This is a genomic window from Shewanella sp. 10B (genome assembly GCF_023475885.1).
Taxonomy (GTDB): Bacteria; Pseudomonadota; Gammaproteobacteria; order Enterobacterales; family Shewanellaceae; genus Shewanella; species Shewanella mangrovisoli.
Genome location: NZ_JAMDJO010000001.1, coordinates 1,557,128 through 1,730,984, shown reverse-complemented (window position 1 = coordinate 1,730,984; position 173,857 = coordinate 1,557,128). Strand labels below are relative to the sequence as shown.

Sequence of the window (173,857 nt, the reverse complement as noted above, 5' to 3'; positions counted from 1 at the left end):
TCATTTACTGCCTGCGACAATAAGACAGGTAGTGAATAACAAATTTGCTTGGTGACAATAGCATTGTGGTCCCACCTGATCCCATCCCGAACTCAGAAGTGAAACGCAATCACGCCGATGGTAGTGTGGGGTCTCCCCATGTGAGAGTAGGTCATCGCCAAGCGCCTAATTTGATTTCACTTTTAAAAGTGAAGATAAACAGTCTCGTGAAGAGAGCAGAAAGCTAGCTGAATAAGCTGGCTTTTTTGTTTATGGCGTTTGCAATTTTTACCTCTTACTCCCTTTATATATTCCCACTTCACTCACTGTTTAGCTTGGTTTATCCCTAGCAATTTAGGCAAATAATATCAGGCCAATAAAAAGAGCAACCTAGGCTGCTCTATTCTGTATTGGATAGGTGTCTTGCTCGCTTGTTACTGCCAAAACTAACGAATACGCTTATTGCTCGTTAATTTTGGCCTTGAATTTTGCTTTGGTGGTGTCATCGGCGAGGTGATACCAATAATCCAGCATATGGCTGATTTCAGCTTGGGTCGGCGAGTCAGGTGCTGTGCCTTGTGTTACTGCAGCAGCACTGGCGGTTACGGCTGTTGATGGCGCAGAAGTGGCGGCTTGCAGAGTTGGTGCAGTCGTTGTTGCTGATACTTGAGGCTGGTTTTGCACTGCGGCAAGCGTTATCGATGCGGGATGTTGGCCTTGATTGTATTGAAAGATTTCCTGCTCGAAGTTTCGGCCTATCTGAAGCCCGTTTTTCACTAATCTGTCTTGATCAAAACTAACCGCTTGATTGTGCTGATCTAAAAGCGTGAGTGACGGTGACTCATCGAACTGCTTTGCAGCTTTTGCCGAGTCGATATTAGGCAGTTTGAGTTGTAATGCTTGGTCAGTTTCATTAAAGCGGATGATCAGTACGTCCGATTGATAGCGTACCGAATTAGCCTGTTTGCGATACTGGGCATTGTAGCGAAACGCGATTTGGTTCAATCCATCGCTCAGCGTGACTGGTGAGGTGCTTAATGGCTTTTGTCCATTCACGGTTAACAGCTCGACATCACTTGGCAGCTGCAGGATAACTTCGGCACAAACGGGTTGCAGGCTGGCAAGCAGTATGGCGGATGCGCACAGGATAGCAGAGGATTTCATAGGCTTTCTCTTGGTTGATATCACGCACTAATGATAAGTGAGATGGCCGTTAACACAAAGTGGAGAGCTAAGTTGATGGTCACAAAGAACACACAAAGGATGCATAAAGCGCGATACATTCATTGATATTTGGCTGCGATGTAGAATAAAGAAAAGGCTCACAGGGAGCCTTTTCTTGCCTAAGTACGAGACTGAGTTAAGCCTGACTTTGGCTTAACCTAAGCGCAATAACGCAAATTACTTCGCTTTATCTTGGCTTAGATTGATGCGGTACACGGCGAAACCGAGTTCATCTTTACTAATCTTGGTCATTTCGCGCTGTTTATTCGCTTCGATAAAGGCAGCGGCTTTGTCGCTATCTTGGGTTTGGAAGCGAATATCTAACGCAACATTGGTGCTGATGGTTTTGAAATCCCAGTTGTAGTCAGCACTTGGGTTGACCATGCCTTCATACTTGCCTGTGGTTTCGTTGTACTGAGATTGTGCCGTGATATAGGCCGCTAAGGCTTCACGGTTAGTATCTGGCAGTTCGAGTACCACATGATCACTGCCGGTACCGGCGAACTTGCCACCAAAGGCGCGGTAGTTATTTGAGGCCACGATAAATTCTTTGGCCGCAAACTCTTCGCCAGTGAAGACTTTACCGTTGGCATCTGTGTAGCTTAAATCGACAATACGGTTAGCATTGGCATTGACGACGGCGCAGTCGCGGTCGAACTTGCTCGGTTGAGTCACATCAATTTGGTAGGTCAAGCCATCGAGCACGTCGAAGTTGTAGGTTGGGTGACCATCCCAGTTGATTAACTCCTGCGGCGTGGTTTTGGTTGGATCGATTTGATTGAATTGGTTAGCCGAACACTCCAGCCAATCTTTCAGTTCAGCCCCCGTTGCTTTAACCGCCACCATAGTGTTGGGGTAGAGGTAAAGGTCGGCGGCGTTTTTAAAGGTCAATGCGCCTTTATCGACTTGTACATATTGGTCTGCATCGCTGGTCGTTCCGTGGCGACCACCGGCTTTGAATGGCGCAGAGGCCGATAAGACGGGCAGATCTTTTAACGCCTCAGGGAGTTTGGCTTTGACGTTAGCAATTTGCGCGTCAGAAACGATTTGTACGGTTGGATCGTCCTGCACTAAGGTCAAGAAGCTGTACATATCGGCGGCAGCAACCCCAATCGGCTCGTCCACGAAGGCGAGTGTACCCTGGTGCTCGGCGGCGACAGCATCATGGATAGCTGCATCGGCTTCGACTAACGGTGTTTTGGTCGCGCCATCATAGATAGGACGTGCCTTAGTGGTGGCACTGAGTACAGACCACTTACCGTCTTTACGCTCGAGTTTAAAGTCGACCACACCTAAGTTATCACCCCAGCGTCCAGGCATGACGGCTGGCACACCATTTAACAGACCCTTAGTCACGTCTGTATTAGGTAAGTCGGCGTATTTGGCATCGGGGAAAATAGAGTGGCTGTGACCAAAGAGGATGGCATTAATACCGTCAACATAGGTCAAGGCATAGGTTGCGTTCTCTGCCATAGGATCGCCAGGATTTTCGGTCGAACCAATACCAGAGTGGGGGATTGCGATAATCAAATCCGCGCCTTTCGCTTTCATTTCAGGCACATATTTCTTGGCGGTCGCAACAATATCTTCAACCGTTACTTTGCCCGTGAGATTTTGTTTATCCCACAATAAGATTTGTGGTGGCACAAAACCAATATAACCAATCTTAATGGTTTGGTTATTTCCTTCGCTATCGACGATTTGTTTTTCTTTAATGATATAAGGGGTGAATAAATGCTCACCTTTTTTCACATCATTCCAGCAGCCATTATCGTCGGCACAATAGACGTTGGCATTAATATAAGGGAATTCTGCACCATGAAGTGATTTATTTAAAAAATCTAAACCATAGTTAAATTCGTGGTTACCGATATTTCCTACTTCGTAATCTAATAGGTTCATTGCTTTATAGGCGGGGTGAACATCGCCCATTTGTAGGCCGACTTTAGCCATATAGTCACCCATAGGACTACCTTGAAGCAGGTCGCCGTTATCTACGAGTACACTGTTTTTGGCCTCTTTACGGGCGGCATGGATAAGGCTAGCGGTACGAGCTAGACCGATTGTCGGATCTTCTTTACCGCTGTAGTAGTTGAAATCCATGATATTTGTGTGCAGATCCGTGGTTTCTAATACACGTAAATCCGCTTGAACGATTTGCTCATCATCCGAGCCACAGGCGCTTACGCCTAAGGCGGCAGTGATCATCACTGCGAGTAGTTTTTTATTTAACATCGTTTTCTCTATTTATATTTATTTGACCCTAATACATGTTCTTTTGAGAACATGCCCATCATCCTGTTAATTCATGACGAAAGAACCGTTCGGTAATCGCGTCATTGAGTTAACGGACGGGGATTATAAAGAGATTTGATGATCTGAATGTGACATTAATTGGATAAAAGCTGTTTCAAATTGTGACTAGGCGCTTGATTGATTAATTTGTGCACCATGGCTGCGGTATTTTTATTCATCGGCTGGTTAATTCGATGTTGCCAGCAGTTTATTAAGAATAATTAATATTTGTTAGCTGATTGAATTTCGCCTGCGCTTATATTCGATGAATCTTTGAGATAATGTTGCCGATTTTTATGAGGTGTTTTTGCCTAAGCTTTTATTTATAAAATAAATTCTACCAGTTAAAAACTTGATTGTTTGTACGCCTTACCTATGACCGCTCGTCGCTCAATCGCAGACAAAAGCCCCTTGTTGCCGTCGTTTGACGGCCGTCACACATAAAGAGATACAAATTCCCCTCGATCCTAGGCTTTGAAAACTTGGCCGAAGCTCGCTTAACTTGCTAAGGTTGTGCGTCGAAAACGGACGCCCAAAGCATGCGTCAGTTGGAAGAGAAGCCAAAATCCGTTACTCGCACCTTTCACTTAAAAAATATAAAGACAGGGCAGTAACACTCTAGGGAGTTCCTATGCGTAAGTCTGTTATTACTACTGCCGTGGCCGCGGCATTGTTATTGGGCGCTTGCTCAGAAAAACCGGCAGCAAATACTGAGGCCGCCAATGCGGTTGCGACACAAGCCGCTGCATCGACTCAAGCGAATGCGACCAATGTGTTATTGAGTAAGAGTCCACTGCAGGATCAAGCTCCGCAGTTTAATCTGATAAAGAGTTCGGATTATGCCCCCGCGTTTGCGCAGGGGATAAAAGAACATGAGGCTGAAATCGCAGCGATTATCGCCAATAAACAGGCGCCGACCTTCGAGAATACGATTTTAGCCATGGAAACCTCGGGTGAGTTGTTAACTCGAGTGTCACGCACCTTCTTCAATCTGGCGGGGTTAATCTCCGACGATGATTTTCAAAAAAACGAGGCGGATTTAGCGCCTAAGTTGTCGGCTCACCGCGATAATATTTACTTAGATCCAAGTTTATTTGCCCGTGTCGAAACCGTGTATCAACAACGTGCTGGGTTAAATGCCGAAGATAAGCGCCTAGTCGAGTTTTATTACGAGCAGTTTGTACGTGCAGGAGCCAAATTATCCGATGCCGATAAAGCGAAAATGCGCGACTTTAACGCTGAGTTAGCGACCCTTGCGACTGAGTTTTCCCAAAACAGCTTAAAGTCATTTAAAGACGATGTGATTGTTGTGACCGATAAAGCACAACTGGACGGTTTATCTGACAGCGAAATCGCCACCTTAGCGGCCGCAGCACAGGCGGCGGGTAAAACGGGTTACCTGATCACCTTAGTGAATACGACGCGTCAGCCTATCTTAGCCAGTTTAAATAACCGCGAACTGCGCCAAAAAGTCTGGGAAACCTCAGCTCACCGCGCCGTTGCCAGCAATGGCCCTTTAATCGTGAAGATGGCGCAGCTGCGCGCTAAGAAAGCCAATTTACTCGGCTTTGATACTTGGGCAGCCTATGCCGTGGCCGACCAAATGGCTAAAACGCCAACTGCCGTGTATGAAATTTTAGATGACTTGGCACCTAAGGCGTTGGCTCACGCTAAGGCCGATGCGGCGGATATCCAAGCTGAAATCAAAAAGGCCGGCGGTAATTTTGAATTACAACCTTGGGATTGGGCTTATTACGCCGAGAAAGTGCGTCAGCAAAAGTACGCCCTCGATGAAAGCAGCATCAAACCCTACTTTGAATTTAACTCTGTGCTGAAGGATGGCTTGTTCTTCGCGATGCACAAACTCTACGGCATCAGCGTTAAACCACGCACCGATTTACCGGTATGGAATAGCGATGTCCTCGCCTTTGAGGTTTTCGATAAAGACAACAGCTCTATTGGTCTGTTCTATCTTGACCCTTATGCCCGTGAAGGTAAGGGCGGCGGCGCATGGATGGATGAGTTTGTCACTCAAAGCGGCCTACTAGGCACTAAGCCTGTGGTGTATAACGCACTGAATATCCCGAAACCTGCTAACGGTCCAACCTTGATGACCTTCGATGAAGTGACCACTATGTTCCATGAATTTGGTCATGCGGTGCATGGTTTATTCTCTAAGGTGAAATACCCGAGTGTGGCGGGTACCTCTACGGCACGTGACTTTGTGGAGTTTCCGTCTCAAGTTAACGAAGATTGGAACATTGACCCCGCAGTCATTGCCAATTATGCCAAGCACTATCAAACCGGTGAGCCTATTCCTAAAGCCCTACTCGATAAAATCTTAGCCTCGAATAAATTTGGTCAAGGTTTTGATACTGTTGAGTATTTAGCGGCTGCATTACTGGATATGGAATGGCACTCGATTGGTGCCGACACCCAAATCAAGGACGTGGAACAGTTTGAGCATCAAGTGTTAGCCAAACACGGCCTCGATTTCGCGCCAATTCCACCGCGTTATAAGTCGAGCTATTTTAGCCATGCCTTCTCGGGTGGCTATTCTGCCGGTTATTACGCTTACCTGTGGACGGAAGTGTTTGCCGCCGATGCCTTTGCTTATATGGGTCAACATGGTGGTTTAAAAGCCGAAAACGGCGATAAGTTCCGTGATGCGGTATTGTCTAAAGGTAACAGCGAAGATCTGATGCAGGATTACATCCACTTTACCGGTCAAAAACCCACGACCGACGCCTTATTAAACCGCCGTGGTTTAGTCGATTAAACGATTCATTGTAAAAAGGGCCAAAGGCTTGGTAGGGCAACCTATCAAGCCTTTTTTTACGCTATTGTTTTTCGATAATCTTTACTCTAAAATCCCGCCAAATTTGACTGTGGGATAGCTTCTTTATCCCGTATCGACGCCCCTCGAAAATCAGGCTCAGTTTTCCCTCCTTTGAGCCCTTGAGTACAGCTAAAGCGTAGCCTCTTATTATTGGATGTAGCATTAATGGTTTCGCAATTAAGTGAAGCAGTGCTGGATGTGATCGCTGACGCCTTGGTAGACAAAGGCTATATTTTTTTACCTGAGTTAATTCCTCACCCCATTAGCCAAGTATTATTGGAAAAAATCCAAGCAACAGAAATACATGAGCTCAAAGCGGCTTCGATTGGACGTGGTGCAGAGCAGCAACTCAACCCCGATATTCGCCGCGATAGGATCCAGTGGCTGGAGGAGCAGAGCGAGCCAGATAGCCTCTATTTAGACTTGATGACGCAGTTAAAGGATGGCCTAAATCGTCGATTATTTATGGGATTATTCGACTACGAAAGCCATTATGCTGTGTATCAACCCGGCGCTTTTTATAAGAAGCATGTGGACGCGCTAAAAGGCAGTCAAAACCGTATCTTAACCACAGTATTTTTCTTAAATCCCGATTGGACGCCAGTAGATTGCGGCGAGCTGATTATTTACGATGAAGCCGATAATGAGATTGAACGCATCGCGCCTAAAATGGGGCATTTTGTGATTTTCTTAAGCGAACGTTTCCCCCATGAGGTCAGTAAAACCTTAGCCCAGCGCAACAGTATTGCCGGCTGGTTTAGGGTGAGTAATAGCGTGCATGGGTTTTAATCTTAGGCAGTTTTGACTTGAGATAGCCAAAGGCTAATTGCGACGTAAAAGCGCAGTGTTTCTAAGTAAACACTGCGCTTTTTTGATCTTAATGGGGGTGTTTTATCCACTACCGCCAAATCGATGTCTAAGTCGTGCGCTTTGCTAGTTTGCACTAACGCTAGGCTAAAAGGGGAGTCATGACTATTTGAACTTTTTAGAGCCCTGCGTTATTTAGCTGCATCAGAACGACTACAACATCTGCCTAATCCAATTCATCAACATGTCATTTTCGACGGCGAAGCTTAAGGAAATCTTAGCGCCTGCACCTAGAATGAAATTATCAAATCACATTGAAAATAGAGGTTTTTTTATTTTAGATTAATGTTAGGCTAGTAAAAAATGTGCGCAAGGACACACTTTTTAGTCAGCTAATGGAGGCGATACTGTGGGCGAACGCGATCTTTTAGGTTGTTTAACGGGCGAACATGTCGTGCTGGAACCCCTCTCTTTATCCCATGTTGCCGCCTTGAGTTTAGCGGTGGCGGATGGCGAGTTGTGGCGTTTATGGTTTACCAGCGTGCCAGAGCCAAGTGAGATGAAAGCCTATGTGAGTAAAGCCTTAGATGAGAAAGCGCGCGGCGAGAGTTTCCCGTTTGCGGTGCGCGACCGTCTCTCCGGTGAGATTGTCGGCTGCACCCGTATCTGCCACTGGGAGAGCGAGCATCGCCATTTGGAGATTGGTTACACTTGGTACGCCAAGCGCGCCCAGCGCACGGGGATCAATACCGAATCCAAGTTATTACTACTGACCTTTGCCTTCGAAACCCTCGATGCCATTGCCGTCGAGTTTCGTACCCATTGGCATAATCAAGCATCTCGCCAAGCCATTGCCCGCCTCGGCGCTAAGCAAGATGGCGTGCTGCGCAACAATAAGATCCTCAAGGATGGCACGATCCGCGATACCGTGGTGTATTCGATTATCGATTCCGAATGGGCCACAGTGAAACACAACTTAGCATTTCGCTTACAGCAACGACCGGTAGAGTAAGGCGAATTGAGGCTTCAAATGGCGGCATTCATTCGCTATTTGGAGTCGCAACACGCACGTAGATTTGAGGTAGGAAAGGCCGATGGCAAACATTATTTCTCGCGCTGACGTATCCCATAGTCATGAGGTTGCCCTGTTATTTAATGAGTATCGGCAGTTTTACGGCTGTAAGGATGATGTTTTTGCGGCGGAGCAGTTTATTCGTGCGCGTTTGCAGGATGCCTCGTCCGTGGTGTTTATCGCGCGCTCTCCCGAGGGTATGGGATTGGGTTTTGTGCAGTTGTATCCCAGTTATTCATCGCTGCGTTTGGCGCCGATTTTTATCCTAAACGATGTGTTTGTCACCCAGCATGCGCGTTGCGTCGGTATCGGTCGGGGGTTGGTGCAACAGGCGACTGAGTATGCCAAAGCCCAGGGCGCTCGCGCCTTAGTGCTCGAGACCCAAAAGGAGAATGTCCGCGCGCAGGGATTGTATGAGGCCTTAGGCTTTGTGCGGGATCAGAAATTTTTAACTTACGAGCTTGAGATCCACTCATTGCTTAAGTAGTTTATGCTTAATTGCTAATAAAAAGGACAACAAGATGTTTAAAGCGTTTGCCGTTGCCGGCTTAATGTTAACTGTGAGCCATAGCGTAGTTGCCGATGAGGCAGAAAAGGCCTTTAGTAAAGAAGCCATTGAATGTGCTGCTTATTATCAAATCAGTTCAGAGGCCATTGGCGCCATGAATGCTCCGCAAATGCAGGCTGTGGGTGAGCGTTTAAAAACCTCTAAGGTCGAGGCTGAGAATCTGGCGAAGAAGTATCAGTCAGAAGCCGAAGTCACCCAAGCGGTGGCCGACGCTAAAGCGCGCCAGATCCAGAGCTTAGGCGGCTCAAGTAACTTAGGGGCGCTGATGGGCAAATATAAAGAAGAATGTAAAAACCTGTTAGCCGATCCGCAAAAGCGCCTCGATTACTGGACCATGGCCACCATGTAAGTATTGCGTGTGATAAACAAAGGAGCCTAAGGCTCCTTTGTTTTATTATCTAAAGAATGATTTTTTGAATTAGCGTTAAGCACCTGCAATAGAGTTGAGCTTTGGCGGGTCTTACTCCCTAGATAAGCAAGGGCCTGATGGCCGCGAATAAGGGCGAGAGATAACCAATGATCAGTTTGGCGATAGCAACAATCCTGAGCGCAGGTGTGTGCGTTTACCACTTAGTGGAGGGGAAACAAAAGCGGCTGCCGAAGCTGATGAATGCGCCTTTGTCTGAGCCAGATAAACAGTGGTTTAGCGCGCTATTCTATTGCCAATCGGTATTCTATTTATCCACTACCGCCGTGTTTTTGGTGTGCGCCCTCAAACTCCTTCCTGAAATGTATGGCTACAGCTTATTGCTGTTTTTGGGGCTTAATTACGGTATGTATGCGATTTGGCTTTTTTACGTGGCCTTATTATCCCCACCCCAAGCCAGCCTACGTCTACGTTTGCAATCCTTAGTGTTTCTATTGATAGCCTTGCTTGCTGTGCTGAGTCCACTGCAGTTACAAGCACTTTAGTTCGATTAACCATTTTACCCTTCAAAAGACGTGCTTTTATCCCTTTGGTTGATTTATGGATAAGGCTGAAGATTCACTTATCTATTTGCTCTATTGATCAATACAATAGGGACTATCTTTGGCAATTTACTTGGCTGGTTTGTTGCGCACCTAGTTGTAGCACTTAGTGATAGCATCTGGTGAAGTTGCGCTGTCACGTCAGGTAATAATAGGGAGATTTCAGATTGCGCTATCTTACCTCGCACGTCTATGAATGGCTGGAACAGGGACATATCACGCCAACCGAGGCAAATGAACTGTATCGACAGTTATCCGTACCACCCAACGCCGCCAGTTGGCGCAGCTTATTAGCACAGCTTTTACAATGGTCGGGGGCGTTAAGCTTTGCCTGCGGAGTGATTTTCTTTTTTGCCTATAACTGGCAGTCCCTCGAGCGAATGAGCAAGTTTGCGCTGATTGAAGCGGCGCTATTAATTAGCCTTGTCAGCTTTGTCTGGCTGTATTATCGCAGTGCGGCGAAGCGGCTCGTTGATCCTTCTCATTCTTTATTTGGAGCAACTCTTGCCAATGCTGCGCTGCTGGTGGTGAGCCTGTTGGTGGGAGGATTGTTAGCCCTGGTCGGGCAAACTTATCAAACCGGCGCCGATCCTTGGCAATTGTTCGCCATTTGGGCGCTTGCGATTCTGCCCTTCGCGTGGGTGGCAGGCTTTGACGGTCTATGGTTACTGCTGGTGGGGCTAGTCAATTTAAGCCTTGGGCTGTATGTCGATACGACTTCACTCTGGCTAGATGAACAGTTGTGGTTATGTCTCTTTGTGGTACTTAATCTGACTATCTACTACGGCTTTGTATTTCTCAGCAGTAGTAGCAGACGTTGGCATGCGCCATTTGTAGAGTATGCGAGTTCACTGACGGCCATGGGCTGTTTTACCTTACTGGTCTGTTGGATGATTTTTGAGCCGAGCGACACTAAGCCGCTGCTTGTCGGTGTGTGGGTTGGCTACGTTGGCCATCTATTGTTTGGATTCTGGTGGTTCAGGCACAAACGATTGCAGGTTTATCCCTTGGCGTTGGGTGGCTTTAGCTTGATTACCGTTGGCGCGGCACTATTCACCGAACTGTTGTTTCGCGATAGCGATCCCATTGGCGGCTTTTTGTTGATTGGGCTTTACATCATTTTAGCGAGCACTGGCTTAAGTGCGGTGTTAAGACGACTGCATCGGCAAGCTAAAGCGGGAATCTCGCCTACGCAGACACCCAGCGAGAATGAGGGGCTAAGCCATGAATAAGCACCCGAATGAGCTCCAGAATGAGTCGGCGCAATCTCTGTGGGAGAGTTTGTATACCAAGGGCGCAGTGAATTCCCCTGAGTTGCCTGAATCCCAAGACATGCCTTGGTATATCGCCTTGATGCAAGCCGGTGCAGCCTGGATAGCAGCTTGGTTTTTATTAGGTTTTATGGTGTCACTTTTCGATAGTTTGTGGGGGCGATTCGAAGGGGGCGCGGCACTCTTTATCGGTGGCAGCTATTTAGGCTTAGGGCTTGCCTTATATTGGGGCGGGCGCCAACAGCACTTTTTGCAGCAGTTTGCCTTTGCCTCCTGCTTAAGCGGCTCGCTTGCCTTGGCTTGGGGGCTGTTTGATTTACTCGGCGGAGCCTTCAATCTGGCTTGGTATCTGAGCATGGCTGCATTGTTTTTACTGCTTTGGGGGATTATCAAGCACACTGTGGCCCAGTGGGTATTTGCATTTGGCTGTAGTGTCTGTGTCACCGGCCTGTTGGCCGAGTGGCATCTCTTATCGTTAACGCCGACGCTGTGGCTATTGCTATCGAGTATTGTGCTACTCAATCTTCACCGCACTGGGCACCACTATCAAAGGGCGAGAATGTGGATTTTTGCCACGAGTGCAAATCTGCTCACCATTCAACTTATGCATGTGTTTAGTCTGGATAGGGAGTTTTCGCAGTTGTATGCCGTGGGGTGGCAGTCGGGGATAACCGCGATTCATTTACTGGTCGTGTTTGCCATCTGCAGCTTTTTGCTCCTGAGTCTGTGTAAGCAATGGCAGATCCCATTCACCCATCCTGCCATATTGTTCGCGCTTTTAGGGTTAGTGCTTATTAGTGCACTGTCTTTGCCAATGCAGGGCTTATCAACGGCTGTGCTACTGATATTGTTAGGGCACTACGGGCACGAGGTGTGGCTTAAGGGGATGGGGATTGCCTCTGGGCTGGTGTTTGCGGCGGGCTATTATTATTCCCTAGAGACGACCTTGATGCTTAAATCTCTGTATTTGATGGGATTAGGCGGAGTGCTTATTATCGCGAGATTGCTGATGTGGCGCTATTTTCCCATCAAACAAGTGCTGGTCGCAGCAAAGGAGCAAGCATGATGAATCAAGCGACCTTAGCATTAAGCCGTTTTCATAAGCGCGCCATAGTCTTAGTGGTGTTTACCGCTGCGGCACTGCTGATAAGCATCAACTGGCGAATCGCTCAGTTTGAGCAGTTATTACAGGATGGCCAAGTGGTACGTTTTGCCTTAGCGCCAGTGGATCCTCGCTCGATTATGCAGGGGGATTACATGGCCTTGGAGTATGCTATTGCACAGGAGGTGCGCGCCGCGTTGCCCGAGGGGATGACGCAGGGACAACTGCTGTTGACGCTCGACTCGCAAAAGGTGGCGCACTTTGTCGGTATTTACCGTGATCAACCCAAAACGGCTGAGCAACTCACGGTAGATTTTCGTCTGCGCAATCATAGAGTAAAACTCGCCTCAAATAGTTTTTTCTTTGAAGAGGGCCAAGCCGACCACTTCAGCCAAGCAAAGTATGGCGAGTTTAGAGTTAGCGATAAGGGAGAATTGTTGTTAGTCAGCCTACTCGATGCGCAGTTGCAGCCGCTATAACGGGCTACTCTGATGATCTTTAACAAGATGGTGAGCCATGCCCGCCATCTTCGCTATTTTTCCTAGTCCAATCCGCTAAATCGCCGCCTAAATATCCATCTTAAGTTGCAACTTGCGTGCAACTAATTTGTAACCTTGATTCCCTATAGTATCGTCAGTTTTCGAGGCTAAGCGCTTCGTGAAATCGTAAGTCTTTAACTTCAATACCAATATAAAAAATATACTTATTAGGGGTCATTATGTTTAATAACAAAACGCTGTTGGCATTAGCCATCAGTGGCGCGTGTGGATTTGCTCATGCAGCCGATAATCTGATTATTACTGAATATGTTGAAGGCAGCAGCAACAACAAAGCCATTGAGTTATACAACCCAACCGCCAGCAGCATCGATTTAAGCCAGTATCAATTACGCTTCTATTTTAATGGCAGCACAACGGTGGGCACGACTATCGCCCTGACCGGCACCTTAGCCGCAGGGGCGACTCATGTGGTTGCTGATAATGATGCATCGGCCGATATTCTGGCGGTGACAAATCAACAAAGCAGCGCGAGTTTTTTCAATGGTGATGATGCCATTGTGCTGACCTATCAAGATCAAGTGATTGATAGCTTAGGTCAAGTGGGCGTCGATCCCGGCAGTGAGTGGGGCAGTGGTGATTTATCGACGCAGGACAATACCCTGCGCCGCAATCCTGATCAACTAATCGCCGATCCCATTATTGATGATGCAGTCACCTTTAATACATGGTTAGGTTTTGCCAAAGACGATATCTCGGATCTGGGTAAGTTCAGCGCGGGCACACCAACCGATCCTGTTGAGCCGCCACCGAGTTCATTAGCCTGTGGTGAAGCCTCAACGCCTATCCATGCCCTGCAAGGTTCGACCAATGTCAGTCCGTTAAACGGACAAACCTTAGTGGTAGAAGCCATTGTGGTGAGTAATCAAGAAGCTGGCCTCAAGGGCATCTTCGTGCAAATGGCCGACAACGAAGCCGATAACGATCCACAAACCTCGGAAGGGGTGTTTGTTTATACCGGTAATGCGCCTACGGGTTACGTGGTTGGCGACCGTATACGCTTAAAGGCTAAAGTCACTGAATATCAAGGCTTAACGGAACTGACTACCGTTGCCGATCATAAGCTGTGTGCCGCAGGGCAGACCCTGCCGACAGCCGCCGTGGTGACCTTACCTGTGAATTCGAGCGATGACTTTGAACCCTTTGAAGGCATGCGCGTCCGCTTTAGCCAAGACCTGGTGGTGAACGAAGTCTACAACTTGGGCCGCTATGGTGAAATTTCACTCGGTAGCAGCCGTCACTTTATTGGGACGCAAGTGGCCGCGCCAGGCACAGATGCCTTAGCCGTCACTGCTGCCAATCTCAAAGACAGTATTTTACTCGACGATGGCTTAACGGCGCAGAACCCTGATCCTGTGATTTTCCCGGCGCCAGGTTTAAGCGCTTCAAACACTGTGCGTGTGGGCGATAAAGCAACGAGTCTGACGGGCGTTATGCACTATGGCTTTAATCTTTATCGCATTATGCCGACTGAGCCAGTTAATTTTGTGGCAGAAAACCCTCGTCCACAATCGCCAGTGCTTGCCGAAGGCGGCAACCTGAAAGTCGCTAGCTTTAACGTACTGAACTACTTTAATGGCGATGGACAGGGCAGCGGTTTCCCTACTGCGCGCGGTGCCAATACCCTGAGTGAGTTTGAGCGTCAAAAAGCGAAGATTGTCAGCGCCATGGTAGGGATCAGTGCCGATGTGTTTGGTCTGATGGAAATCGAGAACGATGGCTTTGGCGCTAACTCGGCGATTGCCGATCTCGTGGCGGGCCTCAATGCCGCCGTGGGTGAAAATCGCTATGCCTATGTTATTCCAAAGGTCAATGGCAACAACTTAAGTGCGATCGGTACGGATGCGATTACCGTCGGTCTCATCTATCGCAGCGACAAAGTGAGCCCTCAGGGTGATGCGCGTATTTTATCGAGTGCTAACTCTCCCTTGAATGACGCCGCGCAGCCACTGTTCGACGACAGCAAAAACCGCCCTATGTTGACTCAAGCCTTCGTGCTAAACGGCAGTGAGGAGAGTGTAGTCGTTGCGGTTAATCACTTGAAATCTAAGGGCAGTGAGTGTGCAGGCGATCCAGATATGAACGATGGTCAAGGTAACTGCAATATTACCCGTACCCGCGCAGCAACGGCGGCGGGGCAGTGGATTGCCGCGCAGTATCCAGAGCAAGGCGTACTGCTGATTGGCGACTTAAACTCCTACGCTAAGGAAGATCCGCTAAGCGCATTGGCTAACGCTGGCTTTAGCGAGTTGTTTGCAAAACTCGAAAAAGCCAATCCTTATTCCTATGTATTCTCGGGTGAATCTGGGCAGTTAGACCATGCACTGGCCAATGCCGCGTTAGTGGATAAAGTCCTAGATGTGACCGAGTGGCATATCAATACCGACGAGCCACGCGTGTTAGATTACAACGAAGAGTTTAAGACGGCTGCGCAGCTGCAAGACCTTTATGCCAGTGATGCTTATCGCTCATCGGATCATGATCCTGTGGTGATTTCACTCCTGCTTGAAGCGGAAAACGTGGCTCCTGAAGCCAGCTTTACTCAGCTTGTGAATGGTGCGAGTGTGCAATTGACTTCAACTTCCATTGATAGCGACGGCCAAATTGTCTCTACTCAGTGGGACTTTGGCGATAATAGCCAAGCCATGGGCGAGTCGGTATCCCACACCTATGCGCAAACTGGTGATTATCTAGTGACGTTAACCGTGACCGATAATGACGGTTTAAGCCATAGCAGCTCACATATGGTGTCTGTGGTGGTTGAGAATGTGAAAAAGCCACCCGTTGCACAAATTCAGCACATCAATTTATGGTTAGTCGATATGTTTATTTCGACCAGCTATGACACTGACGGTGTGATCAAACAGCATAAATGGAAGTTTGATAACGGTAGCCGTGCAAGTGGTCCTGTTGTGTTTCGCCAAGCACGCCGCGGGCTGCATACGGTCGAGTTAACCGTGAAAGACAATGATAAATTAACGGATACCACGTCACTGACCTTCCGTTAAGCCTTAGCCTCTTTCTTTAAATATCAAAAGCCTGCATTGCAGGCTTTTTTACGTTTATTCGCTTACTTTAATTCACAATCGCGTGCTTGAAATTCAAGCTAAGTCGCTGTAAGTACATCCTCGCTTAAGCTAAGATGACGCTACTTATGGATTTTTACTCACAGGGAGCACACTCATCGCAATGAATGCAGACACCTTGGCGTACCTCAATCAGCACCAATTAACCTCGGTGATGAATCTGACTAAATGGCGTCAGCTTGAGCAGGCGCTCCATGAAAAACCGGATTTTGTGCCCCATGTGCGTTATAAACTGCTGGAAGATGAAGGGCCAAACCCTGGTTTTACGCCAGTGTGGTGGGACGAGTTACTCGCAATTTGCGAGAGGATTGAATGGCTTGAGATTGATCCGCTCAAAAGAGAACACCGCGGCAGATTACTGCCGGAAAAAACCACGGATTTCACTGATTATATCGAGGCGCAACTGCACAAGTATCGGCTCCCCTACAGCAAAGAAGCGCAAGGGATCAGGATTTGGGGCTATCTTCGCCCCGATGCGGCTATGCCGGTATTTTGTATTGCAGCTGGTGGCGAGACGATAAAGGAAGCGTAAGCAACTTCAGATGGTAGATAAAAAGCGGGGCGCTAATTGATTAGCGCCCCGCTAAGGATTAAAGCACGATATAAAGTGGCCAGCCGAGTAGACCGACGAGTCCTTCTTTATGCTCGAATCTTTCTAAACGCTCAGGGGAGGCGTCGCTAAGCAGCAATTCGCGGTAGCTTTTCGCGAAATTCAATGTACGCAGCAATGCTGGCGCAAAGTTTTTACCCAAATCTTTACCGATGGTCTCGGCCAGTTCCGCTGGGAGTTCCGCCAAGGCTTTTTGGGTTTGCTGCTCGATATACTCGAGGCTAAACCATTCGTCCTGCAAGCTGATTTTGGCAATGCGCTTTTTCAGATCTTGTCTGACTTTGGCATTATCAAACAACATCCGATACAACACGGCTTCGGCCAATACGCTCTCCAGATTTAAGAAATCTAAAGGATCATAGCTGGTTTGGGCATAAAACTGCGCCATTAGCGCCGCAATCGATTGCTGACGTTGGTGCTCGGCCAATGCATCTTGGTAGGCCTCATAGCCCAGCCACTCTTCGGCATCTGGCGGTGTAGAGACTTGTTCCAGCAGGAATTTATCCACATCACCATAGAGCGACTTACCATTCACCAGCTTATGTTTGCTGACGACGCTGAGCATGCTCCAACCCTTTTGGAAGCATTTGACCACGCCATCGGCGGTGAGCAATAAACGCACCGCTTGCTGTTGGTCCTGATCAGACAGTTCCATTAATCCGAGACTGACGACGCCAATCACATCGTGCGCCGCCTGTTCCAGTAAGTGCATCTTGTACTTGTTGTAGAACTTATCCGCCAATTTGAGGCTCATCAAAATGGCTTTAGATTTGATTTGTGCGAGCTGCTCACCGCTAAGGGTGTCGTCTGCTTGGCCTTTGGCCAACACCTTGCTCAGGTATGGGCCTTGGTCTAAATCACGCAGTACCAGTTGCATCTAAGGATCCTTAATCTAAAAAGCTAAACATATCATCCACTTCTGCGTATTCGTCCGTGACTTGGTTTTTCTCTTTCGCTTGGATAACCAGTTCATTGACGAACTTGTTAATGATTATTTCCCAGCCAGAGCTTTCGTTACGCAGCAGGTTTTTAATGGCTTTTTCTACATCGGGTGCCAGCTCATGGATTAACGCCATCAGACTACGTGGGTCATCTAGGCTTAAGCTATGGGCTTCTTCACTGTCGACACGACTGTCATAACCGACGGTGTCGGTATCTTCTTCATCGTCGTAATAATCGTTGAAGTGGTCTTCATCGTCGTGGCGCTCACCCAACATCATCTCGATAAAGGGGATAGACAGATAGAAGAGGCCGGCGGGATCTTCGGCAATACATTCTAAAATAGCGGTTTGTTTTTCTTCGCTGTCTTGGATGCGAATTAAATAGGTCAAAAAATCAAAGGTATGCTGAATGAGCTCTTCGGCATTGTTCTTGATTTTTTCTTCCCAATACAAAGGTTGCTGACAGACGATGTCGCGAATTTGCTCTGGGGTCATCAGCTCCGACATAATTGACGGGCAGGAGATATCGTGGTGACTGTTGATTTGCGTCAGGGTCACAATATCCATTTTTTCAATGACTTCAACTAATTGCTCATCGTTCATTGTGGTGGCGATGAGTTCGAAACGTTTACTGGCCTGTTTTGGCTCGACATCGGCGAGCTCTTTAATCTCGGCAACGGTTATTTCAATGAGACTAGTGTTCATTAGCGGTCCTCATCATCGTAGTGATCGTAGTAGCCATCTTCCTCTTCGCCGTCATCATCGTCATCGGAATAATCGGCGTAATCACTGTCTTCGTCTTCAAAATCATCGTCAGCGCTGCGTTTAGGCGCAGGTGCACTTTTGCCTTGGTTTTCCAGTAAATAGAGTACGGCGCAGCTTTCAATCAATAAATCTTCTGAATAGGCGCGCACCGCCTGCACTAATGGGACATCGGCATTGTTAAAGCCGATAGTGACCTTGAACTCATCCCACTCGGGCTGCGTTGCGGTGTTTATCCAGTGAGCCCACTTGAGCTTGGCATCACTTGGAAATTTGACTCGGCCATAGAGTGCTACAGGCAGGTACTCGGGCACCGACTCGAGCATTTTAGGATCGGCCTGTAATACTTTTTTGATTTGACTGGTAAATTGTTCCAGTGCCTTGGGCGTATCAGGGTCATCATAGGACTCGATATTGTCGTAGGCATTGGTCTTAAGCTCATTAATGCGTGAGATATTCAGTTTTTTGGCCATGGGCATGTCTCGAAATAAAAAGCTATCAAACAAACAGCTTCTCAAAATAAACCGTGTTGCAATAAAAGGTCCAAATTAAGGGGCTTGGCAAATTAAGCTCATTAATTTGGCACTCCCAGTGTTGCACTGGAAATAACCCGCTTAAGGGTAAAATTGATCCCACAATTCGCGCATCGCGCCATTGGGATCGGTCACGATCACATTGTTGAAGTCTCGGATAAACGCATTTCTAAGCTTGGGATCTGATAGCACTTCATAAGCTTTTTTAACGCGCTCAAGTTGCTGCGATGCTTGCTCTTTTTCTTCATCAGAGGCACCTAACAACTTATCGGGATGGTATTTGTTTGAGAGCCGGCGATAGGCTTTTTTAATGTCGTCTTCTTTGGCGCTAGGTTTGATACCGAGCACACTAAAGTGGTTAATCATATTTGTACCTGCAGGCGATGGGTTGGTATCGCAAGATAAAAGCTAAGTGCTGATTATCTGTCAATTTGTGGAATTATGATTAGTCAGCGATGGATCATAGCAGAAATGCGTATTGGGCGGCAAACGACTCTGTTGGCATTTATGACTGAAATCGTGGCATTTATTAGGCTTGATGAAAATCGCCGGCGCTTTTGGAAATGAGATATATAAAGCCGAACAGGGGCAGGGGAAAAGATAAGTAAACTGAGTGAGTTGACGGCTAGCAACTTGTGCTGGATTTAAACCAGCCACTTCGTCTGTTGCTTATAGATAGTAGAGCCCGACGAGCGAGTCGTTACCATTGGCTGAAACGAATCAGAGACACAAGATGTGAATTTTAGGCACAAAAAAACCAGCTTAATGCTGGCCTAATGATATTAAGTTGATAATTGGTTGCGGGAGCTGGATTTGAACCAACGACCTTCGGGTTATGAGCCCGACGAGCTACCAAGCTGCTCCATCCCGCGTCCGATTATTACTTTTATTTGTTATCCATCAATTGGTTGCGGGAGCTGGATTTGAACCAACGACCTTCGGGTTATGAGCCCGACGAGCTACCAAGCTGCTCCATCCCGCGTCCGATATTGAGGATTTACAAGATTAGATATCCTTTTGAATATCATCACCTTGGCTTTAAATTGGTTGCGGGAGCTGGATTTGAACCAACGACCTTCGGGTTATGAGCCCGACGAGCTACCAAGCTGCTCCATCCCGCGTCCGTCTCTAAAGCGGGGCGAACTATAACGGCAGTGCTGTGGCATTGCAAGGAGGAATTTCAAAAAAATGAACGAGTGCTTAATTATGAATCGTAATGGGGGAATTTCGGACAATCTGGGCAATATGGCCCGCTTATCTGTCGTAAAGAGAGTGGTAACTGCCTGACTAAATCGAGTTTCGGCTAATAACTGTTTATCTTTTATGTCGCTTCACAGGTATAATGTCGCTTTGATTTTGACTGCGTATTGATTATCCCATGCTTAATTTTTTTGCTGCCGCCCCTAAGGGCTTTGAATATAGCTTAGCCCAAGAACTGACAGAATTTGGTGCGACTGAGATTAAAGAGAGTGTTGCCGGTGTCTATTTTACCGCGCCGCTTGCCTTAGCCTACCGTATTACCCTGTGGACGCGTTTGGCCAGCCGTATCGTACTGGTGATCTATAAGGGCCCCTGTGAGTCGGCGGAGCAATTATATAACGCAGCTTATTGTATTGATTGGTCTGCTCATTTCTCAAATCGCAACACCTTTAGTATCGATTTTCACGGCACTGGCGGTTTTATCAACAACACCCAGTTTGGTGCGTTAAAGATTAAAGATGCGATTGTTGACCGTTTCCGTGATGACGGTGACGCCCGTCCAAATGTCGCCCGTATCGATGCCGACATTAAAATCGACGCCCATTTCCGTAATGGGGTGATCACCATTGCGATGAACTTCTCGGGACCTTCTTTGCATCAACGCGGTTATCGCTCTACGACCGGCGAAGCCCCGTTAAAAGAAAACCTCGCCGCCAACATGTTGGTACGCAGTGGTTGGAAAGCCGCGCCAACCACTTTACTCGATCCTTTCTGCGGCAGTGGTACTGTACTGATTGAGGCTGCATTAATGGCTGCCGATATTGCTCCCGGGTTGCAGCGCAGCCGTTTTGGTTTTGAGCATTGGCGCCGTCATGATAAAGCCACATGGCATGAAATTTTAGAAGAGGCCAAGGCGCGCGCTTCTTTAGGCGTAAAGCGTTGTGACGTGAAGTTCTACGGCTCGGATATCGATTCGCGTTTAGTGGCACTGGCAAAACGCAATGCGCAAAACGCCGGTGTACTTGATTTGATTGACTTTAAGGTTGCTAATGCGCTGAATGTCGAGCCGCCCGCTGGTGAAGGTTACATGATTACTAACCCTCCCTACGGTGAGCGTTTAGGCAGTGTCTCTGAGCTATTGCAGCTGTATTACCAATTAGGCGACAAGTTTAAGAAAGAGTTTGGCGGCTGGAAAGTGGCTATGCTCTGTAGCGATATCGAGCTGATTTCGGCACTGAAACTCAAAGCCGATAAGCAGATGAAGATGTTTAACGGCGCGCTAGAGTGTGCCTTTAACCTGTATACCTTGCACGCGCAAAGCACTCGCCGTGATACGCCCGTATTGCCGGAAGGGGTGGACATTGCCGATATCGCGCCAGCATTTGCTAACCGTATTAAGAAAAACGCCAAGCAATTAGAAAAGTGGGCGAAAAAAGAAGGTATCGACAGCTACCGTTTATATGATGCCGATATTCCCGAATATAACGTAGCGGTCGACCGTTACTTAGATCATATCGTGGTGCAGGAATATATGGCGCCGGCCAGCATTCCTGAGGCCGTGACAAAACGTCGTTTAAGCGATGTGCTCTTGGCGCTGCCTGCTGCGATTGGTGTCGACCCGCACAAGATCACTATGAAGACCCGTGAACGTCAAAAGGGTACCAATCAGTATCAAAAGCTTGATGAGCGTAAGCTTGAGCTTATCACCACCGAATATGGCGCTAAGTTTAAGCTGAACCTGACGGGCTATTTGGATACAGGCTTGTTCCTCGATCACAGATTAACCCGCCGCTTAGTGGGACAAAAATCGAAAGGATGCCGGGTATTGAACCTGTTCTCTTACACGGGTTCTGCCTCTGTGCATGCCGCATTAGGCGGTGCTAAGTCGGTCACGACGGTCGATATGTCAAACACTTATCTGGCGTGGGCGAAGGAAAACTTTGCGCTTAATGACCTTCATGGTAAGCAGTATGAGTTTGTGCAGGCCGATTGTTTGCAATGGATCCGCGATAGTGCGCTCGATAAATCCGTGCAGTACGACTTGATTTTTATCGATCCGCCGACCTTCTCTAACTCCAAGCGCATGGAAGATTCCTTCGATGTACAACGTGACCATGTGAATTTACTGGGCATGCTCATCAAGCTGTTAACTCCAAATGGGGAAATAGTGTTCTCCAACAACAAACGCAAGTTTAAGATGGACACCGAAACCTTGGCCAAGATGAAAATCAAGGTGGAAAACATCGATGATCTGACCTTGCCTATGGATTACAAGCGCAATCCCCATATCCATAATACTTGGTTAATCACCCATGCATAATTTACTGCAAGCGGGTTACATTCTATACCACACCGAAGGCTGTCACCTATGTGAACAGGCTGCGGCATTGCTTAATGCCGCCGAGGTGCCTTTTACGGCCATCGATATTTGCGATGATGAAGCCTTAGCTGAACGTTATGGCGTGTGTATTCCCGTGGTGAAGGCCGCGGATGAGCGTTGCCTCTTTTGGCCCTTTGACGCTACCCAATTACAAGAATTTTTAGGAGCTTAGTTTGAGTCTGGTTCGTATCAATAATGGCTCGTTAGCCTATGGTTATACTCCGCTGCTGCAAAATGCCGATTTTACCATTGAGCGCGGCGAGCGAGTGTGTATTGTTGGCCGCAACGGTGCGGGTAAGTCGAGTCTATTGAAGATTTTATCCGGCGACGTGCTGGTCGATGAAGGGGAATTCAACATCGATGGCAGCGTGACAGTCAGCCGTTTGCAGCAAGATCCACCAAAGGCGGAGCAGGGCTCGGTTTACTCTTATATTGCTGCGGGTTTAAAGGAAGTCGGTGAAGCGTTAGAGCAATACCATCAACTGTCCCACGATGTAGCTTATGCCGAACCTGAGCTGATGGAGCGCATGCTTAATCAAATGCAAAAGCTGCAGGAGACTTTAGATCATCACAATGGCTGGCAGCTTGACTCGCGCATCAAACAAAATTGTGAGTTATTAGGCCTCGATCCCGATAAATCCTTAAGTGAATTATCCGGTGGTTGGCAGCGTAAAGTGGCGCTTGCCCGCGCCCTCGTCAGTGAGCCGGATTTATTGCTGCTCGATGAACCGACTAACCATTTAGATATCGATACCATTGAATGGCTGGAGAAATTCCTGCTGGATTTCCAAGGCGCTATCGTGTTTATCAGCCACGACAGGGGCTTTATTGCCCGCATGGCCACCCGCATCGTCGATTTAGACCGCGGCGTGGTGACTTCATGGCCTGGCAATTACCAAGCTTACCTCGATGGTAAGCAGGAATGGTTAAGGGTTGAAGCCGAGAAAAACGCCTTATTCGATAAGCGCTTAGCCGAAGAAGAAGTCTGGATCCGCCAAGGGGTTAAGGCCCGTCGTACCCGTAACGAAGGCCGCGTGCGTGCACTCAAGGCGCTGCGTCAAGAACGTAGCGAGCGCTTGAATCGTCAGGGCAGTGCCAAGATGGCGGTGGCCGATACCGAGCGTTCGGGTAAGTTAGTCTTCGATGTAAAGGACTTAAACTACAATCTGCCCGATAAAAATCTGGTTAAAAACTTTAATACCACAGTACTTCGAGGCGATCGTATTGCGCTTATCGGCCCGAACGGTTGTGGCAAATCAACCCTTATTAAGCTGTTGATTGAGAAGTTACAACCTCAATCGGGTGAGGTGAAAGTCGGCACTAAGTTAGAGATTGCCTATTTTGACCAATACCGTGAGGCGTTGGATCCTGAGCAAACCGTTGAAGACAACGTGGGTGAGGGGAAAAAGACTATCACCATTAATGGTCAAGACCGTCATATCTTAAGTTATCTGCAGGATTTCCTATTTTCGCCGATGCGCGCCCGTACGCCAGTAAAGGCATTATCGGGTGGTGAGAAAAATCGATTACTGCTGGCTAAGTTACTAATTCGTCCTGCTAACCTGATTATCCTCGACGAACCGACAAACGATCTTGATATTGAGACCCTAGAATTGCTAGAGTCGCTGCTGACTGAATATCAAGGCACACTGTTGCTTGTGAGCCATGATAGGGCCTTTATCGATAACACTGTCACCAGCAGCTGGTGGTATGCGGGTAATGGGCATTGGAGCGAGTATGTTGGTGGTTATCAAGACGCAATTGACCAAGGGGCAAAGTTTTATTCAGAGGAACCTAGTCAGCCAAACACGGTCGAAGCTCCTGCGACAGTAAAAACCGCTGAGGTGAAAGTGGCCGAGCCCGCCAAAGCCGCGAAAAAACTGTCCTATAAGTTACAGCGTGAATTAGAGGCCATGCCTGAGTTGATGGAAACATTAGAGGCAGAAATCCTCGAATTGCAAACCACAGTGGCAAGCCCAGATTTTTATAGTCAAACACAGGATAAAATCAATTCGGTATTGAACCTGTTGGCGGATAAAGAAAAGCAATTGGAAGTTTGCTTCGAGCGATGGGAAGAGCTTGAGTCACTGAAGTAAACCAATAATAAAAATGGGAATAGAATTAATGAAGTCAAAGTTGGATAAAGCCCTCTCCTTGGTTGCCTTAGGTGTCCTTGGCGTATTACACAGTGCCCATGCCGCACCCGTATATGAAATTGTTAATCTTGATAATTATGATCTGCAAGGTACGCTCGAAGGCACACGAAACGGTTATGCCTTGGGCGTGAATGCCAACGATGAGTTAGTCGGTATCGCTAAAGGTAAGAAAAAACTCAGTACTTCTGATGTGGAAGGTGGGGTTATCGACGTTGAAGATGGTATTGCCCCTGAGGAAACCATTACTTACTCCATTACAGAAGCTATTGTTGCCAATAACTTTGCTTTTGTTGCTGCGCAAAATGCTGCCGCTGGTGCATGGTTACCGACCTTTGACAGTGTCAATGGTACTACGCCACCCAGTGATACTTCGGTAGTTAACTCTGTTGATACCTTTTACTACGGCATCAATGATGCTGGCGTGAAAGTCGGCAGTATGACCGCACCTGAAAAGAAAACGGAAAACACCGCAACTACAGATGATACGACCGATTACTGGTATTACCGTGATTATGAGTATCGCGGTGTAGCCAAAGTAGGCGATAGTGAAATCCCGTTACTGCCACCTTACACTCAGTACGTGAAGGATGATAAAACGGTTGAGTTAGGCGGTTGGTCGGCGGCGACGGCGGTTAACAACAATAATTTGGTTGTTGGTTATGCCAGTACCGATATAAGCAAATACGGTGGAGATCGCGTAGCCTACTGTTTAGGCACAGATAATACGTTACCGTTAGATGTGTGTATTCAACGCGAGCAATACCCTAATACTCAAGGTACGCGCAATATTCAGTACCAAACCCGTGCTTATGTATGGCAACTGGACAATGGCGTAGCAACGGGTACCGCTTTACCTTTAGGGTTAACCCCTGCCAGTGACAATACACTGACCTTTACCGCCCAAGCGTTGGGTGTTAACAATGACGGTGTGGTCGCCGGACGCTCGCACGTTTACCGTAACGGTAATACCGATAGATTACGTCAGGACGCAGCCTATTGGAGCAAAGATGCTGAGGGTAACTATCAATACCATTGGATCCCGATGGGTGATTCTATTTCAAGCTCCATCGCCTACGATGTGAATGACAGCGGTATTCTTGTTGGTAGCTATCGTAGTTATATCCAAGGATATTTACGTGATAAGTTCTTCTACTTTGATACCAATACACCTGAAGTGGCTTATGTTACGCCAAATGACTTTGCATCAACTACCACGGACCTATCTAGCAAACCCAAAGATATCAATAATAAAGGTCAAGTTGTTGGTTATATTGAAACCACCTATGATAAGGAAAAACCACGTCCTAAGGCGGGCTTCCTGTATGAGAAATCTACTGGGGAGTTCAGTAACCTCAATAACTTGCTGACCTGTGAATCCAAGGGTTTTGAAAAAGGCTCTGATGGTAATTGGACTCGCCATCAGGTCGAAGTGCAGGATGGCACTGGTAAGGTGCTAAGCTACAACAGCGATATTCTGGTTGTTGAAGCCGCAAGCATTAATGAAGATGGCACTATCGTAGGTACTGCCTTTATTCGTAAACCTTCCTATCAGTTTGACTCGGATGGTAATGTTATTGTGGGTGAGAATGGTTTGCCGCTATTTGAACTCAGTGGTAATGGTGACCCAGTCACAGCTTATATTCCGCGTATGGTTGTATTAAAACCGACCACTAATGGTGAAGCTTGTACAGTGGATGAAAGCACTGACACAGGCAATTACGAACGTAAAGGTGCCGCTTCTCTTGCTTGGTTACTTGCGTTACCTTTAGTCTGGTTACGTCGCCGCACTCGCTAATTTTTCAGCTTGAATTCAGACTCAAAAAATCGAGGCAAAATGCCTCGATTTTTTTAATCATGATCTCAATAGTTTAATAAATAGTCGATAAAATGGACGATTTTTTGATTGATCTCGAGGCTGAAAAGCACTATCTCTATGGATGAAGCTGTTGCTTCTATTTCACGTAGAACAGAGGACGCTTGCATGAAAAGACAAAAACGAGATCGTTTAGACAGAGCTTTTTCCAAAGGATTCCAGGCTGGTATTGGGGGCCGCTCTAAAGAGCTTTGTCCTTATGCAAATCTTGATTCGCGGTCACAGTGGTTAGGTGGTTGGCGTGAAGGTGTGGATGGCCGAGTTAATGGGCTATTTAATAAATAACGAGTGTTTCTCGTGGATTAAATAGCCCAGAACAGACAGAGTAATGCAGCATAATTGCCCTCAGATGAGGGCATTTTTGTATCGAGTCGTGTAGGGTACAGCAGCGATTAGAAGGTCGAAGTGTCGCTAAATACGCCAACTTTTAAATCGGTCGCGCTATAGATTTGACGACCATCCACTTCAAGGATGGCATCGGCAATACCCATGACTAACTTGCGATGAATAGTACGCTTGATATTTAGCTTGTAAGTCACTTTTTTCGCGCCGGGTAATACTTGTCCGGTAAATTTCACTTCACCTACGCCCAGCGCGCGGCCTTTACCCTCGGCGCCTTCCCAACCGAGGTAAAAACCCACTAATTGCCACATGGCGTCTAAGCCTAAACAGCCTGGCATCACTGGGTCGCTAATAAAGTGACAGCCAAAGAACCATAGGTCTGGATTAATATCGAGTTCAGCAACAATTTCACCTTTGCCAAATTCACCGCCGTTATCGTTAATAGTAATGATCCGGTCGATCATCAACATATTATCGACGGGTAAACGAGGCGAGTTTGGACCAAATAAATTCCCATGGCCACAGGCGATGAGTTCTTCTTTATTGAAACTGTTTGCTTTATTCATTGTTTTACTACTCCAGCAATAAGAGCCGCCAAGATTAGCGAACACGTGTAAGCTAAACAACTCCGATCAGCTAATTAATGGCGAAATAATCCCAGTTTTGCGAGTAACCTCGTCATTAAGCTAATCTCCTCTTCGCCATTTCCTGCCAACTTATCTAGCCGTTCTTGCACTAGGCCGTATAAGGAGTCTTCTGGGAAGTCATTATCTTCATTGGCCACCCCCGCGGGCATCTGCATCAGCAGCTCCACCGCTTCGTCCATATGCTCAATCGCATAGATATGGAATTGTCCTTTGCCTACAGCTGTTATCACTTTTGGGGCAAGGTTAAGCTGCAGAACGTTCGACTTCGGCATAATCACGCCCTGTTCGCCAGTTAAGCCGCGACGCTCACACAGATTAAAGAAGCCTTCAATTTTCTCATTAATGCCGCCAATGGCTTGCACATTACCGAATTGATCCAAGGCGCCGGTAATCGCGAGTGACTGGATAATCGGTTGCTCGGCAATCGCCGACATCAAACAGCAATATTCGGCGAGCGAGGCGCTATCGCCATCGATCTCTTGATAGGACTGCTCGAATACGATGTTGGCATTAAGGTGCAACGGTGCATCGCGACCAAAGATACGATACAAACAGGCAGAAAGGATCATCATGCCTTTGGCGTGGATATTGCCACCCAGCTCGGACTTTCTTTCAATGTCAGCCACTTCGCCATCACCATAATGCACGGTTGCGGTGATCCGCGCGGGTTCGCCGTAACTATGGTCAATCGCATCGATCACAGTCAGGCCATTAATCTGTCCTACCATAGCGCCTTCAGTTGGCAGATTTATGAAATTGTCATCAAAACTTTGCCCCGAAAATTCCTCAGAGCTGTTATGACGGTAGTTGGCTTGCTCGAGCGCGTGTTCAATACTGGCGGCATTGATAGAGGCTTTGCCGCGATAAACCTTAGCCTGAGCCATTAATTGGGCAAAATCGAGCATTGAGAGGCTTAAACGGCGTTGATGTTCGGTCAACCTCGCGCTGTGCCTAAACAGCGGCGCAAGGCTTGATTGCTCTAAACCAACTTCAACGCTCTGAGCCACGGCTTGTAACCAACTGGCATATTGCACTTCTTTAAAGCGCGTCAGATCGAGTTCACTCGCCAGCTCTGCCAGCAAACTAAAGTGGCGCTGAAATTGCCAGTCTTCTGAGCGGACTTGGCTATAGATTAAGCCTGCACCAATAAGAATGATTTTACAATTTAGCGGAATAGGGCTGAGGTGACTGCTTATCTGATACGATTTTTGCGTCAGAATTTGCATGACCAGATCCCATAGGCCTTCGCGTTTCCACAGCGATTCGGCGCAGATAAACACATAGTGGCACTGGGCGAGTGCACCGGGTTGATATTTGCTGCCATTTGCCGATTGCACCATGCGACCGAGAAGATCGGCACGGCGGATATTGCCACTCAGGTAACGGTAACTGACATTTTTCTCGGCAATGGCGCCTTGATTATCGAGCGGCGCTTCATACTGCCATTGGAACTGAATGGCTTTTTCTACAGGCCGAGCCGCCACTAAATAAGCACTGGATAAGGGCTCGACAGTTTCCATTAGGGCTTGCATGATTAATTGTCGGTCGATGCCCGGAAAATCGGCGAGGTAGAGCTGTTGATCGGCAATGGCGTTATGTAACTTAAAGGCATCCAATACACGTTCTTGCCCTAAAAGCAGGGCTTTTAACCCTGTGGCCGATTGCGGCAGGGTAGGAAGGTTAAATTCAGGCGCGAGTGAGGATGATGGTATTAAGAGTGAATTCATATAAGCATTTACCATAAAAAGTTACCGCGATTTTACCATACCAAGACGGCAAGTCTCTTACTGTATAGGTGTTTTTGCGTTGGTTTACTCAGATATTGCTGAAAATTTGTTGGCAATTTGCCTGAAAAAACATCTTGGTGAGCATAAGATGAGCATTTGACACAATATTGAAAAATTGCTGTTTACAAGCACCGATGATGCTTATATTATTTGCGCCATTCGGAGGGGTGGCAGAGTGGTTTAATGCACCGGTCTTGAAAACCGGCGTGGGTTTATAGCCCACCCAGGGTTCAAATCCCTGCTCCTCCGCCATATTTTACGGAAAAGCCATCAGCAATGATGGCTTTTTTGTTTGTGCAATTTGAACCCGGCTTCCTCATGCTAAGTGCAGTTCCTACGCAATATTCCACGTAAATCCATCAGTGGTAATGGCTATTTTGTTTATGAAATTTGGCCCTAGGGTTCTTCGTTCTAAGCGCAGGGTTTCCGCCATATTTGTTAGAAAGGCCGCTAAGTCATTAGCGGCCTTTTTACATTCAATTCCACACAAGCTTCCTGTTCTGTATTTAATATTGCATCTGAGCAGAGTCAGCTCTACACGCTCAGTTATGCTTGGCTGAAAAAATTCGCATAGGTGCAATCGTACTTCCTTGGCTCATATGGGGCCGCATTCGCTTCAGTCCCCGCATTGTCTTAAGTGAACTTATATTTGCCTTGAGGGTTTATATCTAACTTCTAAGCCATTTATGAGTGCAGGTACCTGCATTGCAAATTTATCTTCACATGCCTTTAGCGCGCTTTGATTTGAGTGACTTTTTATCGAGTCTTTATTTCGACTATATAAAGTGGCTACTTTAAGGTGCTGTCGAGTTAAAGAAGTTAATGGGGGCGAGTGTATTGAGCGCAGCGTGTTTGGCTTGAGTGACCATAAGCGCCACCTTAATTTAGGGATAACACGGCTTTTGATTGAAAATTAGGCGTCATTCGATGGTTTTATCGACGACTGAGTGTCAAGTCGCCAATCAATTCAATTAATAATAAATTTAGGTTTACAACCAGAGGGGAGATAGCTATTATCTCGCTCGTTCGGAGGGGTGGCAGAGTGGTTTAATGCACCGGTCTTGAAAACCGGCGTGGGTTTATAGCCCACCCAGGGTTCAAATCCCTGCTCCTCCGCCATATTCTACGGAAAAGCCATCAGCAATGATGGCTTTTTTGTTTTTGGCATTTCGGAAGTTGAACCCTAGGTTCCTTATCCTAAGCGCTGCTTCTCTATCTAATGCAATCCAAAGACCGCTAAACAATTCGCGGTCTTTTGCATTTTAACCTTCCATTCTATTATGTTTAAAACTTGCGGCGTTGAGCACACTCTTGGTTATTTGCCGTGAATACCGAAACCAGCCGCGCCTTAAGTGCAGAATTTAAACTGGGTTAATGAGTCCGTTGTTCCTTTAAATATCATCTAGTTAACAATATTCATTTTATGCTTTGCGAAATGCCATTGTTGGGCTAAATTACCCTGATAACCTATATTCCGGTTGCGGTATTCTGATTTGACTACACTGTGTTAGTCGACATTGGTTAAAGGTGGATAAAAGTTGATATCGATATATTTAGTTGACGACCATGAGCTTGTAAGAACTGGGATCCGCCGCATCTTAGAAGATGAACGTGGGATCAAAGTCGTGGGAGAAGCACCTGATGGCGAAACCGCGGTACAGTGGGCGAGACAAAATGAAGCCGATGTCATCTTAATGGACATGAATATGCCTGGGATGGGGGGGCTTGAAGCCACGCGTAAAATTTTACGTTATCAGCCCCATGCCAAGATTATTGTGTTAACTGTGCATACTGAAGATCCTTTTCCCAGCAAAGTGATGCAGGCGGGCGCGTCCGGTTATTTAACCAAAGGGGCGACACCTCCCGAAGTACTGCAAGCGATACGTCAGGTTTCCCGTGGTCAGCGTTATTTATCTCCAGAAATTGCCCAACAAATGGCATTGAGCCAATTCAATCCCGCCGATGAGAATCCGTTTAAAGCCTTGTCCGAGCGTGAGCTGCAAATTATGTTGATGATCACCAATGGTGAAAAGGTCAACGATATTTCTGAGCAGCTCAACTTAAGCCCCAAAACCGTTAACAGCTACCGTTATCGCTTGTTTGCGAAGCTTGGGATCAGTGGTGATGTGGAGCTGACTCGTTTAGCGATCCGTTATAAAATGCTGGACGCTGGCCATTTCTAGTGGCCGCTTGTGTCAATGGTTCTAGCATTAATTAAGTGTTAGCTGTGAGTGTGAAGACGATTTATCAAGTTGTGTTGAAGACAGTGAGTCAAAGAGTGGGTGTATAACGATGTCGACAGGTTTTAACGCCCAGAGTTTTTTACGCTCGGTCTCATCCTCTGCTGGGGTTTATCGCATGTATGACGTCAAAGGTGACGTCATCTATGTGGGTAAAGCCAAAGATCTTAAAAAGCGCTTATCCTCCTATTTCCGTAAAAACCTTGGAAATGTGAAAACCCAAGCGCTGGTGTCCCATATCCATCATATCGATGTGACGCTGACCCACAGCGAGACCGATGCGCTGCTGCTTGAGAATGACTATATCAAGCAGTATATGCCCAAATACAATGTGTTACTGCGGGACGATAAGTCATACCCTTATATTTTCTTGAGCCAACACGAGCATCCACGCCTCGCATACCATCGCGGGCCGCAGCGGGAGAAGGGCTATTACTTTGGGCCTTATCCAAATGGCGGCGCGGTGCGTGAAAGTTTGCACTTGATGCAAAAGCTGTTTCCTATCCGCCAGTGTGATGATCTCTATTATAAATCCCGCACTCGTCCTTGCCTGCAGTACCAGTTATCCCGTTGCAGTGCACCTTGTGTCGGTAAGGTCAGTAATGCGGAGTATGACGAGCAGGTTAAACTGGCGAGTCTGTTCTTAAAGGGAAAAGACAAGCAAGTTATCAGTGAGCTCGTGGCTAGGATGGAAGAGGCCGCCGAGCAGCAAGCCTATGAGCAAGCCGCGCGCTTTCGCGATCAAATTATGGCGCTACGCCGCGTGGCCGAGCAGCAAGAAGTCTCGGGCAATACCGGGGATATGGATGTTATCGGCGTGCACTACGCTTCGGGCATCGCGTGTTTTCATCTATTATTTATCCGCGAAGGTAAAATTTTTGGTAGCCGCAGCTATTATCCAACGGTGCCCGCGCAAACGGATATAGAAGAAGTCTTACGTTCCTTCCTATTACAGTTTTACTTAAATGCCGATATTCAACGCACAATTCCTAAGGAAGTGGTGATAAGCCACCACTTTGAAGAATTGCATGAGTTAGAGGCGGCCGTCTCTGAGGCGTTAAACAAAAAGTTCAGCATTAAAACCAATGTGCGCGCCGACAGGGCAAGCTTTTTGCGCCTTGCGCTGACCAATGCCACCAATGCGGTGATGACGCGTTTGTCCCATAAAAACACCGTTGAACAGCGTTTTGTCTTGCTGGAGGAAATCCTCGAGCTTAATGCGCCAATACAGCGGATGGAGTGTTTCGATATCAGCCATACCATGGGGGAGAGCACGGTAGCCTCCTGCGTGGTGTTTAACCGCGAGGGGCCACATAAAGCCGAATACCGCCGTTACAATATCGAAGGCATTACGCCCGGCGATGATTATGCCGCGATGAAACAAGCCATTAGTCGCCGATTTGATAAAATCGATGCCAGCGGCAAAATTCCTGACATCTTATTTATCGACGGTGGCTTGGGCCAGCTGCGTATCGCGCAGCAAATAGTGGATGAGAAATTCGTCAATTTAGATAAAGCGCCGCAATTGATTGGGGTGGCAAAGGGGGAGAGCCGTAAACCCGGGCTAGAAACCTTAATCTTTGGCGACACTGAAACGAGCTTTTCCCTTGAAGATGACTCGCCAGCGCTGCACCTTATTCAACATATTCGCGATGAGTCCCACCGCTTTGCGATTACTGGCCATCGTAATCGTCGCCAGAAAACCCGTAACACTTCGACGCTCGAGTCGATTCCTGGGATTGGTCCTAAACGGCGCAAGGCGTTATTGCAACATCTTGGTGGTTTACAGGAAGTGAAGGGCGCGAGTGTGGCCGAGTTAGCGAAAGTACCCGGTATTAGCATAGAAATGGCACAAACCATTCATGATGCATTGCGAGGGTGATAAATTTAAGGCAAGATTGGCGCTGCTTTTGACTAACTGGTTTGATCATGCCGTTTAACTTACCTATAGCATTAACCCTTTTTAGGCTTTTTTTACTGCCCATCTTCGTGGTGCTCTTTTATCTGCCGTACAGTTGGACTCCCTTCGTGGCTGCATTTGTGTTTTGGCTTGCCGCCATTACCGATGCCTTGGATGGCTATGCCGCCCGTAAACTCAAGCAACTCACGCGTTTTGGGGCTTTTCTCGATCCCGTTGCCGATAAACTAATGGTGATCACCGCGCTGGTGTTGCTGGTGGATCAATATGCCGATATTTGGTTAACCTTGCCGGCACTGTTTATGATTGGTCGCGAAATTGTGATTTCAGCCCTGCGTGAATGGATGGCTGAATTAGGTAAGCGCGGGACAGTTGCGGTTTCTTGGATCGGTAAATATAAAACGGCGGCGCAGATGGTGGCGATTATTGGCCTGATCTGGCAATACAACCCACTCATGATCACCGCGGCATTTGTGCTGTTATATATCGCTGCCGTGTTAACCTTCTGGTCAATGATGAGCTACATTTTAGCCGCCTGGAAAGATTTAACGGCCGAATAGCACAATAAAAGATCAAAGAGATTATTTAGTGCGCAAGCAGTAAGTTATCGATAAAACAGCGGTTGACACTGCATGGTAAATAGGTAGAATGCCTCCCTGTAGACGAGAGACGAAGTGAAAACAAAATCTTAACTCTACGAGATGCAACATAAGCTCAGTTGGTAAGGTGGATACGATGCCTTGTTTTTTGAGTAAGTGTGAAATCGAAATGCGACATTAGCTCAGTTGGTAGAGCGATACCTTGCCAAGGTATAGGTCATCGGTTCGAACCCGATATGTCGCTCCAATCTTAATGATTGGAAAGATGGCGCGATGGCAGAATGGCTATGCTGCGGATTGCAAATCCGTCGATCTCGGTTCGACTCCGGGTCGCGCCTCCATAATTAAGATATTAATGACACGATTCCCGTCGTTAATATAAAGAGTTTGCCCGAGTGGTGGAATCGGTAGACACAAGGGATTTAAAATCCCTCGCTGGTAACAGCGTGCCAGTTCAAGTCTGGCCTCGGGTACCATTATTATAATGGTGACAGCTTAAAGCGAGCTGAAGCGTTAAACTTCGTTGCTTATATTTTTGAAATATAAGTAAAATAACGAAGCAAAGAGTTAACAATATCAATAGCTGTGCTTACGATATTCAGAGTTTGCCCGAGTGGTGGAATCGGTAGACACAAGGGATTTAAAATCCCTCGCTGGTAACAGCGTGCCAGTTCAAGTCTGGCCTCGGGTACCATTATTCTTAGTGAATAGTAAATAAGCCTCGACATCAGTCGAGGCTTTTTTGCATTCACAGCATTGATATTTTCGTTTTGTTTTACAGCGACTTTTTATCTTCTCATCTATAGCCTCTGGTGCTCTGTCAGCCACTTTTATTACAGGCTCTAGTCTGACCTTGTAATCTTCTTATTTCTGCGCTCTGAACTTGATAGTGTCAAACTCAGCAGGAGCATCTTCCTCCTTGCCAAAGTAATATCGTTAACCTTGACCCATAAAAAAGCCCCGTGGTTTTCACGAGGCAATTTTACACATCCACAATACTATTCATTTATCGCTTGTTTTAGCGCTGTCGACGCCTTAAAGCTTGGCTGATTAAAGCCTGCAATCTCCATCGTCTCGCCAGTTTGTGGGTTCCGACCCGATTTAGGTAAATGATAACGTAATTCAAAGGTGCCGAATTGCGGCAGGAAGACTTTCTCACCTTCGCTTAAGGCGATATGGATCTGTTGCAGGATTTGTTCGACAACAGGTTTAGTGCTGGCCTGGGACTGTTCAAGCGAAGTGGCGATACGTTGGATAAGTTGTGCTTTGTTCATTGAAACCTCTGAATTCAGCGAAAGAGCAGGAAGGGGGAGTTATAACAAGCTCGGGATCAGATTGAAAGCCTAGCTTTACCAAAGCGGCTTAACTGCTGCTTTATTGGTTAGTGGTGGCAAGCTTTTCTTGTGAAGCGGAAATACTCTTCATATAAACAGCGTTAGTGCCTTAAGTTGCCCTGTGGCGTTTAGCGCTAAGGTGGACGTGAAACAATAAAGCGTTTTAACACTGATAGTTACGACTATTCCATCTTTGATAGGGTGTAAGCAAATGGCTTGCTTTCGCTGTGTATGAACAACACAGTGTCTACTAAGCGCCCTTGCGGGCGCTGTAAGAGTTAGGGTTAAACGTAGGATTATCGCGGGCTTAAGAAAATAACGTTTCTTCCAACGTGCGTCCTTTCAGCAGCATCTTATATTGCCAATGCTGCTGCTTAAATAGCGCGAGTAGGGCGGTTTCAAACTCATAATGGCGATTTGCCGTATCATCCAATTGGATCACAAATACATGAGTTTGTTTTGAGGTGATATTCACTACACCGGCTATTTGACTGACGGCTTGGATCAGCGCTTCACTGTCGCAGCTTTCCATCGTGAGGGTGAGATAATCACTACCGCTATTGGATGAGCGCATCGAAATCGATTGGCCCAACTCACCTTTATCTAGATACAACACTTGGTCACAGAGCTTTTCGAGCTCGTCCAAGTTATGTGAGCTGATCACAAAGGTGATACTGGGCGAAAGCGTTCTGACGAGCTCACGGATTTTCTTGGCATTGGCGGGATCGAGTCCTGCGGTGGGTTCATCTAGTAATACCAGCTTAGGCGAGCCGATTAAGGCTTGAGCAATCGCCACACGTTTACTCATCCCATGGCTTAGACTCGGTGGCTTTTGCTGCGCCACCTCGGCTAAGTCAACTAAATTCAGTACTCGCAGGGCTTCTTGATTTGCCTGCTTGCTATCCATCCCTTGAAGACGCGCAAAGAAGCTTAACTGGCTGATAATGGTTAAATTGGGATCGAGCGTTGCATCCTGTGGTAGGGCGGCAATTTGGCCTAATAATGCTGGACTATTGGGCACTTCTCCCAGAATACGCACTGTGCCAGCGCTAGGGGTGAGGTAACCGCAGAGCAGGCTAAACAGTGTGGTTTTACCTGCACCGTTAGGGCCTACCAAGGCGATGGGCGCTCCCGCTTCGAGGGTTAAGTTAACGTTATTGAGCGCTTTTTTACTGCCATAGTGTTTGGACAGCCCTTGGCATTGAATGAGGATCATAGTTGACTCCTTTGGATATAAACGCGGCCAAGGAAGAGGGCGAATGCGGTTTGTAATAGGGGAATAGGTGCGTAGGCAAAGCTATTGAGCCCATTGGTGTTGACCATGTTCGACAGTTGAGCGCCCGGTAAGATCCATTGTAAACCTTCAAATAGGCTGGATTGATTACCCAAGATCAATAGTGCAATTGAGACGACCGTCCACAAGATGGTGGCGAGCACCATGGCCTGTCTTGCCGTGTTAGCATAGAGGGACAATAGGGTCATGACCGCGGTAAAGGGTAAAATCACGATAAGCAAGTTGACGCCAACCAAGGCCCCCGACGTGAATGCAGGTAATAACAACCCGATATCGCGAGTGAGTGCCAGCGCAATGGTGGCGAGGATGGTCAATAAGATCAGGAGGCCTTGGATCAATATTTGCCCCAAGAAGCGGCCGAAGAGTAGGCTGTCTTTGCTGGTTCTTAGGGTATAGAAGCGCAATGTGCCGCGGGTTTTGTCTGAGGAAAACTGATCGGCGGCAATCAAAATACTGAACATGGGAAACAGATACAGCGCAAAGCACCAGAAGATAGCCATTTCCGCCACGGGCCAGTCAAACAGTACATTGAGTGCTTGGTTGCCTAAGAGACCGTCGATCAAATCTTTGATATTGGGCTGCATCAATAGGGTCGAAGCGCCTTGGATGGGGTAGAGCAATAGTATGCCCCACACTAATGCAAAGGCGATCAGGGCGATAATCCCGCGAAGGTTAAATAGAAATTTTCGACATTCAAAGCCAGCGATCAAAAGCATGTTGTTGAATGTACTGGGAGCGTTCGGTGTCATTCGCTGTCTCGTCAGTGAGTGAGCGGACAAACTTTCACGTTAGTCATCATTAAGAGCGACCATTCGCGAAAGTCGTCCGCAGCGCGGTTAGGATAAAGAAGCGATAAGCGAGTCTAACTTATCTTTAAGTTCAGCCACTTGCTCTTCAAGCTGCGTGACTCTTGCTTCCAGTTGTTGTCTATCCTGCTCGTTTAACGGGTGTGCATCTGTATTGGTGGCACTGGTGAATGACGCGGCGCTAATTTGCTCAGCACCTTGGGAGAATAACTCAGTGTAACGGCATTCACGCTTACCCGGCTCCCGTGGCAGTTGAGCTAGCACGGGGTTATCTCGCTCCATCAGTTGCTTAATGCAGGCTTCCACTTCGAGCACATCTTTAAAGTCATGCAGCCTGTTGCTGCGGGTACGCAATTCGCCCGGCGTTTGTGGGCCGCGAAGCAGCAGCAAACAGACAATGGCTACCGCCGCGCTGGAAAGTTGTAACTCGCTAAATTCGGTGTTGCAGAATCTGTGCTTATATTTGACTACTCGGCTACCAAAGCCGGATTGCTCGCTGATTAAGCGCTTTTTATTCAACGAATCGAGGGCATCTTGAACCTGCGCCTCACTTAAGTCCAATACGGGATCGCGGCTGGTTTTTTGATTACAGGCGAGGGTTAGGGCATTGAGTGAAAGCGGGTATTGCTCTGGGGTGGTGACTTCTTTTTCAAGTAGGCAACCGATAACTCTGGCTTCGTGTAACGTGAGTTCCATATAAGCTCCAAAGAAAAAAGCATGGCTTTGTTATAACAGAGCCATGCTTAATATCCTAGCGCTTGTCGGTAAACTGAGGTTTAAGGCAAACTATTTGTACAAATAAACCACGAACATGGGGGCAAGAGAGTGCTAAGTCCCGTATTCGGTTGACTATTCTGCCTGATCAGTCTGCTTCAGTCAGGCGTAAGCCATCATCGTCGATACTTAATTTGCCCGCTTTAAACAGGCCGCCGATGCTCTTCTTGAAGGCTTTTTTACTCATGCCGAGTTGCTCGTAAATCACTTCGGCATCGGTTTTATCGGTCAGCGGTAAGAAGCCACCCGCTTGCTTGAGTTTTACTAAGATAATGTGCGCGTGCTTATCGAGCTCTTGCTTACTGCCTTGCTGCAAGACCAGATCGATTTTGCCATCGCGGCGCACTTGTTTGATAAAACCTTTAACCCTTTGGCCAAAACGCAGCTTTTGGAACACTTCATTTTGGTAAATCACGCCCCAATGGGCATGGTTAATAATGGCTTTGTAGCCTAAATCTGTGGTGCCACCGATATATAAGTCAACCTGTTGACCCACTTCGTAGTGAGCTGGGGTTTTATCGAGGAACTTATCAATTTTAGATGAGGCGACAATACGTTCATCCGCGCGGTTAACGTGCACATAAACGAGGTAGGAGCGGCCTTCTTCGATGGGTTTATGCTGCTCGCCAAAGGGCAGCAGCAGATCTTTATCTAATCCCCAGTCTAAAAATGCCCCGTAGGGACCCGTTGCCACGGCTTTTAGATAGGCAAACTCACCGACTTGCGCAAGCGGTTTGCGCGTTGTGGCAATGACGATATCTTCAGAGTCCAGATATAAAAATACCTCTAGCCAGTCACCGACTTGGCAATCTTTTGGGGTGGCTTTGTTGGGCAGTAACACTTGGCCAAATTCGTGGGCATTTAAATACACACCGAAGCTGACTTGTTTTACCACCTCAAGTTTGCAGGTTTTTCCTATCTGTACCATGTAGCTCTCTATCTATAGATGTCATTCGGCGGTGATTATAACCGCTTTATCCGTAAACGGCAGCTTCCAGTTCGGCTTTTAGGTTTCCACTTTAGGATTAATGGCTTAATAGCCGTTAAAAATCATGTCGCCGCTGCGATTGTTAGCCATTTATTCTGCAAGCCTATTAAAAAATATTGAACGTATTAAAAGTAGGATTATTCTCTAAGTTATTAATTTATGGAAATTAACCCTACGCTAGGCAGTCATCTCTGTTAATGAGGTGTTTGTTATATTTTAATGAAAAATATTAAATGAGATTCTTGCTTGCAATCTGTGACATTGCGCGGTTTAATTGCGCCGTTTAACGACTTCGCTCGTTACAGACATGACAAATATTACGTGAGTTGTAATGGTTTTATGGTTCACAGGTCATTAACCGTGTAACGTACAATTTATAATGGTTACATGGGGTTAAGAGGAATTGTTTAGCTAATGCACAAGCATCCATTTTTTGCTCTTTGCCTAAAAGCATCACAATGTCAGCGCTCAATCGTTGTGCCCTATGACGATACCAGCCTTAAACATCTCACGTTAATCCGTATCAATTCTGGCCGCGAAGAAGCCAACAGTCCCCTGTTACAATAATCTTGCCTGTTATTAGGTGCGCTCGGTCTTGCCTAGCCGCTTAATATGTAATGTTGTTCCTTTAGTGTTACCTGTTGTTGTAGACATGCTTAAAACCCCTTGTTAGTGAATTTTGGGTCTTGAGCTGTGATGCGACGCCTAACGTTAGGGTTTTGGGTGTTTTTTAACCTCAAAGCGCGCTAAGGTTAATGCCATTGGTGAGAAACTTTGGCGATAAAGGGTGATATGAATGCCGTCTCCTACTATCGCCAAAGTAATCAGAATCTGGGGTCTACCCCGGCTGCGTTAAGGAAAAACGCATCAATGTCACCTAAGCTGGGTTGATTTTGCTGCATTAAATAGGGTGAGTTCATCCTAATTGTATGTCAGGTAAATATTTGTTTTACCTGGGTTTGTCGAACGGGCGGTCGTGCAAGAATGCAGTGGCCGTTTAACCCATTTTTTTATAGACGGGCTAAATAAAAATGAATGATTGGTCTATTGATGCTGCTCGTGCTGGGTACAACGTTACCCACTGGAGCCAAGGGTTTTATGGGATCAGCGACCAAGGTGAGGTGACAGTGTCGCCGGATCCTAAGAATCCTGATCACAAGATTGGCTTAAATGAGCTAGCAAAAGACATGGTTAAAGCAGGGGTCGCTTTACCTGTATTAGTTCGTTTCCCGCAAATTCTGCACCACAGAGTGAACAGTTTGTGCCAAGCATTCGACCAAGCGATACAAAAATATGAGTATCAGGCGGACTATTTGCTGGTTTACCCCATTAAAGTAAACCAACAAAAAACTGTGGTAGAAGAGATCCTTGCGAGCCAAGCATCAAAAGAAGTTCCACAATTAGGCCTAGAAGCTGGCAGTAAGCCAGAATTAATGGCCGTGTTGGCCATGGCGCAAAAAGCCAGTTCAGTGATCGTTTGTAATGGTTACAAAGATAACGAATACATTCGTTTAGCCTTAATTGGTGAAAAGTTAGGCCATAAGGTCTACATCGTTTTAGAAAAACTGTCTGAGTTGAAGATGGTGCTGGCCGAGTCTAAGCGTCTAGGTGTGAAACCTCGCTTAGGTCTACGTGCTCGCCTTGCATTCCAAGGTAAAGGCAAGTGGCAAGCCAGTGGCGGTGAAAAATCGAAATTCGGTTTATCAGCAGCGCAAATTCTTACCGTGGTTGATCAGTTAAAACAAGAGGATATGTTAGATTCTCTGCAGTTACTGCACTTCCACTTAGGCTCGCAAATCGCCAACATCCGCGATATTCGTCAAGGTGTGAGCGAAGCGGCGCGTTTCTACTGTGAATTACGTGAGTTAGGCGCCAGCATTAACTGCTTCGACGTCGGCGGTGGTTTAGCGGTGGATTACGACGGCACCCGTAGCCAAAGTAACAACTCAATGAACTATGGCTTAAGCGAATACGCGAACAACATCGTCAACGTGCTTACCGATATCTGTAATGAATACGAGCAACCTATGCCACGTATTATTTCAGAATCTGGCCGTCACTTAACGGCGCACCATGCTGTGTTGATCACCGATGTGATTGGTACTGAAGCTTATCAAGTCGAAGAAATTCAGCCGCCTGCGGAAGAGTCGCCACAGCTGCTGCATAACATGTGGCAATCTTGGACCGAGATCAGCGGCCGCGCCGATCAACGTGCTTTGATTGAGATTTACCACGATAGCCAAAGTGACCTGCAAGAAGCACAATCGCTGTTTGCCTTGGGCCAATTAAGCTTGGCAGAACGTGCCTGGGCTGAGCAGGCTAACCTGCGTGTATGCCACGAAGTGCAAGGTTTGTTAAGCACCAAAAACCGTTACCACAGACCGATTATCGATGAGTTGAACGAAAAGTTAGCCGATAAGTTCTTCGTTAACTTCTCATTATTCCAATCGTTACCGGATGCTTGGGGTATCGATCAGGTGTTCCCTGTGCTGCCTCTGTCAGGTTTAGACAAGGCGCCAGAGCGCCGCGCCGTGATGCTGGACATCACCTGTGACTCTGACGGTATTGTTGACCAATACGTAGACGGTCAAGGGATTGAAACCACACTGCCAGTACCGGCTTGGAGCGCTGAAAGTCCTTATCTGATGGGCTTCTTTATGGTCGGCGCCTATCAAGAGATCTTAGGTGATATGCACAACCTGTTTGGTGATACTAACTCTGCGGTGGTCAGCATCGAAGAGAACGGTATGACCAACATTGAGTCGGTTCTTGCCGGTGATACGGTTGCTGACGTACTGCGTTATGTTAACTTAGATGCCGTTGACTTTATGCGTACTTACGAAGAGTTAGTGAATCAGCACATTGCCGAAGAAGAACGCGCCCAGATTTTAGAAGAACTGCAAGTGGGCCTAAAAGGTTACACTTATTTAGAAGATTTTTCTTAATATTGAGTGTGTTAAAAAAGTCAGCCTAGGGACACTTAGGCTGACTTTTGTTTTTTATAGCCTATTGTTTTTGCTAGCGAGTTATAAGCGTGAGTGCTTTGTAAGGCTGGAATCTTGTAAAAGCAAGCTCGGTGGTTTTATTGCGGCGTCAGTCGTGTAAAAATAACCGCGCGAAATTGATGGGGTACCAGTCTTAAAATGCGTGCGTTCACTTAATTCAGCGTTGCCAGTGAAGCATGAATGACTGCAATACCAATAGATGCCCAAACACAGGGATAAGATGAGGCGAACGGCTTGATGTTTTTTGAAGGCGCGGAAAAAAAGCTTGAGATCAGACTCACTCCCAAGATGGTGTCACTACGCCAACTAGAATACGGCTTTTGGTCAACCTTAGTGGCCTGCGCCAATGCGGAAATCCTGTCCACAATCAGTAATCCTGCCTGCGATGCCTATCTGCTGAGTGAATCCAGTCTGTTCGTCTGGGATGATAAAATTCTGCTGCTCACCTGCGGTAATAGCACCTTAGTAGATGCGGCCTGCCATTTTATCAACGCCTTAGGTGTGGAGCACATCGCCGAGCTCTGTTATCAGCGCAAGAATGAATACCAAGCCCAGCGACAAAGCACCAGTTTTGCGGATGATATCGCGAAATTGCGGCCCCTGATCCCTGGCAAAGCCTTTCGTGTGGGCCATTTAGACTCACATCACCACTATCTGTTTTGTACTGACAATCTGTTTTGCTCTGACGGTCTGTTTAGCACTGACAAGCAAACTGTATCCTCAACCGAGACTTGCCTTGAATTGATGATGTACCACATCCGTGGCGAACTTGCCGATTATCTCAAGCTGCCGACACAAACTGAGCTGGGGATTTATCAGCGGCTTGGATTTCAGCAACTTTTCGGCGATTTTCAGTTCGATATGCACTGTTTTCAGCCTGCTGGGTTTTCGCTGAATGCGATACGTGGGACAGACTATGTTACCTTGCATATCACGCCATCTCTAGGGCAAGGGGAGCATTCCTATGTGAGCTTCGAGTCTAATCTCGATTTAGCGACTTACCCCCAGCCCGTCGTGGCGCGGCTAGTGGATTTATTCTCTCCAATCAGTTGGGATTTGATTAGTTTTAATCAACCTATCCTTACCGCGGGATTCCCAGAGCATCTGTGTCTTGGCCAAGCCGTGGTCACCACAGCATCTGGAGGGGAGATCACCTTTAGTCATTACCAACAGCTTAAAACCCAAGTGTTACAGCCCGAGTTTATGTAGTGGCATACCTTGGTGAGTTTTGCCTGCGTTGCTTTAGTTCATCTTAGTACTATCTCAGTACTCTCAGTACTATCTCAGTACCTTGCTTAAGCGCTGGATTATCAATTAAAAAGCTAAGGTTTACTGCCTTGGCTTTTTTATTGATGGCTTAATAACAGAGCAGCGAATTGCGAGTAAGGCATGGTAAACTTGCTTTATCAGCGGATTGCACCGATGGCAATCATTGTGCGCTTGTAAAAGGAAACCCTATGACAGATCTCAGTGATATTCGCCGCGAATACACCAAAGGCGGCTTAAGACGCGCCGATTTACCTCAAAATCCCATGCAGCTATTCGAGTTATGGATGACGCAAGCTCGCGATGCGCAGCTCAGCGATCCCACTGCGATGTGTGTTGCCACAGTCGATGAGCATGGTCAGCCCTACCAGCGGATCGTGCTATTAAAGCGCTTCGATGACACGGGATTTGTGTTCTTCACTAATCTAGGCAGTCGTAAGGCGCAGCAGATCGCAATCAACAATAAAGTGAGTTTGCATTTCCCTTGGCATCCGATTGAACGCCAAGTATCGATTCTCGGTGAGGCGCAGCCACTCTCTACCGCCGAAGTACTGAAATACTTTATGACCCGTCCCAAGGATAGCCAGATTGCCGCTTGGGTGTCACAGCAGTCGAGTAAACTGAGCGCGCGACAAGTACTCGAAGGTAAGTTCTTTGAGATGAAAGCCAAATTTGCCAAGGGCGATGTGCCATTACCAAGTTTTTGGGGCGGCTACTTGGTTAAACCCTCGAGTATCGAGTTTTGGCAGGGCGGGGAGCACAGACTGCACGATCGCTTCCTCTACACTCGCCAAGCGAATGCATGGGTCATTGACCGTTTAGCACCTTAATGGTCTTTAGGAGCGTAAGCGTGGGACAGTATAAGATTTGGGTCGATGCCGATGCCTGCCCAAACCCGATTAAAGAGATTTTATTTCGCGCGGCTGAGCGTAAATCACTGCCATTAGTGTTGGTGGCGAACCAAATATTGCGGGTGCCGCCATCACCCTATATCAGTCAAGTGCGTGTCGGCTCAGGCTTTGATGTGGCAGATCAATACATTGTCGACCATGTTGAGCCCACGCATTTAGTGATCACCGCCGATATCCCGTTAGCGGCGCAAGTGATTGAAAAGGGTGCGCTAGCGCTCAATCCCCGCGGCAAACTCTACACCACTGACAATATTCGCCAAAAACTGACGATGCGCGATTTTATGGAAGATTTACGTTCATCGGGCGTGCACACCGGTGGCCCAGATGCGTTATCGGCGGCGGATAAACAGACTTTTGCCAATAGTTTAGATAAGTGGCTGGTGCGAGTTTAACGATAGTTAACTGGTCGCTAATTAAGAAAAAGAGTATCTTTAGCGAGACTTAGGTGATCTTTGTCACAGATTGTCTGAGTGATTTGGCGGTTACGCGCGTGTTATCGGGTAACTGTCTTGCCTTTAAACTCACTGATTGAGGATAGATACAATGAAAAAATGGATAGGAATCGCGGCATTATCGACGCTGGTTAGTTTTAGTTGTGCGGCCCAGTGGCAAGTGATAGAGCAGGATTCTCGGGTCAGTTTTGTATCGGTAAAAAAGGGTGATATCGCTGAAGTTCACCACTTTAAGCAACTCAATGGTGTACTTAAAGATAATGGTCAATTTGAATTAACCATTCCACTGATGAGCGTGGCGACAGGTATCGAAGTGCGCGATGAGCGTATGCAAAACCTGTTGTTTGAAGTGTCCTTGTATCCCGATTTGAAATTAAGCTCGCAGGTGGATACCAAGATGCTGAAAGATCTTGCCGTGGGTGAGTCTAAGGTTACTGACATCGATGGGAAAATTTCCCTCCATGGCAAGCAACAAACGAAAACTTTTTCGGTAATTTTAACCAAAGTATCTGATAATAAACTGATGGTTAGCAGTTTTCAGCCGATAATAGTCAATGCTAACGAATTCGATTTGGTCTCGGGTGTGGATAAATTGCGTGATATCGCGGGTTTATCTAGTATTAGCCAAGCCGTTCCTGTGTCGTTTGTACTAACCTTAACAAAGTAACAGCGATAAGATTGGCTTAGATCAATACGTCAGCTCTCCAGTTCGAGATATGGTTAGTGAGTGGCTGACGTGTAAATCTTTATATCGACCACTTTATAGGTGGGTTTTGTTTTTTCAGTGTCGCCTTTGGCGATAGATTTTGGTGTGTGAAGGGTAAAAAATGGTCACAGATAAAGACGGTTACATGCATTTGATCCAGTATTTGACTGAGCATCTTGGCTTGTTCGAAACGCCTGATACCCAAAATGTGTCCGATGATACTGTGATGGAGTTGTTCGAAGAGCAATTATCCGCACAGATTATTATGGTTTGTGGCCAAAATCCTTCCCTCTCTTTTGCCGAACGCAACACCATTATCCGTGAGGTCGATGCGATTGTGTACGATCTTGAGGAAATCTTAGCCTCAGTGGCAAATCATAGAGCCACGCCAGAGCAGACGCTTTTTATCACTGAGTTTTCAGGCCTTATCAAGAATCTATTCGATCAAGAAATCGCGAAAATCCAAGTCCATGTGTAATACCTTCGCCTAAGCTTAACCTTAGGATTAACCTTGTTACTTGGGTTAGTCCTATCTATTCGTTAGTTATCCCCATCATTACTTGATATCGAGCTTATTGCATAGGCTTAGTGAATTTTTGAGTGTCGCCAGTCGATGCTTCGCTCAGGTCTTAAAGGCGCGAAGTTAATGGAGCTTCACCTAACGTGCATAGTGTTATGCTCGTGCGTAACCTTTGCAAATCATACCATTTCACTTCGTATAACACCCGCTATCGCATCAGGTTCCCCCAAGTTTGAGTAAAATAATTCCCACTTTTCAAGCATCTTCATTTACAGGGTATATCTTTACTCTATAGCCGTATTTTCTAGTGCGCTGTAAAGGGAGATGCATGATGCTAACCATACGTCCAAGCTATGCCGAAGATATGCTGACCATAGTGGTGTCGGGCAAAGTCACCCATGAAGATATCGAAGCCTTACTGCTGCCCGCAATTGAGGCTAAGTTGCAGGATCATGCAAGCCTTCGCTTATGGTACGAGTTCAGCCCAGACTTTATTGGCATAACCGTAGGTGCACTCTGGGATGATGCTTTACTCAGTGTGTTTCATTTTAGTGATTTCTCGCGGGTGGTGATGATTGCGGACATGCAAAGCCTTGGTGCAATGGTCAATACACTGGCTTTTATGTTGCCCTGTCCGGTGAAGGTTTTTAGCGAACATGAGCGCGCGCTAGCGAAGGCTTGGTTAGACGAAGCGAAAGTGGCAGAGGTGTAACGGCTGTAACCATAGTGTGTTAACTTGTGACTATTCCTTATTTATTCATTGGCTTAAATGCTGTATTTGCCCCCAGCTTAGTGTTTTTCGGCTCTTTTCCTGTGCTTTTGTGCTATCACTAGCCCCAACATCGACCAAGGTGATGGGGACTCAATGTGGCTGACCCGTCATCGTTCAGATAAGGAGTGAGGATGTTACAACATCAAAGTGTCGGTCGCGGCACCACATTATTGCTAGGCGCCATTTTCGTAAGCTTGAGTCTTGTAGGTTGCGACAAAGTCAGCGAAGAGGCGCAAACGACAGCTAAGAGCGTGGTATCTTCTGACGCTAAGGCGATAATTGGTCAGTCGGAGAAGATGCGCCTCATCGCCGCACAACTGGATTTTCAGGCAAGAATTGATACGGGCGCGGCGAACACCTCCTTGCATGCCATCGATCTGCAAGTTGAAGGCGGTGCATCCGACAAGATGCAGGACAACATAGGTAAAACACTACACTTTACCACCGAAAATGAGGCGGGCGAGCAGCGGCGCTTAGCGGCGAAAATCCTAAAGACCACCACAGTGAATAACGCCCAAGGCAGTGAAGTGCGCTATCTGGTGGAGTTAGATATTGGTTTTGAGGGCCAGCATCGTCTGGTTGCCGTTAACCTACGTGACCGAAGCCATATGGATTACAAATTACTGATCGGCCGTAATTGGTTAGCGGGACGTTATGTTGTCGATGTGGCCGAGAAACGTCTGATTGGCCCGACGGCTTTTATCAATGTGAAAGAGGCGGAATTGACCTTTAAAACACGCATCGATACCGGCGCGGTTGAAAATTCCCTGCATGCGATTGATCTCAAGATTGACGATGAAGATCCTACCAATATGGATAACAACATCGGTAAGTGGCTCAATTTCACCACCGAAAATGAGCGTGGTGAGGAAAAGCGGTTAAGGGCACGGATTGTCGATACCTCGCTTATCCGTAACGCGCAGGGGAGTGAAGTACGTTATATGGTCGAATTGACCTTAGGTGAGCCGGGATTGGAGTATCCCGTCAAAGTGAATCTTAAGGACCGCAGTCAGATGTCCAATAAACTCTTGATTGGACGTAACTGGCTACAGGGCCATTATCTGGTGGATGTGACCCTCGATAAGTCGAGCGATTAGTTTCTCTCAATCGGTTTGCCTATAGCCGTGGCTATATCGCAGATAATGGCCAGTGGCACTCAATCAGAGTGCCACGATTGAGCTCACTCTCTACCGCCAGCTCGCCATGTAATTCTTCTTTTATCCAAAGATTAATGCAAGTCAGTGTGCCAATACATTGGTTTTGTTGCATTTCCTGTCTTAGCTGCTCAAGGTGTGCAATTGGTATCCCAACACCATTGTCCTTAAGCTGCATGTACAACTCACCGTCTTTTTTCTCGAGTGTTAACACTAAGGTTCTGTCTTGATTATGCTCTTTAAAGGCATGGTGCAAGGTGTTGTTGAAAAGCCGATAGAAAAATTGCAAATATTGCCAGGCATTACCATCTATCACCAATTGCTCGTCGCACTCTAGCTTGACCTTAACCTGAGTTTTCAACAATTGTGGCTGCAATAAGCTCAGTAATTGATTGATAAACTGGGCTAAATGCAGCGGGCGTATCTCACTATGCTGATCGGTAAACAGCTGCGATATGTGCCTGAGTCTCGCCGCCTGCTGGCTCATCAGCTGCACCACTTGGGTTTGATGGCTGTCATCCTCTTTACTGCGCACTTGGCAGATCTGAGCGAGGAGTTTGTCCTGCTCGAGCATCATTTGGCTCATGACATCGGCTAGGAAGTTCTGCATCAGTTTCTGACTTTGCTGTTTGCTCAAGTTGAGTTGGATTTGCTGATTGATCTCATCTTGAATCGCCGCGAGTTGTTCCCTGAGCTGACTGTTTTCTTGCTGCGAGAGTTGGGTCTTGTGCTGCTGCTCTTTAAGCAGGCTTAATTGCGCTTGCAGCAGCTTTTCTTGTTCTTTTTCTTGGCGTTTTCTCAAATCCACATTAAAGCCAATGGCGCCGACGCCCAAGGAATTATCCTCATCGTCGCGAATGTCGAATTTACTCATTTGATAGATAAGTTCGCCTCGAAGAGAGGGAATGACTTCTTCGAAATGCAGGGCCTCGTGGCTATGGGTGACCCTTTGGTCGTTCTGTTGATACTGCTGTGCGAGTGAGTTTGGGAACAGATCAAAGTCCGTGGCTCCGATGATTTTGCGCCGCTCAATCCCTAAAACTTCGCAGTATTTGTTGTTCACTAAGGTGTATCTGCCATTTAAGTCTTTGATATAAATGATGGTGGAGGAGAAGTCGAGCAGGGATCTTAATTGCTCTTTGCGCTGACTCAACTCCTGCTGAAAATGCTGTTGGGTTAACAATTGCTGCTCGAGCGCGAGATTACTGGCGTCTAAACTGGCCATGGCGACTTCAAGCTGTTGGGTGCGGGATAAAAAGCTTTTTGCGAGCAGGCCGACCTCATCATGTCGCTCCTTGGCTTTTAATTCGATAGAGGCCGAATCATTGCGTTTGAGTGCCTGCACCATCTCCATAATGGGGGCGATAATCAGTCGATGTTGCAGCAAAAACAGCAGGATAAGGCCGAGCATCTGAATTAACACTAGGGAGAGCCCGACTTTTTCGATAAGTTTTTTGGCCGTGTCCTGTAAGGGGGCTATGGGTGTGACGACGAGAATTTTCCAGTAGGTGTGGGGCATTAAAAATACAGACACCAGCGAAGGCCCTTTGAGGATGGGGTCCATAGTCAATGAAACAGAGGCTATCCGCCTTGGGCTCGAGAACTGGCTCTTAGCATTGTCATTGACTATGGCAGAGAGCATCTCCCGTTCACTGTCCCCGCTTAGGCGGGTGAGGTTATCCATTTGCTCTTGGGTAAATACGCGCTCAGCCACGGCTTGTTCGATAAAACTGCGGTTGGCTAAATGTAGTGCCGAGGCGATTGGGCTAAAGGCCGTCTCTGTTTTTGCTAACTCGTCGAAGGTTTGTAGCGTATGGGGTGGATTTTGCGAAGATTGCGGCCAATTGTCACTATTTGGCGAGGCCAAGATTTGGTTTTGATGGTCGAGGGCTATCACATAGCCACTTACATTGAGCATGGTATTGCGTAGGAGCTGACTAAGTTTTTCAAGGCTAATATCCGTCGTGGCCGCCCCAATAAACTGATGTTCCATCCACATTGCGCCCGATGCAGTCACCATCGGTTCATGGGTAGTCGGGTCGACATAGGATTTAGACCAAAATATTTTTCCCACGGGAAAATAGCGGGTTGGCCGATACCATTCTTCGGTGTGGTAGCTTGGAAAGCTGTCGTCGTTATAGCTGTTGATGGCGACTAATTCGCCGTGAATATTGTGTGACCAGAATAAGCTATCGCGAAACTTTTGCCGGTCAAATGCCCCTGGCTCGGGCCAAATCCCACCACCTGAAATAATCGCCTTTTGATTTTCAATCGAGAGTAATACCGGAATGCTCTTACTGAGCTGCTCGGGCTCATAACGGTATAGCATGGCGATTTGGCTGATGGCATTGACCTGATTCTCCACTTGGGAGGTCATTTCCTGCAATTTGGCTATGATGATTTGGCCATGGTTTTGATTGAGCAGAGTTTGTTGCTCACTGATCTGTTGGGTCTGAATGTTGAGAATGACCCACGCCGTGCTAAAGATCAGTATGCTGGCGATCAGCAGTTGGATCAGGCTGAGTTTAAACGGCAGGCTCTTTTGCCATTGGGTTAACGGTGCTTGAGGCTCAATGAGAGGCCGTTTATCCATGTTCTACGCATTCCAAATGCCGTTATCATGGAGCCAGTTTAGCGTTTTTTGGCCTATTTGCCATTGGCTTAAATCAAAGTTCGCACAGTGCTTTCGGTGATAAATATTGACAGAGGTCGTTAAAAATAAGGCAGACCTTATGTCTGCCTTAGGAAGATTACTTATGAAGATTATTTGTAGAGCGAAGGTTTATTCGAACCGCTTAGGATGGGCACAATAAACAGTAACAGTGCGACCAGATAACCACTAAAGGCTACCACCATCCATTCGGCCATGGTGACGCCCATAAACTGCCACGGCACATCGGTACACATGCCCGTTGGTAACATCACGGATGGGAACCATTCGTGGAGCGGCATCCAAGCTGGAAATTCGGGTAAAAATGAGCAAGTCGAGAAGGGCGAAGGGTTATTCTGCATATCGACTAAGGCTAAAGCCAGTTTTAGCCCCCAGGTTGCACTGACGGCCCAACCAATGGCGCCTAGAATGCGAACGATAAGGAACTTGGGCGCAGTCATACCAATCAGTCCAGATGCCAAAATGCCGAATACGGCGAGCCGCTGGTAGATACACATCACGCAGGGATCTAACTTCATCACATATTGGAAATACAAGGCGGCCGCTTCGAGGGCAATCGCAGAGCCTGTGAGAATGAACCAAGATGCGCGGGAATGGGCAAAGCGAGTGAATGCTGTCAAAAGTGAACTCCGTATCAACAAAAAACGCCCTCGAAGGTAGGGCGTTTTTTTGACTTTACTGAACTCATAAAGTTCAGTCAACTCCGATATTTATGTTAGTGAGCTGCAGCAGGCGCTAACGCTTCTTTAACACTGTGGTGCAATATTGCATGGGAGTCATAGAAGTACTGGGTCATCTGCTCTAAGAAGCCCGATTGAATAGCCATCACGCCCACAATCGATAGCACGATAGTGTAGGGCAATGCCATCCACACCATTCTGCCGTAGGATAAACGGATCAGCGGTGCAAGGGCCGAGGTCAATAAGAACAGGAATGCGGCTTGACCGTTTGGTGTTGCCACCGAAGGCAAGTTAGTACCAGTGTTAATGGCAACCGCTAACAGATCGAATTGATCGCGGGTAATTTGACCGTTAATCAGGGCGGCTTTGACTTCGTTAATGTAAACCGTGCCCACAAACACGTTATCACTGACCATAGAGAGTAAACCGTTAGCGATATAGAAGATCACTAATTGGGTATTACCTTCATGGTTTAGTGCCCATTGGATCACAGGGCCAAACAGTTGTTGGTCGATAATTACTGCCACAACCGCAAAGAATACCGCTAACAAGGCCGTAAAGGGCAGTGCTTCTTCGAAGGCTTTACCTAGCGCATGCTCATCGGTTATACCGTTAAAGGCCGTGGTTAAGATGATCACAGACAGACCAATCAAGCCCACAGACGCTAAGTGCAGCGCGAGACCCGCAATCAACCACACACCCACAAAGGCTTGGATAACCAGCTTCATCTTGTCTTTGTTGGTACGACGTGCGTCTTCATAGGCGGCGTAATCACACAGGATTTTATGCACCGCATCCGGAAGCTGGGCACCATAACCAAACCAACGGAATTTCTCGACGATAAAGCAGGTGAGGATACCTGCGAACAATACAGGCACTGTCACAGGTGACATACGGATCGCAAATTCGCCAAATTGCCAGTTTGCTTGAGCTGCAATAATTAAGTTTTGCGGCTCACCCACCATAGTACACACGCCACCCAATGCAGTACCGACACCGGCGTGCATCAATAGGTTACGTAGGAAACCACGGAAGGATTCCAGCTCGTCTTCGTTGAGCTGATTTTCACCATCGTCATTTTTGCCTTCGGAGGTATGGTCATGATCGGCCGAGAAATCTTTACCTGAGGCGACTTTGTGATAGATGGAGTAAAAACCAACCGCCACGGTGATAATCACGGCGATAACAGTTAACGCATCTAAGAAGGCGGATAAGAAGGCGGAAGCCAAACAGAACAACAAAGACACTAAGATTTTCGAACGTACTTTAGTGATCATCTTAGTGAACACAAACAGCAGTAGCTGCTTCATGAAGTAAATGCCGGCCACCATAAATACCAGCAGTAATAGCACTTCAAGGTTCGCTTCAATTTCGTGCAGCACTTGGCTGGCTGAGGTCATGCCGATGGCGACAGCTTCAATCGCTAATAGACCACCGGGTTGTAATGGGTAGCATTTTAGCGCCATTGCCAAGGTAAAAATAAATTCAAGCACTAATACCCAACCAGCCACAAAGGGGCTGACATAGAAAAAGAGTATTGGATTGATTATTAAAAACGACAGTATTGCGATCTTGTACCACTTAGGAGAATTCCCTAAGAAGTTCCCAATAAACGCCTGACTCATTGTCATCGGCATGGCATCCTCTCTTCTAATTATCTTTTAAAATTGCACAGGTTATTGTTTCTGGCATTTGTTTTAGAAAATCAGTCTAGCCTAAAGAGAATGCTAATGTAACGATATACTGAAACCCAGATTTCAAAAAGCGGAGCTAATCGGCAAAATTGGCACGATTGCTGTTGATTCATGTCGTTTTTTTGAACATTTCTGTGACAATTGTACGGTGATTTTAAGGTGAGTCTCAGTCAATGGTTTCCATTTTTTACCGCTCTGGTATGATCAGTGACCATTATAAAGCACAACAACTGGAAAAGTGGGCTGATGATTATCAATGCCAAAGGACCTGCAAGTTTTGCAGAGAAGTATATTGTAAGATCGATTTGGGAAAATAAGTTTCCCCCAGGGTCCATTTTACCGGCTGAACGTGAGCTTTCTGAATTAATTGGCGTAACACGCACCACCTTGCGTGAAGTGCTGCAACGCTTAGCCCGTGATGGTTGGTTGAAAATTCAACATGGTAAACCAACACGGGTGAACAATTTTTGGGAAACCTCGGGCCTTAACATTCTTGAGACCATAGCGGATCTCAATCCTGAAGGCTTCCCTGTGCTGGTGGACCAATTGCTGTCGGCTCGCACCAATGTCAGTGCGATTTACTTCCGTGGCGCACTGCGCAACAGCCCAGATACCGCGGTGGAAGTCCTAGGGCAAATCCACCAATTAGAAGATACGGCCGAATCCTTCGCCGAGTATGATTACCTGTTGCACCACACCTTGGCCTTCTCTTCTGGTAATCCACTGTACGTGTTGATTTTAAACGGCTTTAAAGGTTTGTATAGCCGGGTGGGTCGTTATTATTTCAGTAGTCCTGAGGCGCGTCAGTTAGCGCTGAACTTCTATAAAGAGCTCGAACTATTAGCCAAAGCTAAAAACTATATCGATGTGCCCGCATTAATGCGTACCTACGGTATTAACAGCGGCAAAATGTGGTTGCAATTGCGTGACGATATGCCAACTTCGATTGCCCAGCAGGACGGTAACGCTTAAGTTTCGATTCTGAAGTGTAAAAGTGGTCAGTGGCCTGTTTTAGATTGGTTAAATAAAAAGCCGTTTCATTGAGGAACGGCTTTTTGCTTTTACTTTTGGCTTTTTAATTAAACTGATATTTAGTCGGCCTTAGGTTGTTCTGGACAGGAGGCTAACAAGGTCACGCTGGTATCGGCATTTAATTGCTCCAAGCTGACGGTAAAGCCCCAGAGGCGATGCAGATGCTTTAACACTTCCTTATAGGTGCTGGCGAGCGGGATATCATTACTGGGGACATACCTTAAGGTTAAGGAGCGGTCGCCATTTATCTCAACGTTATGTACTTGAATATTAGGCTCAATATTCGACAAATTGTACTGCTGCGAGAGTAAATTGCGAATGTCTTGATAACCCTGCTCATCGTGAATGGCCGACACGGACAGATAATTGCGTTTCTCATCATCGTGGATGCCAAACAGTTTGAACTGACGGATCACCCTCGGTGACAGGTATTGGCTGATAAAGCTTTCATCCTTAAAGTTTTGCATCGCAAAATGTAAGGTATCGAGCCAATTACTGCCTGCAATATCAGGGAACCAGGCTTTGTCTTCCTCTGTGGGAGACTCACACATGCGCCGAATATCGGTAAACATCGCAAACCCAAGGGCATAAGGGTTGATACCGCTGTAGTAACGGCTGTTATATTCGGGCTGGGCGACAACGCCAGTATGGCTCTGCAAAAACTCCATCATAAAGCGGTCGGTGACCACGCCATCATCGTATAGATGATTCAAAATGGTGTAATGCCAGAAGGTTGCCCAGCCTTCATTCATCACTTGTGTTTGTTTTTGCGGATAAAAATACTGCGCCATCTTACGCACGATACGGATAATCTCCCGTTGCCATGACTCCAGCAGCGGTGCATTTTTTTCAATAAAATACAGAATATTTTCCTGCGGCTCGGCGGGAAAGCGGCGCTTAGTGGTCGAAGGTTGCTGCTGTTGATGGGTGGGAATGGTGCGCCATAGGTCGTTCACTTGACTTTGCAGGTAAGCCTCGCGGTCTTTTTGCCTTGCCTGTTCTTCCCTAAAGGAGATTTCCGATGGGCGTTTATAGCGGTCGACACCGTAATTCATCAGAGCGTGGCAGGAGTCGATGATGCTTTCAACCTGCTCGACACCGTATTTTTGCTCGCAATCACTGATGTAGTTTTTGGCAAACACCAAGTAGTCGATAATTGAACTCGCATCCGTCCAGGTCTTAAATAAGTAGTTATTTTTAAAGAAACTATTGTGGCCAAAACAGGCATGAGCCATCACTAATGCCTGCATGGTGATGGTGTTTTCTTCCATTAAATACGCGATACAAGGGTTAGAGTTAATCACTATTTCGTAGGCTAGCCCCATTTGCCCACGCTTGTAGCCTTGTTCGGTTTCAATAAAACGTTTGCCGAACGACCAATGGGTATAGCCAATGGGCATGCCAATGCCGGCATAGGCATCCATCATCTGCTCGGCGGTGATGATTTCGATTTGATTGGGATAGGCGCTTAGCTTATAAATGGCCGCCACCCGCTCAATCTCTTTTAGATAACTTTGTAACAGCTCAAAGCTCCAGTCGGGACCGTCACTCAAGGCTGTACGCGTTTTTGATTCTTTTATCCCCATAGAGCCCCCTTAAACCGCCTGTTTTTTAAATAATTCTCTAAATACAGGGTAGATATCTTCGGCTTGACGAATATGTTGCACCGCTATGTTGTCGTAGTGTTGTTGTAGGGATTCGTATTCGCGCCACAGGGTTTGGTGCGCACGATTAGTGATTTCGATATAGCTAAAATAGCGCACTAGCGGCAGGATTTTTTGCTCCAATAATTGTCGACAGGTGGGAGAGTCATCGGCCCAGTTATCACCGTCAGAGGCTTGTGCGGCATAGATATTCCACTCATCGGCAGGGTAGCGAGCCTGCTGAATTTCGTGCATTAATTTCAATGCGCTTGAGACAATCGTGCCGCCAGTTTCTTGGGAGTAGAAAAACTCATGCTCGTCCACTTCCTTCGCTTGGGTATGGTGGCGGATATAGACCACCTCGAGGTTTTTGTAGGTTCGGGTGAGAAACAAGTACAGCAAGATATAGAAACGTTTAGCCATATCCTTTGTCGCTTGATCCATCGAACCTGACACGTCCATTAAGCAGAACATGACCGCTTGGCTTGAGGGCACCTCGCGCCTTGCAAAGTTATTGAAACGTAAGTCAAAGGTATCGATAAAGGGGACTTTAGCAATCTTCTGCTTGAGCGCCTCAATTTGGGCTTTTAAATCCAAAATCAGTTCGGCTTTAGTGCCCGGAATATTTTCAAGCTCCGCCAGCTCTTGCTCTAACTCTTTGAGCAACTTCTTTTTACTTGCCGACATGGCGATGCGGCGCGCCAAGGAGGAACGCAGTGAACGCACAATATTGATATTGGCTGGTACACCATCATTGGTGAAACCCGCACGGTAGATTTGATACTCGACGAGCTTGTTTAAACGATTCTTTTGCAGATTGGGTAGTTCTAAGTCCTCAAATAACAGCTCTAGGTATTCATCCTTTGAGATTTCAAACACAAAGTCGTCATTACCTTCGCCCGAATCCGAGGCGTCACCTTTACCCGCTCCGCCGCCAGCTCCGCCTTGGGGTCTATCGATTTTATCGCCGCGGGTGAATTGATCATTGCCTGGGTGGACTCTGTCTCTTACGCCTCCTTTGCCTTGATGGAACATAGGTTCACTGATATCCCGTGTGGGAATACTGATTTTTTCGCCTTTATCTACATCCGTTACACTGCGACGCGTGACGGCATCGCTGACGGCTTTTTTGATTTGTTGCTTATATCGGTTGATAAAGCGTTGGCGGTTGACTGTGCTTTTTCCTTTCGCATTCAACCGTCTATCGATAAAGTTCGCCATACGCACCTCCCAAACCCCAGCGAAGGCTTTGGCAACACCAAAGCCTCGTTTTTAGTGAGCGCAAGTTAAGAGGATTTACGAACCCGTAAATACCACTCAGACAGCAGTCTGACTTGTTTTTTGGTATAGCCTTTCTCCATCATTCGATTAACAAAATCATCGTGTTTACGTTGATCGTCAGTCGAGGTTTTGGCGTTAAAGGAAATTACAGGCAATAAGTCCTCTGTATTTGAGAACATTTTCTTCTCAATCACAGTGCGTAGTTTTTCGTAGCTGGTCCAGAGTGGGTTGTTGCCCTCATGGCTTGCGCGGGCGCGCAGGACAAAGTTAACAATCTCATTACGGAAATCTTTAGGGTTACTGATCCCCGCGGGTTTTTCGATTTTCTCCAGTTCGGCATTCAGTGCTGAGCGGTCAAACAATTGACCAGTTTCGGGGTCACGGTATTCCTGATCTTGGATCCAGAAATCGGCGTAGGTGACATAACGGTCGAAGATATTTTGACCGTATTCAGAGTAGGACTCTAAGTATGCGGTTTGGATTTCCTTACCGATAAATTCGACGTATTTAGGGATCAAATAGCCTTTTAAGAACTCCAGATAACGTTCGGCGGTATCGCCGGGGAATTGTTCCTGCTCGATTTGGCGTTCGAGTACATAAAACAAATGTACAGGGTTAGCGGCAATCTCTGAGTGGTCAAAGTTAAATACCCGCGACAGGATCTTGAAGGCGAAACGGGTAGAAAGACCGTTCATGCCTTCATCAACACCGGCGTAGTCGCGGTATTCTTGGTAGGATTTGGCCTTAGGATCGGTATCTTTAAGGCTTTCACCATCATAGACCCGCATCTTAGAGTAGATGGAGGAGTTTTCAGGTGTTTTGATCCTCGAGAGCACACTAAATTGCGCTAAGGTTTCTAAGGTACCAGGTGCACAGGGGGCTTGGGATAGCTCGGAGTTTTGCAGTAGTTTTTTGTAAATCTGCAATTCTTCCGATACCCGCAGGCAATAGGGCACTTTGACGATATAAACCCTGTCGAGAAACGCTTCGTTGTTCTTATTGTTTTTGAAGGTTGACCATTCTGACTCGTTAGAGTGCGCCAAAATGATACCGCTATAGGGCAGGGCGGATAAGCCTTCGGTGCCGTTATAGTTACCTTCTTGGGTGGCGGTGAGCAGTGGGTGTAGCACCTTAATCGGCGCCTTGAACATTTCCACGAACTCCATCATCCCTTGGTTTGCACGGCAGAGCGCACCCGAATAGGCGTAGGCATCGGCATCGTCCTGCGAGAAATGCTCTAGCTGACGAATATCAACCTTACCGACCAAGGAGGAAATATCCTGGTTGTTTTCATCCCCAGGCTCGGTTTTGGCAATCGCCAATTGATCGAGGATAGAGGGATAGACCTTGACCACGCGGAATTTTGAAATATCGCCGCCAAACTCGTGCAGACGTTTCACCGCCCAAGGCGACATAATGGTTTTTAGATAACGGGTGGGAATATTAAACTCATCCCGCAGCAGCTGGCCGTCCTCTTCGACATCGAAGAGACAGAAGGGGTGGTCATTCACCGGGCTTCTCACGCCATTGGCACTTAGAATGTAAATTGGCACTTTTTGCATCAAGGCTTTGAGTTTTTCCGCCAATGATGACTTACCGCCACCCACTGGGCCGAGTAAGTACAAAATTTGCTTCGATTCCTCTAAGCCTTGGGCCGAGTGTTTTAGGTAGGCGACGATTTGTTCAATCGCATCTTCCATACCGTAAAAGTCTTTAAAGGCGGGATAGCGTGAGATGAGACGATTCGAAAAGATACGGCTTAGGGTTGGATTTTTCGCGGTATCAATAATTTCGGCTTCGCCGATGGCAAGCAATAATCGCTCGGACGCTGACATATAAGCACTGCGATCTTCTTTGCAGATATCGAGGTATTCTTGCAAAGTGTATTCTTCATCGAGTTTTTGTTCGTAGCGCTTTTGGTAATGCTCGAAAATGCCCATATAAACCCCCTGAAACGCCAGTGATGTCATGGATGGATAACTGATTTTTCAGCTTCCTACACTAATCTTAGACACAAACTTGCCAGCTGTGTCAAAAAAATATCAAATAAAAACAATAACAAATGATTGCAATTGCAATTGTTGCACTTGTAGCGATTGGGCGGGGTTAGGCGAAAAGAGAAAGGTGGATGATTTGTGAGGCCATAAAAAAAGAGCCACTTGGGCTCTTTTTAGGAATGACTTAGCAGCGATTAACCAGCGAAGTTTTGGTTCACGAAGTCCCAGTTAACTAATTGCCAGAAGTGGGCTAAGTAGTCAGGACGTACGTTGCGGTAATCGATGTAGTAAGCGTGTTCCCACACGTCAACAGTCAGGATTGGTGTCACAGTACTGTCAGTCAGAGGCGTTGCAGCATTGCTAGTGTTAACGATAGCTACAGTGCCATCGGCTTTTTTCACTAACCAAGTCCAAGCGCTACCAAAGTTGTTTACCGCAGAATCGGTAAATTGTGCTTTGAATGCGTCGAATGAACCGAATGCAGCATTGATGGCATCAGCCACAGGACCTGTTGGCTCACCGCCAGCGTTAGGCGCTAAGCAGTTCCAGTAGAAAGTGTGGTTCCAAACTTGAGCTGCGTTGTTAAATACGCCACCAGTAGAAGTCTTGATGATTTCTTCTAAAGATTTACCTGCGAAATCGGTTCCTTCGATCAAACCGTTTAGCTTAACAACGTAGGTGTTGTGATGCTTGCCGTAGTGGTATTCAATGGTTTCTTGAGAAATGTGTGGTTCTAGTGCGTTCTTTGCATATGGTAATGCGGGTAATTCGAAAGCCATTAGTATCTCTCCATGGTCTTAGGTTATCGTTTTTTAAACGTGCTCACTGCGCTCTATTGTACCGATAATATTTGTGATGTGAATCATTGTTTGGCTAATTGATTAGATAGGCGTCATCGAAAAACTAATTGTAGGGCATAACCTTACAAACTGTGGGATTTTGTTCTGTGCCTAGCTGTCGTACAATAGCGGCATTGAGTCAATGTCATCGTACTTAGGAATTAAAATGGAAACAGTAGAGAAAATTAAACAGCAAATCGCTGAAAACCCAATCATCGTATACATGAAGGGTTCTCCTAAATTACCAAGCTGTGGTTTTTCATCTCAGGTAGCACAAATCATGATCAACTGCGGCGAGCAGTTTGCATTTGTGGATATTCTCCAGCACCCAGATATCCGTGCTGAATTACCTAAGTATGCAAACTGGCCAACTTTCCCACAATTGTGGATTGAAGGTGAGTTGATTGGTGGTTGTGATATCGTGGTTGATATGTACCAAAAAGGCGAATTACAGCCGTTAATCAAAGCGACTGCGGATAAATACAAAACCGCAGAGTAATCACGCTTAAATGTGATGAAAGAATAATAAAAAAGCCGCTAAGTGAATAACTTAGCGGCTTTTTTGTTGCCGAATCCTAACACAAGGATTCGGCGATGAGTGATGATCTGTAGCGCTTATTCACCGCGTTTAGTGTGATGCAGCATCACGCTCATGGTGTTTGCTTGCAGGTAACAGCAGATTCATGGTGATGGCCACAATACCACAGAGGCTGATGCCCGTGAGGCTGAAGGAGCCAATGCCAAAGGCCATACCACCAATACCGAAAACCAGTGTCACGCCGACAATACTTAAGTTACGTGGCTCGGATAAATCCACGTGATTACGGATGAGGGTATTTAAGCCCACTGCGGCGATAGAACCGAATAGCAAACACATAATGCCACCCATCACAGGGACTGGAATCGTTTGCATTAGGGCGCCTAACTTACCCACAAAAGCCAAGGTAATGGCGGTGATCGCCGTCCAAGTCATGATCTTAGGGTCGAAGTTACGGGTTAAGGTCACCGCGCCAGTCACTTCCGAATAGGTGGTATTTGGGGGGCCACCGAAGGCCGCTGCAGCAATTGTCGCAACGCCGTCGCCGGTCAAGGTGCGATGCAGGCCGGGTTTTTTCATAAAGTCTTTACCCGTGACATTGGAAATCGCGAGGATATCACCAATATGTTCAACCGCAGGCGCAATCGCGACAGGGATCATAAAGGCGATGGCATGCCAGTTAAATTCGGGCGCAACAAATTTCGGAATAGCAATCCAGCTTGCCGCTGTAACCACCGCAAAATCCACGATCCCAAAGGCAAGGCTTAGACCATAACCCACCACAATCCCCGCCAGAATAGGCATAACCTTAAGTAAGCCTTTGGCAAAAATAGCCACCGCTATGGTGGTACAGAGTGAGGCGAGGGAAATAATCAAAGCGGTATTTGTGGGAACGAGTGTTAAGCTGCCGTCTCCACTTTTACCCAGCGCCATATTCACCGCCACAGGCGCTAAACCTAGACCAATGATAATAATCACTGGGCCAACCACCACAGGTGGAAGCAGTCGATGGATAAAGTCGGTGCCGCGCACTTTCACTAACGCGCCGAGGAGGATATACACAAAACCCGCGGCAATGATGCCGCCCATGGTTGATGGGATCCCCCAGGTTTGCACCCCGTAGAGAATGGGGGCAATAAACGCAAAGGAGGAGGCTAGGAAGATTGGCACTTGGCGTTTCGTGATTAACTGAAACAGCAGGGTACCAATACCCGCAGTAAACAGGGCGACACTGGTATCAAGCCCTGTGAGTAGTGGCATTAGCACTAGGGCGCCAAATGCAACAAACAGCATTTGCGCGCCCTGAAGTGGTATAGCGAGTCGTTTCATTTATTGTTCTCGTAAATTTAGGGTAAACCGCGAGATGATAACAGTTTGTTGCTATATGTTCCTTATAAAATGCCCCGATTGTGGGTAAGGATCACTGTTTTATTGCTAAAGCGAGTGACAGCACTTAATCCGTGGTCGAAATCTCCCCAAGACTCGCTAAAGGCGCTAACTATGGTACAATTTGCACTATCTGACGTTACTTCAACTACTCAAAGATGCTGAAATTCCTATTAAAGCCAAGCTTACTCGCGTTTTTATACTGCCTGTTTACCGTTAATAGCCTGCAAGCTGTTGAAGTGAGTAAATTAGATGAAGCCGATGTGCCCGTGGCTTCCCGCGCCGTGCCTGAGCGGAATAAAGCCCTTAAAGCCGCGCTGGAAAAAGTGATCATTAAGAATACTGGGACAGCACGTTCTTTGGATAACGGCGTTATCCAATCGCAACTGGCCAATCCCGATGCACTACTGAGCCAGTTTGGTTACTTTGAGCAAAATGGCCAACTGTTGTTAAAAGCCAACTTTGAGCATCGCCGCATTATTACCCTGTTACGTCAGGCCCAATTACCCGTTTGGGGCATTCAACGTCCGCTGACGCTCTTTTGGGTTGCCATGCCAAGTGAAGGTGACACGATTTTACTGAGTGACTCATCGACCTTAGCCGAGCGTCAGGCATTTACGACTTTTTCCGATGAACGCGGTATTCCTGTCATGCTGCCTATCCTCGATCTCGATGAGTTGATGGGCATCAATCCCAATGATGTCAAAGGCATGTTTGCCGATATAGTGTCTAGCGTCTCGGGACGTTATCAAGCCGACTTCTTAGCCCTCGTCGCTATTGACCCTGCGGGAAATCAAGTGCGTTACCGCTTGAATTTGTACACCAAGGCCACGATCGACTCGTTAACGCCGCCACTGTTTAGCTTTAATGGCACGGCAGAAAATAGCGCACAGGCGATCACCGCTATGATGGCGGCGCTAGGCGATTACTATTTTACTAAGTACGCCATCGCCGATTCGGGCGAGCAGGTCGGTGCCAGTGTGACCTTCGTAAACATTGATAAAATGGCACAGCTGGTTGAAGTTGAAAAATACTTAAAACAACTCAGCGCCGTGAAGAATGCGACGCTGTCGCGCATCCAAGGTAATACCGCGACGTTTTCCTTGGACTTGTTTGGTTCTCAGACCGACTTTGAGCGTTTACTGAGTCTAGAGCCGCGAATTTCGGTGGTGGCGCCAGGGGAGTTTTCTGCCGGTGCCAGCCCTGCGGGTAAAACTGTCTACCAATGGCGGTTACCTTAAACTTCCCTCGTCGTGACTGGGCATACCTGTGCTCAGTCATGTGGGGGAGTCGATAATTTATTGATATTGAGACGTACGAGTGCCATTAAACTCACCGCTACAACTGTCGTTACCGGTTTACTTACCGGATGATGAAACCTTTAACAGTTATTATCCGGCAGCGGGTAATGACGAACTTATTCAAAAGCTGCGCGCCAATGCCGAAGGCCAAGGTGAAGCCGCTATCTATGTGTGGGGACCAGTGAAATCGGGTCGAACGCACTTAATGCATGCCGCCTGTGCCCATGCCAATGAACTCGACCGCCGCAGTTTTTACCTTCCCCTTGGCATTCATGCGAGTATCTCGACCGCGCTATTGGAGGGCTTGGAGCAGCTCGATTTGATCTGCATCGACGATGTGGATGACATTGCGGGTCACCCGATTTGGGAAGAAGCCATATTCGATTTATACAATCGTGTTGCTGAGAACAAGCGTTGTGCGCTGGTGGTTAGCGGCCGCTCGGCGCCCGCGGATGCAGGCTTCTTGTTGCCTGATTTAGTCTCTAGAATGCAGTGGGGGCTCAATTATCAGCTGCAACCCATGGCCGATGATGAAAAGTTAGCGGCCCTGCAACGCCGTGCGGCGATGCGCGGATTACAGTTGCCCGAAGACGTGGGTCGTTTCTTGCTTAATCGTATGGCAAGGGATCTACGTACCTTGTTTGATGTGTTAGATAAACTGGATAAGGCATCCTTAGTGCATCAGCGCAAGCTGACCATCCCTTTTGCCAAAGAAATGCTCCACTTGTAATCGCATTAACATACAGTTAGTTACTGTTAATCGAAAAGCCTGAGTTAATAAGCATTTAATGTTAATAAAAAGCCCGTCGTATCACGACGGGCTTTTTTATCTCTATTAATCTCACATCTATCGTTAACTTCAGTCTGCTAAAAGGCTTGAGTCTAGTGTATCTGCCGATTTAGCAATCCAGATCACTGCTGTGGATGACGGTGGCGATCGCCACTGAAACGGAGCTCTGGCTCGGTAAGTGTCTCGCTACTTGCCGCGACCCCCTGTAGGCCTTTCACTGTGGAATTGGGTGAAATCCCTAGGGCTTGGCGCCAGCTTTGGCCTTGCGTCATAGCAATGGGCTCGGGCAGGCTCGTGAGTAAGCTGATACCATCAAGCTCAGGCAACATACCATCGATCACCAAGGCGGCGCGGTTTGCCAGACTATCATCACCAATTCGTCCCCTTTGTCCCCAGTCAACAATCACTGTATCTGCCGTGAGTACGGCGGGCAGGTTGGTGACGGCCACATCGCGCTGGATTTGGTAGCGGTAACTCATCATGGCTTCTTCGAACAGCATCGCCGCGTCTTCACGGGTACTGGAATAGTTATAAAAGTCATTGGCGATGTCACCGGAGAAAAACGTACTCACATCCGAAGGTTGATAGGCTTTTTGGGGTGCAGTGGCTTTAGCGCCCAAGAAGCTCACCGCCGCAAGGCTTGTCATTTCGCTGCTGGTGAGGGGATAGCTGCGACTCACTTGATCGGATATCAAACTCTTATTGGCATTTCGGCGGCTATAGTCGTCCAACAATCTGGGGCCTGTGAGCGTGGCGTGTATGCTTCTTGGGAAGAAGTCATTGGCGTGGGCGAGTTCATGGTACAAGAGTGAAGCAAGATCGGGATTAATCTGGTTGAGCGTGCGGGTGGCGCGCGTCGTGATTGGGAATCCCTGTGAAGCATATTGGTTATTTTTAACGTAACGCCACGGCATGAGGAAATTGAGCTCACTGCCAAAGTCGCTGCGATAATCCGGCGCCTCATTAATAGTGTCGCGCTGGGTTGGCGTGAGCCACAAATCATTAGGATCGAGATAAATCGCCCCTGTGACGACCCAATAAAACGAGGGGCGCACATCATAGCTGATCACCACGGCAGTGACCGATTGTAGCAGGCGGGCGAAATCGCTATTCGGGTCCATTTGACGTAAAAACGCGGCGAAATTGTCTCCCATCCAATCGTGGGACACTAATACGCGATCGAGAATAGTGTCGACATCGAGTGTATTTGAGACTTGGCCAATAAGCGGCAATTGGTTGATAGTACAAGCTTCTTTTAACTGATTCGAGTACACACAGCTCGTTAAGGCGCTGGCATAGGGAGAGGCGGGGTTATAAGCGTGGGTGCGCGCCACAGGCGTATCGAAGTAGGTTGAGCTTATTGTGGGCGCCGCCGTAGTGAGCACATAGGCTTCGTCTGTCACGGTATTGCCGTTAATCGTGGCCGATGCCCTAAGGCGGGTTAAGCTATCTTGAGCTACAGTGGGCGCGGTAAACAGCGGCCTAAAGGGATCGCTGATATCGAGACTGACACTGGGGCCCTCGGCGATACACCAATTGATGCTAGATGCACTAAGGCCCGCTTGCTGGGCGATTCGTAGGCTGACATCGTTACCCTCAACGGCTTGATGATCTTGACGAATGTTCAGCATTGCCCCCGCGCTGCTGTCGGCATTGATCGCTATTTCACCCGTTTCATCGATATTACTGCCGCTGATATGTAGGCTAAAACGGTAGCTACCTGCAGTGGGAATATCGAAGGCTAATACAGGACTATTTTGACTCACGAGTTCAATGCTGGGGCCTTCTAACTGTTGCCAGCGGAAGGTGAGATCCTGTGAATCGCGATTCCCTAGGCTGGCGATGATGGCACTGGATTGTCCCACCACATATTGGGACTCAGTTTTAAAGCGGATGGCGCCTGAGTCTGTGGTCACCAGTGGAGTCACTGTGGCGCAGCGTGGCACGTTAGTGGTTGGTGGGGTGACTGTACCACCATCATTATTATCCCCACCACCGCCACCACAGGCGCTGAGTGCGACGGCTGCCGCGATAATACTTAATCGACGCATTGGAACCCATATTTCCTTCATGACTCACTCCGATTAACGCTATGTTATTGTTTTTGTAGTATGACTGGCTTGATTGGCCGTCATTCCTTGGCTTATCAATCGACTATAGCATGCTCTTTTGGTTACAAAAAGTGATGAAAGGTAGGTTAAATGTTGTCAGTTTGCGAGGCGGAGTTGTGCCGAAAAGGGATTAATACAGCAGCGTATTTGACTGTGAGTGAAGTTTATAAAAGCGGGGGCAGCTTTATCGAATCATGATGTTTCGAATCACGGCTTCTCTAAACAAAGAGCGCGGAGCGGTATTAAAACCGAACCGCGCTTACTCATCGGAACTTACTGATCGTAACTTGCTCATCGGCACTGGCTAATCGTGACTTGCTGTTCGCCGCCAGCCATGAGATTGATTGGATCTGACTATCAGTCTTGCTTGTCAGACTTTTTCTTAAGGCCTAGACCGAGTTCACGTCCACGGATACGAGCATAAAACGGGAACGCGACTAACAGCGCACCAATCAGCAGGACTTCAATAATGGCAAAGGCCAATGCATCGGTCGTGACATACAGCAAGGTGAGGGCGTGCAGCATATATAAGCATAAAATAAAGCTGGCCCAAGCATAGGTGTACGGATTGCCCTTTAAAATGCCTCGTACAGGCAACAATAAAGGCACTAGCCAGAGTAGGCTGAATAATAAGGTGTATTCCCCATTGATGCCCTGACCAATAAACCAACCGCCCAGCAGGAGAACGAGGGCAAGGTAGCCTAAACGGCTCAGTGTCAGCAGAGTGCTTGAGGTCATGATGTTCCTATTTTTTTCGCATCGAATGATGGTGAAATGGCCGAAGATTAGAGAATGTTCAGTACATTTTCCGGTGGACGACCAATGACTGCCTGTTGATTGGCCAGTACGATTGGGCGTTCAATCAATTTTGGCGTCTTGACCATGGCGTCGATAAGTTGCTCTTCGGTTAATGCCGGATTGGCGAGTCCCAGTGCTTGATACTCGTCTTCCTTAGTGCGCATTAACTCACGGGCGCTGAGTTTGAGAGTGGCTAAAATCCCACGGATATCAGCGGCGCTTGGAGGATTCTTAAGGTATTCCACGACTGTGATATCACAGCCTTGCTGCTCGAGTAGGGCTAAGGTTTCGCGGCTCTTTGAACAACGTGGGTTATGGTAAATCGTTGCTTGGGTCATAGTACTTATGCTCAATCGGCTAAAACAATGGCGCGGATGATAGCAGAAAAAACAGCGCCCCGTCAGGGTGTTCGGGGCGCGATTATAAGGGATAGAGATAAAATGGCTATTTTACTTCAGGGCATCCATCTCTTTATCCGCTTGTTTAAATTGGCGGATACGTGCTTCTATTCGCGCCAGTTGTAATGGATTACCTTCCGAGGCGCGGTAGGCAAAGTTCAGCTGATCAATTGCCCCCTTATAGTTAGCGCCTAGCGCCATTAACTCCGCATTGGAGAAATACTCCATGCCCTGATTGCCCAATTTTTTATAGGCAAGATTGAGCAGTTGATAGGGAAGTTGATTTTGCTTATCGAGGAAAATCATGTCTTCCAGCAGTGGGATAGCCTTAGCGGGTTCACCGGCCTCAATATAGATATTGGCTAAGTTCGCGTTAATCACCTGCGATGTGGGTTTCATCTTACGCTGGGCTTCGAGTAACTTAGTCGCCTGAGCAAAATCCTTACGCTCGTTGAGTAAATCCGTCTTGGTATCGATATAAAACAAGTTGTTATCATCGATTTTTAACAACTCATCGATAATCTTTTCGGACTCATCAAATTTCTTCAATCTAAATAGCGCTAAGGCTTTGCCGTAGAGGGCGGCCTCTTTAAAACCGTAGGTTTGCTTATTGAGCTGCTTTTCAAACATGCTCAATACCGCATCGTCGCTGTAACTGGAAAAACGGACTTGAATGCGGGCTTTGGCGAGCTGGAAGTTGAGATTATCCGGCACATAGCGGTGTGGATATTGGTGGGCGCGGTCGCGCGCCTCGGAGATCCGTGACTCGGGTAATGGGTGAGTCAGCAACATTTGCGGCGGCGTGGTGGTAAAACGATAGCGACTGGCAAGCTTACCAAAGAAATCGGCGGCCGCATTGGGGTCAAAGCCCGCATCGACCAAAATCTGCATGCCGATCCGGTCGGCTTCTTTTTCATGCAGACGGGTATAGTTGATTTTTGATTGGGTCGCCATGGCTTGAGTGGTTGCCAGCGCGGCCATCCCCGCCTGAGGCACGGCGATGGTTAATAAAATCGCCCCGAGTAAGCCCGCAACGGTTGCAGGACCACTTTTTTGCTGTGCTTCGAGGGAGCGTGCCAAGTGACGTTGAGTCACGTGGGTAATTTCGTGGCCGAGCACTGAGGCCAGCTCACTTTCGTTATCGGCGTTAAGGAATAGCCCTGTGTGGACTGCAACGTGGCCACCGAAGAAGGCGAAGGCGTTGATCTCATCGTTTTGCAGTAAGAAGAAATAAAAGGGCGTTTTGACTCCCGTGGCGTGGGCGACCAATTTATTGCCCAGTTCAGTCAAATATTGGCTCAATACCGGATCGTTCAGCATGGGCGCCGATGAGCGAATAACGCGCATGTAAGCATCGCCATAGACCATTTCTTTTTCTAGGCTGAAGGTATTGACGGCGGCGGTGCCCAAGTCGGGCAAGTCGTTGTTGGCAAAACTCTTTGCGGCTCCACCGAGTAACATTAATGAAAGCACACTCGCCGCAAGGGGTTTACATCGGGTCAAAAACGTCAAATTACGCAAGTGGATCCTTTATCTCTTTTAATTGTCTCAACTAAGGCGAGGGAGCCCTTAGCTTGTAGTTTGAGTTGCAACTTAGGATAATAGCCCAAGTTCATTCATAGCAAGTTCATTATGATTTTTATTGATTTAACACCATTTCGCTGCCCCGTTCCCTTGGTTAAGGTCAAACTTGCGTTGAAGTCCGTGTCTGCTGGCGACAGCTTACATATCCTACTCTCAGACCCTGGTTCCCGCCGAGATGTTCCCGCGTTTTTTAAAAAACAGGGGCATAGCGTCGTGACATTGCAGGATGATGCCAGTCAGTTAGGGTTATTAATCACAAAAGTTGATTTATCGCAGGGATAAGTCTGCACAAAGCATGATTCAATGCCGCAGTAAAAATGGCCAGTTAGCATCGCTGGTTGCAACTTCGCCTTTGCGTGTCGGTCATAGGTAGCAGTTAACTGATTTTCAAGCATATACACAGTAAAACGGATGCGATAAGGTTAACCACCAAAGCATAAGCATCTTTCCTGCGTTTTCGGAAAGCCAATCACCTCATTGGAACGAATTCATGTTTAGTTTTTTCTCTCGTTGGTATCAAGAGCGCTTTAGCGATCCTCAGGCGGTGACGTTGCTCGCCATTCTCGTCGGCCTTGCCCTAGTGTTGTATTTTGCGGGTGGCTTATTAGCGCCGTTACTCGTGGCGTTAGTGCTGGCTTTTTTGCTTGAATGGCCCGTGGCGCAAATGCTGAAATTGGGGATTAATCGCACGACGGGCGCTTCCTTAGTACTCGTGCTGTTTTTAGGGATAGTGGTGCTGCTGACCTTTGGCCTTATCCCTAGCGTGTGGCGCCAAGGCGTGAGCCTGATGACAGATTTGCCGAGTATGATCGACAAGGGATTACAAACCTTGCAGGGATTAGCGACCCAGTATCCGCAGTTTGTCAGCTCTGAGCAGCTCAATTTAATGGTCGCCGAGCTTAAAAAACTGCTCGATACCCAGCATCTACTCGATATTGCCAAACAGTTGATTGGTTATTCTGCCTCGTTATTGGTGCTGATGGTGTACGCCATTTTAGTGCCCTTATTAGTGTTCTTCTTTCTGAAGGATAAAGACCAACTGATCAGTGGCAGCAAACGTTTTTTCCCTACCAATCGACAGCTGGCCCGCAAGGTGTGGTTCGAGATGCACCAGCAGATCTTCAACTATATCCGCGGTAAAGTGATTGAGATTGTAATTGTCGGAGTCGCGAGTTACATCTTCTTTGCCTTTATGGGGCTGAGATATTCGGCCTTACTCGGGGTGTTGACTGGTTTGTCGGTTCTTATTCCCTATGTGGGCGCAACTTTAGTGACCTTGCCCATCACCTTGGTGGCCTTCTTCCAGTGGGGCTTTAGCTCCGAGTTTGGCTATTTGATGTTAGGTTACGGCATTATTCAGGCATTAGATGGCAACGTGCTGGTGCCTATCCTGTTTTCCGATGCAGTGGATTTACACCCCGTTATCATTATCGCCGCCGTGTTGGTGTTTGGTGGTTTATGGGGCGTGTGGGGGGTGTTTTTTGCCATTCCATTGGCCTCCTTGGTGAAAGCGGTGATCAACGCTTGGCCGAAAACCGAGATTGAACCCGTGGCGATAACGCAGGTGAAGGCGGATTCGGCAGAAGCCTAAGCCGCTGGCAGTAGGTAAAAACTCATAGAAAACAAACTGAGCCTGAGTGCTCAGTTTTTTTATCCGCTAACTATTTGTGCTAACAATTGTTTTACTCACTCTTGCTGTACCCATTATTGCTGTAATAGATGCTGCGCGGTGGCGGCAAGGGCGCGATACACCAAGGTCGTTTGCTTGGCTTTTATATTCCAATGTTGCCAATATAGGGGCACTCGAATACGTTTTTCTGGGGTGAGCTCAATCAATATGCCTTTGTTTATCAAAGGTTTTGCCTGTAAGTGTCCCACTAAACCATAACCCAGACTTAAGTTAATCGCCTCTAAAAAACTCTCCGATGAGGGAATGCTGTGTTGCCACCATTGGCCTGGCAGCATTTGAAAATACTGGGCGAGATACTTTTCATGCATTTTATCTTTGGTTGAAAACACCACGGCCGGGGCTTTCGCGAGCTGCGCTTGGGTAATTTGAGCGCCGACATCTTCGCTATTTTCTACCCATTGAAAATAACGCGCCGCAAATGCTGGGGTCGCGACGCACATATATTCCATGGTTCCTAAAAACTCACTGCTACAACCGGCCATCGGGTTGGCTGTTGTGGTCACACAACCGACGGCCTCACCGTTTTTCAATAGGTGATGGGTGTAGGACTCATCATCGACAATCAATTCCAGCAGCCAAGCATGGCGGCTGAACATATCGGCCAAGGCGGGCAAAAATCATGTCGCTAAACTGTCCGCATTGACGGCAATCCTCACCGTCGTGGGATGGTTTGGGTCATCGGCATCTAACTCGGCTCTCAACTCGCTCTCGAGTAGTTGCACCTGTGAATAGTGGCGCAATAAACGTTTACCCGTGGGAGTTGCCACTACGGGTGTTGAGCGGATTAGTAAGGATTGGCCGACTCGTTCTTCTAATTGCCTGACGCGCTGTGACACCGCCGATTGGGTGATATGCAACACTTTGGCGGCGCGCTCGAAGCCACCTTCGGAGACGACGACCGCAAGCGCTTTAAGATTGGCGTATTCCAACATGATTGCCGTCCTTAAAATTATTAATTTTACTTATGATGTATAAAAAACATTAGTTATATTAATTTTGTTGTTTTGTCTATGCTAGCGCCTTCTTCAGACATGAGAGGTAGTTATGCAAACGGCGTTTATACAAGGTATGGGCATTGGTGGTAGTTTGATTATTGCCGTAGGGGCGCAAAATGCCTTTGTGCTAAAGCAGGGGATTAAGCGAGCTTATCCTTTGCCGATTGCGCTGCTTTGTTCAATCATCGATGCCTTAATGATCACTGCGGGTGTGGCGGGGCTTGGGCACATTATCGAAGCCTTTCCGACCATCAAACATGTGGCCAGTTTTGGTGGTGCCGCCTTTTTGATTTGGTACGGAGCCAATGCACTTAAGGCCTCGTTTGTCGCTAAAGGGATGGAGATGGACAATGCGCAAAATGCCGACACTTTGCGTAAGGCTATGCTGACCACGCTTGGGATCAGCCTGCTTAATCCACACCTTTATTTAGATACCGTGGTGCTGCTGGGGAGCATTAGTACTCAGTTCGAAGATGCCCATCGTCCTTGGTTTGGTGCGGGCGCGGTACTGGCTTCGTTTATTTGGTTCTTCAGCTTAAGTTTTGGTGCGCGATTATTGGCGCCGATATTTAGCCGCCCAGCGGCGTGGCGATACTTAGATCGTTTCATTTGGTTGACCATGTGGAGCATCGCCGCGGCAATTATTTGGCCTTATCTGGCCTAATCTTGGGCAACTAAGCAGTATCCGCTTGAATTTATTCCACAAATTAGGTCGGTTTTTAGACGCAAGCTGAAAATTTTTCATGAAAAAAGGCCCTGATAAAGGGCCTTTTTGCGTTCAACTGCTAATTTTTTGTGCGCTGTGTTGAGCCGCGAGACATTAATGCGGCACTAAAGTGCGCAATTAACCAGCAATTTGCGTCAGCACAACTTGGTGATGATCGCTGGTTTTAAACTTATCGAACACATGGGCAATGGTGCCGTCGGTGTTGATGAGGAAGCTCAATCTATGGATACCGTCGTAGATTTTGCCCATAAATTTCTTCTCGCCCCACACGCCAAAGGCATCGGCGACGCTGTGGTCTTCATCGCTGAGCAGGGTAAAGTTAAGCGACTGTTTTTCTGCAAACTTAGCTAATTTAGCCACGGGATCAGGGCTAATACCAAGCACGGTCACTTTGTGGCTGTCGAGTTCGGCTTTGCTGTCACGTAGACCACAGGCTTGCACTGTGCAGCCAGGGGTTGAAGCCTTAGGGTAAAAGTAGACTAAAACTGGGCCGCGCGTTAAGCATTCTTGTAGGGAAACAGCATTACCCTGTTGATCTTGAAGGGTAAATAGCGGCGCTTTCGCGCCAGCGGTTAATGTGTTCATCAATTATCCTCTATCGCTTCTTGAGGTGGTGCCTTCCATGCGTCTAATGGTGCAATCCAGTGCCATTTCTTCAGAGAGTTGATAGATACTCTTTTCGAGCTTTTCTAGTTCAACTTTTTCAGGAATATTGATGGTCAACGAAATCGTCTGGGTTTGCTCACCGTTGTCGAGTTCTTCAGAGAAAGAGCGTACTGCGGCTAAGTCTAAGGAACGGTCGGCGAGGAACTGGGTGATAAGCTTCATGGTGCCGCGCTGATCCTTACCGGTAAAGCGCACTTCAAGGCGTGAAAGGTAGTTTTGCGGCGTATGTTTAGAGGTGCGCTTCATTACTGTCATCAGTTCTAATTCAACACTGAGACTCGGGAGCAGGCTTTCAATTTTCGTTATGGATGCCCACGAACCTGACAACATCATGATTAAGGTAAATTCGTTACCAAATAATGCCATACGGCTGTCGACGATATCACAGTCACAGTCGCTGGCAAGTCGAGCTAGTTTACTTACGAGTCCAGGACGGTCTACGCCCATTGCGGTTACGACCAGGAAATTGGTCATGAATTGTCCTCACTTTTTCGATATCATAGAGCGAAAACTCGAGACTGAGTGCCGAGTTTTTGTGCGGGATGTAATGCTACCATAACTAATTCAATTTGAGAGCCCCGTTAGTGCTTGTCATTAATGGTTGGCATCAGTACCATAGCGAATCCTGAAATTTTGGGGAAGTCAGATGATAAACGGAAGCATCGTAGCCTTAATCACGCCAATGAACAGTGATGGCTCAGTAGATTTTGCAAGTCTTGAAAGGTTAGTCGAATTCCATATTGACCAAGGCACAGACGCCATCGTCGCCGTGGGCACTACCGGCGAGTCAGCGACTCTGCCAATGAATGAGCACGTTACTGTGGTCGCGCAAACGGTTAAGTTTGCCGCAGGCCGTATTCCTGTGATTGGTGGCAATGGCGCGAATGCGACATCTGAAGCTATCGAACTCACCAAGTCTTTATCTAAAGTAGGGGTTGCCGCCATGTTAGGCGTGACACCTTACTACAACAAACCCACGCCAAAGGGCTTAGTCGCGCACTACACTGCTGTGGCGGCGAGCACGGATATTCCGCAAATTCTCTATAACGTACCAGGACGCACCGCCGTCGACATGAAGCCCGAAACCGTGGCCGAATTGGTCGCTGTGAGCAATATTATTGGCGTTAAAGAAGCCACGGGCGATGTATCTCGCGTTAAGCGTTTACGTGAGCTTTGTGGTAATGACTTTATGTTGTACAGCGGCGATGATGCAACGGCGAGAGAGTTTTTACTCCTTGGCGGTAATGGCGTGATTTCGGTTGCCAACAACATAGTGCCAAAAGCATTTAAAGCCATGTGTGATGCAGCACTTGCGGGCAATGCCGAATTAGCGGCGAGCATCGATGAGCCGCTGCGTGGTCTGTATAGCACACTGTTCTGTGAAGCGAACCCCATCCCTGTGAAGTGGGCCGCTCACCGTATGGGACTGATTGAGTGTGGCCATATTCGTTTACCTTTGACTGAACTTTCTGAGCAATGTCATGGTCTGTTGTTAGATGCAATGACTCGCGCCCAGATAGAGGTTAAATAATTAATGTTAAAGAAAGTCACCCCACTGTTCCTAGTTGCTGCCGTTGCAGCTTGTAGCTCGCCATTAGAGCGTCGCCAAGCAAACGGCGGTGAAGACTATGTGCAGGCCGAGCAAGCGCCAATGCTAAAGATCCCCGAGGGATTAAAAGCACCGCCATACAATAAAGAATTTGAAGTGCCTAACTTAGGGCCAAAGGCGAATTCCGCGCTGGTTGGTAAAAACCTCGATATCCGTCCTCCACTGCAAGTCCTGCCAATGGCAGAAGGTACGCACGTGGAAGAGGGCAGCGATAACATTAAGATCGTGGTTGAATCGATTGATAACAGCGTCGATCTTAAGCAAGAAATCTTCACTAACTTAGATGGTTTCTTTGCTAAGCAAGGCATCAACATTCGCAACCGCGATTTCGATAAAGGCAGTATCGAAACCGATTGGATTGAAAACACGGAAGTGCTGGAATCGAGCCTCTGGGGCTCTGATAAAGAGTACCTGCTGCGTCAACGCTATCGCTTCGACGTAGAAACGCGTCCGCACGGCCGTACCGCTAACATCGTTATCCACTTGGTTGAACACCAAGAGTTTTACGACGGTAAAGAGCAAGATGTCCTGTTAAGCAGTGAAGATAAACAGCGTTACACCATCGACATGCTGAACAGCTCTATCGCTTATATGAGTGTGAAGCGTGAGCAAGCGATTCAAGCGAACCGTTTGAAGCAGACCTTAGGGATCAATGTGGATTTAGTGACGCCTGAAGAAGGTGCTGCTTACTGGTCCGCGAAAGCGCCATACAAGCAAGTGTGGGATCGCCTACGTATCGTGCTGCCAGAAATGGGCTTTGAAATTGCCGATATGGACAGCGCCAAGGGGCTTTACTTCATTAAGTTTACCGACAACTCTGGTTTCTGGAGTTCGTTGTGGAACGACAAGCAATTGGCCTTGAAGGAAGGCAGTTACCGCATACTGCTTGAAGACGGCGATAGCTCAGAGGAAACCAAAATCCTGCTGCGCGACGGTGAAGATCAACCACTGTCGAATGACGTCGTGACCAATGTGTATCAGTCACTGTCGAACCTGATGAAAGAAGAACGCAAACTGCGTTAATCCTACCACAGTCAACAAAAGGGCGATTTAATCGCCCTTTTTTGTGCCTGCCATTTGAGCGCCGCTATGCTCACCCTGTGCGTTAACTATACAGAATGATGTTTCAGAATATTTCTGGCGTATATCAATATTTAAAGCATGGTTTTAGATAAAGTGTTTTCAATTTTGACTTTTATTGAAGTAATTCGCTAAAAGTGCCAATTATCCTACTGTATTCTTAATCCTGCTTATCCTTTCTGACTCGAATTGCCATTTATTACATATTTTATGCAGTTGGCGTAATTTGTAAGAAAAAGTAAAACGTATTGATGCAATGATGCGAGTGGGTAAACTAGCCGTCACTAATGCGAGTCATCATCATTTGGAAGCCAGATGAAAAAAATCATAATTATCATCGCTATTTTGGCTGCGGGCTGGTTTGGATACCAAAGTATGCAACCCCAAGCACCGCAGAAAGCTAACGTTAAGCTCACCCCTAATGTGGTCATCGCGACTGCCGCTATGGCGCCCGTGCGTGACGAAGTTGAAGCCATAGGCACCAACAAGGCCTATGAGTCTGTCACTATCACGCCTAAAGTCACCGATGTGGTCACCTCACTCAAATTTGATGATGGCGATATCGTCAAAAAGGGCGACTTATTGGTGCAATTGCAAAATGCCGAGCAGATAGCCAAAGTAAAAGTGGCGCAGGTGAAGGTGAGTGATAATCAACGCGAGTTAGCGCGGATCAGCTCTCTGGTGACCAGCCGCACTGTGGCGGAGTTAGAGCGTGACCGCCTGCAAACCTTAATCGATACCACCCGCGCCGAGTTAGAGCAGGCACAATCATCCCTCAATGATCGCAGCATAGTGGCGCCCTTTAATGGTCGTTTAGGCCTGCGCCAAGTGAGTGTGGGTAGCCTCGTGACTCCGGGTACTGAGATCACCACACTCGATGATATCTCTAAGATTAAATTAGACTTTTCGGTGCCTGAGCGTTTTATTCAAGACCTGCAGCCCGGTAAACAAGTCGAAGCCAAAGCCGTGGCGTTCCCCGATGAAATCTTTAAAGGCAAAGTGATTTCTATCGATAGCCGTGTTAATCCAACCACTCGCGCTGTGATTGTACGCGCCGAAATCCCAAATCCTGATTTACGTTTACTGCCCGGCATGTTGATGAAGGTGAAACTGATCAAGCGCAGCCGCGAAGCTTTGATGCTGCCTGAGTCGGCGATTATCCCGATCCAAAAAGAGCACTTTGTTTACAGCGTTAATAAAGACAATGTGATTGAGCGTAAGCAAGTCACCATTGGTATTCGTACCCGCGGTTGGGTCGAAATCCTCGGTGGTTTAGAGATTGGTGAAAACGTGGTGATCCGCGGGCTACTTAAAGTGCACCCAGGCGATGTGGTTAAAACCGAATTGGCTGAGAAGTTTAGCTATCTTTCCGATGCTAATGCGGAGCCAAGTGTATGATCCTGACAGATCTTTCCGTTAAACGACCGGTATTTGCCTCGGTTATTAGCTTATTGCTGGTGGCCTTTGGTTTAGTGGCATTCGATAAGTTACCGCTGCGGGAATACCCTAACATCGACCCGCCGATTGTCTCAATTGAAACCAACTATCGCGGCGCCAGTGCCGCTGTGGTCGAGAGCCGCATTACCCAGCTGATTGAAGATAGGATCAGCGGCGTCGAAGGTATTCGCCATGTGAGTTCATCGAGCAGCGATGGTCGCTCGCAGGTGACCTTAGAGTTCGATATCAGCCGCAACATTGAAGATGCGGCCAACGATGTGCGCGATAGAATTTCAGGCCTGTTAGATAACTTACCCGAAGAAGCCGATCCCCCAGAGGTACAAAAGGCCAACGGTGGCGATGAAGTAATTATGTGGCTCAACTTAGTGTCGGATCAAATGACCACATTAGAGCTGACCGATTACACCCGTCGTTATTTATCCGACCGTCTGTCCGTGGTGGACGGGGTGTCGATGATCCGTATCGGTGGTGGCAAAGTTTACGCCATGCGCGTGTGGCTCGACAGACAAGCCCTTGCATCCCGAAGCCTTACTGTGGCCGATGTTGAAGCCGCGTTAAGGGCTGAAAACGTTGAGTTGCCCGCAGGTTCGCTCGAGTCCAAGGAGCGTCACTTTACCGTGCGTTTAGAGCGTAGTTATCGCACCGCCGAGGATTTTGCCAATTTGGTGATTTCCCAAGGTGAAGACGGCTATTTAGTCAAACTTGGCGATGTGGCTAAGGTGGAAATAGGCTCGGAAGAAGAGCGCATCATGTTCCGCGGCAACAAGGAGGCCATGATTGGTCTTGGGGTGTCGAAACAGTCGACCGCCAACACCTTAGAAGTGGCCCGCGCCGTTAACGCCTTAGTCGATAAAATCAATCCAACCTTACCCGCTGGCATGTCGATTAAACGTAGCTACGACAGCTCAGTGTTTATCGAAGCCTCGATTAAAGAGGTGTACCAAACCCTGTTCACCGCCATGGTGCTGGTGATCATCGTGATTTATCTGTTCCTTGGCAGCGTGCGCGCCATGTTAATCCCCGCGATTACCGTGCCCGTGTCTTTGCTCGGGACGTTTATCGTGCTCTATGCGCTAGGATACACAATCAACCTGTTGACGTTGCTTGCGATGATCCTCGCTATCGGTATGGTGGTCGACGATGCGATTGTGATGCTGGAAAACATTCACCGCCGTATCGAAGAAGGGGATTCTCCCTTAAAGGCGGCATTTTTGGGCGCCCGTGAAATGGCCTTTGCGGTTATCGCCACCACCTTAGTGCTTGTGGCGGTATTTATGCCGATCACTTTCCTCGAAGGGGACCTAGGTAAGCTCTTTAAAGAGTTTGCGGTGGCCATGAGCGCGGCGGTGATCTTCTCCAGTATCGTGGCCTTAACCTTAAGCCCGATGATGTGTTCTAAGCTGCTTAAACCTGCGTCGCAGGATTCGTGGTTAGTACGTAAGGTCGATAGCATTATGACGGGCATTTCTCGCGGCTATCAAAGCTCGCTTGAGAAGGCGATGGCAAGACCTGTGCTTATGTCGGTATTAGTCTTGATTGCGCTCGGGAGCAGTGTGCTGCTCGCCCAAAAAGTGCCGCAGGAATTTGCGCCGCAGGAGGACCGGGGTTCGTTATTTTTGATGGTGAACGGGCCGCAGGGTGCGAGTTACGAATATATCGAATCCTACATGAACGAAGTGGAAAATCGGTTAATGCCGTTGGTGGACTCGGGCGACATTAAACGCTTGCTGATCCGTGCGCCCCGTGGCTTTGGCCGCGCCGCCGACTTCTCTAACGGTATGGCGATTATCGTGCTCGAAGATTGGGGACAACGTCGCCCGATGAAAGAAGTGATAGGCGATATTAACAAGCGCCTCGCGGATTTAGCCGGTGTGCAAGCTTTCCCTGTGATGCGTCAAGCATTTGGCCGTGGCGTGGGTAAACCTGTGCAGTTTGTGATTGGTGGCCCAAGCTATGAAGAGTTGGCCCGCTGGCGCGACATTATGATGGAAAAGGCGGCGGAAAATCCTAAATTGCTTGGCCTTGACCACGACTATAAAGAAACCAAACCGCAGCTTAGAGTCGTGATCGACAGGGACAGGGCGGCCAGCCTTGGGGTATCGATTTCCAATATCGGTCGCACCTTGGAATCGATGCTGGGTTCGCGTTTAGTCACCACCTTTATGCGTGATGGCGAAGAGTATGATGTGATTGTGGAAGGGGAGCGCAGTAACCAAAATACTGCGGCCGATCTGCAAAATATCTATGTTCGCTCCGAACGGACCAAGGAGCTGATCCCGCTATCAAACTTAGTCACGGTTGAAGAGTTTGCCGATGCCAGCTCCCTTAACCGTTACAACCGTATGCGGGCGATTACCATTGAGGCCAGCTTGGCGGATGGTTATAGCCTAGGTGAAGCACTGGATTACCTGAATCAAGTGGCGCGTGCTTATTTGCCTGCGGAAGCGGTGATCAGCTACAAGGGACAATCCCTTGATTATCAAGAATCTGGCAGCTCAATGTACTTTGTGTTCCTGCTGGCGCTGGGGATTGTGTTCCTAGTATTAGCGGCGCAGTTCGAAAGCTATATTCACCCTATGGTGATCATGCTGACAGTACCGCTGGCCACGGTTGGCGCTTTGATAGGGCTTTGGTTTACGGGCCAGAGTCTCAATATCTACAGCCAAATTGGGATTATTATGCTGGTCGGTTTGGCGGCGAAAAACGGTATTCTTATCGTCGAATTTGCCAACCAGTTACGGGATAAGGGCGTCGATTTTGACCGCGCCATTATTCAAGCCTCTTGCCAGCGTTTACGCCCGATCCTGATGACGGGGATTACCACTGCCGCGGGCGCCGTACCTCTGGTATTAGCCGCAGGTGCGGGGGCGGAAACCCGTTTCGTGATTGGTGTAGTGGTGCTTTCGGGCATTATGCTGGCGACCTTGTTCACTATCTTTGTGATCCCAACCGCCTACGGCCTCTTTGCCCGTAACAGCGGTTCGCCAGAAGCCATTGCCCAACAATTAGATAAGGAGTTGGCGCAGGATTAATCCCTCGCTAACGGTTAGCCAAAATAGGCGCTTAAGTACACTTAAGCGCCTATTTTATTGGGGCGAAATCACTTTGGGTTAACGTCAGCAGCTTGGATATAGCGAAAGGAGGTTTTCTCAAAGCCAATGGACTCATAGTAGGCTTGGGTATGCTCGCGGCGCATAGACGTAGTGACCTCAAGCTGGCGACAACCCCGCTCACTTGCTCTGCCTTTGGCAAAGTCAATCAGTTGCGTCCCTACGCCTAAACCTCGACTCGCTTCAGCCACCACTAAGGCGGCAGATTTGCTGCTGCGAGGGAAAATAATCAAAAATATTAGGGCGTGTTGACGTTTCGAGATTAAATTTTGTTCGTTCTGGCAAGCTCGTGCTCGCGAAACGAGGAATGAAGTGTAGTTATTCTACTCAAATGACGAGTGACAAAGAGCAAGGGCTTGCCAGACGAACCCTACGGGCAGCGTTTGGCAGACGTTTCTGCTGCGTTATCGTCCGTTTATGTAGAATAACTACATAGCACGGACTTTGCCTTGCATAAACGTCAGCCAAATAGCTGCAAAATAACCCTGAAACGCCAACACGCCCTATACTTATCAACCCAACCACGGCTCCCTCAGACTCGGCGAGATAGATTTCATCGGATCTTTTAGGATCATCGAGATACTGCTGTAACTGCGCCTCGGTGGCACTATAACCCAGCTGCAACAGTAAGTTAGCCATGGCGTTAAGGTCGGCTATTTCTGCTTGTCTAATCGAAATGGCGGCCATCATGCTTCCTTGTTCTGCCCAGTCCCAAGATTTCTGTTAAGCATGTATTCTGCTAAAGCGCGACTTTCGGCTGAAACGCTTTGGGTCAAGGCGTGATAGACACCCATTTGGTCTTCTCGCTTTCTGTGTTGTCCTAATTTTTCCTTCGCTTGAATCGAATCGACAATCACGCGAAAACCAACAATCGCCTGCGAGAGTTTGTCAACATACTCAGCAGGCATTACTGCGGCATTTCCCGATAGGCTCGGTTCATATTTTTCGATTAATTTGTCTATGGCTTTGGCGGTCGCGCTAGCCTCTAAGAGCTCGACTCTGCCAGTGCAGTGAACTGCTGCATAGTTCCAAGTCGGTACCGCAGGACCATTAGCGTACCAAGTGGGTGAAATATAGGAATGCGGCCCAGAGAACACCACTAGTGCTTGCTGGCCATCTAGCTGCTGCCAATGCCCTTTGGCTTTTGCTATATGACCATAGAGATACTCTTGCCCATCTTCGGCTGCTTCGTAAAGTAGAGGTAAGTGGGTCGCTTCTAAGGTGGGGGAGATTAGTAATCCAAAACCAAAATGGTTAATTAAGTCGGCTATCGCCTGCTTATCGTGAAGTGCCATATTTTTAGGGATATACATGTCAAGCCTTGTCATATTAGGAGTATTGGGTTGATAGAAAGTTTTTCTTACTTCCCATCCATTTGATCTTAACTGCTTAATTTCGCTTACTGATGGTCTTAAAAGCGCTCTTTCTAGCGTGGAGATGTCATTAACGCATAAAAAATCCCACGCTCATGGCGAAACCGACCAGCACTATAAAACCTCGCAACAGCGATTGGGGAATGAGATAAGCCAGCGCGGCGCCAAGATAGCCGCCAATAATCGCCATAATGGCAAGCAGTAACAGATATTGCCCGTCAATCAGATTACCTAGGGCGTAAATCATCACGGCAATGGTGGTGAGTAGGGCGGAGAGTAAATTTTTAAGCCCGTTCATCCCATGTAATTGGGTCTGGCCGAGTAACCCAAAGGTGGCGAGTAAAATAATCCCTAATCCCCCGTTAAAATAACCGCCGTAAATACAGACGATGAAGAGAATCATCATTGCCGTCAGTGGCTTGACGGTATTCACTCGGGGGAGGTTGGCATTCGCTAAACGTTTTTTCAGTAACCAAGGTCCAGCGATAAAGGCGAGTGTGGCCAGCAAAATCAACCAAGGGACAAGATAAGCAAATACTTGCTCGCTGGTGCATAGCAGTATCGCCGCGCCTAGGCATCCGCCAGCTATCGCAATCAGGCACAGGGTTTTTAGGTTAAGATTTGCTGGATATTCAATCTCTTTTCGAAAACGCCAGGCACTGGCAAGGTAACCGGGGAGCAGGGCCGCTGTGCCCGTAGCGTTGGCCATCAGTGGCGGCACGCCCACAAACACAAGGGCAAATAAGGTGATAAAGCTGCCGCCGCCTGCCACCGCATTTAGCATGCCGCCGAGTAAACCTGCGAGGGCGATCAGTAACCAATCCATAGTGAATGCTCCGCTTGCATTGACGTGTTGAAGTCGAACGTCAATTGCTTATAAAAACATCACCTTAACAGTAAGTCAGTTAGATGAAAAGCCATCAATATTGCTAAGTAGCGGCAGATTGATGGCTTTGTTATGGGGTCTGAATCGGGTTTAGCTAGAAAGCCTTGGCATTGATGCCTTTATTCAGCGTGAAACAGCCCTGACTCAAAAATCACCGCAGCAATTGCCAAATGTTGATCGCTAAATACCTCTTCTCCCCAACAATGTTGCCCACGCTCTTGATAGTACACATGGTAGCTGGCATTCGATGGTGTAGCGACGCAGTACCAACCATCAAACGTCTGCTTGCTAAAGTTGACCCAATACTGTGCATCCGCCTGTTTAATCTGCTGAAGTAGCGCCTCATCTTGCGCCAATAGCGCCGCAAGTTCGGCTGCGCTGGTGATTTTGCGTTCGGTTTTTAACTGATTAAGGAGTACTTTGAGTGTCATTATTGAAGTCCTTTTATCTTGAGGCACTATGTTAGCGAATGGCTGAGGCAATAGACGACTCGATTAAAGCGTCAAACACATCGGCTTGGCCTGCGGGGAGCAGTTGCCGATGAATTTCGCGGCGCTTTGCACTGTCGAACAAGCGCTCCGCAACCCAACCCGTTAAATAGAGTGAGGACAGACAACCTCCTGCAGTGGCAATATTGCCATTGACCACCAGAGCAGAGTCTTCTACATCGACGCCCATGGCTACCAATGCGGGTTTGGCATCGGGGTGAGTCGTTGCCGAGATATTGTCGAGTAAGCCTAACTTGGCAAAGAAGAATGATCCTGCGCAGATACTGCCAAGTAATTGCCGCGAGGGATCTAATTTAAGGGCCGACATAAACTCTGGATCCGCAAGTGCGGCAGGTACGCCTTTGTAGCCACTGCTGAATAATACCACGTCAGCATCGGCGACTTCGGAGACATGACCATGGGTTTCTACCGTCATACCCAAACTCGACTTGTGGCTAGGTTTGGTGCCTAGCACTTTGACTGTCCAATCGGTTGCTGTGCGGCCGAGAATATCGCGCATTAAAAAGAAATCGATATCGGTAAATTCATCGAATATCACAATCGCAATCTGGTACATCCTTTGTCCTCTCGTTTGCATTGGGATGACTTAAGGCTTGAATAGGCTCAACCTTAAGTCTGGGGTTATCAAAATGGGGTTATTGGAATACATGGTTAATCAACATCTTAACCAGCACTTAACGATGGGAGTCGCTTGGCAAAAATAGCATGGGCATTAAGATCTTGGCTTTGCATTCTGGTTAATGTCTTTCTTAACACTTCATCGGCCGCATCTTCAATCCGCTGGAACCCTGTCGTTGCAGCATGATCACGCATATATTTGCGGCTGCGCTTATTGAGGAATTTAGCTAACAACTTGAGCGTCCTTACTATTTGGGCTGCGGCGAGTTTACCGTAACTGTGCTTAAGATCGCTAATTTGGGTGCTAAAGAGTTAAAACATCTTTTGGTAACAATGATTCAGCACCTGTAGGCGAGTAAATCGATTGCTTTCAGTTAATAGGTTTTAAAATGATGGACCTTAAACAACATTTAGCCCTTGATAAGTTGGATAAAAATAAAGAAACCATAATATTGGGATGGATATGACGGTTAGCTGTTTTATTAGGGGGCGAGTGTTGTACCAATACTTATATAAAAAGAACGCGTAGGGGATCTGAAAAAATAGGGAATAAAACCACATGCCAGCCGCTAATATTATGCCTTCGTGGGCATTTGGCGAGGTACCAATTAAATAGATGCCAATACCATATAAGCCGATGATTGCTTCAACCCACAGTATTGCGCCCAGTGAAAGTACAACGCTTTCGTCATAAGTGAATCTAATAGGAAATTTCACTAAGCATTCTCCCTTCTTTAGCTGTGTTAACAATGTGATAGCTGCTTAGTTTTTGCTAATGATTAGCAATGGATAATTTAGTTGGGTAATTCACTAGATAGCTAGGCTTATATGGAGGTCTAAGCCTAGCATTTAGCTGATGTATATTGTGTGAGTTTATTAACTTACCGTGTTAAACAATGCTTAAAACACCATCTCTGGTACATGGTCTGGCACGATTAACTTACCAGCGGTTTTGCTAACAATTTCTTCAACGCTGACACCGGGGGCGCGCTCTAACAGATGGAAGGCGCCATCTTTAATTTCGATAAAGGCTAAATCGGTAACAACACGTTTGATACAGCCGTAACCTGTGAGGGGCAATTCGCACACGGGTAACAGCTTAGAGTTACCGTACTTATCGGCGTGCATCATAGTCACGATAATATTTTCCGCACCCGCGACTAAATCCATTGCGCCGCCCATGCCCTTGATAAGCTTGCCTGGGATCATCCATGAGGCGATGGAACCATTAACATCGACCTCAAAGGCGCCGAGTACGGTTAAGTCCACATGGCCGCCACGGATCATGGCAAAGCTTTCGGCTGAGGAGAAAAACGAGGCACCTTTTACCGCGGTAACGGTTTGTTTGCCTGCGTTGATTAAATCCGGATCTATGGTTTCTTCCGTCGGAAACTCACCCATGCCGAGCAGGCCGTTTTCCGATTGCAGCATCACTTCCATACCTTCGGGAATATAGTTAGCCACGAGCGTGGGAATGCCAATACCGAGGTTGACGTAATAGCCGTCTTGTAATTCTTTGGCAACGCGCTGTGCCAGTTGTTCTCTTGATAATGCCATGATCTTTATCCTTCCTTTACCTAGAGTCGCTATGGGCCTCAATTTTATGGGCTTTTACTATGGGCTCTAGTTTGAGCTAAGACTCTGTCGCTTTAGCTTGCGTTGTTAATCGTTCGCTTTTCTTATTTCGCCGCTTTTACCGTGCGCTGCTCGATACGTTTCTCGAACTTGCCTTGGATGACGCGATCAACATAAATGCCGGGAGTATGGATATGATCAGGATCGAGCTCGCCCGGCTCAACAATAAACTCGGCTTCCACAACCGTGATTTTACCCGCAGTCGCCATCATAGGGTTAAAGTTAGCGGCGGTTTTGCGGAACACTAAGTTACCCATAGTATCGGCCTTCCAGGCGCGAACGAGGGCAAAATCGGCGGTCAGTGATTCTTCTAACACATAGTGACGGCCTTTGATTTCACGGGTTTCTTTGCCTTCCGCCACGGGGGTACCGTAGCCTGTGGCGGTAAAAAATGCCGGAATACCGGCACCGCCCGCGCGGATTTTTTCCGCCAGCGTGCCCTGTGGCGTTAAAATCACATTCAGTTCGCCCGAGAGCATTTGCTGTTCGAAGGTGGCGTTCTCACCTACGTAGGAGGCGATCATGGTCGAAATCTGGCGGTGTTTTAACAATAAGCCCAGACCGAAATCATCCACACCAGCGTTGTTTGAAATGGCGGTTAAGCCCTTAACGCCCATCTTAACCATTTGATTGATTAAGCCTTCAGGAATACCGCACAGGCCAAAACCGCCAACCATAATGGTCATATCATCGGATAAACCTGCTAACGCTTCTTCATAGCTGCTGACGACTTTATTGAGTCCTGCCATTTTGATGTCCTTTTACTGTTATTCAGTCCCCAAGGCGCTAGGTATGTTTAGCGCCTCGACGCTTGAGTCTAGGCTTTAGCGCCCTGCAAGATTGCATTGGCGACTTTAGAGCCATTAAGACGATTTAATTGTTTGCTGATCCCAAAACCCGCTAATGCCAGTTTTTCTAAATCGATACCCGTCTTCAAACCGAGTCCGTGGAGCATATAGACCAAGTCTTCACTCGCCAGATTGCCCGACGCGCCTTTTGCATACGGACAACCACCTAGGCCCGCCACAGAGGCATCAAAGCTGCGCACACCTAAGTCGAGGCAGGCGGTAATATTGGCTAATGCTTGGCCATAGGTGTCGTGGAAGTGCAGGGCGAGCTTTTCTACCGGGACTCGCTCCATCACGGCTTGCAGCATTTTACGGGCTTTTAACGGCGTGCCTACACCGATAGTGTCGCCGAGCGAAATTTCGTAACAGCCCATTTTGTAAAGGATTTCAGACACTCTTGCCACTTCGCTCGCCGCGATCTCCCCTTCATAGGGGCAACCTAAAACGCAGGACACATAGCCACGCACTGGGATGTTGGCGGCTTTTGCCATGTCCATCAACGGGATAAAGCGTTCAATCGACTCTTCAATCGAACAGTTGATATTGCGTTGACTAAAGCTTTGTGACGCCGCACCAAAGATAGCGACTTCGGAAGCTTTTGCATCCAGCGCCAGCTCTAAGCCTTTGACATTGGGGGTGAGGGCGCTGTAAACCACGCCCGCTTGACGGCGAATTTGGCGCAATACGTCACCGCTATCGGCCATTTGTGGCACCCATTTGGGTGACACAAAGCTGCCAGCTTCAATTCGCTTCACGCCCGCATCGGCGAGGGATTCAATCAAGGCGACTTTGGCCTGTGTTGGGACGGCGGCTTCATTCTGCAAGCCGTCACGGGGCCCCATCTCGAATAAGCTAACCCTATCCGAGCTGGCGCTTACCGAGGTCGAGCTTAAGTTCGTAAGATCCAGCGCAGACATTTAGGCTTCCTCGCTCTGGGCTTTGGGCTCAACATGGAGCAGCACGGCGCCATCGCTCACTAACTCGCCCGCCTTGAAGTAGAACTCGGTAACAATACCGTCGAAGGGCGCTTCGATGGTGTATTCCATCTTCATCGCTTCCATCACCAGTAGCCCTTGTCCCGCCTTCACCTCTGCACCGACTTCCACTAAGTGGGTGACGACTGTGCCGTTCATCGGGGCCTTGAGCTTATCTTCATTGCTGGACTCGGCCTCAACCACTTGGGTTTTAACCGCCCTGAAGTGATAACTGCCTGAGGGTAAAAACAGCGTAAAATCATCGCCCTGAGCGCTGACGGGCACTTTACTCTTATGGCCGTTGATTTCGGCTAACAGTAAATCCTGCTTAAGCTCACCACTCAGGGACTTGCTCACTTGGCCGTCGGCTGTGGCTTGGGATAACTGGTAGTGATCGCCAAAGTCTAATAACACCAATTGTTGTAACTCGTGGGCATCGTCGAGCAGGGCAATAGTATGCTGGCTAACGCTGTTGAGTCTAAAGCCACTGACTTGGCCCCAAGGCGAGTAAGGATCGGCGCTATTAATTGCCTGTGCCTTGGCGGCTTCTTTACGGGCAAGTACTTGATACAGCGCGGCAAAAGCGATAGCTGTATCGGTTTCGCTCGAAGCACTGCCAATCAGCGCATCGCCGTAACGGTTGATAAAGTCGGTGCTAAAAACCGCCTTAGCGAAGGCAGGATGCTCGGCAATATTCGCCAAAAATTCAATATTGTGCTTAAGCCCGCTGATTTGGTAGGACTCGAGGGCATGCACTAGGCGTTGCAGCGCACGTGGACGCGACTCATCCCACACGATGAGCTTGGCTATCATGGGATCGTAAAAGTTACTGATCACATCGTTTTCACGGATGCCGGAATCGATACGCACGTATTTGCTTTGCTCGGGCTCGCGCAGGAAGTTGAGCTTACCGCTGGCGGGTAAAAACTCATTTTGCGGATCTTCGGCGTAAATACGCACTTCAAAGGCGTGTCCATGGATACGCACTTCGTCCTGTTTGAGCGGTAACGGCTGACCACTGGCGACCATTAACTGCCATTTGACTAAGTCTTGGCCCGTCACCATTTCGGTCACCGGATGCTCTACCTGCAGACGAGTATTCATCTCCATAAAGTAGAAGCTATTGTCGGTATCTAACAGGAATTCAACGGTTCCCGCGCCGACATAATCGATGGCCTTGGCGGCCGCTACGGCGGCTTCACCCATTTGGGCGCGAAGCTCATCGCTTAAACCGGGTGCTGGCGCTTCTTCGACCACTTTTTGATGGCGGCGCTGAATCGAGCAGTCGCGATCCGATAGGTAAATTGCATTGCCAAAGGTATCGGCAAACACTTGCACTTCGACATGGCGAGGCTGGCGTAAATAACGCTCCATCAATAACTTATCGTTACCGAAGGAGGAGGCCGCTTCACGGCGCGCCGAGTTGATGGCGTCCATGATTTCGCCTTCATGCTCAACGATACGCATGCCTTTGCCACCGCCACCGTAGGCGGCTTTAATCAGCATGGGGAAGCCGATTTTTAAGGCTTCGGCCTTGAGTGTCGCGTCGGTTTGATCGTCGCCATGGTAACCTGGCACTAAAGGCACTTGGGCCGCCGTCATAATGGCTTTGGCCGCGCTCTTGCTACCCATGGCATCGATGGCATTACTGCCAGGGCCAACAAATACGATTCCGGCCGCCTCACACTTGCGGGCAAAGTCGGCGTTTTCCGATAAGAAGCCATAGCCAGGATGAATGGCTTGTGCTTGGGCTTTTTTGGCGATTTCAATAATCAAGTCGCCCTTGAGGTAAGAATCCGCCGGAGCGCTGCCACCTAAGTAAAACGATTCGTCGGCCATGGCAACATGGCGCGCGTTTTTATCGGCATCGGAATATAAGGCTACGGTGCGAACGCCCATGGCCTGCGCGGTTTTGATAATGCGGCAGGCAATTTCACCACGGTTAGCAATTAAAAGCTTAGTGAACATGCTGTTAGTCAACATCAAATAACTCCTTGAGTATCTGTTGGCGTGTGCCAGTTCGGCTGACGTTTCTCAAAAAAGGCGTTTAAACCTTCTTGGCCTTCATCAGATACCCGAATGCGGGCGATGCGCTCGCTGGTGTAATCAATCGTATCTTGGTCTATCACGCCATCTTCTAGGCGGGCGAGTAGGGTCTTTACCCATGCCATTCCCTGCGGACTGTTGGCGAGCAGCGCGGTGATAATTGGTTGTGCTGCGGCCGCTAAATCATCGTTTATCTCATGGATAACATTGAGTTTGAGCGCCGTTTGCGCATCAAAACGCTCCGCTGTGAGCATATAGCGGCGTGAGGCGCGATTGCCCATGGCGCGGGCAACGTAGGGGCTAATCACCGCAGGGATCAGTCCTAGTTTGACTTCGCTTAAGCAGAAACTGGCACGCTCGGTGGCGATGGCTATATCACTGGCGCAGATTAACCCAAGCGCGCCGCCAAAGGCTGCACCTTGGACTAAGGCGATAGTGGGTTTTGGAAAGGTATCTAAATCCTGCATCAGCTTAGCCAGCGCCTTGGCGTCATTCAGATTTTGCTCAAAATCCATCTTGGCTTGTTTGCGCATCCAATTTAAGTCGGCGCCTGCGCTGAAGTTTTTGCCATTGGCTTTTAATACCAACAGTTTGCAGTCTTTGTGCTCGGCAAAATAACCTAGGACGGCGATCATTTCGCTGATCATCACCTCATCGAAGGCGTTGTGCACTTCTGCGCGGTTAAGGATTAACTCGCCCACGCCGTTATTCAGCGCATAGCTGACGTGCTGCAAATTAGCTAAGGATTGAGTGCTAGTGTTCTGGTGTTGTGTGTCAGTCATTATTATTCCCTCTATGAGTGATACGTAAGGCATCGCAAGATGCGTTACATACGGAAGACGCCGAAGCGGGTGTCTTCGATAGGGGCATTTAATGCGGCTGACAGGGCAAGGCCCACCACATCACGGGTTTGCGCTGGGTCGATAATGCCGTCATCCCACAGGCGGGCGCTGGCGTGGTAGGGATGACCCTCTTTATCGTACTGGGCAATAATCGGCGCCTTGAAGGCCTTTTCAGCCTCAGCAGACCATTCTTCGCCCTTACGGGCTAAACCGTCGCGGCGTACTGTGGCTAATACGCCAGCGGCTTGCTCGCCACCCATCACTGAGATGCGCGCATTGGGCCACATCCACATCATGGTCGGCTCGAAGGCGCGGCCACACATGCCGTAGTTACCCGCGCCGTAGCTGCCACCGATAATCACGGTAAATTTTGGCACATTAGCGCAGGACACTGCGGTCACCATCTTGGCGCCGTGCTTAGCGATACCTTCGTGTTCGTACTTTTTACCCACCATAAAGCCGGTGATGTTTTGCAGGAACAGCAGCGGTATCTTGCGCTGGCAGCACAGCTCGATAAAGTGCGCGCCTTTTTGCGCCGATTCGGAGAATAAAATGCCATTGTTGGCCACAATCCCCACGGGATAGCCGTGAATACGGGCAAAACCACAGACTAAAGTCGCGCCATAGTTGGCCTTAAACTCATCGAAATCCGAGTCGTCGACGATGCGAGCGATGACTTCTTTCACATCGAAGGGCTTTTTCAGATCGGTGCCGACGATGCCGTAGAGTTCGCTAATGTCGAACTTTGGCGGTTTGACTGGGCTTAGGAGTGATTTGATTTCTTTTTGATGATTCAGACGCAGCACAGCGCGGCGGGCAAGCTCTAAGGCATGCTCATCGTTTTGGGCTAAGTGGTCCGCCACACCTGAAATTTTAGTGTGTACGTCGGCGCCGCCGAGTTCTTCGGCGCTGACTTCTTCACCGGTCGCGGCTTTAACTAACGGCGGCCCAGCTAAGAAGATAGTACCTTGTTCTTTAACGATAATAGATTCATCGGCCATGGCAGGCACATAGGCGCCGCCCGCGGTACACAGACCCATCACCACCGCAATTTGCGGAATGCCCTTGGCGGACATTTGTGCTTGGTTGTAGAAAATCCGGCCGAAATGATCGCGATCCGGGAAGACTTCATCCTGACGGGGTAAGTTAGCGCCGCCCGAGTCGACTAGATAGATACAGGGCAGATGGCAGCGGCTGGCAATCTCCTGGGCCCTTAAGTGTTTTTTAACCGTGATAGGGTAGTAAGTGCCGCCTTTGACCGTGGCATCGTTGGCGATAATCATGCACTCTACGCCACTCACTCGGCCGATACCGGCGATAATCCCTGCGGCGGGGACTTCTTCATCGTAAACGTCGAAGGCCGCGAACTGCGATAGCTCTAAAAAGGGCGAACCTGCGTCGAGGAGTTTCTCAACCCGTTGACGAGGAAGGAGTTTACCGCGGGCCAAATGGCGCTCTAGGGCAACGGGGCCACCGCCGAGTTCAATTTTGGCGAGTTTGGTTTTGAGATCGGCCACTAGGGCGGCCATATCGTCGGATTTGGCTTTAAATTCATCGCTACGGGCGTTGATACGACTGCTTAATTGCGTCACTTTGATTGTCCTTATAAAGCGGTAACTCAGTATCAGTTGGCTCGGTGGGCGAGGGGCATGAAAGGCTAAAGCTCGTCATGCGCCGTTCGCCCTAGGCTGCTTATTTCGATTCGTTAAAGAGCTCACGGCCAATCAGCATACGGCGAATTTCTGAGGTGCCGGCGCCAATCTCATAGAGTTTGGCATCGCGCAGTAAGCGGCCAGTCGCATATTCGTTGACGTAACCGTTACCGCCGAGCAATTGAATGGCATCCAGTGCCATTTTGGTTGCCAGCTCCGCGCTGTAAAGAATGGCGCCCGCGGCGTCTTTGCGGGTGGTTTCACCGCGATCGCAGGATTTCGCCACGCTATACACATAGGCCTTAGCGGCGTTCATGCCGGTGTACATATCGGCTAATTTGCCTTGTACTAATTGGAATTCACCGATGGATTTACCAAATTGCTCACGCTCGTGGATATAAGGTACGACGATATCCATACAGGCGTTCATGATCCCAAGCGGGCCGCCTGACAGCACGACGCGTTCGTAATCTAGGCCACTCATCAGCACTTTGACGCCATTGTTGAGGCCGCCGAGAATGTTTTCCTCTGGCACTTCGACATCTTCAAACACCAGTTCACAGGTGTTTGAACCGCGCATCCCCAGTTTGTCGAGTTTTTGCGCTTGGCTGAAACCTTTAAAACCACGCTCAACGATAAAGGCCGTGATACCGTGTGCGCCTTTGGTTAAGTCAGTTTTGGCATAAATCACATAGGTATTGGCATCGGGACCATTAGTGATCCACATTTTGTTGCCATTAAGGATATAACGGTCGCCTTCTTTACGGGCGTGCAGCTTCATTGAAACCACATCTGAGCCTGCATTGGGTTCACTCATCGCCAGTGCGCCGATATGCTCACCGCTGACCAGCTTTGGTAGATACTTGGCTTTTTGCTCAGCATTACCGTTGCGGTTAATTTGGTTTACGCAAAGGTTAGAGTGGGCGCCGTAACTTAATCCGATAGAGGCCGAGGCGCGGGAAATCTCTTCCATGGCGACCACGTGGGCAAGATAGCCCATATTTGCACCGCCGTATTCCTCAGGCACAGTGACACCTAAGAGTCCCATTCCACCGAGCACGGGCCAAATTTCGTTAGGGAAGGCGTTGTCGTGGTCGACTTTCGCGGCAATAGGGGCGATTTCGTGTTTAGCGAAATCTTGCACCGCATCGCGCAGCATATCGACTTCTTCGCCTAGGCCAAAATTGAGACTGGTGTAGAGTGAGTTCATTGCTTGTGTCCTATCTTAGGTTCTAATTTATATTTTTATGATTATTAGGTGCTTGAGTCTTTAAAACCGTCTTACCGTGCGTGATATGTCCCTGTCACGCGGTCGTACCAACTGAGGTGTTGATTAATGCTATGCTCGCAAGCCTCGAAGGAATTAGGCCTTGGCCTTGCTTTCTTCTAGGGCGAGGCGGCATTGCTGCTCGGCCGAATTCAGCTCCATCAGTACCACCTTAATGTCGTCCATTTGCTGCTGCAGTGCGGATTTTTTCTCTTCCACTAGGGCAAGCATGGTATTGAGCTGGGTGGTGCTGCTCTTGTCGGCATCGTAAAGTTCGAACAGGCGACGGGTTTCTGCGAGAGAGAACCCAAGGCGCTTGCCGCGCAGAATTAGTTTGAGTCGAACCCTGTCTTTAAGACTGTAAATACGGGTTTGACCGCGACGTTTTGGCTTAAGTAAGCCTTGGTCTTCGTAAAAACGAATGCTTCGGGTCGTGATATCAAACTCTTTGGAGAGATCACTGATCGAATAAGTCGTTTGTGGCGTGTTAGTTGCGCTCATTCAGGCACCTTAGTTAATCATTTTTTAGCAAGATATATGAAGTTTACGTAAAGGTAAAGATTGCGGCGTGGTTAGTCTGATTTTTTTGTCAATTCTTGTTGCCACTCGCTCGAATGACTTCAAATCAACCTATTGATATTAATGATCTAAACACTTAGTCGAAAGGCTCTGTTGATGCGGGGAAGTACCGCGTTGCCCTCGTCTTATAATTGGGCAACGCTGCGCTGTGGAGTGAGCAAGTAACTTGTATCAAAAGCCGCGATTATCGGCGTTTACTCCATGGTGTTGAGCAAGCCATCATCGGCTAACACACCCTCATAAGTTGGGCGGTTTAACGCCTCGATAAGTACCGGATCGCGTTTATATACGTCATTGTAAAACTTGATTTTCCCGTCTTTTAAGGTGACGGTCCAATACATGATCAAAATGTCTAAGGGGTCATCTAAGAACAGGTTTTCCGTTTTTCCCTCAGCCAATTTGCTACTGAGCGTGCTACTTGACCAATTGGCATTGGCACTCAGCAATTTATCCGCCAGCACGAGCGGATCTTTGACTCGAATACAGCCATGACTGACGGCTCTATCCGTTTGTTCAAACAGACTTTTTGCTGGCGTATCGTGCAGATAAATCGAGTATTGGTTAGGGAAGATAAACTTAACTAATCCCAGTGAGTTATCTTCACCCGGGTCTTGCACAAACCAGTAGGGGAAGTTTTTGCGCGTCATACTGTGCCAATCGATGCCGCTTGCATCCACGGGCGTGCCCGAGCCTTCGACCACTTTAAAGTGTTTCTTCTGTAAATAATCGGGATCTTTACGCAAGTGATTGATGATTTCGGTGGAGATGCTGCGGGGCACAGTCCAAGTAGGGTTAACAACCACGTATTTTAACTTGGATTTAAACAGCGGTGTTTTAGCGTTAATTTTGCCGATGATAATGTCGGTTCGCCAGCTTAAGTTGTTGTCTTTAAAGAGTAACAGCTCGTAACCTGCCAAGTTGACGATAAGATAATTGGCGGGCAAGTTTGCCGATAACCAGCGCGCTCGCTCGAGGTTAATACGGATCTGTTCGACCCGTTGCGAGTAGGGCACATTCAGCGCCGCCATAGTGCCCGCACCAATCACGCCATCGGCTTTGAGACTATGGTCGGTTTGGAATTGACGCACCGCAGCTTCAAGCGTGCTGTCGTACGTTAAGGGCTGGTTCACGGCGGCGCTATTGTCCGCTGGCGCGCTTGCAGCTAAGTAACCTAACTCTGTTAGCCGAATGGCAATGCCTTGCAGCGAGGGGGAAGTGCTGCCGGGCTTGATGACTTCCGTATAGGGAATGGGGCTAAAGGGATAGCGTGCCGCTAAGTCTTTGTACTGGGCAAGATACTGTTTAAGCTGGTGATAGGGCGCAATCTTAGGTGCTAAGCCTGCAATAGCATCAGCCACAGTGTGTGCTTTAATGTGTTCTTCGAGCTGCTTTAACGTGGTATCGAAATCGAGATGGGTTTCATCATAATTCCAGGTTTTGCCGAGCATACTGGGGTTCACTTTGCCGTTTAGCAAGTGAATGGCGTAGGTGATGATCCCATCGCTTAGAAGCACTTCAAATACACTGCTGCGGTATTCATCCTGCCAATTCGAGGCACTGAGCTGTTGGTAAAGTTCGACTAGCTTGGAGTAGTGATAATCTTCCTTCGACAACCCTTCATCATCGGCACTTTTAATCACATCGAGCATAGTGCCCGCGTATTCTCTGTCTTGCCAGAGCGGCTGATATTGACGCACTTGGTAGACCCGCGACAGCAACTTGGCACTAATGACCTGAGTATTGTCGACCTTGGCTCGTTCACCAATAGATAAGGGTTCGAGTAAGGTCTCTAGCTGCGGGGTTGACGCAACGCCGCTCGCGCTAACGAGACTGAGGATCAGGAGTAAGGCAGGTTTGAGTTGTTTGAAGCGCATCATAATGAGTATTTCTTTCCATGAAAAAATCCATTAAAGACATAAGACTATGTTGAATCATTTCGTACAGCAAGTGTGCTGTACAATTATCCAACATGTTTAACAGTTTTAGCGGTTATATCCCTTAGTCTAATGGGGGAATAGCGCTGGGCAGGTCATAATCAATTTGGGAAGGAAGGGGAGAGTTTCATCTGTGGTGACACGGGTGAGTGTCATGATGGGAGGCCTTATGACAGATGTTGGACAACAATTACATCAGACATCTATTGCGAATAAACAGGCATTTTGGCAACAAGCCGCCAAGGCCTTAGACTGGGTTACGCCGAGCAAACAAATATTAGATGAAAGCGAGGCACCGTTTTATCACTGGTTTAGCGATGGCGAGTTAAACACTTGCTACAACGCGGTGGACAGGCACGTGTTGGCGGGGCGTGGTGAGCAAATTGCCATCCATTACGTAAGCCCTGTGACGGAAACTGAATACAGCATTACTTACCGTGAGTTGCAGGCCCAAGTGGCAAGGCTTGCGGGTTACTTACAAAGTGTGGGTGTGACTAAGGGGGACCGTGTCGTCATCTACATGCCCATGGTGCCCGAGACCGCCTATGCCATGCTTGCCTGCGCGCGCATTGGTGCCATCCATTCGGTGGTCTTCGGCGGCTTTGCGGCCAATGAGCTGGCGACCCGGATCAATGATGCCAAACCTAAGCTGGTGATGTCCGCCTCCTGCGGGATTGAGCCTTCGGGCGTGGTGCCCTATAAACCCTTACTGGACAAAGCATTAAATGAAGCGGTGCACAAGGTTGAGCACTGCTTGATTTTAAATCGCCCCCAATATGAGGCGCAGATGCAAGCGGGGCGCGATAAAGATTGGCAAACCGCCTTATGTACTAGCGACAGTGCCGATTGTGTGACGGTGAAAGCCATCGATCCCCTGTATGTGCTTTATACCTCGGGGACCACGGGTCAACCCAAGGGCGTGGTGCGGGACAATGGCGGCCATGCGGTGGCATTGGCTTGGTCCATGGCCAATATTTATGATATTGCCCAAGGGGATGTGTTTTGGGCTGCATCGGATGTGGGCTGGGTTGTAGGGCACTCCTATATTGTCTATGGTCCGCTGCTTGTCGGGGCGACGACCTTGTTATTCGAAGGAAAACCCGTAGGTACGCCGGATCCCGGCGCCTTTTGGCGCACGATTGCTAAGTATCGAGTCAAAAGCTTTTTCACCGCGCCCACGGCGATCCGTGCCATTAAGCGCGAAGATCCCGACGGCGAATTTATCCAAGGTGTCGATTTAAGCTGCTTGAAGAATGTCTTTTTGGCAGGGGAGCGTTGCGATCCCGATACCTTGCATTGGGCCGAAGCCAAACTGAAAAAACCGGTTATTGACCATTGGTGGCAAACTGAAACGGGCTGGCCTGTGGCGGCAAACCTGATGGGCGTAGCACCTATTGCGGTTAAAGCGGGATCGCCCGGTCGACCCGTCCCAGGATATGAGGTCGATGTGGTCGATGAGCTCGGCGCCAAAGTGGCGGCGAATGTCTCAGGAAACGTGGTCATCAAATTGCCGCTGCCACCGGGTACGCTCACTACGCTCTGGCAAAATAATAAACGCTATCAAGACAGTTACTTATCTATGTACCCAGGCTATTACCTCACGGGGGATGCGGGTTACATGGATGAAGATGGTTATCTGTATATCATGAGCCGTATCGATGACATTATTAACGTAGCTGGCCATCGACTCTCCACCGGGCGGTTTGAAGAGGTCCTGTGCCAGCATCCCGATGTGGCCGAAGCGGCCGTGATTGGTGTCGATGATAAACTCAAAGGCCAAGTGCCCTTGGGCTTAGTGGTGCTGAAAAAGGGCGTGACCATTACGGACGAGGAACTGCATAAGCAGTTAATTGCCCTCGTTCGCCAAGAAATTGGTCCTGTCGCGTCCTTTAGGTTGGTGAGCGCGATTCAAAAGCTGCCGAAAACCCGCTCGGGTAAAATCCTGCGCGGCACTATGCGTAAAATTGCCGACAATCAGCAATATACGGCGCCAGCGACGATTGAAGATCCACAAACCCTCGATTTAGTCCGCACGACCTTAACTCGCATGGGTTATGCCGATGCTCTTGTGGGCTAAGTGACTAGGTAGTCGTGAGCGTCCTTGAATACGAGCCGTAAAGCCAAGATAAAGCGATAGTCTGATAAGAGAGTCCCATCTGATTATCGCTTTTATTTTGCGGAAATGGCTGGAGCCCAAGGCTTGCTCTTATACATCACTATTTGCTAGTCTAGCCCGCATACTTAATAGTTAAGTCTTTACGGAGCACTATTAAGGAATTGGATCTTAAGCTTTATATCTAGATTCAAATTGTTAGCGACGTTAAACATTTCACAACGGCTTAGGGACGACCCTAAATACGCCGATATCAATTTGGGGACGACCCCGTATGGGAGTTCTCTATGAGCTGGTTTCTATTAATTCTTGCTGGGCTATTTGAAATTGGTTGGGCGATCGGGCTTAAGTACACCGACGGATTTAGTCGTCTCTGGCCGAGTGTGTTTACTGTATTCTCCATGACAGTGAGTGTGCTGCTGTTGGGGCTGGCGGTTAAGCAGCTACCGATAGGCACTGCGTATGGCGTTTGGGTCGGCATAGGTGCCATGGGCACGGCGATTGCGGGCATTATTCTGTTAGGTGAGGGCGTGAGCCTGCTGAAAATCGCCAGCTTAATCCTCATTTTGCTTGGCGTACTCGGCTTAAAACTCGCTCATTAATCGATTTACTTCCCTAGGGAAGAGCTTGCCCAGATGTATACGATTGGTAAAGATGTTTGATGAAATCTAGGAATATTCTCCTGAAAAAACAACACATCTTAGGCTGTAATCGAGATTGCCAATCGTATGCATCGTCTATTGTCTCTGGTAATTAAGTTACAAAGCCCGATATAATTACACCTCCAAATTGGTTATTTCTAACCTCTGTGACCCGTGGGAATTATATAATGCAAAACCACAGCAATCTTAATGACATTGGCGTGATTGGCCTTGGCGTGATGGGCAAAAACCTCGCGCTAAACATTGCCGACAATCAATATCGCGTCAGTGCCTTCGACCTCGATCCTGTTAAAGTCAACGGTGTTTTACAGCAAGAAAAACAAGAACGTGTAGGACAGGATCTGCGTATTACAGGCTGTGCTAATCTTTCAGAAATGTTAGCAAGCCTCGCTCATCCCCGCATTCTCGTGCTGTCAGTCCCTGCGGGTGCGCCTGTGGATGGGGTATGTCATGCCCTGATTTCTGCCGGTATCGAAGCGGACGATATCGTTATCGATACCGGCAACAGTCTTTGGACGGACACCGTTGAGCGCGAAAAGCGTTACCAAGGGAAATTTATCTTCTTCAGTTCGGCGGTTTCGGGTGGGGAAGTTGGTGCCCGTTTTGGTCCTTCATTAATGCCAAGTGGCGATCTTGGCGCTTGGCAGCATGTGGCGCCGATTTGGAAGGCCATTGCCGCTAAGGTTGATCCTCAAACAGGGCTGCCGATTGAGCGTTTTGAGCCGGGTAATCCCGTGACCGACGGTGAGCCTTGCACGACCTATATTGGCCCTGCTGGCGCCGGGCATTATGTGAAAATGGTGCATAACGGGATTGAATACGCCGATATGCAACTGATTTGCGAAGCCTATCAGTTAATGCACGATGGCTTAGGCATGAGTGCAGCACAAGTGGGTGAGGTGTTTGAACGCTGGAATAAGGGTAGTTTAAACAGCTATCTGATGGGGATCAGCGCCGAGGTGCTCAAACAGGCGGATCCACTAACCGGTCAGCCGTTAGTTGAGATGATCCTCGATAAAGCTGGGCAAAAGGGCACCGGGCTTTGGACTGCGGTCAGCAGTTTGCAAATTGGTTGCCCGGCTCCCACCATTGCCGAAGCGGTTTATGCTCGCGCGGTGAGCACCCAAAAATCCCTCCGAGTTGAGCTCAGTAAAAAGCTCGCAGGTCCTGCCTCCGTGGTGATGGATGATGCTCAAAAAGCCAGTTTAATCGATGCCTTAGAGAGTGCGCTCTATTGCGCGAAAGTGTGTTGCTACGCCCAGGGTTTCCAACTGATGGCGATGACGGCGCAGGAGCAAAAATGGCAGCTCGATTTTGCTGAAATCGCTAAGATTTGGCGTGCGGGTTGTATTATTCGTGCCACCTTCTTGCAATCAATCACTCAAGCTTATCAAGCGGATGCGGACTTAAGCTGTTTATTGATGGCAGACACCTTTGCAACTACCTTGTCGGAAAAACAAACCGAGTGGCGCACTGCTGTAGCAGCGGCTGTGATGCAAGGGATCCCTGTACCTTGTATTAGTTCGGCACTGGCCTATTACGACAGTTACCGTAGTGAGACTCTGCCAGCAAACTTGCTTCAAGGACAAAGGGACTTTTTTGGTGCCCATACCTTTGAGCGCTTAGATAAGCCTGCTGGTGAAAAATATCATTTAGATTGGAGTGCCCCAAACAGGGTATTAATTAAACTCTAGATAAATTGTAAAAATGCCCCTAAATAGGGGCTTTTTTATTGTTTGGCTTTATTTTGATAAATACTATATGTTATTCAAATGTTAATTTAATGGTGTTTAATTATATTGTTTACTGTCTCTATAGTATGGTTTTTTTATAAATGTAACATCATAAAAGGATTTGAATATTTAAAAATGTAAAAAAGTATGTGTGTTTAACTGTTTGTCATTCTGTAAACTTAAAATGATTTGATTTTATGTAATTCATTGTTTTGTATTGGTTTTATTTCAACGCGCCTCGCTTTAATTTATCTTGATTTCTTTTTGATGTTGTCGATAAAATAATCACAAATATTTAATCGGTCTACCATTCTATTTATATTTGTTTTCACAATTATTTCTTCTGTGTTAAATCTTTGCTTCCTATTTGGTGCTTGTGTTTTATCGGGAATCATAGGGAATAACTAAAATAACAGAACTTAATGCGGAATAAGATTAATCAAAATTATCACGCCAAATTAAGTTGCAATAAGTAATGACAAGAAGGAATGTCTACTATGCGTATGTCCATTGTTGCATTGAGCATCACGGCGGCCTTATTGGCTGGCTGTGGGAGCGATGATAAGAAGGCTCCGGCACCTGTGCCTAAAGTGAATACTGCCCCGACCACGGCGGATATGACTGTTGATGTGTCACAGTCGATGCTGTTTACTGGAAAACTAGAAGCGAGCGATGCCGAAGGTGGTTTGACCTATTCGTTGGTTGACCCAGCCGATCTTAAACTGGGCACCTTTACGCTAGTGAATAAAAACACTGGCGAATTTACCTATGCATCCGATGCCAGCGAAGGGACTGAAGTGGTTCGGTTCAAAGTGTCCGACGGCCAATTACAGGCTGAAGCCAATCTGACAATCAATATTAAGCATGGCGATCCCCTCTTTACCTACCAATGGCATTTAAAAAACACCGGGCAGAATGCTTTTGCGGCTCACCGCGGTGTGGCTGGTGAAGATATGAATGTGAGCGGTGCGATTTCAGATAATGCCATGGGACAAGGTATTACCGTTGCTGTGGTAGACGATGGTTTAGAGATTGCGCACCCAGATTTGATGAACAACACGGTCAATGGCGGTTCTTATAATTTGATTACCGGTACAGTTGACCCAACGCCTTTCTCAGGTGAATCGGGCCATGGTACTGCCGTTGGTGGAATTATTGCAGCCGAGGGCTGGAATGGCATCGGCGGTCGTGGTGTTGCGCCTAAGGCTAAGTTGATTGGCTTTAACTTTTTAGATCAAGACCCAACGGGTAAAGTCGAGAACGTTCAAACATTTGAAAACTTTGCTAAATCACATGGTGCCAGTGCCTATAGTGATAGCGCGCGTGTCTTTAACCAAAGCTATGGTTACAGCGTGCCATTCCCCCATGGTTTTGATGAGGATGAAACAGAGGTTTATCAAGATATTGCAACCCAAAGTTTCGATGGTAAAGGCAGTATTTTCGTTAAATCTGCGGGCAACGGCTATAACTACTATCGTTACCGCACCTTCTGGTTGCCAGGGGATTACTTCACTGCAACGGCGGAAAAGCCTGCTAACCACGGCTTACCTTTCCATAACTCTAACATGTCCTCTGACAATGCTAACGTGTATAACTTAGTAGTCAGTGCCATTAACGCTAAGGGCGAGCTCTCAAGCTACTCATCTGTGGGTTCGAACATTTTCGTCACTGCACCGGGTGGTGAATATGGTGATGACGATCCAGCGATTGTGACTACCGACCGTATGGGATGTGAGAATGGTTCCGCGATTGCCGAAGATAGGCCGAGCACGCCATTCCACGGTGGGTTGAACCCATTAAACCCTAACTGTGACTACACATCGACCATGAACGGCACCTCGTCTGCGGCGCCAAATACCTCGGGCGCGGTGGCGGTGATCATGAGTGCGAATCCAGATCTTTCTTGGCGTGATGTTCGCTATATCCTCGCCAAGACTGCAACCAAAGTAGATGCGGATATTGCACCTAAAACGGTGACCATAGGTGAGGGGGAAGCCGCTCCAGTGTATACGGCTATCCCTGGCTGGTTGCAAAACGCGGCGGGGTTCTCTTTCCATAACCTCTATGGTTTTGGTCGTGTGGATCTTACCGAAGCCGTTAAACTGGCTAAATCCTATGCCGAAGATTTAGGTGACTATGTGGTCACTGAGTGGCAAGCAAGTCCTGAACTCACTAAGGCTATCCCTGATGCGGACGTCAATGGTGTGACTGATACCCAAGTGGTCGCAGACGATTTAGTGATTGAAGCAGTTCAGATTGAGCTGACTGCCGACCACCTACGTCTACCGGATTTAGCGGTCGAGCTGATTTCACCTTCGGGTACTAAGAGTGTGTTGATGACACCTTATAACGGTTTAGTTTACCAAGGTGTGATGGATAAAACTGACCCAGATGATCTGGTCACTGGCTACGATGCAACTCCTATGTTATCGAATGCCTTCTATGGCGAATCATCAAAAGGTGAATGGACAATCAAGCTGATTGATGTGAATAGCGGTAGCTATCGATTTGTTAAATACGATCAAGGCTATATCTCTATCCCTAACGAAGCCGATGGCAAGCTGAAAGGTTGGTCAATTCGTTTCCATGGCCATGCTGCCAAGTCTGCATCTTAAGGAGTAATCAATGAAAGCGTTAAATTTATCGTTAGTGGCTGTGGCCCTTTCACTGTCGGTGCAGGCGATGGCGCATGACAAAGTCGAATTTACTGAACCTCAAACCGAGTCTAAAGGCGTTCAGGTTAGTCGTGCTGAGTTTTTAGGTTTGGATACGCCTTACTTTGTAAAAACTGAGTCAGGGGTTAAGCAGGCTAAGCAGTTGGTTAAAGGGCAAAAAGTGGTTACCCAATCGGGTAAGGCCTTTGCCGAAATGACGGGTAAATTAGTGGTTAAGTTAAAACCTGGTGTGTCGGCTGCCGATTTTGCTAAGGCCCATGGTCTAAAAGTAAATTGGCAAAATAGCAATAACTTATTGTTGCTTGCTGCCGATGAAGGCACAGATCTGCTCGGTTTAATCCAAGCGGTTAAAGCCTCGCCAGAGGTTGAACGCGCCAAACTTGACCGCGCACTCGCCAAGCAAGAAATCCAATAATCATCTTGTTAGGTTAACATCGAATAAAGGGCCGCAAGGCCCTTTATTATTCTGGTGGTCTGCTTATTAGAAGTGATAAAAGTGGCCAAGTTGAGATAAAAACCGTGGATAGTTAACTACTTAATGATAAATCATCTGGTTCTAGGCGGGCTTGGTGATTACAATCTGCGCTTAAGGGTTATATTTTTACTGACCGAAGATACCTTGTTGGTGAAGACCACGAAGCTCAAGCACCTAACTCAAACGCCTAACTTAAACACCTAAATCAAGCTACTAACTTAAACACCTCTATGAACTACTGGAATAGCGACAACTTTGAAGGATTAAAGACGATAGGGGCCCAGTATTCGGCCCGGAAGGGGTATGAACTTTTTGGTCAATATTGCTTGCAAAAAGAGCAAGGACTGAAGAAGCAAGCGATTGCGACGGTAAACCAATTCGTGTCGCACTGTAAGAGCTTATCCTTAGCCGAGCAAAGGCACATCGCAGAGGAGCTATCCTCCTTAGGCTTTTGGCACCGTGAAACACACCAGTTACTCGCTTATCCCCTTATCATGCTGCTAAAAGGCGTGCTAACCCAATGGGCATTAGATGAGCCCAATAATCCCATCCCCCACAAATGGTTAGGCTTCATTGGCGAGGATATCTCCTCCTATGAAAGGGCGTTGGCGCTCGAGCCTACCGATGAAATTTGCCTCACTCAAGTCGCGTTGTCCCATTTAAACAGTGTCGATTTTCAGACCCACCATTTATCTGAATCTGTATTGCTGGGGGATATATCGCGGGCAAAAGACTCGCTAGCGTCAGCACAAGCATTAATCGCGCGGTTACAGACGATAGAGAGTAAATCAAGGCTGCAAAACAGGTATGATTATTACCAGTCGATGATCAATTGCTGGGAGGAGTATTCCACTCTTGTTGGGGTTGAGCAGTTTCCGGATTGGTGCGCCGCCAAAGGCGAGCAGTTTGATTTTTGGTCCATTATTTATTATCAACGCTGAGCGAATTTGTTCGCGGGATAAGAATGATTAAGCGGTATGTCGGGCAAATTAGTCCACAGTGGCTGCTGATTGCAGGATAAACCAACGATAGACACTTATTGAATCAGCATAATGACTATTGAATGCATCACTAAATTGAGGGGCTATCGTAACAGCCTGTCGTAAGTCGTATCGTGCAAGTGAATATCGTTAAACTTGAAATAGCCGCAGTGTTTGGTAAGTTGGAATAAAGCTGTTAGCACTATTCAATGGAGTGAAACTATGCAAGAAAACCTAATCAGATCTACTATCGCGACGGCGCAAGATGGTGTGGCGCGAGCCGATGGCCAGCTAATTGTCACCGAGCAGCTGGTTTGTTTTTCCCCCTATAATAAAACCTTAGGACTTGGGCCATATCAGCTGCAAAGAAAGGATATCGCCAAGGTTGAATCCTGTTGGGGTAAGGGCGGAGGTATTTTACCTGTGACCTCTGATGCGATAAAAATCACCTTGATTGATGGCTGCGAGTATCAATTTATTTTGGCCAGTCCCCAAGAGTGGTTGAATCTGCTTAGTCATTAACTCAGCGACTGAGTGGCTGATTGACGAGTGTTATATTCAGGCAATGCATCTTGAGCGTGTGATACCCAGATTGCTTGCTTAGGCGCTTTGCTTTGCGGCTAATTGGACTAAGTTTTCCCACAGTGCCTGTGCCACTGGGCCTAATGGCGAGTGGGGCGGGCGCATCACATAGTAATCGAGTTGGATAAGGTTCTGCCTTTCGCGCAGTTCCAGTGGTAATAGGCTTCCATCCGCGAGGGCTTGTTCCACCAAATAATGTGGCAATTTTCCCCAGCCCATGCCGCTCTGAATGAGCATTCTCTTCGTATAAAAATCATTAACATACCAACGGCGTTGCCCAGCTTGCACCCCAAATTCGATATTGGCGGTGCCAGTGCCAGTATCTTGGATCACAATTTGGTACTCGTTCACCAATTCGCGCACATGGCTTAGAGTGGGGTGCCGACTCAGTAAGCGCGGCGAGGCCACATCCAACAGACTGCCTGAAAATAAGTAAGCCAGCTCAAAATGGCTTGAGCGTATCGGCTCAATGCCGCCCGCTGAAATCGCAATATCGGCTTTGCCTTGATTTAAGGCTTCGAGCGCGCCGGTTAAATATTCTTGTTTAAGAATGATTTGAGTGTGAGGGAATTCATTTTGTGTGCGCTCCAGTATCGGCAAGATGCGGGTTAGATTAAAGGATGCTTCGAAGGCTAAGGTGATACTGGCCTCGTTACCTTTAGCTAAATGCTTAGCGACTTGTCGCATCTCCTGCGCTTCATTCAGCACGCGCTGGGCGTATTGCAACAGCTTTCGTCCCTCTTGAGTGAGCGTTAAGCGATACCCTTGGCGGTCGAACAGTACTAAATCTAACTGGGATTCCAGCTGTTTAATGCTCTGACTGATCGCCGGTTGGGTCTTATGAAGTTTGTCACTGGCGGCTTTTAGCGAGCCGGCGAGGGCGACGGTATTGAACATCAGCAGTTGTTCTAAGGTCATGGCAAGACTCTTAAACAAATAAAGAATTATTTTAGGAGATGTTAGATATTATTCCATATTTATTTATTTTTTGTGGGCGCATAATTCCGTCCTATGACAGTAGTGGGCTCAATGCGAGTCCACTACTTTGCGTTTAGGGTGCCGTTTAGCGAGGGTTCACGCTGAACAGGGGCTAAAAGAGATGAGAAATGAGGTGGTTATGTCGATAAATCAATTATGTTTAGCCAAAGGCAATGAAGATAAAACCGCGGCCGAGACTGACCCTCAAAAACTCTTTATCTGTGCCAATACCTTAAATCGTGCGGCGGTGGTGGTGACGCTGGCGATGAGCATAGTGTTTTTATTCTCGGGCATGGGCAAGTTACTCAGCGTGCCGTTTTTCCACGTGCCCTTTAGCGTAATGAATTTGCCCACGGGTTTTGGCTACTTTATCGGTGTGATTGAAGTGCTGGGCGCCATTGGCATTGGCTGGCGTGAATATCGAGTCCTGTCGGCGACCGCATTACTGTCGGTGATGATGGGGGCCATTTACTACCACTTTAATTACGAAACCACCCTGAGCGCGTTACCCGCACTGTCTTTATCTGCGCTGTTGTTTTTAATCATCAAGCTCGATGAAACCGTTGATAGATTAGTGCGTTTTCAACGTCAGCTGGTGGACATGAAAGCGGCTTTCTAATCTTAGCCACAAGGCTGGCAAGTTTCGATTTACGAGTGACAACTAACGGTTTCATCAAGAGAAGTTTATTATGACGCACGCGAATTCCGCTCTCATGCCAGTGTTATTTGTTCCCCATGGTGGCGGGCCTTTACCGCTACTCAATGATGCAAATCATCTGGAGTTAAGGGCATTTTTAGCCAAGGTTTCAGAGACTATCCCGACACCCAAGGCCATTGTGTTGGTAACGGCCCACTGGGAAGAGGCGCAGGTGACACTGTCGAGCCATCCCCATCCTGGCATGCTGTTCGACTATTATGGCTTTCCCCCTGAGGCCTATACACTTTCTTATCCTGCGCCCGGTGAGCCACAGCTTGCCGAAACCATTGCCGGTTTGCTCAAGGCGAGTGGAATCGCGGTACGGCTCGACAATCAGCGCGCCTTCGATCACGGCACCTTTGTGCCACTTAAGCTGATGTATCCAGAGGCGAATATTCCTGTGGTGCAAATGTCTTTAGTGCTGCATCTGGACCCGAGTGCTCATATCGTTATTGGCGAGGCCCTTGCTGCATTACGCTCGCAAGGGGTGTTGATTGTCGGTTCTGGCATGTCGTTTCACAATATGCGCGCGTTTTTCTCCGGCGATCCTAAGGTGTTGCCTCGCAGCCAAGGGTTTGATACTTGGTTAACCGACGTAGTGACATCAGGCGATAGCCACGCCAAGGCACAATTAATCGATTGGCAATCGGCACCGGAGGCACGTTTTAGCCACCCAAGGGAAGAGCACTTAATTCCTTTGCATGTCTGTTTTGGGGCGGCGCATTTGCAGACGCCAAAAGCCACACATCAATTTAGTGGCGTGTTATTTAACACGGCAATATCGGGTTATCTCTGGTCTTAATCTGCCCCTAAAAGCAAAAGGTTCGTCATGTTGCGTATTAAACGCATAGTGACGAACCTTTTTGTATCTTAAGCCTGGTCTATTTTACCAGCTGCCCTGTGGGCTGGTTTTTCACTCAACTCTGGGTAATCCCGAGACGTTGATATTCTCGTTTATGCGGTAAACACCAGTCCCACACTGAATAGGGTGCTGAAAATCATGGTGAGTTTTGCCGTGCGTCCTAGCAGTGGATTGAGTGCTTCACCCGATACGGCATAGAAATCGCTGCTCAGTTTACGGGCAATAAGCAGGGATAAACCCGCCAGCAGTACCGGTAAGCCCGGCAGAATGCCCAGTAAGAATCCTGCGATCACTAAACCAAAGGGCAAGTAAATTAAGGCTTGATACAAGACTTTGGCCTGTGCCTCGCCAATCCTAACCGCGAGCGTATGTTTGCCCGCTTGGGTGTCGGTGCGAATATCGCGGGTGTTGTTGACCAACATAATGGCGGCGTTAAATAAGCCAATGGCACAGCCAAGTAGCCAGGCATTCATATTGGTATCTCCCGCCTGCAGATAATAGCTGCCGACTACGGCGACTAAGCCAAAAAACACAAAGGCGGCGACTTCACCTAGCCCGTGTGATGCCAGAGGATAAGGGCCGCCGCTGTAGCCGAGGGCGCCTAAAATGGCCGCCGCCGCTAAAATAGCAATCGGCCAGCCGCCATGCCAAATCAAATACGAGCCCACGGTTAATGCTAGTACTAAGCAGAGGATCATCGCATTGCGTACTTTATGGGGGGGGATCATGCCACTCTGGGTTACGCGAACCGGACCAATACGTTCGGCGGTATCGATGCCGTTTTTAAAGTCAAAGTAGTCATTGGCGAGGTTGACGGCGATCTGCAATAGGATGGCGCACAACATCGAGGTGGCGGCAATTAACCAGCTAAAACGCTCAAGGTGCAGTGCCAGAATATTACCGATTAATAGGGGACCGATTGCCGCGGGTAAGGTGCGGGGCCTGATGGCTAAAATCCAAGGATTCATGATGTCCAGTCGTTATCTAAGAAAAGAATTGGGTAGTGAACAGCGTCATAGCATAACAAGAAATTACGTTAAAGTGAGTACTATCTAATACACGCATGTAATAGAGTTTGAATTGGCGCACAGATGTTTCGCTTTCAGGGGAAAGATTTGTCGCCAAGTTCAAAGAAAATCCACTATGCCTGTGTTTTTATATCCCCTGTGATCCACAGCCGAACATCGGTTAAGCCGATGAACTTCACCCCTATTTTTGCAATAACCAGAGCTGTGAGGTGAATGGTCAAGTGTGGCGTTCAGCGTTAATGTCAATGATAAGGATACGATAGGATGCGTTTCGATAATCAAGTGGCGTTGGTAACGGGAGCAGGCTCCGGGCTAGGGAGAGCCTATGCTATTATGTTGGCTGAGCGTGGCGCCAAATTGGTATTAGTTGACCAACCTAAGGGACGTCCATCCCAAGGTGAGGCATTGAGGGCAACTAGCTCTTCTAACTTCACTCAGGTAACTAACGTAGAACTGCAGCAAACCCATGAGGCCATTTTGAAGCTCGGGGGAGAATGCCTGTATTTTGAAGTGGATGTTAGCCAGCAGGATGACGTCAAGGCGATGCTGCATCGCCTACAGCAAGATTGGCAACGCGTGGATATTTTGGTCAATAACGCCGGGGTTTACGGCGCGTGCTCCTTCGAGCATATCCAACAAGCCGACTGGCAGCGACAGTTTGATGTGGATGTGCATGGTAGCTTTTATCTGACTCAAGCAATTTGGCCGCTGATGAAGGCCCATGGCTATGGCCGAATTTTGATGACCACAGGGGTGTCGGCGTTGTTTGGTGACTTACATCAGGTCCCGTTTAGCGCCGCCAAGATGGCCCTCGTCGGTATGGTGAACAGCCTTGCTTTAGAGGGCGAGCAATATAACATCCATATCAATAGCTTGTGCCCGCAGGCACTCACGGCCATGACCCATAAACACTTAGCGCCAGCGATTCAACCGCTATTTTCCTTTGATACGGTCACGGCGACCATGGCATTTTTAGTCAGCCATGCAGCACCGAATGGCCAACATTTACTCGCGGGGGCGGGCAGCGTGAGTCATGGGATGTTTGCCGAATTTCAGTCCATCTATTTCAGTGAGGGGCTGTGCACACCCGATAAACTGGTCAAGTACTGGCCCGAGTTGCATTATGCCTTTCCGATTAATCTGCATACCTGCGGCGAAGATAAAGTGCTGGCTTGGTCAAAACAGAGTGCCCTTGAGCATCATATTAAGATTGAGTAGTGCTTTGGGCGGCTGATGCAACAAGATGCAATAAGCTATCGACTCTCTACTGGTCAGCCCTAGTCTAACTGAGTTACCCTTGGGCATTAGTTGCTAATTTTCAGTAGGATCCCATGAGTCAGGTATTAGACGATCTCTTATCATTATTATCCCTCGAGCAAATTGAAATCGGGCTGTTTCGTGGTCAAAGCCAAGACTTAGGATTTGGGCATGTATTTGGTGGCCAAGTGATGGGGCAGGCCCTGAGCGCCGCTAAGCAAACCGTGCCATCAGAGCGTAAAGTGCATTCGCTACACTCTTATTTTTTACGCGCAGGGGATGAGAAGCTACCCATAGTCTATGAAGTTGAGAATATGCGTGACGGCGGCAGTTTCAGTGCCAGACGCGTGAGCGCAATACAAAAGGGACGGCCGATTTTTCATATGACCTGCTCCTTCCAAGAACCCGAGGCGGGCTTTGACCATCAGGCCAAAATGCCTGAGGTGCCGGGCCCTGAAGGCTTATTAAATCAAAATGAGCTGGCGATGACCTTAAGGGATAAAGTGCCCGCGCGCATTCTCGAAAAATTTATGGAAGACGCGCCGATTGAGATGCGGTTAGTCAATCCTTTGCATCCCTTCGCGCCCAAAGAAACCGAACCTTATCGCTATGTGTGGCTAAGGGCGAATGGGCCAATGCCAACGGATGCCCATATTCACGAATATTTGCTGGCCTACGCCTCTGACTTTAACTTTTTAGTCACGGCGGCTCAGCCCCATGAGGTGTCGTTTTTAACGCCGGGGATCCGCATGGCAACGATCGATCATGCGATGTGGTTCCATCGCCCGATTAATATGGGAGAATGGTTGCTCTACAGTATCGACAGTCCAACCGCCAGCGGTGGACGAGGTTACGTACGAGGCCAATTTTTTAATCAGCAGGGTGAGCTTGTCGCATCGACGACTCAAGAGGGGCTGATCCGTATGGTAAAAGGAAGTTAATATGTTGATGAAAATAAAGTTGTTTCTTTCATTCTTACTGGTGACATTTGCCTTAAGTGGCTGCGTGACGGTTCAACCCGATCCTCCGGTGGTGGTGAATGGGGCTGCGGGCTATTTGGAAAAAATTCTTCTGCCCCAAGGCAGTGAAATTACCATTGCGATTATCGATTTGAACACGCCCGGCGTCATCATTGCCCAAAAGAGCTTTAATATCGCTAGGGCGCCTGTGCCGTTTAAGTTCTTATTACCGGCGCAATCTATCGATAAACGCATTAATTACGGCGTAGTGGCCATGATCAAGTATCAGGACAAGGTGATTTTTCAAACCTATGACCGCTTCCCTGTGATTAATAATGATAAATACACCACTGAAGTACTGATGAAAGCGGTACGCACTGAGCCCTAGGCTGAATGTTTTAAAGCCTATTGGCAGGATGGTGAATGTGTTTTTTCGAAAGGGGAGTCAATCCCCTTTTTTATTGCTTGTTTTTTACTCCTTTATCTTTCTTATATCGGGCGGTCTGATTTTTATCGGATGGCCATACTCTGTATTTAGTTCTGTGTATTTCGTATGGACAATAAGTTCGCTAAATAAGTACGGCATTCGTTAAATAATATGCCTGTTATTTGTCCATGCAATCCTCTAACTCATCACAGTCTTAATTGTGAGAAATTATGTCTGCTTGAAATTATTTCATTTAAATGTAATCCGTTTTCGTCTTGATTTATCGGTTGGTAGTACTGTTTATCATCAATTAAGCAAAGGATTTATTAATGAGTGATAATGAAATTTTATTTGGTTTTTAAGCGCTTGCTAACATTCCCTTCCGCAGTATAAACCATCTCTCATTCCGTTAACCTTTAAATCATGAACATATATTGAGAATACCATTCTTATTAATTGATTTTATGGGTAATTATTCGGTTAATAAGGTGTTTCAATATGTATCATTACGTGTTAAAACGCTGCGGTAAAGTTCTCTCAGTTACAGTTGTTTTATGATGTTTCTGTACTGAATAAATATTAAAAATGGAACTTTCAGCAGTAATTTTAATATAGCGAAGGAAGCGAACATGAAAACAAAAATTGCACTAGCAGTGTCTATGGCATTGCTGTCGGCTGTGGCAAATGCGCAAACCGTATTATCGCCAACCGGTGAAACGTTACAGTTAGATATTCCAGCCGAATTATCAAATGATTCGACCCGTGGTCAATTAACCGCGGTTAACAACCAAGATGTAAAATTTATTCCTGAGCCAGATTTAGCCGAGGGAGAATATACCTATATCGTAAGATTACGTGACAGCGCCGTCGCGAATTATCAAGGGGATATTCCAGGCTTTAAGGCCACCAGCCCACAACATGTACAGTCGTCCTCACAGGCAAAAAGCACCGGTAAGACAGGCAATGTCAAACTGAACGCCGCCGCACCTGAAGTCAAAAATTACGTCAGTTTCCTCAAGGTCAAGCAAGAGCGTTTTTTAACGAGCGCCAGCGCGGCCATTGGTACCCGTCTTGAGCCGCTGACCACTTACCAATACGCCATCAACGGTGTTGCCGTGCGTATGACTCAGGCGCAAGCCATCAAATTGGCCGAATTACCTGAAGTGGTTTATATCGAACGCGAGAAAATCGAACAGCTCGAAACCGATGTGAGTCAGGCACTGATCGGCTCCCCAAAGGTGTGGGACGGTAGTGCGACGGGCACTAAGGCCATGGGTGAAGGCGTGATTGTGGCGATTATCGACTCAGGGATTAACTCTGATCACGCTTCTTTCGCCGATGTGGGTGAAGATGGTTACGATCACACCAACCCCTTAGGCCAAGGGATTTATGTGGGTGACTGTAAAACCGATTTTGCCAGCATGTGTAACGACAAGTTGATTGGTGTGCGCAGCTACCCTGAAATCACCGATATCTATGATGATGAAAAGGTTTTCGGCGCGACGCCGCCCGCTAAAAACGGCGAAGACTACGGCGGCCATGGCTCGCACGTGGCCAGCACCGCGGCAGGCAACATATTACTCAATGTTCCTTATGTTGAGGGGGAAGTGGGTAAGCTCGAAGGTTCGGGGATCCAAACTGGCTTAACGTTTGCGCAAATGTCCGGCGTGGCGCCCCACGCAAACATTATAGCCTATCAAGTCTGTGAACCTGGTGATCAAGAAGATACATACAGTGGCTGTGCAACGGCGCCGATTTTAAAAGCGATTGATGATGCGATTAAAGATGGCGTGGACGTGATTAACTTCTCCATCAGTGGCGGCGGCAATCCATGGAACAGTGCGACGGAGCAGGGCTTCTTAGCGGCGCGCAATGCCGGCATTTTTGCTGCGGTTGCTGCGGGCAACACTCGGGCAAACATCGCGCAGGTGCCTTATTCATCGTCCAAAAACGCGCCTTGGTATACCTCAGTCGCTAACTCGACCCACAATCGTGAAGTGGTACGCGAGCTGGAATTTAACGGTAAGACCTTTGAATTCACCCCAGGCTCTGGCCCTGTGCAAACCGACGTCGTGAAAGGGCTACCCGTATTTGCAGGCGCGATTGATGCGACCAATGTGGAAGGCTGTAAAGTGTTCCCTGCCGATGCCTTTAAAGACAAAATTGCCGTTATCAAACGCGGTTCATGTGATTTCGCTACTAAAGTGTCGGGTGCATTAACCGCGGGCGCTAAAGCGGTGATTGTGTACAACCGTGATGGTGAAGGCAATGCGCGTTTAACCATGTCGGCATTGGAGAAGTTAAATGTCCCTGCGGTATTTATTGGTAATACCGATGGCGTAGCCTTACTCGAGGCCATGGCCGCCAATCCTGCAGTGGAGCTAACCTTAACCCCAACACCGCAAGCGATTAGCCGTGAGGCCGATGTGTTATCTGCCAGTTCACTGATTGGTCCAAATGCGACCAATGATGTGATTGTGCCTTCGGTGGCCGCTCCTGGCTCAGATATTTACGCAGCTTATGCTGATCAACAATTTGGCCATGATAAATCGGGCACAAATCCTGCCGACTTTACCTTGATGTCGGGCACGTCAATGGCAAGCCCCCATGTTGCAGGTGCTGGCGCGCTGTTAAAGTCACTGCACAAGGATTGGACGCCGGACAATATCCGCTCCGCATTAATGCTAACTGCAACGACCGCGCAGGCGATGAAAAAAGCCGATGCTAAAACTGTTGCCGATCCGTTCGATGTGGGCGCTGGCCGTATTCGTGTCGATTTAGCGGCTAAAACCGGTTTAGTGATGGACGAAAGTGCCCTGAACTATGAAATTGCCAACCCAGTCGTGAACGGTGACCCACGTAAGTTAAACGTGCCTAGCATGGCCGATTCTCGCTGCGTGAATACCTGTACTTGGACCCGTACCGTAACCGCAACTCAAGATGGTAGCTGGACGGCGAAGGGCCAAGCGGTGACCGATAAGTTAGCAGTAACTGTATCGCCTGAAAGCTTTACCCTGAAAAAAGGCGCGAGCCAAACCATTACCGTAACTGCCGATGTGACGCAAGTGGGCGCAGATTGGGGCTTTGGCAACTTAGTGCTTGAGTCGGCCAGCTTCCCAACGGCGACTATGCCGATTGCCGCTAAGATTGGTAAGCGTAATCTGCCCAATTTGGTGAATATTGAAGCGACCCGTAATGCGGATGAAATCAATCTTGAAGGCTTAAAGGCGGTGGATTTTACCAGCGTTGGCGCCGAAGTGTCGGGCCTAAAGCTTAGCCAAACCATTGAGTCAAGCGTGAAGCAAGACTCGAACAATGCCTCATACACTGATGATCTTGCCGATGGGGTCAAAGTGTTTAAATTTGACGTGAATGAAAATGCACTGTATTTCCGTGCATCGATTAGCTACACCACATCGCCTGATCTCGATATGTACGTGCTACTCGATAAAAACGATGGTAGTAAGCTTGTGCGAGTGGCTTCATCGGCAAAAGACGGTTCAGAGGAAAGTGTCTTACTCAATAATCCTGTTAAAGGCACTTACTATGTGTTTGTGCAAAACTACAGCGCCTCATCCCCGACGGCCGATGACGTGTTTGGTTTGAAACAATTGACCTTCTACAACAACGAAACCGCGGGGGATAACCTAACGGCGACGCTTTCTGGCGATACTAAAGACTTCGACGTCAAGCTGGCGTGGAAGGACGCGCTCAAAGTGGGTGACGATGGGTTAGCCATGCTGACCCTCACCACGGGTGATGACAAAGTGGCCCCAGTGAAGTTACCCGTTATCTTTGAACGTGTTGGTGATGATGTGCTATCGCCTCTGGGCAATGCGCTAAGTGGTCAGTTGACACCGGGCGTGGCTAAGGTGATGAAAACCCGCATCGAAGCCAACAGAACCCAAGAAACACGTGTGTATAACTTAGAAGCTATGCTGCCTGAAGGCCATGAAGTGGCTAACATCAGCCATGACGGTAAGCAAGATGGTAATAAGATCACTTGGACGGTCGAGATGCCATCGGGCGCTGACGCGAAAGACATCAGCTTTGAGTTGGTTCCACGCAAGGCGAGTGTCGATAATCAGTTAAGCCTGACAAACAAGGTCAACAATGCCTCGTCAGAAACCCTGACTCAAAGTTACCTGTTTGATGTGTCTGAAGTGGCGCCAGTTGCTAAGGTTGAAGCGCCAACCACAGTCCAAGAAGGTAAGCCGCTGTTTATCGATGCGAGCAAATCATCGGATGCGAACAACGATCCACTGACCTACAAGTGGACGCAGTTAGGTGGCACCAGCTTTAATTTTGACCCAGCAGCGGCCAAATTAAACTTAGTGGCGCCAAGTGTGAATGGTGCGGCACAAACGGTGTCATTCCAACTGACGGTATCCGATAATCACGGCAACAGCGATTCGAGCTTAGTGTCGGTATCGGTTACCGATACTCCGCCGAAGAAGGATGACGGTGGTGCTTTAGGCTGGTTAAGTTTATTACTGCTGCCATTTGCCTTTGGTCGCCGTAAACAGCGCTAATTTGCGATGAGTAAAATGATTTCACCTTAAGCGTTAGGTGACGCATTAAAAGGGCCGAGCAATCGGCCCTTTTCATTGCTTGTGTTAGCGGTTTTTCATTAAAAATTCCACAAAGGCGCGGTCGGCTTGGCTGACGGGGCGCTGCTTTTTCCACGCAATGTGCAGATTTAAAAACACCGGTGGGTCAAAGGGCTTGGCGAGAATATCGTCTTTTGGACTGATGGCCATTTCGAGCACGCTGGTGATCCCAAATCCCTGGGAAACAATCTGTTTAATTAAGTTAATCAGGTTAGTCTCAAAGGCGATATTGGGCTTTTTACCCAGCTCTTTGGCCTGGGAGAGGATCCATTCACGGTGGAAATAGCCGGTTTTAAACATGACTAATTCATGGTCAAAGAAGTCGTTGAGGCTGACCGCAGGGTGATCGGCGAGCGGGTGCTCGGCACCCATGGCGATGACCATCTGCTCACGGATCAACAATTGGCTATCGAAGTCACTCTGCAGATCTTGTGCGGTAATGATGGCGATATCCACTTCTTCCTGCTGTAACATCCGCAGCGCGTCACGGGTTCCGCCTTCGAACAGTGACAGCTTTAACTCGGGATATTGATGGCGAAACGCCATAAGTCGAGAGGGCAGATAGAAGGAGCCCAGCATGCCCGGCACCGCGATCCGCACTTCCCCTGAGGTGAGGTTCGCCATGGCGCGGATTTGTGCTTCGGCCTGTTTGATTTGTTTTAGGATCAAAGTGGCATGTTGATGCAGTACTAAGCCTTCGGCGGTGAGCGCGAGGTGCTTGTCATTCTTATTGCTGGTGCGATTAATCAGTGTCACCCCAAGCGACTGCTCGAGCCGTTTAATGCTTTGGCTTAGGGCAGGTTGCGCCATATTGAGCTTCTTGGCCGCGGCGGTAAAACTGCCAGTATTGGCCAGTGCATCTAAATGTTTAAGTTGGCGTATGTCCATGATGATTCATCTTTTATGCTGGATTGTATCTATGTTCGAGAGCACTGTGCTCTAAGGGTTAATCATGCGCTACAACCCTGTACTGTCGTATCTCGCATGGCTTGGCCGATAACAAGACGTATCGCAACTGTTATCTATAACAAAAATCAATAATTTCAATATAAATTATCTATTATTGTTATGTTATGCCCAGTGCTAATCTTTGTCTATCCTGAGAGTGATGCGTTATCGAGGCCAAAAGTGCAAGCCGTGTTAGACACTATTATCGACAGTAAACAACGTGATACCCGACTAATGTGGGCCCTGTGTGTGGCTTCCGTGGTGGTGTATATCAATCTGTATTTGATGCAGGGCATGTTACCGCTGATCGCCGAGCATTTTGCGGTATCGGGCTCACAGGCAACCCTTATCCTCTCGGTCACCAGCTTTTCGCTGGCGTTTTCGCTGTTAATTTATGCGGTTGTGTCCGACAGAATTGGCCGCCACACGCCGATTGTCGTGAGTCTCTGGCTACTGGCGCTGTCGAATCTGCTGTTGATTTGGGCAGGGGATTTTAATGCTCTGGTCTACGTCCGCTTTTTACAGGGCGTGCTGTTAGCGGCGGTGCCCGCCATTGCCATGGCCTATTTTAAGGAGCAACTCTCGCCAAGCACTATGCTCAAAGCGGCGGGCATTTATATCATGGCCAACAGTATCGGCGGGATTGTCGGCCGGTTACTGGGCGGGGTGATGTCGCAGTTTTTATCTTGGCAAGAGTCCATGTGGCTGCTGTTTTTAGTCACGCTTGCGGGCGTTGCCTTAACCAGTTATTTATTGCCTTCAGGCGCCGATGCGCAGGCGGTATCGGGCGGACAAAACACCTCGCCAACACTGTCAAAACGGGCACGTTTATTACAGGATATTTATGGCTTTAGTCATCATCTAACCGATCCGCAGATGCGTTTAGCCTATGCCATCGGTGGGATCACTTTTATGATGATGGTGAATCAATTTAGCTTTATTCAGCTGCATTTGATGGCCGCACCCTACGAGTGGAGCCGTTTCCAAGCGACGTTGATCTTCCTGTGTTATTCCAGTGGTACCGTGGCCTCTTATTTTACCGCCAAGTGGTTGGCCAAATTTGGTCAGCACAAGTTATATCAATGGTCTTGGTGTTTGATGTTGCTGGGCAGTTTATTGACCCTGTTCGATACGCCAGTCACGATTAGCCTAGGCTTTTTGATGACGGCCTGTGGCTTTTTCTTAACCCACAGCTGCTGTAACTCCTTTGTGGCGATGCGCGCGAGTCGCGACCGCGCTAAAGCCACCTCACTGTATCTGTGTTGCTATTACTTAGGCGCCGCGCTGGGCGGGCCTTACCTGATGCTGTTTTGGCATAAAGCCGAGTGGCAGGGAGTGGTGATTGGATCATTAACTCTTCTTGCATTAATCGCCTTAGCTATCGGTCGCTTGCGTTATCACCAGACCCAGATGAGCCGCGTGACGCTCTAGTTTGCTAGGCCCGTTGGCGCAGCTCTTCGCCACAGATTCAATATTTGATGAACGCTTAGGCCAACGACTCCCCGTTGGCCTTTTTGTACACCTAATTTGCCCTTGCAGGTATTCGCGTTAAACCGATACATACAGCCGAGCGCGACATTTCTGCTGCCTTATCTGGCATCCATTTCCTCATCTCTCATTGCGCAATTTCCGCATTTTTGGAGTTTTAGGCAAGTAACCACGAGTTTCATGGCTTCAATATCGTGGTCGTTTTGTCGACAATTTCAGCATGAGTTGCCGCGACAATTAACTCATCTCGCTTAAGCGACATGTCTGTTCCCTATTAAGGGCTGAATATGAAGGCATCAAACGGCGCGCAGTCTTTGGCGGCAATGCTGATAACGGCATTGTTGATAAATACCAGCTTGTCGGTCTTTGCGGCAACATCGGGCCATCATGGTGATTTATCCCATGGTGCTAACAATTTTATCGGAGTGAAACCCTGACTATGCAAAAAGTAACTTTTCCAAATCAATACAAGATGAATGTCACGGGCAATCTTTATTTGCCTAAGGATATGAAGGCAGGCGAAAAACGCGCCGCCATTATCGTAGGCCACCCTATGGGTGCGGTAAAAGAACAAAGTGCAGTGCTCTATGCCCAGCAACTGGCCGAACGGGGTTTTGTGACCCTGGCTATCGACTTATCCTTTTGGGGTGAGAGTGAGGGCAATCCCCGCAATGCCGTGCTGCCGGACATGTACGCCGAAGTCTTTAGCGCCGCGGTAGACTTTCTGGGCACCAGCGAGTTTGCCGACAGAGAGCGCATTGGCGTGCTTGGGATCTGTGGTAGCGGTGGTTTTGCCATTAGCGCCGCGAAAATTGATCCACGCATGAAAGCCATTGCCACCGTCAGCATGTATGACATGGGCGGATTTAGCCGTCATCTGTATGGCAAGTCGTTGACCTTAGCGCAGCGCAAACAAATGATCGCCGAGGCGGCTGCGCAGCGTTATGTGGAGTTTAGCGGTGGTCAAACCCAATACACTGGCGGTACGCCCCATGAAATCGATGAAAACTCTCACCCCATTGCCAAGGAGTTTTATGACTTCTATCGCACCCCAAGGGGAGAGTTTACGCCAGCGGGATCATCACCTGAGCTGACGACGCATCCGACCCTGAGCAGTAACACTAAGTTTATGAATTTTTATCCATTTAACGATATTGATTCGATTTCTCCGCGCCCCTTGTTATTTGTTGCTGGCGATGAAGCGCACTCACTGGAGTTTAGCCAAGAAGCCTACAGCCTCGCAGCAGAGCCTAAAGAACTCTATCTGGTAAAAGGTGCTGGCCATGTTGACTTGTATGACAGAGTGAACCTGATCCCCTTTGATAAGTTGACGCAATTTTTCACTCAGTATTTGTAATTTAGCTCACGGGTCAGCGCTTTTGCTGGCCTTGATGATTTCTCGCAGAGGCGTGTCATTTTACGTTTCTGCCTCAATCCACAGGGGATGAAATATGCAAACCATTGGATATGCCGCAGCGTCGGCGCAAAGCCCGCTAGAACCTTATCACTATGAGTGCCGTGAATTACGCGACAACGATGTCGCTATCGAAATTCTCTATAGCGGCGTCTGCCATAGCGATTTACACACAGTGAAAAACGATTGGGGCTGGACGGTGTATCCCACTGTGCCTGGCCATGAAATCGTTGGCCGCGTGGTGCAAGTGGGCAGCCAAGTGAACAAATACAAAGTAGGCGATCATGTCGCTGTGGGCTGTATGGTCGACAGTTGTCAGGAATGTACTCACTGTCATCACGGTGAAGAGCAGTTTTGTGAGCAGGGTTTTACCCAAACCTACAACAGTGTCGATAGGCACACCCAAGAGCTTACCAAGGGCGGCTATGCCAAGCAATCGTCGTGCGCCAAGAGTTTGTGCTGAGCATTCCAGCATCGCTCGACCTTGCTAAAGTCGCGCCCTTACTCTGTGCGGGGATCACTACCTATTCGCCCTTAAGAACCTGGAACGTCGGGCCTGGCAGTCAAGTCGCTGTCATTGGTATGGGCGGTTTAGGCCATATGGCGATCAAACTTGCGGCCGCGATGGGCGCCCATGTTACTGTACTGAGCCGCTCGGAAAGTAAGCGTAGCGATGCGCTCGAACTCGGTGCAGGTGACTTTTTGATCTCTTCAGATCTTGAGCGCATGCAGCAAGCCGCTAATCGCTTCGAGCTTATCATCGATACAGTGCCAACAAAGCATGACATTACCCCATACCTGCCGTTATTGAATGTGGATGGCACGCTCACCTTAGTCGGTCAAGTGGGGCCGATTGCCGAAGTGAATACTGTGCCTATGGTGATGGGACGTCGCCGCATTGCCGCCTCACTCATTGGTGGCATTGCCGAGACCCAAGAGATGCTCGATTTCTGCGGCCGGATGAACATTTTGCCAGAGGTCGAGATGATCAAAATGGAGCAGATTAATGAAGCCTTCGAACGGCTGGAAAAATCCGACGTGCATTACCGGTTTGTGATCGATATGCAGGCATCTTCCTTCTAGGCTTAAGAAGATTATCTCATTTGTTAAAAGGGCGGTTTGCGGACCATTCCCCATGCCGCCTCAGTTTTAAATCAGTTTAAGACAATGTCAGTAAAGGAGTTTTTAATGAATACCTTAGAAACCGCATCTATGACACTGATCCCCGCAGGAACACAACAACCGATTAAGGGGACGAGTGAATGGTTTACCGGCGAGGTGGTGATCAGCAGCTTATTTAATGCGCCGCCACCCGCGCGGGTGGGTATGGCCGTAGTGAATTTTTCAGCGGGCGCGCGAACCCATTGGCATAGCCATCCACTCGGGCAAATGCTATTGGTCACCCAAGGTGAAGGCTGGACCCAGTGTGAAGGTGGTGAGCGCACTACAATTCGCCCAGGGGATTTGATTTGGTGTAATTGTGGTAAGCGTCATTGGCATGGCGCTACGGCATCATCTTCCATGCAGCATGTGGCCGTTCAAGAGGCGCTTGAGGGGAAAGCGGTCGATTGGTTTGAACCTGTCACTGATACTGTGTACTTAAATGGCGACAGTGTCGGCGAGTAACTCAATCACTGGCGAAAGTGCTCGGAATTAAAAGAAAAAGGCGAACTCAGTGTCGCTTTTTTTGCTTTATGTTTTGCTTTATATGGTTAGGGCTGTTTATCGAACACCACCTCGAGATCTTTGCCGCTAAGCAGTTCGACAAATTCATCACTCATCTCTTTACTCGTCTGGTTACTAAGAGTGCCGAGCGGAATTAAGCCATCGGCATAGCCGTAGTCCCTATAGAACAAGGCTAAGTTACCCCAAGGGGCGTAATAGGTGATATCTCCACGTTTAGCGCTGGTGCCTTTTGGCGCCTGTGCTTTGGTGAGCTTTGGCTCGACCATGGCGATTTTTTCGGTATTGGCATAGTCCTTAAGCGTGAGTCTTAGGGGTAAGCGGGCGTAGAAATCCTTTGCCGTTGGATTATCGAGGAGGGTAAATCGATATGCTTTGCCGTTTGCGGTCATACTAATGTTCATCGAAGTCTCCTTAGATTGCGTCATGGCGTTTGTAGCTTGCTTTGGTTTAACTTGCTTTGGTTTAGCTTGCTTTGGCGAAGAGTCGCTAAGCTTGATTCAGGGCTTGTCATATTGTGCTGGGGAGACACTCTCTAACCATGTGACCACCTTACCCGCCTTGGCTTCTTGTATGGCGATATGCGTCATGGATGTGCTGCTCGTCGCACCATGCCAATGTTTGACATTCGCAGGGATTTGCACCACATCCCCTGGCTGGATTTCAAGGCGTGTTTGACCTTCTTGCTGCACCCAGCCCATTCCAGAGGTGACGATTAAGGTTTGCCCCACGGGATGGGTATGCCAATGGGTGCGACTGCCTGGCTCAAAGGTAACTAAGGCGCCAGATGCGCGACCTTCGCCCTTGGCCTGAAACAAAGGCTCAACGCGCACTCGGCCGGTAAAATAGTCTTCGAGCCCCGTCGCAGGGAGCTGAGTGCCATTGCGGGCAATACTGATTTGCTCTGCAGCAATCGCTGTTTTAGGCATTATCTCTGATACAGGCACTGATACAGGCACTGGCTCTGTTGCCTGCACCCCAAGCGTTAACAATAGCAGGGAGCCTAATCCAAAATGCATGGGTTTCATCGATTTTCTCCTTTATTCAATGGCTAAAAAATCACTTATTCGGATCCCTTATTCTTGCCACTTGCAGGCGCGCAGGGTAGTTCATTCGTCGGTAATGCTTGCCTAATTCTCCAATTGTTAGGCATTTCGTATGCTAACGAGTTAGGTAGCGAGTAAGATAAATTCAGATGACCGAGTGCCGACTGTTACTGATAAAAATTGGTGAAACTGATGAGCGAGATGCAAATGATGAATGGTTTTTCCCAAGAGCTTGCCGACAATGTGGCCAAAAGAACCCTTGGCGTCGAATGGGCATCATCTGAGGTCGAGGGGCTCGAGTTTTATCGGCAGAATGCACCCACCTCCAATTCGGTCTGTATTGTCGAGCCAAGTATTGCGCTCGTGGTGCAAGGGAAGAAGAGCATGACCTTGGGGGAGCAGGTATTGATCTACGATCCGAGTCGATTCTTAATCACCTCTTTAGAGTTACCCGCCACCATGCAAGTGTTAGAGGCCAGTGCTGAAAAACCTTACCTCGGTGTCGTGCTAAAACTCGATTTGGCGGTGATGAGTGACTTAATGTTGCAAACGACCTTGGCGAGGCAAAAGGATACAGTTACCGAACAAGGCATGATTTTAGGCCATTCTACCCCAAGCTTATTGAATGCTTTCAGCCGTTTAGTCGCCTTACTCGATGAGCCTGAGTCGATTCCTGTGCTTGCGCCTCTGATTAAAAGAGAGATTTTTTGGCGAGTGCTTATCAGTGAGCAGGGCGCTCGCTTAAGACAAATCGTGTCGGCGGGCAGCCATGGTTTACGCATCGCGCATTCTATCGAGTGGCTTAAGATGAATTTTGCCCAACATTTTAGCATTGATGATTTAGCCGATATGACCCGAATGAGTAAGTCGACCTTTCACCATCATTTTCGCCAATTGACCTCGATGAGTCCGCTGCAATATCAAAAACGGTTACGCTTGATGGAGGCTCGCCGATTGATGTTAAGCGAGAGTATAGATGCTGCTGCAGCCGCTTATCGTGTGGGTTATGAGAGTCCATCGCAATTTTCCCGCGAATACTCGCGCCTGTTTGGCAATTCCCCCAAACGAGATGTCGATATCCACTGGTTATCATCGACCTGACCTAAGCAAGTAAGCTAGGCACGATAACCTAGAGTCACGGATGTGGGATAAGCGACAGGCTTAAGCACGACTGGTTACATGGCTTGGAGTCAGTCGTATCGAACAGGCAATTGTGAGAGCAAAGGCCTGAGTGTGTAAGTTATTCGTAACAAACCAAATCGTTTAAATGATTTATTATGTGCGCTGCCTCATGGTAGGCTTACTTACTCAAGAGACTGCTAAAGTGGCGAGAGCCACAGACTGGATTTGATGTCAGTCCATCCAATAGATCAAGGTAAAACAACCCCATGACCCAAGCCAAATTCGTTGAAGGTTCGATTCTTCGTCATATCCTCGTGATGAGTTCGACCGCTGCCGTGGGGATTTCTGCCTTATTTGTGGTCGATTTACTCGATATTTTCTTCTTAAGTTTGCTTGGTGAACATGAACTGGCTGCTGCTGTGGGCTATGCGGGCAGTATTTCGTTTTTTACGACTTCTATTGGTATCGGCCTGTCGATTGCGCTCGGCGCGTTAGTTTCCCGCTCGATTGGTGCAAAGGATGTGGAGCTGGCCAAACGCCTATTGCTCAATAGTGCGGCGGTGACCACCTTAATCAGCCTTTTCGTGAGTGTGGTGGTGACCTGCTTTATTCCCGAATTAGTGACTTTGGTGGGGGCGAGCGGCCATACCGCCGAACTGGCCGAGAGTTATTTGTACATTTTGGTGCCTTCTTTACCCTTTATTTGCCTTGCGATGGCCCTTGGCGGTGCGCTGCGTGCCGTTGGGGATGCCAAGCTGTCGATGATGTCGACCTTAGCGGGCGGCGGCGTTAATGCGGTACTGGATCCGATTTTTATTTTTCTGTTCGCCATGGGAATTGAAGGTGCGGCACTGGCGTCGGTGCTTGCCCGTATCGCGGTCTTTATCATTGCCGGGCGCGGCGTAGTCGTAAAACATCAACTGCTGGGTAAGTTTAACTTCAGCTATTTTGTTGCCGATCTCAAACCGATTTTCGCCATTGCCGGGCCTGCCATGCTGACGAATATCGCTACGCCCATAGGTAACGCCTTTGTGACTCGCGCGATTGCCGATTTTGGTGATGCCTATGTTGCTGGTTGGGCGGTGCTTGGTAGATTAATCCCAGTCACCTTTGGGATGATTTTTGCGTTATCCGGTGCCATTGGGCCGATTGTTGGGCAAAACTTTGGGGCGGGCCGATTCGACCGGGTGCGTGAGAGTTTAACCAAAGCGATTCAATTTTGTACCTTGTATGTGGTGGTGATGTCGCTATTGCTGTTCTTGCTTAAATCGCAGGTGGTGAGCCTGTTCGATATGAAAGGCGATAGCGCGGCGCTTATCGAGTTTTTCTGTAGCTATATCGCGGTGTTTTTTACCTTCTCTGGCATTTTATTTGTGGCCAATGCTTCGTTTAATAATCTGGGCAAAGCTAAATATTCCACCCTGTTCAATGTCGGTAAAGCGACGTTAGGCACTGTGCCATTCGTGTATTTGGGCGCGCAGTGGGGCGGGGTATACGGTGTGTTAATCGGCCAAGTATTGGGTTCGATTCTGTTTGGGATCATGGGCGTGTGGGTGGCCTACCGCTTAGTCGATAAGGTGGCTCTGGCAAGTCGTGCAAACGCAGCGCAGTCTGTCGTGAGCGATACCGAAGAGGCGCAGAATAAGTGTCAGCAGCTACTGGCGGGGGACGAGGAAGAAATTGCCAATTGTGTTGGCCAAAATCTGCCCTCATCTACGAGTCCGTTTTCATCCTCCCATGTGCAAATGGGCCAATTGACCGAAGAGCAGGAATGTGAGGCGGCCACGGCTGCGGTGGATTTTGATAAAGCGAAACCCAATACGCCGTAACCCCTTAGATAACCATCCTGGTAATCATAAAGAGTCATAAAAAATCATAAAACATAAAGGCCACTGAAAAGTGGCCTTGATGTTTGGCATGTTTGCATTCACGCGAGAGCGTATTATGCGAGTGCGAGCATCCCGAGAGTCACGGCACAAAGAGGCTTAGCTCGCAGCCTTATCTTCCGCGTTAGAAGCGTCGACACCTGCGATCTCTTGCGCTACTTCTAAAGCCACGGCTTCTGGCGTTTCTGCTTCAAGACGCGCGCGCTCCGCTTTAGAAATATAACGCGGCTTTGCACCCACCTTGGGCTTCTCGATTTTGTTTTGTTTGGCTTTTTCGCGCTTAGCCATTTTCTTAACGATCTTTTGCTTCTTGTTCATAACATCTCTAATTCGGTTTTTGCCTATGCAGGCTGAGTCCAGTGGCTCAATTAAAGCTGGATTCTAACTGAATATTGCCAATCTCTCCATGTTTTGCTGTTACGGCGCAGTCGAAGCTGTATCTAGAGCGAGGTCTAGGCCGTGCTAGAATATGGCGTTTTTAACGGGTAATGCACTTTATTAACGCTAAAGTGAGCGTGAATTACCCATTTAACGTATTGATAGCCATCAATTTTTAACACTTTAAAAAGCAATAGGCGGAGGTCACTTGTTAACTAAGATCACTTTCTTTGAGCGTTTCGAGCAGGATATTTTGTCAGGGGCTAAGACCATTACCTTAAGGGATGAAGCCGAGTCCCATGTGTTTGCGGGGCAAATTTTGCCAGTATCGACCTTCGAAGCTGACCGTTGGTTTTGTGATATTAAGGTGATTGAGGTTGTGCCTGTATTGTTTTCGGCGCTGACAGAGCAACATGCAGCCCAGGAGAATATGACGCTGCCTGAGCTGCGCCGAGTGATCCACGAGATTTATCCCGGCCTTGAGCAGTTATTTCAAATTCGCTTTTGTGTTGTGAATACAAGGGCGCACTCTATTGATTAACTCAATTGACTAAGCCTGTTGATTTAGTCCATTGGTTTAGCCTACTGATTTACCCATTGGTTAACGCTATTGACTAAGTGCTGCTAAAAAAATAGGCTGGCTTGTTTTGATGCAAGTCAGCCTATTATCTTTCAAGTGGAATGCGAACTTATATCGCAAACATTAACTAGTTAAACCGTCCAAGGTAGGAGTTTTTGGGCGATGCGGTTTGATTCACCAAGGCGCACCGCGGCGCGATAACGCATTCTGTAGAGCAGTTGGTAACATAATGGCACCAAATACAGACTCGTCACCGTTGAGAACGACAAACCGCCGATAATCGCGATGGCCATTGGCGAGTAGGGTGGGCCACCGCCGCCGATTTGGGTATCGCCCATTGCCAGTGGCACTAGGCCTAGTACGGTTGTTCCCACTGTCATCAGTACCGGGCGCAGACGGGTAATACAGACTTCGCGTATGGTGTCCGACAACTTATCGAGCTCTGGTGTCATCTGGTTGATTTGGTCGACCAATACGATGCCGTTATTCACCACAATCCCCATTAGAATCAAGATCCCGATCATGGCCATGACCGACATTGGAGTGCCCGTGAGCAGCAATGCCCAAAAGACGCCAGTGATCGAGAACAGAATCGAGGTGATAATCGCCGTCGGTAATAACAAGGATTCAAACAGCGCCGCCATTACGATGTAAATCATGGCGATAGCAAGCAGCATATTGATAGCCATCACGCTCTGATCTTCATCCTGACGCTCAAATCCACCGCGCAGCGAATAGTTATAACCATTCGGGAAGCGCACATTTTCCATCACCTGTTTGATCTTAGTTTGGGCTTCCTCTGTGGTGAGGTTATCTAAGTTCGCCCCGATAGAAAGCGAGGTTTGGCGATTATAGTGCTTGATGGTATCGAACCTAGGTTGGATCTCAATACTGGCAAGGTTATCAAGGGTATACAGACGTTGGTCGATACGCACGATCGGCAGTTGTTTTAGCTTCTCGAGGGATTTTTGCCATTCCTTCTCATAGGCCATTTCGATACGCAGTTCCCCATTGGGATCGTGCCTAAATGAGCGTAGCGGTGAGCCTCGCAATGCCATTGAGATGCTAGAAGCCACTTCGTTGAGTTTTAAATCCAGTCGTGCCGCCATCTGACGATTAATGCGGATCACGACTTCCTGCTGCGCGCCGTTCACTTCGGAGCGCACATCCACTAACCCTTTGATATTGGAGAGTAAGGGTAATACTTGCTCACTCAAATGGATAAGCTCTGAGGTGGAGCGACCTGTGAGCGTGACGCGTACGCCCGAATTATCATTGCCCCAGCCAAATTGAGGTTTCGCGATGGAGAATTTAGGAAAACCGCTGCGGATTTTCTTCTTTAATTCATCCAGTGGCATGGGCAAGTCTTTTTTCAGCAAAATCACCGAAGAAGCATCATCGGGTGCATAATAGCTATACACTGAATCTATATGGAATTCCTCTTTATTATTATAAAGATACTCTTCCATTTGGCTCACCATTGCCTCGGTCACATTGAGGTTATGCCGACCTTCTACTTGGTAGTTGACGTAAATGCGCTCCTTACTTTGGCTATCCTCCTGATCCTGTTTGACCATCGATAACGGCAGGGCGGTGGATACTAAAATCACCACCGAAATCAGCCCAGAACGCCAAGGACGCAGCAGTACCCAGTTGAGGCTACGATTGTAGAAGTTTTGCAACTTACCCGGTGCTTTCTCCGGCGTGATATCGAAGTGAAACTTAGTCAACATCAATGGAATTAATGTTTTAGCCACTAACAGTGAGGCCGCCAGCGAAATACAAATCGCAATCGCTACATGCTCAAGGAAGATGGTGAGCTCGACTTTAACCCCGAAGATATTGGGTAAAAACACGATAGCCGTGGTCATAGTGCCCGCAAGTACGGCAAGACTGACCTTATCAACCCCTGTCATGACCGCATTTTCATTGTCTTGAACACTTTTAGTATCTTTGCCTTGTTTCTCCTGCAGCACACTCTCAGTCACCACCACCGCATTATCGATAAGCATACCGACCGCCAATAACAGCCCCATCATCGACAAAATGTTTAAGCTGTAACCTAGTAGATACATAGCGGCTAGCGTCATACCAATCGAAATCGGCACAGATGACACCACAATCAAGGTCATCTTGAAGTTTCTCAGGAATAAATACAGCACGATAAAAGACAGTAAGGCGCCGATTAATCCCGACAGCAGCAGATCCGAGAGGGAAGATTTTACGCCAGAGGCTTGATCTTCCATGATAAACAAACGAATACCTTGGAATTGTTGATCTTGCTTGGCAAGCTCAATCACCTTTAACACACGGTCAGATACTTCTACTAAGTTGGCGCCAGATTCTTTAAACACATCCAGACCCACGGCGTAATGCTTATCTAAATGACGTCCTTCGACCCGTTCAGGCAGCGCAAATTGCACATCGGCAACGTCACCTAAGGTCAGCCCAGGCAATAGCACTAGGGCTTTAATGTCCTCTAGATTGCGAAACTCACCCTTAGGAGACACCTGATAAACCAGATTACTTTCCCGCAAAGTGCCAGCGCTCAGCACAAAGTTTTCGCGGCCGAGACGTGTCTGTAACTCGGTTGCCGAATAGCCACTGGCGGCGAGGCGGTTGGCATTGATCCTGACCTCAATCTGCTTTTGCTCAACCCCATAGAGATTGACCTTAGACACCCCCTCGACCCGCTCCAGCGGACGTTTGAGCTGTTTATCAAGTAAGTCGAATGCGCCAGAGAGCTCGCGGTCGCTCGAAATCCGTATGGTCAATACCGGCATATCGGCGGTGGAGAATTGGCGGATAAACACCCGTTCAACATCCTTGGGCAATAAATGCCGCACCGCATCGATTTTTTCCCGGGCTTCTAAGCTTTTAGTGGCAACGTTCTCGCCCCATTTCATATTGATCTCGATTTCCGAACCCTCTTGGGAGGATTCTGATTCCAGCTCATCAATACCGCCCATAGTGGCGAGGGACTCTTCGAGCACCTTAGTGATGTCGCGCTCGACTTCCGCCGGGGTTGAGCCTTTGTAAGGCACTTGCACCACGATTTGTGGAATATCGATGCCGGGGAACATTTCGAGCGGCAATAGGCGACTAGAAGCCAAACCAAACAGCAAGATAGCAAAGAAAAACATGCTGGTGGTGACAGGGCGTTTTATCGCTAAACGGGTGAGGTTCATAGGCGAGCCTCCGTGGTTTCTGCCGTGTTGTCTTGCTCTGTGGCGGTATGCGTAAACTCTTTACGGTCAAACAAGGCATAGAGCACTGGAATCACAATCAGAGTCAATAGGGTCGAGAGGCTCAGACCAAAGATCACGGTAATCGCCATCGGTGCGCGGACTTCTGAGCCATCGCCTAAACCTAAGGCCATCGGCAGTAAACCTAAAGTTGTGGTTAGGGTGGTCATCATAATCGGGCGCAGACGGGATTTGGCCGCAACCTTAATGGCTTCAAGCTTGTCCACGCCTTCGGCGCGTAGTTGATTAATTCTATCCACGAGTACGATGGCGTTGTTGACCACAATCCCCGCGAGCATGATGAGACCGATAAACACCACCACACTCAAATGGGTTTGGGTGATATAGAGTCCCAGCACGCTACCTGCCAGCGCCATCGGCACAGCAAATAAGATCAGTAGTGGATGCAGAAGCGATTCGAACTGACTCGCCATCACTAAGTACACTAGGAAAACTGCTAGGATTAATGCAATCTTCAGTGACTGGAATGAATGCTCCATTTCCTCATTTTGCCCACCAAAGCGCGCTTGAACCGAGGCTGGCAACACTTGTGCCGACAAAATTCGCTGCGCTTCGGCCACAGCGTCACTTAAGTCGCCATAGGCAAGGTTGGCCGACACTAAGGCCACGCGTTGCTGGCTGATGCGGTTAATTGCCGATGGGCCTAATTGCAATGACACTTCTGCCACGGCGCTCAGGGCAATCGGTTGTGGGCTGTTGGGGTTGATGATTAGCGCATCGATATCACTGATTTGATCCCGCTCATTCAGTTCGCTACGCACTAAAATATCAATCTTGCGGTCACGTACTGTGTATTGACTGGCGACAGTGCCGCCAACGCGCTGGGCAATACGATTGGCGACCGTGGGCGCATCCATGCCTAAGGCGGCTAAGCGAGCATGGTCGAAGCGAATGCTAAGTTCTGGCTGACCATCACGCAGGCTAGTATTCACATCGGCAAAGCGATCGGAGGCGGAAAGTGCCTTAACCAGATTATCTGCACTGCGTTTGAGCAAGTGTAAATCGTAACCTGTGAGCTCAATCTCCAATGGGGTTTTAAAGCTGAAGAGTTCAGGTTGCTCGATTTTGGCTTCCAGCTCAGGGATGCGGCGTGCGGTGTCACGCAGCACTTGCGTTACTTGGTGGTAAGCCGTGTGATCGCTTAATACGACCTGTAAACGCCCCCAGTTTTCGCCGCCACGGGCGGTATCAGAGGTCATTAGGCCGCCGCTGCCCGCTTGGCTGTAGGCATGTTTGACTTCAGGCCTGTCTTTAATCGACATCGCGAGTTGTTGCAGCACCTTGTCTGTTTCACCGACCGCTGTGCCAGGAGGCAGCAGGATCTCCACATAAAACTCCCCTTGATTCATCGGTGGGATGAGTTCCATGCCAAGGCGGGGGAGCAGGCTAATACAGGCGCCTGTGATCCCAATGGTCAGCAACAAGGTGGCGACTTGTTTACGCAGCGCCATCGCCAGCAGTTTGTGGTAAACCGACTCGATAGCATGGTAAACAAAGTTAAAACCACTGCTCAGTGGGCGCATCACTAAGCCGAGCAGCCAAGAGAAGAAGCGGCCAATGACTAACGCTAATGTCAGCAATGCACTCGGTAAGTAGCTAAAAAGCAACACAATCGGGAAGGAAAATACCGTCGCACTGTAGTGTTTTAACTTACCGAGCTTAGTAGTGGGTTTCTCCTTCGGGGTTTTCTTGATGAGTTCTGGCAGTGCTGTAAAGCCTTCGCGGGAGGCTAGCATCGGAATCGAAGTTAATGCCACCAAGAGTGATGCTAGCAGAGCAAAGGTCACTGTGAGGGCTTGATCAGAGAATAGGGCGCCCGCAATACCATCGACAAACACCAAGGGGACAAACACCGCGAGTGTGGTTAGGGTGGAGGCGAAAATCGCGCCCGCCACTTCTTTGGTTCCAGTCACTGCTGCATTTAACTTGCTCATGCCTTCGCTGCGGCAGCGGTCGATGTTCTCCAGCACCACAATGGCGTTGTCGACTAAGAGCCCAATGGCGAGCGCAATACCGCCTAATGACATGATGTTCAAGCTGATATCGGCAAAGTACATCATGTTAAAGGTAGCAATCACCGAGAAGGGGATCGAGATAGAGATAATCAGCGTTGGGATAATATTGCGCAGGAACAGGTAAATCACCAGCATGGACAAAATACTGCCCATCAACGCGGACGAGGTCACTTCGCTAACGGCACTCTCAATAAACTCGGACTGATCGTAAATCACTTCCAGTTTATTTTGCTTAGGATCTTGGTTGATTTTGACTAGCTCATCGCGCAGCTTTTTAGCAACTGCGACCGTGTTGGCATCGCCTTCCTTATAGATAGCCAGTTCAATCGACTCTTGGCTGCCGATACGGGTGATGTCGCTGCGCTCTTTAAAGGCATCGGTAATGGTGGCGACTTCAAATAGACGTACTAAGGTCTGTGCGTCGCGATAGACGATCACTTGCCCCAATTCTTCCAATGAATTGAATTGGTTAAGGGTACGCACTAGATATTCGCGGTCGCCTTGGATCACTTTACCCGCAGATAAGTTGATGTTTTCCTCGTTGATACGACGCTTAATGTCATCGGCATTCAAATTGAGCTGGGATAACTTTTCCTGATTGAGCTGAATATGCACTTCCTGCTCTAAACCACCGGATAAACGCACCGCGGCCACACCTGAGAGGGCTTCTAAACGACGCTTAAGTTCTTCCTCGGCGTAGGTGCGCATCTGCTTGAGTTCAGCCTCAGACGCATTAGGCACCGACAGCGCTAAGCGCATGATAGGGTCAAGGTTGGGGTTAAAGCGCAGCAATAATGGCTTTTTAACATCCAGAGGCAGGGCGATAGTGTCGAGTTTTTCACGCACATCGAGGCTCGCCATATCCATAGTGGTGCCCCATTCAAACTCGAGCACCACATCGGACATGCCAGAGCGGGAGATAGAGCTTATCTTACGTAAGCCTTTCACCACGCCGACGGCTTCTTCAATGGGTTTTGAGACCAGTTGTTCTACTTCAACGGGCGCCGCCCCATCGTACATGGTCCGAATGGTCAAGGTGGGGTAGCTTAAATCGGGCAGGAGTTTTACCGCTAAGCGCGAAAACCCCACCATACCGAATAACATAATGGCCAGCATGAACATCCATACCGTGACTGGCCGTTTAACTGAGGTGCTGATGATTGACATGAAAGACTCCTATCAGTTCTTCGCTGAGGCCAAATCGAGTGGGGTAATGACTTCAACTAAGGATTGGTCTTTCAAATTTTGCTGACCACGGGTCACGACTTGCTCGCCGGGTTTGATACCGGAGACGACTTCCACCGAGTCACCTTCGCGGTAACCGATTTCGACTTCGCGGCGGTTGGCATTGCTGCCGTCAATCACATACAGGGCTTGCTTATTGTCTTGGTTGATCAGGGCACTGTAGGGCACAGTGATCACATTCTCATGGGTGTCATACTTCAATTCGACCCGTGTGAACATCCCGGCTTTTAAATGCGCATTTTGATTGGGCACGGCCAAGGTGACTTTAAAGGTGCCACTCTGTGGGTCGACCACAGGGCTGATGCGCAATACTTTCGCGTGGATGGCATTTTTGCTCTGTTGATTGCTAAAGACTTGCGCTTCTTGGCCTAAACGTAGGCTGGTTAATTGCTGCTCAGGTAAATGGACAATCCCGTGCAGCTCGTCTTGATTGACAATGTAGAAGAGGTCACCAAATTCCTGCGCCATGTTACCCGCTTTGACATAACGCTTAGCAACAATACCATCGATGGGCGAAACCACATGGCTTTCTTTGACTTGTAATTCAGCAAGATCCCGTCTTGCAATGGCGGCTTGCAGGTTGTATTCGAGCTTTGCCATGGAGTCGGCACTGATAAACTCTTTATTGGTCATTTTCTTCAAGCGGTTTAACTCTTGCTCGATGATTTTCACTTCGGCTTCGGAGCGGTCGAGATCGTATTGCTGACGTTTGGCATCGATAACCGCGAGGATTTGTCCTTTTTGCACCCGGTCGCCTTCTTCGACATTAATCGCTTCGATAAGGCCGGCAATACGGCTCACGACGTTAGCTTCTTGCGGGGCTTCTAGGGTGGCGGTGGTGCTATAAAACGAAGACACATTACCCTGCATCACGGTAGTGGTTTCGACGGGAATGGCATATTGTTCTTCTTTTTTAGCCACTTCCTCTTCGCCGCATGCCGCTAACATTGACACTAACAGCACGGGTAGGGCGAACTTAGCAATTGTTGACTTTTCCATAAGAGTATTACCTGTTGTCATTTTTGTGATGCCATCTGAAAGCAGAAAACATGCCAAAGTTAAAAATACATTAATTTCAGTAGATTAACGTAAATTTGTCAGATTGTAGATTAGGTAAACTTACTAAATGTAGCTAAAAAGTTTAAAAAGTGATGAGAAATGCTAAATAAGCTAAAGCGAGGTCATCCGGGATTGTGTGGCTGGGAGTGATAAGAAGATCGAAGGGCGGGTATGAAAATCCCAATAAAAAAGCGCCCAGTGGGCGCTTTTAATCGATAAATGCCGATTAGCGTTTATCTTGGCTTACGAAATCACGCGAAGTCTCGCCAGTATATAGCTGACGTGGACGGCTGATCTTGTGACCTGGTTGATCCAACATTTCTTTCCAGTGAGCAATCCAACCCACAGTACGTGCTAATGCGAACAGTACGGTGAACATGCTAGTTGGAATACCAATGGCTTTCATGATGATGCCAGAGTAGAAGTCGACGTTTGGATAGAGTTTCTTCGAAATGAAGTACTCGTCTTCCAGTGCGATACGCTCAAGTTCCATGGCCACATCTAATAATGGATCTTGTACTTTCAGCTCTTTTAACACTTCGTGACAGGTTTCACGCATCACTTTGGCACGTGGGTCAAAGTTTTTGTAAACACGGTGTCCGAAGCCCATTAGACGGAATGGGTCGTTCTTGTCTTTCGCACGGGCGATGAATTCAGGAATACGGTCTACTGAACCGATTTCTTCTAACATTTGTAGACAAGCTTCGTTCGCGCCGCCGTGTGCAGGGCCCCATAGAGAAGCAATACCCGCAGCGATACACGCGAATGGATTCGCGCCTGAAGAACCGGCTAAACGTACGGTTGACGTTGACGCGTTTTGTTCGTGATCCGCATGTAGAATGAAGATACGGTCCATAGCACGTTCAACGATTGGGTTTACCTTGTACTCTTCACAAGGCACGGCAAACATCATGCTTAAGAAGTTGCCTGCGTAGCTTAAGTCATTGCGTGGGTAAACGAATGGTTGGCCAGAAGAGTACTTGTAGCACATAGCGGCAATCGTTGGCATTTTGGAGACTAGGCGATAAGCGGCGATTTCGCGGTGGCGAGGATCGTTGACATCGAGTGAGTCTTGATAAAATGCAGACAATGCACCAGTAACACCACATAACATCGCCATAGGATGAGCATCACGACGGAAACCTCTAAAGAAGAAGGCGAGTTGCTCATGAACCATAGTGTGGGTTTTTACTGTGTGTACAAATTCAGCATATTGCTCTTTCGTCGGCAGTTCACCGTAAAGCAGCAGGTAACACAGGTCTAAGTAATCTGAGTCAACGGCGAGTTGCTCGATTGGATAGCCGCGGTGTAACAATATACCTTGATCGCCATCGATATAGGTAATTGCAGATTCACAGGAGGCTGTCGCGAGAAAACCTGGATCAAAAGTGAAGTAACCCTTGCTGCCAAGTTTACTGATATCGATTACGTCAAAACCAGCGGATCCTTGCTTTACTGGCAATTCTATCGAGTCGTTCCCTGGTAATTCTAATTTGGCTTTTAAATCAGCCATACCCCGTTCTCCTTACTTCGTTCTTATCTGTGAGTGCGGCATGTCAAACCGCCATTACTTTACAGCCATTCTAGATCACATTTCAATTTAAATAAGCGTTTAAATTTGTTAGACCATGGTATAAATCTCTTTACTTTCCTTGGTACAGCTGGCACTTAGGTGAAAATATCCTTAAAAAAACAAAATTTGCATTCTGTGATGTTTGTATTTGACATTTCGCGCGAGTATACTTGCCTCCGCCTAATAAGGGCTGCAAACGATGATGTTAAAACACCCTTTGTTTACATGTTAAATAAGTGAGTGTTCAAATAGTTATCTGTTTGTTTAAACTTTGCTTTTGTGTTTACTTTTGCCCTGATTTACCCCTCGGTTTAAAGTTTGTACAAAAGCGGTTCACATAACAAAAAAAATGCTCAATGGAGCTGAGTGAGCAGAACGTGAAAAAGCAAAGACCTGTCCATTTAGATCTGCAGACCATTCGCTTTCCTGCAACAGCGATTGTGTCAATTCTTCACCGTGTATCCGGTGTCATCATGCTGTTCGCTGTTGGCATTCTTATTTGGTTGCTAAATTCATCTTTAGCCTCCGCTGAAAGTTTCGCAGGCGTACAATCTCTATTTGATAACTTCGTCGTGAAGTTCATCATGTGGGGCATTTTGACTGCACTGGCTTATCACTTATTCGGTGGCCTACGCCACTTAGTAATGGATACCGGTCGTTGGGAAGAGTTGGCTTCGGGCACCGCCTCAGCGAAAGCTGTATTTGTACTGACGGTAGCCTTTTCAATTTTAGCGGGGTTATGGGTATGGTAACCAATGCAGCAAGTTTTGGACGCAGTGGTGTTCATGACTTTATTCTACTACGCGCTAGTGCAGTAATCCTCGCCTGTTACACCATTTTCATGGTTGGCTTTATTGCATGTAGTTCCCCTCTCACCTATGACGTTTGGCACGGCCTGTTTAGCGCTCTGCCAATGAAAGTGTTTACCCTGCTTGCGCTGGTTGCACTGCTTGTTCACGCCTGGATTGGTGTATGGCAAGTATTGACGGATTACGTCAAGTGCACTTCGTTACGCGGTGTTTTACAGTTCACCTTCGTCGTCACCGTCTTTTGTTATCTGGCGGCCGGCATTGTTATTGTGTGGGGTGTCTAAGTGAGTATTCCAGTACGTGAGTTTGATGCTGTAGTGATTGGTGCCGGCGGTGCCGGTATGCGCGCAGCATTACAGATTTCTAAAGAAGGTAAGAGCTGTGCGCTTTTATCTAAAGTATTCCCAACCCGTTCTCATACTGTATCTGCGCAGGGTGGTATCACCGTTGCGTTAGGTAACGCCCATGAAGACCATTGGGAACAACACATGTACGATACCGTAAAAGGTTCCGACTTTATCGGTGACCAAGACGCTATCGAATTCATGTGTCAAACCGGTCCTGAAGCCATTATTGAACTCGAGCACATGGGTTTACCTTTCTCTCGCTTCGATAACGGTAAGATTTACCAACGTCCTTTCGGTGGTCAATCTAAAAACTTCGGTGGTGAACAAGCTGCGCGTACCGCTGCGGCGGCAGACCGTACTGGTCACGCACTGCTTCACTGCTTATACCAACAGAACGTTAAACACAAAACTCAAGTGTTTTCTGAGTGGTATGCCCTCGATTTAGTGAAAAACCAAGACGGTGCCATCGTAGGTTGTACTGCGATTGAAATCGAAACCGGTGAAATCGTTTACTTCAAAGCCAAAGCTACTGTACTTGCTACAGGCGGTGCTGGTCGTATCTACGCATCAACCACAAACGCACACATCAATACCGGTGACGGTGTTGGTATGGCGATGCGTGCTGGCGTTCAAATGCAAGATATGGAAATGTGGCAATTCCACCCAACCGGTATCGCTGGTGCGGGTGTACTTGTGACTGAAGGTTGTCGTGGTGAAGGCGGTTACTTGCTGAACAAAGACGGCGAGCGTTTCATGGAGCGTTATGCACCAAACGCCAAGGACTTAGCATCTCGTGACGTGGTAGCACGTTCTATGATGACTGAAATCCGTGAAGGCCGTGGTTTAGATGGTCCATTAGGCCCACACTGCTTGCTGAAACTCGATCACTTAGGTAAAGAGACCTTAGAAGCCCGTCTACCAGGCGTGTGTGAACTTTCTCGTACCTTCGCGCATATCGATCCGGCCGATGGTCCAATCCCAGTACTGCCAACCTGTCACTATATGATGGGTGGTCTGCCAACGAAGGTGAGCGGTCAAGTTATTCGTAAGAATGACGACGGCAGCGAGCAAGATGTGGTTGGTTTATTCGCGGTAGGTGAGATTGCCTGTGTGTCTGTACACGGTGCTAACCGCTTAGGCGGTAACTCTCTGCTCGACTTAGTGGTCTTTGGCCGCGCAGCGGGTCAACACTTAGGTAAAGCACTCGATGAGACTGCGGATCCAAAAGATGCGACCGATGCGGAAATTCAAGCGACTTTAGCACGCTTAAACCGCTGGGAAAGCAACAAGTCTGGCGAAGATCCAGCGCAAATCCGTAAAGATTTACAACTTTGCATGCAATTAAACTTCTCTGTATTCCGCCGTGGCGATGCAATGGCAGAAGGTTTAGAGCAGTTAAAAGCTATCCGTAAGCGTTTAGAAAATGCCAAGTTGTCTGATAACTCTCGTGAATTCAACACTCAACGTATTGAATGTTTAGAGTTAGACAACCTGATGGCGACGGCAATTGCCACCGCTTATGCCGCTAACTTCCGTACAGAGAGCCGTGGCGCTCACTCACGTGAAGACTATTTAGAGCGTGATGATGATAACTGGTTATGTCACACCCTGTTTGACCCTGTGACTGAAACCATGGACCGTCGTGCTGTGAATATGGCGCCTAAGTTACGTGAAGCATTCCCGCCGAAGAAACGTACCTACTAGGAGTTGCAAAGATGAAATTGGAATTTGCAGTTTATCGTTACAATCCTGATGTAGATACAAAACCTTACATGCAGGATTACAGCCTCGAAGTGGCTGAAGGCTCTGACATGATGGTGCTTGATGCACTGATCAAGTTGAAAGAACAGGACCCAACGTTAGCGTTCCGTCGCTCATGCCGTGAAGGTGTTTGCGGTAGTGACGGTGTGAACATGAACGGTAAAAACGGTCTGGCTTGTATTACACCAATCTCTACCTTCAAAGGTAAGAAGTTGGAAATTCGTCCACTGCCAGGTATGCCAGTCGTACGTGACTTAGTGGTTGATTTAACTCAGTTCTACAAGCAGTACGAGAAGATCAAGCCGTTCCTCATCAACGATGAGAAGATGCCAGCCCGTGAACATTTACAGTCACCTGAACAGCGTGCGCATTTAGATGGTCTGTACGAATGTATCATGTGTGCATGTTGTTCTACGGCTTGCCCATCGTTCTGGTGGAATCCTGATAAGTTTATCGGTCCTAGCGGTCTGCTACACGCTTACCGTTTCTTGATCGACAGCCGCGATACAGCGACAGAAGAACGTCTTTCTGAGCTGGACGACGCCTACAGCGTGTTCCGTTGCCACGGCATCATGAACTGCGTTGACGTCTGTCCAAAAGGACTTAATCCGACTAAAGCAATTGGTCACATTAAGTCAATGCTGCTTAAGCGAGCTGTGTAATGCGAGAACCCGAGCTTAAATCAATAATAATATAGCTCTCGAAGAGTCACTTTCTGGGTATAGAAGGTGGCTCTTTTGTGTATGTAATGGAAGACAACGCGCCGTGAAATCTGGATATCTAGGGGCGGCAAAATTTATGCATCGAAGGTAATTGCTTGAGATTGCATATAAAAACTATGGCTAAGCACGTGTATAAAGTTTGAAAGGAATAGCAATGCACCAAGGCATCATGAAAGCCTGGCTCGAATCATCTCACTTAAGTGGTGCAAATTCGACCTACGTAGAAGAGATGTATGAAGCCTATCAAGAAGACCCACAGTCAGTCTCTGACGATTGGCGTGCGGTATTTGATAATCTCCCTCCGGTGAACGGTGCTTCTAAAGACGCGCCTGAAGCGGCTCACTCCAAAGTACGTGATTATTTTCGCAGTTTAGCGATGGACGGACGTCATAAGAGCGCAGCTCGTGTGACCGATCCTGAGTTGGATGCTAAGCAAGTTAAAGTGCTACAGCTGATCAACGCCCACCGTTTCCGTGGTCACCAAGGGGCTAACCTCGACCCGTTAGAATTGTGGAAACGTGAACCTGTTGCCGATTTAGATCCCGCATTCCACGGTCTGACCAAAGAAGACATGGAACGTGAGTTCAACACTGGCTCGTTCGCCCACGGCGGCGAAACCATGAAGCTGGCTGACTTAGTCAAAGCGCTAAAAGCCACTTACTGTGGTTCGATTGGCGCTGAATACATGCACATTACCGATACCGATGAGAAGCGTTGGATCCAACAACGTCTCGAACCATCCTTAGGTAAAGCCAACTACGATAAAAGCGTTAAGACCCGCATTCTCGAAGGCCTAAATGCTGCTGAAGGCATTGAAAAATATTTAGGCGCTAAATTCCCTGGTGCAAAACGCTTCTCATTAGAAGGCGGCGATGCGTTAGTCCCTATGATGCGCGAAATCATTTACCGCGCAGGTGAAGCGGGCACGAAAGAAATCGTCGTTGGTATGGCTCACCGTGGTCGTTTAAACGTACTGGTGAACGTGTTAGGTAAGCGTCCAGCCGAACTGTTTGACGAGTTCGCTGGTAAGCATGCCGATACCCACGGTTCAGGCGACGTAAAATACCACCAAGGTTTTTCTTCAGATTTCGAAACGCCGGGTGGCAATGTGCACTTAGCACTGGCCTTTAACCCATCTCACCTTGAAATTGTTAACCCTGTGGTCATGGGTTCTGTACGTGCTCGTCAAGACCGCCGTGGTTGTAAAGACGGTTTACAGGTGATGCCAATCACGATCCACGGTGACTCTGCAATTGCCGGCCAAGGCATCGTGCAAGAGACATTCAACATGTCTCAAACCCGTGGCTTTAAAGTGGGCGGCAGCATCCGTATCGTTGTGAACAACCAAGTTGGTTTTACCACGTCAAATCATTTTGATGTGCGTTCAACTGAATACTGTACTGACATCGCTAAGATGGTTCAGGCACCGATTTTCCACGTGAACTCTGACGATCCAGAAGCCGTTGCCTTCGTTGCGCAGCTTGCTGTTGATTACCGTAATGAGTTTAAACGTGACGTGGTGATTGACTTAGTGTGTTACCGCCGTCATGGCCACAACGAAGCTGACGAGCCAAGTGCAACTCAGCCATTGATGTATGCCAAGATCAAGAAACACCCAACGCCACGTAAGATCTACGCTGACAAACTGATCGCCGAAAACAGCATCGGTGCGGATGAAGTGACCAGCATGATCAACACCTACCGTGACGCCTTAGACCAAGGTGACTGTGTGGTGAAAGAATGGCGTCCAATGACACTGCACACAGTGGATTGGACTCCTTACATTGGCCGTGAGTGGGACGAAGCGTATCAAGCATCTCTACCACTTGAGCGTCTGCAAACTCTGGCTGACAAGCTCAGCTACGTGCCAGAGAGCCACCCACTGCATTCACGCGTTGCTAAGATTTACGGCGATCGCGTTGCTATGGCAAAAGGCGAGAAGTTACTCGACTGGGGCTTTGCTGAAACCTTAGCCTACGCCACGATTTTGGAAGACAACAAGCGCGTTCGCATTACAGGTCAAGACTCTGGCCGTGGTACTTTCTTCCACCGTCACGCGGTTCTGCACAACCAAAACGATGCAACTACCTATATGCCGCTGCGCAACCTGTCTGAAGACCAAGGTCCAATCGACATCACTGACTCAGTATTGTCTGAAGCGTCAGTACTGGCTTTCGAATACGGCTACACTACAGCAGAGCCTGGTGGCCTGGCGATTTGGGAAGCCCAATTCGGTGACTTCGCAAACTGTGCTCAAGTGGTTATCGACCAGTTCCTGTCGTCTGGTGAGCAGAAGTGGGGCCGTCTATGCGGTCTGACCATGCTGTTACCTCACGGTTACGAAGGTCAAGGTCCAGAACACTCAAGCGCCCGTTTAGAGCGTTTCTTGCAGCTGTGTGCTAACCACAACATGCAAGTGTGTGTGCCATCAACGCCAGCACAGGTTTACCATATGCTGCGTCGCCAAGTGGTGCGCCCAATGCGCCGTCCACTGGTGGTGATGTCACCTAAGTCATTGCTACGTCACCCATTAGCGGTTTCTAGCATGGAAGAATTGGCTAATGGCACCTTCCAAAACGTGATCGGTGAAATCGATACGTTAGAAGCGAGCAAGGTCGATCGCGTCGTGTTCTGTAGCGGTAAGGTGTACTTCGAGCTACTGGAAAAACGCCGTAAAGAAAACATCAACAACATCGCAATAATCCGTGTCGAACAGTTATATCCGTTCCCACATGAAGAAATGGTTGCAGCCTTAGCTGACTACCAACATGTGACCGATTTTGTATGGTGTCAGGAAGAGCCGCAAAACCAGGGTGCTTGGTACTCTAGCCAACATCACTTCTGGGCTGCTATCCCTGCGGGTGCAAAACTGACCTACGCTGGCCGTGAAGCATCTGCTGCACCAGCCTGTGGTTACCCTGAGCTGCATGCTCACCAACAAGAATCTTTAGTGAACAGTGCCCTAAAGCTGTAATAGCTAAGACTGTAGTAATAGACATTTTATAAAAAAGGATCGTTTTTCATGAGTATCGAAATCAAGGTACCCGTACTGCCAGAATCTGTTGCCGATGCAACTATCGCCACTTGGCACGTAAAAGTGGGTGAGCAAGTTTCTCGTGATCAAAATCTGGTTGATATTGAAACTGACAAAGTCGTACTGGAAGTGGTTGCACCAGAAGATGGTCACATCGGTGAATTCCTATTCCAAGAAGGCGATACCGTTCTGGGCGAGCAAGTGATTGCTAAGTTCATTGCGGGTGCGGTTTCTGGTCAAGAAGTGACTAAAGCCGAAGCCGAAGCTGCTGCACCTGTTGCCGCTGCTGCGACTGAAGAGTCTAACGATGCATTAAGCCCATCAGTACGTCGTTTACTGGCTGAGCACAATGTTGATGCGAGCAAAGTGAAGGGCACTGGTGTTGGTGGCCGTATCACTAAAGAAGACGTTGAAGCCTTTATCAAGTCTGCGCCTAAAGCGGCTGCAGCTCCAGCGGCTCCTGCGGTACAACCACTCGCTGCGGGTCGTAGCGAGAAACGTGTTCCAATGACTCGTTTACGTAAGACTATCGCTAACCGTTTATTAGAAGCGAAAAACTCTACTGCAATGCTCACGACGTTCAACGAAGTGAACATGAAGCCAATCATGGATATCCGTAAGCAATACCAAGATATCTTTGAAAAGCGCCACGGTATCCGTTTAGGTTTCATGTCTTTCTACGTGAAAGCGGTAACCGAAGCACTGAAACGCTTCCCAGAAGTGAACGCGTCAATCGACGGTGACGATATCGTTTACCACAACTACTTCGACGTCAGCATCGCGGTATCGACTCCTCGTGGTCTGGTCACCCCAGTACTGCGTGACACTGATACCATGAGCCTAGCTGATATCGAAAAAGCAGTCCGCGATCTGGCGATCAAAGGCCGTGATGGCAAGCTGACTGTGGCTGATATGACTGGCGGTAACTTCACCGTGACTAACGGTGGTGTATTCGGCTCGTTAATGTCTACCCCAATTTTAAACCTGCCACAAAGCGCGATTTTAGGCATGCACGCCATTAAAGACCGCCCAATGGCAGTCAATGGTCAGGTTGAAATCCTGCCCATGATGTACCTAGCTCTCTCATATGACCATCGTATTGTCGATGGCCGTGAGTCAGTTGGCTTCTTAGTCGCCATTAAAGACTTCTTGGAAGACCCAACTCGTCTGCTACTTGACCTATAATCTAACGCGCTAAACGATAAAGTTTAGCCTATTAGTTAAAGACAAGCGTCAGACATACCCTCGTGACTGGCCCCGTGGGGCCAGTTGGATTTGATTAGAAGTATACGGATAGATCATCATGAATTTGCATGAGTATCAGGCAAAATCCCTATTTGCCGAATATGGTTTACCAGTGTCAGAAGGTTTTGCATGTGATACAGCCCAAGAAGCTGTAGAAGCGGCAGGCCGTATTGGCGGAAATTTATGGGTTGTTAAGTGTCAAGTACACGCAGGCGGCCGCGGTAAAGCGGGTGGCGTTAAAGTCACTGGCGATAAAGAAGAAATCAGAGCCTTTGCCGAACACTGGTTAGGCAAAAATCTGGTGACTTATCAAACAGATGAGAAAGGTCAGCCGGTTGCTAAAATTTTAGTAGAAAGCTGCACCGACATCGCTAACGAACTGTACTTAGGTGCAGTAGTTGACCGTGCTACCCGTCGCGTAGTGTTCATGGCGTCAACTGAAGGTGGTGTTGAGATTGAGAAAGTGGCCGAAGAAACGCCAGAACTCATTCACAAAGCGATCATCGATCCACTGACTGGTCCTCAACCATACCAAGCACGTGATCTTGGCTTCAAACTGGGCTTAAACCCAACTCAAATGAAGCAATTCACCAAGATCTTCATGGGTCTGGCGACTATGTTCGTTGATCACGATTTCGCTCTGCTGGAAATCAACCCACTGGTTATCACCACTGAAGGTAACCTGCACTGCTTAGACGGTAAAATTGGTATCGATGGTAACGCACTGTTCCGTCAACCAAAAATCAAAGCAATGCACGATCCATCTCAAGACGACGCCCGTGAAGCTCACGCTGCAATGTTCGAACTGAACTATGTTGCGCTGGACGGAAACGTAGGTTGTATGGTGAACGGTGCTGGTCTGGCGATGGGTACTATGGACATCGTTAACCTGCATGGCGGCAAGCCAGCTAACTTCCTCGACGTAGGTGGTGGCGCAACTAAAGAACGTGTTGCTGAAGCATTCAAGATCATTCTGTCTGACAGCAATGTGAAAGCCGTTCTGGTTAACATCTTCGGTGGTATCGTACGTTGTGACATGATCGCAGAAGGTATCATTGGCGCTGTTAAAGAAGTTGGCGTTAAAGTTCCAGTTGTAGTGCGTTTAGAAGGTACTAACGCTGAATTAGGCCGTGAAGTATTAGCTAAATCAGGTCTTGATATCATTGCAGCTAACAGTCTGACTGATGCGGCTGAGCAAGTAGTTAAAGCTGCGGAGGGCAAATAATGTCTGTATTAATTAACAAAGATACCAAGGTAATCTGCCAAGGCTTTACCGGTGGTCAAGGTACTTTCCACTCTCAACAAGCTATCGATTACGGTACGCAAATGGTCGGTGGTGTATCTCCAGGTAAAGGCGGTACTGAGCACTTAGGTCTGCCAGTGTTCAACACTGTGAAAGACGCTGTAGCAGCCACTGGCGCGACTGCTTCTGTTATCTACGTTCCTGCTCCTTTCTGTAAAGATGCAATCCTTGAAGCAATCGACGGTGGTATCGAGCTGATCGTTTGTATCACTGAAGGTATCCCAACACTGGATATGCTGGAAGTGAAAGTGAAGCTAGAAGAAACTGGCGTTCGCATGATTGGTCCTAACTGCCCAGGTGTTATCACTCCAGGTGAATGTAAGATTGGTATTATGCCTGGCCACATCCACTTAAAAGGCAAAGTGGGTATCGTTTCTCGTTCAGGTACGCTGACCTATGAAGCGGTTAAGCAAACTACTGACGAAGGTTTCGGCCAATCTACTTGCGTAGGTATTGGTGGTGACCCAATCCCAGGTACTAACTTCATCGACGTATTGGAAATGTTCCAAAACGATCCACAGACTGAAGCCATCGTGATGATCGGTGAAATCGGTGGTACTGCTGAAGAAGAAGCGGCGGCTTACATCAAAGCTAACGTGACTAAACCAGTTGTGTCTTACATCGCGGGTGTAACTGCTCCTGCTGGTAAGCGTATGGGTCACGCGGGTGCGATCATCGCTGGCGGTAAAGGTACTGCTGCTGACAAATTTGCTGCATTAGAAGCAGCGGGCGTGACAACTGTCCGCTCGTTAGCGGATATCGGCAAAGCGCTGCGTGCTAAAACGGGTTGGTAATCTAACCGTTAACACACGAAAAGGCGCCTAAGGCGCCTTTTTTATTGCGCGTCTGTTAGCGAGTGCCGAGCACTAAAGTGTGAGAGTGGGCAAAGCTAACACTGCGCAGGCTAGCATTTTTATTTACAAAGGGTTAGATTGGGCCTCTCTACCAAGCGTCATCACCTGATTGACGTGTGAATGCATTAGTAGAGCCACAACCCTAAGCCCTGCGCTTATGGCACCACGGCTGTTCAGCAATAAATCTTGTACTTAATTACCACGCGATTGCGGCATTAAGCTGCGAGCGTATTTTTATATCGGTTTATCCCATTGGGGGAGGATAGGCCAGCACAGATGTTTAACCCTAAGGGACATCTATTTACACGAGGGAAAGACTGTGAAAACACCAAAGATCATTATTTCAGAAATCGATTTAGAAAGACTCGAGCGTCTGTTGGAGTCATTACCGGCGAACGCCTTCCCAGGGCGCGCGGCATTGGAGGCGGAACTCGACCGAGCCGACATTGTGCCCGCAGCGCAGATGCCCGGTAATGTGGTGACGATGAATTCTGAGGTGAAGTTTAGCGTGTCATCCAGTCAGGATACCTTCTGCTTACGGTTAGTCTATCCAAAGGATGCGGCAGGTGAGGGCACCATTTCTATTCTCGCTCCCGTGGGCAGTGCCTTATTGGGTTTATCCCAAGGGGATGAAATCGAATGGCCAGGCCCAGGTGGCTCAATGGTCAAAGTGCGTATCGAAGAAATCGTTTATCAGCCAGAGCGTAGCGGTGACTTCCACCGTTAATCGCGCTGGATATTCGTGTGTAGAGGGCAATATGAAGGAAGCCAAAATGATTATACAAACAGAGCGTTTAATACTCAGACCATTTACCGAGCAGGATATCGATGCCCTCTATTTGATGAACAGTAACCCTGCGATGTTGAAATACATTCCAACCGTGCCTTTTACTGAGCGTGAGCAGGCACGTGAACTGTTCCATAACGTGATTTCGCAGGATTATCAGCAGCGAGGATTTGGTCGCTGGGCGGTGGAGCATAAAGCCGATAATAAAGTGATTGGCTTTTGCGGACCAAAGTTTATTCCTGAATATAACGAAGTCGAAATTGGCTATCGCTATTTCCCCGAGTATTGGGGCAAGGGGATTGGTACCGAAGCTGCTCAAGCGGCAATTAGCGTGTTCCCGCAGTTTGGCATTACGCAAATCATTGCATTGATCCTAGAGGGTAACATTGGCTCTGAAGGCGTTGCTAAACGCATAGGCATGCATTGGCGTGAACCTAGCGAGTTTATGGGGCATAAAGTGAATGTCTACGCAAAGGTGCTCTAACAGTGCCTGAGCGTTTCAATAAAAAAACCAGCCTAGATGGCTGGTTTTTTATTAGGCCTGTCTGGTTGATATCCAGATTGAGCTAAATCTGCTTACTCGTCGTTATGCTCGCACTTATCGTTAGTGCAATGACCGTACAAATATAAGCTGTGGTTGGTCAGTTTAATGTTGTACTTGCTGGCGATCTCGTCTTGACGACGTTCAATCACTTCGTCTGAAAACTCAATCACTTTGCCGCAAGAGAGGCACACTAAGTGATCGTGGTGGTGTTGAGTCGATAACTCGAATACCGCCTTGCCACTTTCGAAGTGGTGGCGAGATACGATACCGGCATCATCAAACTGGTTTAATACACGGTAAACTGTTGCTAGACCAATTTCTTCACCTAAATCGAGCAGTTTCTTGTATAAGTCTTCTGCACTGATATGTTGGTTTTCAGGTCCTTGCATCAGTTCGAGGATCTTGACTCGTGGCAGGGTGATTTTCAAACCGGCTTTTTTGAGCGCTTGATTTCCATCTGTCATTGCTAATCTCTTGATTGCAGAACCAATAGGTTCATCCGTGGATAGTGAATGCCATTATAGGGGGTCAAATTAAAAACTTAAACCTTTGTTCTAGCTTTATGGGTCTATATGCAGATAAATTGTGTCACTTAGCGCGAAATTGCAATAAATTGCGGCAATTCAAGCATAGTTTTTGTAAGGTTATACCAAGGAATAATGTTCACGACGCGCAAATGTCGGGACAATGGACAGAATAATTACAATAAAAGGAAGCGGTATGTACCAGCATATTGTGGTGTTAACTGGCGCGGGCATTTCTGCCGAATCGGGATTACGTACCTTTCGCGATCAAGATGGTTTGTGGGAAGAGCACCATATTGAAGACGTGGCAACACCCGAAGGTTATGCCCGCGATACCGAACTAGTTGAGCGATTTTATAACAGTCGTTGGGAGCAATTGCACAGTGGCACTGTGATGCCCAATGCCGCGCATCTGGCGTTAGCTAAGCTAGAGGCGGAATTTGCCGGGCAATTATTGATTGTGACTCAAAACATCGATGACTTACATGAAAGGGCTGGCTCACGGCGCTTATTGCATATGCATGGCGAATTATCTAAAGGTCGCTGTCCACGCTCTCGCCAAACTTTTTTATTGAGAGAACCCTTCGGCCCCAATAACTGTTGTACTTGCTGTATTCCGGCGCAACGATTGCGCCCCCATGTGGTGTGGTTTGGCGAAATGCCGCTGGGGATGGACAGAATTCACGATGCGCTCGATAACTGCGATTTGTTTATCGCCATTGGCACCTCGGGTACTGTGTATCCGGCAGCAGGGTTTGTCGATACGGCCAATCATCATGGCGCGCAAACGGTGGAAGTTAATTTAGTCACACCCGACAGGCATAGCCAGTTCCAATATCATTTAACCGGTAAGGCGGGGGATTTGGTGCCTAAATTAGTCGATACCATACTCGCAGGCAAAGTGATTGGCTCCGATTTAGCCGAGTCTGATCTAATCTGATTTAACTGGGCTGATTAAAAACAATGAGCAGCGAGCGTATGACGCAAAAACTGGCGATTATTATGCGGGGATTACCGGGCAGCGGTAAATCCCATTGGGTCGAGCAGTTTGTTGCTAATCTGCATTTAGAAGAGGCGATTCGCGTTCGCCAAGGCGGTATTTTTTCGACCGATAGTTTTTTCTACGAAGGAGAGAAGTATCGATTCGATGCGAAAAAACTCTCCGAATACCATCAACGTAATTTAACCGCGTTTATTCAAGCGCTCAGTAGCGCTCAGCCCATTGTAATTTGTGACAACACTAATCTTTGCCGCTGGGAATATATGGCCTATGAGGCGGCAGCGAAAGCATTAGGTTATCAAGTGCGTATCGTACTGGTGGGGGAGCCTTCTGATCGTGTGCATCAACAATTGTGCGCCGAGCGTAATCGTCATGGGGTGCCGCTAAATCAAATACGACGCATGGCCGCGCAGTTTGAGGCATTCTAGGGCGCCTCATCTGCCGCTGTGTAGATGGCATTTAGCGTGTTATCGTTTTGTATTGACTCGACTTTCAATTGACTCGATTTTCTAGGTTAAGTGATAAGTGATAAGTGATAAGTTGTCATCTTCTGCTGTTAGTTTGATATAGATGTCAGCGGTTATGCCGTCGCGATATTGTGTTGCATAAGCTTGATCTTAATGACAGTTTCGCATTTCAATGTCGATTATAATCAGCTAAGTCCCGCCCTCTGGAGTGTCCCTTGTTAACAAAACTGCTGCTCACCTTAGCCGTTATCATTATGGCGATTTTACTGTTGGCCAATCGGCGGCCTAAGCAGGCGTCTGCCACTTCGGTGGATCTTCCGCCGATGCCGAGTCTGTGGCGTCGTTACGGCATGCGAGCAGCATTTTTACTGCTGGGGCTAAGCCTTTTAAGCTACAGTGTGTGGTATTGGTACGATCAACATAAAGTCGTGACTGTGACGATAGTATCTCCAAGTGGTGTGTTATCTGGTGTGTACAAGGCGCGTAAAGGGGATATCTCTGAGGCAAAGATGGTGACGGTTGAGGGCGTACATATTCGCTTTTCTAATGCAGAGCGGCTGGAAATTCTCGAAGACTAACACAGATTTATTTTATGAATTTATCGCTCTCGCCTTTTCATTACTAAGTTATGCGTTAAACTAGCGACAATTTTTTAGCCTGCACTTAAGTGGACTTTTTAGCTTAAGTTTTTTTCAGGAGGACACATGATTACTGCCTATGTCTACGAAAACCGTCAACTGACGGTCACTGAGATTAACACACAAGACAGTATTCCGGCGTCGACCATATGGTTGGATCTCTATAAACCTGATGATGCAGAGCGAGAATGGTTAAGTCGTTTTTCCGTTGAAGAAGTGCCCGACGAAGAGGATATCAACGAGATTGAGGCCTCGGCGCGTTTTTATCAAAACAGCGACGGCTTACATATCAATTCGTTATTCCCTCAGCGTGTAGGGCAAGACGTGCGTGGGGTGAACGTTTCCTTTAACCTGCGGACGAATTTCCTGTTGACCATACGTGAGGAGGATGTTGGCCTTATCCGTTTATTGCGTAACTATTTACGTTTAGGGCGACTCGAAGTCTCAACCCCGCAGGAATTGTTCCTCGAGTTGTTTAACCTCAAAGTAGATTACCTCTCCGACTTGATTGAGGACGTGTATACCGTGCTTGAAAACGTCGGTGAGCAGGTGTTCGACAGCGAAGAACTCGATGATGTGTTTAAACTTATTACCTTGCAGGAAGACTCTAACGGTAAAATTCGATTGAGCTTGCTCGATACCCAGCGCTCACTGCGTTATATGCAGCGCTACTACCGCGGTCAATTGTCCGATGAGCATTTGAAAGACTTACGGGAAATGCTCTCGGATATCGAGTCGTTAATGCCCCACAGTCAGTTTATCTTCGATAAGTTAAACTTTTTGCTCGATGCCGCCATGGGTTTCAGTGGCTTACAGCAGAATAAGATCATTAAAATCTTCTCGGTTGCCGCTGTGGTGTTTCTGCCGCCCACCTTGATTGCCAGCAGCTACGGGATGAACTTCCATGGTATGCCTGAGTTAGGTTGGCAATATGGTTATCCGATGGCAATCATGATGATGCTCGCCAGTGCAGCGGGTACGTATTTCTTCTTTAAACGTAAGCATTGGCTGTAATAGGACATTCAATGATTTCGAAAGAGGCAAAAAAGCCGGAGTCACTCCGGCTTATTTATTGGGCAAATGAATCACTTTATGGATTATTTACGGCTATCGCCGCCAAAGTAGTAGCTCACGCGCTCGCGAGGATTGAGGTACTCGTGTACTTTTTCGGGCAGTGCAGCGGGCGGCAGACAGCGGACTATCGTTATCCCTTCGACTTCAAGATCGACAATCGGCGCCTGATCTTTGGGCACCAGTGCATCATACACAAGGATTTTCGGGCAAAGTAGTTTTTGCAGATTGACCGACATCACCATAGCATATTGACCGCTCGACAACTCCACCACACTCCCTGGCGGATAAATGCCGAGCATTTTGATCATCTTGCCAATATATTCCTGATTTAATTTGGTTTTGTACTGCTTATATAAATAGCCCAAGGCGGCATAGGGCATACGCGCCTTACCTTGATTACTCGGATAACAAAGCGAGTCGTACTCGTTCACGACGGCCAATAGTTGGGAAGTTTTATCCAGATCTGCTTCCTTTAAACCTTTTGGATAACCTGTACCATCGAGAAACTCATGGTGATTGGTAATGGGTGGCAAGGCGGCTTCTGGGAAGTTATCGGCCAGTTTAAGCAGTTCAATCCCCAGCAGCGGATGTTGCTTGATAAAATTCAGCTCTGGCGCCGACCATTGTGTGGTCTTTTTCAAAATTTGCGGCGGCACTTTGAGTTTGCCGACATCGTGAAACAACGCACTTAAACCTACTAATTCGATTTCGCTGCGATCCCATTCCATCTCTTTGGCGATGAGCATAGAGAGAATGGCTACGTTTAATGAGTGGTAATAGATGCTCTCATCCTGTTTGGCATCGCTCATTAAATGCAGTACTAGGTTATCGGAGGTTAACAATTGCTCGACAATGGTATGGACTAAATCCTTGGCATCATCCACGGCATTGAGTGGTCGATTGCGAAGCTTAGCAATAAGACTGCGCATCATAGCTACTGAGCGGGTAAAGTTTTGCTCGGTTTTATGGATATCGCGGCGCAGCTTTTTTTGCACTTCGATTTGCTCGGCCTTGTATTGATCCATGTCGTTTTTTAACACATTGATCTCGGCCGTCGGCGGCAATTTTATTGGATTAACGGCATCTGGATTTAAGGGGGGGGGTTCACTGCGCTCTAAATCGACAATCACGAATTCGATGCCCAGATTTTTAATGAGCTCAATCTGCGCAGCTTGTTTGATGTGAAAGCTACTGAATAAAAAAGGGTGATCTTTCCAGGCCACGGGCAAACGCACAAAATTGCCGACCTGTAATTGATGGACTGAGACTTTACAGCTTTTTTTCATATTCTTGTTATCGTGAAGCCAATGGGGTTATTTTATATCAATGATGCAGCTTTACAATTACTTAACTAACGTGTCAGCATAGTAAGGGTAGAAAATAGCCGAAGCACTGAGCATATATGGACTTTATTGAAGTATACCCTAATGCGTTACCCGATGACCTATGTGATCGTCTCATTCTTGCATTTGAACAACATGCCGGTGTGGTCGATGGTCAAACGGGTAATGGTGTCGACCTCGAAAAGAAGATCAGCCGCGATCTCACCTTAGATAATTTTGCCGATTTACAACCCATCAAGAATGAACTGTTATCTTATACCCTAAAGGGCACAACGGATTATTTTACTAAGTATTCGATGGCCCTAATGGGCGCGGTGGCGGTTTCTGTGAGTGACGAGCAAGGGCAAGCGGTAACCTTAACGCCGAATAATTTTGAGCGCCTCGGCAAGCCAAGAGCCGAAGCCTTAGTCAAATATTTATATCGCAGTGGTAGCATCAATGTGCAGAAATATCAGCAAAATAAAGGCGGATATCCCCATTGGCATTCGGAGCAATTTCCCCAACTAAACCACAATGAGGCGCTGCATCGTGTCGTGCTGTATATGTTTTATTTAAACGATGTGGAAGAGGGCGGAGAAACCGAGTTTTATTACCAGCAGCGTAAGATTTCGCCAAAGAAAGGTACTATGGTGATTGCGCCCGCAGGTTTTACCCATTCCCATCGCGGCAATATGCCGATCAGTAACGATAAATATATTGCCACGTCATGGGTAATGTTTAACCGCGCCGAGCAGTTATACGCGGTATATGCATAAAATCCTAGGACTTATTTAGACGGGGATGTGAATGCGAAAGCGCGCGCCCTCTAAGTGGCTTTCTTCAATGCTGAGTTCGCCGCCATAACTGCTGACAATCTCATCACACACGGCTAAGCCAATGCCTTGGCCTGGAGATTGGGTGTCGGCTCTCACGCCCCGTTGAATGATTTTTTGGCGCAGCTTCTCTTCAACCCCTGGTCCGTCATCTTCGACGATTAATTCAAAATCACCTTGATCCGTATAACGGGCGCTGACCTGAACTTGGCTGATACACAAACGGAAGGCATTTTCCATCAGGTTGCCACATAGCTCCATCAAGTCGCCCTTATTGCCCGGAAACTGCAGGTTTGTGGGGATGTTAGCCTTAAATTGCACCTGTTTTTCGCGGTAAATCTTAAATAACATTTGCGCGAGTTGATCGACGAGCGGGGCGATAGCTGTGTGTTCTTGTTTCAAGCCTTGGCGACCCAACATGGCACGTTTAAGTTGATATTTAACCAGTTGATCCATTTGGCTGATCTGCTCCATGATTTTTTCATTGGCAGATTGTTTACTGAGACTCGTGTCATCGGTAATGGCGTGCACCGCTGCAAGACGGGTTTTTAGGCTGTGGGCCAGATCGTTCATCGCATTTTGATAGCGTTGCTGTTGCGCGCTTGATTGTTGTAATAGTTGGTTAAGGGCTTGAGTGACCCCTTCAAGCTCGACAGGGTAACCCTCTGAAAGTGACTTCGTCTTACCTTGGTTAATCGATTGCAACTCGTTTTGCATTCGTACCAGTGGACGCATCCCCCAATAAGCCGCACTGACCAGCAGAATGAGCGCTAGGGCGAGCACCATGGCTAAACGGATGTAGGTGCGTTTACTGAATTTGCTGTATTCCTGCTCGAGTTTGGCTGCATCCTTCATCACCAGCAGGTTGTAGTGTACCCCCGCGATTTCGACCGCGAGTAAATACACAAAGTAACCTCTGTCATCGGCCATGGTCAGGTAGTAGGGCGGTGAGTCGTTGCGGATTTCGTTGAAACGTTCGCAGGTATCAAATAGCCCTCGGTCAACGGCGAGGGAAGATGTCCACACTTGCTTAAATTTTTCATCGCAGCTCGCCATTACATAGCGTTCTTGCTTGTTATTTTCCTCTAACCAGGCGCTGGTGTCGGGGATCAAGTCATGTTCCCTCAACTCGGCGGCGACTTGAGGGATCTCGGCGATCAGCTGCGCTGTTTCTTCGTTGTAGCTATTTTGCGCATGCAGAATATTGACCATCCATGCGAGGCCAAATCCGACTAAGGTGATGATTGATAATGAGGTGAGAAACATCCGTGTGAGCAGACGTTTCTTCATTTTGAGTCTTAATTGCATGGCAGATTGAATTTATAACCTTGGCCACGGATGGTCACAATAGGGTTGTCGATACCATCGCGGGTGAGTTTTTTACGTAGACGGCTCACCATAACCTCAATGGTGTTCGGATCGCCTTCTTTGTCGCCGTAAATCACGTCCAGTAGCCGTTGTTTAGCGACGACTTCATGGCAATGGCGCATCAGATATTCCAAGATGAGGTATTCGAAAGCGGTGACTTCCATCACTTCATTCGCGAGAGTGACCTGTTTAGCGGCAAGATCGAGCTTTAACTCGCCACTGGTAATAACGGGTTTAACAAAGCCTGCGCTGCGTCTGACTAAGGCGTCGAGTCTTGCGACTAACTCTTCTTTTTGGAAGGGTTTGACTAAATAGTCGTCGGCACCCGCGTTGAGGCCTTCAACTTTATCTTGCCAGTTAACTCGGGCCGTGAGGATTAAGATAGGCGCCTTAACGCCTTCTTCACGTAATTGTTGGATAAGGCTAATGCCGTCCTGATCGGGTAAACCTAAATCGACGATGGCCACATCGATGGGATAGTTAGTCGCTTGGAAGAATCCTTCCTTGGCGGTGAGGGCGACTTGGACTTGATTGCCCAAATCGCTTAACTGTACTTTTAGATGGTGGGATAAAATAAGATCATCTTCAACAACCAAAATTCTCATAATTCTCATGCCTTAAAGTCGACTGGGCTCAGTGTACGCAAAATATACGCGGGAGCCAAATATTGTCTTATTTTAGCCAATGGCAACTTAACCTCGGCTGACCAAGCTAAAGCAGTGGCTAAAATAAGTACTAATTTATTGGCATTCTAAAACCACCTCCTCTGGTGATGATCAGTCATCTGAGCTTTGCCCGTAGAATGCCCATACTAAATTCTGCCTTTGTTTGTTATCAGCAAATGAATGAGTAAATAGCATGAGCAGATATGAGTTTTCATCGCACGTATTTTACCGTTGTCAGTATCACTTAGTGTGGACACCGAAGTACAGATACAAGATTCTAGAAGGAAACTTGGGTAAGGAGCTTTACTGAAGTATTTATGTTTATTGCAATATGAAGAGATGTACGGTGGTAGAACTAAATGTGCAAATGGACCATGTGGACTTGGTTGTAAGGACTCCACCAAGTCTAATCGTATCGGAATTGATGGTTTTTGTTAAAGACCGAACAGCAATCAGGCTGTTTGCAAAGTTTCCTTATTTAAAAAGGTAATGGCTTTGGGGGAATCACTTTTGGCAAAGGGGCTATTTTGTTGACTCAGTAGGAGCCAATGAGGATATTATCAGAAGATATATAAGGTATCAGGATAAAGCCGCAAAAGAGAAAGCCGAGAGAAAAATTGAGTTAGGATTGGAATATTAGTTTGTTAGCCCTCCTTCTATGGGGCTTTTTACTTATGTTTTGCCTATTACCATGTTGTCGACATATTACTATTAAAAATAAATTTATAGATTGATACATTTTGAATCGAATGAAGTTGATTGTTTTTTTAATTGTTTTTTGTAACCACTTATTATCAATTAACTCTATTTGTATCACTATTAAAATAACCTTGCCATATCAAAGCGTTTTTATAACAATCTGATTTGCAACTGGTTAAGTGTGGATTGTTTTACTTTTTCTTCATGATACATGTATCAATTTGTTTTGTGATTGTTATTTTAGGTTGATGAAATTCATTGTTCTTAACAACATTGATACGTCAAGGAAGCTTGAGATTCAACAAAAAAACAACAAGTCGGGTTTAAAAAATTAAACCTCAAGGAGAGATATATGCATCATCTAACGTTAGCAGCTAAAGCCGTGCGCGCTAGTGTTATTACTATGAGTTCAGCGAGCGTTTTATTCTCTGGAATGTCTTTTTCTGCGGAGGAAAATACTAAAGTTGAGCGTATTGAAGTTACTGGTTCACGTATTAAACAGGTCGATATGGAAACTGTTTCGCCTGTGACAGTGATTAATGCCGCAGATATTGCTATGACGGGTGAGAAAACTGTAGCCGATGTGTTAAATAATTCGGCGATTAATAGTTTTGGCTCGTGGCGTGGTATTTCGGGATATGGTTCAGGGGCGAGTTCTACAAGCAACGTTAACCTTCGTGGTTTAGGCTCCTCGGCAACACTCGTGTTGCTTGATGGCCGTCGTATGCCGGGTACTAGTTCCAGCTCTGGCTCTGTAGCTGATACATCTTCTATCCCAATGGCAATCGTTGAGCGTATCGAAATTCTGCGTGATGGCGCTTCTGCTGTCTATGGTTCTGATGCAGTTGCGGGTGTAATTAATATTATTACGAAGAAAGAGTTTGATGGTCTGCAACTCGATTACAGCACAGAACAACCGAGTGTTGATGGTGGTGATGCAAATCGTTTATCGATTGCAACGGGTTATAACACAGATAAGGGGAATATCACGTTAACCTATGAATATTATGATACCAAAGCGGTAATGGATCGTGATATTTGGACGATGGATGATCCGAGTTATTCGGCCTACAGTGGTTTTAGCTCAGTGCCTAATGGTAGTTCGGCATCCGGTTGGTATAGTAATTCAGAAATCTGTGAGCAAACTGAAAATACTGTAGATACTACCGATGGTAATAATATTGGCCGCTGTTTATATAACCATGGCAATGTGACCAAATTATTTGGTGACCAAACACGTAATTCAATTTTGTCGAATTTTTCCTATGATATTTCCGATGGCATTCAATTTCGTGGCCGAACATCTGCCTCTTTGGCTGAAACTGAAACTCGATATGCCGGGACGCCAGTATCAACCAATTATCCAGTGATGAGTGCCGATAATAAATTTAATCCACTTGGTGAGGGTATGACTCTTTATATGCGCTCAGCTCAAATTGGTGAGCGCGATACTTTAACTGAAACCAATAATGTCGATATATTAGGCGGTTTTATTGGCGCCCTGGAATTAGGCAATGGAATCGATTGGGAATTAAATGCTCAGCATTCCCGCTCAACTACTAACTCTTTTAATTACAACTTGATTAACGATGAGATTGTCCAGCAAGGGATAGATTCTGAGCAGTATGACATTTTCAATACTTCTGGCATGAGCTATGAGCAATGGAACCAGCAAATGACAGAGCTGTATCGTAAAGCAGCTCATACTGGTGTGTATCAAGGTAAATTTGAAAGTACTCAAATCGACGGATTAGCCTCAACGCTACTACTTGATAATGGTAATGTTTCAGTTGCTATGGTGGGTGGACTTGAATATGAAATGATCAAGTTCAAGCAGACCAGTGATCCTGAATCGGCATCAGGCATTATTTCGGGTGGTTCAGGGGGAGATGACGTTGACGCTGAACGTGACCGCACCGCGGCTTATTTGGAATTCCAAGTCGGATTACCGGCCAATGTCGAGTTATCTGCTGCGGTTCGCTATGAGCGTTACGAGCAGGAAGGTTCGCTCACTGGTGCACAAGGGTCTGTGGTTAACTCTTCTACCTTCGATGCAGTGGTACCAAAGTTTGGCTTAAGTTGGCGACCAGTCGACAGTCTATTATTACGGGCAAGTTATGGCGATTCCTTCCGCGCACCTAATATGAGTGAGATGTTCTCTTCGCAATCCTTGAGCTTTGAAAAGAGTGTCGATTCGTTGTGGTGTAATCAACCCGGAAATGTGGATGCTGTGTATTGTGCAACCAATAATCAACATAAAACTTGGTATGGTGGTAATCCTAACCTTGAGGCCGAGGAGGGGAATTCACTCACTTTAGGTGGAGTCTGGAATGTCACTGATGATTGGAATATGGAGATGTCTTATTTTTCAATAGCTTATGATAATAAAATTGAATCGGTTGATGTTGATGACATCCTGCGTGATGAAATCAAAAATGGCTCATCACCCTACGTTCACCGTGGTGTAGATGGCAAGATTGAATATATTGAAGCGGGTGTACGTAATTTAGCCTCAGTAGAAACTTCGGGTATCGATTTTGTAACCGCCTACAACTTAGAAACCGCAATCGGTGATTTTAACTTCAAGATTGATCTGACCCATGTTCTTGACTTTAAAAAGCAAGATAATGCAGAAGCTGAGATGATTGATTACGCGGGCACGACAGATTCACCTGATTGGCGTGGTAATTTTGCAACTAGCTGGAAATATGAAGACTTTTCAGCGGCATGGACTGTGGTGTATATAGGTAGTCAATCTGCTGATTACTACAATACCTTGGAGGAGACTGATCGTTACGTCGATTATTCTAGCTACTTCAAGCACAATATCCAGTTTGCCTATCAGCACGCTTATAACGGTTCAATCACCGTTGGGGTGAATAATTTGTTTGATGCTGATGCGCCAAACTATTACACCTATGCAGATTATCGTGATGTAAACGTCGGCCTTTATGATGTGTTAGGTCGTACTTATTATCTGAGAATTAATCAGAAGTTTTAAGTTATCTCCCTTCCTGAATAACCCAAACCTCCGCTTGCGGAGGTTTTTTTGCCTGTGGAATATATCGATGTTGCTCAATGACTCAGGCGCAGCTCATGGCGATGCTCATGCTGATAATGCTCGGCGCAGCTACTGCAACGTTGCTCTGTGGGATCTTGGGTCAAGCGTTCGGCTTCGATTTCGGTTTCGCAATCTGAGCATAGGCCGTACAAGCCTAAGTCAAGTTGACAGAAGGCGGCATCGAGGCGGTTTAAACGACAAAATAGCGGATGTTCTGCGAGATGACTCTGTGCCAGGCGGTCAATTAACTCGCCTAAGCTGAGGTTGGCATAATGCGCCCCAAGTATTTCAATAAACTGAGGGAGCGCGCCGATTTCCTTCCTTAGATTAGCTTCAAGCTCTGACAATTCTTGTCTGATATGGGTGGTGCTCACGTAAAATCGCCTGTTTTATCTGACTCTGGACATTCAGTCTAATAGTTCCACTATCAACGACTATGATAAAGATCAAGTATCTGTCCGATTTGCAGGGATTTAGTGGTGTTTTAAATAAAAATTCACCACTTTCTCATGGGATTATCCTATGCGCCATCTGTGGTTATTCGCCAAGGCGCTGCTGCGCCTCTTCCAGCACTCGCACAATTTCCTCTGTGGTTTTATAGATGCGCAGCTCCCTAAACAGGGTGTCCGCCTCAGGGTATTGGCGATTTAAGTAACTAAACCATTGCTTAATTCGCGCCGGATAATAATCACTCTTACGGCCGCTCAGTTCACGTTGGGTGTAGCTTAGCATCAAACCTAAGGTGTCGGCCCAGCTATAAGGCGCCGCGCCAGTCTTAATGGTATCGGCAAGATTGGGCAGCGAAATCGCGCCGCGGCCAATCATAATGCTGTCGCAGCCCGTCACCGCCATACAACGCTCGGCATCCTCGCGGTTCCAAATCTCACCATTGGCAATGACTGGAATGGGCAAACGCTCGCGCACTTCGGTGATGTATTCCCAGTAGGCGGGAGGTTTATAACCATCGACCTTACTGCGGGCATGGATAGCCAGCTCAGTCGCGCCCGCTTCATAAACGGCTAGCGCATTCTCCATAAACAGGGATTTGTCTTCGTAACCTAAACGAATTTTCGCCGTCACCGGATGCTCGGCGGGCACGGCTTGGCGCATGGCGCGCACAATATCGTGAATCGTATTAGGGTATTGCAGCAACACCGCGCCGCCATTACTGCGGTTCACCATCTTAGCGGGGCAACCAAAGTTAGCATCGACGCCGTGGGAGCCAAGCTCAATCGCGCGCATTGCGTTTTCGGCCATGCAGTTGGGCTCTTGCCCTAAAAGCTGTACGCGAACCGGCGTGCCCGAAGGGGTAAAGCCGCCATTGAGCAGTTCGGGGCATAGTTTGAGGAACACTTTTTCGGGTAAGAGTTGGTCAACCACGCGCACAAATTCGGTGACGAGCAAATCGTAGGGGTTAATTGAGGACAAAATATCTCGCATTAAGTCGTCAACCACGCCTTCCATCGGAGCCAAAATTACGCGCACTGCCACTAACCCATATCCAGTTTCAAAGGGCGTGCATTCTATCCTATTGGACTGTGGTTACAAAGCATTGCGAGGGAAGGGCGATGACTGTTTTGGGTTATTTTTACGACTAAATTCTGCTTCCTATCAGCATATTTTGATTATTTCTGTGATTTGGTGATATTTTTTGAAATGAAACCGAGATGGGGCGGGTCTTTTGCAGTAAGCCAGCTACAACACTGTTGTTGGCCACCATTCATCAAATAAAAGGAAGAGATATATGAAGTCAGTTAAGCAAACAGCCGTTGCAGTGGCGTTAGGTACAGTGGTGGTCGGTTCTGCGTTCGCCGTGAATGCGCAAACCAACCCATTCGGATTTGAAACCATGGAAGCGGGTTATCAAATCGTCGGTTCAGAAGGTAAATGTGGCGAAGCTAAGTGCGGCGGCGATATGAAAAAAGCCGCAGCCGAAAAAGCCAAAGAAGGTAAGTGTGGTGAAGGCAAGTGTGGTGGCGAGATGAAGAAAGCGGCCGCTGATAAAGCCCATGAAGGCAAATGCGGTGAAGGTAAATGTGGCGGCGATATGAAGAAAGCTGCTGCCGATAAAGCTCATGAAGGTAAGTGTGGTGAAGGCAAATGCGGTGGTGATATGAAAAAAGCCTCTGAAAAAGTCGAAGCTAAGGCCGACGCCGTCAAAAAAGAAATGAAATAAGCGCGAGTCGATACTATCGAGCTTCAATTCTACACTTGGCCAGCCTCTGCTGGCCTTTGTTTAGCAGTATTCGAGTACGAGCTTGTCAGAACAAACAGAATGTAATCTCGACACGTCAACACGCCCTAGCTAAGAGGTGAAAGCAATGCAAGAGAGTGGATTGGTTGGATTAGGCTTACGGCGTGAAATGCTCAGTGAGTTTTGCCAAGCGCTGCCAACGGCTATCGATTTTTTAGAGGTCGCCCCTGAAAACTGGATGACGCTCGGTGGAAAATATGGCAAGCAATTTAGGCAGCTTACTGAGCAACACACTTTTTTCTGCCATGGTTTGTCACTCTCTATCGGCAGTCCTGCCCCCTTAGATTTGGCGTTTGTTCGCCAAGTGAAGGCGTTTATGGATTTGCACCAAATTGAAGTCTATTCGGAGCATTTAAGTTATTGCTCGGGTGGCGGTCATTTATACGATCTTATGCCCATCCCCTTTACCGATGACGCAGTTAAGCATGTGGCGACGCGGGTAAAACAAGTGGAGGATATTTTAGAGCGGCCTTTGATCCTCGAGAATATTTCCTTTTATGCCGCGCCGAGCGCACAGATGAGTGAACAGGCGTTTTTAACCGCAGTGTTAGAAGAGGCCGACTGTAAACTGCTGTTAGATGTGAATAATATCTATGTGAACTCGATAAATCATCAATACGATGCCGAGGCTTATTTAAAGGCCATGCCAACGGAGCGCATCGCCTATTTGCATATTGCAGGGCATTACCAACAGTCAGAAACCTTGCTGATCGACACCCATGGCAGCGACATCAACGATCCGGTCTGGGCATTGTTGGATAAGTGCTATGCCCAGCATGGCGTCTTGCCGACGCTGCTCGAGCGTGACTTTAATCTGCCTGAAACGGTGCAGTTATTGGATGAGATTAACCAAATCCATGCCTATCAAGCGCGGGCGAAAAATCGTTTGGATAAGAGGATTGCCTGATGGATTTTAAGCAAGTACAGCAATCCTTTATCGATTATATTCGCGATCCCCAAAAGCCTGTGCCGAGCGGTGTGCCCCTCGAGCGGATGCAGGTTTACCGAGAGCTGTTTTTTAATAATGTGATGGGCTTTGTCTCCAATGCCTTTCCCGTGCTCAAAAGTCTTTATAGCGATGCACAGTGGCAAGCATTAGTGCAGGCTTTTTTCAGTGAACACGATTGTAAGTCACCAATTTTTATTGATATTGCCGGAGAGTTTTTACAGTTTCTGCAGTTTGAATATTCGCCAGGAGAAAGTGAGCCGCCCTTTATGTTGGAGCTGGCGCACTATGAATGGCTCGAGCTACGAGTGGCAACCGCGCAGCAAACGAGTGAGCAAGTTTTGCTATCCAAAGAGGATATTCTGCAACGTCATCTATGTTTAGCAACAACGGCCAGTGTGGCCCAATACCAGTATCCGGTGCAGCAGATCCGCCAAGATTTTCGTCCAACAGAGGCGCTGCCACAGCCAGTGTTTTTTTGCCTCTATCAGGATGAAGCGGGTGAGGTGTTTTTTTTACAATTAACGCCGTTAAGTGCGCAAGTGCTGGGATATTTGGCAGAGCAAGGCCAGAGTCGCCTCGATGAGATATTGAACTGGCTGCAAGGGATTTATCCGCAAATGCAATTGGAGATCTTAACCCAAGGCTGTATTCAGTTACTTGAACAACTCGCCGTGAAAGGGATAGTGCGCGGGATTTAAGCGGTATGTTGCTAAAATCAGCAAAATAAATGCAATAACCTTACAAAAAAAGGGTTTTTGTTGATTTGACAAACCGCTACAATGGCGCCCGTTTTGTGATCTTAATCACTGTACGATTCCTGCGCACTTATCTTTGCACACATTTGAGGAGCTGTAATGAGCAGTCAGCCATTTAAAGACCCATTTAACTTTATGTATTTTATTGGTTTTATTTTAGTCTTACTGTTGCCGACGCTTCCAGCAAGCCTGACTTGGTTAAAGCAATTAGGCTTAATTTAAGCAGGTTTTAATCTCAAATTGAGTATACTACTGGCCACTCTTAGAGTGGCTTTTGTTTTTTAGGTTTGAGGCAGCTACATACTTTACTTATCCACAAACTATATGGTCATTTACAAACTATGATATTGAAACGCGGTTTGTTTTTATTGATAGGTTGCCTGGCGTTAGGCCTTGGACTGCTGGGTATTGTATTGCCTCTACTACCGACTGTGCCGTTTATCCTGTTGTCGGCTTTTTGTTTTGCCCGCTCAAGCGAGCGGTTGCACCAGTGGCTGATGACACACCCTTGGTTTGCCGATGCGCTGACCCAATGGCAACAACATAGGGCGATGAGGCCTGGCCTTAAACGCCGAGCGATGTTGCTCACGGGACTCAGTTTTAGTGTTAGCATTCTGGTGGTCCCGATTATCTGGGTGAAGTTACTGCTGCTCACCATGGCATGCGGATTACTCTGGTATCTTAAAACTATTCCTGAAATCGAATCCTAGTGTAGGGCGTGTTGATGTTTCGAGATTAAATTTTGTTCTCTCTGGCAAGCTTGTGCTCGCGAAACGAGGAATGACGTGTAGTAATTCTACTCAAATGACGAGCGGCTCTTATGACAGAAAGTAAGAGCAAATGCTTGCCAGACGAACCCTTCGGGCAGCGTTTGGTTGACGTTTCTGCTGCGTTATTGTCCGTTTATGTAGAATAACTACACAGCACGGACTTTGCCTTGCATAAACGCCAGCCAAATAGCTGCAAAAATAACCCTGAAACGTCAACACACCCTATGGAAGCACATTTGATCTAAGGCACAAATTGGTAACCAATTCGTCACTTGAATACGCTGCTTATTGCAACTCAAACCAAAGCGGCATAAGCTTTGTGCGAATTATTAAAGCTCGTCCACACTCGCTGTGGACGTTTTGTTTTTACCGCCAGCAGTTACGCGTGGCGAAACGATTAAGTTAAATTAAATGGCTATGAATACAGAAACCTTATCCTTGATAAAGCAAAGCATTAAAACGATTCCTAATTATCCTAAGGAAGGGATTCTATTTCGCGATGTGACCAGTCTGCTGGAAAATGCTGCGGCCTATAAAGCGACTATCGATTTATTAGTTGAGCATTACCGCAATAAAGGCTTTACCAAGATTGTGGGCACCGAAGCCCGTGGTTTCTTATTTGGTGCGCCTTTAGCACTGGAATTAGGCATTGGTTTTGTGCCGGTACGTAAGCCCGGTAAGTTGCCACGCGCGACCATTAGCCAAAGCTATGAGCTGGAATATGGCCACGATAGCCTTGAAATCCATACCGATGCGATCACCGCGAATGACAAAGTATTAGTGGTTGACGATTTGCTGGCAACTGGTGGCACTATCGAAGCCACAGTCAAACTTATCCGCCAACTGGGTGGTGAAGTGCAAGATGCGGCCTTTGTGATTTCATTACCTGATCTCGGTGGCGAAGCCCGTTTAACTGCCTTAGGTCTTGAGTTGGTTAAACTTTGTGAGTTTGAAGGCGAATAATTCTTCAGCCAAAGGCGCCTAGGGATAGTTTAATGGCATGTCGTTAATTGACATGTTATCTTGCAACTATCTCGGGGCGCGATCCCCTTTTTTGTACCAACATTCTTGTCATGCACATTGGGGAGTTCCATGTCATATCAGGTGTTAGCCAGAAAATGGCGCCCTGCCACATTCGAACAGATGGTCGGCCAAAGCCACGTGTTGCACGCGCTCACGAATGCGTTAACGCAACAACGTTTACACCATGCTTATCTTTTTACGGGTACTCGCGGTGTGGGCAAGACCAGTTTGGCGCGTCTTTTCGCCAAAGGCCTCAACTGTGAAAAGGGCGTAACGGCTTCTCCCTGTGGCGTGTGTGGCAGCTGTGTCGAAATTGCCCAGGGCCGCTTTGTTGACTTGATCGAAGTCGATGCCGCCTCGCGCACTAAAGTCGATGACACCCGCGAACTCTTAGACAATGTGCAATATCGTCCGACCCGTGGCCGTTTTAAGGTCTACCTGATTGACGAAGTACACATGCTCTCCCGTAGCAGTTTTAATGCGCTGCTAAAAACCCTCGAAGAACCACCCGAGCATGTGAAGTTTTTGCTGGCGACGACCGATCCGCAAAAGCTGCCAGTGACTGTGTTATCTCGCTGCCTGCAATTTAACTTAAAGAGCTTAACCCAGCAGGAAATTGGCACTCAGCTACAGCATATTTTAACCCAAGAGCAATTGCCCTTTGAGCACGAAGCCTTAACCCTGCTCGCCAAAGCGGCTAATGGCAGTATGCGTGATGCCTTAAGTTTGACCGATCAGGCTATTGCCTTCGGTGGCGGCACTGTGATGCTCAATCAAGTGCAATCTATGCTGGGCAGAATTGATGAGCAGCATGTGCTGGGCTTACTCAAAGCTTTAACCGATGCCGATATTGGCGTATTGATGCAAAGCTGCGCACAGGTGCTCGCCTATGGCGCGGACGCCCAAGAAGTGCTGCGCAGTTTACTGGAATTATTGCATCAAATTACCCTGACTCAATTTGCACCTGCCGCGGCGCAGCAATCCCTTTATAGCGCGCAAATTCAAGCCTTTGCCGAGCAGTTAGCGCCGGAACAAGTGCAGTTGTATTACCAGATTTTACTGACTGGCCGTAAAGACTTACCCCATGCACCGGATCCTAAATCGGGCCTCGAAATGGCACTGCTCCGAGCGGTGGCATTTGTTCCCGAAAAGCCCGTGAAGCGTTGGCAGGTTGAAGATGCTGCTAAGGTGAGTTTGCCAGCTCAGCAGCCAATGTCTGCGACGCCCACACCAAATATGCCCGCGGCGGAACCAGCTGTAAATCAAGCTGTGGCTGAAAAAAAAACTCCGCTAACCGCTGAGCGTGACTCACAGACTCTGCCACAGGCTACAATGTCTGAGCCTATGGCTAAGAGTGAGAACGCTACAGCTTCGCAACAAGCCTTATCTGCTGAGGATATGTTAGCTGTCGATGATGCGATTGATGATGAGGCTGAACTGAATGCCGCATTAATTGCCGAGCAGCAAGTGATCTTAAGCCAAGCCCAAAGCCAAGGCTTTGGTGCAAGTGCAGCATCGAGTACTGAGGCCGTCTCAACTCCAGAAGCAAAAGCTGACTCAAGCGCTGAGTCGAGCTCAGTTTCTACGCCTGCATCGAACATTGATGCCGAGCATAATCTGGCAGCAACAGTGGATACTGCTAGCGTTGACCAGAAGCCTTCTCCTGCGACATTAACAGAACCCGTAGCCTTATCTCTTGATGATATCGAGGAAAAAACTCAAGCGAGTGTTAACGAGAATGCTGATGCGCTAGCGCCAGACGAATACTCCGCTGAAAATTACGAGCAATACGATTATGCCGCCGCGCCGCTCGATGCCTATCAGGATGATTATTCACGATTTATGGCTGAGGAGCAGGGCGGATTCTCTGGCTTGGAAGAGAGTTCGTTTAATCGCGACAGTGCTCAGTCTATCGGTCATAGGGATGTTGTGCATGAGTCCGCCGCGGACCCCAAATCGCAGTCTTTTGTCGAAAGCCTAGCTTCAACACCTCCAGCGTCAACTACAGTGTCCCTCGAGGATGACGATATTTTATCGGCGGTATTAGCGGCGCGTGACTCCTTGTTATCCGATCTTGATGCGCTCAGCACCAAGGAAGGTGATGGAAAAAAGTCGGCAACGGAAGTTAAGCTTAAAACTCCGAGCCAGAGTGCGCATAGCGCGCCAGTCTCTCACGCGACATCACAAAACACGCCTTCAGTCGATGCATCTATCGAGCAGCAAGTGGTTAGTAACGTGTCCGATAACGACTTTGAGCTACCCTTTGACGATGATTTCGAGGCCGAGCTTCATCTTGAGTCACAATCAAATGTCACGCCAACTCAGCCGCTTGATCCAAACGATCGCCCGCCATGGGAAGAGGCGCCCGTCGCGGGGATGGATGATGCCAACGCATCGGCTGCAAGTTCTAACCTACAGCTTGAAAACGCTGTTGTACTGCAAACAAGTGTTGATGATTTAGGCGCTGCGACCGTCACTGCTCAAATATCGCCAACGGATAGCGAGGCGACACAGGTTGGGCAAGCGGCTGGACAACATATTGGACAAGAAGCTGCACAAGAGGCTGTACCAGAGAGCGAGCCAGCTGCGCAAAGCCCTGAGATGAATACGGCGCCGCAGCCGCCTCAGGCACTTACATCACAACTAGCGCAGCAACAAATACAGCAACCGACTCAGCCACAAGATGCGGTGCAGTCACAGTCAAGCGAGACAGTACAACCAACGTCATCCACCGCATTAGCGCTGGCGCAATCGATTACCGGTCATCCCTTAGACTTGCACTGGTACAAGCTCATGGCGAGCCTAGAGATTGGCGGCCGTGTGCGTCAGTTGGCGGTAAACTCGATTTGTCAGCTGCAGGCTAACCCTTTGCCGTTGCTGCTAAAACCCGACCAGAAACACTTGGCGGCGCCCGTGGCGATTGAGCAGCTCGAGCAGGCACTGACCGCCGCAATGGGGAACCCGAGGCAGGTTGAGGTGGTCATAGGAACTGATCCCGCTCGGGAAACGCCCTTAGAGATGCGCAAACGTTTTCACCAAGAGTTACTGCAGCAGGCACGTCAATCGCTGATGATGGACGATAATGTGCAATGGCTGATTAACCGTTTTGGCGCCGAGCTGGACCAGGATACTTTACTCTATCCACCAGAATTGTTAGCTCAGCGTAGTGGGCTCATTCCTGCACTGCCTGAGCCCGAGTAATATTTCCTCTGTGCATATGCTGCGTGGAGTGGCAGAGTTTGTTAAAAACTCGCTATCAAGATCATAAGTTTAGCGATGGGATATCGGCATTGATTGCCAATCCCATTTATTTCAGTAAGATTAGCCAGCTTAAAAGCTTGCGACTAACCCTAATAGAAGAGAAATGACTATGTTTGGAAAAGGCGGTATGGGCAATCTGATGAAACAAGCCCAGATGATGCAAGAAAGAATGGCAAAAATGCAGGAAGAAATTGCCCGCATGGAAATGGTCGGTGAATCAGGTGCTGGCTTGGTTAAAGTGACCATGACAGGCTCACACACAGTACGTAAAGTCGAAATCGATCCAAGCTTGATGGAAGACGATAAAGAGATGCTGGAAGATTTGATTGCCGCAGCCTGTAACGATGCCGCGCGTCGTATCGAAGAAAACCAGAAAGCCAAAATGGCCGAAGTGACTGGCGGTATGCAATTACCACCAGGCATGAAAATGCCATTTTAATTGAGATAGACAATGAAATTTAGTCCCCTGCTTGACGAGTTAATTCAGTCCCTGCGCTGTTTGCCAGGGGTTGGGCCGAAATCGGCTCAACGTATGGCGTTTCAATTGCTTGAGCGCGATAGAAAAGCTGGGCTTAAATTAGCCTCTGCACTGTCGAGTGCCATGAGCGATATCGGTCATTGTCAGTCTTGCCGAACCTACACTGAAGAAAGCCTCTGTCCGATTTGTGCTAGCTATAAACGCGGTTCCTCGTCGACGATTTGTGTGGTCGAAACGCCGGCCGATGTGTTAGCCATTGAAGCGGGTGGACATTTTACCGGTCGCTACTTTGTATTGCTGGGCCATTTATCACCACTCGATGGGGTGGGACCTGAGGAGTTAGGCTTGGCGCTATTAGAGCGTCACTTAGCCTCGGGCGATGTTGCCGAGCTGATCCTTGCGACCAATCCCACGGTAGAAGGTGAGGCCACCGCCCACTTTATTGCCGATATGGCACGGCGCCATAAGGTGGTGATCAGCCGTATCGCCCACGGCGTTCCCGTAGGTGGCGAGCTGGAATATGTCGACAGCACCACCTTAGCGCTGTCCTTCAATGGGCGTATCCCGCTGTAGCGAGTGATCGCCTCAAGAGAAAACCCGCCAGCCCAGTGCTTGCGGGTTTTTATTTTATGGGCGCAGGATTATTTGAATAAAGAGTATTGAGCAGATGGTCTTAGTGTTCTTATTTATCGCGTTAGCATTCCTCATTTACGGCTGACTCCCCAAATATCTGGGCCATAGGCCGTGTTTTTGCCCCAGATTGCCTTATTTTTCGCCATTTGATCTGTGATTTTATCTCCCCCCTTGAAAAGTGGATTTACAGCCCCATTTTATTAATCACTAAGCGTTTGCTTTAACCAAATTGCGTAACAAATAAGGAAAATTTCATGTCACAACAAGAAACTCATGGTTTTCAAACTGAAGTCAAACAGCTGTTGCATTTGATGATCCATTCTTTGTATTCCAACAAAGAAATTTTCTTGCGTGAACTGGTCTCCAATGCTGCGGATGCGGCCGATAAGCTGCGTTACCTTGCGTTGACCAACGACGCGCTATACGAAGGTGACGGTGAGCTACGTGTACGCATCAGCGCAGACAAAGAAAAAGGCACTGTGACCATCGAAGACAACGGCGTAGGTATGACTCGCGATGGCGTGATTGAGCATTTAGGCACGATCGCCAAATCGGGCACCGCTGAATTCTTTAAAAACCTCTCAGGCGAAGCCTCAAAAGATTCGCAATTAATCGGCCAATTCGGTGTGGGCTTCTATTCTGCCTTTATCGTAGCGAAAAAAGTCACTGTACGCACCCGTGCGGCAGGTCATAAGGCCAATGAAGCCGTATTGTGGGAGTCGGAAGGTGAGGGCAGTTTCACCGTCGATACCATTACTAAGGCGAGCCGTGGTACCGAGATTACCCTGCACCTGCGTGATGAAGAGAAAGAGTTTGCCGATGAGTGGCGCCTGCGCTCCATCATCACTAAGTACTCAGACCATATTTCTGTACCGGTTGAAATGTGGCAGGAAGGCACCCCTGAGCGCGATGGCCCAGATGGTGAGAAAATTCCCGCAGCCGAAGGTTACTGGAAGGTCATGAACAAGGCGACTGCGCTGTGGATGCGCAATAAGTCTGAGATCAGTGACGAAGAGTACCAAGAATTTTATAAGCACATTTCCCACGACTACACAGACGCACTGCTGTGGAGCCATAACCGCGTTGAAGGTAAACAGGAATACACTAACCTGTTGTATATTCCTTCAAAAGCGCCATGGGATTTGTGGAACCGCGACCGTAAGCATGGCCTGAAACTCTTTGTTCAGCGCGTGTTTATTATGGATGACGCCGAGCAGTTTATGCCATCTTACCTGCGCTTTGTGCTGGGGTTGATTGACTCAAACGATCTGCCGCTGAACGTGTCACGCGAGATTTTACAGGACAACCACATCACCAAAGCGATGCGCACTGGTATTACTAAGCGCGTGCTGGGCATGTTGGAAAAACTGGCAAAAGACGATGCGGAAAAATACCAACAATTCTGGGCCGAATTTGGCCAAGTGTTGAAGGAAGGTCCAGCGGAAGACTTTGCAAACCGTGAACGTATTGCAGGCTTGTTGCGTTTTGCGTCTACCCATACGGGCAGCGCGGCACCGACTGTGTCACTCGATGATTACATTAGCCGCATGAAGGAAGGCCAAACCAAGATTTACTATATCGTTGCCGACAGCCACGAAGCCGCGGCCAACAGCCCACACTTAGAACTGCTGCGTAAGAAAGGCATCGAAGTGTTGTTGATGTCAGAACGTATCGATGAGTGGTTAATCAACCACTTAACTGAGTACAAAGAAAAACAATTGCACTCAGTCACCCGTGGCGAGCTGGAATTAGGTGAGCTGGAAGATGTGGCTGAGAAGGAAGCGCAGGAGAAACTCGCCGAAGAGTCTGCACCACTGATTGAGCGCATCAAAGCGGCATTAGGTGCAAGCGTGGCCGATGTGAAAGTCACCTCGCGCTTAACCGATACCCCAGCCTGTGTGGTGACGGGTGAAGGTGAAATGTCAACGCAAATGATCAAACTGATGCAGGCTGCTGGTCAGCCAGTGCCAGAGGTCAAGCCGACGTTTGAAGTAAACCCTGCGCATCCATTAGTGTCGCGCTTAAACGATCTTCAAGATGAAGCCGCCTTTGCCGATTGGTCGAATCTGTTATTGCAACAGGCGCAATTGTCGGAGAAGGGCAGCCTAGCGGACCCATCGGCCTTTATTAAGCTGATGAACCAAATGTTATTGGCAAGTCTGAAGTAACACATTCGGGGCACTTGAGTCGAGACACAAGTGCCCCGATTCACTTTTAGGCACCAAGAGTCGCATTACCCTCGGGCATTTCCTAGTAGAAGTGCCAGTTTGGGAGTAAGGAAAACCATGGACAATATCCTCGATCTAACGAAAGACAATATTCAGCAAGTGGTTGATGCTTCGATGCAGCAACTGGTGGTGATGGTGTTTTGGGCCCAGCCACAGCCGCAGAGTGTTGCCATGGTGCAAACACTCGAGCAACTTGCCGCGCAGCATGCTGGCCGTTTTGTGCTGGCGAAAGTGAACTGCGAAACTGAGCTGGAAATCGCGAACTATTTCCGCATTCAAGCACTGCCGACTACCTTAGTACTGGATAAGGGCCAGCCAATCGATGGCTTTGCGGGCATGCAGGAGGCGGCGCAGGTGAGCGCTATGCTGGAGAAACACTTGCCACCCTTATGGCAATTGCAGCTTGAGCAAGCCAAAGCCCTGTTAGCCTTAACCCAAGTATCGGCGGAGGATTTAACTACTGCGGCTGTGTTACTGAAAGACGCCTATAGCGCCTCACATCAGGCGGCTGAGGTGAGTTTGGTGCTCGCCGATGTGTATTTGATGCAGGGTGAACTCGCCCAAGCGCAAACTTTACTCGAACAGATTGGTCTTGCCGACCAAGACGGTTATTACCAAAGCTTAAAGGCAAAATTAACCCTTGCCTTGGATGCGGCGGACACGCCAGAAATTCGTGATTTGCAGCAGAAGTTCGAGCATAATCCGCAGGATTTAGTGTTATTACTCGAACTTTGTAAGGCCCTGCATTCGGCCCACCGAGACGAAGAAGCGCTCGCGCATTTATACAGTGTGTTATCTAAGGATTTAACTGCTGAAAATGGCAAGGTAAAACAAGTCTTTATGGAAATTTTAACGGCACTTGGGCAAGGCAATAGTCTGGCGAATCAGTACCGCCGTAAGCTCTATACCTTGCTTTATTAAAGATTAAATTGGCCGCAAAACTGCGATTTATTTACGGTTTCTGAGGCTAAAGTCGAAGCTAAAAGCCTTCTCAATGGCGGCCAGATGTGCGAAGATCGCCGCCCTAAGAAGAATATCAATGCGAAAAAGAGGACTCTTGAGATGCGCATTATCCTATTGGGCGCCCCAGGTGCCGGTAAAGGTACCCAGGCCCAGTTCATTATGGAACAGTATGGTATCCCACAAATTTCTACTGGCGACATGTTACGTGCTGCCGTTAAAGCCGGTACTCCGCTGGGTTTAGAAGCGAAGAAAGTGATGGATGCAGGCCAACTGGTTTCTGATGATCTGATCATTGGACTGGTTAAAGAGCGTATCGCACAGGACGACTGTGTTAAAGGTTTCCTGTTGGACGGTTTCCCACGCACTATCCCACAAGCGGATGCGATGGCGGCAAACGGTATCAGCATTGATCACGTGATCGAAATCGATGTGCCAGACGAAGAAATCGTTAAGCGCATGAGCGGTCGTCGCGTTCACCCAGGTTCTGGCCGTGTTTACCACGTGGTATTCAATCCACCTAAAGTGGAAGGCAAGGACGATGTGACTGGCGAAGACTTAGCAATTCGTCCAGATGACGAAGAAGCCACAGTGCGCAAACGTTTAGGCATTTACCACGAGCAAACTAAGCCATTGGTTGAATACTATGGCAAAGTGGCTGCGGCGGGTAACACTCAATACCACAAATTCGATGGTACTCAGTCGGTAGCGGCAGTGAGTGAACAGTTAGCCAGCGTGCTGAAATAAGCATCATTCGCTAAATTCGAGAACAAGTTCTCATATTAGGAAAAAGCCTGCGATTGCAGGCTTTTTTTATTGGCGATCGAATGTTAGCCTGCCGAGGTATTTGGCTGATAAAAGGTAACACATTGACTTCTCCCTCTCCTGCGTTTGGCGTGTTATTGGTCAATCTCGGCACGCCCGATGAACCCACTCCCAAAGCGGTTAAGCGATTCCTCAAACAGTTTTTAAGTGATCCTCGGGTCGTCGATTTGTCCCCTTGGCTGTGGCAGCCGATTTTGCAGGGGATAATCCTTAACACCCGACCCGCCAAGGTGGCCAAACTTTATCAGAGCGTGTGGACGGAGCAGGGCTCGCCGCTAATGGTGATAAGCGAGCAGCAGGCACAAAAATTAGCCACGGATCTGAGCGCGACCTTTAATCAAACCATTCCGGTGGAACTGGGCATGAGCTATGGCAATCCTTCGATTGAGAGCGGCTTTGCCAAACTCAAGGCCCAAGGCGCCGAACGTATCGTGGTGCTGCCGCTGTATCCGCAGTATTCCTGCTCAACCGTCGCCAGTGTGTTCGATGCGGTGGCGCAGTATTTTACCCAAGTGCGTGACATTCCTGAGCTGCGTTTTAGCAAACAGTATTTTGACCATGAAGCCTATATCGCGGCCTTAGCGCATTCGGTGAAACGCCATTGGAAAACCCATGGGCAGGCCGACAAGTTAATTCTATCCTTCCACGGTATTCCGCTGCGGTATGCCACTGAAGGCGATCCCTATCCTGAGCAGTGCCGCGCGACGGCCAAGTTACTGGCGCAGGCGCTGGAGTTAACCGAAGGACAATGGCAGGTGTGTTTCCAATCCCGCTTCGGTAAAGAAGAGTGGTTAACCCCCTATGCCGATGAGCTGCTGGCCGATTTACCCCGTCAAGGCGTAAAAAGTGTCGATGTGATTTGCCCAGCCTTTGCCACCGATTGCCTTGAAACCTTAGAAGAGATTTCGATTGGCGGTAAAGAGACTTTCCTGCATGCGGGCGGCGAGGCCTATCACTTTATTCCCTGTTTAAATGATGATGAGCTCCATATCGAGCTGCTCAGGCAACTGGTGCAAGAACAAGCTCAACCATGGATACGCGCAGAGTGACGGTAAATTTCTCCTGTTGAAACCGAAACACGGCCTAGTTTCATGCTGATTTTATGGTAGAATCTGCGCCCTTTGTGGCTCGGGAGTGGATTTTTTATCTCTCTAGCCTAGACTCATTATTTTTAGGACACGATGAGCCAACGCTCGTTGTAATGCCCATTAGCATGGATGCCAGGAAAAGAGAGCCACTATGAAGTTTCCCGGTCAGCGCAAATCGAAACATTATTTTCCGGTCAAAACCCGTGACCCACTGCTTGAGCAATTAACCCAGCAACCTCAACCTTTTGCGACCTATATCAGCGGTATCGATCAAACCTTAGTGGATATCGAAGCCAAGGTAGAGGATGAGTTGCTCGGGCGTTATGGTTTACCCAAGGGTAATTCGACGCTTATCAATGATGAGCAAGCGCACGCCCTGTATACCGAGCTGAAACAAAACGATTTAATCAGCGATGAGTTTGCGGGCGGCACTATTGGTAACACAGTGCACAATTATTCTATTTTGGCCGATGACCGCTCAGTATTATTTGGAGTGATGAGCCAAAATATCGAAGTCGGCAGTTATGCTTACCGTTATCTTTGTAACACCTCCTCAAAGGTTGACCTTAACTTCCTGCAACCCGTCGATGGTCCTATTGGCCGTTGTTTTACCCTGATTTCGGATTGTGGTGAGCGTACCTTTGCGATCAGCAAAGGGGCGATGGATAAGTTAACTCCTGAATATATTGATAAAGACGTAGTGCAGGGCAGCTCTGCCTTGGTATTAACAGCCTATTTAATGCGCGCCAGCGGCGGCGACAGGATCACCGATGCGGCCATGTGCGCAATTGAATACGCTAAAGCGGCCGAAGTCCCCGTGGTATTGACCTTAGGCACACGCTTCTTAATCGAAGA

General features: G+C 47.9%; 149 protein-coding genes, 9 tRNA genes, 1 rRNA gene and 3 pseudogenes (1 of these 162 only partly in view). 98 read left to right on the top strand and 64 right to left on the bottom strand.

The window, feature by feature from the left end; translation table 11 throughout:
• The first annotated feature begins 47 nt into the window (after positions 1–47).
• Positions 48–163 (top strand): 5S ribosomal RNA (gene rrf, locus M0415_RS07435).
• 275 nt (positions 164–438) lie between these two features.
• Here the strand turns inward: rrf and M0415_RS07430 are convergent.
• Both M0415_RS07430 and M0415_RS07425 read right to left on the bottom strand, forming a co-directional pair.
• Positions 439–1,143: a DUF2057 domain-containing protein gene (locus M0415_RS07430; protein ID WP_088211441.1), complete on the bottom strand. Its 705-nt coding sequence runs from the start codon at positions 1,141–1,143 to the stop codon at positions 439–441.
• 237 nt (positions 1,144–1,380) lie between these two features.
• Positions 1,381–3,438 carry a bifunctional 2',3'-cyclic-nucleotide 2'-phosphodiesterase/3'-nucleotidase gene (locus tag M0415_RS07425; protein WP_088211440.1) on the bottom strand — a complete coding sequence of 686 codons (2,058 nt, stop codon included), beginning with the start codon at positions 3,436–3,438 and terminating at the stop codon, positions 1,381–1,383.
• Positions 3,439–4,129: 691 nt separating this feature from the next.
• Here M0415_RS07425 and M0415_RS07420 point away from each other — a divergent pair.
• The 11 genes from M0415_RS07420 to M0415_RS07370 all read left to right on the top strand — a co-directional run bounded on the left by M0415_RS07420 (position 4,130) and on the right by M0415_RS07370 (position 16,301).
• Positions 4,130–6,277, top strand: a complete 2,148-nt coding sequence (locus M0415_RS07420; protein ID WP_088211439.1) for a M3 family metallopeptidase — start codon at positions 4,130–4,132, stop codon at positions 6,275–6,277.
• Positions 6,278–6,502: 225 nt separating this feature from the next.
• Positions 6,503–7,126: a 2OG-Fe(II) oxygenase gene (locus M0415_RS07415; protein WP_088211438.1), complete on the top strand. Its 624-nt coding sequence runs from the start codon at positions 6,503–6,505 to the stop codon at positions 7,124–7,126.
• Between the two features lie 427 nt (positions 7,127–7,553).
• Complete coding sequence (locus M0415_RS07410) at positions 7,554–8,156, top strand: GNAT family N-acetyltransferase (RefSeq protein WP_088211437.1); 603 nt, start codon at positions 7,554–7,556, stop codon at positions 8,154–8,156.
• A gap of 82 nt (positions 8,157–8,238) precedes the next feature.
• On the top strand, positions 8,239–8,703 hold the full coding sequence (locus M0415_RS07405; RefSeq protein WP_088211436.1) for a GNAT family N-acetyltransferase: 465 nt from the start codon (positions 8,239–8,241) through the stop codon (positions 8,701–8,703).
• A 34-nt stretch (positions 8,704–8,737) separates the two neighbouring features.
• The gene (locus M0415_RS07400) at positions 8,738–9,133 is read left to right on the top strand and encodes a hypothetical protein (protein ID WP_011625878.1); all 396 of its coding nucleotides are present in this window, start codon (positions 8,738–8,740) and stop codon (positions 9,131–9,133) included.
• Positions 9,134–9,300: 167 nt separating this feature from the next.
• Positions 9,301–9,696, top strand: coding sequence for a hypothetical protein (locus M0415_RS07395; RefSeq protein ID WP_088211435.1), 396 nt, complete (start codon positions 9,301–9,303; stop codon positions 9,694–9,696).
• Positions 9,697–9,920: 224 nt separating this feature from the next.
• Positions 9,921–10,985, top strand: a complete 1,065-nt coding sequence (locus tag M0415_RS07390) for a DUF2157 domain-containing protein (protein ID WP_088211434.1) — start codon at positions 9,921–9,923, stop codon at positions 10,983–10,985.
• Complete coding sequence (locus M0415_RS07385; RefSeq protein WP_088211433.1) at positions 10,978–12,090, top strand: DUF4401 domain-containing protein; 1,113 nt, start codon at positions 10,978–10,980, stop codon at positions 12,088–12,090. Before M0415_RS07390 ends, M0415_RS07385 begins: the two co-directional genes overlap by 8 nt.
• Complete coding sequence (locus M0415_RS07380; RefSeq protein WP_088211461.1) at positions 12,090–12,605, top strand: GDYXXLXY domain-containing protein; 516 nt, start codon at positions 12,090–12,092, stop codon at positions 12,603–12,605. The genes M0415_RS07385 and M0415_RS07380 overlap by 1 nt, the downstream gene beginning before the upstream one ends.
• 239 nt (positions 12,606–12,844) lie before the next feature.
• Positions 12,845–15,691, top strand: coding sequence for an ExeM/NucH family extracellular endonuclease (locus M0415_RS07375; RefSeq protein WP_088211432.1), 2,847 nt, complete (start codon positions 12,845–12,847; stop codon positions 15,689–15,691).
• Between the two features lie 181 nt (positions 15,692–15,872).
• Positions 15,873–16,301 carry a DUF6678 family protein gene (locus M0415_RS07370; RefSeq protein WP_088211431.1) on the top strand — a complete coding sequence of 143 codons (429 nt, stop codon included), beginning with the start codon at positions 15,873–15,875 and terminating at the stop codon, positions 16,299–16,301.
• Between the two features lie 58 nt (positions 16,302–16,359).
• Here the strand turns inward: M0415_RS07370 and atcC are convergent, their stop codons facing one another.
• The 7 genes from atcC to M0415_RS07335 form a co-directional block, all read right to left on the bottom strand.
• Entirely contained in the window at positions 16,360–17,256 is an 897-nt protein-coding gene (gene atcC, locus M0415_RS07365; RefSeq protein WP_011716640.1) for a cold adaptation protein AtcC, read from the bottom strand.
• 10 nt (positions 17,257–17,266) lie between these two features.
• A complete protein-coding gene (gene atcB, locus M0415_RS07360; RefSeq protein ID WP_088211430.1) occupies positions 17,267–18,025 on the bottom strand; it encodes a cold adaptation protein AtcB in 759 nt (252 codons plus the stop codon).
• Positions 18,025–18,555 carry a cold adaptation protein AtcA gene (gene atcA, locus M0415_RS07355; protein ID WP_176399906.1) on the bottom strand — a complete coding sequence of 177 codons (531 nt, stop codon included), beginning with the start codon at positions 18,553–18,555 and terminating at the stop codon, positions 18,025–18,027. The genes atcB and atcA overlap by 1 nt, the downstream gene beginning before the upstream one ends.
• 141 nt (positions 18,556–18,696) lie before the next feature.
• On the bottom strand, positions 18,697–18,981 hold the full coding sequence (gene atcJ, locus M0415_RS07350) for a cold adaptation protein ActJcold adaptation protein ActJ (protein WP_011622321.1): 285 nt from the start codon (positions 18,979–18,981) through the stop codon (positions 18,697–18,699).
• Between the two features lie 429 nt (positions 18,982–19,410).
• A tRNA-Met gene (locus tag M0415_RS07345) sits at positions 19,411–19,487 on the bottom strand.
• 33 nt (positions 19,488–19,520) lie between these two features.
• Positions 19,521–19,597, bottom strand: a tRNA-Met gene (locus M0415_RS07340).
• A gap of 62 nt (positions 19,598–19,659) precedes the next feature.
• Positions 19,660–19,736 (bottom strand) — tRNA-Met (locus M0415_RS07335).
• Between the two features lie 257 nt (positions 19,737–19,993).
• On the opposite strand from M0415_RS07335, the gene rlmKL reads away from it, so the two are divergent.
• From rlmKL to rmf, 5 genes are all read left to right on the top strand, one after another.
• The gene (gene rlmKL / locus M0415_RS07330) at positions 19,994–22,135 is read left to right on the top strand and encodes a bifunctional 23S rRNA (guanine(2069)-N(7))-methyltransferase RlmK/23S rRNA (guanine(2445)-N(2))-methyltransferase RlmL (protein WP_088211429.1); all 2,142 of its coding nucleotides are present in this window, start codon (positions 19,994–19,996) and stop codon (positions 22,133–22,135) included.
• Positions 22,128–22,367: a glutaredoxin family protein gene (locus M0415_RS07325; RefSeq protein ID WP_088211428.1), complete on the top strand. Its 240-nt coding sequence runs from the start codon at positions 22,128–22,130 to the stop codon at positions 22,365–22,367. Before rlmKL ends, M0415_RS07325 begins: the two co-directional genes overlap by 8 nt.
• 1 nt (position 22,368) lies before the next feature.
• Positions 22,369–24,291, top strand: coding sequence for an ABC transporter ATP-binding protein (locus tag M0415_RS07320; RefSeq protein ID WP_088211427.1), 1,923 nt, complete (start codon positions 22,369–22,371; stop codon positions 24,289–24,291).
• 28 nt (positions 24,292–24,319) lie between these two features.
• Positions 24,320–26,146, top strand: a complete 1,827-nt coding sequence (locus tag M0415_RS07315; RefSeq protein ID WP_249554688.1) for a DUF3466 family protein — start codon at positions 24,320–24,322, stop codon at positions 26,144–26,146.
• 186 nt (positions 26,147–26,332) lie between these two features.
• Positions 26,333–26,509: a ribosome modulation factor gene (rmf, locus tag M0415_RS07310; protein WP_011071969.1), complete on the top strand. Its 177-nt coding sequence runs from the start codon at positions 26,333–26,335 to the stop codon at positions 26,507–26,509.
• A 107-nt stretch (positions 26,510–26,616) separates the two neighbouring features.
• On the opposite strand, the gene fabA is transcribed toward rmf, so the two are convergent.
• Positions 26,617–27,132 carry a bifunctional 3-hydroxydecanoyl-ACP dehydratase/trans-2-decenoyl-ACP isomerase gene (gene fabA / locus M0415_RS07305; RefSeq protein WP_011625892.1) on the bottom strand — a complete coding sequence of 172 codons (516 nt, stop codon included), beginning with the start codon at positions 27,130–27,132 and terminating at the stop codon, positions 26,617–26,619.
• Positions 27,133–27,206: 74 nt separating this feature from the next.
• Entirely contained in the window at positions 27,207–28,940 is a 1,734-nt protein-coding gene (locus tag M0415_RS07300; RefSeq protein ID WP_088211425.1) for an AAA family ATPase, read from the bottom strand.
• Between the two features lie 221 nt (positions 28,941–29,161).
• Between M0415_RS07300 and M0415_RS07295 the strand changes: the two genes are divergently transcribed.
• From M0415_RS07295 to M0415_RS07255, 9 genes are all read left to right on the top strand, one after another.
• Positions 29,162–29,252, top strand: a tRNA-Ser gene (locus M0415_RS07295).
• A gap of 776 nt (positions 29,253–30,028) precedes the next feature.
• Positions 30,029–30,119: transfer RNA gene (locus M0415_RS07290), tRNA-Ser, on the top strand.
• Between the two features lie 419 nt (positions 30,120–30,538).
• On the top strand, positions 30,539–31,183 hold the full coding sequence (uvrY, locus tag M0415_RS07285) for a UvrY/SirA/GacA family response regulator transcription factor (RefSeq protein WP_011622328.1): 645 nt from the start codon (positions 30,539–30,541) through the stop codon (positions 31,181–31,183).
• A gap of 109 nt (positions 31,184–31,292) precedes the next feature.
• A complete protein-coding gene (gene uvrC, locus M0415_RS07280; protein WP_249554690.1) occupies positions 31,293–33,122 on the top strand; it encodes an excinuclease ABC subunit UvrC in 1,830 nt (609 codons plus the stop codon).
• 47 nt (positions 33,123–33,169) lie between these two features.
• Complete coding sequence (gene pgsA / locus M0415_RS07275) at positions 33,170–33,718, top strand: CDP-diacylglycerol--glycerol-3-phosphate 3-phosphatidyltransferase (RefSeq protein WP_088211423.1); 549 nt, start codon at positions 33,170–33,172, stop codon at positions 33,716–33,718.
• A 210-nt stretch (positions 33,719–33,928) separates the two neighbouring features.
• A tRNA-Gly gene (locus M0415_RS07270) sits at positions 33,929–34,004 on the top strand.
• Between the two features lie 20 nt (positions 34,005–34,024).
• A tRNA-Cys gene (locus M0415_RS07265) sits at positions 34,025–34,098 on the top strand.
• A gap of 48 nt (positions 34,099–34,146) precedes the next feature.
• A tRNA-Leu gene (locus M0415_RS07260) sits at positions 34,147–34,233 on the top strand.
• Positions 34,234–34,364: 131 nt separating this feature from the next.
• Positions 34,365–34,451: transfer RNA gene (locus M0415_RS07255), tRNA-Leu, on the top strand.
• 304 nt (positions 34,452–34,755) lie between these two features.
• Here the strand turns inward: M0415_RS07255 and M0415_RS07250 are convergent.
• The 5 genes from M0415_RS07250 to M0415_RS07230 all read right to left on the bottom strand — a co-directional run bounded on the left by M0415_RS07250 (position 34,756) and on the right by M0415_RS07230 (position 38,893).
• Positions 34,756–35,031: an HU family DNA-binding protein gene (locus M0415_RS07250; RefSeq protein WP_249554692.1), complete on the bottom strand. Its 276-nt coding sequence runs from the start codon at positions 35,029–35,031 to the stop codon at positions 34,756–34,758.
• A 367-nt stretch (positions 35,032–35,398) separates the two neighbouring features.
• On the bottom strand, positions 35,399–36,307 hold the full coding sequence (locus M0415_RS07245; protein WP_249554694.1) for an ABC transporter ATP-binding protein: 909 nt from the start codon (positions 36,305–36,307) through the stop codon (positions 35,399–35,401).
• Positions 36,304–37,134, bottom strand: coding sequence for an ABC transporter permease subunit (locus M0415_RS07240; protein ID WP_249554695.1), 831 nt, complete (start codon positions 37,132–37,134; stop codon positions 36,304–36,306). The genes M0415_RS07245 and M0415_RS07240 overlap by 4 nt, the downstream gene beginning before the upstream one ends.
• A gap of 87 nt (positions 37,135–37,221) precedes the next feature.
• Complete coding sequence (locus tag M0415_RS07235; protein ID WP_249554697.1) at positions 37,222–37,887, bottom strand: YceH family protein; 666 nt, start codon at positions 37,885–37,887, stop codon at positions 37,222–37,224.
• Between the two features lie 166 nt (positions 37,888–38,053).
• On the bottom strand, positions 38,054–38,893 hold the full coding sequence (locus M0415_RS07230; RefSeq protein ID WP_249554699.1) for a CvfB family protein: 840 nt from the start codon (positions 38,891–38,893) through the stop codon (positions 38,054–38,056).
• Between the two features lie 474 nt (positions 38,894–39,367).
• Between M0415_RS07230 and M0415_RS07225 the strand changes: the two genes are divergently transcribed.
• From M0415_RS07225 to M0415_RS07185, 9 genes are all read left to right on the top strand, one after another.
• A complete protein-coding gene (locus M0415_RS07225) occupies positions 39,368–39,520 on the top strand; it encodes a hypothetical protein (RefSeq protein WP_011071981.1) in 153 nt (50 codons plus the stop codon).
• Positions 39,521–39,984: 464 nt separating this feature from the next.
• Positions 39,985–41,898: a biosynthetic arginine decarboxylase gene (speA, locus tag M0415_RS07220; RefSeq protein WP_011716660.1), complete on the top strand. Its 1,914-nt coding sequence runs from the start codon at positions 39,985–39,987 to the stop codon at positions 41,896–41,898.
• A gap of 297 nt (positions 41,899–42,195) precedes the next feature.
• Positions 42,196–43,167 carry an S-adenosylmethionine decarboxylase proenzyme gene (locus M0415_RS07215; protein WP_249556589.1) on the top strand — a complete coding sequence of 324 codons (972 nt, stop codon included), beginning with the start codon at positions 42,196–42,198 and terminating at the stop codon, positions 43,165–43,167.
• A gap of 248 nt (positions 43,168–43,415) precedes the next feature.
• Positions 43,416–44,054, top strand: coding sequence for a pyridoxamine 5'-phosphate oxidase (gene pdxH, locus M0415_RS07210; protein ID WP_249554701.1), 639 nt, complete (start codon positions 43,416–43,418; stop codon positions 44,052–44,054).
• A 20-nt stretch (positions 44,055–44,074) separates the two neighbouring features.
• Positions 44,075–44,527, top strand: a complete 453-nt coding sequence (locus M0415_RS07205; protein WP_249554703.1) for a YaiI/YqxD family protein — start codon at positions 44,075–44,077, stop codon at positions 44,525–44,527.
• 151 nt (positions 44,528–44,678) lie between these two features.
• On the top strand, positions 44,679–45,254 hold the full coding sequence (locus tag M0415_RS07200) for a YceI family protein (RefSeq protein ID WP_249554705.1): 576 nt from the start codon (positions 44,679–44,681) through the stop codon (positions 45,252–45,254).
• A 160-nt stretch (positions 45,255–45,414) separates the two neighbouring features.
• The gene (locus tag M0415_RS07195; protein WP_011716665.1) at positions 45,415–45,771 is read left to right on the top strand and encodes a DUF3802 family protein; all 357 of its coding nucleotides are present in this window, start codon (positions 45,415–45,417) and stop codon (positions 45,769–45,771) included.
• A 373-nt stretch (positions 45,772–46,144) separates the two neighbouring features.
• Positions 46,145–46,525 (top strand): SpoIIAA family protein, encoded by a 381-nt coding sequence (locus M0415_RS07190; protein WP_249556590.1) that lies wholly within the window; start codon positions 46,145–46,147, stop codon positions 46,523–46,525.
• Between the two features lie 191 nt (positions 46,526–46,716).
• Entirely contained in the window at positions 46,717–47,682 is a 966-nt protein-coding gene (locus M0415_RS07185) for a putative ATP-dependent zinc protease (RefSeq protein WP_249554707.1), read from the top strand.
• A 31-nt stretch (positions 47,683–47,713) separates the two neighbouring features.
• On the opposite strand, the gene M0415_RS07180 is transcribed toward M0415_RS07185, so the two are convergent.
• The 3 genes from M0415_RS07180 to nhaB all read right to left on the bottom strand — a co-directional run bounded on the left by M0415_RS07180 (position 47,714) and on the right by nhaB (position 52,727).
• Positions 47,714–50,332: a PAS domain-containing protein gene (locus M0415_RS07180; RefSeq protein WP_249554710.1), complete on the bottom strand. Its 2,619-nt coding sequence runs from the start codon at positions 50,330–50,332 to the stop codon at positions 47,714–47,716.
• 170 nt (positions 50,333–50,502) lie between these two features.
• Positions 50,503–51,030, bottom strand: a complete 528-nt coding sequence (gene dsbB, locus M0415_RS07175; RefSeq protein WP_011716669.1) for a disulfide bond formation protein DsbB — start codon at positions 51,028–51,030, stop codon at positions 50,503–50,505.
• A 95-nt stretch (positions 51,031–51,125) separates the two neighbouring features.
• Positions 51,126–52,727 carry a sodium/proton antiporter NhaB gene (gene nhaB / locus M0415_RS07170; protein ID WP_011716670.1) on the bottom strand — a complete coding sequence of 534 codons (1,602 nt, stop codon included), beginning with the start codon at positions 52,725–52,727 and terminating at the stop codon, positions 51,126–51,128.
• Positions 52,728–53,030: 303 nt separating this feature from the next.
• Between nhaB and fadR the strand changes: the two genes are divergently transcribed.
• Positions 53,031–53,756: a fatty acid metabolism transcriptional regulator FadR gene (gene fadR, locus M0415_RS07165; protein WP_220055248.1), complete on the top strand. Its 726-nt coding sequence runs from the start codon at positions 53,031–53,033 to the stop codon at positions 53,754–53,756.
• A gap of 119 nt (positions 53,757–53,875) precedes the next feature.
• Here the strand turns inward: fadR and M0415_RS07160 are convergent, their stop codons facing one another.
• The 4 genes from M0415_RS07160 to sodB form a co-directional block, all read right to left on the bottom strand.
• A complete protein-coding gene (locus M0415_RS07160) occupies positions 53,876–55,402 on the bottom strand; it encodes a SpoVR family protein (protein ID WP_011716672.1) in 1,527 nt (508 codons plus the stop codon).
• A gap of 9 nt (positions 55,403–55,411) precedes the next feature.
• Positions 55,412–56,680 (bottom strand): YeaH/YhbH family protein, encoded by a 1,269-nt coding sequence (locus M0415_RS07155; RefSeq protein WP_041408751.1) that lies wholly within the window; start codon positions 56,678–56,680, stop codon positions 55,412–55,414.
• Between the two features lie 65 nt (positions 56,681–56,745).
• A complete protein-coding gene (locus M0415_RS07150; protein ID WP_011716674.1) occupies positions 56,746–58,680 on the bottom strand; it encodes a PrkA family serine protein kinase in 1,935 nt (644 codons plus the stop codon).
• Between the two features lie 251 nt (positions 58,681–58,931).
• Entirely contained in the window at positions 58,932–59,516 is a 585-nt protein-coding gene (gene sodB / locus M0415_RS07145; RefSeq protein ID WP_011622352.1) for a superoxide dismutase [Fe], read from the bottom strand.
• Positions 59,517–59,742: 226 nt separating this feature from the next.
• On the opposite strand from sodB, the gene M0415_RS07140 reads away from it, so the two are divergent.
• Positions 59,743–60,075: a Grx4 family monothiol glutaredoxin gene (locus M0415_RS07140; protein ID WP_011622353.1), complete on the top strand. Its 333-nt coding sequence runs from the start codon at positions 59,743–59,745 to the stop codon at positions 60,073–60,075.
• Between the two features lie 129 nt (positions 60,076–60,204).
• Here M0415_RS07140 and M0415_RS07135 read toward each other — a convergent pair whose 3' ends face one another.
• Entirely contained in the window at positions 60,205–61,443 is a 1,239-nt protein-coding gene (locus M0415_RS07135; protein ID WP_249554712.1) for a uracil-xanthine permease family protein, read from the bottom strand.
• Positions 61,444–61,658: 215 nt separating this feature from the next.
• Here M0415_RS07135 and M0415_RS07130 point away from each other — a divergent pair, with 215 nt between their 5' ends.
• A complete protein-coding gene (locus M0415_RS07130; RefSeq protein ID WP_249554714.1) occupies positions 61,659–62,741 on the top strand; it encodes a DUF2066 domain-containing protein in 1,083 nt (360 codons plus the stop codon).
• A gap of 79 nt (positions 62,742–62,820) precedes the next feature.
• Positions 62,821–63,531 (top strand): DnaA inactivator Hda, encoded by a 711-nt coding sequence (gene hda / locus M0415_RS07125; RefSeq protein ID WP_011622356.1) that lies wholly within the window; start codon positions 62,821–62,823, stop codon positions 63,529–63,531.
• Positions 63,532–63,713: 182 nt separating this feature from the next.
• Here hda and M0415_RS07120 read toward each other — a convergent pair whose 3' ends face one another.
• The 4 genes from M0415_RS07120 to bepA form a co-directional block, all read right to left on the bottom strand.
• Positions 63,714–65,663 (bottom strand): hypothetical protein, encoded by a 1,950-nt coding sequence (locus M0415_RS07120; protein ID WP_249554716.1) that lies wholly within the window; start codon positions 65,661–65,663, stop codon positions 63,714–63,716.
• Between the two features lie 396 nt (positions 65,664–66,059).
• The gene (locus tag M0415_RS07115; protein ID WP_011716678.1) at positions 66,060–66,440 is read right to left on the bottom strand and encodes a DUF2069 domain-containing protein; all 381 of its coding nucleotides are present in this window, start codon (positions 66,438–66,440) and stop codon (positions 66,060–66,062) included.
• A gap of 47 nt (positions 66,441–66,487) precedes the next feature.
• Positions 66,488–66,838: an arsenate reductase (glutaredoxin) gene (gene arsC, locus M0415_RS07110; RefSeq protein ID WP_249554718.1), complete on the bottom strand. Its 351-nt coding sequence runs from the start codon at positions 66,836–66,838 to the stop codon at positions 66,488–66,490.
• Positions 66,839–66,949: 111 nt separating this feature from the next.
• Positions 66,950–68,419, bottom strand: a complete 1,470-nt coding sequence (bepA, locus tag M0415_RS07105; RefSeq protein ID WP_011716680.1) for a beta-barrel assembly-enhancing protease — start codon at positions 68,417–68,419, stop codon at positions 66,950–66,952.
• A gap of 111 nt (positions 68,420–68,530) precedes the next feature.
• Here bepA and M0415_RS07100 point away from each other — a divergent pair, with 111 nt between their 5' ends.
• Positions 68,531–68,764 (top strand): sulfurtransferase TusA family protein, encoded by a 234-nt coding sequence (locus tag M0415_RS07100; RefSeq protein ID WP_249554720.1) that lies wholly within the window; start codon positions 68,531–68,533, stop codon positions 68,762–68,764.
• Between the two features lie 208 nt (positions 68,765–68,972).
• A complete protein-coding gene (locus tag M0415_RS07095; RefSeq protein WP_089068027.1) occupies positions 68,973–70,073 on the top strand; it encodes an AI-2E family transporter in 1,101 nt (366 codons plus the stop codon).
• Between the two features lie 113 nt (positions 70,074–70,186).
• Here the strand turns inward: M0415_RS07095 and M0415_RS07090 are convergent.
• Positions 70,187–71,104, bottom strand: a pseudogene (locus M0415_RS07090) (LysR family transcriptional regulator ArgP).
• 112 nt (positions 71,105–71,216) lie between these two features.
• Here M0415_RS07090 and M0415_RS07085 point away from each other — a divergent pair.
• Entirely contained in the window at positions 71,217–71,831 is a 615-nt protein-coding gene (locus M0415_RS07085) for a LysE/ArgO family amino acid transporter (RefSeq protein ID WP_011626499.1), read from the top strand.
• A gap of 180 nt (positions 71,832–72,011) precedes the next feature.
• Here the strand turns inward: M0415_RS07085 and bcp are convergent, their stop codons facing one another.
• Both bcp and M0415_RS07075 read right to left on the bottom strand, forming a co-directional pair.
• Positions 72,012–72,479 carry a thioredoxin-dependent thiol peroxidase gene (gene bcp, locus M0415_RS07080; protein WP_249554722.1) on the bottom strand — a complete coding sequence of 156 codons (468 nt, stop codon included), beginning with the start codon at positions 72,477–72,479 and terminating at the stop codon, positions 72,012–72,014.
• 3 nt (positions 72,480–72,482) lie between these two features.
• The gene (locus tag M0415_RS07075) at positions 72,483–73,034 is read right to left on the bottom strand and encodes a glycine cleavage system transcriptional repressor (RefSeq protein WP_011716686.1); all 552 of its coding nucleotides are present in this window, start codon (positions 73,032–73,034) and stop codon (positions 72,483–72,485) included.
• Between the two features lie 172 nt (positions 73,035–73,206).
• Between M0415_RS07075 and dapA the strand changes: the two genes are divergently transcribed.
• From dapA to M0415_RS07055, 4 genes are all read left to right on the top strand, one after another.
• A complete protein-coding gene (gene dapA / locus M0415_RS07070) occupies positions 73,207–74,091 on the top strand; it encodes a 4-hydroxy-tetrahydrodipicolinate synthase (protein ID WP_248968089.1) in 885 nt (294 codons plus the stop codon).
• A 3-nt stretch (positions 74,092–74,094) separates the two neighbouring features.
• Positions 74,095–75,192 carry an NlpB/DapX family lipoprotein gene (gene bamC / locus M0415_RS07065; RefSeq protein ID WP_249554727.1) on the top strand — a complete coding sequence of 366 codons (1,098 nt, stop codon included), beginning with the start codon at positions 74,095–74,097 and terminating at the stop codon, positions 75,190–75,192.
• A gap of 372 nt (positions 75,193–75,564) precedes the next feature.
• A complete protein-coding gene (locus tag M0415_RS07060; RefSeq protein WP_011623099.1) occupies positions 75,565–76,647 on the top strand; it encodes an efflux RND transporter periplasmic adaptor subunit in 1,083 nt (360 codons plus the stop codon).
• Positions 76,644–79,739, top strand: coding sequence for an efflux RND transporter permease subunit (locus M0415_RS07055; protein ID WP_249554729.1), 3,096 nt, complete (start codon positions 76,644–76,646; stop codon positions 79,737–79,739). Before M0415_RS07060 ends, M0415_RS07055 begins: the two co-directional genes overlap by 4 nt.
• A 68-nt stretch (positions 79,740–79,807) precedes the next feature.
• Here the strand turns inward: M0415_RS07055 and M0415_RS07050 are convergent, their stop codons facing one another.
• From M0415_RS07050 to M0415_RS06970, 17 genes are all read right to left on the bottom strand, one after another.
• Complete coding sequence (locus M0415_RS07050; protein ID WP_249554731.1) at positions 79,808–80,050, bottom strand: GNAT family N-acetyltransferase; 243 nt, start codon at positions 80,048–80,050, stop codon at positions 79,808–79,810.
• A gap of 94 nt (positions 80,051–80,144) precedes the next feature.
• Positions 80,145–80,504, bottom strand: a complete 360-nt coding sequence (locus M0415_RS07045) for a hypothetical protein (RefSeq protein WP_249554733.1) — start codon at positions 80,502–80,504, stop codon at positions 80,145–80,147.
• On the bottom strand, positions 80,504–81,130 hold the full coding sequence (locus M0415_RS07040) for an FMN-binding negative transcriptional regulator (protein WP_249554735.1): 627 nt from the start codon (positions 81,128–81,130) through the stop codon (positions 80,504–80,506). Before M0415_RS07040 ends, M0415_RS07045 begins: the two co-directional genes overlap by 1 nt.
• Before the next feature lie 130 nt (positions 81,131–81,260).
• Entirely contained in the window at positions 81,261–82,016 is a 756-nt protein-coding gene (locus M0415_RS07035) for a sulfite exporter TauE/SafE family protein (RefSeq protein WP_249554737.1), read from the bottom strand.
• Between the two features lie 179 nt (positions 82,017–82,195).
• Positions 82,196–82,507, bottom strand: a complete 312-nt coding sequence (locus tag M0415_RS07030; protein WP_249554739.1) for a cytoplasmic protein — start codon at positions 82,505–82,507, stop codon at positions 82,196–82,198.
• A gap of 31 nt (positions 82,508–82,538) precedes the next feature.
• Positions 82,539–83,141, bottom strand: coding sequence for a DJ-1/PfpI family protein (locus M0415_RS07025; protein WP_249554741.1), 603 nt, complete (start codon positions 83,139–83,141; stop codon positions 82,539–82,541).
• Between the two features lie 107 nt (positions 83,142–83,248).
• Positions 83,249–83,437: a hypothetical protein gene (locus M0415_RS07020; protein WP_249554743.1), complete on the bottom strand. Its 189-nt coding sequence runs from the start codon at positions 83,435–83,437 to the stop codon at positions 83,249–83,251.
• Between the two features lie 165 nt (positions 83,438–83,602).
• Positions 83,603–83,920 carry a hypothetical protein gene (locus tag M0415_RS07015; protein WP_088211396.1) on the bottom strand — a complete coding sequence of 106 codons (318 nt, stop codon included), beginning with the start codon at positions 83,918–83,920 and terminating at the stop codon, positions 83,603–83,605.
• A 183-nt stretch (positions 83,921–84,103) separates the two neighbouring features.
• On the bottom strand, positions 84,104–84,760 hold the full coding sequence (locus M0415_RS07010) for a 3-oxoacid CoA-transferase subunit B (protein ID WP_011071998.1): 657 nt from the start codon (positions 84,758–84,760) through the stop codon (positions 84,104–84,106).
• 122 nt (positions 84,761–84,882) lie between these two features.
• Entirely contained in the window at positions 84,883–85,587 is a 705-nt protein-coding gene (locus M0415_RS07005; RefSeq protein WP_011623088.1) for a CoA transferase subunit A, read from the bottom strand.
• Between the two features lie 68 nt (positions 85,588–85,655).
• Positions 85,656–86,603: a hydroxymethylglutaryl-CoA lyase gene (locus M0415_RS07000; RefSeq protein WP_224020693.1), complete on the bottom strand. Its 948-nt coding sequence runs from the start codon at positions 86,601–86,603 to the stop codon at positions 85,656–85,658.
• Positions 86,604–88,643, bottom strand: coding sequence for an acetyl/propionyl/methylcrotonyl-CoA carboxylase subunit alpha (locus tag M0415_RS06995; protein ID WP_249554746.1), 2,040 nt, complete (start codon positions 88,641–88,643; stop codon positions 86,604–86,606). It lies immediately after the preceding gene.
• The gene (locus M0415_RS06990; protein WP_249554748.1) at positions 88,643–89,488 is read right to left on the bottom strand and encodes an enoyl-CoA hydratase-related protein; all 846 of its coding nucleotides are present in this window, start codon (positions 89,486–89,488) and stop codon (positions 88,643–88,645) included. Before M0415_RS06990 ends, M0415_RS06995 begins: the two co-directional genes overlap by 1 nt.
• A 44-nt stretch (positions 89,489–89,532) precedes the next feature.
• Entirely contained in the window at positions 89,533–91,140 is a 1,608-nt protein-coding gene (locus M0415_RS06985) for a carboxyl transferase domain-containing protein (RefSeq protein ID WP_249554750.1), read from the bottom strand.
• A 100-nt stretch (positions 91,141–91,240) separates the two neighbouring features.
• On the bottom strand, positions 91,241–92,410 hold the full coding sequence (locus M0415_RS06980; RefSeq protein WP_011716702.1) for an isovaleryl-CoA dehydrogenase: 1,170 nt from the start codon (positions 92,408–92,410) through the stop codon (positions 91,241–91,243).
• Positions 92,411–92,563: 153 nt separating this feature from the next.
• A complete protein-coding gene (locus tag M0415_RS06975; RefSeq protein ID WP_011623082.1) occupies positions 92,564–92,968 on the bottom strand; it encodes a MerR family transcriptional regulator in 405 nt (134 codons plus the stop codon).
• 272 nt (positions 92,969–93,240) lie between these two features.
• Entirely contained in the window at positions 93,241–94,923 is a 1,683-nt protein-coding gene (locus tag M0415_RS06970; protein ID WP_249554752.1) for a L,D-transpeptidase family protein, read from the bottom strand.
• Positions 94,924–95,149: 226 nt separating this feature from the next.
• Here M0415_RS06970 and M0415_RS06965 point away from each other — a divergent pair, with 226 nt between their 5' ends.
• The 7 genes from M0415_RS06965 to M0415_RS06935 all read left to right on the top strand — a co-directional run bounded on the left by M0415_RS06965 (position 95,150) and on the right by M0415_RS06935 (position 104,140).
• Complete coding sequence (locus tag M0415_RS06965) at positions 95,150–97,057, top strand: propionyl-CoA synthetase (RefSeq protein WP_249554754.1); 1,908 nt, start codon at positions 95,150–95,152, stop codon at positions 97,055–97,057.
• A 323-nt stretch (positions 97,058–97,380) separates the two neighbouring features.
• Complete coding sequence (gene sugE / locus M0415_RS06960; protein ID WP_011716705.1) at positions 97,381–97,695, top strand: quaternary ammonium compound efflux SMR transporter SugE; 315 nt, start codon at positions 97,381–97,383, stop codon at positions 97,693–97,695.
• Between the two features lie 227 nt (positions 97,696–97,922).
• Entirely contained in the window at positions 97,923–99,449 is a 1,527-nt protein-coding gene (gnd, locus tag M0415_RS06955) for an NADP-dependent phosphogluconate dehydrogenase (protein WP_249554756.1), read from the top strand.
• Between the two features lie 536 nt (positions 99,450–99,985).
• Positions 99,986–102,103 carry a S8 family serine peptidase gene (locus tag M0415_RS06950; RefSeq protein ID WP_011716707.1) on the top strand — a complete coding sequence of 706 codons (2,118 nt, stop codon included), beginning with the start codon at positions 99,986–99,988 and terminating at the stop codon, positions 102,101–102,103.
• Between the two features lie 10 nt (positions 102,104–102,113).
• Complete coding sequence (locus tag M0415_RS06945) at positions 102,114–102,578, top strand: serine protease external chaperone (RefSeq protein WP_249554758.1); 465 nt, start codon at positions 102,114–102,116, stop codon at positions 102,576–102,578.
• Between the two features lie 386 nt (positions 102,579–102,964).
• Entirely contained in the window at positions 102,965–103,579 is a 615-nt protein-coding gene (locus M0415_RS06940) for a hypothetical protein (protein WP_249554759.1), read from the top strand.
• Positions 103,580–103,840: 261 nt separating this feature from the next.
• On the top strand, positions 103,841–104,140 hold the full coding sequence (locus tag M0415_RS06935) for a hypothetical protein (protein WP_249554761.1): 300 nt from the start codon (positions 103,841–103,843) through the stop codon (positions 104,138–104,140).
• Positions 104,141–104,218: 78 nt separating this feature from the next.
• On the opposite strand, the gene M0415_RS06930 is transcribed toward M0415_RS06935, so the two are convergent.
• Complete coding sequence (locus M0415_RS06930; protein ID WP_249554763.1) at positions 104,219–105,118, bottom strand: LysR family transcriptional regulator; 900 nt, start codon at positions 105,116–105,118, stop codon at positions 104,219–104,221.
• Between the two features lie 199 nt (positions 105,119–105,317).
• Between M0415_RS06930 and M0415_RS06925 the strand changes: the two genes are divergently transcribed.
• Positions 105,318–105,797, top strand: coding sequence for a DoxX family protein (locus M0415_RS06925; protein WP_249554765.1), 480 nt, complete (start codon positions 105,318–105,320; stop codon positions 105,795–105,797).
• 70 nt (positions 105,798–105,867) lie between these two features.
• A complete protein-coding gene (locus tag M0415_RS06920; protein ID WP_249554767.1) occupies positions 105,868–106,677 on the top strand; it encodes a DODA-type extradiol aromatic ring-opening family dioxygenase in 810 nt (269 codons plus the stop codon).
• 152 nt (positions 106,678–106,829) lie between these two features.
• On the opposite strand, the gene M0415_RS06915 is transcribed toward M0415_RS06920, so the two are convergent.
• Positions 106,830–107,705: a 1,4-dihydroxy-2-naphthoate polyprenyltransferase gene (locus M0415_RS06915; protein ID WP_088211382.1), complete on the bottom strand. Its 876-nt coding sequence runs from the start codon at positions 107,703–107,705 to the stop codon at positions 106,830–106,832.
• Positions 107,706–108,029: 324 nt separating this feature from the next.
• Here M0415_RS06915 and M0415_RS06910 point away from each other — a divergent pair, with 324 nt between their 5' ends.
• The 4 genes from M0415_RS06910 to M0415_RS06895 all read left to right on the top strand — a co-directional run bounded on the left by M0415_RS06910 (position 108,030) and on the right by M0415_RS06895 (position 114,940).
• Entirely contained in the window at positions 108,030–108,983 is a 954-nt protein-coding gene (locus M0415_RS06910; RefSeq protein WP_249554769.1) for an SDR family NAD(P)-dependent oxidoreductase, read from the top strand.
• 113 nt (positions 108,984–109,096) lie between these two features.
• Entirely contained in the window at positions 109,097–109,963 is an 867-nt protein-coding gene (gene tesB, locus M0415_RS06905; protein ID WP_249554770.1) for an acyl-CoA thioesterase II, read from the top strand.
• Position 109,964: 1 nt separating this feature from the next.
• On the top strand, positions 109,965–110,369 hold the full coding sequence (locus M0415_RS06900) for a YbaY family lipoprotein (protein WP_249554772.1): 405 nt from the start codon (positions 109,965–109,967) through the stop codon (positions 110,367–110,369).
• Between the two features lie 668 nt (positions 110,370–111,037).
• Positions 111,038–114,940: a S8 family serine peptidase gene (locus tag M0415_RS06895; protein ID WP_249554774.1), complete on the top strand. Its 3,903-nt coding sequence runs from the start codon at positions 111,038–111,040 to the stop codon at positions 114,938–114,940.
• An 84-nt stretch (positions 114,941–115,024) separates the two neighbouring features.
• On the opposite strand, the gene M0415_RS06890 is transcribed toward M0415_RS06895, so the two are convergent.
• Positions 115,025–115,906: a LysR family transcriptional regulator gene (locus M0415_RS06890; RefSeq protein ID WP_011622400.1), complete on the bottom strand. Its 882-nt coding sequence runs from the start codon at positions 115,904–115,906 to the stop codon at positions 115,025–115,027.
• Between the two features lie 240 nt (positions 115,907–116,146).
• Here M0415_RS06890 and M0415_RS06885 point away from each other — a divergent pair, with 240 nt between their 5' ends.
• The 5 genes and pseudogenes from M0415_RS06885 (at position 116,147) to M0415_RS06865 (ending at position 120,494) form a co-directional block, all read left to right on the top strand.
• Positions 116,147–117,397 (top strand): MFS transporter, encoded by a 1,251-nt coding sequence (locus M0415_RS06885; protein ID WP_249554776.1) that lies wholly within the window; start codon positions 116,147–116,149, stop codon positions 117,395–117,397.
• Positions 117,398–117,741: 344 nt separating this feature from the next.
• Positions 117,742–117,891: a hypothetical protein gene (locus tag M0415_RS06880; RefSeq protein WP_249554778.1), complete on the top strand. Its 150-nt coding sequence runs from the start codon at positions 117,742–117,744 to the stop codon at positions 117,889–117,891.
• A 2-nt stretch (positions 117,892–117,893) separates the two neighbouring features.
• Positions 117,894–118,811, top strand: a complete 918-nt coding sequence (locus tag M0415_RS06875) for an alpha/beta hydrolase (RefSeq protein WP_249554779.1) — start codon at positions 117,894–117,896, stop codon at positions 118,809–118,811.
• Positions 118,812–118,905: 94 nt separating this feature from the next.
• A pseudogene (locus M0415_RS06870) lies at positions 118,906–119,951 on the top strand (NAD(P)-dependent alcohol dehydrogenase).
• Positions 119,952–120,056: 105 nt separating this feature from the next.
• Positions 120,057–120,494 (top strand): (R)-mandelonitrile lyase, encoded by a 438-nt coding sequence (locus M0415_RS06865; protein WP_249554781.1) that lies wholly within the window; start codon positions 120,057–120,059, stop codon positions 120,492–120,494.
• 86 nt (positions 120,495–120,580) lie between these two features.
• Here M0415_RS06865 and M0415_RS06860 read toward each other — a convergent pair whose 3' ends face one another.
• A complete protein-coding gene (locus tag M0415_RS06860; RefSeq protein WP_249554783.1) occupies positions 120,581–120,955 on the bottom strand; it encodes a cyclophilin-like fold protein in 375 nt (124 codons plus the stop codon).
• Between the two features lie 96 nt (positions 120,956–121,051).
• On the bottom strand, positions 121,052–121,579 hold the full coding sequence (locus M0415_RS06855; RefSeq protein ID WP_249554784.1) for a (R)-mandelonitrile lyase: 528 nt from the start codon (positions 121,577–121,579) through the stop codon (positions 121,052–121,054).
• Positions 121,580–121,789: 210 nt separating this feature from the next.
• On the opposite strand from M0415_RS06855, the gene M0415_RS06850 reads away from it, so the two are divergent.
• Entirely contained in the window at positions 121,790–122,698 is a 909-nt protein-coding gene (locus M0415_RS06850; RefSeq protein ID WP_249554793.1) for an AraC family transcriptional regulator, read from the top strand.
• A gap of 287 nt (positions 122,699–122,985) precedes the next feature.
• Positions 122,986–124,548 (top strand): MATE family efflux transporter, encoded by a 1,563-nt coding sequence (locus M0415_RS06845; protein WP_249554795.1) that lies wholly within the window; start codon positions 122,986–122,988, stop codon positions 124,546–124,548.
• A gap of 156 nt (positions 124,549–124,704) precedes the next feature.
• Here the strand turns inward: M0415_RS06845 and M0415_RS06840 are convergent, their stop codons facing one another.
• Positions 124,705–124,923, bottom strand: coding sequence for a DUF2986 domain-containing protein (locus tag M0415_RS06840; protein ID WP_249554797.1), 219 nt, complete (start codon positions 124,921–124,923; stop codon positions 124,705–124,707).
• Between the two features lie 268 nt (positions 124,924–125,191).
• Here M0415_RS06840 and yqfB point away from each other — a divergent pair, with 268 nt between their 5' ends.
• Positions 125,192–125,524 (top strand): N(4)-acetylcytidine aminohydrolase, encoded by a 333-nt coding sequence (gene yqfB / locus M0415_RS06835; RefSeq protein WP_249554805.1) that lies wholly within the window; start codon positions 125,192–125,194, stop codon positions 125,522–125,524.
• A 170-nt stretch (positions 125,525–125,694) separates the two neighbouring features.
• Here the strand turns inward: yqfB and M0415_RS06830 are convergent, their stop codons facing one another.
• From M0415_RS06830 to M0415_RS06815, 4 genes are all read right to left on the bottom strand, one after another.
• On the bottom strand, positions 125,695–128,751 hold the full coding sequence (locus M0415_RS06830) for an efflux RND transporter permease subunit (protein WP_249554807.1): 3,057 nt from the start codon (positions 128,749–128,751) through the stop codon (positions 125,695–125,697).
• Positions 128,748–132,011: an efflux RND transporter permease subunit gene (locus tag M0415_RS06825; RefSeq protein ID WP_249554809.1), complete on the bottom strand. Its 3,264-nt coding sequence runs from the start codon at positions 132,009–132,011 to the stop codon at positions 128,748–128,750. The genes M0415_RS06830 and M0415_RS06825 overlap by 4 nt, the downstream gene beginning before the upstream one ends.
• Positions 132,012–132,023: 12 nt before the next feature.
• Positions 132,024–133,088 (bottom strand): efflux RND transporter periplasmic adaptor subunit, encoded by a 1,065-nt coding sequence (locus M0415_RS06820; RefSeq protein ID WP_011716731.1) that lies wholly within the window; start codon positions 133,086–133,088, stop codon positions 132,024–132,026.
• Between the two features lie 286 nt (positions 133,089–133,374).
• Positions 133,375–134,661, bottom strand: a complete 1,287-nt coding sequence (locus tag M0415_RS06815) for a citrate synthase (RefSeq protein WP_011716732.1) — start codon at positions 134,659–134,661, stop codon at positions 133,375–133,377.
• Positions 134,662–135,077: 416 nt separating this feature from the next.
• On the opposite strand from M0415_RS06815, the gene sdhC reads away from it, so the two are divergent.
• The 10 genes from sdhC to M0415_RS06765 all read left to right on the top strand — a co-directional run bounded on the left by sdhC (position 135,078) and on the right by M0415_RS06765 (position 146,067).
• Positions 135,078–135,473, top strand: coding sequence for a succinate dehydrogenase cytochrome b556 subunit (gene sdhC / locus M0415_RS06810; RefSeq protein WP_011622410.1), 396 nt, complete (start codon positions 135,078–135,080; stop codon positions 135,471–135,473).
• Positions 135,467–135,814 (top strand): succinate dehydrogenase, hydrophobic membrane anchor protein, encoded by a 348-nt coding sequence (gene sdhD / locus M0415_RS06805; RefSeq protein ID WP_011622411.1) that lies wholly within the window; start codon positions 135,467–135,469, stop codon positions 135,812–135,814. The genes sdhC and sdhD overlap by 7 nt, the downstream gene beginning before the upstream one ends.
• A complete protein-coding gene (gene sdhA, locus M0415_RS06800) occupies positions 135,815–137,581 on the top strand; it encodes a succinate dehydrogenase flavoprotein subunit (RefSeq protein WP_011622412.1) in 1,767 nt (588 codons plus the stop codon). It abuts the gene before it with no gap.
• Between the two features lie 11 nt (positions 137,582–137,592).
• Positions 137,593–138,300 carry a succinate dehydrogenase iron-sulfur subunit gene (locus M0415_RS06795; protein ID WP_011622413.1) on the top strand — a complete coding sequence of 236 codons (708 nt, stop codon included), beginning with the start codon at positions 137,593–137,595 and terminating at the stop codon, positions 138,298–138,300.
• Between the two features lie 214 nt (positions 138,301–138,514).
• Complete coding sequence (sucA, locus tag M0415_RS06790; RefSeq protein WP_088211368.1) at positions 138,515–141,334, top strand: 2-oxoglutarate dehydrogenase E1 component; 2,820 nt, start codon at positions 138,515–138,517, stop codon at positions 141,332–141,334.
• Positions 141,335–141,382: 48 nt separating this feature from the next.
• Entirely contained in the window at positions 141,383–142,579 is a 1,197-nt protein-coding gene (gene odhB / locus M0415_RS06785; RefSeq protein ID WP_011622415.1) for a 2-oxoglutarate dehydrogenase complex dihydrolipoyllysine-residue succinyltransferase, read from the top strand.
• Between the two features lie 118 nt (positions 142,580–142,697).
• The gene (sucC, locus tag M0415_RS06780) at positions 142,698–143,864 is read left to right on the top strand and encodes an ADP-forming succinate--CoA ligase subunit beta (protein WP_011622416.1); all 1,167 of its coding nucleotides are present in this window, start codon (positions 142,698–142,700) and stop codon (positions 143,862–143,864) included.
• On the top strand, positions 143,864–144,736 hold the full coding sequence (sucD, locus tag M0415_RS06775; protein ID WP_011622417.1) for a succinate--CoA ligase subunit alpha: 873 nt from the start codon (positions 143,864–143,866) through the stop codon (positions 144,734–144,736). Before sucC ends, sucD begins: the two co-directional genes overlap by 1 nt.
• Before the next feature lie 379 nt (positions 144,737–145,115).
• Positions 145,116–145,523, top strand: a complete 408-nt coding sequence (rnk, locus tag M0415_RS06770; protein ID WP_086904046.1) for a nucleoside diphosphate kinase regulator — start codon at positions 145,116–145,118, stop codon at positions 145,521–145,523.
• 46 nt (positions 145,524–145,569) lie between these two features.
• A complete protein-coding gene (locus tag M0415_RS06765; protein WP_041412603.1) occupies positions 145,570–146,067 on the top strand; it encodes a GNAT family N-acetyltransferase in 498 nt (165 codons plus the stop codon).
• A 92-nt stretch (positions 146,068–146,159) separates the two neighbouring features.
• Here the strand turns inward: M0415_RS06765 and fur are convergent, their stop codons facing one another.
• On the bottom strand, positions 146,160–146,591 hold the full coding sequence (fur, locus tag M0415_RS06760; RefSeq protein WP_249554811.1) for a ferric iron uptake transcriptional regulator: 432 nt from the start codon (positions 146,589–146,591) through the stop codon (positions 146,160–146,162).
• A 256-nt stretch (positions 146,592–146,847) separates the two neighbouring features.
• Between fur and cobB the strand changes: the two genes are divergently transcribed.
• The 4 genes from cobB (at position 146,848) to corA (ending at position 149,770) form a co-directional block, all read left to right on the top strand.
• Positions 146,848–147,591: a Sir2 family NAD+-dependent deacetylase gene (gene cobB / locus M0415_RS06755; RefSeq protein ID WP_249554813.1), complete on the top strand. Its 744-nt coding sequence runs from the start codon at positions 146,848–146,850 to the stop codon at positions 147,589–147,591.
• A 38-nt stretch (positions 147,592–147,629) separates the two neighbouring features.
• The gene (locus tag M0415_RS06750; protein WP_249554815.1) at positions 147,630–148,079 is read left to right on the top strand and encodes an ATP-binding protein; all 450 of its coding nucleotides are present in this window, start codon (positions 147,630–147,632) and stop codon (positions 148,077–148,079) included.
• Positions 148,080–148,333: 254 nt separating this feature from the next.
• Positions 148,334–148,696 carry a hypothetical protein gene (locus M0415_RS06745; protein WP_249554817.1) on the top strand — a complete coding sequence of 121 codons (363 nt, stop codon included), beginning with the start codon at positions 148,334–148,336 and terminating at the stop codon, positions 148,694–148,696.
• 126 nt (positions 148,697–148,822) lie between these two features.
• The gene (corA, locus tag M0415_RS06740; protein WP_011716742.1) at positions 148,823–149,770 is read left to right on the top strand and encodes a magnesium/cobalt transporter CorA; all 948 of its coding nucleotides are present in this window, start codon (positions 148,823–148,825) and stop codon (positions 149,768–149,770) included.
• A gap of 83 nt (positions 149,771–149,853) precedes the next feature.
• On the opposite strand, the gene M0415_RS06735 is transcribed toward corA, so the two are convergent.
• Positions 149,854–151,116 carry a cyclic di-GMP phosphodiesterase gene (locus M0415_RS06735; RefSeq protein WP_249554818.1) on the bottom strand — a complete coding sequence of 421 codons (1,263 nt, stop codon included), beginning with the start codon at positions 151,114–151,116 and terminating at the stop codon, positions 149,854–149,856.
• Between the two features lie 116 nt (positions 151,117–151,232).
• Here M0415_RS06735 and M0415_RS06730 point away from each other — a divergent pair, with 116 nt between their 5' ends.
• Positions 151,233–151,928, top strand: coding sequence for a 2OG-Fe(II) oxygenase (locus M0415_RS06730; protein ID WP_249554821.1), 696 nt, complete (start codon positions 151,233–151,235; stop codon positions 151,926–151,928).
• 15 nt (positions 151,929–151,943) lie between these two features.
• Here the strand turns inward: M0415_RS06730 and M0415_RS06725 are convergent, their stop codons facing one another.
• Positions 151,944–153,293 (bottom strand): ATP-binding protein, encoded by a 1,350-nt coding sequence (locus M0415_RS06725; protein ID WP_249554823.1) that lies wholly within the window; start codon positions 153,291–153,293, stop codon positions 151,944–151,946.
• A complete protein-coding gene (locus tag M0415_RS06720; protein WP_041412604.1) occupies positions 153,284–153,958 on the bottom strand; it encodes a response regulator in 675 nt (224 codons plus the stop codon). Before M0415_RS06720 ends, M0415_RS06725 begins: the two co-directional genes overlap by 10 nt.
• Before the next feature lie 253 nt (positions 153,959–154,211).
• Between M0415_RS06720 and tnpA the strand changes: the two are divergent.
• Positions 154,212–154,658: pseudogene (gene tnpA / locus M0415_RS06715) on the top strand (IS200/IS605 family transposase).
• A gap of 411 nt (positions 154,659–155,069) precedes the next feature.
• Positions 155,070–157,718, top strand: coding sequence for a TonB-dependent receptor (locus M0415_RS06710; RefSeq protein WP_249554825.1), 2,649 nt, complete (start codon positions 155,070–155,072; stop codon positions 157,716–157,718).
• Between the two features lie 74 nt (positions 157,719–157,792).
• On the opposite strand, the gene M0415_RS06705 is transcribed toward M0415_RS06710, so the two are convergent.
• Entirely contained in the window at positions 157,793–158,152 is a 360-nt protein-coding gene (locus tag M0415_RS06705) for a TraR/DksA C4-type zinc finger protein (RefSeq protein WP_011717378.1), read from the bottom strand.
• Positions 158,153–158,315: 163 nt separating this feature from the next.
• Positions 158,316–159,263 carry a tRNA-dihydrouridine synthase gene (locus M0415_RS06700; protein ID WP_248966958.1) on the bottom strand — a complete coding sequence of 316 codons (948 nt, stop codon included), beginning with the start codon at positions 159,261–159,263 and terminating at the stop codon, positions 158,316–158,318.
• 259 nt (positions 159,264–159,522) lie between these two features.
• On the opposite strand from M0415_RS06700, the gene M0415_RS06695 reads away from it, so the two are divergent.
• The 14 genes from M0415_RS06695 to M0415_RS06635 all read left to right on the top strand — a co-directional run.
• Positions 159,523–159,954, top strand: coding sequence for an HvfA family oxazolone/thioamide-modified RiPP metallophore (locus tag M0415_RS06695; RefSeq protein WP_249554827.1), 432 nt, complete (start codon positions 159,523–159,525; stop codon positions 159,952–159,954).
• A 145-nt stretch (positions 159,955–160,099) separates the two neighbouring features.
• Entirely contained in the window at positions 160,100–160,939 is an 840-nt protein-coding gene (locus tag M0415_RS06690) for an HvfB family MNIO-type RiPP peptide maturase (RefSeq protein ID WP_249554829.1), read from the top strand.
• Positions 160,939–161,679: an HvfC family RiPP maturation protein gene (locus M0415_RS06685; protein WP_249554831.1), complete on the top strand. Its 741-nt coding sequence runs from the start codon at positions 160,939–160,941 to the stop codon at positions 161,677–161,679. Before M0415_RS06690 ends, M0415_RS06685 begins: the two co-directional genes overlap by 1 nt.
• Positions 161,680–161,835: 156 nt before the next feature.
• Positions 161,836–161,958, top strand: a complete 123-nt coding sequence (locus M0415_RS21450) for a hypothetical protein (RefSeq protein WP_011623018.1) — start codon at positions 161,836–161,838, stop codon at positions 161,956–161,958.
• Between the two features lie 119 nt (positions 161,959–162,077).
• Positions 162,078–162,446 (top strand): YbaN family protein, encoded by a 369-nt coding sequence (locus M0415_RS06680; RefSeq protein WP_249554832.1) that lies wholly within the window; start codon positions 162,078–162,080, stop codon positions 162,444–162,446.
• A 471-nt stretch (positions 162,447–162,917) separates the two neighbouring features.
• A complete protein-coding gene (apt, locus tag M0415_RS06675) occupies positions 162,918–163,469 on the top strand; it encodes an adenine phosphoribosyltransferase (RefSeq protein WP_023265726.1) in 552 nt (183 codons plus the stop codon).
• Positions 163,470–163,598: 129 nt separating this feature from the next.
• Positions 163,599–166,730, top strand: a complete 3,132-nt coding sequence (dnaX, locus tag M0415_RS06670) for a DNA polymerase III subunit gamma/tau (RefSeq protein ID WP_249554834.1) — start codon at positions 163,599–163,601, stop codon at positions 166,728–166,730.
• A gap of 169 nt (positions 166,731–166,899) precedes the next feature.
• The gene (locus M0415_RS06665) at positions 166,900–167,229 is read left to right on the top strand and encodes a YbaB/EbfC family nucleoid-associated protein (RefSeq protein WP_047540411.1); all 330 of its coding nucleotides are present in this window, start codon (positions 166,900–166,902) and stop codon (positions 167,227–167,229) included.
• 12 nt (positions 167,230–167,241) lie between these two features.
• Positions 167,242–167,841, top strand: coding sequence for a recombination mediator RecR (gene recR / locus M0415_RS06660; RefSeq protein ID WP_249554836.1), 600 nt, complete (start codon positions 167,242–167,244; stop codon positions 167,839–167,841).
• A 314-nt stretch (positions 167,842–168,155) separates the two neighbouring features.
• Entirely contained in the window at positions 168,156–170,069 is a 1,914-nt protein-coding gene (gene htpG, locus M0415_RS06655; RefSeq protein WP_249554838.1) for a molecular chaperone HtpG, read from the top strand.
• Positions 170,070–170,186: 117 nt separating this feature from the next.
• Positions 170,187–171,050 (top strand): tetratricopeptide repeat protein, encoded by an 864-nt coding sequence (locus M0415_RS06650; protein ID WP_208659072.1) that lies wholly within the window; start codon positions 170,187–170,189, stop codon positions 171,048–171,050.
• A 141-nt stretch (positions 171,051–171,191) separates the two neighbouring features.
• A complete protein-coding gene (gene adk / locus M0415_RS06645; RefSeq protein WP_220058159.1) occupies positions 171,192–171,836 on the top strand; it encodes an adenylate kinase in 645 nt (214 codons plus the stop codon).
• A gap of 80 nt (positions 171,837–171,916) precedes the next feature.
• A complete protein-coding gene (gene hemH, locus M0415_RS06640; protein WP_023265733.1) occupies positions 171,917–172,963 on the top strand; it encodes a ferrochelatase in 1,047 nt (348 codons plus the stop codon).
• A gap of 190 nt (positions 172,964–173,153) precedes the next feature.
• A protein-coding gene (locus tag M0415_RS06635) for an inosine/guanosine kinase (protein WP_249554840.1) crosses the window boundary here: on the top strand, positions 173,154–173,857 show its 5' portion. 601 nt of this gene lie beyond the right edge of the window; 704 of the gene's 1,305 nt are visible here — the first part of the coding sequence; its start codon is at positions 173,154–173,156; its stop codon lies off the right edge, out of view.

What these genes read in the sequence shown, in the direction of transcription:
- M0415_RS07430 (WP_088211441.1), bottom strand. Translation starts at nt 1,143, where the DNA reads ATGAAATCCTCTGCTATCCTGTGCGCATCCGCCATACTGCTTGCCAGC.
- M0415_RS07425 (WP_088211440.1), bottom strand. Translation starts at nt 3,438, where the DNA reads ATGTTAAATAAAAAACTACTCGCAGTGATGATCACTGCCGCCTTAGGC.
- M0415_RS07420 (WP_088211439.1), top strand. Translation starts at nt 4,130, where the DNA reads ATGCGTAAGTCTGTTATTACTACTGCCGTGGCCGCGGCATTGTTATTG.
- M0415_RS07415 (WP_088211438.1), top strand. Translation starts at nt 6,503, where the DNA reads ATGGTTTCGCAATTAAGTGAAGCAGTGCTGGATGTGATCGCTGACGCC.
- M0415_RS07405 (WP_088211436.1), top strand. Translation starts at nt 8,239, where the DNA reads ATGGCAAACATTATTTCTCGCGCTGACGTATCCCATAGTCATGAGGTT.
- M0415_RS07400 (WP_011625878.1), top strand. Translation starts at nt 8,738, where the DNA reads ATGTTTAAAGCGTTTGCCGTTGCCGGCTTAATGTTAACTGTGAGCCAT.
- M0415_RS07395 (WP_088211435.1), top strand. Translation starts at nt 9,301, where the DNA reads ATGATCAGTTTGGCGATAGCAACAATCCTGAGCGCAGGTGTGTGCGTT.
- M0415_RS07385 (WP_088211433.1), top strand. Translation starts at nt 10,978, where the DNA reads ATGAATAAGCACCCGAATGAGCTCCAGAATGAGTCGGCGCAATCTCTG.
- M0415_RS07380 (WP_088211461.1), top strand. Translation starts at nt 12,090, where the DNA reads ATGAATCAAGCGACCTTAGCATTAAGCCGTTTTCATAAGCGCGCCATA.
- M0415_RS07375 (WP_088211432.1), top strand. Translation starts at nt 12,845, where the DNA reads ATGTTTAATAACAAAACGCTGTTGGCATTAGCCATCAGTGGCGCGTGT.
- M0415_RS07370 (WP_088211431.1), top strand. Translation starts at nt 15,873, where the DNA reads ATGAATGCAGACACCTTGGCGTACCTCAATCAGCACCAATTAACCTCG.
- atcC (WP_011716640.1), bottom strand. Translation starts at nt 17,256, where the DNA reads ATGCAACTGGTACTGCGTGATTTAGACCAAGGCCCATACCTGAGCAAG.
- atcB (WP_088211430.1), bottom strand. Translation starts at nt 18,025, where the DNA reads ATGAACACTAGTCTCATTGAAATAACCGTTGCCGAGATTAAAGAGCTC.
- atcA (WP_176399906.1), bottom strand. Translation starts at nt 18,555, where the DNA reads ATGGCCAAAAAACTGAATATCTCACGCATTAATGAGCTTAAGACCAAT.
- atcJ (WP_011622321.1), bottom strand. Translation starts at nt 18,981, where the DNA reads ATGATTAACCACTTTAGTGTGCTCGGTATCAAACCTAGCGCCAAAGAA.
- rlmKL (WP_088211429.1), top strand. Translation starts at nt 19,994, where the DNA reads ATGCTTAATTTTTTTGCTGCCGCCCCTAAGGGCTTTGAATATAGCTTA.
- M0415_RS07325 (WP_088211428.1), top strand. Translation starts at nt 22,128, where the DNA reads ATGCATAATTTACTGCAAGCGGGTTACATTCTATACCACACCGAAGGC.
- M0415_RS07315 (WP_249554688.1), top strand. Translation starts at nt 24,320, where the DNA reads ATGAAGTCAAAGTTGGATAAAGCCCTCTCCTTGGTTGCCTTAGGTGTC.
- rmf (WP_011071969.1), top strand. Translation starts at nt 26,333, where the DNA reads ATGAAAAGACAAAAACGAGATCGTTTAGACAGAGCTTTTTCCAAAGGA.
- fabA (WP_011625892.1), bottom strand. Translation starts at nt 27,132, where the DNA reads ATGAATAAAGCAAACAGTTTCAATAAAGAAGAACTCATCGCCTGTGGC.
- M0415_RS07300 (WP_088211425.1), bottom strand. Translation starts at nt 28,940, where the DNA reads ATGAATTCACTCTTAATACCATCATCCTCACTCGCGCCTGAATTTAAC.
- uvrC (WP_249554690.1), top strand. Translation starts at nt 31,293, where the DNA reads ATGTCGACAGGTTTTAACGCCCAGAGTTTTTTACGCTCGGTCTCATCC.
- pgsA (WP_088211423.1), top strand. Translation starts at nt 33,170, where the DNA reads ATGCCGTTTAACTTACCTATAGCATTAACCCTTTTTAGGCTTTTTTTA.
- M0415_RS07250 (WP_249554692.1), bottom strand. Translation starts at nt 35,031, where the DNA reads ATGAACAAAGCACAACTTATCCAACGTATCGCCACTTCGCTTGAACAG.
- M0415_RS07245 (WP_249554694.1), bottom strand. Translation starts at nt 36,307, where the DNA reads ATGATCCTCATTCAATGCCAAGGGCTGTCCAAACACTATGGCAGTAAA.
- M0415_RS07240 (WP_249554695.1), bottom strand. Translation starts at nt 37,134, where the DNA reads ATGACACCGAACGCTCCCAGTACATTCAACAACATGCTTTTGATCGCT.
- M0415_RS07235 (WP_249554697.1), bottom strand. Translation starts at nt 37,887, where the DNA reads ATGGAACTCACGTTACACGAAGCCAGAGTTATCGGTTGCCTACTTGAA.
- M0415_RS07230 (WP_249554699.1), bottom strand. Translation starts at nt 38,893, where the DNA reads ATGGTACAGATAGGAAAAACCTGCAAACTTGAGGTGGTAAAACAAGTC.
- M0415_RS07225 (WP_011071981.1), top strand. Translation starts at nt 39,368, where the DNA reads ATGCACAAGCATCCATTTTTTGCTCTTTGCCTAAAAGCATCACAATGT.
- speA (WP_011716660.1), top strand. Translation starts at nt 39,985, where the DNA reads ATGAATGATTGGTCTATTGATGCTGCTCGTGCTGGGTACAACGTTACC.
- M0415_RS07215 (WP_249556589.1), top strand. Translation starts at nt 42,196, where the DNA reads ATGTTTTTTGAAGGCGCGGAAAAAAAGCTTGAGATCAGACTCACTCCC.
- pdxH (WP_249554701.1), top strand. Translation starts at nt 43,416, where the DNA reads ATGACAGATCTCAGTGATATTCGCCGCGAATACACCAAAGGCGGCTTA.
- M0415_RS07200 (WP_249554705.1), top strand. Translation starts at nt 44,679, where the DNA reads ATGAAAAAATGGATAGGAATCGCGGCATTATCGACGCTGGTTAGTTTT.
- M0415_RS07195 (WP_011716665.1), top strand. Translation starts at nt 45,415, where the DNA reads ATGGTCACAGATAAAGACGGTTACATGCATTTGATCCAGTATTTGACT.
- M0415_RS07190 (WP_249556590.1), top strand. Translation starts at nt 46,145, where the DNA reads ATGCTAACCATACGTCCAAGCTATGCCGAAGATATGCTGACCATAGTG.
- M0415_RS07185 (WP_249554707.1), top strand. Translation starts at nt 46,717, where the DNA reads ATGTTACAACATCAAAGTGTCGGTCGCGGCACCACATTATTGCTAGGC.
- M0415_RS07180 (WP_249554710.1), bottom strand. Translation starts at nt 50,332, where the DNA reads ATGGATAAACGGCCTCTCATTGAGCCTCAAGCACCGTTAACCCAATGG.
- nhaB (WP_011716670.1), bottom strand. Translation starts at nt 52,727, where the DNA reads ATGCCGATGACAATGAGTCAGGCGTTTATTGGGAACTTCTTAGGGAAT.
- fadR (WP_220055248.1), top strand. Translation starts at nt 53,031, where the DNA reads ATGATTATCAATGCCAAAGGACCTGCAAGTTTTGCAGAGAAGTATATT.
- M0415_RS07160 (WP_011716672.1), bottom strand. Translation starts at nt 55,402, where the DNA reads ATGGGGATAAAAGAATCAAAAACGCGTACAGCCTTGAGTGACGGTCCC.
- M0415_RS07155 (WP_041408751.1), bottom strand. Translation starts at nt 56,680, where the DNA reads ATGGCGAACTTTATCGATAGACGGTTGAATGCGAAAGGAAAAAGCACA.
- M0415_RS07150 (WP_011716674.1), bottom strand. Translation starts at nt 58,680, where the DNA reads ATGGGCATTTTCGAGCATTACCAAAAGCGCTACGAACAAAAACTCGAT.
- sodB (WP_011622352.1), bottom strand. Translation starts at nt 59,516, where the DNA reads ATGGCTTTCGAATTACCCGCATTACCATATGCAAAGAACGCACTAGAA.
- M0415_RS07140 (WP_011622353.1), top strand. Translation starts at nt 59,743, where the DNA reads ATGGAAACAGTAGAGAAAATTAAACAGCAAATCGCTGAAAACCCAATC.
- M0415_RS07135 (WP_249554712.1), bottom strand. Translation starts at nt 61,443, where the DNA reads ATGAAACGACTCGCTATACCACTTCAGGGCGCGCAAATGCTGTTTGTT.
- M0415_RS07130 (WP_249554714.1), top strand. Translation starts at nt 61,659, where the DNA reads ATGCTGAAATTCCTATTAAAGCCAAGCTTACTCGCGTTTTTATACTGC.
- M0415_RS07120 (WP_249554716.1), bottom strand. Translation starts at nt 65,663, where the DNA reads ATGAAGGAAATATGGGTTCCAATGCGTCGATTAAGTATTATCGCGGCA.
- M0415_RS07115 (WP_011716678.1), bottom strand. Translation starts at nt 66,440, where the DNA reads ATGACCTCAAGCACTCTGCTGACACTGAGCCGTTTAGGCTACCTTGCC.
- arsC (WP_249554718.1), bottom strand. Translation starts at nt 66,838, where the DNA reads ATGACCCAAGCAACGATTTACCATAACCCACGTTGTTCAAAGAGCCGC.
- M0415_RS07100 (WP_249554720.1), top strand. Translation starts at nt 68,531, where the DNA reads ATGATTTTTATTGATTTAACACCATTTCGCTGCCCCGTTCCCTTGGTT.
- M0415_RS07095 (WP_089068027.1), top strand. Translation starts at nt 68,973, where the DNA reads ATGTTTAGTTTTTTCTCTCGTTGGTATCAAGAGCGCTTTAGCGATCCT.
- M0415_RS07085 (WP_011626499.1), top strand. Translation starts at nt 71,217, where the DNA reads ATGCAAACGGCGTTTATACAAGGTATGGGCATTGGTGGTAGTTTGATT.
- bcp (WP_249554722.1), bottom strand. Translation starts at nt 72,479, where the DNA reads ATGAACACATTAACCGCTGGCGCGAAAGCGCCGCTATTTACCCTTCAA.
- M0415_RS07075 (WP_011716686.1), bottom strand. Translation starts at nt 73,034, where the DNA reads ATGACCAATTTCCTGGTCGTAACCGCAATGGGCGTAGACCGTCCTGGA.
- dapA (WP_248968089.1), top strand. Translation starts at nt 73,207, where the DNA reads ATGATAAACGGAAGCATCGTAGCCTTAATCACGCCAATGAACAGTGAT.
- bamC (WP_249554727.1), top strand. Translation starts at nt 74,095, where the DNA reads ATGTTAAAGAAAGTCACCCCACTGTTCCTAGTTGCTGCCGTTGCAGCT.
- M0415_RS07060 (WP_011623099.1), top strand. Translation starts at nt 75,565, where the DNA reads ATGAAAAAAATCATAATTATCATCGCTATTTTGGCTGCGGGCTGGTTT.
- M0415_RS07055 (WP_249554729.1), top strand. Translation starts at nt 76,644, where the DNA reads ATGATCCTGACAGATCTTTCCGTTAAACGACCGGTATTTGCCTCGGTT.
- M0415_RS07045 (WP_249554733.1), bottom strand. Translation starts at nt 80,504, where the DNA reads ATGGCCGCCATTTCGATTAGACAAGCAGAAATAGCCGACCTTAACGCC.
- M0415_RS07040 (WP_249554735.1), bottom strand. Translation starts at nt 81,130, where the DNA reads ATGTATATCCCTAAAAATATGGCACTTCACGATAAGCAGGCGATAGCC.
- M0415_RS07035 (WP_249554737.1), bottom strand. Translation starts at nt 82,016, where the DNA reads ATGGATTGGTTACTGATCGCCCTCGCAGGTTTACTCGGCGGCATGCTA.
- M0415_RS07030 (WP_249554739.1), bottom strand. Translation starts at nt 82,507, where the DNA reads ATGACACTCAAAGTACTCCTTAATCAGTTAAAAACCGAACGCAAAATC.
- M0415_RS07025 (WP_249554741.1), bottom strand. Translation starts at nt 83,141, where the DNA reads ATGTACCAGATTGCGATTGTGATATTCGATGAATTTACCGATATCGAT.
- M0415_RS07010 (WP_011071998.1), bottom strand. Translation starts at nt 84,760, where the DNA reads ATGGCATTATCAAGAGAACAACTGGCACAGCGCGTTGCCAAAGAATTA.
- M0415_RS07005 (WP_011623088.1), bottom strand. Translation starts at nt 85,587, where the DNA reads ATGGCAGGACTCAATAAAGTCGTCAGCAGCTATGAAGAAGCGTTAGCA.
- M0415_RS07000 (WP_224020693.1), bottom strand. Translation starts at nt 86,603, where the DNA reads ATGTCTGCGCTGGATCTTACGAACTTAAGCTCGACCTCGGTAAGCGCC.
- M0415_RS06995 (WP_249554746.1), bottom strand. Translation starts at nt 88,643, where the DNA reads ATGTTGACTAACAGCATGTTCACTAAGCTTTTAATTGCTAACCGTGGT.
- M0415_RS06990 (WP_249554748.1), bottom strand. Translation starts at nt 89,488, where the DNA reads ATGACTGACACACAACACCAGAACACTAGCACTCAATCCTTAGCTAAT.
- M0415_RS06980 (WP_011716702.1), bottom strand. Translation starts at nt 92,410, where the DNA reads ATGAACTCACTCTACACCAGTCTCAATTTTGGCCTAGGCGAAGAAGTC.
- M0415_RS06975 (WP_011623082.1), bottom strand. Translation starts at nt 92,968, where the DNA reads ATGAGCGCAACTAACACGCCACAAACGACTTATTCGATCAGTGATCTC.
- M0415_RS06970 (WP_249554752.1), bottom strand. Translation starts at nt 94,923, where the DNA reads ATGATGCGCTTCAAACAACTCAAACCTGCCTTACTCCTGATCCTCAGT.
- M0415_RS06965 (WP_249554754.1), top strand. Translation starts at nt 95,150, where the DNA reads ATGACAGATGTTGGACAACAATTACATCAGACATCTATTGCGAATAAA.
- sugE (WP_011716705.1), top strand. Translation starts at nt 97,381, where the DNA reads ATGAGCTGGTTTCTATTAATTCTTGCTGGGCTATTTGAAATTGGTTGG.
- gnd (WP_249554756.1), top strand. Translation starts at nt 97,923, where the DNA reads ATGCAAAACCACAGCAATCTTAATGACATTGGCGTGATTGGCCTTGGC.
- M0415_RS06950 (WP_011716707.1), top strand. Translation starts at nt 99,986, where the DNA reads ATGCGTATGTCCATTGTTGCATTGAGCATCACGGCGGCCTTATTGGCT.
- M0415_RS06945 (WP_249554758.1), top strand. Translation starts at nt 102,114, where the DNA reads ATGAAAGCGTTAAATTTATCGTTAGTGGCTGTGGCCCTTTCACTGTCG.
- M0415_RS06935 (WP_249554761.1), top strand. Translation starts at nt 103,841, where the DNA reads ATGCAAGAAAACCTAATCAGATCTACTATCGCGACGGCGCAAGATGGT.
- M0415_RS06930 (WP_249554763.1), bottom strand. Translation starts at nt 105,118, where the DNA reads ATGACCTTAGAACAACTGCTGATGTTCAATACCGTCGCCCTCGCCGGC.
- M0415_RS06925 (WP_249554765.1), top strand. Translation starts at nt 105,318, where the DNA reads ATGTCGATAAATCAATTATGTTTAGCCAAAGGCAATGAAGATAAAACC.
- M0415_RS06920 (WP_249554767.1), top strand. Translation starts at nt 105,868, where the DNA reads ATGACGCACGCGAATTCCGCTCTCATGCCAGTGTTATTTGTTCCCCAT.
- M0415_RS06915 (WP_088211382.1), bottom strand. Translation starts at nt 107,705, where the DNA reads ATGAATCCTTGGATTTTAGCCATCAGGCCCCGCACCTTACCCGCGGCA.
- M0415_RS06910 (WP_249554769.1), top strand. Translation starts at nt 108,030, where the DNA reads ATGCGTTTCGATAATCAAGTGGCGTTGGTAACGGGAGCAGGCTCCGGG.
- tesB (WP_249554770.1), top strand. Translation starts at nt 109,097, where the DNA reads ATGAGTCAGGTATTAGACGATCTCTTATCATTATTATCCCTCGAGCAA.
- M0415_RS06900 (WP_249554772.1), top strand. Translation starts at nt 109,965, where the DNA reads ATGTTGATGAAAATAAAGTTGTTTCTTTCATTCTTACTGGTGACATTT.
- M0415_RS06895 (WP_249554774.1), top strand. Translation starts at nt 111,038, where the DNA reads ATGAAAACAAAAATTGCACTAGCAGTGTCTATGGCATTGCTGTCGGCT.
- M0415_RS06890 (WP_011622400.1), bottom strand. Translation starts at nt 115,906, where the DNA reads ATGGACATACGCCAACTTAAACATTTAGATGCACTGGCCAATACTGGC.
- M0415_RS06880 (WP_249554778.1), top strand. Translation starts at nt 117,742, where the DNA reads ATGAAGGCATCAAACGGCGCGCAGTCTTTGGCGGCAATGCTGATAACG.
- M0415_RS06875 (WP_249554779.1), top strand. Translation starts at nt 117,894, where the DNA reads ATGCAAAAAGTAACTTTTCCAAATCAATACAAGATGAATGTCACGGGC.
- M0415_RS06865 (WP_249554781.1), top strand. Translation starts at nt 120,057, where the DNA reads ATGAATACCTTAGAAACCGCATCTATGACACTGATCCCCGCAGGAACA.
- M0415_RS06860 (WP_249554783.1), bottom strand. Translation starts at nt 120,955, where the DNA reads ATGAACATTAGTATGACCGCAAACGGCAAAGCATATCGATTTACCCTC.
- M0415_RS06855 (WP_249554784.1), bottom strand. Translation starts at nt 121,579, where the DNA reads ATGAAACCCATGCATTTTGGATTAGGCTCCCTGCTATTGTTAACGCTT.
- M0415_RS06850 (WP_249554793.1), top strand. Translation starts at nt 121,790, where the DNA reads ATGAGCGAGATGCAAATGATGAATGGTTTTTCCCAAGAGCTTGCCGAC.
- M0415_RS06845 (WP_249554795.1), top strand. Translation starts at nt 122,986, where the DNA reads ATGACCCAAGCCAAATTCGTTGAAGGTTCGATTCTTCGTCATATCCTC.
- M0415_RS06840 (WP_249554797.1), bottom strand. Translation starts at nt 124,923, where the DNA reads ATGAACAAGAAGCAAAAGATCGTTAAGAAAATGGCTAAGCGCGAAAAA.
- M0415_RS06830 (WP_249554807.1), bottom strand. Translation starts at nt 128,751, where the DNA reads ATGAACCTCACCCGTTTAGCGATAAAACGCCCTGTCACCACCAGCATG.
- M0415_RS06825 (WP_249554809.1), bottom strand. Translation starts at nt 132,011, where the DNA reads ATGTCAATCATCAGCACCTCAGTTAAACGGCCAGTCACGGTATGGATG.
- M0415_RS06820 (WP_011716731.1), bottom strand. Translation starts at nt 133,088, where the DNA reads ATGGAAAAGTCAACAATTGCTAAGTTCGCCCTACCCGTGCTGTTAGTG.
- M0415_RS06815 (WP_011716732.1), bottom strand. Translation starts at nt 134,661, where the DNA reads ATGGCTGATTTAAAAGCCAAATTAGAATTACCAGGGAACGACTCGATA.
- sdhC (WP_011622410.1), top strand. Translation starts at nt 135,078, where the DNA reads ATGGAGCTGAGTGAGCAGAACGTGAAAAAGCAAAGACCTGTCCATTTA.
- sdhD (WP_011622411.1), top strand. Translation starts at nt 135,467, where the DNA reads ATGGTAACCAATGCAGCAAGTTTTGGACGCAGTGGTGTTCATGACTTT.
- M0415_RS06795 (WP_011622413.1), top strand. Translation starts at nt 137,593, where the DNA reads ATGAAATTGGAATTTGCAGTTTATCGTTACAATCCTGATGTAGATACA.
- sucA (WP_088211368.1), top strand. Translation starts at nt 138,515, where the DNA reads ATGCACCAAGGCATCATGAAAGCCTGGCTCGAATCATCTCACTTAAGT.
- odhB (WP_011622415.1), top strand. Translation starts at nt 141,383, where the DNA reads ATGAGTATCGAAATCAAGGTACCCGTACTGCCAGAATCTGTTGCCGAT.
- sucC (WP_011622416.1), top strand. Translation starts at nt 142,698, where the DNA reads ATGAATTTGCATGAGTATCAGGCAAAATCCCTATTTGCCGAATATGGT.
- sucD (WP_011622417.1), top strand. Translation starts at nt 143,864, where the DNA reads ATGTCTGTATTAATTAACAAAGATACCAAGGTAATCTGCCAAGGCTTT.
- M0415_RS06765 (WP_041412603.1), top strand. Translation starts at nt 145,570, where the DNA reads ATGATTATACAAACAGAGCGTTTAATACTCAGACCATTTACCGAGCAG.
- fur (WP_249554811.1), bottom strand. Translation starts at nt 146,591, where the DNA reads ATGACAGATGGAAATCAAGCGCTCAAAAAAGCCGGTTTGAAAATCACC.
- cobB (WP_249554813.1), top strand. Translation starts at nt 146,848, where the DNA reads ATGTACCAGCATATTGTGGTGTTAACTGGCGCGGGCATTTCTGCCGAA.
- M0415_RS06750 (WP_249554815.1), top strand. Translation starts at nt 147,630, where the DNA reads ATGACGCAAAAACTGGCGATTATTATGCGGGGATTACCGGGCAGCGGT.
- corA (WP_011716742.1), top strand. Translation starts at nt 148,823, where the DNA reads ATGATTACTGCCTATGTCTACGAAAACCGTCAACTGACGGTCACTGAG.
- M0415_RS06735 (WP_249554818.1), bottom strand. Translation starts at nt 151,116, where the DNA reads ATGAAAAAAAGCTGTAAAGTCTCAGTCCATCAATTACAGGTCGGCAAT.
- M0415_RS06730 (WP_249554821.1), top strand. Translation starts at nt 151,233, where the DNA reads ATGGACTTTATTGAAGTATACCCTAATGCGTTACCCGATGACCTATGT.
- M0415_RS06725 (WP_249554823.1), bottom strand. Translation starts at nt 153,293, where the DNA reads ATGCAATTAAGACTCAAAATGAAGAAACGTCTGCTCACACGGATGTTT.
- M0415_RS06720 (WP_041412604.1), bottom strand. Translation starts at nt 153,958, where the DNA reads ATGAGAATTTTGGTTGTTGAAGATGATCTTATTTTATCCCACCATCTA.
- M0415_RS06710 (WP_249554825.1), top strand. Translation starts at nt 155,070, where the DNA reads ATGCATCATCTAACGTTAGCAGCTAAAGCCGTGCGCGCTAGTGTTATT.
- M0415_RS06695 (WP_249554827.1), top strand. Translation starts at nt 159,523, where the DNA reads ATGAAGTCAGTTAAGCAAACAGCCGTTGCAGTGGCGTTAGGTACAGTG.
- M0415_RS06690 (WP_249554829.1), top strand. Translation starts at nt 160,100, where the DNA reads ATGCAAGAGAGTGGATTGGTTGGATTAGGCTTACGGCGTGAAATGCTC.
- M0415_RS06685 (WP_249554831.1), top strand. Translation starts at nt 160,939, where the DNA reads ATGGATTTTAAGCAAGTACAGCAATCCTTTATCGATTATATTCGCGAT.
- M0415_RS21450 (WP_011623018.1), top strand. Translation starts at nt 161,836, where the DNA reads ATGAGCAGTCAGCCATTTAAAGACCCATTTAACTTTATGTATTTTATT.
- M0415_RS06680 (WP_249554832.1), top strand. Translation starts at nt 162,078, where the DNA reads ATGATATTGAAACGCGGTTTGTTTTTATTGATAGGTTGCCTGGCGTTA.
- apt (WP_023265726.1), top strand. Translation starts at nt 162,918, where the DNA reads ATGGCTATGAATACAGAAACCTTATCCTTGATAAAGCAAAGCATTAAA.
- dnaX (WP_249554834.1), top strand. Translation starts at nt 163,599, where the DNA reads ATGTCATATCAGGTGTTAGCCAGAAAATGGCGCCCTGCCACATTCGAA.
- M0415_RS06665 (WP_047540411.1), top strand. Translation starts at nt 166,900, where the DNA reads ATGTTTGGAAAAGGCGGTATGGGCAATCTGATGAAACAAGCCCAGATG.
- recR (WP_249554836.1), top strand. Translation starts at nt 167,242, where the DNA reads ATGAAATTTAGTCCCCTGCTTGACGAGTTAATTCAGTCCCTGCGCTGT.
- htpG (WP_249554838.1), top strand. Translation starts at nt 168,156, where the DNA reads ATGTCACAACAAGAAACTCATGGTTTTCAAACTGAAGTCAAACAGCTG.
- M0415_RS06650 (WP_208659072.1), top strand. Translation starts at nt 170,187, where the DNA reads ATGGACAATATCCTCGATCTAACGAAAGACAATATTCAGCAAGTGGTT.
- adk (WP_220058159.1), top strand. Translation starts at nt 171,192, where the DNA reads ATGCGCATTATCCTATTGGGCGCCCCAGGTGCCGGTAAAGGTACCCAG.
- hemH (WP_023265733.1), top strand. Translation starts at nt 171,917, where the DNA reads ATGTTAGCCTGCCGAGGTATTTGGCTGATAAAAGGTAACACATTGACT.